The sequence below is a fragment of the Natrinema gari JCM 14663 genome (genome assembly GCF_000337175.1).
GTDB lineage: Archaea > Halobacteriota > Halobacteria > Halobacteriales > Natrialbaceae > Natrinema > Natrinema gari.
Genome location: NZ_AOIJ01000051.1, coordinates 1 through 230,686 on the forward strand (window position 1 = coordinate 1; position 230,686 = coordinate 230,686).

Here is a 230,686-nt window from a genome sequence, read left to right on the forward strand (position 1 = left end):
CCTAGCAGACATCGTTTACAGCTCGGACTACCCGGGTATCTAATCCGGTTCGTGACCCGAGCTTTCGTCCCTCACCGTCGGATCCGTCTTCCTGAGGCGCTTTCGCCACCGGTGGTCCGTCCAGGATTACGGGATTTCACTCCTACCCCGGACGTACCCCTCAGGTCTTCCGGTCCCAAGCCACGCAGTTTCCACCGGACGCCCGCGCGTTAAGCGCGCGGATTTCCCGATAGACTTGCGTGGCCAGCTACGNGGTCTTCCGGTCCCAAGCCACGCAGTTTCCACCGGACGCCCGCGCGTTAAGCGCGCGGATTTCCCGATAGACTTGCGTGGCCAGCTACGGACGCTTTAGGCCCAATAATAGCGGTCATCACTTGTGCTGCCGGTATTACCGCGGCGGCTGGCACCGGTCTTGCCCAGCACTTATTCTACGACCACCTTACGGTCGTGAAAAGCGAGGACTATATGCCCTCGCACTCGGAGTCCCCTTATCGCACTCGCGTGCAGTGTAAAGGTTTCGCGCCTGCTGCGCCCCGTAGGGCCCGGTATCTTGTCTCAGATACCGTCTCCGGGCTCTTGCTCTCACAACCCGTACCGATTATGGGCACGGTGGGCCGTTACCCCCCCGTCTACCTAATCGGCCGCAGCCACATCCTATGGCGCCGTAACGTTTCGCGTTCGTGCCACTCCAGGCGATGAACGCTATTCCGCATTAGCCTCAGTTTCCCGAGGTTAGTCGGATCCATAGGGTAGTTTGGCCACGTGTTACTGAGCTATCTGCTACGAGTCTCAACTCGTGCAACTAGCATGGCTAAATCGGACTCCAATAGCAATGACCTCCGGCAGGATCAACCGGAATGCTATCTGTACTCTCCCGTGATGGGAGAGGGTCTGTTGGCGGTGAATGTTCGTACACACTCACACAATGGTCCACGTTCGATGACACGGATCGTCGACCGATCGAGCGTCACCGAACTACCAAGGCTAACATCAGATTCCATCTGTACGGCGGACCGCAGGGGTGGAATCCTCATCTCGTGCGGATGTATTCGTAGTCCCTCCGGGGTATATAACCCCTTCGGACCGGACCCATCCGAGATGACGGAGCGAGTTGAACGCCCCGCCGATCACGTCGTCTTTCGCGTTCATATCCAACTTNCCCATCCGAGATGACGGAGCGAGTTGAACGCCCCGCCGATCACGTCGTCTTTCGCGTTCATATCCAACTTCCCTCGTACATATAAGGGCGTCGGATCGCGCCGCCGGAAACCGCATCCGGCGAGGGCTTCCGCGTACTCCGAACGACGATCCCCTATCATATAAGGGCGTCGTATCGAAACGCCGCCGGTCGGCGTCAGTCGCGTTGGATCCGAGTGCCTCGAGATGGACGGCAACGGAGTGGTCCGCTGCCGTCTCGAGGGCGGATATGATGCCTACCTCCGTGCCGGGTCACGGCCGGAGGGAACGTGGCGGCGTGCGCCACGTCGTTCGCATTACAATCGAATGCCCGGGACACATATAAAGCCGTCGGACGAGATCGGCATCGGAACCCGATACCATACCACGGTTTTGCCCGAGATCGTCGTGGCAATGACACTAATAAATGCAGCGGCTGCTCGAGCGAGTCGAAGCGCCGTCTCGAGAATGTCACGCGGGCGGAGGTCGGCCGGTCATCCCGCCCTTGTAGGGAGTCGGACCGAATGATACCCGCGTGCTCGCACTCGAGCGTGCACGCGGATGAAGGCTTCGTGTCGCGGGCCAACGGACGGGGGCAACGCATCGATGCCGATAAACCACGTGCGTTGCAAGAGGGAGACGAATGGTCCGGGACCCGTTCGCTTCGGAGTCGACGCCATCCGCAGAGGAGATCTGCTCTGCGCTGGACGATCCCGACTGCCGCGAGATCATCCGCAATCTCGAGGAGCCAATGACCGCGTCGGAGCTATCGAATCGGTGTGAGATTCCGCAGTCGACGCTGTACCGGAAACTCGAAGTGTTGACCGAAGCGACGCTGCTCGAGGAGTCGACCGAGATTCGACAGGACGGCCACCACGCGAGCAAGTACTCGATCGCGTTCGACGAAATCACGCTCGGGTTGGATGAGGAGCGGTCGCTGACGGTCCAGATCGAACGGCCGGCGCGGACGGCGGACGAACGGCTCGCGGAACTGTGGTCGGAGGTGCGAAAGGAAACATGAATCCATTGCCCGCCGGCTCGGCCGAGACGATGTTCGCGCTGGCCGTCGTCAAGACGCTCGTGCTCACGGTTGGGAGCATCATCACCTACTTCGCGTTCAAGGCGTATCGTCGAACTCGACAGCCCGCATTGGGCTATCTCGCTGCAGGGTTCGGTCTCGTCACGCTTGGACTGGTGCTCGCCGGGATGTTGTACGAACTGCTCGATGTCGGGCTCGCGACGGGGATCTTACTCGAGAGCCTACTCGTGTTGGCCGGCTTTCTCGTGATCGCGTACTCGTTGTACGTCCAGTAAGCGTCAATCTCGAGTTCGTCGGATCGCCACCGCTGGCCATGGGACAGTGTGTGACGTGGCTCGGGTCGGATAGGAATCGACACAGCCCGGACGAACGGAAGTACCGAGGGTTCTATTCAGAGATCGGGGCCTGGTCCAGTGCTCGGACTACCGGTTGAGCGTGTGAATCGCGTGGCCGAGCGCGTTTTCGGCGGCTTCCATCACTGCCTCCGAGAGCGTCGGATGCGTATGAACCGTCGAGGCGACGTCTTCGAGGGTCGCGCCGAGTTCGATCGCGAGGCCGAGTTCGGCGATCAGTTCCGAGGCTTCGGGGCCGACGATCGCGGCACCGAGGACGTAGCCGTCCGCGTCGTCGGCGACGATCTTGACGAAGCCGTCGGAGTCGCCGGTGGTCAACGCACGGCCGCTGGCCCGGAGCGGGAACTGACCGGTGACGGTCTCGAAACCGGCGTCCTCGGCCTCGGGTTCGGTCATCCCGACGGTCGCGATTTCGGGGTCGGTGAAGACAGCCGCGGGCATGGCCTGGTGGTCGATTGCTGCGGGTTCGCCGGCAATCACCTCGGCAGCGACCTGCCCCTCCGCACTGCCTTTGTGAGCGAGCATCGGTTCGCCGGCGACATCGCCCACGGCGAAGATATGTTCGATGTTCGTGCGTGCGCGCGAATCGGTTTCGATGAACCCGCGATCGTCGGTCTCGACGCCGGCTTCCGCGAGGTCGAGCGTGTCCGAGACCGGCTGGCGGCCGACGGCGACGAGGACCTTCTCGGTGTCGAGTTCGAGGCGTTCGTCCGCGACGGCTTCGGCGCTTCCACCGTCGGCGGTCACCTCGTCGGCCGGGTCGGCGATGACTCGGATCCCGCCGTCCTCGCGCTTGTCCCAGTCGGATGCGGTGTAGCCGAACTCGAAGTCGATCCCGAGATCGGTCGCCCGTTGTTTGACGGGGCGTTTGAGATCGTCGTCGTACCCCGGCAGGATCGAGTCGAGCATTTCGACAACGGTCACGTCGGTCCCCAGCTTGGCGAAGACGCCGGCGAGTTCCATCCCGATGTAGCCGGCCCCGACGACGACCAGCGAGTCGGGGACGGAATCGAGCGCGAGCGCCTGTTTGGAATCCAAGACCGGTTCGTCGTCGAACTCGAAGTTCGGGATCTGGATGGGCCGCGAACCGGTTGCGACGATCGCGTGTTCGAACTCGAGCGTCTCCGAGCCCTGCCCTTCACCGCTGTGCGAGACGCGGACGGTGTTTTCGTCCGCGAAGTGGGCGGTGCCCTCGAGTAGATTGACCTGATTCGCCTTGCAAAGTTTCTCGACGCCGCTCGTGAGTTGGTCGACGACGCCGTCTTTCCAGTCCATCATCCCGGCGAGATCGATCGCGGGGTCGGCGTGAATCCCCATCTCCTCGGCGGAGGCGGCCTCGTGGGCGATATCCGTCGCAGTAATCAGGGCCTTCGAAGGGATACACCCGTAGTTCAGGCAGGTCCCTCCGTAGGCGTCTTTCTCGACGAGCGTGACGTCCAGATCGAGTTGCCCGGCGCGGATCGCGGCCACGTAGCCAGCGGGTCCGGCACCGATTACCAATACGTCCGTTCCAGTGGTGACATCTCCAACGACCATTGTTCAATTCGGATGGACGTTCCGAAGCATACTGTAGGTGTTCCTTGGCGACGGACCACCGAGCGTCGTTACTCCGATTCGGTTCGATCGACGAGCACTGTATTCTCGCCGAGCGTCGTCTCGCCGAGCGCGAACTCCCGTTCGGTCAATCGGCTGTTGATGCCCAGGAACGTGTCGCCCTCGAGACTCAACTCGTCGTCGATTTCGACGACATCAGCGCCGACGTGGGCCGGTTTCCCGGAGGAGACGATCGACTCGATCGCGGCCAGTTCGTCGTCGGTTTCGAATGGCCCACAGAACACGGCAAACGACTGTGGACCGGACGCGGGAAGCGGATACTGGCGGCGAACCGATTCGCGGTCGATACACGCGAGGTCGTCGTCGTCGATGAAGAACAGGCGGTGGCCCGACGGCGTATCGCCGACGGTGCCGTCGCCGCCGTCGGCCGTCGCCGTCGGTGGTGTGGGCCTGCCCCCGTCGACACCGCTCCCGCCATCGTCGTCGAAGCCGCCATCACCCGGCGAGGATGCCGCTGCGGGAGTCGCCGACGCTGAACCGGTATGGCGGAGATAGAGTTCGAGCATCGACTGGAGGCCCGCTTTCGTGCCGCGTCGTTTGTACAGCGCCGGCGCTCGAGAGAGCAGTTCCCGCCGTGCGTCCTCGGGCCAGTTCTCGTCGGTCTCGACCGCGAGCCACTGCTCGAGCCACGAGAGGGCCTCGCTCGGAACGGCATCGGGGTCGAAGTAGCGGCCGATATCGTCGATTTCCGCCTCGATATCGGCGAAGACGGACTCGAAGACGGAGAGGTACTGTTCTAAGAACGCGGCCGAACGATCGTCTTCCTGATAGAGTTCGGGGAGGTATCGAAGGTACGACTGGCGCGGGCAGAACGCCGTCACGGAGTCGACACGCGGCGATGACTGCGGGCTCCCGTCGAGTTCGAGCGCGACGAACAGGTATCGACCGACGGCGTCCCGCAAGAAGACGTCGTCCGGGTTCAGCGAGTCGACGGTCGTCCAGTGGACATCGGCGTGTGCCGCCAGCGCGTCGATCGCTGCGGTCTGCCACGCGTCTACGTCCGACCGGAACCGGTCCGGCAGCGCCGCTGTGAGCCGGTCGCGGTCGCGACGGGCAAGCTCCCAGACGGAGGTGACGCCCAGCTCACGCAGCGAATCGGCCGCGTCGGCCGATATCGCATCGAGGTCTGCAAAGTCAGCGTCGCTGGGCATCGGGTGGTTCGTCGCGAGATATCGGACTCGGACCTGCGTGCTCGCGGTCAGCTGGGAGAGTTCGAGCGCGAGGCGGTGCCACTCGGTGTCGTCCGCGCCGGAATCGTATCGGTGGAACGCGTCGCCGACGTGGCGGTCCCGCCGCGGATGGCGCGCATGGCGCTGTCGCTCCCGGAGCAACTGGCCGGAGCCGTTCGAACCGGTAACGGCATACAGCTCCCGCCGGTCGTCGGGTGCGGTCGGTCGAGCAGCGAGGGTCCGACAGGACCGGTCGAACCGATGGCGTTCACGGAACGTTCCCGATTCGGGGTCGCGCTCGAACAGGGCTGGCAGTTCGTCCTCGAGTCGGCCGGCGACGAAGAGCGTGTCGTCGACCACCGAGAGCGCGGTCGGGGAGAACTTGGTGCCCGCTGCGACGAACTCGGTATCCGTAATCGGGAACCGGTCGTCGGCGTCGTTGTCCCCGAACGTCCGGACGTTCGGGTCGCCGTCGTTACGGTCGAGTACGTATCCGCGGCCGTCCGCACCGACGGTGAGATCGGTCGGGTCACCGAGCCACCAGTCGATAGTCAACTCGGGAGCCCCATCCCGGCCGACGGTCCGGATACGACCGACACCGTCGAGGAGGTAGAGGCGGCCCCCACCGTGAGCGATTCCGATCGGGTCGGTCGCGTCGGTCTCGATGGTCCCGATCGTGCGCTGGAGTTGCGGCGCGATGACGGTAATGGAGCCGTCGGCTCCGTCCGCGATGAAAGCCCGGTTGTCGTCGACACAGAGTGCACACGGATCGTCGACATCGCCGGCGGAACGGGTCCACAGACGTTGTGTGATGTCTGTCGTCGGATCGTGACGATAGAGCGATCCCGACGTGTGCAGGCTGTACAGATCGCCGTTCGAATCCATCGCTGCGTCGACGACAGCGTCGTCGATCGCCGATCGCTCGATAGAAACCGTCGTCGCCAGGCCGATCCCCTCCTCGCGGACGTCGACGTTTCGCCCGATCCACTCCTGCCAGTCCGTGGTACTCATCGTCGTCGCGTATGAAAAGTCCATGAGTTAGGCACCCCTGTCGGTCGAATCGGTCTGGATCGAGAGATCCGTCGTCACGTCTTTGACGGTGAACAGCGAGGTGTCGTCGATCCGGACGGTCCCGTCGTCGATCGTTGCGCCGCCGTGGGCGACGATCGTGACTTCGCTGACTCGGTCTATCACGTCCAGTTCGGCGATCCGATCGACGAGTTCCGAGCGGTGCAACGCCTCGCCGAACGGCCATCCCGTTCCATCATGCCCCGTAAGGGGATGGATGTACTCCTCGATAGCCGTCCGAACGGCGACATCGTGGCCACCGCCGGCGTATCGAGCTCTGGCCCGACCAGTAACCGAGATATCGAGGCCGACGTACCGTGGCCCCATCACGCGGACCCGATCGCTCAGCAGTTTCCGGTCGCCGATATGCTGCCTGACGGCGCGCAGGAACCCCTCGCTCGGTTCCGGCATCCCCACGTCGGGCGGCGCGAAGGGGACGACGACGACGGTGATCTCGCCGTCCTCGACGAGCACGTTCGTCCGGCCGATCCTGAGCCCGGGCGTGTGCGCGGCGACGTATCGGTAGTCGTCGGCAGTGATCGCCCGGTACGGAATCCGGCGGTCGCGTCGCACCCGGTCGAGCGCGTCGTCGATGGTCTCCCTGGCAGCGCCCCCGGTCGCGGCCGCCATCGGTGTCGCCTCGATATCGCTCCCGTCGATCGGACCCTCGAGCGAGATGTCGGGATCGGCGAGATGCCAGATCGTCTCGGCCGGAACGTTTCCGGCCTCGCCGCCGCCGGCAACATAGTCGGCGACGACGGTGGCATCGGCGGGCGGAACCCGGCCGCGATTGCCATCGCCGAAGGTGACGGTTCCCGCCTCCCGGTCGAGGAGGAAATGTCTAGCGTCGGGCCCGGAGGCATCGAAGTCGGGAACCGCCTGCCACCGTTGCCCGTCGACGAACACCGTCGCGGAGAGCACGGGCGACCGCTCGAAAGCGTACGTCTGGCCGTCGAGCGACGGCGTCTCGTGGGGACGGCCGACCTGTGTCAGCGATTCGTCGCGGACCGACACCCGATGGCTGACCGAGACGACGTTCGGCTCGATAGCGTCGAACTGCGGCGGGATTTCGTGTCCGGCCGTCTCGAGACGACACCGGAGCCACGGTCGGTCCGACGACCGGACGGCAGCCGGCGGATCGGGCGTGTCCGCGCCGCTCGTCACCGCCTCGTCGTCGGGCAGGCCCAGTTCGATCCGGCCGCTCCGATAGAACGCGTTCGTCCCGTCGGCCGCGACCGAAAGCCGGTGCCACGCGTCGTCGTCCCCGCGGCGGTACTCCCAGACGGGTTCGACCGAGGGTTCGAACAACGACTCGAGCGAGCCGTGGGTCGCCGGCTCCGGGAGATTAGCCTCGTGATAGCTGACGGTCAGGGTCAGCGTCCGGGCGTGTGCAAAGGGGTCGCCGTCGAATCCCAGATAGCAGGCGTCTCCCGCGGCCGCGTCGGCACCGAACGCGCGGTAGAACATCCCGTCGGTCCGGTTCGCGTGCGTGTTGTCGGTCCGGCCGCTATCGGTCACCGTCAGCACGCGCTCGAGGGTCGCCGCAGTCAGCGTGACCGCGTGATCGGTCTCGAACCGGTAGCTGGCGTCGGCGTCGTTGGTATCGGTGACCGAGAACTGCGTCCCGGCGGGGAGTCGTCCCCACGCAGCGTCGGTCGGCAGCGACAGTCGCAGACGCGTCGACGCCGGTGTCGGTGGCCGTCGACGCTCGCCCATCAGCGCGAGGTACTTTTCGCGGTGATCGTCGGTGACCCTGTCGAGTTGATAGACGTACGTTTCGGTCAACCAGGCGAGAACCTCGAGGATCGTGATTCCGGGATCGTGCGGATTGGCGTCGGTCCACTCGTCGGCGTAGGCTGGGATGAGGTTCGTGGCCTCCGACAGGATCTCCTCGTAGGTTCTGTCGTCGAGTTCCGGAACGTCAATGCCCACGTCCATCACCCCCAGCCGGTCGCTGGGTACGACGGTCGGATCGGAGTGCGTCGATCACGAGCGACCCGCCTCCATCGTGACTGCCACGTCGTGAGCCCCGCTGCAGACCAGCACGTCCGACGGGAGTGGTGGCCCCGTCTCGCGCTCGGACAGGGAGCGTTGCTCGCCGCCCACCTCGATCGTCGCATCCAGATCGATCACGTCAGCGACGTGGTCCGCACCGTCGACGAGATCAGCCAGCGCGTCGACCGACGGGGCCTCGCCGAAGGCCCACCCGTTGCCCCCGTTGCCGTCGAGGGGATGCAGGAACTCGTCGAGCCGTCGTTCGATCGCCGCCTTCAGCAGCGAGACACTCGTGCTGTCGGCCATGGATACCGAAACCGAGACCGATAGCTCGGCGTAGCTCGGTCCGCGGACGACGATCCGGGACGTTTCGGACTCCACGAGCGAGGCTGGCGCACGGTCGCGGACCGTCTCGCGAACTCGTTGTTTGAGTTCCATCGACGGCACCGGTTTCTCCCGCTGTGCGTGGGGAACGATCAGGAGGGTGACGCTGCCGGCCTCGGCGGCTCCATCCGGATCGCACTTGACTTTCGACAGTTCGCGAAACGCCGCGTTCGCGACACGTTCGTAGTCGGTCGGCGTAACCGCTCGATCTCGGTGTTTGAGTTGGTTCGTGGTTCGTTCGACGAGCGCGTCCCTGGACTCGGCATCGGCCCCACCGTCGGCGGGCTTCGGGTTCGAGACGTCCTCGGCCAGCGAGATCGAACTCTGTAGATCAGTGATCGTATCGGCCGCGACGTTGCCGTCGCGCCCGCCGCCGGTCGTGTACGTGACCGTGATGTTCCCCTGTCCGGCCGGCGGGATCCGGCCCCGGTTGCCGTCGCCGAAGCTGACGGTCCCGTCGATCCTGTCGACGACGTAGTGGCGGTCGTTCGCATCGGACTCCAGGAAGTCCGAGACCTGCTGCCATCGGACCCAATACTCCGTCACGTCGCCGCTGGCGTCGGTGACGCGTCGAACATCCTCGGGCCGCTCCGAGCGGAGGTCGCGTCGTTCGCTAGTCGACACCGTCTCGGACTCGTCAACCCACACGTCGACGTCGATGACCGGCGCGTGGGCACACGAGAACGATTGCTCGTGGGTCCCATCGCTCGAGCCGAGGACTTCGTCCTCAATCGTCCGCGTGTTGTAGGCCCACTGCGTGTTCGGGTGCAGTCCGTCGAGGGTCGGCGGGGCCGTGGTCCGGTCCCGAGGCTGATCGGCCTCGGGGGCCGATCGTGCCGACCCCGAGCCGTCGATCGGTCGTCGGTCGAACTCGTCTTGGGTGACCCGGACGCGGATCCAGTGGCAACGCCGACCGAAGCGGTCGAACGCGGTCGTCTGTTCGGGGAAAGTCAACTCGACGATGCCACGCTCTGTCAACCCGCCGGTCCGGTCCCGGACGGTGAGTTTCGACCACTCGTCGGCGTCGGGATCCACACAGTACTCCCAGCGCATGCCGGGATCGAACGAGCGCGGATAGGTGACGTCCTCGATCGGGACGAAAAACGTAAGCGGACCGTTTCGAAGCGTGTCGTCGAACCCCAGATACAGCGTCTGCGTGTCATCGGGAAGTTCGTCGAACGGCGAGATCGGCGATTCGCTCCCCGCGAGGTCGCCGCTGATGGCGGCGTTGTTGCGCGCTCGAATCGTCTCGAACGGTTGCATCCCGCGGTCGTAGTGGATCGAAATGTCGCCGAAACAGGGCGGATCGGGCGAGTTGACGACCGAGCCCCGGGTGCCGGCGTCGGTGACGCCGAACGACGGTTGTCCGTAGTTTCCACTGACCAGCCGAGCGCGGACCCAGACGTTTTCGTGGCCGGACACCGCCGTCGGTTCGATGTCCTCGGGAACGGTAAAGCGAACATGGCCGGCCCGCCGAAGCGTGTTCGTCTCGTCCTCGAGGACGGTCAGTCGGTTCCACCCGCTGCCGGTCCAGTACTCCCAGGAGAGTTCCGGCGGCCCGCCGAGCACCCCGACCCCCTCGGCCGTCGATGTCCCGTCGGCGTCGGTGTCGATTTCGTCGGGCGTGTCGGCATTGGCCACGGCATCGCGTTCGTCGGCGGCCGGTTCGGCGGGCGAATCGAACCGCACCTCGACGACCCCGCCACGCTTGGTAAAGGCCTCTTCCGAGGCGATATAGAACGTCGCCGGCGGTTGGGGCAGCCGACCGAGCGGCCGAACGTCCCCGTCGTCCGTCGAGAGCGGGACGTCGTTCGAACGCAGCGAGTCGGGCGAGAGTCCGTCCTCGCTCGGATCGCGGCCGACGCTGGCCGAGATCGATTCCAGGTGCAACGAGAACACGTCCGGATCGGGTTCGTCATCATCGATCCGACACCGAAGCCATCGACTTTCGACGCCGTCGACCGCGTGTTCGACCGGCGTTCCGGGAAGCCGAAACCGCAACTCGAGCCGATCGCCGTCGCCGGACCGCGAGGGGGACGACTGGAGCCGTTCCTGGAGCAGATCGAGCCGAATCGCGTCGTCGGCCGCCTCGTCGTCAGTCCACTCCTCGAGTCGGTGCCATCCCTCCGTGCCGTCCTCCTCGCCGTAGTACTCCCAGACGGCGTCGGTCTCGAGGACTGGATTGTCGGTGGCCATCTCGGCGGTGATCGTGATCGGCGAGCCCGGCTCGAGCGTCAGCAGGTCGCTGTGTGCCAGATAGAGCACGTGTTCCTGGATGGTGTCGCCGGTGAACAGCTCGACCGGTTCGTTGGCGGTTCGAACGTCGCCGTGGTCGACGATGCGATCGGCGGCGGGATCGACGGAGAGCACATCCGTCAGCGATGCCCCAGTCGCTTCGAACCCGTCGTCCTGTGGAATTTCGAAGATCTGATCGGGTCCATCGCTCGGTTCCGCGACGGCCTGTGTCCCTCCGGGGATCGCAACGTTGCGATCGATATCGGCCGAGACCGAAAACGTCAGTGGGAGCCGTGCGGCCTGGGGCGGCCGTCTGTCGAACCCGAGCGCATCGAGGAACGCGATTCGGTGTTTCGACGGGACATCGTTCAGCCGCCGGATAACGTCGGCACCGAGCTGGGAGAAGATCCGCAAGAGCACGGTGGCGTTGTCGTCCGTCGACGGGTCCCACGATTCGGTGTACTGATCCGCGAGGGTCCGCAACTCGGCGTACAGTTTCTCCCGGTCCCTGTCGTCGACGACCGGTGGCCGACTCATCCGTCACCCTCCGTGATGTAGAACGGATACACCATATTCGAGAGGCTGTTGGTCGTTCGAACCCGATACTCGATGTCGATGAGGACCTTGTTCGGCGCTTCGGCATCCGTTCGAGCATCGATGTCCTCAATGTCGATCCGCGGCTCCCATTGGACGAGCGCCTCGCGGACGCTGCTCTCGATGAGATTCAGCGTCGCCGGCGTCGCGGCCGAAAACACGTGGTCGTGGATCTCACAGCCGAATTCGGGTCGCATCACTCGCTCACCCTTGGCCGTTCCGAGAATGATCCGGATCGACTCGCGGATGTCGTCCTCGGCCTCGGACGTGCGGACCGAGCCACGGGCATCGGTCTCGACCGGAAACGACCAGCCGGTTCCGAGAAACTCGTCGGACATGAGTCAGCCGATCATGACCGTCGAACACCCGCTCGCGATCGTGTTGGGCGGTCCGCTCTCGATGATCGTATCGCCCATTCTCGCCGCGGGCATCTTGTTGATCAGAACGCTCGTACTCCCTTTGGTTACGGTGCCGCCGACGTGGGGTACGGGTCCGGTCGTGAGCGGACACGTATGGACGTCCGCCAACGCTCGCCACGCGGGCCGCTTCCCGATCAGGACGTTCGGACTGCCGGTCCCGGCCAGCGGCGTCCCGTGTGCCGTCTGATCGCCGACTCTGGCTGCTGGTTGCATTTGACTCTATTTTAATTCAAGGTAATTAGTTTCCCTTTAACTTTTACCATCCCGGTCCCATCGACATTGACCATCGACCCGGAGAGCGCGAGTTTCGCCTTGCTATCGACGTTGACCGGGCCTTTCCCCTTGATCTTGACGCCCTTCTTGCCCGTGATCTCCACGGAGTTCCCATCGAGGGAGATCGTCGATGCTGAGAGTTCGAGGTCCGATTTCGCGTCGATCGCGACCGACCCGCTGTCGGAATCGATCGTAATGCTGTTGTCGTTGGACTCGTCGCTGATCCTGATCGTCTCCGAACTGCCCGAGTCGTCGATCACGATCTCGTTGCCGCCGGTCGTTCGAATCGTAATACTGCCGTCGTCGGCGTCGTCGAACGCGATCACGTGATCGCTCCGGGAGCGGACTTCACGGATATCGTTGTTCCCATCGCCGTTTTTCTGCGGTGGCTTCTGCTTGCCGTTCCACAACGATCCGATCACGAACGGCTTGTGAATGTCACCGTTCTCGAACGCGACCAGTACCTCGTCGTCGATCTCCGGCAGGAAGTAACTCCCGTACTCGTTGCCGGCCATCTCGGTGGCGATCCGCGCCCAGTGACTCTCGTCGTCGGCGTCGCGCCACGGGAACTGGAGTTTGACCCGACCGAGGTCCTTCGGATCCTCGTTGTTCGTCACGATGCCGACGGCGACGCCACGAATACCGCCGTCGTCTGCGCCGCCATCGTCGATGAATCCGGACGGCTTCACGAGGACACCTCCGTTACCTCGAAGGACGTCCGATAGCCGGCGCTTCCCATCCGGTGCGTGGCTTCGGTGACGTAGTAGTCGGCGGAGAATCGGCCACCCAGCTCCTCGAGTCGAATAACGCTGCCGGCCCTGATTTCGGGGGTACCGTCGGCCTCACCGTGACCGGTGATGACGCCGTCGGAGAATCGATTCAACTTCGTTTCGGCGACCCGTTTCGCTTCGTCCCGTGACATTGCTTGTACTCTGAAAACCTCCTTGTAGTTCGCGTTCGTGCTGCCGGCGGTCGCGACGATCTCGGATTTGTTCTGTTCGTCCCAGCTCCGGACCTCGACCGTGTCGATCTGAGACCGCTGTGTGATTTCGGCGTAGAAATCGTGCAGCGCCTCGCCGTACCACAGTTCGGCGACCGGACCGTCGCCGTCGCCTTTCGCGGATCGGGGGCGGAAGCGAACGGTGTCACGCTCGGCGTAGAACTCGAACCCGTAGGTCTCGGCCAACTGCTGGAGGAACCGGTAATCGCTCTGGCCGTCCTGAATCAGCTTTTCGCGTTTGATCGACGCGTCGGAAACGTCGACCGTCGAAAACGGGTACGACGACAGCACGTCCTCGACGGCCGTCCCGACCGTCTCCTCCGCCCAGGAGTCCGAGCGAGTGCCCTGCATGAGTTCCCAGAGCAGGCCGTAGCCCGACACCGTGACCGACGGCCCGCGGTCGGTCGTGAACTCGGCGTTGATCGAGCGGATGGAACCGGTCAACAGCGGCGTCAGCGTCCCGTCACCGCCGTACCCCATCGCTATCTTGACGTCCGTTCCGACCGCGAAATCGTCCCAGGTCAGACCGCTGAACTCCCCGAGTTCCTCGTCGAACGGGAAATTCAGGGTGAACGAAAACCGATCCGCGCCGTCGAGAGTCTGTCTCTTATACACATCTCTGANAGATGTGTATAAGAGACAGACTTTGAACCGCGGCGAATAGCGCGGCTGAATGTTCGTTCCGGTACTCATGACTACAGCGGGGGTAGTTCGAGTTTGTCGCCCGCCTCGATCGCGCGGGGATCCTCGATGTCGTTGTGATCGGCGATCGTCCGCCAGTGCGACGAATCGCCGTACTCCTCGGCGGCGATCAGCCACAGGGTATCACCGTCCGTGACCGTCCAGACTTTCGTCTTGTCCGTCGACTCCGGCGACACCTCGGATTTGTGATAATCGGCCGTCTTGTACTCCATGAACACGACGTTCACTCGAGCGCGGACGGGAACGCCGCTGGGCAGGAACTTCGTGAACTGCTTGTTCGCCCGCTGAACAAGGGCGGTGAAGTCGATTCCGTCGCCCCAGACGAACCGACAGACCGGCGGCGCGTGCAACTCGCCGTCGACCGACAACAGCGTATCGATGTGTTTCGTATATCGCTCGCGGACATCGACCCGCTCCGTGTTGGGAGACCCCTTCGAATCCAGTTCGTCGCTCGTATCGAAAAACAGCTCCATCGACAGCGTCTCCGCGTTCCCGTCGACGAACTGCATGATCGACGCCCCCGAGCCAGTCGCCTTCAGTTCGCCGTAGTTGACGCTCTTCTCGACCGTGTAGGCGTTCGGGTTGAACTTACAGTCGATCGTCTCGCCCTTCTGTTTCCCGTTCAGGATCATGATCTGGGCTTTCTCGAGCTTGCCGCCGCTGCTCATCTACAGCCCCCTCCGTTCGCGCTCGACCCTGATTTTCCGCTCGAGCTTCCGGTAGAGTTCCTGAACGGCGCGATCGACGTCGGCGTCGAACCGCGGGTCCGTCCCGGACGACAGATCGACGCTGTCGAACCGGTTCCGGCTGTGACGGTCCTGATCGGACCGACGACCACGTTGCGGCTCAGACCGCCGCTCCGAGGGGTGCTGGGGCCGGTCGATCGACGACCGATGTCGGTCGTTCAGTCCCGACCCCGTGCTGTCGTTCAGTCCCGTCCCCACGTCGTGACCGACTGTCGACCCGGGCTGGGCCGGTTCCTGGCTGCGTTCGGACCCGAATCCGGAGCGCGTCCGCGCACCGCCAGTCTCCCTTCGATCGGACGATCCGCGTCGCTCACGACCGGAGGCGTGCCCCGGTGTCGCACGACTTGCAGTCGATTCTCGAACCGCGCCGCTTGGTGTCGTCGAGTCGCGCGGCGTTGCGTTCGAACCGTTCGGTCCACCCTGGCCGACGGACGGCGCGTCCGTCGCCGACGACCGTCGATAGGTCAGCGACGGTCGATCTGACGCTGCACTCGTTTGCATCCCGTTCACACCCGTACGTTCCCCTGTTGATTCAATAGTATTAGTTGTTGGTTTATTTTTCGGGGCGTTCGGTATCCGAGACTGCCCCGACGCTGCCGATGTGGCCGCCGCGTCCGTCGTCGGATCCGACACGTCGTCTCGAGTCCGGAGCGAAAGCGACGAGGTAGCGACCGCAGTGCGACTACTGGGTACCCCGTCCGTCACAGAGGCTCCCGTCGACGGCCGTCGACGCATACGGAGACGTGATTCGAACCGTCGGCGCTCGCCCGCGATCCCAGCCGTGGTCGACGGCCGGTCCGACACGGTCGGCGCGAGAGCGTCAGCGTCGCCGTTCCCCGTGGCGGCCGTTCCGACCCGTGCTTGCCTCGAGTCAATAGCCTCGACGCGGGCTGGCCGCGGCGACGCGTCGGCCCGCTCCGCCGTCGATCCCGGACGGATGGCGATCGTCGGTGGTCGCGCCGGACGGGAGTCGGATCGGGAACTGGACTCGTCCGACACGCTCGCAGCGGCGGTGCCGGTGCGACCCGAGCGACGCGTCGTGTGAGACTTGCCCGACGAGCCGGCGGCCGTCGTTCGCAAAACGGAAAGCGGTGTCCGTCGGTCCGACCGAGGTGTCCGAGTAGCCGCTACACCGGTTGCCTCAGCCGTTGCAGTCGCCGTCGACTCGGGCCGCGGGCTCGTGTCGGGCGCAACGGTTCCTCGAGCCGATCGGGGACGCGACCGAGCGGCTGCCGCCGTGGTATCGACGCCCCGGCTCTTCGACGAACGCTGGAGCGTGGTCGAATCGGCTGCCGTCTGCGGATCGATTGGCGTCGATCCGGTGGCCGCTTCGGTACCGCGCCAGTCCCCCGAGTGGGGACGTGAACCGACACCATCGTTTCGTTCGGACGACGATCGGTCGGGAGCAGTTCGCTGAGCGTCGGTAACAGACGAGCGGTGGTGCAGCATCGGTTCCGGCGGCGAGGAGCCGGCCGCACTACCCCGATCGAACCCGGAGACCGCAGCGCGACCGTCTCGAGGCGACTGGGACCGCGACCCGGTCGGCTCGGTCACCGCCGGCGAACGATACTGGAGCGTTGTCGACCGCTTGCCGAACTCCGCGCCGAACTGGGAGTCGGTGTCCGCTGTGAGCGGCTCCGAACGAGTCCGTCGGCGCGGACTCGCGGAGACGCGAGACGGCGAGACGGCGGCGTTCGTCGAACGTGTGTGCGTCGTCCGGGTCGGCGGTTTCCGAACGCGAGCCCCGATATCGGTCGATCCGGCCTCAATATCAGCCGACCCGGCAGCGACACGGGTACGCGTTCCCCGTCCACTCGCCGACCCCACCGACGGCGACGCATCCGCTGGCGCTGCCGAGGCTGCGTCTGCGGCCGGGCCGGCCATCGATCTAGTAGTCGTTTCCCTACCGCGCCAGTCCCGCGAGCGAGGGCGTGAAACGGCTCCATCGTTTCGTTCGGACGGCGATCTGCTGGAAGAGGGTCGCTGAACGTCGGTAACCGACGGGCGGTGTTGCGGGGTCGATACCGGCGACGAACCACTGACCGAACTACCGCGATCGAACCCGGAGACCGCAGCGCGACCGTCTCGAGGCGACTGGGACCGCGACCCGGTCGGATCGGTCACTGCCGGCGATCGATACTGGAGCGTTGTCGACCGCCTGCCGAACTCCGCTCCGAATCGGGAGTCGGTGTCCGCTGTGAGCGGCTCCGAACGAGTCCGTCGGCGATGACCCGAGGTGACCCGAGACGGCGAGATGATGGCGTCCGTCGAACGTGTGTGCGTCGTCCGGGTTGGCAGTTTCTGAACGCGGGCCTCGAGATCGGGCGACCCGGCCACAATATCGGCCGAATGGGAAGCGGCACGGGTGCGCGTTCTCCGTGCACTCGCCGACCCCACCGACGGCGACGCATCCGCTGACGCTACCGAAGCTACGTCTGCGGCCGCATCGACCGTCGACCTGGTGGTCGTTCCGGAGTCGCTGACAGAGGTGTCGCCCGTCGGCCGTTCCCGCTCGCGTCGCGTCCGGGATGAGTCCGGTCTCGAGGGAGCCGGCCGGGCCGTCCGATCGTCCCGTCGGAGCGACGTTCCCCGCTCGGAACGCAGTCGAAGTACCGGCATCCGACTGCTCGAGTCCGGCGAGATCGCGCCTGTTCGATCACGTCGTGTCGTCCCCGAACCGAACCGATGGCTGCTCGAGGCGACCACTTCACCGAGCGCCGTCGGGTCGGGAGACGCGGACGCGGGTTCGATGGCAGCAGCGGACGGCTGATGCGTCCTCGAGATCGAGTGGAGCGGTGTGGACGGACTGCGGCCGTTCGATACCGTCACCGGCGTCACAGTCGTCACCCCGGACGCCGCGCTCGAGCGGGGTCGCTCGAGCGAACGCGTGTCCGTCTTCCCATCGTCAAATCGCGTCCGCGAGACCGTCTCCGTCCCGGACCCGTGGCGCTGAGAGATCGCATCGGGCGAGTCCGCAGCCACGGGCTCGCGCCGCGACGAGTGGACCGGCCCCGCGATCGGGTCCGAACGGGACGCGACTTCGGTTCCCCGTTGCGAACGGTGGGGGTGCTCGCGTCCCATCACTGCCAGCCGCGGTCCTCGCGAGTTCAGGGACGCGGCTCCGCGAGACTCCGCCGGCTCCCGCACCGGTGGCGCGACATCGAGCTCGGTCTCCCCTCGTGTCGGTCTCGTGGCCGTGACGGATCGAAGCGAATCGATACGCGTCGGCGCTCGAATCGGGCCCAGTTCGTCGCGTCGTGATGGGCCGTCCACTGCTGAGTGACCAGCCGGATTGGACGAGCGAGTGTCGGTCCAAGAGGGCACTGCCCCCTCTCGAGCTGACCCGTCGCTGCCGGCGCGGGCGGCAGTCACCGAAGACGGAGCGGGGGTTGTATCCGACGTTCGATCCCACTCCGGCCGGAGCGCGGCGGCGTGGCGGTCGGGCGAAGCCCCGATATCCGATCGACTTCGGGCCCGGCCGACGGCAGTGTGGGTTGCGGCCGAAAACCGCAGGCTCGAGTCCCCTACGTCGGACCGAAGCGACGACGAAGCACGAGCCCGGCGATTGGGTTCCGGTGATCCCATCTCGTCGGGTACGGTCCCCGAGTTGACCGCTACGGTCGAGTGACGATCGACCACGAGTTCCGACCCCTGACGGGCCGACTGCATCGCAGGGGGACGCGACGCCGACCGACGTTCGGTCGCAGAAACCCAACTGGAACCCGTCCGCACATCGTCCCGATCGGCGGTTCGTAGCGACGACGCACTCCGTGAAAGACCAGTGGTTTCCGATCCGAACGACCGGGTATCGGTAGTCGGCCCCCCTGACCTGGGCGTCCGGTCGGCACGACGATCGCCAGCCGGTCGGCCGCTCGCACTCGAGAACGCGCGGACCGGCGAGTTCGTGGCCCTCACGCGTCCGGTCGTCGTAACGCCGGGACTTGGACTGGGACTGGGCCGATAGTCGTCGACCACACGGGTGGGATCCGTACTCAGCGGTGGGGATGGGGTCTCGGAGACGGACGCGGTGTCCGGCTCGAATCGCCGCTGTCGCTCGGGCGACGGCCGACCATCGGCCGTGTGCGCGCCGCGAGCATCGGTTGCCAATTCCAGGGGAGGGTACTGATGCCGTCCTGTTCGGCTCGGAGCCACCATGGTAGGGGTCGCGGTCAACGGGGGGATTCCCCGGGCCACTGTTTCGTGCCCCGTTCGATCGGTCCGAGTCGAGGTGCGTGACTCTCGGGAGACGAACGCGGAACGCGAAGGCTCCACTGCAGCCGTCCCATCGTGAGGCCCGCGCAGGTCTGTCGTCGTCACCCGCGACTGCCGTGGGATCCGATCGGTACCCGACGTAATCACCGTCGGTCGATGGCGACGCGGTCGCCGCGACTGGACCGCGACCGCTCGGCCCGCGTCGGAGCCGGACAGTTGGCGATCCGCGCTGGCACTGACCGTGGTCGGGTCAGCCGTCCCCGGTTCGACCGGCTGTGACCGACTGCGGTGGGAGTCGAACCCGACTACTTCGTCGATCCGCATCTGCGATGGGGCGCGCTTGCGGCCGTCGGCTGAGACCGGCGACGTGGTCGTCTCGTCAGTACGCCTCTCGAGGCGACCGCTCGAGTCCGTTACGGTGGGACCGCGACCTACGCCCGTCCCGGTCGTCGGATCGATCGGACTTCGGGAGCGCGCGGGAGTCGACATCGAGGCCGCTCGGATCGGCGTCCATCCATCGTGTGCGGTACCGACGGCGGACTGACGGCGCGACGGCGTGGTCGAGCGCCCGCGATCGCGGGCGCTCGTCACGGTCTGGGTCTCCCGGTCTCGACGCTCCGTTCGGAGCGACGGCTGTTGTAACGGCTGGCTTGCGCTTTTCGCGGCATCAACGGCCGTCGAAGCCGGGGCCTCGGCCGGAGAGTTCCCTTCGTCGGGACCGTCTCGACCCGACGAGACACGACGGATCGACTGCTCCTCGGCCGTCGGCACTGGACTCGAGTCGGCCGCCGACATCGGGCGGCGATTATCGAGACGCGGATGACGGACTGGGCGTTGTGCAGTATCACGTGAGGGTGACGGCGGAGCCGTCGGAGCTGTCGACGGAACCGCTCGATCGACAAGCGCCGGCGGCAACGCGGACTTGCCGCGGACTGGGTCCTGATATCCAGCCGTTGTCACGTCCGCTGTCGTTTCGGTCGGCCGGCGCGAGACGTGTAGCGATGGCATCTCGCGGTCGAGCGACTCACCGTGACTCGAGGAGCGCCGTCTCGAGATATTCGGATCGAAACCGGTCACCGAGCGGCGACGCTCGGAACTGTCGGAGTCGGACAGAGTCCGCCGAGCGATCGCGTCCGCCCACGTGACACGTGTTGCGAACGTCCGCGGTCGGGTCGGCTGTCGTCGGGCGGTCCGGCCGGTCGATTGCTGTGGCCGGTCGTCATCGATCGGTCCCGATCGATCGGGCAGCGGTCCCGAGTTCGCACTGGTTGAACCCGACGTGTGGACGTTCGAGCGAGCAGCGACCCCCGACTCAACGTCGCCTCGTCGGTGCGGTCGCTTCGACGAGCGGATTCCGTCCCGCCGTTCGGGACCGTCGTGCTCGTGCGATGTCGCTTGGGCACGGTCTGCTGTCCGCGACCCGTGAAGCTGTGATCGCCTGTCGGACCGAAATACACGTTCCGTCGGCGATTGGGTGGCCGAGTCGGATACTGGTCCGACCGCATCGGCGGACTGGGACCCACGGCCCGACCGACCGGACTGCGTGAGATACGTGAACGCATTCTCGTGATGATCCGGCCGGGCGAACGGTGATGGCGAGACGATCGACAGCTCCGGGTCGTCCACCGACTCACCGTCAGGCGGAGCGACGGTGGGCGCGAGAAACGACAACTCGATCGGACTCCGTTTGCGCGCAATCCTGACACCGAACCCACCCACCAGTCGGTCTGGCGTTAGCGTTGCGATGGATGCGACGCTAGAGCGGAGTCGAGCAACCCCCGGCCGGTCGTCCAACTCTCCTGCCGTCGACGTACCCGCGCCCGTCGAGCGACCAGTCACACTGATCTCCCGCAGCGCCGTCTCACACTCGAGGTCGTCAATTGTGTTCATCACGGTTCGTCGAACCACTGCTCGCACTCATCAATAGCCAATTCATTTCCCCCTCCCACCACGATACCGGTGTACACTCTCTTATTGAGATATTATAAGAGGATCACTTAATGGTTTTGACGCCGCGTAAGACAAAATTAGGCCCATCGGACTGGACGGGGTTGTGGCTCCGCGCTCGAGTTATGGATCTGGATCGATTGCCAACTCGGCGTCTGACTGGGGCATCAGGCTGACCCCCGCACCGCCGGTTTATTATGCGATAGAGTCATTTGTCGCCGACTAGGTCTCTTTACTTGCGACCCGGTCGGAACCAAGCCAAGACAACCCTCGTTGCCGGCACCAGTCCGGGATAGATCGACCGCAGGTGGCGCATTCGGGCGTCGGCTACTCGAGCGCCGACGTCCAGTCGATAGCAGCGTCGGGATCATGATAGGGTTGGAGGGAATCGAGTGTCTGATACAGCATCGTGAAGAGGTCCCGTCCGGGACCTTGCACGCGGGCATACGTGGGTGGTCGTTGCCCCGTCTGAACGTAGGCGTCCCGCATCTGACAGCGCAGGTGATGAACGAGGTACGACTGGAACTCCGCGAGCGAGCCCGGATCATGCGGGTGGACTTCGATCCCGACATCGGGCTCGCGGTCGCGTTCGAGGTCACCGTTCTGGCGGTGGGTCTGCTCGCCGATCCGCCACTGCACGAGCACGTCCGAAACGGCGTCGATCCAGGCCTCCGCGAGTTCGCCAGCGGAGCGGTCGACGGGTTCGACGTCGAGCGCCGAGAGCGCTCGGTCGACCTCGCCGCTGGATTCAGCGATGGTCTCAAGGACGATCTCGAGACGGTCCTCGTCGAGATTCTCGAGGCTTTCCTGGAGATCGTCTCGATCGAGACCGAGGTACAACTCCGTCGCGTAGAGATAATAGTTCTCCTCGGAGAGCCCCTCGGGGAGGTCGACTACCGGCTCCTGATCGGTCGACTCGCTTTTGAGTTGCCGGTAGAGATTACCGAAATACCGCTCACAGTGCTCGCTCGAGAGGCTGGCGACGACGAACGCGGCGAGCGTGAGGCGGTCGGGATTCTCGTTCGGCGGAAGCGTCTCGTAGCCCCGCTCACGGTAGACGTAGTACCGAGCGAACTCTCGGGCTTGCATCACCGCTTTGCGCTCGGGGTCAGTTCGATCGTTTGGATGATCTGGATATCTATCTTGATGATGTGAGTAAATGTCCCCCTCTCTCTCCACTTGAATATCGTGTTCGGCATCACGATTGTCTACAACAGTAACTCCAGTTACTAGATCATCTTCTCCGTAGATGGTCGCTTCCATCAACAATCACCTCAGATCACGGGGGTTCATTTGACCAGTCACTCCATCGAGTTTACTGAGCAGTGTCTCGTTACTGGCGAGGTTTTCGGCCAGTGTTTCGTTCTGTGCGGCCTCTTTGGCGAACGCTTCGCTTTTCGCGACGGCACCGGTCATCTGCTCGACGATCTGCTCTGGCACTCCACCTTCGTCACCGAAAACGGTGTTCGCGGCAGTGGTCGTCACCAGCGCCGAGGCTGCAGCGGCACCGCCGGCAATTGCCGGGGCACCGCCAGCGGTTGCGACCGTTGCCGAGGCGGCGATCGCGCCGGCAAGTACACTCCGCAGGCTCCCTTCTTTGAGCCCATCGGCAACCCGCTGCGTGAGTGACTCTTCGTCTATCTCAAGGTCATCGGGGTCGATGCCCAACTCTTCGAAATCAACCTCGTCGTCACCGTACAGTTCCTCACTGACCGACGGCCCATGATTCCAGTCTTTATCCGCCCGCTGGATGTGCGTCTCGGTCCCTTTCCGATTGATCGTCACCGGCCCGTCGGCCAGCGCCTGCTGGGCCGCGTTCTCGGCTTCCCGCTCGAGTTGGGGATCGGATCGATTGCCAACTCCACATCTACTTGCGGCATTATACTGCGTTCCTTATTACAGTTTTACTGCGTAACATGGGCGAGTTCGTGCGTGAGCGCAGCTGATTCGACTGGCAGACAGAGGTAGGAGCGGCTCTTATCCAAGTAGCTGCTGTTCTTCGGGATCGTAATATTTGGGATACATATCCAGAAGTTTGTAGGCGGCTGTCGCTTCAAGTCGGCCATTTCCGAGCACACGGAATTGCTCAGGTGGTTCAATACCCATTCGGACGAAACAATCCCGAATTTGGCATTTGAGATGATGATCAAGGTACTCGCGGAACTCCGCAAGTGGTCCCGGATCGATCGGCGGTAACTCGATTAGCGTGTCAGGGTCACGCTCGAACGGATCAGTGTCCGGTTCGGCAGTATGTTGCTCACCGCCATTGTCGAGATACGACGTATAGAGTGTTGAGACGGCATCAATGTACGTACCGTCAACGAGATCAATCTCTTCCTCATCAACCTCATCGGCGAAGTCTACGGCGAATGACTTCCAGTTAGCGATCGCGCTCGGAGACAGTGTGTCCAGCGCTTGCTCTTTGATTGATATCTCCGACAGTTCCAGGCCGTAGACCGGTGCCATATCCTCGGCCTCGGCGGCGATATCCGTCTCGAGCGGATCGATTCCAAGGTAGACGTTCTGCCGGTAGAGAACGCTGTCGGAGTCGGCTGCCAGCGGCGGGATGGGTATCGGTCGGTCGGCGTCGTAGTCGTAGTAACTCTGCAACTGGCTGTAGAGGTCGCCAAATAGGTCGTCAAACCGGTCGTCGCTGAGGTCCTGAATAGCGAGCCTGACAGCGTTAATCCGCTCGGGATGCTCCGTCGGCGGCACCGTGTCGTATCCTTGCTCCACGTAAACGTAATAGCGGGCGAACTTTCGAGCCTGTTCGTTGTATTCGTTCTCTTCAGGAGTCCGATTTTCCGGTTTGTCAGGATATTGCTCGCATTTATGATATCTGATGTCCCCAGTAAACTCTATTTCGAGTACATGCTCTGCACCATTGTTATCTCGAAGGTTTATCCCAACACGTTCCTCATTTTGACCGGTGATTACTGCGTCCATAAATTACACTTGGCCTCCTTTACCAACACCCTGTGAGGTGCCACCATGTTCAGATCCCTCAAGGAGTTGATCAACTTTGTCTTCGATAAGTTGTTCGAGGAACTCCCTCGCCTGAGTACCTTTCTCGGCGACGAAATCCGTTCCCGTGTCGTAGGCCTTGCCAGTGAGCGTCTTGGTGACATCGCCGGCCACTCCCTTGGCCATCTCCTGTCCGATCGCAGCACCACCGAGAGTACCGAGGCCGGGCGAAATCCCAGTACCAGCAACAGCTCCAATTAGTCCTCCTACCGCACCGACAGCACCTTGTGAGATGGCTTTCCCTACGTTGTTCATCACCGAATCGTCGCCCGTGACCAGTTCTTCGATCGAGGATATCCGATCCTCGAGTCGTTCCACCGTCTGTGCGAGCGCCATCTCGTCATTTCGGGACGCAGCCTGTTCACGGGTGTTCCGAAGTTGTTCAGCGTCAGGCATTCGCTGAATATGTGTCTCGGTCCCTTTCCGGTTGATCGTCACCGGTCCGTCGGCTAGCGCCTGTTGGGCCGCATCCTCGGCTTCCCGCTCGAGGGAGGGATCGGGATCGATTGCCAGCCCACTGTCGTCTTGGGGCATCATGCTGATGTCGGCCCCGGTCTGCTGGCGGACGTGGGCGAGTTCGTGGGCGAGGATGTGCTGCCCCGCCGGCGACTCGGGATCGTACTCGCCGTGATTGAACGCGATGTGGTTCCCGACGGTGAACGCCCGCGCGTTGATTGCCTCGCAGGCGGTCGCTGCGGTCGCGTCGGCGTGAATGCGTACGTCCCCAAACGAATCGCCCATCCGCTCTTCCATCGCCTGTTGGATGCCGTCATCCAGGGGCTGCCCTGTCGACTGTATCACGTCTCGGACCGGGTCTGGAACGCCNTTTGTTGCGGCGTTCGATATCGTCGGGTACAGCCTCGGGACGGGCGGCCTGGCGCTCGCGGAACGCCTCGGCCGCTTTCGGATCTCGCATGGCCTCGACGGTCATCCCCTCCTCGATCCACTCGTGGACGCGGATCGGATTCGACGCCTCGAGTCGTTGTAACTCGAACAGCGTCTCGTCGTTCGGAATCGACATCCCGTACTGCTCTTCCGCCTCCGCGAGTGGCATCCGGTGGGCCCAGCCGCCGGCGTCCGACTCGTGGTCGGGCAACGACCGGACGGTCTCGATTTGCTGAGACTGTCGGTCGTCACCGGTCGTCGTGGCGTCCCTCGCTGATCGAAACCCCATGTAAGACTCTTGGCACGGTATTTCGCCTCTCCGGGTATAAAAGTTGTCTAGAAAGAGTTTTTAAATAAAGGTCGGAATGGGGATACGTTCCGTCAGAACATGGTTGCTGATATATACACTCCGGGGGATGCAAACCAATGAGGTACGCCACGACGCAGGAACACCTCCTCGCCGAACTCGACCGCATCGACGCCATCCTCGAGGCCGCCGAAGACACGGAGAACCCGGTCCTGCGGGACGAATCGCCGACGACGGATGCTGCGACGCTTGCGGCCGAGCCGAGCGGATTGCCGCTGGCGCTTCCCGAACGGGATCGAGAGCGGATCGGTGAGTTGACTGACGAAATCGAGCGCAACTGTGTGGCGACTGGGGACGCGACGTTGCGGTTGCGCGTACTCGCGGATCGCTTCGATCTGTCGCGCCGACACCTCGATGCTCTCTTGCTGGCGCTTGCACCGCGGCTCGATACGTCCTATACCGCACAGTACGAACGACTACAGGAGAATAGGCTCTGCTCGAGGCTGACGGTCGTCCTCCTCGAGCGACTGTTCAGCCGGACGCCCGAGGAACGGCTCGCCGCGGGCGCGCTGGTGGCCAGCGAGTCCCCGCTCCGGCGACACGGCCTGCTCGAGGTCGTCTCGCCTCCCGACGGGGTCGCCACCGAACGCGGCCGGCAGTACGTCGTCGACGACCGCATCGTCGACTACCTCAAGGGCTACGACGGCCTCGATCCCGCACTCGAGACGACGCTCGGTCGACACGCGGCCGGCGACGCAGCGGCGCTGGAAACGCGCGAGATCGATCCCACGCTCGGCGTCGACGACCTCGTGATCGACGACGACCTCACTGCCCGGCTCGCGTCGCTTCCGGTCGACGGGACGGGCCGGCGGTTTTATTTCTCCGGCCCCGACGGAACCGAGAAGCACCGCGCTCTCGAGGCCGTCTGCTCGGCCGAGGAGTACCTGCGGGCCGACCTCGAGGCGGTCCTCGATGCCGGCGCGCTCGATGCGCTCGTCCGCGAGGCGACACTGCTCGGGAAACCGCTGCAGTTGACCGGGGCCGGGGCGGCCACGTTCGACGCCCGCGAGCGTGAGCGGTCGCTCGAGGCCGTGTTGGACCGCTTCGCGGACGTCGAGATCGATCTCTTCGTCACCGGTGTGGCGGCCTGGACGCCCTCGGCGGTCATGGACACGGAAATCGACGCCATCCTCGAGTTCCCCCGGTCGTCGCTGGCGCTCCGCCGACGGTTCTGGACCGCCCACGCCGACGATCTCCCCGAGGACCTCGACCCCGAGGTACTGGCGGGGACGTTCGAACTCACGCACGGCCAGCTCGAAGCGGCGCTGTCGACGGCGCGGTCGCTTGCTGGTGGCGACGAGATCACTGCCGACGATGTCTATGAGGGCTGTCGCGCCCAGTCCGCCGATGGGCTGGACGAACTCGCCCAGCAACTCGAGCCCGACAGCGACTGGGACGACATCCAGTTGCGAGACGACACCATGCGGAAACTCGAGTTGGTGTGTGACCACGTCCGCCATCAGGGCCGGATTTACGGCGACTGGGGCTTCGAGGAGCAGTTCAGTCGCGGCACGGGTGTCGTCGCCCTGTTCAAAGGCGATTCGGGGACGGGGAAGACGATGGCCGCCGAGATCCTGGCCAACGACGTCGGGATGGACCTCTACAAGATCGACCTCTCGAGCGTCGTCTCGAAGTACATCGGCGAGACGGAAGAGAACCTAGAGCGGATCTTCGAGGAAGCCGAACACTCGAACGCGATCCTGCTGTTCGACGAGGCTGACGCCGTCTTCGGGGACCGCTCGCAGGTCTCGAGTGCGACCGACCGCTACGCCAACGTCGAGGTCAACTACCTGCTCCAGCGGGTCGAGGCCTACGATGGCGTGATCCTCATGACTACCAACTACGCCTCGAACATCGACTCGGCGTTTACGCGCCGGATCGACCACACGGTCACCTTCGAAATGCCCCACGAAGCGACCCGCGAACGCATCTGGAAGCACGTCTTCCCCGCGGACGCGCCCACGTGCGACATCGACTACGAGTTCCTCTCGTCGTTCGAGTTCACCGGCGGCCGCATCAAAACAATCGGCCAGACGGCCGCGATCCTCGCGGCCGGCGACGACGACGAAATCGGGATGGCCCACATCGTCCGTGCAGTGCAACTCGAGTACGAGAAGACCGGCCGTCTGCTCCAGCCCCCGCAGTTCGAACCGTACGACGACCACCTCCGCTTGGAGTGATCAACTGATGCTTACAGTATCGCCGACCGATCCGACAGTACCACCCCGTTCGACAGCCAGCGCCGATCCGGCTCGAGCCCGGCCGCCGAATCGAACGCGACGAGTCCGGGCTCCAGTCACGAGGTGGCAATCGTGACCTTCACCGCCGTTGCCGCGGTCAGCGAGACGATATTGGAACTGTTCCAGACACAGATCGAACAGCGCCGAAACGTCTCGTTCTCACGCAGCGATGTCGCCCTGACCTCGCCCGAGACGGTCGACGCCGATTCGGGAGTCCGGCTCGGACTGTTCCTGTATCACGTCACGCGCGACGAAAAAGCCGGGGCCGCCGCGCCCGAGATCGTCCAATCGACGAAACGCGATCCGCCGCTCCCACTCTCGTTACAGTACTTGCTGACCGCCTATCCGATGGACGACGAGGGGGAACAGGCCACGGGAACGCTCGCCCAACAGCGGACGCTCGGGTTGGCCATCCAACTCCTACACGACAACTCGCGACTCGAGCCCGACGCGTGTGCGGCCGGCCTCGACCAGGAACGCCGCCTCTCGATAACGGTCACGTCCGAACCGCTCGACCAACTGACGAACCTCTGGGCCCGATTCGGTGACGCGACCTACCACCCCTCAGTGACGTTCGAGGTCAGTCCGGTACTGGTCCAGTCGACGAACGAGGAGTCGGTTACGCGAATCGACGAACGCGAGACCGATCTTTCCCGACGACCCGACGAGCCCGAGCGGCTGTGATCGCGCTCGGCGAGTGGATGACGCCGTCCCGGGACCGTCGGCTACTCCTGTGGCGTCGGGTCGGCGCTCAACCCGATCGCTGACGGATTGGATGACCGAGTCGGATCGCGGTCCGCCGCGTCGTTGCCGCCCTTGAGAACGAATTGCTTGCCGGTCCGCGTGTAGACGATCGGGTGCTCCCGGCCCTGCTTGAGCGTGTATCCGAGCGGCAGGTCCATCGCCGCCTCGTTGGACTCGAGGAGGAACGCCTCCGGGACCTCGAAGGGACGGCGCTCGCCGGGCTCGAGTGTCATCTCCGAGTCGAACTGATAGAGATCACGTTTCGTATCGCGGATCTTCGCCTGCGCCAGTTCGACGGGAGCGACGCCGTCGTTTTTGATCATCAGTTCGCGGCCGGGGCGTGACTCCGGGCTCGAGACGCCGACGATTCTGAGATCGGTCCGGTCGCTGATTCCGGACTCATAGCGGTTGTAGACGAGGATCGTCGCAACTAGCCACAGGAAGCCGGCCAGCAGAGTCGTCTGGAGATGCGTGAGCGTCCCGTCGAACCAGGGGAGCCACGCGATCAGCGTGCGGATTCCGAGACTGCCGAGGACGGCACCGGCGAAACCGACGATACCGGCCAGCGTCCGCGTCTGGAGGAGTTTGACCTGGGCATAGCCGGCTTTGATGAGCACCGACTGGAACGCGGACGGCGACGCATCGTCCGCGTCGGGTTCGCGGCGCTTGCGGAGCGTCAGCACGGTCGCGACCGGCCACGCGATCAGCGAACCGGCGAGGACGAGCGAGAGCGGAACCGGACCGGCGACGGCGGCGATGCCGAGTCCGACCGCGACCACTGCGCCACAACTCCCGCCAGCGATGGTCGCCTGCGCCCAGATCGAGAGCCGACTCCACTGCTCCGTGATCGCGTCCTCGTAGTTTCGGTACAGTTTGTACCCGGCATAGGCGAGTGCAACGAGGACGAACACCGTCACCAGCAGGAGGACTCGTGACGAGATCACCCAGCCCGTCACGGGAACCGACGACTGGGGAACGTAGTCGACAAGCCCCGTCACGACGGCCACCGCGGTGACGAGCAAGGCGACGATCAGCGCCGCCATCAATGGTCGAATAACCGGTGAGAGTTGTTTTCGAGCCGTCTTCGTGACCTTCGATGCGATGCGTCTCATGTCACCGGGTCACCCGTTTTCGGTCGGGAACGGCCGGCTGTCGGCCGTCCGAGACCGGACTGTACGTTATCCGTTCGGTCGATTTTGTTTCCGTTCTCTGAGCCATATTTATTGTATGATGTTTGTTAGATCCTATTAAAACGTAAGGGTAACCGTGGGAAACGAGAGCCGGGATCCGAGAGCGGCACCCGACCGGTCATCGCTCGACATCGACCGGGCGACGGCCAGTCGATCGCTACGAGCACGTGGGACAGCGGCTTGGCCCGCGTGATCGATCATCGAATGTCAGGTTCGGTCCACGCTTCCTGCCCGCTCGCGATCGCGAGGTTCATTCCGGCATTCCCGACATCTTCGAGAACCGCTCGTATGCCAACTCGATGGATTCGATCGCCATGCCGCGTTCGTTGCTCGCCAGATCCGGACCCGACCATTTCGTCGGATACGCGTTCGCGAACTCCCATCCCCACTGGCTCTGTCCCTGAAACCCGTCTTTCACTTTGACGACGATGTTCTTTCGAGAGATCGTCCCGCTCATGACCGTCTGGATCCAGTCCCAGAAAGCCGTATTCGTCGTCAATCCCCGCTGGAGGACGAGGTTCGCGTGCGCGAACTGGCCGGGTAACTGGTGTACGTGATCGTTGACGCCGCCCTCGCGGTACTGGACGGTTTCTAACTCCATCGTTATCCCAGCGACCTCGGCGAATCCGGCGACTGTTTCGCCGTCTACCTCGACCTCGAAGTTGTACTGTGCGTAGGGATCGTCTTCCGTTGTGTATGATGCCATCGTCTCAATACTGCGGTTATGACGGCATCTGACTCACAGATGCCATGGTTACTCGGAATCCGGTGGGTTTCGGAGTACGATACCGCCGCCGGCATCGTCACGTCCCCGATCGCGACCGCGTCGACGGCCACGGGACCGATCGGATTGCGAGTCGTTCATTCGGTCGTTGATCCCGCTGATCTCCGTACACCAGCGCTGCCGTTCCCAGTGCGGCATGTTCAACACCTCGTCGTGGCTCCACCCGAAATGGTAGGCCACGAACGCGACCTCCTCGTAGAGGCGGTCCGGCTCGTATAGCCGGACTATTCCGCTGGATTTCCCGACTCGGGCTCCTCGCTTTCGGTGGATTCGGTGCTTGCCGTCCGCATGTCAGCGGCCTCGAAGCCGGGCGATTCGGCCGCCCCAACCCCGCCGAGGTCTCCGCCGGTACTGACCGGACCGGCGTCGACCCCGGCGGACTCCATGCCGCCGGCCGCTCGGTCGGTCGTCACGTGAGACCCGTTTTCCGCGTTGATTTCGAACGGCTCACCGCACTCGGGACAGGCCGTCTCGACGGCGTTTATTCCCTGATTGTTGATCCGTTCGTACAACGCCTGCAGGTACTCGAGGTCCGTAACGAACAACTCCTCGATAACGCTTGCATCGATCGTCTCGAGGTCGCCGAGTTCGGTGATGACCCGCGAGAGCAAGACGATGGTCAGATACGAGGAGTTCGATTGGACGCGGGGGTTTTGCAGCGGCTTGATCTCGTCGGCCGCCGTGGCGAGTCGCATTCGCCCCTCCTTGTGGAGTGTCCCCTGGTCGTCGACGTAGCCCTGTGGGAGGGTGAACTCGAACTCGGTCTGGAGCGTCCCACCAGTCATGGTCGATGGCCTCCGCTGTCGCAAGCGACGACGACGCGGTCGGCGAACGGGACGGACTCACCGGTGTGAAGGACGCCCTCGTCGTCGACGCGCCAGTCATCGTCGAACCGATGACGGGGAACGGTGAACGCCTCCGGAGACGAACCCGACAGTCGTGTCATACGTTCTTCCGTTCCATCTCGTCGAAGGTGATGACGTACTCTTCGGTAGCGAGGTTGCCCTGACCGCCACCACCGTGGGAGTTGAGCGTCGGCGGGCGGTACTCCTTGATCCACGCCTTCGTGAACTCGAAGCGAAGCACCGAGTCGCCGACCTCGTTCATGATGATGACGGCGATGTTCTTCCGGCCGCCGTCGTCCATCTTCCCCTGATCGACGGACTTCCGCCAGTTGTAGAGTTCCTTGTTTTTCTCGTTTGCACCCCGAACGAGGATGAGGTCGTCGTACTGGGTATCCCCCCAGAGTTTTCGGTTGTGCGATGGATCGTTCCCTTCGCGGTATTCGACCTGCTCGGTTCGCATCGCTGGCAGTTCGACCTCGACGAATCCGGGAATGCCGACGCCGTCGAGTTCGACCTTGAATTCGGTTTGTCTGAGTGGTCCGTGTGAGTCTGGCATTATCGTAGTGGTTGCGTAAAGATTGGTTGATCGTCAGATGCGATGTCGGGGGCGTTATTCGCCGGTGTCCTGGCTGATTCTGAAGACGACGAACTCGGCCGGTTTGACCGGTGCGACGCCGATTTCGACGATGAGTCGACCGTTGTCGATGTCGTCCTGCGTCATCGTCTCCTCACCGCACTTGACGTAGAACGCCTCGTCGGCGGTGCTCCCCTGGAGACCGCCGTCTCGCCACACCGTCGTCAGGAAGTTCTCAGCGGACTGGCGTACGCGGGCCCACAGGTCCTCGTCGTTCGGTTCGAAAACCGCCCACTGAGTCCCCTCGTCGATCGACTGTTCGATGTAGAGGAACAGTCGTCGCACGTTCACGTACTTCCAGGACGGGTCACTGGAGGTGGTCCGTGCGCCCCACAGCCGGATGCCCCGACCCTGGAAGCTTCGGATACAGTTGACTCCCTTCGGGTTGAGGATGTCCTGCTCACCCTTCGTGATGTTGTGCTGGACGCCAAGAATCCCGCGCACGACTTCGTTCGCCGGTGCCTTGTGAACGCCGTGTTCCGCGTCGCTTCGAGCGAAGATGCCGGTGATATGGCCACCCGGTGGCACGAGTTTCTTCCGGTTGGTGAACGGATCCTTCGTCTCGATCCACGGATAGTAGTAGGCGGCGTACGAGGAGTCGACCGGCGTCTCGATATCCGAAATCGAACCCGCGTTCTGCGGTGCCTGCAGGATCGCGAACCGCTCGCCCATGTTCTCACAGTGGGCGACGAGTGCGTCGGTCAGCCCCTCAATGTCGTTGTGGTCGGGGACACACATCAGGGAGACGCCGTCGAGTTCCCTGAAGGCCGCGAGGCCCGTTCGCATCCCAGGCTTGTTGATTCCCTCGTAATCGCTGAGAGAGACGTCCTCGCTCCGGGGCTTCGACGACAGATCCGAGACGACGTCGACCTCGACTTCCTTCTCGCCGGACTGGACCTTTTCGAGATCCTCCAGAAGGTCTTCTCGAGACTGCGTGGCGTCGATATCGAACGGTTTGGCGATCCCCTGCAGTTCGCTGTACTCCCGGTCTTCGAGCTCTTCCGGAACGTAGGCAGCGGTCTCGGATTCGGCGTCGAGTTGAACCAGGCCGCCGTCGGAGTACTCGTCGGGGACCTCGCGCGACAGCCAGGAGAGACCCTCGGCGGGTCGTCCGGCATCCAGCTGTTCGAGATCCACGAGGACGGACCCCGGAATCTGTTTCTCGTAGAACTGGCTGGATTCGGGATCCGCTGACATGTCCTCGTAGACCTCTTCGATGTCGGGAGCCGGGTCGGGCTGATCGGAAGCCGGCTTACTGACCTCCTCGATATCGCACGACCAGTATCGCAGCGTCAGTTTGAAATACTCGTTCTCCCCCTCCTCGTACAGCGGCCCGTCCTCGACGATCGCGGCGATGGAACACCCCCACGCGCCCGGTCCGGTTGCCTCGACGGAGAGGACATCGGTTCGATCCTCGTCGACGAGGGTCGTCGTCGCGACATCAGTCGGTTCGGCGGCTGTGACGCGACCGACGTAACAGCGGCTCCCGCCGTTTTTGAAGAATCCGTCCACGGCAACGTCCAGATCAGAGGACTGTGGACTCGAGCCGAACGTTCGTTTGAATTCTGAAAAGCTCGTTACGAGCTTCGGTTCGACGGGACCCCGTTCCGTTTCACCGAGGAAGCCGGCAGTGCTAGTGCTGACTCCTTCGACGGATTTGGTTCCGCTGTCGACCTCTTCGACATAGACGCCTGGTGATAGGTATTCTGGCATTTATTTCGCTCCTCCAGTTGCCCGGGTAGCAGTCCTGTATTTACAATCAGATAGTATAAAACTTATCCATCGGCTAACTCCGTGATCAGGGACGGACCAAAATATTATTCGATTCTCTAGATTGGTACTGTCATTTAGAAATCTAAATTGCCGAGTATTAGCCCCTTCATAACGCCGAAATAGTGTAATACCGCATGACGAAAACGGGCTGAATTCGGGCCACAGTTGGCAGCCGGTCACAGCGACATCGACGCTCGCTTGGCACCCGACCTCGCTAAATAGACATAATTAAATGGAATACCGGCGCAATAAACAACACTCACTACGCCATGGCCCAGGATCCGGACCACAGTGACGGGGAGAGGGGCGGTCTATCGCAGTTCCGGAAGAATCGGTTCTTCAGCGGAAAGCTGATGACGCCCCGCGATATGGAAGCGGACCAGGAGTATCACGCCGAGCGACTGCACACGCTCGCCCGGTTCGTGGTCGGCAGCGGGATCGTCCACGGACTCGCGGTCCGGTCGATCAACGAAACCGACGACGGGCTCGAGGTGACGATCGAACCGGGGTTAGCGCTGGACGGACGCGGTCGTCCGATCGTCGTCGAGCAGGTGACGACGAAATCGCTTCCTCGTCCGTCGTCGGAGGAGATTTCGCTCTCGATCCAGTACGACGAGGTCTCGATGGAAACCGTTCCCGTCCCGAACACGGACGATGCCGTCGACGCGGAATCGACATCGAACCGTATCGTCGAAGTCTTCGAGCTCGCATATCAAGAGGCGACCGATGATGGAAGTCGGTTCCGCGACGTCGACGTGCCGTCCGTCGAGACGGATACGGACGCCGAAACAGTACGGGAACAGCTTCTGAAACGCTATCACGACGAGCATCGATCGTCGGTTCCGTCCGACGCGGACACGGCGGTGTTCCTCGGATCCTTCGAACGGACGCCCGACGGCGTCTGGACGGAAGTGGACGATTCGGCCCCGCGGGAGTTCGCCTACGACCACGAGTTGCTCTTCGAGGCGATGATCGATCATATTACGGACACCGAGAATCCACACCGGACGCCGATCGAACGGGAACCACCTGATATCCCGGACGATATCGGGGCGATCAACGATCGGCTCGACGCCCTCGAGACGGAACTGGGCGGGCTCAAGCGGGACCAGACGGCGCTAACCCGGTATATCATGCGCAAGACGCTCAAGGATCGGGCGCGGTTCTTCGACGCGTTGGCCGATCGTATCGAGCAACAGACGAGCGAAGGGGGACGACTCGCCCGCGAGATCGCCGCGATCTCGCGTGCTGACGGCGAGCGTATCTGTGAAAACGAGGAGGCCTACCGGCACCACTTGCAGCAGGTCCTCGAGCATCTCATCGCGCTCGGCGACGATCTCGAGGGTGCGACGACCGAAAGGAGCCTCGAACGGTACCTCGAGTCCGTCTCCGAGTTACAGGCGGCTCTCGAAGCCGACGACTCCGTCCTCGAATTGGCCGAAGCGCAAGACCGGGTGTGTGAGGCCGCGGACTCGCTTGAAGTACTCGTTGAGATCGTCCCGGACGAATAGCGTCGGTCGGCGAGCCTGTCACGGTCCCCACAAGGGGACCGATCGGGCGCATGGTCCTCGCGTTACTCGAGCAGGAGGAGGCTCGGGTTCTCGAGGTATTCCATGACCGTATTCGTGAACTGTGCGCCGACGGCACCGTCGATCAGTCGGTGGTCGAACGACAGCGACAGGGTCATCACCGAACGGGGCTCGATCGATTCGGCCCCGGTCTCGTCGGTGACGACGCGGGGCTTGCGCTTGATCTCGCCGACCGCGAGGATTCCCGCTTCGGGATAGTTGAGGATCGGCGTGGCGTACTCGCCGCCGATCCCGCCGATGTTGGTGATCGTAAACGTCGACCCGCGAAGTTCGTCGGGCCCGATCGTTCGATCACGGGCTTTCTGGACGAGTTCGTTCATTTCCGAGGAGAGTTGGAGTAGCCCCTTCCGGTCCGCGTCGTCGACGACCGGCACCATCAGCCCGACATCGGTCGCGGTCGCGACCCCGATGTTGTAGTAATCGCGGTAGACGATCTCCTCGTTTTCCTCGTCGATGACCGCGTTCATCTCGGGGTGTTCTTTCAGCGCCGCGATGACGGCTTTCATGATGAACGGCATATAGGTCAGCCGGATCCCGCGCTCCTCGGCGCGCGGTTTGAGGTCCGACCGGACCGCGACGAGTTCGGTGACGTCGACCTCGTCGTGGTGAGTGACGTGCGGGGCACTATACTTCGACTCGACCATCGCGTCGGCGATCCGTTTGCGAACGCCCCGGAACGACTCGCGGCGTTCGCGCTCGCCCTCGGCAAAGCCGGCACCTGTCGTTCCGACCGGGTCGCCGGAGGCGACCGCCTCGGCGTCGGCTTCCTGCGCTTGGCGCTGGAGGTCGGCGTACTCCCGGACCGCTTCGGGGGTGACGAACGCCTCGCCATCGCGCTCCTCCGTCGCCGGGACGGCGTCGATGTCGACGCCCTCCTCCGCGGCGATTCGACGGGTCGCGGGTGCGGCGAGGGTCGTGTCGCGGTCCGCCGACTCGATCCCTGCCGGCGCCTCCGATTGCTGGGGACTCGAGGCCCCAGTCGCCCGTTCCGTGGGCGCTTCCGCGGCGGTACCGGCACCTGCACTCGCGTCGCTCGAGTCTGCCCGTCCGGATGCCGCCCCACCGGACGCCGATTCGGGCGTCCCTGACTGGCCCTGCGCCGATTCGTCGGCGGCCTCGCCGCCGGTTGCTGCCTGCACGTCGGCCGCAGTGATCCGTCCGCCGGGGCCGCTCCCCTGGATCGTCGAGAGGTCGATCCCCTGCTCGCGAGCCATGCGGCGAACGCGCGGGGGCGCGAAGACACGATCGTCGGGCGGTGCGACCGACTCGGTGTCGGCCCCAGTCGCGCCGGGGTCGCCGGCGGAGTCGCTCGTCTCCGCTCGGTCCGGTTCGGTGGGCTCTTGGGCTACGTCGCCCTCGCTCGCGGCGTCGCCGCCCGCTTCCGTGGCACTCGAGTCCTCGCCATCGACGTCGAACGAGATGATAACCGTCCCGACCGGGACGATGTCACCCTCCTCGACGTGTAACTCGCGGACGGTGCCGTCGACCGGTGCGGGAACCTCCACGAGCGCCTTGTCAGTCTCGACCTCGGCAACCGGTTTGTCCTCCGTGACCGTGTCGCCTTCCGCGACCAGCCACGAGACCAGTTCGCCCTCCGCAACACCTTCGCCGACATCCGGTAGTTCGAACTCCCTGACCATGTTAGAACTCCACCGCGTCTCGAATTCCGTCTTCGATGCGCGCCGGTTCGGGCAGGTAGTAGTCCTCGAGCGCGTACAGCGGGAACGGCGTATCAAAGCCCGTGATGCGCTCGACCGGCGCTTCCTGATACAGGAGTGCCTCCTCCTGCAGGGTGGCGGCGATTTCCGCCCCCAGTCCGCCTGTCTTCGGGGCCTCGTGGACGACCGCCGCGCGGCCGGTCTTCTCGAAGGACTCGACGATCGTCTCCTCGTCGAGGGGCGAGACCGTTCGGAGGTCGACGACCTCCGCGTCGATCCCCTCGTCGGCGAGGGACTCGGCGGCCTCGAGCGTCGGCCGGGTCATCGCGCCCCAGGTGTAGACCGAGATATCGGTCCCCTCGCGACGGACGGCCGCTTCGCCGATCGGGACCTCGTACGATTCCGCCGGCACCTCTTCGCGGAACGCTCGATAGATGAGTTTCGGCTCGAGGAAGACCACCGGATCCGGACTGCGGATCGCGCTGGTCAACAGCCCCTTCGTGTCGTATGGAGTCGACGGAATGACGACCTTGAGCCCGGGCTGGTGGGCGAACATCGCTTCGCTCGACTCTGAGTGGTGTTCCGGCGCGCGAATTCCGCCGCCGTAGGGGGCACGGATGACCATCGGACACGTGTACTGCCCGCGCGAGCGCGTCCGCAGGCGTGCCGCGTGCGAAACGATCTGATCGAATCCGGGGTAGATGAATCCCAAGAACTGAATCTCGGGAACTGGCCGCATCCCGTAGGCGGCCATCCCGATGGCCGTCCCGATGATTCCCGACTCCGCAAGCGGTGTGTCGACGACCCGGTTATCCCCGAACTCGTCGTGGAGCCCCTCGGTCGCGCGAAAGACGCCGCCGTTCTTGCCGACGTCCTCCCCCATGACGACGACATCGTCGTCACGTTCCATTTCGGTGTGTAATCCGTCCCGTACCGCCTGTACCAGCGTAAGGTTCTCTGATTCTGCTGCCATGATATCACTCCAAGAGCACGTCGTCGCCGTGCTTCTCACGAACCGACTCGAAGTACTCGAGTTGTCGTTGTAGCCGTCGCGGCATCCCCTCGTACACGTGCGCGAAGATCTCCTCGGGGTCGGGTCGTTCGACCGACTCCGCGGCGTCGATGGCGTCGGCGACTGCCTCCTCGATCCGCGATTCGATCGTGTCGACTCGCTCGTCGTCGAGGATGCCGGTCGATCGGAGATACGTCTCGAGGCGCGGGATGGGGTCCTTCTGCTTCCAGCGTTCGACCTCCTCGTCGGTGCGGTAGACCGACGGGTCGTCGGCCGTGGTGTGTGCCCCGAACCGGTACTGGACCGCTTCGATCAGCGTCGGCCGCAGTTCGTCCGCGCCGGGGTTTTTGGCCTTCTCGACGGCTTCCTTGGTGACCTTGTACACAGCGAGCGGATCCATACCGTCGACCTGCACGCCCTCGAAGCCGTAGGCGGTAGCCTTCTGGGCCAGCGTGGCGCTTGCGGTCTGGCGCTCGCGAGGGACCGAAATCGCCCACTGGTTGTTGTTACAGAAGAAGACGTTCGGCGTGTCGAAGACGCCAGCGAAGTTCAGTCCTTCGTGGAAGTCCCCTTCCGAGGTGGCTCCGTCGCCGAAGTAACAGATGAACGCCTTCTCCTCGTCTCGCAGTTTCGAGGCCCAGGCCGCGCCGGTCGCGTGCGGGATCTGGGTTGCGATGGGAACGGCGACCGAGAACATGTTGACGTCCTCGGGGATGTAGTTGCCTTGCTCGTGGCCCATCCAGTAGAGCAGGGTCCGCTCCAAGGACAGTCCCCGGACCAGCCCGACGCCGTGTTCGCGGTAACTGGGGAAGACCCAGTCGTCGTCGGTCAGGGCATGAGCACTGCCGATCTGTGCGCCTTCCTGCCCCGATAGTGGCGGATAGGTCCCCATCCGCCCTTGTCGCTGAAGGCTGACGGCTCGTTCGTCGAAGCGACGGACGAGCCGCATCTGTTCGTACATCTCGACGAGTTGGTCCTCGGAGAGGTCGGGTACCTCGGCGTCCTCTCGGACACGGCCGGCGTCGTCAAGGATCTGTACTCGTTCCTGCGGATCGCGCTGTAACGTACTCACGGGAAGACCCACCTGTACATACTCGGTGTAACTATCGCTCAGGGTAAAGGAGTTTCCCAAATAGTTTACTATCAGTGATATTCTTGCCCTCCGCTCGAAAAATCTCTGTACGACGGCGGTCGAGGACGGACATAGATGAGTTTAGATGTCTATTTATTTGTATTTGTCCAATTCCCCACTCGGCTGTCGGAGGAGACTGGACGAACCCACAGTTCGGTCGCACGCGCGACTCGGCGATCGGCTCAGGACTCGGTCTGTCTGGGCTCCGTTCGGCGCGCGTCGGCTCTCGCCGCTGCGACGCTCTTCCCCTCCCGCAGAACGGCATCGACGAACAGTTCGCCGGCCTTGTACGACGACCGCACCATCGGGCCGCTGGCACAGTACAGGAAGCCCAACTCCTCCTCGGCGACGCGCCGCCACGTCTCGTACTTGTCCGGGTGGTCGTAGCGCCGAACCTTGAGGTGATCCCGCGAGGGGCGCAGATACTGTCCCAGGGTGACGATGTCGACGCCGCGCTCGCGCAGGTCCGCCAAGGTCTGGTAGACCTCGTGGTCGTACTCGCCGTGGCCGAGCATGATCGAGGTCTTGGTGTAAATGTCGCTTTCCCGCTCGACCTGCTCGAGCACCGACAGGGACTGCTCGTAACCCGCCCGCCGGTCTCGGACCGGGAACTGCAGGCGCTCGACGGTCTCGACGTTGTGCGCGATCACGTCGGGTTCGGCGTCGATGATCTTCCGGACGAGTCGTGGTTCGCCCTGAAAGTCCGGAATCAGGACCTCGACGAGGATGCCGGGGTGGCGGGCTTTGATCTCGCGGATCGTCTGGGCGAAGTGGCCCGCGCCCTGCTCCGGGAGGTCGTCGCGGTCGACGCTGGTGAGGACGACGTAGTCGAGGCCGATCTCGGCGACGGCATCGGCGACGTTTTCCGGTTCGTCGGGATCGAGCGCCTCCATACCACCCGTCCGGACATCACAGAAATTGCAGGCTCGAGAGCAGCGGTCTCCCATTAGCATGAAGGTGGCCGTGCCGCCGCGGTCGTCCGAGCCATCGTCGCCGTCGGTCTCCGAACGACCCGACCAGCACTCGCCCAGGTTCGGGCAGTTGGCCTCCTCGCAGACGGTGTGGAGGTCGTGCTCCCGCAGCGTCTCTCGGATGCCGGCGAACTCCTGCCCGGACGGTGGCCGACTTTTCAGCCAGTCGGGCTTGCGCGTGCGGCTCATATCCCGATATCGGTCTGTACGGTGAAAAATCGTTGTGGTCGCGGTGTCACGGTCGTTCGGACGAACGATGTCAACGTCATGTGTCGCTTCGGGGCCAAATTTCGTACTGCTAGTACAGACTCAGTAATGACCCATGACACCCCGCTTCCGAGCGATCGTCGCACAGTAGATGAATAATAGATATCCCAGGACGAAATAGAAAATACCAGTTCCAACGAGTAGTGCGATATTACGAAGAGAGTAATCCCAGAGGGCAACCCCCTCCTGCATCGCCATCTGCAACATAGCCGACCCCTGTGCGAGCGGCAAAAATCGGAGTAGCGAAATACCGGTCACTGGAGCGGCGATAAGTCCCACTAAACCAAACTGCATGAGATTAGATATACTACCGACTTTCTTGTATATAAGCGCCAAACCAGCGATCCCAAACCCGATACCGATAACAGACATAAGAGAAAAAATGATTATCGGAAGGATTGTGAGTAGATCGACTGTCAACCAGATCTGTGTTGTTACCATCATCGATACTAGCATTACCGCACCCCAAAAGAAACTCAACAATACGTTCACGATAATCTTAAGGCACATCACCGAACCAAAACCATATGGTGACAAATAGAGGTGTTCCAGTGTGCCTCGCATCGACTCCGATGTGATTTCTCCCTGAAGACCAGAGTACGCTGATTGGGCCATCGTCCAGAGAAACCAACCAACAATAAGCCCATCGAAGGTCGAGGAAAGTGCGCCGACAGCACCACCGCCAATATTTCGCGCAACTGCTTTTCCTCCAAAGAAAATCACTGCGAAAAACAAGTACATACTTACTATCTGGATGATGAAATTGACGCGATATCTAACAAGGAGGAGAAGTTGTTTCATCACCATCGTTCGAAGAAGAACATGATATCCAGCGGGTTCCGAAGAGTTCTCTTTCGATGGCTCCATCGGTTGGTCCGACGTGTTACTCACTGCTTCCCACCACTATTCCCGGCCCGGCGCGGTTCCGCGGTTCCGGCCGGTTCTCCAGACGTGGATCGGTCTGCATTTTCCGTCGCTTCTAAGAATACGTATTCTAAATCCGAATCGATTGTATCAATAGACGCGATTTGTACGTTCGCTTCACGGATCGTTTCGATAAATCGATAAAAGTTATCACTGGTAACGCTCGCCTCGAACCTCGTCCGTCCCGTTTCAGACGTGAAGTTGTCAGCGCTGTAGGACGATCGAAGACTGTTTCGGAACTGTCGAGATAGCGTTCCAAGTACCGTAACCTTGTACCGCTGAGTATTAAATATACTCAGGAGGTTTTCTACATAATCATCTTTTATGATTCCCCCATCATCCATAATAATAACGCGGTCGCAGATATCTTCGACGACATCCATGTCGTGACTCGAGATCAGGACGGTCGTCTCGTTGTCTTCAGCGAGTCGCCGAAGTTCCGTTCGGAGTTCGAGTGAGCTTTCGACATCGAGTCCAAGCGTTGGTTCGTCCAAAAACAAGAATGCAGCTTCTCGAGCGAGTGCACACGCAAGCGAGACCTTCTGTTTCTGTCCCCTAGATAGCTCCCGAACGACTGTGTCGGCTTTGTCTTCGATGTCGAATGTAGACAACAAGTTCCTGTGGTACTCACGCTGGTTCCGAGGATCATTGCCAGCTAATGCGGAGAAGAAGCTCATATTTTCGAGAACAGTAAGCCGCCAGTATGCATTCCGAGAGCCCTCCAATGTCGCGCCGATTCGTCGATAGGCTCGTTTGGGGTTGGATCGAACGTCGATATCTCCGACTTGGATCGTACCCGAGGATGGAATGATAAGTCCCAGCAAGCATTTGATCGTCGTTGTTTTTCCGGCCCCGTTCGGACCTAATAGCCCTACCACTGTTCCTCGTTCGATCTGAAAGCTGACATCATCGACAGCTTGAATATCACCGTACGATTTCGACAACTGCTCAACAGTAATAGCTGGTCTCTCGGCGCGAAACGATCTCTCGGGGTTTACCGAGTCATCGCTTTCTGTTTCGTTCGATAGCGGATTCGGTTCAGCCATTTCCCTTCATTGCTTTCTAAAATAACGGGGGTACTTAATTCTTGACTGGAGCAATTTTGGAAACTGTTGGTAGAGACATCGTCCACGGATTGTACGTTCTGCGCGCCTAGCCGACTAAAAAGAGTTAGCCGTTCCCATCAACAGAGCTTGTAAATATAATACAGACAAAGATATTATTATATGTGGAATAATACGAAATAGTATTGGTCGCGATGACAGATTACGGCTTACCGGAAAGAGACGAGACGAAAAAAACACCACCGGATAGTGGTGAAGATTCGCCTTCGACTCGACAGTTGTCCGAAAGTGGAGGAAAAAATGTGTGGACACTCGAGACAGTTGATCCCGAGGCGAGTCTCGATGATCTCCGTCCACTTCGAGACGTATTCGGAGATACTCGAATTATTGGTCTCGGGGAAGCGACACACGGAAGTAGAGAGTTCTTTCAGCTGAAACACCGATTGTTACGGTACTTGATTACTGAGCTTGATATTCGCCTGCTCGGACTCGAGGCGCACTTTTCTGCGGTGCTAGACCTAAACGAGTACGTCGTCTACGGGACTGGAAATCCCCGTGAACTAATCAACGATCTCTACTTTTGGACGTGGAACGTGCATTCCGTTCTCGAATTGATCGAGTGGCTACGATCGTTCAATACGGACAGACCAGTGCAGGACCGTGTCCGACTCTACGGTATCGATGCACAGCTCAACCAAGGGACCGTCGATAGACTCGCCGACTACCTCGCAACCGTAGATCCGGAATTCCTTGGGACGGTCCGAGAAGAACTCGAAACCCTCGGAGACGAACGACTTCCCGCGAAGTATGATGAACACTGTGGGAACCGGATCGGTGCAGCAGACGAGGTTTTAGGAGAGATTCGAGACGGATTGCAACGAAACAAAGATGCGTATATTACAGCGTCGTCCCGTCGTTCCTGGGAGCTGGCCTGCCAATACGTCGCCGTCATCGAACATTCTATCGATCAAAAACGGGCGACGTGCAATCCAGAAGAGTCTCGTGATCTATCCAACAGTACCGAGGCCAGTCTCGACGTTCGTGACCGGACGATGGCGGATATCGTCGACTGGATTTTGGAGTTTGAAAGCTCCAACCGAATAGCAATCTGGGGGCACGATGCCCACATCAATCGAGTAGGACAACCCGGCTGTGAAGGTGAAAACTTGCCCGACTCGCTTGGCAGTTATCTCGATGATCGCCACGGAGACGACTACCTTGCGCTCGGGTTTTCGTTTGGACACGGTAGCTTTCGGGCGTTTCGAAAACCGACAACAACAGCCGATCGACGGGGAAGGCCAGAGACGGTGACTCTAGAGGAACCGATACCGGACACGATCGACGCGATGTTCGCTGCTCTCGACCTCTCCTGTGCAATAGTAGACACTGCAGCGATGAGTAACAAAACCGTCGCGGAGTCGTTCGACGAAACACAGAACCACTTCTCTGTCGGGGCAATGTATGATTCGCAGAATCCGGAACGTCACCTCGTCGAGTACGACTACACCGAAGCGTTCGATATCGTCTGCTATCTCGACGAAGTTACGAATACAAGACCGCTCGATCAGTAATTCGCGGCTGACGAACGGTCGCTCAAACGTGTCCAAAGGAGAAGTGGATATCTCATTCTCCACTCCTTTCGAGGACCCAATCTGGCGAGAAAATAGAAGTCGACTGTAAATTAGTATCTGAGTGTATCTATATATGGTTCTTTACCTAATTTATTAATGTCTCTCACCCCCAAATATTTATTAATTTCCAGCAATCATTCTGAAATGCGATGTCGATTGGAATTGACCGCGATGTCGAGAATGGAGCAACGAAAGACAAGCACGACGCCGATTTCGATGGAGAGGGAGCTGAAGAACTAGACACCGCTAGTATGAACACAGGCACGGCCTCGTGTGTCCTCCCCTGCAACACTGCGTCCAAACACCTGCCGTGTAACACGGCGTCGAAACACCTTCCGTGCTGTGACACAACGAGCTGATCGGTGGATCTGCACGCCACGATCACACGGACGGGCTACTTTATTTCAGCCATCGTCAGTGTATGGAGACCGATAGCACACCAAGCCGGATTTGCTAAGTGTTTATTGACCGCAGTCCGCCGGTATCCCGCAACTACACCTAAAGGAAGATGGAATCCGTATTTACACGAGACGAAAAGTACGAACTTGCAGGACAGGCGCGAACAATCCACGAGCGGCTAGAAGGCCCACCGAACGAACGAAAAAAGGAGCCTTCAGTTGACGCCGATGAAATCCTGAACAAATGGCAAGAACTCTACCCCGATGAAGACGCGTTTCGAGCTCGTTTCGAACAAGACGACATCAACGAGGAAAGCGTTCGTGAGCAAGTTACAGCGACTCACTGGCCTGAGAGCGAACCAGTACCCGAATGGATTGACGAAATCGAAAACCTGGTTCGATATGTAGCCGATAGGTCGTCTGAAGAACTGTCTCAGGTACCGGAGAGTACGGCGTTTGCGGACGTGTTCGCAGTGATCGCGGAATATGCCCGTGAACAACTACCGGAAATCGTCCCCGAAAATAGCATCTCTGCGATGACGGATCAACTCATTGCCCGGCTGGGGAACGTCTGTGTCCGTCCGCTCTACGTGGAATTCAAAAGTTTTGTCGAGTATCACGACCCCGATTTGGCAGCAGCAGATCCAGACGAGTTTGAAGACCCACCCACAGAGTACTACGAACGGTTTATCGACAACATATTCGAAAACGGATTGAAGGATCTCTACATAGAGTATCCAGTACTCGGTCGACAAATTGTCGGAATTATTACTAACTGGGTCAGCGCAGTGACAGAGGTCTGCTGTCGAGTCGAAGCCGATCGACCGGCGTTACATAGGGAGTTTGATGCTGGCGGCGAACTTTCCAAGCTAGTTCCGTTATCCGATGATGCACATGCCAGAGGACGTGTTCCGATTCGTGTGATATTCGAATCGTCCGAAGTGATTTATAAACCACGAGATGTCAGCGGTGGGGACGTAGTGTACACGGTACTCGAGCGATTGAGCGATTATCTATCGATTCCCGTATTCAATAAACCAAAATATATTTTACGAAATCAATACGGGTGGATGGAGCCAGTGGAATACGATGATCTACCCGACGAGGAGGCTGCCACTCGCTACTACGAACGGGCTGGTATGCTAATGTGCGTTGCTTATACACTCAATCTCAGTGACTGCCAGTACGAGAACCTCATCACGGCAGGTGATCAGCCCACGATACTCGACGGAGAAACAGTCTTTCATCCACACATCGATCCAAACAGTCGACCGTCTCCCACAGAGATTTCCGCATTCGTCCATCAGTCGGTACTACTCACGCTACTCCCGCCGTGGTCTGTCGGGGAGCCAGACGAGTCAGTCGATGACGGGTTCGCCGGGTCTATCGCCGGATTAGGGAATAGAAGCGAGAAGGTGGAGATCGATTCTAGAACGTACCGAGTCATCGATGGGATAAACACCGACGTGATGTCGGTCGTAGAGGAACGTTCGAAAAGCGATCTCAGTAGAAACACGCCGAGCAGTGGAGGAGACGACCATCCACCTCAGGAACATCTTGGGGCGATCACCCGTGGCTTCTCCGAGACATATGAGGCGATCCAGTCGTTACATCAGGAGGACCGCTTTTTCGGCAACATTCTCTCTGCAGAACTCCTCGATGGGGTCGAAAACCGTCTCGTATACAGAGCCACACGGCGATATGGTACCATACTCGAGGAAACTGCTTCCCGGAAGCCACTTCAGGATGGAGTCTGGTTATCCATAGAGTTCGAGAAGCTCACTGCTCCATTTTTCAACGGGCTGATCGAATCAAACGACTATTGGCCGCTGTATGCGGCAGAACGACGAGCTCTTCGCCGTCGCGACATCCCCCGGTTTGCATCTCGTCCTAAGAAAAAAACGCTCTATCACGATCAGAAGCCACTCGATGTTACAGTCGAAACGTCCGGGTATGAGTGTTGCCAGCAGCGAGTCGACGCAATGTGCTCAGCGGACAGACAGCAACAGATCTGGTTGATACAGTACGCATTCGGCACGAATGCGGTCGGTTCGGATGTATTGTCTCGATCGACCGCTCCCGAAGCGACGAAACCGACAGTAACGGCGGACGGAGAACCAGCCAGTCGTGAATTGGAAGAAAGGGCAGTCAAGTTGTTCGACGAAGTGATCACGTCGTCGATCGAGCCAGGAGAGGATACGAGTTGGATATCGATTGCTCCTACAAAGACGGGTCTAAAGCTCGTCCCGACGGATCCCTCACTCTACCATGGCCGAGGCGGAATTGCACTCACCGCGGCAGCACTGTACAGAGTGACGGGAAAAGACCGCTACAGGCGGGTTACTGCAGATGTGATTGAACCTCTAGTCGAGAGGGTCAACGACGACGAATTTACCGCTGGGCTCGGTGGTATGCTAGGTATCGGATCCGTTGTCTACACGCTCTCCGTTATTGCCGAACTAACGGATGACGAAACGTATCGATCGGCAGCATCGAAAGCGAGTACCGCACTCACTGCGACGCACTTGGAGTACGACGATAGTTTTGACATTATAGAGGGGGCCGCCGGAACCCTCCTCGGATTACTCGCGTATCATGATCGATTTGGAGAGGAACGTGTGCTCGAGCAGGCGATACGGTGTGGAGACCAGTTACTCGAGAGCCGTGTCGACGTGAACGGATACGAGGTGTGGAAAACGGACGGTAAGTCACCGCCGATCACTGGGTTTTCACACGGCATGAGTGGAATTGCGTACGCACTTACTCGACTCGCGTCGAAGACTGGCGACTCCCAGTACACCACCGCCGCTAAGGAAGGGCTCGACTTCGAATCGACACTCTACGATCCAAGCCGAAACAATTGGGCGAAATCACATCACGATCGAAGCTATGATGATAAGTGGTGCCACGGCCGAACAGGGATGGCACTTGCTCGGTTGAAAATTGGAGATATGCGTACTAACAGTGAGTTGCAGTCCGTGGCGAACGAGGCGCTAACAGAAACAGTAGCTGCGGGCCCAGCGATTAATGACAACGTTTGTTGTGGTAATTTCGGCCGTGCTGAGGCATTGCTTGTTGGCTCGCGTTGTGGTACCATCGACCGATCTGCCGCAATCGCGATGGCAAGTTGGGGGCTTGAACATCGCGATCGGAATGGACTTCTTTCATTACCCGGACATTCAAACACATTCAAAAATCCGACGTTCTTCCACGGGCTTTCCGGAGTCGCGTATACGCTACTTCGGCTGAAATACCCCGATTTACTACCGTCCGTACTGCTCCTTGAGTGAAACCGTATCTACACGTTGGGAACGGATAATTCGTTTCGATCAGAGGACCCAATCAATCACGAGACGAACATCGTCGCATCGGTAAATATCAGCAGTCAGACACAGTCAATCACTATCCACCTGAGATCGTCTCTGTGAAGATTAGTACAGGGAGGACATACGAGATCAGTACAGCCGCCAGCCGTGTCGGGATCACAGGTAACCGGTCCGTTCCCCGGTAGCTTTACGGACGGGTACGGAATAGGCGGGCCCGATGGCCTTCGGCTCGACACCCGACTGGTTCCACATCAGCGACGACGAGGATATCGTCTGGGAGAGCCGTCCCCACCCGGTCGCGATGGGGTCGAAGCTGCCGGTCGGGGTCGGGCTCGCGCTCGCCGGCTTCCTCGTCATCGGCTGGAGCGGGGCCGACGGCGTCGGCCTCCTGACGCTCATCGGCGTCCTCGTAACGGGCACTGGCACGGTGCTCGCGTTCGCCCGCTATCTCGTCTGGACGAACACCCGCTACGTCATCACCTCCGCCGAACTCTACAAGAAGCGGGGGATCATCTCGCGGGACGTCACCCAGTTTCGCCTCGAGCGCGTCCAGAACATCAGCCTGTCCCAGTCCGGACTCGGTCGCCTGCTGGGCTACGGCGATCTGACCGTCTACACCGCCGGCTCGGGCGATCCGGAACTGGTCTTCGAACGGGTCCCCCAGCCCGACCGGGCCAGCAGCCGACTCAGCGACCAACTCGAGACCGTCACGACCGACGGATCGGCCGTCTGACGGAGACGAACGGGGCCGTCGACTCGCGCCGCCCGCCGAGCGAGTCCGGAAGGCCACAAGTGGAGGGACCACAAGACCCATTAGACCAACTGACTTCCTGCGGGTACACAATGGCTACGAAACCGACACCGTCCGACGGAGGACCGATCCCGCGTGGCTCGAGCGTTGCGGCGAGTGCGGGGCTCGGTGTCTTTGCCGCCGCAATCGGGTACCTCCTCACATATTTGCTGATCGGTGCCGAAGTTCGCCAGAACCTCGACGGCGAATTCGCCAATTGGAAGGGAGTTGCCTGGTACTTCTACGAAGCCCACATGGTCGATATCGAGGCTACCGGACAGGCCGGTTCGATCGGTGCAACTGGTATCCTCAACCTCATCGCCGAGTCGAACAGCGCAAGCGCCGACGTGTTGTACGTGCTCCCACCGCTAGTGCTGTTCGCAGTCGGTGCGTTTCTGGCCGTACGATGGGAGACTACTGATCTCGGCGATGCCGTCATGGCTGGTGCTCCGGTAACGATCGGGTACGCCGTGGTGCTCGGCCTCGGCGCGGTCGTCGCAGAAGCCAACACCGAAGCGTCCTTTTTTGGAATAGAGACGACCAGATCGATCGGGCCAACGCTCCTGCCCGCGATCGTACTCGGCGGGATCCTCTATCCGCTGGTGTTCGCCACCGTCGGGGCTGCGATCGCCACTGTCATCAACGGACGGTAGCTACTGCGACTCGAAGGAAACGCCTTTGACCCGGCACCCCCCGTTTCCGTGTGATGGAGGTCGCCGAGGTTCTCCCCGAGTTCGCTGACGCGTTTGCCTTCGAGGAGTTCAACCGGATGCAACGCGAGGCACTGCCCGCACTGCTCGAGTCCGAGGAGAACGTGGTCGCGAGCGCGCCCACGGCCTCGGGGAAGACGGCGCTGGCGGAACTGGCGATCTGTAAGGCGCTCGCCGACGGCGGCACGGCGCTGTTTATCGCCCCGATGCGAGCCCTGACCAACGAGAAGGAAGACGACTGGGACCGGTTCGAAGCCCTCGACTACTCGGTCTACGTCGTCACCGGCGAGCGCGATCTCAACCCTCGTCGCGCGCGACGCGCGGACATCCTCGTGATGACCCCCGAGAAACTCGACTCGGCGACCCGCAAACACGATTCGCGACGGTACGACTTCGTCACTGACATCGATGTCTGCGTGATCGACGAAGTCCATCTGCTCGACGCCGACCGACGGGGATCGGTACTCGAGGTAACCATTTCCCGCCTGCGTCGGCTCTGTGAGCCTCGGATCGTCGCGCTCTCGGCGACGATGCCGAACATCGACGACGTGGCGGCGTGGCTCGACGCACCAGAGGAGACGACCTTCGAGTTCGGCGAGGAGTACCGGCCGGTCGAACTCAACGCCGGCGTCAAGACCTACACCCACGGCGACAACTCCTTTGCGGACAAGTACCGTCGCCTCTACCGAGCGCTGGACCTCGCGGAACCACACCTTCGGGAGGACGGCCAGGCGCTGGTCTTCGTCTCCTCGCGGCAGGATACCGTCCAGGCCGCCAAGAAGGCCCGAGACGAGATCGCGGAGCGCGACATCCCGATGGGCGCTCGCGGCGACTACGATTTCCACACCGACTCGACGGACCTCGACGACGCCACGCTCCGCAAGTCGGTGCTCGACGGCGTCGCCTTCCACCACGCGGGACTCTCGAAGAACGACCGCGACCTCGTCGAGGAGTGGTTCAAAGCGGGTCACATCGAACTGCTCTTTTCGACCTCGACGCTCGCCTGGGGCGTCAACCTGCCCGCTCGCTGTGTGGTGATCCGGGATACGAAACACCACGACCCGCTCGAGGGCGAAGTCGATATGAGTCCGCTGGACGTGCTCCAGATGCTCGGCCGCGCCGGCCGCCCGGGGTACGACGACATCGGCTACGGCTGGGTGATCTCGGATTCGGCCGAGGCCGACAAGTACCGACGACTGCTCCGCGACGGCAAGGAGATCGAATCGCGACTCGCGGAGAGTTTGGAGACCCACCTCAACGCCGAAATCGCGATGGGGACGATCACCGATCTCGAGGACGTCATGGACTGGCTCGAGACGACCTTCTACTACGTCCGCGGCCAGTCGAGACCCGACGACTACGACTTTCCGAACCTGCGACAGCGGGTCCGGGACTGTCTCGAGGGGCTGGTCGAACGCGGGTTCGTCGAGACCGGCGCGGAGCTTTCGATCGAGGCCACGCCGCGGGGCGTGTTGACATCGAAGTACTACCTCCGACTCGATACGGCGGCCCGCTTCGCGGCGCTGTGTGACCGTGTCGGCGGCGATGCTGACGAGGGCGACGAGTTGACGACCGGCGACGTTCTCGAGGTGGTCGCGACCGCCGCCGAGTTCGATTCGGTCTCGGCTCGGCAGGACGAACGCGACGCGATCAACGCGGTCCTCGTCGGCGAGAACACCGACGACCTCGAAGCCGGCCAGCGGAAGGTGCTCGCGATCCTCCGCAGTGCGGCGAGCGGAACGACACCGTCGGAACTCCGCAGTGACGCGTGGGTCATCCGCCGCAACGCGACGCGACTGGTCTCGGCGCTCGGAGCCTTCCTCGATCGATTCGTCGGGCCACACGCCGCGAACCTCGCACGCCGGGTCGAGGCCCGCATCGAGAACGGCGTCGCCGAGGACGCGGTCGGCCTGACCGCCATCGACGGCGTCGCGTCGGGTCGCGCGAGCAAACTCGCGACGGAAGGACTGTCGACCCCCGGCGATGTCGTCGACGCAGGCGTCGAGGGACTCGTCGACGCCGGCCTCTCCGACGGCATCGCCGAACGCGTCTACGAGGGAGCTCAGTCGCTGCCCGCGCTCGAGATCGAGTGGGGACAGTTCCCCGACACCGTCGCGACCGGCGAGAACGAGGTCCGCGAGGTGACGGTCCGAAACGTCGGCGAACCCGGCCGCGCCGGAATTCGAGTCACGGTCAACGGCGTCGAGATGACGAGCACGAGCACCTATCTGCGCGACGAGGAGCGCGTCCCGGTCGGCGTCTTCGGTGCCGATGCCGACGAACTCGAGTTTACCGTCAGCGTGGCGTTCCCCGAGGTCCCGCTGGTTCCCCACGCCGAGACGCGAACGGTCGCGGTCGAGTGAGCCGCGAGCAGCCACGACCGCCCACCACGAGGCATCGCAGGACGGCGACGAGACCGCTGTGGCTACTCCGTCAGGGCGAGCGTACGCTCCCGAAGCGCAGCTGGCGAGTCCACGACGTCGGCAGCGGGCGACCGGTCGATATCACCGTGGGCGTCGACCCGATACGCGATCACGACCATCCCCGCTCGAGCGGCCGCCTCGATCCCGTTCTCGGAATCTTCGACGACGACGCAGTCCGCGGCTGGGACACCGATCTCGGCGGCGGCGTACTCGAAGATGTCGGGCGCGGGCTTGCTCGCCGCGTCGATGTCGTCGGCGCTGATCACGTGGTCGAACTCGGTCTCGAGGTCGAATCGCTCCGTGACCATGCCGATCCACTCGTGGGGCGACGAGGAGACGAGCGCGGTCGGGACGCCGCGGTCGTCGAGTTCGGCGAGGAGATCGTGGCAGCCATCGAGTAGGTCGGCGCGCTCGGTGTAGATCTCCGCGGCGGCCTCGGTGAACCGCTGGACGAACGCCTCGCGGGAGATGGCCGCGCCGTACTCGTCGTCGAGGTAGTCGTATATCTCGCGGAAGTGCATCCCGCTCGTTTCGGCGACGGCGACGTCTTCGTCGGGGACGGTGGCCGGGAGAATATCCTCGCGCTGGAACTCGACCCAGTAGTCCTCGCTATCGACCAGCACACCGTCCATATCGAACAGCACAGCAGTCATGTAGCCCGGATTATCGGGTCGGGACGGATAGCTGTTTGGCACGAAGCAGTGAGCCGCGCCGTTACTGCTCAGAGTCAAGGGACCAGCCACGGCTCGAGCGATCGTAGCCGTAGCGAGGTGCCGGTCGAAGGCGACGACGGGCGTGTGATTCGCCAGAGTCCGGGAGACTGTTCCGTGGCAACTGACGAGACATCCGTACTGACGTGCTGAACTCCTCCAGCAAATGCTCGCGGACTGCGTTGTGGGGAAACTGGCTTGCGCCTCGAAATCGGCCAACACTGATTTGCACGGATACAGCAACGGAAACCGTTTCCAGCAGCGACCGGAACGCCAAAACGGTTGGCGGAGAGCACCGAGGGTGATCGAATCGCACTGACGACGGTTGGGTCACTCGGCGGAGCGGCCGCTCAGTCGGGACAATGGTCCCTCCGGGAACAACCGAACGAACACGTCTCGTACCAAGACGAGGGCACCGAGTATCCCGCCGAACAACAGCGCCCATATTGAGGGGGAAACACCGCCCGTTTCCGCCAGATAGTGGACGGACAGGCTTGCAACGGCCCACCACAGAGTGAACACGGCGAGAGGTCCGAGCACGACCGAGGCGAGGAGACGACTCGCTGCCGTGTCACCGGGCTGGGACCGGTCACCGGTACCGAGAACTGTCGAACCCAACCGGACTCCGTGTGCCAACACATCGACCAGAACGGAAAGGGCGAGGAAACCAGGAACGAGTATCGCGAACGGGAGCCAAAACGATCCGAAGGCGGTCTCGAAAAGGATCACGGGCTCTGTAACGACATCGACCGTCGAGAGGACCGCAAGGGCAGCGAGGACGGGTTCGGCTACTCGTCTCCCGACCGCACGATCGAAGTGGACGGAAAGCATTACCTCTGCTACAGTACTGTTGTGAAAGTAATAAATGTACTTCAGACCGGCTTCGACGAGACGCTGAGACACCCTGACGGAGGCCGCTATTGGCTGTATACTGCCGTTGATCCGCAAACGAACGATCCCGTCATAGACGACTGTATTCGACGACGCCGAGTGCTTTGACAGACCGGTACCTGCGGCTACGCTCCGAAACGCGTCTTCCGTGAGAGAACACGCCGAGTCGCGTCGTTTGCAAACCGTTTCAGCCACACGAAACCCGAAACCGGCAACAGTAGCATCGTAGCCTCGAGCCTCGCCGTCCGGTATACTGCCACAAACGAAACCCGACCGCATCGCGTCGGGCGGTCAGCGGACGACCTCGCCGCGACGGTCGTGTTCCATTTCCGTCTCGATCGCCGCGTCGAACTCGCGCTCGAGCAGCCACAGCGCCAGATCGATCCCCGCGGTCACGCCGCCGGCGTCCACCACGCGCGCGGTGAACGGTCGCAGCGGACGCCGCGAGGTCGTCCGTTGCGACGGCGAGGGTCGTCGCGGGCCGCCCCGCCAGCACGTCCGCTTCGGCCAGTATCATCGCGCCGGTACAGACCGACGCGACCGTCGACCCGGCTGCGAATCGCTCGCCGACGGCCTCGGGTACGGTCCTAGCTTCGACGACGGACCGGACTCTACCCTCGGTGGTCCAGCCGCCACCGGGAACGAGCAGGATATCCGGATCCCCGAGCGTCCCGTCGGGCTCGACACGCAAGCCGTGGCTCGCCGCCACGAGATCGGTCTCCGCGAGCGTTACCAGTCGCGGCTCGAGCGACGCGCCGGACCGCGGGTGCGCACGGGCTCGATTCGTCCCCATCGCGTACCGCAGTCCCGACTCACTGGTTGTCGCCGTCGTAATCCCGATCGATCGGCGTCAAACGGGCCACAACCCGTCGAAAACGTGTTTCAAATGGCATCAAACCCTCGAAAACCCGGTTCACGGCGACCCCCCTTCAAGTCGATCGACACACCGAGAACCGGATGCAGTATGAAACGAACGACGCTCATCGCAGTCACCTGCGCAGTACTGATCGCGGCGACTGGATTCGCCGCTGCAGCACCCGGAACCGCACCCGTGTCCGTGGACTCGAGTGCGGACGACGCGGACGATCGGCGGGCGAACGACCACGCAACGGCCGACCACGCGGACGGCAACGCGGAGCACCGTGAGAACGGAGCGGCGGCCGACAGCGGTGCGGATGCCAGCACCGGACAGGGGCCGAGCGGTGACCTCCCCGAGCAGGTGCCTGATCACGTCTCCGCGATCCATGACCGGGTGTCGGCGTTCCTGAGCGGTGGACTCGACGGCTCGCTCGGCGATGCAATCAGCAGCGTGACGCCGGACGACGACGAGACCGCAACCGACGACGCGAACGTCGACGGAGATGAACGGTCCGACGTCGCCGAGCAGCCCGACAGTGAGGGCGAACAGTCCGACGACAACCGACCCGAATCCACCGAGGGCGACGAGTAACCCGCGGGGACCCTATATCCATGCCACCGGTCACACCACCAGCGTCGCTCGGCCTGGCTCGGATGCTGACGGTCGCCGTCAGCCTGCTGGTCGGCGGCGTCGCCCTCCACGCCAGCACGCACGTCTTCGCCGATGCTCGAGGCTACACCCACGCGGTGGTGACCGCGTTGCTCGGCGCGCTGGCCTGGGCCCTCCTCGAGCCGATACCGCTGATCGGCGGCGCGGTGGCGATCGTCACCTGGGTCGCAATCGTCAAGCGACGGTATCGGCTCGGCTGGCTCCGGGCCACCGGCGTCGGCGTCGCTACCTGGGCGGCCGCAGTGGTCGTCCTCGCGGCCCTCGAACTGCTCGGGATCGGCTCGGTCTCGGCGCTCGGCGTGCCGGGTGCCTGAACCGCGTCCCGGCTGTCGTTCTCTTCGACGAACGCAGGCCCACTGACGGGTCACATCCGGTTCCCAGCTGACGCACTGCCGCCACCACATTCGCACCCGCACCCACCCCCACTGGCGTTTCCGAACACCAGTTGCTGTCGGTGGTTCCGATCAGCGCCACGCCGACAGCGAAATCGATCGCGGGTACGGGGCTCGAGCGAGGCCAGTCGTGTCGCGCTCGGATCGGAGATAGCGGATGGCATTGTTATAATTGGCCAGCCGTAGAAGCGGGTGCTATGGTCTCCGTCATCGGATCGTTCGTCGCCTTCCTGGTTGCACTGCTCATCGGCGGACTGGCGATCTTCGCCAGCGCGCGGCTCATCGTCGATGTCGACGACTATTCGCACGCGGTCGTGACGGCGATCCTCGGCGCAGTCGCATGGGCGCTGACCTCGTGGATACCGCTGCTTGGCCCGATACTCGCCCTGATCGCCTGGGTCTGGGTGATCAACTGGCGATATCCCGGCGGCTGGGGGACGGCCGCCGCGATCGGCGTTATCGCCTGGTTCGCCGCCCTCGGCATCCTCTTCGTGCTCAACGTCGTGTTCCGTCTCGGCGTCGGCGCGTTCGGGGTTCCCGGCGCGTAACTGCGTTCGTCGGTGGTGTCGTTGAGGCAGTAGTGGTACGCCCGGACCGACCGCCGGCCCGTGGTGACGGACAGCTGACTGGTTTCGAGAGAGGTCGGTTTCTACATGTCTGTAGCGTGCCATTCGGGCCGCTTTTGGGACTTCCGCATGTTTTAACAGAGGTGGCAAGTACCGACTCGTATGAACGTGCGCGCCGACGTGATGGCCGTGGTCGTCGCGGTCCTGCTCGTCGCAACTGGGCCCGTCGTCGCTGGCACCGGAGCCGCGACCGCCGGGCAGCGCCAGTCGAGTCCGTTCGCACTCCAGCAAGACCGAATCGACGCCGACGAGGTTCGGATGGACGTCGCGCTCCGGCCGAACGGCACCGCCGAGTGGACCCTCGAGTTCTGGGTTCGGCTCGACGACGAGGAGAGCACGACGGCGTTCGACTCCCTGCAGGAAGAGATTCGAAACGATCCCGAAAACCACACGCAGTCGTTCGCCGATCGGATGAACGAGACGGTCGCGACGGCGAGTACTGCGACGAGCCGCGAGATGAACGCCGACGGGTTCGACGTGACGACTGCGCGCCAGTCGCTCGCACGCGAGTACGGCGTCGTCCGGTACACCTTCCGCTGGGACGGGTTCGCGGCCGTCGAGGGCGACGACCTCCGCGCGGGCGACGCGATCGAAGGGCTCTACCTCGACGACGGAACGCGGCTACTACTGACGTGGCCGGACGGCTACGAGCTCGCATCGGTCGCGCCCGAGCCGGACGACGAGCGCGACCGGGCCGTGATCTGGCGCGGCGGCGAGACCGGCTTCGTCTCCGGAGAGCCGCGGGTCGTCGTCACCGACGGGGGAGCCGGCCCGAGCACGGCCGCGATGGCGATCGCTGTCGTCAGTATCGGTGGGCTCGCCCTCGCCGGCGCGTGGTGGTACCGGACCCGCGGGTCGGCGACGGCGGGGACGGCCGGCGGAGACGATGGTCGTGAGTCGACTGCCGATTCCGACCCCGTTCCGACCGGCGGTTCGGGGACCGCACCGACGGTGGCGACGGACGACGAGTCGGGGAGTACAGGCACGACCGACGCGCCCGACACGGACCTGCTCAGCAACGAGGAACAGGTCCTCCGACTCATAGAAGGACGGGGCGGCCGGATGAAACAACAGGCGGTCGTCGAGGAACTCGGCTGGACCGACGCGAAGACCAGCAAGGTCGTCAGCAGCCTCCGGGAGGACGGGCGACTCGAGTCGTTCCGTCTCGGTCGCGAGAACGTCCTGTCGCTTCCCGAGGGCGACGACGAGCATCCGGAAGGGGAACAATGAGAGGAACACGTGACGCAGCATCGACCGCCCGGCGGCTCGGACGCGCCGGCGGAAGTGGAGCCGACCAAATGGGCGAAATCGACCGACGGCAACGGATCGAAAACGGCGTTGAATCGGGGCAACCGTCGATGAACCCAAGTCACCGTCTCGCGTCTCCGTCAGTACGCGACCAGATCACTCACCAATGAATCGAACCACGTCGATCACGCTGGCAGCGATCCTCGTCGTTGCGACGGTTGCAGTCCCCCTCGCCGCGGCGAGCGTCGTCTCGAGCGGCGACGCACAAGCGGCACCCGACGCCGACGCGGACACCGAGTCGATCAAACCGGGCGAACGATTCGCCGCCGCCGTCGGCGTCCAGAACGCCGAACTCGAGGGCGATGTCTCGGAGCGCGCATTCGATGCCAGAATCGCGAACGCCGAGTCGAACCGGACGAAAGCCGCCGTCGTCGCCGCGGGCGTCAACGAGACCGACGCGCGCATGACCGAACTCGAAGACAGGCTCGCGGACCTCAACGAGTCCCGCGACACCGGCGCGATCAGCGAGGGACGCTATCGCGCCGCCGTCGCGACGATCGTCGCCGAGATGCGGAGCCTCGAGCGGCGGGCCGCAACGGCGGAGACCGCCGCAGCCGAATTACCGCCTGAAGCGCTCGCGGCACACGGTATCGACGAGGGGTCGATTCGAACGCTCCGAGAGCGAGCCGGTGACCTCGGCGGACCCGAGACCGCGGCGATCGCTCGCTCGATCGCCGGCGACGATGTCGGCAGCTCGGCCGGAAACGAGCGCGCTCCCGAGGTTCCGAGCGACGCCAGCGAGAATCGATCCGACGACAGTCACGGCAGTGGGCCGGGGAGCGCAAACGGATCGACGTAGCGCGAGCCGTCCGCCGCAAGCCGGACCGAGTCACTCGCTCGGCGACTTCGACAGCGATCCATTCGATCGTGGCCGGTGAGCAGCCCCGCCGAGACGGGTCGGCGGCGGCGGGTTCGCTCCCGTCGCAGTCGAAACACTTGCGAACGCCACGGTGGCCGCTGCAGCAGCGTCGAACGAAGCCTGCCTGCAGCCATCGGTTCGCTCCCGTTTTTTGGGGCCTGCCGACGTAGATCGGCGGGAAATGGTCGACGCGTATGCGATGATCGACGCTGCAACTGGAACGTCCGCGGAGGTGTGCGAAACCCTCCGTGATGCGGAGGGCATCGCCGCGGCGTACGTCATCACGGGCGACTTCGACGTGATGGTCGAATTAACGGGCGACGACCCCCACGATCTCCTCGAGACGGTGACGACCACCATTCGGCCGCTCGAGGGAGTCGGCACGACACGAACGTACGTCTGTGTCGACTAATCGACACGCGCGACCGGATCGGTCGCCGATCACAGTCGTCGCGAGACGGAAACCGACGGTCAAAAACGTGGAGCCGACCATGGAACTGTCGATCCCGTCGAATCCGTCGAAAGACCGCATGCGAGGCGACCGACTCGACAACCGAAACTGCGGCGGGCCCGACTTCGTGGTATTTTGAAACCCACTGAAACAGTCGGCTGTATGGAGGAGCAACGGAAAGTCGCCGACTTCGTCGCCGAATACGATCTCGAGACACCCCCCGAATTCCGCCTCCTCGACCTCGTCTCTGAGGTCGGCGAGCTCGCAAAAGACGCGAACACCACCACCGACTACGGCGAGTCGCCGGCCGATCTCGAGATCGCGGCCGACGAACTCGGCGACGCGCTGTTCGCGCTCCTGGCGCTCGCGGACGCCCTCGAGATCGATGCGAGCGCAGCGCTCGAGGAGGCCATCGAGAAGTACGACCGACGACTGGACGGCAACGAGACTCCTGGTTCCGGCGAGTAGACGGGCATCGAACGGCTCAGCGATGAGGGACCGTTCGCGCCTTTCTCCTCAGGGGCCGATCGTGGATACGGAAATCGAACCCGCTCCGATAAACCACACAGACTGCGCTCGCTGTCAGAGACCGTCCGCACGACCCGACGAGGAGGTATTATATATCGAGCTAGCCGGATCGGGCGCGTTCCGGCCGAAGTCGTGCGACGCCATCGCGATCCCGTCCGCGAGTTTAAATACGAAACCGCGGCCACTCACCCTATGATCGACGATGCGATCCGCGTGCTCGCGGGTGACTGTACCGTCATCGCCGAGGACGCCGACCGGGAGGAGTACCGTGGTCGAGTGACGACGATCGTCAAACCGGACAACACCGTCCTCGTCCACGACATCGACGGCTACCAGCCCGTCGCCTGGCTGACCCGCGCCGACAGCGTCTCGAGCGACCGTCGGGACGGGTTTTCCGTCGTCGCGAAAAAGGGGACCCAGACGCTGCGGATCGCCGCCCACGAACGGGACGGGTTCGCTCACTATCCGGCTTCGGCGGCCGGGACACCCGTCGGGACGTGTCCCGACTGCGGCGCGGCGTTAGTGCGCTCGAGCGGCGTCCACTGCGTCGGCTGTGGCGACCGCTACGGCGTGCCGGCGGACGCGACGGTCCGCGACGAGCACTGCGGTTGTGACTGTGGCCTGCCCAAGATGCGCGTCGAGCGCGGTCTCGCGTTCAACGTCTGCCTCGACCGGGGGTGTGAATCCCTCGACGCGGCGGTCAAGGAAGCGTTCGACCGCGAGTGGGCGTGTCCGAAAGCGGACTGCGACGGCGACCTCCGAATCCTCCGGCGCGGCGGACTCATCGCCGGCTGCGAGCACTACCCCGACTGCGACACCGGTTTCGCCGTCCCCGCCGGCGTCGTCGACGGCGAGTGCGCCTGCGGACTCCCGACCTTCGAGACCGCCAGCGGCATCCGGTGTCTCGATGCAACCTGTGACCGCGCCCTCGAGACTCCGCTCGAGGACGACGCCGCGGCCGATGACTGAACGGCACGACCGAGCGCAGCGGCGGAGGCCACCCGGAGACAGCGCACCGGCATGCCGTGATACGGACGCCGGAGAATCGATCCGCAGCCACTTAGTGTCGGCCGGCCAAACCCCGGCTATGTCACTCGAGGGACGGTTCGACGCGGACGAGGGAGTCGTCCGCGTAGGCGGCGACGCACGCCAGCGATATCACGACTCACGGGGGTATGGCTACCCGCTCGAGGGAAACGAAATCGCCCTCGCACCCGTGGAAGCGGCCCACCTGCTCTACCGGGGGGACCTCGAGGCAGTCGTGAATACTGCGAGCGGCGACCGACTCGGATTCAGGGCGTTCATCGCCCGCGAACCCGGCGACGATTTCGGCGTTCGGTTTCTCGTCTACGCGGACCTGCGATCGCGCGGGTTCTATCTCTCCCCCGCGTCGGAGCCGTGGGTGTCCGATCCGCCCGGCGGCGAAGCCGACTTCGCGGTGTTCCCGCGTGGGAAGGGGCCCGGCGACGGCGAAATCGCCTACGCCTTGCGGATCATCGGCGAGCGAACGGATATTCCCGCCGCCGAGCTCCGAGAAGGCGTGTTGGCCGTCGTCGACGAGGAGAGCGAAATCACCTATTTCGAGGTCGACAGCCGTGACCCGACCGGCACGTCGGACGCCGACACGTCGCTGCCGGAGGGGTGTGCGGCCGACCTGCTCGCCGACCGGGTCGTGGTCTGGGAGCCGCCGCTCGGCCTCTACGAGCGAACGTTCTACGGCCAGCCGCTCGAGGGCCGGGAGTACGACGAGCCGACGCTGCAGTGTTCCCTGCTCGAGGCGGCCTACCTCGCCGAACGGGGTGCGATCGACCTCGAGCCCGGGACAGTCCGCGAGCGCGGCCGCGAGGTCGAGGGTGAGCGCTTCGACCGGCGGCTGCGCGTCTACACGGCGCTGCGGGAGCGTGGCGTCGTCCCCAAGACGGGGTACAAGTTCGGTGCGGACTTCCGGACCTACGCCGACGTCGAATCCGTCGAGAACCTCGGCCACTCCGAGTTGCTCGTTCGCGTCCATCCGGCCGACTACGTCTTCGAGCCGCGGGATCTGGCGCTTGACGTGCGGCTCGCTCACGGCGTCCGGAAAACGATGGTGTTCGCGCTGGTAGCCGACGGAGCCGCGGGGACGGACGGAATCGAGTGGTGGTCGCTCGAGCGGCTGACGCCCTGACTCGGCCGCCGACGACCCGGTTGGAAGCCTCGACTCCACATATCGAGGCCCAACCGAACGACGGTCCGCGCGAGCGGAATCCTGAAACCCCCGACGGACGAGGACCACACCATGCAACTCGAGGTACTCGGCGTCGGCGGCGCGGGCTGTCGGATCGCCGACGCGGTCCGGGCCGCGGAGCCGACCGACCACTCGTTTCTCACCGACGTCTTCGCCTTCGATACCGACGAACGCAGCCTGCACGGGACCGTCATCCCCGAATCGCATCGATCCCGGTACGGTCCCGACGACATCGACGGCGGTCTCGAGGGCGATCTCGAGCGCGGGCGAACCGTCGGCCGGGCGTACGCCGACGAACTCCTCGAGAGCGTGCCCCGTCCCACGGCCGAGCCGGCCGACGCGATTCTCGTCGCGGTCGGCCTCGGCGGGGCGACCGGCGGGGGGACGGTTCCCGCGCTCGTCGCCACGCTCCAACAGCGGACTGAGACACCGGTCTACGTCCTGGCGACGCTGCCGGCCGACCGCGAGTTCGACGCCGCGGCCGGCCGCTCGGGAAGCAGGCCTCGCGGTTCCGCCGACGCGCCGCGACCGAACGCAGCGGCGAACGCCATGGCCACGCTCGAGCGACTCGACGGGGTCGCAAGCGCCATCATCACGTTCGACAACGAGGACTGGCTCCGCCCCGGTGAATCCCTCCGCGACGGGCGCGACCGCTGTAACCGCGAGTTGGCGACGCGCATCGCGGCCGTCTTCGCCGGCGGCGGCGATTCGGAGGGGCCGGTCGCCCAGACCGTCGTCGACGCGAGCGACGTCCGACGGATCGTTGGCGATCAGTCGGCGGTCGTCGCACTCGGCTACGGCGACCAGACGGTCGAGACGAGCGACTCACGGTTTGGTCTCGGACTCCTGTCGACCGAGCCGGACGTCGACACGAGCGAAGCGGTCAGCGCCATCGAAACCGTGGTCAGGAAGGGAATTCGCGGGAAACTCTCACTCAAATGCGACCCCGAAACGGCCGCACGCGGACTGCTGATCGTCGGCGGGCCGCCGGCGTGGCTCAACCGACAGGCGATCGCCGAGGGGCGGCGAACCCTCGAGTCGGCGATCGGCGGTTCGGGCATCCTCGGCGGCGACGCACCCCGTCCCGACGGCGACCGGGTCTTCGCGGCGGTCGTCCTCGCCGGCGTCGAATCGGAGCGGATCGAAGCGTTGCGAGCGGCGGCCGACCGGACCGAGCCGGCCGATTGACGACGGTCCCGGCGTCGGTCGGAGCCGGCCCGTCGAGCGTGTCGCCGTCCTCGCGAGCGAGACGATCGATCGCGACGCCGCCGATCGTCGTCTCGGTGGCCGAATATTTCGGCGCCCCCGAAGCCGAAGGCTTTTGCGCGCTGGCGCGCCAAAACGCACGTAATGACCGGAGACGACCCACGCGAGGAGTCCGCGTCAGGGGAACCGACGACCGGGGAACCGCTGACCGACGGCGGCGCTGCAGGTGCAGACGATGTCGCGCTGGACCCCTGGGGTTCCTCGAGCGTCTCCGACTATCGGAACCTGTTCGAGCAATTCGGCATCGAGGAGTTCGACGAAATTCTCGAAGCGGTCCCGAACCCACACTACCTGATGCGCCGCGGCGTCATCTTCGGCCACCGTGACTACCGGCCGGTGGCGGAGGCCCTGCAGAACGACGAGCCGGCGGCCGTCCTCTCGGGCTTTATGCCCACTGGCGACCCCCATATCGGCCACAAGCTGGTCTTCGACGAGATCATCTGGCATCAACAGCAGGGGGCCGACGCCTACGGCCTGATCGCCGACCTCGAAGCCAACTCCGCCCGAGGAATGAGCTGGGCGGAGATCGACGAGCACGCCCGGGACTACCTGCTCTCCCTGCTCGCGCTCGGTTTCGACCCCGAGGAGGGCGAGCTCTACCGGCAGTCGACCAATCGCGAGCTCCAGGACCTCGCCTTCGAACTCGGTGCCGAGGCCAACTTCTCGGAGTTCCAGGCGATCTACGGCTTCGACGGCGAGACCGACGTCTCGCACATGCAGTCGGTCGTCACCCAGATGGCCGACATCCTCTACCCCCAACTCGAGGAGCCAAAGCCGACGGTGATCCCCGTCGGCCCGGACCAGGACCCGCACGTCCGGCTGGCACGGGATCTGGCCGAGCGGATGCGCTTCTTCAAGGTCAGCGAGGCCTACGCCAGCTTCGAACTCGAGCCCGCCGAGCGCGCGCTGGTCGCCGAGTTCTATCAGGACCTCGATCCCGCCGCGTTCGACGACGACCAACTGCGGTGTGTCCACGTCGCCGAGGCGCTCGAGGAGACGCCACTGTCGGAGATCGACGTCGATGCGGACACGCTGCGTGCGGTGCTGACCAAGCTCGAGGAGGCCGGCATGGAGCCGATCCGGCCGCGAACCCGCTTTTTCGACCGCCGGGCGACCGACGAGGCCTTCGACGCGCTGATCGACGCCATCGAGGGCGAAAAGCGAGTCTACGAGAACCACGTCGACGCCTTCGACCTCGAGCCCGCCGAGGCACAGGAACTCGCCCGCGAGGTCGAGGTCGCGAACGGCGGCTATGGCTTCCAGCCGCCGTCCTCGATCTATCACCGGTTCATGACCGGACTGACCGGCGGCAAGATGTCTTCCTCGATCCCGGCGAGTCACATCTCGCTGCTGGACGACCCCGAGGACGGCTACGACAAGGTGAAAGCGGCCACGACCGGCGGCCGCGAGACCGCCGAGGAACAGCGCGAGAAGGGCGGGAAAGCCGACGAGTGTCCCGTCTACGAGCTCTACGCCTATCTGCTGGCCGGCGACGACGACGAGTTTGCCAAGCGCGTCTACGACGAGTGCGTGGGCGGCGAACGACTCTGTGGCGACTGCAAGGAACAGGCCGCCCAGCTCATGAAGGAGTTCCTCGTGGAACACCAGGAGAAGCGCGAGGAGGTCACGGACCTCCTCGAGGAGGCGGATATCGAACTCGAGTCGCCGCGGCGTCGCTAACGCGGAGCCGCGACGGACTGCCCGGCGACGTCGGGAACCGGAACGAATGGAAGCGATCGGACATGTTGGCGTCTGACAAACATATATACGGACAGTCGTGGAACCGTGAGCCACGATGGCACCGGACCGCCGTGGCGCGCCCGACGACCGGCTGGTCTGTGCGGACATCCTCGGCGCGTTCGGCGTCAGTCAGGGGGACGTTCGACGGAACGCCGCCGGTGATGACGACCTCGAGGCGGCGCTGGCCGACGCGCTCGCGACGGGCGTCGATCGGACGACGGTGCTCCGCCGGACGATCACACGGAGCGACCGCGGCCTCGCGTGTGCGGCCCGGTACTCGCGGGCCGATCTGTACACCGAACTCGCGGCCGTCTTCGACGCGATCGGTTGGTCGCTCGAGCGATCGGCCGCCCGCGACGGACTGACGCTGACTGCGTCGGACCCCCGCGGCCGAGCGCGGACGGCGACGATCACCTACCCGGAGACGCCGCTCGGGAGCGACAACCTCCCGGCCGTCCTCCGGACGATCAACGACGCGATTCTCGCGGGGACCGATGCGCGGTTCGTCCTCCTCTCGTCGGGCGTCGACCGCTGGCGGGCCGCGCTGGTCGAGCGGAGCGAACTCGACGCGCTCCGCGAACGCTACGGCCCGCGAATCGAGGCCGTCGGTCGACCGCTGCTGCCGGCGCACGGACTCGCGGCGTACGTTCCCGCGACCGGCGACGACGCGGCCGCGTCGATCGACACCGACGGCGACGAGCCGTGGCCACCGTGGGCGCTCGAGCGCGGCACGCGTCGCTCGAGCGGATCGACATCGACCGTCGGCTCGCTCATCGACGAAGCCGAGCCGTCCGCTCGCGTGGACGCAAACGCGGACGCGACGGGGACGGACGCAGACCGAGCGAGCGATGCGACGGCCGACGCGGGGGCGATGTCCAGTAGGGCGCGATCGGCCACGGCAGCACCCGCCAGCGAGATCGACGGCTTCGAACTCCGTGGCTCGCCCGCCGTGTCGCGGCGACGCGACGGCGAGACCGACCGGGCGACGGAGCGTGGCGCTGAGACCACGTCCGATCGAGCGGGACCCACGGGGGGCTCGAGTCACGGGGTTCGATCGACGGCCACGGACGAGGATCCGACGGATACGGACGGGTTCGGGACGCTCTCGGGAGCCAGTGACACGGCGCGGGTCAGCAACGAATCGTTCGGCACGGACCTCGCCCCGCAGGGCGACCACGAGCGCTACCGTGCGCTCGGCGCGGCGCTGGACGCGGGCGGGACCGTCTCCGTTCGCGGGCTGCTCGAGGACGACGACTTCCTGCCCGAACTGCCCGCCGCCGAGTCCACGGAGACCCGTATCGAGTTCGCCACGGACTTCGATCCCGCCGCGGTCCCGGAGGCGAAAGCGACTGCGGAGGAGTCGGGGTTCGAGTGGGTCGATGCCGGCTCGCTCGACACGACGCGCGTGTCGAACTCGTAGGGGAAACCGGCCACCGAACGGACCCATGGCTGCCTGCACACTCCCGGTTCGCTCGGTCCGTCACCCGCCCGAGGATACCGGTCGAGACCGCAGTGTTACCGTCCCGCAATACTTTTGCACCCGCCACGATATCGAACGCGTATGGCACCCGAATCCCACATCCGTGCCAGCCTCGAGACCCAGCCACAGCGCCGCCGATCGGGATTCGGCTTCTTCTTCGCCCGGTGACTCGGGCCGGTGGACCCGGGGCCGACCCGATCGGTCGCCCGCGGCGAAACCGCCCGCACAGCGTCGTCGACTCGAGAGTCGGCGTCGAACGGAGTCGGAACCGCTAACTGACCGACCCACGGCAATGCAGGTAAGCGAATGCAACTGCCATCACAACAGGTCGCGGTCCTCGAGGCCGCACGTGCGGACGAGGCAACGTCCGTCGACGCCCTCGCCGCGGCGACCGACCTCCCGCCCGAAACCGTCACTGGGGCGCTCTTCGAACTCGAGACGGAGGGGCTGGTCGCCGTCAGCGAACGCGTCGACGAAACGGTCGCGCTCACCGACGAGGGGCGCGACTACGTCACCGAGGGACTGCCCGAGGTGCGGCTCTACGAGGCCGCGCTCGAGGCCGGTGCCGACGCCGACCCGGTTTCGATGGGGCAGGTCATCGGCGCGTCGGGGCTCGAAGGCGGTGCGGTCGACATCGCGCTCTCGAACTACGCGCGCAAGGGGTACGGCGCGATCGACAGCGGCGAGATCACGGCCGACCCCGACGCGGACCCGGACGCCGACGCGGAGGCGAACGCGCTCGCGGCGCTGGCCGACGCCGACGACGCCCCGGTCGACAGCGTCGACGTCGATTCGGAGACGCTCGAGTCACTCGAGCGGCGCGGCCTGCTCGATCGGCACGAATCGACGGTCCGCGAGGCGACGCTAACCGAGCGTGCCGTCACGGAGTTGATGGCGGGGATCGAGACCGCCGAGACGGTCGGTCAGGTCACGCCGGAACTGCTGACCAGTGGCGAGTGGGAGACCGTCGAGTTCGCCGAGTACAACGTCGAGGCCGACGCCGAGCAGTTCGACGGCGGTAACGTCCACATCCTGCGCCAGACCGCCGAGCGCGTCAAGGACACGCTCGTCGGGATGGGCTTCCAGGAGATGGACGGCCCCCACGTCGACGCGGACTTCTGGATCAACGACTGCCTGTTCATGCCCCAGGACCACCCGGCGCGGACCCACTGGGACCGGTTCGCCCTCGAGAACCCCACGCATATCGACGCCCTCCCCGCGGACCTCGTCGACCGCGTCGAGCGCGCCCACAAGGAAGGCGTCGGCCCGGACGGCGAGGGCTATCACTCGCCGTGGGACGAGGACTTCGCTCGCGCGCTGGCCCTGCGTGGCCACACCACCTCGCTGTCGACCCGCTACCTGTCTGGCGAGGAAGTCGGCGAGCTCGAGCCCCCGCAGCGCTATTTCAGCGTCGAGAAAGTCTACCGCAACGACACGCTCGATCCGACCCACTTGCTCGAGTTCTTCCAGATCGAGGGGTGGGTGATGGCCGAGGACCTCTCGGTGCGCGATCTGATGGGGACCTTCGAGGAGTTTTACTCTCAGTTCGGGATCGAGGACATCCAGTTCAAACCCCACTACAACCCCTATACCGAGCCCAGCTTCGAGTTGTTCGGAACACACCCGACGACGGGCGAACTCGTCGAGATCGGGAACTCGGGGATCTTCCGCGAGGAGATGCTCGAGCCGCTGGGGGTCGACTGTGACGTGATGGCATGGGGCCTGGCTCTCGAGCGATTGCTCATGCTGATGTACGGCTTCGAGGACATCCGGGACATCCACGGAACGCTGTGTGACCTGGAACTGCTGCGCAACACGGAGGTGACCTACTGATGCCCACGGTCGATATCGACCCCGACGAACTGCGGGACCTGACCGGTCACGACGAGAAGAGCGACGACGAGCTACAGGAAGCCCTGTTCGGACTCGGCCTCGAGTTCGAGGGGCGCACCGAGGACGGCGCGTTCGAACTCGAGTTCGCACCGGACCGGCTCGACCGCCTCTCCGTGGAGGGGGTTGCCCGCTCGATGCGCTACCAGTACGGCGACGCGCGGGGCGTTCACGTTCCCTCGCCGAATTCGCCGGAGTGGACCATCGAGGTCGATGACTCGGTCCCCGACGAGCGTCCATACGTCACCGGCGCAGTCGTCCGCAACGTTGATCTGGACGAGGAAGCCCTCGAGTCGCTCATTCAACTCCAGGAGAAACTCCACGCGACGATGGGGCGCAAGCGGGCGAAGGGCGCGATCGGGATTCACGACCTGACGATGCTGAAGGGTCGCGATGCGCGTAGCGCATCGGAAAACGAGAGCGGCGACGAGCCGCGAGGGAGCGCCGCGACGGAAGGTACCCCGACGATCCAGTACGTCGGCGTCGAACCCGACGGGGACCGGTTCGTCCCGCTCGATTCCGATCGGGAGATGACGCCGGCCGACGTGCTCGAGGACCACCAGACGGGTCGGACCTACGCCGACCTGGTCAGCGAGTACGAGCGCTACCCGGCGATCTACGACGATCTCGGGCTGTTCTCGTTCCCGCCCGTTATTAACGGCCGCCGCACCGAGGTGTCGACGGAGTCCCGCGACCTGTTCGTCGAGATGACGGGCACCGATCAGTGGACGATCGACAAGATGCTGACCATCGTCTGCTACGCGCTGTCGGCTCGGGGAGCCACGCTCGAGGAAGTGCGAGTCGAATACCCCGATCACGAGATCGTCCGACCCGACCTCTCGACGAAGACGAAGACGGTCGCCCACGACCGCATCGAGACCATCCTCGGCATCGGGCTCGATCCCGACGACGTGATCGACCTGGCCGAGCGGTCCGGGCTCGAGGCCGAAAAAGAAGAGAGCGAGGACGGCGACCTCGTCTACGAGGTGACGATCCCGCCCTACCGCGTCGACGTACTTCACCCGCTGGACGTCATCGACGACCTCGGGCGGGCCTATGGCTTCAACGACCTCGAACCTCGCTACCCCGACGTGGGGACCGTCGGTGGCCGCCACGAGCGCTCCCGCCTCGAGCGGGCGGTCCGCGAGCAACTCGTCGGACTTGGCTTCGAGGACCTGCTAAACTTCCACATGATCAGCGAAGAAGAGAACTACGACCGACTCGAGGTCTCGCCCGGCGACGATATCTATGGGGCCGGCGAGCCGGCGACGATCAAGGAACCGTACAGCGAGGACTTCACCATGCTGCGGACGTGGGTGATGCCCTCGCTGTTGATGGTTCTCGAGCGGAACACCCACCGATCGTACCCACAAAACCTCGCCGAGATCGGCTTCGCGGCCGCGGTCGACGAGAGCGAACCCACCGGCGTCGCCGAGGGCCGCCGCGTCGGGGCCGTCCTCGCACACCACGAGGCCGGCTACGAAGACGCCAAGGCACGGCTGCAGGCGCTGGCCCGCAACTTCGACGTCGACCTCGAGACGCCGCCGACCGACCACCCGACCTTCATTTCGGGTCGAACCGCGGCGGTCGTCATCGACGGCGATGACGTCGGCGTGATCGGGGAGGTCCACCCGAAGGTGCTCATCGAACACGACCTCGAAGTGCCGGTGTCGGCCTTCGAGTTCGATCTCGAGGCGCTCCGATAGGGCCGCGAGGGGAGCGAACGCGATTCGATCGGGGGTTACCTGATCTCGCCGTAGGTCCGGACGAGGTCGCCATCACGATAGCGCCGCTGCTCGAACCCAAGGGCGTTGCACACGAGCGTATGTCCCATAAACGAGAGGGAGTAGTCCGCCATGCCGAACGGGTGCAGGACCGTCTGCTGTGCGGGCGGTAGAATCGAACCGAGGACGTTGATCTCGGCGTCGCCCGCGGTGAGCGTCCCGACGCTGACGCCATCGTCGGTCGTTCCGGCGGCGCGACCGCCGGCAGCGTCGAACGCATCGCCGTCGACGATCGTCGCCGGCTGGTCGGTGCCGGTGGTGTACCCGAGTTGCGATCCTTTCCACAGTTCCTGTTGTCGCGGGCGGATACCATCGAGCAGCGGATGCTCGAACTCCCTGTCCTCGAGGGTCGCGAACCGGACCGTGACGGTCTCGAGGTTGGCGGGATCGATCGCCGCCGCGTCCCCGACATCGAGCGCACCGAGGAGATGGACACCCGTGTCGGTCAGGACGAGGTCGCCGCCGGCCGCGACGAACGACTCGATCGCCGCGATATACCGCGGGTTATCGAGACCAACGTCATGAGAGACGACCAGTTTGTCGTAATGGCGCTTGCCGGACTTCCCGCGAAGCAATCGACCGTTACAGACATCGCGAACCCGGAACGCGTCCATGTCGCCGTCCTCGAGGTGATCGGAGAGATCGGCGAAGAACTGCATCGGGTTGACCGTGTACTCGCGTTGCTCGTACCCGAGTACGGCTCGCGGATCGGGGTATTCGTCCTCGGTGTCCAGAACGGTCAGCTCCACCTCGATGTCGGCGTCGCTGTCGACTTCGACATCCCACTGGCCGGCCTCGGGTTGATGGCGGAACCAGCCCTCGAAGTCGTGGGGTCGGGGCGTCGGGTCGTCAGGGCCGGCCTTTGCCGCGAGGTCGATTTCGTGAACGGTCGTTCCGTCGGGATCGGTAATACGGATGTGGCCGTCGCTTGCGGCCCCGAGACCGGTAACCCGGACCGACAGCGAGTGCGACGAGCCGGTCGTTTCGGTGCCGACGGTCCCGCCGTCGTCCGGTCCGGATCGGACGACCTCGTTATGGCTGTGCACTTCGGTCGCGCGGCCCTGGCCGGGTTCACGCCCCTTGCCTGGATGTCGATCGGTGTACGGCAGATCGGCGGACGACCGCGTGAGTTCGTCCGTCGTCACGTATGCGGTGTCCTGACCGCCGGTCGCGACGGTGGCATCGGTCTCCGCCGCGGTCATCTCGGCGTACTCGCGCATCGAGATCCGGTAGGCGGTGACCAGATGGCGTTCGATGTAGGGTTTCCACTCGATCCGGGCGTCAGGCGTGTGATTCGCGAAGATGATTTCGGGAACGACCGTAATCGCATCGAGCCCGCCAAACTCCGCCGGTTGGCCGGCCCACCCCAGAAGCGAGCCGGTCACCTGATAGCCGAGGGAATCGTAAACCGTGCCGTAATCGAACAAGCCCGCGGGAGCGTACTCCGAGGCACCGTACTGCTCCTCGCAGGCGCGTTCGATGTCGTCCGCGATCGCCTCGAGGCCGCCCCAGTGGGCCTCCATCCCGTCGCCGATGCGGATGTTGACCTCGTCGAGGTCGTGGGTTCCGTCGTGACCGAGCGGGGCGTTCGTCTCGAGGTTGAACACCATCCGGTCGGCGGCGTACATCCCGTGGTAGTCACAGAGGTACGTCACGTTCTCGTACTCGCGGAGGTGATCGACGATCGCCAGCGAATCCGGGACGACGTCGTAATAGTCGTCGGGTGCGCCGTCGGGTTCGGCGGGCCAGAACGCCGGATCGACCCAGCCCATCGTCGGGTACTGCCGGTTAGTGTCGACATCGGCCGCGTTCCCGCGCCGGAAGTTGAGCCGAGTCTCCCCTCGCGGAATGTCGAACCGGGGCTCGCGCGCCACCCACCCGTCAGGGTTCGTGAATACGAAGACGAACGCGATATCGTCGAGCAGGTCCTCGAAGCCGTCGGCCTCGCCCCGAGCGAGGTCCTCGAGGAGTCGAACACCGGTCTCGACGCCCGCGCGCTCGTCGCCGTGGGTCGAGAGGGAGTAGACCACTGTCTCCTTGTCGGCGAACGACGCCGCGTCCCGGACGTCGTTCGTGACATCGACGACGTAGATATCCTGTGGGTCGGGGTCTGTGCCGGTGTACCGGTTCGGCCAACCCGGCGATTCGTCGAGAGTGTGGACGCGCACGCGGTCGGGACAGACCGCCTCGAGATGGGCGATCCCCCGACCGACCTCGGGGTAGGAGACGAACGATCGGGCCTCCTCGACCGGCGGGAAGACGCCGTCGGCGTACGGGGCCTCGAGTTTCCACCACGGGTTCGCCCCGGGTGAGACGTCCAGTCGCTCGACGCCGTCGAGTTCGAGGACGGCCGTCACCTCGTCGGCGGTGAGATGCGCATGCGCCGCCGGCGTCGGTGACTCTCGAGTGACCGCCTTCGGTGGCCGGGACAGGTCGGGATCGGGGGCTTCCTCGTAGTCGGCCGCAAACGCCTCGAGTGCGGCCCGGTCGGCGAATTCGATGACGGTCGCCGCCTCGTACCCCTCTGGGGTGTGGTTGACGACGAACTCGTACTCGTCGGTCATCGGGTCGCCGCGGACGTCCGCGGTGGCGGAACCGGGAAGTGCGAGCGCGGCACCCGTCGTCGCGGAGAGCGAAAGGAACGTCCGTCGGTCGATGGGGCTGTCGGCGAACGCGTCGTCGGAACCGTGGTCGGCAGCATCGTCGGTCGGTCGGTCAGCGGGGTGTCGTGGGTGTGTCTGGTGAGGGCCGTTTGACATTACCAATCGTGGGGAGATTCCCCGGACACGGACCACAACGATGTGAAATAAATACCATACCGAACGAGAGAATGTCTCTGAGAGACGTAGATTTATGTGCTCGAGGATAAAGTGGACGGGCCATCGGCGGCCGCCGTTCGGAGCCAACGGATCGGGGACGACTGGCCCACAGCCGTCGAAAAAGTCCGTCAGACCCTACCTGACGGTAGCGAGACAGCAAGGGACCGGGCGAGACGAGAGTGCAGACGCCCGGACGGTTAGAACTCGTGTTCGACGTCGTCTTCGTCGGCCTTCTGAATGATTATTTTCCCGTCCCGGACCCGGACGAAGACCTCATCGCCGATATCCATGCCCGCGACCTCGAGTTCGTCCTCGTGGAGGTTGAGGTGGACGTTGTGGTAATTCCCGTCGTCGTCTTTCGCACCGCTTGGACTCAGCTTCTTTTTCCGTACCATCGCGGGATTCTATTCCGAACTTCGCCGTAGGATATACTTAAGTGTTTTCGACGCCCGAACGACTGACCGTGGAACGGACTCGTCGGCGTGCCAATCACGGAACGACAAGCGAGGGACGCGAATAGTGCCGGGAACTCGCGTTGGCGATACACTTAAATATACCGCCGCAGTCGGTCGATTTGCGGGGATATCTTTATCACTGATCGTGTGCTGACTTGACACGGAGGCGAAAATCATGGTACGCGAAGACGGGAAACGAAACTTTGCACTGCGCGAATCGGGCGGTGACGAGTCGAGCGTCTTCTCGGGCAACACGCCTCGACAGGCGGCGCTCAAGGCAGCCCGACGGCTCGAGCCCGGCTCGAGCGAGGAAGAGGCGGACCGGGTCGAACTGAAACTCCGAGAGAAGGGAACCGACAAGGTTCACATCTACGATGGCTGGGCGTGGGAGGAGACAGCCCCCGACGACAAGCCCGACTGGATGCCCGGCGAGATCACGGAGGCGAACGTCTCGAAGAAAGGCATCGAGCACCTCGACGAGTAAGTCGTCAACTCGACAGATTTCTCCGGCACGAGCCCGTCCGCGAGCAGTGCCTTCGCCCGTCTCGACGCACTGTCCGATACCAGCACGTTTGTGCGATGACTAGACGGAATAATACGGGCTGGGTTGGTGGGACAATGCCCAAGGAGGCGGAAAGACGTTAAATCAGATTCATACGACAGTCGGCGGTCGGATCGGGTACGTATATGGATGATCGTCGAAGGAATTCGGTACCTGAGTGTAGTAGACAGAGCCTTTCCGGTGCCATCCGAACATGTGAACCAATGACGCCGAGAATAGAGTGGTATAGACAACTGGACTGTCCCGGTGTCCCCGTGAGTGGGTCTTCGAACCCCACGTCGCCGCTCGAGCGAGCGACGACTGACTCCGCTTGCGCACCGACCGGACGCGCAAGCGAAATTTCGCGGTACCCGACGGTCTTTTGACCCGTTCGTCCCTATCGGCGGGTAATGACTGCAGTTACGCTCGGCCCCGAAGGGACCTACTCGCACAGAGCCGCGAGTGCGATCGCCGACGATGACGAGATCGACTTCCGACAGTCGGTCACGACGATCGTCGACGCCGTCGCAAGCGGGGAGTACGACCGCGGCGTGATTCCGATCGAAAACAGTATCGAGGGCTCCGTGACGGAGAGTTTAGACGCCGTTGCCGACTACGACGTCGCCGTCATCCGCGAAATCGTTACCCCGATCAGACACGCCTTGCTCGCCCAGGGGCCGGCGTTCGATACCATCGCCAGCCACTCCCAGGCCCTTGCCCAGTGTCGGACCTACCTCGAGCGCGAGTATCCCGCCGCCACCCTGGAGGCCGTCGCGAGCACGGCACAGGGCGTCGAGTTCGCCCGCGACGATCCGTCGGTGGCGGGCATCGGCCATCCGGCTAACGCGGGAGACGGGATCGAGGTGTTGGCCGAGGACATTCAGGATCAGGACTCGAACGCGACGCGGTTCTTCGCGCTCGCGCCGGCCGAGCAGCGCTCGAAAGGCGGCGGCAAGACCTCGCTGGTGGTCTATCCGAACGCGAACTACCCCGGTCTGTTGCTCGAGTTGCTCGAACCGTTCGCGGATCGCGACATCAATCTGACCCGGGTCGAGTCGCGGCCGAGCGGCCAACGACTGGGCGACTACGTTTTCCACGTCGACTTCGAAGCCGGGCTCTACGAGTCCCGAACGAGCGACGCGATCGCGGACCTCGAGGCCCTCGCCGAGAACGGCTGGGTCCGGCGGCTGGGATCGTACGATACCGAACACGTCGTCGAGTAAGCGCTTCGGGACGGCCCTCGACGACGGCCTCGGACTGGCGTCGACGGCGCGACAGTCCGGGTGCGAGAATCGAACTACGCGTCTCAGCCTGCACAGGCTGAAGGATGGCCACTACCCCAACCCGGACACGGACACGGCGCACTCGAAGCGACCACGGCCGATGCCTAATGTGCTGGGAGCGTCCTCACGAGCTGTGACTCACGGGGGAATACTTGACGGGGACCGAAACGGGGCTGCGATCGACGGCACGCGATCGGGTGTCGAGACCACAAACGGTTTTGCCGCGTCACCCGGTCCCATGAGTATGCCACTCGCTGCAGGCGACGACGCGCCGACCGTGACCGCACCGAATCAGGACGGCGAGGCGGTCACCCTCGCGTTCGAGGAGCCGACGGTGCTGTACTTCTACCCGAAGGACGATACGCCCGGCTGTACGATCGAAGCGACCCAGTTCCAGCGCGAGCGCGAGACCTATCGGGACGCCGGCGTCGACGTTTACGGCGTCTCGACCGACGACGTGGAGTCCCACCGGTCGTTCTGTGACTCCGAAGGCCTCGAGTTCGACCTGCTCGCGGACCCCGACGCGGCGATCGCCGAGGCCTTCGACGTCGAACTGCGTGACGGCGTGACCGCGCGAACTACGTTTTTGCTGGCGGACGGCAACGTCACGGCCGTGTACGAGGACGTCGACCCGGACGGACACGCTCGCGATGTCCTGCTCGACGCGCTCGAGGACGGACTCGTGACCCTGCCCGAGTAGCCGCTCCTTCTGTCGTTGTCCCGCGGGCAGAATTTATCCCCGTCGGGCTCCTACTGCGACGCATGCGAGACAACCCGTTCGACGAAATCGAGACACTGCTCGACCGCGTCAGTCGCCAGGTCGAAGAGGGAATGGCCGCCGGCGGGCTGCAGGTCCCGGGCACGGTGCCGGTCGACGTCGCCGACACGGACGAAGCGTACGTCGTCACGGCCGACCTGCCCGGCTACGAGACCGACGATATCGAGTTGACGCTCTCGGACGGCACGCTCCGACTCGAGGCCAATCGGCTGGACGACGACATCGCCGCCGAAGGGACGTATCTCCGACGCGAGCGGACCAAAACGTCGGCGAGTCGTCGGATTCGACTGCCGGAGCCGGTCGACGAGGAGGCGGTGGCCGCCGGGTTCGAAAACGGCGTGCTGACGGTGCGGCTGCCCAAAGTCGCGGGCGGCGAGGACTCGAAGCGGATCGATATCGAGTAGCCGTCGCGTCCCGCCCGCTCGAGACCGCGGGCGACGTCCGTGACCGTCGCGAAGCGGCCGGACGGGTCGCCGCTCGAGTGCGGCGTCGGGACGAGGGGCGTGAGCCCGTGCCGATTCGGAACTGCGCCGGAGAGCAGTCGGACGATTATTATATTCGGATGATAACTGTTCGGCCATGGTCAACGTGTTCGCACTCGTCGTCGGCGGGGCCTTTCTCCTGTTCGGGGGCATCGTCCTGTCTCGAGCCGGCGATCTCGACGATCGCGAGGAGACGATCAGCGAACTCGCGTCGGCGGACGACGAGTCGGTCGTGCCGGGCGACGAGGCGACGATCAGCGGGCCGGTTCGCGTCCTCGAGCCGGCGTCGCCGACGCGGACTGGTCCCGATCTGAACGAGAGCGATTCGGCCGCCCTCTGGGCGTGGCGGGTCCGCCAACGGAACGACAACTGGTGGCGGACCGCCGAGTCGGAACTCGCGACCGGCGAGTTCGCCGTCGATCACAGCTGGGATCGCGTCCGCGTGGACACGACGACGCTGGCGACGGACGCGGACGACGATCCCTTCGATTCGCCGAACCTGTTCCTCGGCGATCCCGAGACGGAGACCTATCTCGGCGACCTCGGCCCGGTCAATCGCTTCCTCGAGCGAACCGGGCTGGCGGGCGAAGACGGCGTCGTCAGCGACCTCGAGTTCAACGTGAGCGTCGGCGGAAAGACCACCATGCCCGACAAGTATCAGGCCACCGTCGTCCGCGACGGCGACGAACTGGTCGTTCGGGGCGAACTGACCGAGACGGCCGACGGCTACGTCCTGCGGGGGACCGACGAGACGCCGCTCGCGATCGCGACCGGAAGCCTCGAAGAACAGCGCGAGCAGGTGCGCTCGTCGGTTCGGCTCCGCCGGGTGGCCGGCGGGGTTTGCGTCGGGCTTGGCCTGCTCGTTGCGGTCCTTGCCGTTCTCTGACTCCGCAGCTCGAGCCGAGCGGCGCTAGTACCACGCGCCGCCCGACGAGACGTTGATGTCCTGTCCCGTGACGTGTCGCGACGCGTCGCTCGCGAGGTGGACGGCCAGCTCGGCGACCTCCGCGGGCGGCACCAGGTCGTCGAGCATGAGGCTCTCGAGGACCTCTCCTTCGACCGCCTCGACGGGAACGCCCGCCTCCTCGCCCTGCCGTTCGAAGACACCCCGGATGCGGTCGCCCTCGACCGGGCCGGGACAGATCGCGTTGACGGTCACTCCGTCGTCGCCGAACTCGGCGGCCAGTGCGCGAGTGACGCCGATCAGTCCCATCTTCGAGGCAGCGTAGGGAGTTCGGTTGGCGTACGGCCGCTTGCCGCCGATCGAAGCGATGTTGATGACGCTCCCCTGTGCCGACTCACGGAGATGGGGAGCCGCCGCCCGCGTGACGCGAGCGACGCCGATCACGTTGACATCGAGGGTCTCGAGCCACTCGTCGTCGCTCGTCTCCTCGAGCGGCGCGGTGGGGCCGGCGATCCCGGCGTTGTTCACGAGACAGTCCAGCCCGCCGAACGCGTCGACTGCCGCGTCGACGGCGTCTTCGACCGACTCGGGATCGGTCACGTCCGTCTCGACCGCCAGCGTTCGATCGGGAGCGTCGATCAGTTCCGCGGTCTCGTATATGCCGTCGCTCCGCGCCGCGAGGACGACGGTCGCGCCCTCGTCGGCGAACGCAACGGCGATTTCGCGGCCCAGACCCTGACTCGCTCCCGTGACTAAAACAGTGTCGTCTGCTATCATAACTTATGCTGGATCGGGTCGAAAATAAAACCACCTGCTATCGGACGGAGGTTAGGTGGGACTTTCCAAGGACTCATTGCTTATTTCTTCATACCTTGTCGTGTCAACAGAGCCACCAGAAGCGAACGTAGTCTGTGAAACGATCGAGACCGTTCCTCCTCCATCCAGCTCAGCCGCTAATGTACCGGACTGTTGGTTAGAACCATCCCATTCTTTATCCCACTTGTCAACAATATCATCGATAATCAAAATGACTGTCGTTTTCTTTGGTTTCAAATCTATATTTTCAGGCGCTTCAATATCAATAGTTGTGTATATATTGGCGTGTGAGTTTTTGAGTACGACATCTGGGACGAATATCGTCTGTGAAACGTCGCTTGAGATTCCGTTCCATACTGAACTCGATTTAATGTGGCGGTGAGTCGTCTTGGTTTGCTTGTTTTTTCCAGTCATACTACAACCGCTGAATCCAAGAACGGAACTGCATCCTACCGTGGTCAAAAAGGTACGTCGGTCCATACATTATAGATACTACCAGTGAAATAAACGTCTTTTGACACTATAAGATAGCAGTTTAGAATCCGAACAGCGTCGCTCGTCGCCGTTCAGCGGCGGTCTGAACGGTGAACTGACGCTGGTTCAGTAGAACCGCCGTTGCTGTGCGCTCGAGCGCACGACAGGTGTGTGCGATCGGTGTACAGGTGTGTCAGTGTGACAAGACGGATGGTACTGGAGCCGGCGTGTTCGCATACGGTTCGACTGTTCCCGGCAACTGAGATCAATACCGGGGTGACTTATGTAACTCAGTTTGAAACGTTACAGCGATGCACTTCATCGTCGTCGGGGCAGGGAGTGTCGGAACTCTGCTAGTAGATATTGCATCACGATCTCGAAACGACGTGGTGGTCGTCGAGCACGACGTGACGAGAGCGAACGACATCGCGAACGAGTACGATTGTCTGGTCCTCAACGAGGACGCGACGAGGGAGGAGACGCTCAAAGAGGCGGGTGCCGATCGGGCCGATGCGCTCATCTCGACGCTCGAACTGGACGCAACGAACCTGTTCGTCTGTCTGCTCGCAACCGAACTCGGGATTTCGACCGTCGTATCCGTTCTACACCAACCCGAACACCGGGAACTGTTCCGCAAGATGGGTGTCAACGCGGTCAAAAGCCCCGACCAACTCGCCGCCGAATCGCTCTACCGGACGGCACGACAGCCCGCGATTAGCGACTACATGCCCGTCGAAGCCGATGCGGAAGTCTTCGAGATCGAGGTCTCCGGCGCGGCACCGATCGCCGGAACGACTCTCGAGGAAGCCAGATCGGGCGGCTTGATCCCCGACGACGTGCTCGTCGTCGCCGTCGTCCCCGAGGACGGCAGCGGACCACGGATCGCTCGGCCGACGACCGAAATCGGGGCCGGAGACCGGCTCACCGTCTACTCCGGGCGCGGGACTGATCCGGCGGTGACGGATCTCTTCGGGTTCTTCGACGATTATCGATGAGAACCACAGTGGCACCGATCGGACGCGATCTCGGGTGGATGCTACGGGTTCTCGGGGGGCTGGTCCTGGTGTCGATCCTCGTTCCGCTCGCCTGGGGAGAGTACTACGCGATCCCCGGCCTCGTCGTGTCGGGGGTGATACCGGTAACGATCGGGTGGGTGCTCTCGACAGCGTTCGCCGATGCCGCCCCGCCGGATAAACTCCACGGCATGATGATCGCTGCCATCGGCTGGCTCGCCATCGCGGCGTTCGGCTCGCTGCCCTTTCTTACGACCGCCTGGGTCGTGACGGCCGCGCCGGCCGGGCTCGAGACGCCACCTCCAACGGAGAGCATCGACGCACTCGCGAGTCCGCTGAACGCGCTCTTCGAGAGTATGAGCGGGTTCACCGGGACGGGGTTGACCATGACCACAGACGAGAGTACGCTTCCCCGGACGCTACAATGGTGGCGAAGTATAATCGAATGGGTCGGTGGCGTCGGTGTGATCGTGCTGACGACGGCGATCCTCGCCCGTCCCGGGAGTGGGTCGTTGACAGTGTACGAAAGCGAAGCGCGATCACAGAAGATTCACCCGAGTATCGTCTCGACCGTCCGCACTATCTGGTGGCTCTTCTTGCTTTTCACGTCGATCGCGATCCTGTCGCTCTGGCTGGCCGGGATGCCACCGTGGCACGCGATCAATCACGGCATGACGGGTATTTCGACTGGCGGGTTCTCGATCATCGACGGCTCGATCGGCGCATACGACAGCGTCGTCATCGAAGCCGTCTTGCTCCCGATCATGATCGCCGGCGGCATTGCGTTCCCGATCCACTACCTCGTCCTTCAGGGGGATCTGAGAGGGCTGTATACGGACGCACAAACGCGATGGTTGGCCGCCGTTCTCCTGCTCGGCTCGGCGGCGCTCTGGCTGTCGGTCTCGACGGTGTACGATTCGGTCACGGAAGCGCTCCGATACGGCGTCTTCCAGTTCGTCTCGGCAGTGACTGCGGCGGGCTTCCAGACGGCGACCGACCCGACGCCCCTCTCGCTTGGGGGGTGGCCCACGAGTGCGCTTCTCATGCTGGTCTTCGCGATGGTCGTCGGTGCCGCCGCTGGCTCTACCGCGGGCGGCATCAAACTCATTCGATTGATAATGCTGGTAAAAGGTATCCGATTTCGCGTCTCCTACGTCTTCTATCCCGACAGTACTGTCCATCGGTTTCGGATCGACGACCGCGTCCTCGACGAGAAAGACGGTCCTCGAGAGTTCGGCGAAGCGGCGATCATCGCGCTTCTCTGGTTCGTCTTCCTCGCGGTGAGCGTATTCGTCCTCTTAGCGACGCTCCCGAGTGGAGCCTATTCCCTCGAACAGATCCTCTTCGAAATCGCGAGTGCACAGGGGAACATCGGTCTCTCGACCGGGATTACCGGTCCCCACTCGCTGCCGACGGCTGGCAAGGTTGCGTTCATCCTGAACATGTGGGTCGGACGACTCGAGATCATTCCCATCCTCGTGACGCTTCGCGCGCTGTTTTGGCGGGGTGGCATCTACGAATGAGCCGGCGTCGTTACCGCAGTCGGCTTCTCACGTGGATCGTAAACGCCGGACCGAACGATGTGGTCTTGAACCTCTATCTGGTTCTCGGACCGCTCCTGATCGTGCTCGTCACCGTCGTCGGCAGAACCGCAGCGACGACGGTCATCGTTGCGGGCTACGTCATCGGATTCGTCGGCTACACGATCTACAATGCCCTCACGACGACGGGACAACCAGACTGGATCCGCCATCCATAGCTCGTGTTGGTCGGGGAACGAGCCACGTCGGCAGCGAGTGACTGTCCGTGTGAGAGCGCTCGCGACGAGGGGCCTCGAGCCGACGTGAACCGTCGGGTCACACGGCATTTACGCCCGGAGTATCGCTTTGAGTCGCGCGGTGCCGGTCGCGTCGGACGTGACACCCCGATCCCACAGGACCAATGCAGGCGGCAGGGCGACGATGGAAGCGGCAAACGAGTAGAACACGCTCAACGCGATCAGGAGCCCGAAGTCACCGAGCACGGGCGTGATCGCGAGCATCAGCGCACCAGTTCCGATCGATGTCGTGAGCATACTGCCGGTGAGCGCACCGCCGGTACTCGACAGCGTCGTCGTCAGCGCCGATACCGTCTCCGGTTGGGCAGTATATTCGTCGACGAACCGGTGCATGAAGTGGACCGCGTAATCGACGCCGAGCCCGATCGCGAACGAGAGGAGCAGCCCCGTGACGGCATTGAGGGGCATATCGAGCAGCCGCATCGTGCCGAGAAGACATGACACGGCGATCATGATCGGAAACACGTTGATGAGACCGATCCACGGTTTCCCCTCGAGAACGCCGTACACGATCACGAGAAAGACCGTCGAGAGCACGATGGCGAGCACCATCCCCTGAATCGATGATTCGAACAGACTGTTCGTGATCGCGTTGTAAATGAGGGGCGTGCCCGTCGCCGTTGCAGTGTAGCGGAAGGCATCGGCGTGGTCGGCCCCGTCCGCTGCGATTTCGTCGATCGTGGCGTCCGATTCGATGGTGTACTCGACCTGGGCCGCTCGCCGGTCGGGAGTCAGGTACCGTTCCGCTGATGGCCCTGCCGGTGACGCGAACAACTCGTCGTAGATCCGGTCGAGGTTGCGGTCGGGGATGCCGTTCCCGTCCCGGTCGTTGCGGGCGACGAGCGCAGCGAACTCGGGGTCCGCGTCGGCATGGGACTGAATCACAGTGATGATACTCCGGGATTCCGCCCGTCCGTTCGGCCCGACGGCGAGCGTCTCCGGTGGCTCATCGTCAGGGGCCGCCAGAGCCTCGAGCGCGTGGTCCTCCTCGAACGGCCCCTCGACGTACATCGTCATCGACTGGTCCTGATCGGCCGCGAACCGCCCCTCGAGCAGGTTGAGCGTTTCCGTGGCAGTGTACTCGCCCGGGGCGAACGGTTCCGGGACGTAGTCGACGTACCACGCCTCCTCTTCGGGCGGGAGGAAATCCTCCTCCTCGAACGTGGTTTCGACGCCGGTGCCGTACGCACCCATTCCGGCCCCGAAGAGCAAGAGGAGCACGACCATGACGAGCGGAGCGCGCTTTCCGACGGTCGCGGAGACGGCCAGTAACCGCCCGAGCGAAGATTCCTCGGAGGCGATCGGTGTCGAATTGAACTCCCGGACGTCGTGTCGGTCCCGGAAGCGGTCGGCCTGCAGCTTCATCGCGGGCAAACACCCGCTGAAGATGACGAACGTAAAGATGATCCCGGCGGAGGCTACGAGACCCATCTCCCGCATCGGCTCGAGTTCGGCGAAGAGGTTCGCTCCGAAGCCGAAGACCGCGGTGGCGGTCACGATGAAAAAAGCGGCCGAGAGCTGGCCGGTCGCGGTACGCATCGCGGAGACCGTGTCGTCGCCCTGGAGCTTTTCCTCGCGATAGCGGTTGATAATGTGGATCCCGAAGTCGACGCCGACGGCCAACAACAGGACGGGAACGATGATCATCTCCTGTCCGAACGGGATCCCGACGTAGCCGAGGAACCCGAACGTCCAGATCATCGTCATCAGCAACGCGATCAGGCCGAGTAGCAGATCGAAGGGGTCTCGGTAGGCGACGGCAAGGAAGCCCAAAAGCAGCGCCACGACGACGGGCATGACCATCACGAACGAATCGCTGATGACGTCTTCGAGTTCGGAATCGACGATACCGCTACCGAACGCCCGGATATCAGCCGGTTCGTCGGCCGCCATCGTATCGATCGTCGTCAGGATGCCTTCCATGTCCTCGTCGTCGTCGAACTCGGATGGCATGTCGTGGGAGATCACCGTTATCGACGCCGATGCCGACGCCTGATCGCGGTTGAAATCCTCGGAGACCATCCTTGAAAACGCACGCCTCGAGCCGACCTCTCGGACCGCCCGCCGAATTTCGGCGTCCGTCGCCCGTTCGACGGCCCGGCGCTGTTCGGCCGGCGTGTCCGCACCGGGCTCGAGTGCCTGCGCGACCATCGTCGCGGGGCCGTCCGCGGACTGCATTCTGAGCATCGGCCGATCGTCGATTCGCTCGAGCAGGCGGAGAACGTGGAGGAGTTCCTCGCGCGTGAGGACATCGGTCCCGTCATGGACGAGTCGCGTCGTCTCACCCTCGGCCGTGAACGGTCCTTGAAAGTCCGCTTCGACGGCGTCTTGCGCTTCTTTCACTTCGAGGCCATCGGAATATCGCTCGCGGAGATCAGTCTCCGTTTCGACCAGCGGGATTCCGGCGGCGAAAAACGCAGTCAAGAGCAGGAAAGCGATAACGATTGCACGCGGGCGGGAGACGATGAGGGTGGTCGACTGCGTAATCGCCTCATCGATCCAGTGTCCGACCCTAGTCATGGGGACGAGCTGCTCGTCGATCGATCGACGGCACTGTCACGCTCTCGGGGTCGAGTCTCGAGCGCCGTGCGAGTGGGCGCGGGTCCCGACGCCAGCAAACCGCCACGGCCCGCCACGAACCGGAACCTCGCGCTATCTGCGGACCTTCCTCCGGCGACGGTAACGTGACTACGTCGCGACGGCATCGGCACGATGACGCTACGCGGCGGTTGGACGTCCCGTCACCCCCCGTTCACTCGTCCGTTCAAGCCCGAACGAGCGGCGACTCCAGTGTTGGCGACTGTTCGATCGGCTCGTCATGAGTAAGACATGAAAATATTAGATCAAAATACTTTCGCCAATATCGGACTGAATGGGAATTTGAGAAAGGCTGAAACACGTTCGGACCCGTTTTGACAGACTGGAATGACACTCTTCGCTAGTTGAATGTCATTTTAATACGTCGCTCGAGCGACCGCCACAACGCGCACACGGCGCGGTCGTCACGGTCGAACGGACACCGCTGACAGGGGGGGTCGAGGCACCGACACGAGCGCGGCGACGCGGCGTCGGCGAAGGGCTACCTGCCGCGCTCGAGGGCGAGCGATAGGAGCCACTGCAAGTCGCTGCACGCCTGACCGCATGACGGCGTTGCAGTCAATGTGTCAATCGTTTCAGTGGCTACTATATCGGCCGACCGACGGATGCAGCCGTCTCGAGGCCACCACCGACAGTCCGGGCGAAGCGAGCTAGTGTATGGAAAGGTATAGGGTGGCGTCCCGTTCTAGAGGTATATAAGCAAATGAGCGACGCGGGATACGACCACGCGACGGTCGAACGGCGCTGGCAAGAGGCGTGGGACGACGCGGACGTCTTTCGGACGTCCAACGACATCGAGGACCCGACATACGTCCTCGGAATGTACCCGTATCCGTCCGGGAAGCTCCATATGGGCCACGTCCGTAACTACACGATCACGGACGCGTACGCCCGCTACCGACGGATGCGGGGCGACGATATCCTCCACCCAATGGGGTGGGACGCGTTCGGTCTCCCCGCGGAGAACGCGGCCAAAGAGCGCAACACGAACCCCCGCGACTGGACGCTCGACTGCATCGAGACGATGCGCGACCAGATGACCGCAATGGGCTTTGGCTACGACTGGGACCGAGAGATCACCACCTGTACGCCGGAGTACTACCAGTGGAACCAGTGGCTGTTCTCCCGGTTCCACGAGGAGGGGCTGGTCGAGCGCCGCGACGCCGAAGTCAACTGGTGTCCCCACTGCGAGACCGTCCTCGCCGACGAGCAGGTCGAGGGCGAGGCCGAACTCTGCTGGCGCTGTGATACGCCCGTCGAGCAGCGCGAACTCGAGCAGTGGTTCCTGAAGATCACCGCGTACGCCGACGAGTTGCTCGAGGCGATCGACGACCTGGAAGGGTGGCCCAACTCGGTGCGACAGATGCAGCGCAACTGGATCGGCCGCCAGTACGGGACGGAACTCGAGTTTGATGTCGAGGACTACGGCCCGGTCGAGGCCTTCACGACCCGCGTCGACACGATCCACGGAGCGACCTTCTTCGCGCTCGCGCCGGACCACCCGATCAGCGAGGCGTTGGCCGAGGACGACGACGAGATTCGCCGGTTCATCGATCACGAGGCCGATCCCGACGGCGACGACCCCAACGGCGTCGAGACCGGCCTAACCGCCACGAACCCCGCTACCGGCGAGGAGATCCCGGTCTACGTCGCCGACTTCGTCCTCTCGGACGTTGGGACCGGCGCGCTGATGGCCGTGCCGGCCCACGACGAACGCGACCACGCCTTCGCCGAAAAGATGGGACTCGACATCCGGCCGGTCATCGCCCCCGAACCCGACGGCGATGAAGAACCGACCGCGCCCGACGTGAGCGAGGGGGCCTACACCGAGGACGGCGTCCTGGTCGAGGCCGGCGAGTACAGCGGGCTGGACAGCGAAACCGCCCGCGAACGGCTGACCGAGGACATCGACAGCGCCGAAGAGGCCACCCAGTATCAACTGCGCGACTGGGGAATCTCCCGGCAGCGCTACTGGGGGACGCCGATCCCGGTCGTCCACTGCGACGACTGTGGTCCCGTGATGGTCCCGGACGAGGAGCTGCCGGTCGAACTCCCCGAGTTCATCAACACGACCGGGAACCCGCTGGACGCCGCCGAGGAGTGGCAACGGACCACGTGCCCGGAGTGTGGGGCCGACGCGACCCGCGAGACCGACACGATGGACACCTTCGTCGACTCCTCGTGGTACTTCCTGCGGTACGTCTCGCCGGACCTCGAGGACGCTCCCTTCGACCGTGAGCGGGCTAACGACTGGCTCCCCGTCGACCAGTACGTCGGCGGCATCGAGCACGCCGTGATGCACCTGCTCTATTCTCGGTTCTTCACGAAGGTACTGGCCGACAACGAGGGACTCGAGCACCGCGAGCCGTTCACGAACCTGCTGGCACAGGGGATGGTCCAGTTGGACGGCGAGAAGATGTCCAAATCGAAGGGGAACGTCGTCTCCCCCCAGCGGATCGTCGATGAGTACGGCGCGGACACCGCGCGCCTGTTCATGATGCAGGCCGCCCAGCCCGAACGCGACTTCGACTGGAGCGAAGAAGGCGTCCAGTCGACGTACGCCTTCCTCGAGCGACTGAAGGGGATGGTCGAAAGCTACGTCGACGAGCAACCGGACGGTGACGCGGACGCCGTCGCGAGCTACGTCGACGCGGAGATCGAGGCGACGGTCGCCATCGCGAGCGAGGAGTACGAGGCCCTGACGTTCAACAAGGCGCTCCGTGAAACGCAGGCGCTGGCGCGGACGTTACGGCAATACGCCGAGCACACGGAGCCCCACGCCGAAACCTACGAGCGGGGGCTCTCCGCCGTCGTCCGCCTGCTCTCGCCGGTCGCGCCCCATATCGCAGAGGAGTTGTACGACGCCCTGGGCAACGACGGGTTCGTCGCCGAGGCCGCGTGGCCGACCGCCGAGATCGACCGCGACGGCGTCGCCAAACGCCGCCGACTGGTCGAGAACACCCGCGAAGACATCCGCGACATCGTCGACATCGCCGGGATCGAGGACCCCACCGGAATCGACGTTGTCGTCGCGCCCGAGTGGAAGTACGACGCCCTCGAGATCGCGATCGAGAGCGACGCCGACAACCTGATCGGTGAACTCATGCAGGAAAGTCACATCCGCGACCAGGGCGACGCCGCGGCCGATTACGGGCAGGACCTGCAGGCCGAGCGCGAAGCGCTGTCGATGACGCTCGAGTCGGACGACGAGTACGCGGCCCTCGAGTCCGCGGCGTGGCTGATCGAGCGCGAGTTCGACGCTCCAGTTCGCGTCGTTCGCGCCGCCGAGGCCGACGAGGACGTGCTCGCGAACGCCGAACCCGGCCGACCCGCGATCGAAATCGACGATTGACGGCGCGCCGACCGAACCGCCATCGGAACCGACAGTAAGCGATCCGATTTATACGCCGGCTCGTGGGAGGGTCGTGACAGAACCTGATGGCGTCGAGAACGAACGCACACCGTACGGCTCCTGTTCGATGGCCGGTCATGGATAGGGCGTCGCCGACCACACCACACGTTACTTCCATGACGTGGCGTGACGGGCTGTTCATCCACTGGCCGGTCGACCCCGACGCGCTTCGCCCGCACATCCCCGATCAGTTGACGCTCGAGGCGTGGGACGGCCGCGCCTGGCTGGGCGTACTCCCGTTCGTGCTCACGAACGTGGGGGTTCGCGGGACGCCGTCGATCACGCGGCTGGCCTTCGGCGAACTCAACGTTCGGACCTACGTTCGATATCGGGGCCATCCGGGCCTGTTTTTCTTCAGCATCGACGTCGGAAACGCGTTCGTCGCGGCGACCGTCGGCCGAGCGACGAGATTGCCCGTCTACCGCGCCCGGATGCAGGTCGGGGCCACCCAAGCGAATCACGTGGCGTTCCACAGCGAGCGCCAAGCGGGTGAGACGGCGAACGACGTCCCTGCCCGATTCGACGCGACCTACCACCCGGACGGCGAGGTCGTCACCGCCGACGCCGGCACGCTCGCACACTGGCTTACCGCGCGCCGACGGTTCTACGCCCCGGACGCCGGCACCGTCCTGACCGGCGAAATCGCACACGACCCGTGGCCGCTCCAGCCGGCCACGGCGACGATTCACGAGAACACGATGCTTTCGGCCAACGACCTGCCGACGCCGACCGGCGACCCGCTCGTCCACTACGCGGACGAAGTATCGATGGCCGGCTCGGTTCCACGGCGGCTCGAGCACTGATCGCGCCTCGATGGGAACGCCACGAACAGCCGGTTCGGGGTCATCGATCTGCCGTCGGAACGCCGAGACGGTCCCGTGTCACGGTCGCGCACGATCGGCACAGCGCTGACCTGTGTGGGCGCGTATCGTTAGGTTTGTTAACTACGGTATGAAACAATATTTCCACATAGTTCGATGTCAATGACAGGCACAGGAACGACCGGCAACGACCGGAATTCGTTCGTCTACGTCGTCGCGGCGTTGGCCGCACTCAACGGGCTACTGTTCGGGTTCGACACCGGTGTCATCTCCGGCGCGATGTTGTACATTCGGCACACGTTCGAACTGGCAACCGTCTTCGGCTATTCGATGAACGCCTCGCTGATTGAGGGGATCATCGTCAGCGGGGCGATGATCGGCGCGATCATCGGGGCGGCGCTGGGCGGCCGACTCGCGGATCGACTCGGTCGACGGCGACTCATCCTCGTGGGTGCCGTCGTCTTCTTCGTCGGGTCGTTCATCATGGCGATCGCACCGACCGTCGAGATCCTGATCGTCGGTCGAATCGTCGACGGGATCGGCGTCGGGTTCGCCTCGGTCGTCGGTCCGCTGTACATCTCCGAGATCTCACCGCCGAAGATCCGCGGGTCGTTGGTCTCGCTCAACCAACTGACGATCACCAGCGGTATCCTCATCGCCTACCTCGTGAACTTCGCGTTCGCCGCCGGCGGCGAGTGGCGCTGGATGCTCGGCCTCGGCATGGTCCCCGCCGCAGTCCTCTTCGTCGGCATGCTGTTCATGCCCGAGAGTCCCCGCTGGCTCTACGAACACGGCCGCGAGAGCGATGCTCGCGAGGTCCTCGCCAGTACCCGCGTCGAGACCCAGGTCGAGGACGAACTGCGTGAGATCAAAGAGACGATCCGCACCGAGTCCGGGACGCTCCGCGACCTCCTCGAGCCGTGGGTGCGCCCGATGCTGATCGTCGGCGTCGGCCTGGCGGTATTCCAGCAGGTGACCGGCATCAACACGGTCATGTACTACGCGCCGACGATCCTCGAGTCGACCGGCTTCGCGGATACCGACTCGATCCTCGCGACCGTCGGTATCGGCGTCGTCAACGTCGTCATGACCGTCGTCGCGGTGTTGTTGATCGACCGGACGGGCCGCCGTCCGCTGTTGCTCGTGGGACTGGCCGGGATGAGCGCCATGCTCGCCGTCCTGGGAATCGCGTTCTACCTGCCTGGTCTCTCGGGCGCGATCGGCTGGATCGCGACCGGGAGCCTGATGTTGTACGTCGCGTTCTTCGCGATCGGACTGGGACCGGTCTTCTGGCTGCTGATCTCCGAGATCTACCCGATGGAGATCCGCGGGACGGCAATGGGCGTCGTCACCGTCGTCAACTGGGCCGGCAACCTGCTCGTGTCGTTGACCTTCCTGCGACTGATCGACATCGTCGGGCAGACGGGGACGTTCTGGCTGTACGGCGCACTCTCGGTGCTCGCGTTGCTCTTCTGTTATCGGCTTGTACCCGAGACCAAAGGGCGGTCGCTCGAGGCGATCGAGGGCGACCTCCGCGAGACGGCGTTCGGAGCCGATGCCGGCGAGCGCCCACAGGTCACGGAGACGGACGACTAACGGTCGAGAACGGCGTTCCGATCGAAAAGAACCCTAATCGCGACAACCGGCGAGTCGGCGTCTACTGGTCGGTATCGATCAGTCCGAAGTCGGTGCCGGCACCGTCCTCGCGGGCGGTCTCGTAGACGACCCGCGCGGCCGCGACGTCCTGAATCGCGAGCCCGGTCGAATCGAAGACCGTAACGCCCGTCTCCTCGGTCCGTCCCGCCTTCGAGCCGACGACGACTTCGCCGATTTCGCCGTGGATGTCGTCGTCGGTCAACACGCCCTCGTGGTAGGGGACGTTGATCTCGCCCGAGTGAGTACACTGCTCGTGGTCGTCGATGACGATCCGCGCCGCGTCCAGCAGTTCGTCGTGCAGTTCGTGTTTCCCCTCGGCGTCGGCCCCCATCGCGTTGATGTGTGTGTGCTCGCCGACGTCGGAGGGACCCACGATCGGATCCTCGACCGGCGTCACGGTCGAACACACGTCGCAGTGACCGGCCTCGGAAATCGAGCCGCTGCGGATATCGAAGCGGTCCTCGTAGGTCTCGACGAACCGCTGTACGCGCTCCTCGTCGGGGTCCGAAACGACGACTTCCTCGATCGGTCGAATCTCGCTGATCGCCTCGAGTTGCGTGTACGATTGGACGCCGGCCCCGATGAGTCCGAGACTCGAGGCGTCCTCGACGGCGAGGTAGTCGGTGGCGACGGCGGCCGCCGCGCCGGTTCGTTTCATCGTCAGCGCCGTCCCGTCCATGATCGCAAGCGGGAGCGCGGTCTCGGGGTCGGAGTAGATCATCGTCCCCAGTACCGTCGGGAGGTCGTGCTCCGCGGGGTTGTCCGGATGGACGTTGACCCACTTCAGGCCGGCCGCGTCCCAGTCACCCGTATCGAGGTAGGCGGGCATCGATCGGAAGTCACCGTTGTACTGCGGGAGATCGATGTAGGACTTCGCCGGCATCTGTGTGGTGCCGCGCTCGAACGCACCGAAGGCCTGTTCGATCGCATCGATGACAGCTGACATTCGTGCATACTCGTTTACATCATCGCTATCTAACAGAAGCGTATTCATACTCGCGGATATTGCGGGCTACTACTTAGTTTGTCGTGGTTCAACGGGTGTATGCGGTATGTGAGCAATATGTATACTAACCAACACTAATGGACAGTGGCAATTGGCCCCACGGTCCAGGGCCACGCCGCGTTCGAGCGACCTCCCGCTCGGCTCCCCGTCCGCGGCCCCGCCGAAGACGCTGCCGACGGGTCGTGTCGGAGCGACGGCGTTCGTCATTCGCAGCTATTATTGTGAAAATACATGAACGTTTCGAGACGGCCGGTCACGAGCGATTGCCCATCGGGAGGCCGAGCGCAGCGGCTCGAGGATCAGATTCGGGAGCGCGACGAAACGGCAAGTGAAGCTGGGCCGACTCGAAGCAGCGGAAAGAGCGATCCGGGCTGGAGTCGCTCCCACCGAGTGTTCCCGCGAGCGCCGCCGATCCGACCGGCCTGACGGCCGGCGCGGAGGGACGAACGCGTCCCGGAACGGAGCGTGGTGTCGGACCTTGTTACATCATGCCGCCCATGCCGCCGCCCATACCGCCCATGCCGCCGCCCATGCCACCGGGGCCGCCGGCGGGCATGTCTTCGTCGTCGTCATCGTGGGAGACCGCGAGGTCGCCCGCGGCGATGACGTCGTCGATGCGCAGTAGCATGACAGCCGCCTCGGTGGCGGACTCGATGGCCTGCGTCTTCACGCGCAGCGGCTCGTAGACGCCCTCGGCGTCCATATCGATGGTGTCACCGGTGTAGGCGTCGAGACCGGCGGCGGTGTCGCCGCCGTCGTGGCCACTGCGAAGCTCGACCAGCGAGTCGATGGGATCGAGACCCGCGTTCTCGGCCAGCGTGCGCGGGATGACCTCGAGCGCGTCCGCGAAGGCTTCGACGGCGAGTTGCTCGCGGCCGCCGACGGAGTCGGCGTAGTCGCGCAGCGAGAGCGAGATATCGATCTCGGGTGCGCCGCCGCCGGCGAGCACCTTCCCGTCCTCGACGGTCGTCCGGACGACGCCCAGCGAGTCCTCGACGGCGCGGTCGATCTCGTCGATGACGTGCTCGGTACCGCCGCGGAGGATCAGGGTGACGGCCTTGGCGTCGTCGACGTCCTCGACGAAGATCCGCTGGTCGCCGGCGATCTCCTTCTGTGCAACGCTTCCGGCAGCGCCGAGGTCGTCCTCGGTCAGGTCGTCGACGCTCGAGACCGGCGAGGCACCGGTCGCGCGAGCGAGCTGGGCCTGGTCGCTGGACTTGACGCGACGGACGGCGATGATGCCCTCCTGTGCGAGGTAGTGCTGGGCCATGTCGTCGATGCCGCCGTCGACGAAGACGACGTCAGCACCGGCGTCGGCGACCTGTTCGGCCATCTCGCGCAGCTGTGCTTCCTCCTGTTCGAGGAACTGCTCGAGCTGGTCGGGGTCGGTGACGTTGACCTCGGCGTCGATCTCGGTCTCCTTGATCTCTAAGTCGCCGTTGACGATCGCGATGTCGGCGTCCTCGGCGAAGTACGGCATGTTCTCGGAGACGCGCTCCTTGTCGACGATGACGCCCTCGACGAGTTCGGAGTTCTCGACGGAGCCGCCGACGACCTTCTCGACTTTGATGTTGTCCGTGTCGACGCCGTCGTCGTCGGCGACCGCGCGAACGGCCTCGACGATGAGCCCCGAGAGCAGGTCCTTGGCGTTCTCCGCGCCCTTGCCGGTCATCGCCGTCGCGGCGATCTGCTCGAGGATTTCGGTGTCGTCCTCGTCGACGTCGATGGCGATCTCTTCCAGGGCCGCGGTGGCCTCTTCGGCGGCCTCTCGGTACCCCTGCGCGAGGGTGGTCGCGTGGATGTCCTGGTCCAGCAGGTCCTCGGCCTGGCTGAGGAGTTCCCCGGCGACGACGACGGCGCTCGTGGTGCCGTCACCGACTTCCTCTTCCTGAGTCTCGGCGACTTCGACGATCATGTCGGCCGCGGGGTGGTCGATCTCCATCTCCGAGAGCAGGGTGACACCGTCGTTCGTGACGATGACGTTGCCCGAGGAGTCGACGAGCATCTTGTCCATCCCCTTCGGGCCGAGCGTCGTCCGAACCGACTCGGCGACGGCCTTCCCGGCCTGCACGTTCATTGACTGCGCGTCCTCCCCGGAGGTTCGCTGGCTGTCCTCCGAGAGTACGATAAGGGGCTGGTTGCCCATCTGCTGTTGAGCCATAGTCACTCGAAGGATTGATTGTGATTCTATATAAGCTTTTCCCAATTAATCGGACAGGGTGGCTCGAGGTACTCCCTGTCGTGCGTTTTCGATGCAAGCGCTCTCCGGGTATATATAGTCATACTGCGTGAGAATCGCCGGGTAGATACCGCGTCGCTGGGGATTCGAACGGACGGTTGCTACCGATAGAAAAGCGGTTCGAACGATCGGGTCGGTCGGCGACAGCGGGGTCGACGACGCGGGGCCCTCGTACCGGGAGAACGGTCAGGACTGGCCGCCGGGGAACCGGTGGTACTCCATCCCCTTGTGTTTCATCTCGTTGTGCTTCTCCTCGAGGAAGGAGTAGACCGCGCCGTGGGGCGCGCCGTCTAGGAGCATCTCGGCGGCGGTGCGGACGGCGTCGACCTCCTGTGGTGCGCCGATGATGCCCAGCGTCGAGCCGTAGATGACGACGTCGGCACCGGTTAGCTCTTCCATTAGTTCGCGGGTCCGGCCGCCCTCGCCGATGAGCCGGCCCTTCTTGCGTTTCATGTCGTTTTTGTTGCGCGCGGCGGCGTCGATGTCGACGACATCGAACAACATCATGTCGTCCTCGAGCAGTCGCAGGGCGTCCTCGGGCGCGAAGCCGCGGCCGATCGCGCGAACGATTTCGGGGCCCTTGAGGCCGAGTACGGGATCACCGACCGTTTCGACGGCGACGGAGCCGTTCTCCGAGTCGATGTCGAGTCGTACTTCCGCCGCCGCCTCGATCTCGCGCATCGTCTCGCCTCCTTCACCGATGAGAACGCCGATGCGGTCCTGCGGAATCTTCACGTGCTGCATACGGCCCGGTACTCGCTGGGTGAGGTTAAGCGCTTGGTCCGCGAGACGGATGTGCCGTGGCACCGACGCACGCGTAATCTCGCGCAACTCTCCCAAGATAATCAGTTGCCTCAGCAATGAGGGTCTTGCCGCCCATAAAATGCCGAACCAACCAGTTCTCAAACTGTTCCAGCCAAACCGAAGCAGACATCGTCGAAAATTTGCGTCAAGCATTCGCCGTCGCATGGAACCAGCTTATCTGAACACTACCTCGTGTCCTCGCCTTCAAAGGATTCATTGGACGAAGGTGGACCGTCATAGCGGGTATCGTCTACCATTTTCGCCGTGTCCCAGCCGTCGAAATTATCGGAGATTAGTGAGAATCTGGGTGGGTCTGGGATGTGGCACTAATTCTGACCGCACTCCTTAATAAAGAAGCCTTGAAAAAGTACTGTCAAAACCCCATGATGCTCTGGATGCCACCAGGGCCAGAACGACCCGGGACATTAAGCGAGAGACTTATCGAACAATCTTCCACTCCACACTCACAATTCAGTCCGTCAGCGTGCTGGGAGTAGCTATCAATCTCCAAGTTCATAGTATCATAGGAGGCAGGTACTTTCACCGTGAACCGTGTGTAATATGACAGTGTGTGACGTTGCCTCGGGGTGAGCAAATCGAACACATCTTGATTCGTCCAGGTCTCTTCGAGATCATTTTTAGGAGTCGTCTGCTCGGCTTCATCAACTAGCCAATTCACAATGTCTTTGCTAGCCCGTTTAACCTCCTGCTTCGTAGCGAATTTCTTAATTCCTTGCACAGCCACCTTCTTTGCAACCAGACTCCCGACGCCGCTGCTCGCGAGATAGAGAGCAGCGTCTGCGAGAACCTCGTTCGTGGTGTGTGCTTCGTCTTTGGGAATTGCTGATGCAGACATCTGCTTCTCTTGCGATTCATCCTGAAATATGGACGCACCAGGGTCGGGCGAATTCACCGAAAACCCGGTCTCCTCAACGATATCCGAAGGGTAGGAAACCCAGTGGTCTCCAGTTTCTTGACGTTGGCGGTTTACCCCCGTCCCGAACAGCTCAAAGATCAGGTGGGAGTAGTCAGGACTATCTTGGTAGCTGTCTAGAAAGTTTGCCTGGAGATTGTGGTGATACAGTATATCGTTCGAGTCGATTCCCTTGCCATGGTACACTGACCTCGAGTTATCTTCCCAGCTGTTTCCTGGAGAGCCAGCTGCTGCAACTGGCTCCCCAAGAGTGTGCAATCCAACCGTCGCTGCGCCGATTCCAACGGAAGCCCTTTTCAGGAACGTGCGTCGGCCGTGAGGTGTATTTTTATCCATTATGATGTCGTATACTTTGATCCGCACTAAAACAATAAACATTAACTAATATAAATATTGGGAATCTATGTGAATATAAACAGTTGGAGCAACTCGTCAGCAGTTTTCGAATTAGTGTGACTGAAACAGTTTAGGAACGTAGTATCACTACGTTTTACTTCTTGAAAGACATGTTCGACGCGACCGCTATTTCCGTATTAAGTATACCAGTAATAAATGATGCAGCAGATACAGGCGTCTTTCAGCGGTGTGGCAGCATCAACAAGGGACACGGCGTCGCTGAAATCGTGTTTCTCGCGTAGTTCCGTAAGAAGCCCGTGAGATAAGACACACCCTCTGGTCGGTTTGAGTTTTGATGGATTAATTCGTTGGGGTCAGGGTCGACGGCAGCGTACAGTCAATAGCGTTGATCATTGAGTTGAACTACAGTCTCGTCGTCGGCAATGTGACTCGGACAGTGACCGCTTCCAGGCATAGATCACTCAGAGAATGCCGTCACTCACGCTTCAATACTTATCAGCGCCGCGAGTACCGGGAGAGCCGTGACAACGACGTGCGTGACCGACTCGAGCCACACGGTGTGAGAAACAGCGCTACGCGCACACCGACCGAAACTGCACCGACCCCAACCGGGTGTCGACGATCGCGACCGTGGGGTCGTCGTCGGCCGCCAGCACGTGCGCGCCGAGGTTGAGTATCGTCGTCCGGCCGGTTTCCGATACCTCGCGCTCGTGGTGGTGACCGTAACAGACGAACTCGTAGCCGTCGCCGGCCGCCGTGCCGGAGGCGACGATCGTCCTCGAGGGTGTCGGGCACATCGGCACCCAGTCGGCACCGGAGCGGGTCGCGACCGCGGTGCGGGAGTTCGCCGAGGAAACGACGACACGGCCGATGTAAGCGGCCCGATCATCGAACGCACCGGTAAGAGGCGGTCTCAGTCCCGCGATGGGTCCGGCTTCGGGCTGGTGACGAACGCGAGCAGGTCGTCCGCCGTCACCGCGAGCCCTTGCCGCGAGAAAAAGCCCGCGACGTTTCGGCAGTCCCGCTCCAAGAAGTCGCGGCTGTTGGGGTGGTGGACTGTCACGGCCTGACCGAGATCGATGAAGACGAGTTGCCCCTCGGTCTCGTCGAAGACGACGTTGTACTCGCTCAGGTCGCCGTGGATCAGGCCGGCCGAGTAGAGCCGGCGCATGTACTCACGCATGACCTCGTAGGCGGTTTGCGGGTTCTCGATGTGAACCTCGCCGAGCCGTTTCGCGCGGCCGTCGTCGGTCCCGATGTACTCCATGACCAGCACGTTCCGCTCGGTCGCGATCGGTTCCGGGACCCGCACACCGGCCGCTTTCGCCCGTCGAAGGTTTGCCAGTTCCTTCTTCGTCCACGCGAGAACGACGTCTTTCTTCTTGCCACCTAAGCCCTCGAATCGGGGATCACCCTCGAGATACTCCCGCATCTGATTGAAGTTCGAGGCATTGATCCGGTAAATCTTGACCGCGACCTCGCGGTCGTCGCCCAGCGCATGATAGACGTTGGCTTCCTTGCCCGTCGAGAGCGGGCCGCCGAACGCCTCGACGTAGCCGTCCTGAACGAGTTTGTACAGCGCCGCGAAGGTCGCGTCGTCGAACACCGACTGCTCGACTTTGAACTGGTCGGCGTCCTTGATGCGCTCCTCGAACTGCTCGAACTTCCGGTCGCGCTTCCGTGCGATTCGATCGGCCTCGGTCTCCGAAACATCGATCTCCTCCCACTCGTCGCCCGGGGTGTCGGCTTCCTCGAGGTCGACCAGTCCGAACTCCGTTCCCTGTCCCATCTGTCCGGCTCTACGCGCCGGGTGCGGGTAAATACTGGGGCTTGGTCGGGCGGGCGTGCCGACGGCGATCGGACGGACACGTCCACTCTTTTCTCCCTGCCCGTCGTATACCCGACCGTGAGTTCCACGACCGAGCGGCGACCGACAGTCGAGAGCCACCGATGACGAGCTACGACGTGACACTCGAGTGGACCGACGGCCGGACGCGGACGATCGACGTCGGCGAAAGCCAGACGGTACTCGAAGCGGCCCAGCGACTCGGCGTCCGGTTGCCGTACGACTGCCGAGCCGGGACGTGCATCACCTGCGTGGGCCGACTGCTCGCGCTCGAGGACGGCGACGACGGGACGGACCGGCCGCTCGACGTCGCAGACGCGTTCGGCTATCAGCGACCGCCACAGGCGCTGACCGACGACGAACGGGACGACGGCTACGTCCTGCTGTGTATCGCCTCCCCACGAGCCGACTGCCGCATCGAAGTCGGACCGCGGGTCCGTGCCGAAGTCGGTGACAGCCCCTGGGCATAGGGTCCTCGCAGCCCGTCGGGGCCCGGCTAGACTTATTTCCATGCTCGTGGTGGGGCACCTTATGAGTGATAGTCACGCTCAACGCGGCGCGGAGCCGGAGCACGACCACGAACAGCACCACGAGGGACCCGGCTACGCGACACCACAGGCCGCCATCGAGGAAGGCGAGCGAGAAAAACTGGCCTACGTGATGAGCCTCTACGTCGGCACGGACGTTGACGCGCCGGACTTCGTGGCGGTCGTCGATCTCGATCCGGACTCGGACACTTACTGCGAGATCGTCGATCGGATCGAGATGCCCGAACGCGGCGACGAACTTCACCACTTCGGCTGGAACGCCTGCTCGTCGTCGTGTCACATGGAGGGGCTCAAGCGGCGACACCTGATCGTCCCCGGCCAGCGCTCCTCGCGGATCCACGTGATCGACGCCAAAGACCGGCGGAATCCCGAACTCGAGACAGTGATCGAACCCGAGGAGGTCTTCGAATACGACCTCTCGGCACCGCATACCGTCCACTGTATCCCCGACGGGGAGATCCTGATCAGCATGCTCGGCGACGCCGACGGCGAGCTGCCGGGCGGCTTCCTCGAGTTGAACGAGGATTTCGAGATCGAAGGGCGGTGGGAGCCGCCGGGCGAGATCGAGATGAACTACGACTACTGGTACCAGCCCCGCCAGAACGTGATGGTCTCCAGCGAGTGGGCCGCGCCGAAGACGTACTATCCGGGCTTCGATCTCGACGATGTCGAGGCGGGGAAGTACGGCCAGAAGCTCCACTTCTGGGACTGGGAGGACGGGACCGTCGAGCAGACGATCGACCTCGGCGAGGAGGGACTGATTCCGCTCGAAGTACGCTTTCTCCACACACCCGAATCGACTCACGGGTTCGTCGGGACCGCGCTCTCGTCGAATATGTTTCACTTCTGGTACGACGAGGGCACGAACGATGGGGATGGAGCGTACCGCGCCGAGAAGGTGATCGACTTCGAGAGCCGGGAACACCCGGACTGGGAGATGCCCGTACCGGGCCTGACGACTGATATCCTGATTTCGATGGACGATCGGTACCTGTTCGGCTCGAACTGGCTCCACGGCGAGGTCTGGATGTACGACATCTCGGACCCGTCGAACCCGCGACGCGCCGACTCGCTGTCGGTCGGCGGCACCTTTGGCGACGTACAGGAAGTACAGGGCCGCGAACTGAACGCCGGCCCACAGATGTTACAACTCTCGCTCGATGGCGAGCGCCTCTACTGGACCACGTCGCTGTTCTCGTCGTGGGACGACCAATTCTACCCCAAGGAGAGTGAGCAGGGATCGGTGATGCTGAAAGCCGACGTCGACCCCCGAAACGGACGGCTCGAGCTCGACGAGGACTTCCTCGTCGACTGGGGCGAGTGTCCCGACGGACCCGCTCGCGCCCACGAGATCCGGTGGCCCGACGGCGACTGTACGAGCGACGTCTGGCAGTGAGCGGACACGCGAACGACCGGTCGCCGAGCCACACGGTCACCCTCGAATGGCCCGACGGTCGGACGCGGACGGTCGCGGTTCGCGAGGACGAGACGGTACTGGACGGGGCCGAACGGGCCGACATCGCACTCCCATTCGGCTGTCGGACCGGTGCCTGCGGGACCTGTACGGGACGGCTGCTCGCGGTCGACGGAGTGGAGTCGGAGCCCGATAGCGGCGACGCCGAGGACCCCGACATTGGGGCAACCATCGCCTACACCCGCCCGCCTCGGGCCCTGAAAGATCGGCACCGCGCCGAGGGCTACGTCTTGCTGTGTCTCGCCTCCCCACGAGCCGACTGTCGGATCGCGGTCGGCTCGAGCGTACAGTCGGAATTGGTCGAAAACCCTTGGAAGTGACCCAGGATTTGAAACAATACCAGAACAAGCAGGTTAAATAATAGGTTGAACAGAAAGTTCGAAGGTTCGATCAATGATCAGATGACACTTGAGATATGAGTTCTATACTCTCGACAGTACATGTTATATTTTTCCACTCACTACCCAGTATAATATATTCATTAATATTCAATGGAGTAAAATATGACGAATGGTTCTGTAGACCAAATATATTATTTTAACACAGAAAATATTAATATCATGGCCCCCGTATTACTAATATGATAGGGTCGTTACCGACTCAACGACGAGACACAGAAAACAGACATGAGTAAGGAAGAAGACAACGACACGCAAATCGTGCGGTACACCGAAGAATCGGAATATGACGAATCTTGGCTGGCCGCAGCCGACGCTGATCGGGCGTTTTTGGCTGTCGGAGATAATAATATCGTCGTGTACGACATGCTCACAACCGACCAGTCCCTCACCAAAGAGGGTGTCGAAAAGATCACTGCCGCAGTCGAATCAAGCGACGTACGCATCGTGTCGCTAACGCCGGTCGCAGGACGATTCAAGGTGGATGGTGAGACGGACGCCGAGGCGTTCGTGGACCGAATCGCTAGCGTCGTCCGTGACTCGACCTACTGGAAACCAGGACAGACGTTCGAAGCGGCGGTCGCTGAGTGATGGGACCACCAATGCGATGACCGATACGAACAACCATCATCCGAATACTCAGATGTGCCCAATAACCATTGTCTTCACACCGAGGTAGATGTCGAGGTTACCGACGACGTAGGCGTACACCGGGTACTCGCCAGTAGGGAGGTCGGATGTATCGACGACGAATGAAGCGGTTCGCCTTTCGTTCGGGTCGAGTCGGAGATCGATGGATTTCGGCTCGAACCAATCGGTGCCGCGGATCGCGTCATCATCCGAGTGGAGCCACGGAAAGTATGTCGCCCGTAGTGGCACGTCGTGGGGGTTCTCGAAGGTTACATCAAACTCCACCTCGCCGACCGATGAGTCGAACAACAACTCTCTGTCTACCGTCGGGTACGACGTGTCGGTCTCCTCAAAGCGAGGGATATCGAAGATGTTGAGACACCGGGGACACATCCCTCGATCTCTCGTGACACTTCCCCGAAGATTACGGAACCGTTTCACGAATACCGGCCGACCGCAGTACTCGCACGGTTCCTCGGCCTCAAACACGTCGCTCGGGATGGTTCGATTCGTGTACTCTCCGGACAGGAAGCCTGGACCTCGTTCGGTCAGTTTCTCCCGGATACGTTGTTGGATTCGGTCGATACTGTCGAGTGCAGTCTCAACCCGACGACGAACATCCCGATAGGCGTTCATCCGGGAACGTTGCGCAGTGAGATCGTCGGTGAATCCGGCGATCTGATTTTCGAGATTTTCGAGTTGTCCCTTCGCCTTACGGTCGAGAAATCCGATCTCTCCCAAACCTCTACCGTTCTCCACTGCCTGATAGATAGCTGTGAGGTCGTTGCCGCTATAGGGGACATCGTCGACGACGAACCGCAGGTGGTCTGTTTGAATCGTTCCCCACGAGTACAAAAGAATTCGAACCATCTCGCCTTCTTCGAACGCCGTGAAGAATAGCGGTGCGTCGGCGTGTTCGTCAGTAAGGTTCCGTACGTAGTACTTCCCTTCTTCGGCATCAAATCGGTCTTGGTTGAGCGACACGTCGATGACGTTGCAGTCAATATCCGTTACACTGAGGATGCACCGACCGTCCTCGGTCGTGACCGTCGCCTCGTATTGTTGTTCGACCGGTCTGGCGGTCGTAATCTCCGGACGACCGAACACACAGAATGGATAGGATTTGACGCTTCCTGCATGTGCGTTTCGGTTCAGTACCTCACACCGTTCGGCCGCGGTGTATCCGGCCCGCAGTAGCGCGTAGTGAAGTGCCATCTCCTGATTCTTCCCGTCGTATGGCCGGTAGCCAGCGATCACCGCTCCCGACCCTTGGAGCAGTGACAGGCCGACGTGAACAGGTAGACCTGTTCCCTCCATATTGTTGGCTGGGATCATCGGAGAACAGGAGTTGAGAAAGACGTTGTCGAACGACCACTCATCGGCCATCACCAGCGTTCCGTCGAGCGGGCAGTCCTGTTCACCGTCAGTAACGCAGTGGGGTTGTGGTCCGTCAAACGACTCGATATCCACTGCCGTTGGGAATCCACAAAGGTAGCCGTCGGTAAGAAATGAGTGAATTGTCCGTCCGTTGGTCAGCATCGACAGCGACGAGTACTCCTCAAAACGGTCCTCGAGTCGGTCGGCAGTCGCGTCCTCTCGAACCAAGACCTCGCTGTCATCGTCGTACGTGTGGATCAACTGGTTTTCTATCCGCAAGACAATTCCGTGGTCGCCATCGCCTTCGACCTCATACTCGTACAATTCACGTGCTTCCTCAACGGTTCGCCCGGTGATGATTCCAACATCACCCTCGGTTTCGAGAGTATGTTGCTGAATATCTAGCAATTCTGATTCGTTCAGTTCCGCCACTGGACAAACGAAGAGATTGTCTGTTGTAGCTGACAGTTCATCGAGTGTCTCGACGAGTTTGTCATCACGGTCGTCAGCGATGTCCGCTGCGAGCGAACGGTATTCGGAACGTTCAGTGGAACAAATCACTGCCATAATAAAGCATAATACTATGATTGGTAAAAAGAACGTGGTTAGCATAAGATCTCGAGCCGGCACAAATAACTGCCCTTCAGACTGCAACACCCTCTTCGAGGAGTCGAAAATTCCCTTCCTCGGAGTCAAGTTCGGCCTCAACCCCGTATGGGAGGGTCAACTGCGGATCGGTGTGGCTGACATCGACACCATAGAGGATTGGAAAGTCATATCCTTCGGTGACCAACTGGATTATTTTTCGGAACCGCTTAGACTCCTCGCTGTCGTACTGTTTAAACCGGCCAACGACCAGCCCTTCGATCTGTTCGAACAGTCCCGCGTTCCGTAGGTCGATAAAGTACGACTCTATCTCACGAAGCGACGACTCTTCCATCGTTTCCTCTAACACAAGGATACTCCCGTTGTGGTCCGGCCAGTAGTCTGTCCCGATAACGTGCAATAGGGAGTAAGCGTGGCCGCCCAACAGTCGCCCGCGTGCGCTCCCCTTACGAAGCCACTCATATCCATTATTGTCGTGTAGCTTGCGGCGTCGTTCCAAGTCACGACGCTCGAACCAATCGAGGAACTCGTCGGTCCAGAACTCGGACGGCTCGATCGTACCTGCCAACTGTCCGGAAATCGCGTCGAAGAAATGATCGATTGTGTACTCAAACGGTTTCGGATACTCGCCAAGTTGGGGCATCGCCGTCGGACCGTGGAACGTACAGAGTTCACTCTGGGACAGCAGCGCGTACTCCAATACGGTGAGATCAGAATAGCCGGTCAGTATCGTCGGGTTGGCTGCAATTTCGTCGTAATCAAGATGCGGCAAGAGTGCACTCGTCCGATAGCCCCCAATGGTCGGCACAATCACGTCCACATCTGGGTCACGGAACGCTGCCATCAGATCTTCGGCGCGCCGTTCGGCTCGGCGCTCACCCCAGGATCCTGACTCTCGTGTCGTCTCGTACTCTCGTACCTCGAGCCCGACCCGTTCAAGAAATGCCCGCGCCCGGTCAACCCGATGATTGGCGACAGACGCCAGCGATGAACTCGGCGACACCAGTGCGACCGTACTCCCTAACGTTGCTGGATTTGGCTTTTCCATATGTATACTTTAGTATAATGTTTTAATTGTAAAAAGATATTGGTTAGAAGAAGGGTGCACCATCACTGAACATCCGAGCGGGTCCTAGTCAAGAGGAAAAAGATGCCAGCGACAGCGAACAAGAAGTCGAAGACGAAGAGAATCAAGAGGGCTTCGAGTGGACTGTTGGCGAGTGGGAGATCACTGACGACGTTCCTCCCAAGGATAATGGAACGGGCGACATCGACCCCGTACGTGACGGGGTTAACCAAGGCCACCGGCCGAATCCATTCGGGAAGCGCATTGACCGGGAGAAAACTACTAGAGAGAAACAACAGCGGCAACTGGAGGAGATTGGCGACGAGGGTGGTCGACTCTTGGTCCTCGGTGAGCACCGCCAGTGCGTTCGAGAAGGCTAGATACCAGCCAGAGAACACGACACCGACACCGACGACGCCGAGTATTCCGAGGGTCCCCGTTTTGATCTGTGTGCCGAGCAGGAGACCAATCACAACGACGATCGCTATTTGCACGACGATCCGGGCGAAGTCGGCGATGATCTTCCCAAGTAACATCGCCGACGGCCGCATCGGCGACGCGAGAATCTTCTCGAACATGCCGGTCTCTATGTCGTTGACCAAGCCGACACCCGAAGAGACAGCGGAGGCGAGCGCTACTTGCATGATGATGGCTGGCAAGAGGAACGACTCATAGCTGATGCCAGGGATAGTGTCGTTCACGGCTGTACCGGCCACGTTGCCAAAAACCGTCAGGAACAACACGAGGAATACCAGTGGCTGGATGAGCGACACGGCCAGCACGAATGGATTACGAATGGCCTTCAGTCCCCAGCGTTTCGTGTTGACTACCACGTCTCCGCCGAACGAGTTCCCAGATAGTTCGTCGGTCACGCCAACCCCTCCCCAGTGACAGCGAGGAACACGTCGTCCAATGTTGGTTTACGGATGTCAAATCCCACGACCGAAATACCAGCTTCGTCAAGTGTGACCAGCAGCATCGTCCCGTGTTCCCGAACACTGTTTCCTGTGACGCTGATCCCGTTATCAGTCTCCTCAATTGCGTTACTGTTGAACGGACCGAGATCGCGAGCAATCTCCGCGGCCCGGCGTCTCGCGCTCTGATCTCCGGTGAGTTCCACATCTAGAATCTCATCGCCGCCCCGCCCCTTCAAATCGTTCGGGCTACCCTTGACTATAACAGACCCGTCCTGTACGAGGACCAGTCGGTCACATAGCTTGTCGGCCTCTTCGAGGTATTGGGTCGTCAATACAATCGTCGTTCCTTGGTCATTGATTCGTTGAAAGTAGTCCCACAGTCGGTCACGCCCTTCTGGGTCAAGGCCGGTGGTCGGCTCGTCGAGAAACACCACTGGAGGTTCATGGACCAGCGCCGTTGCTGCGTCAAGACGCTTTTGCATTCCGCCGGACAGTTTATCGGCTGGCTTGTCGGCCACATCTGCGAGGTCAACCAGCGACAACAGAGTCGAAATCCGCCGGCCCCGCTCGTCGCGTGGGACACCGTACGTTTCGCAGGCGAATCGCACGTTTTCCTCGACAGTAAGCTCCGGATCAACGACTGTTTCTTGTGCCATGTAGCCGATCGATTTGCGAACATTACGGCTATCGGTCCGTACGTTAAATCCGTTGACCCGCACCTCGCCGTCACTCGGAGTTAGTAGCGTTGCCAACACTTTGATCGTCGTTGTCTTGCCTGCGCCGTTCGGGCCGAGGTAGCCGAAAAACTCTCCCTTTCTGACAGTCATGTCGATACCGTCGACTGCTGTCGTCCCGTCGGCGTATGTCACACGAAGCCCCCTCACATCGATGGCCGAGTCCGTTGACTCTCCTTCAACCTGTTTTCGACGTTCTATATCACACATCATTAATATAAAATAGATGATGAGGATATTTTATGGCTTGAGGCCGGTATGAGTGCGCGGGAAGTGTGTCACCGATATGATACTCGGCATATTCAGCAGACCCTGTACAAGTCGCTCCCATCCGACGCCGAATCCGGAGGTTCGCTCGTAGTCATCAAACCGCCGTGCACGAATGTACGGCTCATAGTCCTCGCGGGGCAAATTGAAGAGATCTGCCTTCTCCTCTACGTCTTCAAGTTGGGCAACTCGCTCGCCAGTTCCAACTGTCTCTCGGTAGCCCGGCCAGATGAAGTCAGCGTTCTTCGCCACTCGCGGACCGTCGGTATCTTTTTCAGCATGGTAGAACGGTACCTCCAAGAGCGGATACTCTTGGACAGCTACGATTTTCCCATCGAAGAGTTCGGTTAGTCGGACTTCTTCCCAGTCGCTGAAGTGGGCTTCAGTGAACTCCTCGTACTTTTTGTCGCCAGTGTCCTCACGGAGCAGCGACAGCGCCTCGTCGAACGTTACCCGCCGAACAGGATCGTCCCTCAGCTCCTCCAGTTCCACTATCTCGTCGTGACCGAGGAACTGTTTGAGATCTGATCGGCCTTCGTCGAGTAGTCGATCAAGAATCTTCACGAGAAGTTCTTCAACGATTTCCTCGTTGCGCTCCTGTCCGATCTGGCCCTCGTACTCAATGTGGTGGAACTCGGAGAGGTGCGTGTTGTCAGCTTCTTCCTTCCGGAACGAGTTGTAGATCGAGTGGACCTGATCGACTCCTTGCTGGGCGAGCGCGAGTTCGAGATAGACCTGCGAGGACTCCGAGAGGAACGCTGTTTTCTCCATATCGAACCACTCCAGCGTAATTGGGCTGGTTTCTTCCGTGTAGTCGATAGTCTCGGAGCCAAACACTGCGCCTGGGGAAGAGATAAGGCGCGTGGTTAGCGGCAACAGGGTGTACTTTGAGCCAAGTTCATTGAAGTATTCTACCGTCGCTTGGTAGATGTGGTGATTGACATTCGAGAGGTGAGACCAGTGCTCTTGTTCGTGAAGTTGGTACTGCCGGTCGCTGATTCGCTCGAGGAACCGATCATCGCCCTGAATGTCTTCTATCGGATCGAAGATCTTGTTTCCCTTGTAGCTAATCGTTCCGTCTCCACTTGTCGAGTACGCCATGTCTGGAATTTAGCTATTCAATTAATTAAATTTTACTTTGTATACATACATATATAGCCTTCGGATTTACATCCCAATGATAATTCAATAAAACCATTAGTAAATCAGCCACATATATACTTCTGTACACTCAGGGCAATGCGTTCAGCTGTATTGTAGTTTATATGTTTTATATATAGATAGATTTCGAACAATATTTTAACGAGTGATGTGTAATAAGTCGGTATGAGAAGTTATGACCCGGGTGTAATAGAAGAGAAGTGGCGACAGCGGTGGGAGAAAACCGGTCGCTATCAGTCCGACCCCAACGACGAGGGCGAAGGAGTACTAATTACCGTTCCGTACACATATCCGAGCGGCGGGATGCATATAGGGCACGCGAGTACGTACTCAATCCCGGACGGAATCGCTCGGTATCACCGAATGAAGGGGGAGAACGTCCTTTATCCGATGGGTTGGCACGTCACTGGGACGCCGATCGTCGGTGCTGTCAATCGACTAAAAGAGGGCGAAGAAGCCCAAATCTCTACTCTTCGAGATACATACAACGTGCCCGAATCAGACCTCGAATCCCTCGAAACGCCAATGGGATTTGCACAGTACTTCATCGAGAACTATTATAAGACAAATCTTCGGGCCCTCGGAGTGTCTATTGACTGGCGACGCGAGTTCACGACACACGACGAGCGATACCAGCGATTTATCCAGTGGCAGTACCAAACTCTTCAAGATCGAGGATTGTTGGAGCAGGGACTTCATCCAGTCAAGTACTGCACGAGTGAAGATCAGCCGGTGACGACTCACGACATTCTAGAAGGGGAGCATGCGGACTTTCAGGAGTACACCCTCGTCAAGTTCCAAAGCGATGATTCATTGGACGAGGCAGTCGTTCCAACGTCGACGCTCCGTCCCGAGACGGTTCGGGGAGTGACAAACGTGTATGTGAACCCGGATGTGACGTACGTCCATGCAGACGTGGACAGTGAGTCGTGGCTCGTTTCGACGGAGGCGGTCGAGAAGCTTCAGCTGCAGGAACGCGACATCTCAGTCACGAGGGAGATTTCCGGCGAAGAGTTGGTTGGAACTCGCCTTACGAATCCAGTCACCAATGAGTCGATACCAGTGTTTCCGGGCGAGTTCGTCGATCCGAACGGAGGGACTGGCGTGGTAATGTCGGTTCCAGCCCACAGCCCGGACGACTGGCTGGAGCTACAACGTATTCAGTCGGACGAAGAGTACCTGGCCGAGTACGGCCTCGACCCCGAAGTCGTTCAATCCATTGATCCGCAAACGGTCGTCTCGACGGAAGAGTACGGTGAGATTCCAGCGCGCGACGTTGTCGAACGAAACAACATCTCGTCGGTCGACGATGCTAAGTTGAGCGAGGTCACCGAAACACTGTACGAACGTGAATACCATCAGGGTCGTCTTGTAGATAGTTACGACGACAAGTACGCCGGAGAAGTTATCGAAGAGGTTCGTGACCAACTCCGTGCAGAGTACAAAGCCGATGGAATCGCCGATTCGCTATACGACTTCGCCGAAGAGGTGATCTGTCGGTGTGGTGGCAAGGTAGAGGTCGCAAAACAGGATTCGTGGTTTATTCGGTACAACGACGAGACATGGAAGCAGAAGACGCGCCAGGCGGTCGAGCAACTCGAACCGGTACCTGAAAGCACTCGCGAACAGTTCCATCATGCTATCGGTTGGCTCGAAGAGTGGCCCTGCATCCGAAACTTCGGGTTAGGAACGCCACTTCCAGCCGACGAAGACTTCATAATCGAACCGTTGTCAGACTCGACTATCTATCCAGCGTTCTATACAATCGCCCACCGGTTGCAGAATATCCCGCCTGAGGCGCTGGACAAAGAGTTCTTTGACGCGCTGTTCTTCGGGCTGGACGCGGTCGATGATCCCGACGAGCGTGCCTTGGACCTGCGTCAGGAGTGGCAATACTGGTATCCGGTAAACGTGCGATTGTCAGCGAACGATTTAGTCGAGAACCATCTTACGTTTTACCTCTACCATCACGCGGAACTGTTCGACAAGTCGATGTGGCCGGAAGGTATCACCATAATGGGAATGGGCCTGTTGGAAGGTCGTGGGATGAGCTCTTCAAGCGGACACGTCGTCCTGCCGGACAACGCTGTCTCGAAGTATGGCGCGGACGCCGTCCGGCTGTTCCTGTTTAATAGCTCGGAGCCGTGGCAGGATTTTAATTGGAAAGAAGAATCCGTCTCTTCAGCGAGAGATCAGATCGAGAGCTTCTACGAACGAGCGATGGAAGTCATTGAGATGCCGGAGGGCGAGCAGTCGTTAGAGCGTATCGACCGATGGTTACTCTCGAAGCTCCAAGACGCCATCCGGGAGACGACATCAGCGATGGAGAACTACGAGACCCGCTCAGCGAGTCAGACAGCGCTATATCAGATGAACAAACATCTCCGATGGTACCGGCGTCGGACGGACCTCGACCGACCCGGCGCACGCTGGACGCAACGGCAGGTGCTGGAAACGCAACTCCGACTTCTTGCGCCCTTCGTCCCGTTCATCACGAACGAGTTATACGAGCAATTGACTGGCGAACCAGTAGAGGATGCGAGTTGGCCGACAGTGAACGAAAAGTTCGATGATGAGCGTGCCAAACTCCAAGAAGAGTTGATTCGAGACTTGACCGACGACATACGAGACATCGAGAGAGTCACCGACACAGATCCTGACACCATCACATTAGCGCTCGCTGACAAGTGGAAACACGAGGTTTTCGAGACCGTCGTAGCGGCGGACTTCGAGACAAACGCGGCGATGGAAGAGTTGATGACCACTGATGAAACGCGCAAACGTGGTGACGCAGTCAGCGACCTCGTCTCACAGTTCGTTGACCGTTTCCGTGGTCGCGACGAGGCAGAGCTTGCACTGTTGACCGACATAAACGAGAGGGATGTCTACGAATCAGCTGTCGAGTTCCTCGCCAACGAATTTGGCGCGAGTGTCCAAATCGATGGCGGTGATGTTCCTGACGCGGACGCAGAAAAAGCCGATCCGTTCCGGCCTGCCGTCCACATCGAGTAACGGCACTCGCAACACATCGTTCGCGTCAACCAATCCAGCCTCGCACCAAAAAACAGCAGACTTAACGGTCAGTCGTCAGTTGTTGACCGGACTATTGGTGAACAGTTCGGCTTCGTATCCCGGATCCTCGCGATATATCAGCAACGAGTACCGGAGGGGTTGTAGATTCTCACGGAATAAAAGCAAGTATTCTCGGTACGTCTCATTGATTAGTTCGCGGTCGTCCCGATCGAACTCGGAGAGGTCACTCTGTTCGAGGATCTCGTCGGCGTATGCTTCGACTGCCGACTCTGGGGCGAAATCGAATTCGTATTCGGAATCATGATACAACCTGAGGTCGGACCGATCGAAGAATTCCCGCCAGTGGTCGCGAGTTGTTACGTCGATGTGCGTCCCAATGGCATCACGCACGTCGGCCAACAACTCTTCATCTGGCTGTCGGACATAGTACATCGGTAATGCAACGAGGAACCCGCCTGAACGAAGGACGCGTCGGTACTCTTCAAGCGCAGCCTCAGTATCACCAACGTACGACGTGACGTTGCCGACGAATACTACGTCAAACGTTTCGTCATCGTACGGTAGGTTCGTCGCATCTTCCTGTTCAAATGAAATGTTCTCGTCGGCGTTAAGATTCTTGGCTCGGCGTTGGGCTTCCGTGAGGCTCTCCTCGTTGATGTCGATAGCCGTTACCGAACAGCCAATGAGTCGCGATAATTCAATGGCAGTGAAGCCAGTACTCGTTCCCACTTCCAATACCTCGTCGTCGACAGTAAGTAGGGTTCGCTGAGCCGCTTCCGTCACTGACTCGATCCCGCCAGGTGGACGGTTTGTCTCGTTGACGATCCCGATGATATCCATGTAATTTGGCTCCTCTATATCCATATTTGGTAATTGTTGAGAGAATAAATATAATTAACGATTTAGCAACAACAATACAGGATGGCCACTGTCTCAGTACCTCCTCAGCTAGCGTCTGTCTATCGAGCAGCTGATGCGGTCTCTGGTGGTCATAATAATGCACGAACTATTCAATCCATTCGCGTGCGCTGTCAGCAAGCCGATGTACCCTGTTCCAGACTGCACCGTGAGAGCGCTCAACGCCTAATTCAGTAGGATCGTTGTATATTCCGAATAGACAACCAGTCTGGTGGAGGCGAACGGCCTTTGGAACGTTCGCCGTCCGCTCGTTTTCCCAAGGTTCTTCTAAATCTTCGTTGTATCCTCCGTTAAGCAGGTCTAGTGAGCATTAGCCCAACTCAACGGCCTGTTCACTTCTCAAACTGGCTCAACTAGACAGTTCCTAGACTACTAATGTTTCAGGAGAGATATGGGACACGACACGGGCAGCTCAAGGTAACACCGACGCGATTGATGGGATGCCAATAAGGTTAACGGGCGCGAGTAGCCATCTTCAAGCAATGCCAGTCGTCGACGAGAACGAGAAGAACCCGTACCTCCGAGACCCGCCGAGCGACTTCGCGCCTGTCGAAGAACTCTCGGAGACGGCGGCCCGCGAGCAGGTCGACCGACTCCGCGAGGCCGTCCGGGAGCACGATCGACGGTACTACGTCGAAAGCGAGCCGCTCATCGCCGATCGAACGTACGACGCCCTGTTCGGCCGCCTGCGCGAACTCGAGGCGGAATTCGACCTCGATCACCCCGACAGTCCCACTCGAAGCGTCGGCGGCGAGCCGATTGAGGAGTTCGAGACGGTCGAGCATGTCGCGCCGATGCTCTCGATCGAGGGGAGCGGCGACATCGAGGACGTCCGCGAATTCGACGACCGCGTGCACCGAGACGTCGGCGACGTCCGCTACGTCTGTGAGCCCAAATTCGACGGCGTCTCCATGGAGTTCGTCTACGAGGACGGCCGCCTCGAGCGCGCCGTGACCCGCGGCGACGGCCGCGAGGGCGACGACGTGACCGCCAACGCGCGCACGATCGGTTCCGTCCCGCAGCAACTCCACGGCGACTATCCCGACTTCCTCACAGTCCGGGGCGAGGTCTACATGCCCAAGGACGCCTTCCAGGCGTACAACCGCGAACGCATCGAGCGCGGCGAGGATCCCTTCGCCAACCCGCGGAACGCGACCGCCGGCACGATCCGCCAGCTCGACCCCTCGGTCGTCGCCGAGCGCCCGCTCGCGGTCTTCTACTTCGATGTCCTCGAGGCCAGCGACCTCGCGGACAGCCACCGCGCGGCACTCGAGCGGTTCCCTGACTACGGGCTGCGGACCAACGACCGCGTCGAGGTCGTCGCGGACATCGAGGACGCGATCGACTACCGCGACCGGCTGCTCGAGGCCCGGGACGACTTGGACTACGAGATCGACGGCGTCGTGATCAAGGTCGACGACCGCGAGGCCCGCGAGGAGTTGGGGCGAACGGCCCGCCACGACCGCTGGGCGTTCGCCTACAAGTTTCCCGCCCGTGCGGAAGTAACGTCGATCGCCGACGTGGCGGTCCAGGTCGGCCGAACCGGACGGCTGACTCCCGTCGCCCTGCTCGAGCCGGTCGACGTCGGCGGCGTCACCGTCTCGCGGGCAAGCCTCCACAACCCCGAGGAGATTGCCGAGAAAAACGTCAATATCGGCGATACGGTTCGGGTCCAGCGGGCGGGCGATGTGATCCCGTACGTCGAGGAGGTCCTCGAGAAGGGCAGCGAGGGCCACTACGAACTCCCCGACGCGTGTCCCGTCTGTGACAGCCCGGTCGAGCGCGACGGTCCGATGGCGTTCTGTACCGGTGGCCTGGGCTGTGATGCCCAACTTCGCCGATCGATCGAGTACTACGCGAGCGACGACGGCCTCGACCTCGAGGGGCTCGGCGAGAAGAGCGTCCGCCAACTGGTCGACGCCGGCCTGCTCGAGTCGGTCGCGGACCTCTACGCACTCGAGCGCGAGGACCTCACCGAGCTCGAGGGCTGGGGTGAGACCAGCGCCGAGAACCTGTGCGCGGAGATCGAGGCCAGCCGCGAACCGCCGCTGCCGGACTTCCTCTCCGCGCTGGGCATCCCCCTCGTCGGCCCGACGACAGCCCGCGAACTCGCCCGCGAGTTCGGCAGCTTCGAGGCCCTCCGCGAGGCCGCCGAAGCCGAGCCCGAGCGACTCGAGGGCATCGACGACGTGGGCGAAACCGTTGCCGAGACGATCCACGAGTTCTTCCTGAGCGAGGCCAACGCCGCCGTCGTTGACGACGTGCTCGAGCACGTCTCCCCGCAGGCGGTCGCGATCGACGAAGGCGACGAACTCGCCGGCCTGACGTTCGTCTTCACCGGCTCGCTCGAGGACATGACCAGAGGCGAGGCACAGGACCTCGTCGAGACCCACGGCGCGAACGCGACGAGCAGCGTCTCGGGAAACACCGACTACCTCGTCGCCGGCGAGAACCCGGGGGCGACGAAGCAGGACGACGCGCGAGACAACGACGTCCCGATTCTCGACGCCGCCGAGTTCCGACGGCTGCTCGAGGAAAACGGGATCGACAGCGAGTGACCGCCCCGACCGAATCGTCGTCAGCGAGCCGACGACCGCCGAAGCGCGCGGGCTATTCGATTCGGACGAGTCGCCCGTTCCAGCATTCCTGACACGTCGTCTCGTTGGTCCCGTCCGTACACCCGCAGTTCGAGCATCGATAGATCCGCTGTTCCCGTTTGACCCGATACAACCGCCGTAAGTACTTCTTGAGGCGCTTCACGTGGATCAGTAGCATGCCAGCTACGCCCCCGAACAGTCAGTGTCGGAGTATACCGATCCGGCCGCGAGGACTGACGACAACCGCGGCCTCACCCGCGACGGCTGAGAACCACGGCGACAGCGATGCCCGCGGCGACGACCCCGATCACCGTCGGGACGAGCCGTCCGGAGCCCCAGTCCCAGCCGAGGACCTGCGTGCCGACGATGGCGACGAGTGCGACAGCAACGCCGATCCCCGTGACGATCGGGGACGAGTTCCGGCCGAGCGAGAGTGCCATACTGTAACGGAGACCGTCCAACGGCATAAATCCGGGCGTGGAAGCCGGCACGGTGCTCAGGCCGGCACCCGCTCGGCGATCACCGCCAGCGACTCGCGTCCCCTGACTTCCCCCTCGAGTTCGGGAAGCGTCACGACCTCGAGATCCGGAAACGTCGATCGAACCGTTGCGAGCCGAGCCTCGTGGCGCTCCCGACGCGACCGACAGCGCGGACAGCCCTCGTAGGGGTCCTCGAGGACGCGGTTCACGAGCAGCCGTTCGACCGGCACGCCGGCCTCGCGGAGCCGATCGACGAGCCGTTCGGATTCGGAAATCGCCATCGATTCCGGCGTGAGGACCACCCGGAACTCGGTCCGTGCCGGATCGACGAGGAGGTCGCGGGCGCGCTCGAGGCGGGCCTGAAACGCTTCCAGACTCTCATCTTCGTCGTCACTGTTGCCGGTCATCATCGACATCGGCCCCAGGACGGCCGTTCGGGCGGCATTGCCGATCCGCTTTGCCTGCCCGCGAAGCGACCGCGCCGTCTCGAGTGCCAGTCCCAGTACCTCGGGCATGTCGAACAGCCGCAAGGTGTGACCCGTCGGCGCGGTGTCGAAGACGATGGTGTCCCACTTGCCCGCGTCGACGTACTCGACCAGTAAATCGAGCGCCGCGATCTCGTCGCTGCCGGCCGGCGCACCCGTCGCGAAGAGCCGTTTGACCTCCGCATCGGACAGGCTGATCCCGGCGCTCCGGAGGTCGGCGGCCAGCGCCCGCGCCAGTTTCTCGTACCGCTCGCGTTGAGTCTCGGGATCGATCTCGACGGCCCACAGGCCGCCCGCCGGATCCGTATTCGCGGCGGGTGCCGTCGCAGTGTCGCTCCGCTCGAGGCTGACGGGAGCCGCGAGTTCGGTCGGTTCCGAACCGATGTCGGCCTCGAGCGAGTCGGCAAGCGAGTGCGCGGGATCGGTCGAAACGACGAGCGTCTCCCGGCCGGCGGCGGCCAGTTTGAGAGCGGTCGCGGCCGCACAGGTCGTTTTCCCGACGCCGCCCTTGCCGCCGTAGAAGATGCAGTCGGTCACGACCGTGCGTACGACGGCTGCGACCGTAAACGAAGTCCCCTGCGGAAAACGGGTCACCGACGCGTGCCGGGGACGAACTGCGATGGTTCCGCGATCAGATGTCGCCGCGATCGAACAGGTAGAGCGCGACGACAAGCGGGACGACGATCCAGAACAGCAGGATGGCGAGGGAGAACCAGTCCTGCAGATAGAACGGGAGCCCGTTGGGGAAGGCGGCCTCGTTGAACGTCGTCCCGATGTTCTCGCCCGAGAGGCCGCTGAACAGCGTGATGGTGTTCTGATACGCGGTCCCCGGATCGATCATATCGATGAACAGCGCCCAGTCGGGCAACCGAGTCATCTCTCGTTGCTGGCCGGTGAGGGTCGTCGTCATGTAGCTGACACCGTCGATGTACCCTCGCCGCATCAGGAGTCCCAGTGCGGACCGGATCGAATTCCAGACGATGTAGAACAGAACGAAGACCCCGAACATCGCCGCGCCGGCCATCGTCGTCGACCGCGTCACCGACGAGAGCGAGACGGCGATGCTCATGTACGCCAGTCCGTACAGGATCGTCATCGCCAGAAAGGCGACGTACGCGGGGAACGAGAACTCGGTGACGGCGAACGCGACGGCGAGCATCCCGATGACGAAGCCGATGCCGAGCGACAGCGAGAGCACCGCCGTTCGCCCCAGTAGCTTGCCGACGAGGACGTCCTTCCGGGAGTGTGGCAGCGACAGCAAGACCTTGATGCTGCCCGTCTCGCGTTCGCCGGCGATCGACTTCCAGCCGAGCACGAGCGCGATCAGCGGAATGACGAGCTTACACACCTGGCTGATGAGGCTGATAAACCCGAGCGTCGTCAGTTCCTCGGGCTCCGCCCACGCGATAAAGCCGGCCAAGGCGGCCATCAGCGTGAAGAAGAACACGCTCAGCCCCCAGAACAGCCACGACCGGACCGAATCCTGGAAGTCCTTCTTCGCGATCGCGCGGACGCTCTCGAGGGTGAGCGAACTCGATGCCGAGCCGCCCGCGGCCGCCGGTTCGGTGCCGGTCCCGGCCTGGGAGGTCATCGCGCGTGCACCCCCGTGTCAGTCGTGTACGATTGGAAGACATCGTCGAGCGACGCTTCGGTGGTCGAGAAGTCCCGGACCTCGATGCCGCGGTCCTCGAGCGTCGAGAGGACGGCGGTCTTCGAGCCGTCGACCGTGACGACGATCGTCGGCGGCGTCCGGTCCTCGACGGTGGCGTCGCCGACGTCCGGCAGCGATCGGACCGCCTGGAGGGCGTCGTCGTCGATTCGATCGACGGTGACCCGCAGCGTCGTGCCGCCCTCGACGGAGTCGCGCAGGCCCTCGACGGAGTCGACGGCGACCATCTCGCCGTCGCGCAGAATGCCGACGCGGTCACAGACCGCCTCGACCTGCTCCATGATGTGACTCGAGAAGAAGACGGTCGCGCCCCGTTCGTTCTCCTCGCGGACGATTTTCCGCATTTCGCGGGCTCCGTTGGGGTCGAGGCCGGTCGAGGGCTCGTCGAGGATCAGCAGGTCGGGTTCGCCGACCAGCGCCATCGCGAGCATGAGCCGCTGGGCCATCCCCTTCGAGTAGCCGCCGGCCTTCTTGTCGATGGCGTCGACGAGGCCGACGCGCTCGAGCAGCCGTTCGGGCTCGGTATCGGCGTTTTTGGATTGGATGGCGAACTCGAGGTGTTGGCGGGCGGTCAGGCGGTCGTACAGGTCGACGCCTTCGGGGAGAACGCCGGTTCGGTGCCGGATCGCCCGGCTGTGTTGCTGGGCGTCCATTCCGAGGACGCTGACATCGCCGGACGTCGGGCGGGCGAAGTCGAGCACGATGTTGATCGTCGTCGACTTGCCGGCCCCGTTGGGACCGAGGAAGCCGAACACTTCGCCCTCTTCGACCTGGAAGGACAGATCGTCGAGTGCGAGGGTCTGACCGAAGGATTTGGTCAGATTGTCGACTGTGATAGCGGGCATAGCTGTGTGGTCGCAGTGTTGCCCGAAAAGGTTTGTGACATCACCGCTATCGGGGAGATCGACGAAATACGTTCTTTCGGAACCTCTGTCCCGTTATTTCTCCACAGTTCTCGTGGATGAAACCCCTATATCGGATCGTCGGGATCGTACCGCTGTGCGGTCCGGTCGGCTTCCTCGGCGTATCGCTCCCGGGTCTCCGCGTCGGGTACCGGCTCGAGTTCGGCTTCCGGAATGTCGGTCGCCGCGGTCACCGCAGGCCCGGTCCGCAGCGCCGTCGACGACCGCTGGCGCTGCTGGAACCGCGATCCGTCCGGGGTCGCGTAGACGAGTGTCACGAAGTCCCGATCACCCAGTTCCCGTTCGACGAGCCAGCACTGTATCGTCGAGTCGCTCATACCCAGCGGGTTGGCAGTCGAGCATCGAGAATGTACCGAGTCGGTTCCGCACGAAGGCAGAGCTTACGCGGTCGAACGGGCACCGACGTACTTGGCGGTCGGCGTCGGAGGAGTGACGACTACCGATGGCGCGAACCCGACGCGAGCGCGTCGAGCAGTGGCGCGATCACGTCGACGAACTCTGCCACGAGGGGGAGCACGTCGAACACCGGACGGACCTCGCGGACGCCACCGTTGCCGTCACGAACCAACGCGTGCTGGCGTTGACGGCCGACTCGAGCGACAGGGCCTTTCGCCACGTCGATCGGCCGAACGTCGGGACCGTCTCCGTCGAAACCAGCGCGCGGGTGAGCCACCTCTGTGCGGGACTCGCCGCGGCATTCGTCGGGGTCGGCGTCCTCGAGGTGGCGACGAACGGCAGCGGGACGACGCTGGGTCCGGCCGTCGATCTCGATTCGGTTCCGGGGCCGACCGCGCTGACGCGGCTCGCCGAGAGCGCGGTCGCGGCCGTCGAAACGATCCTGGAACTGGTCGAGTGGGGCGTGCTCCTGGTCGGCGTCGCCGCGCTCGCGCTCGCCGTCGGTCTCGTCGGCTCCTATCTGCGCTCGCGGTCACGGCGGCTCGTACTCCGAGTGAGCGGCGGCGATGACCTCGTGTTGCCGGTCGGCGACGCGGAATTGGGCGACGGAGCCATCGCCGACCTCGAGCGGGCGATTCGGCCGGGATCGGGGTCGGAACTCGCGGACGCGGGCCGGCGCGACGGTGATCGAGCGAGCGAGGAGCGGTGCGCCGATCGCGACCGGACGGCCGGTGACGGGATCGAGGCCGATGAGTCAGGCTGAAGCCTCCCGCCTCCGTAGGCCCGCCGATGAACGCCGATGGGGTTCGCGAGCGTGCCGGATCGTTGCCCCGCGAGCCGGGGGTCTACCAGTTCCGCGAGGGAGAGACGACCCTCTACGTCGGAAAGGCGGTCGATCTGCGCGATCGGGTTCGATCCTACGCCGATCCCCGCAGCGCGCGGATTCGCCGGATGGTCGACCGCGCCGACGACGTGGAAATCGCCGTCACGGACACCGAGACCCAGGCCCTGTTGCTCGAGGCGAACCTGATCAAGCGCCACCAGCCCCGCTACAACGTCCGGCTCAAGGACGACAAGTCCTACCCGATGATCCAAGTGACCGCCCACGAGGCCCCGCGGATCGAGATCACCCGCGATCCGGACGGCGAGGTCCAAAGCGCCTCGAACGGGAGTAGCGCGGAACGGAGTTCCGCGGACAGTCGGGCGGTGCAACCGCGTGACGACGGCGAAACCACGACCGGAGCCGCGACCGTATTCGGCCCTTACACTAGCAAGACGCAGGTCGAGACCGTCGTCAAGGCCCTGCGGGAAACGTACGGGATCCGTGGCTGTTCGGACCACAAGTACGCGGGTCGCGAGCGGCCGTGTCTGGACTACGAGATGGGGCTGTGCACCGCGCCTTGCACCCGCGAGATCGACCTCGCAAGGTACGGCGAGGATGTGACCGCGGTCAAACGGTTTCTCGAGGGTGAAACGGGTGTGCTCGCGGACCCGCTGCGCCGGGAGATGGAGGTCGCGGCACAGGAGCGGCACTTCGAGCGCGCGGCGAACCTGCGGGATCGCCTCGAGACCGTCGAGGCCTTCCACGGCGAGGGCGGCGAAGCGGTCCAGTCGGTCGGCGACGAGCAGGGCGTTGACGTCCTCGGCGTCGCGATCGAGGGTGAGGACGCGACCGTCGCTCGGCTACGCGCCGAGGACGGCAAGCTGATCGAGCGGGACCGACACACGCTCGAGGCACCCGGATCCGCCGGGACGGGGGCCAACACGGCTGGTCGGAGGGACGGCGTGCCGGTCGTACTCACCGCCTTCATCGTGCAGTACTACGCCGAGCGCGAACTGCCGGACGCCCTGCTCCTGCCGGAACGCCACGGCGACGAGGAGGTCGCGGCCTGGCTCGCGGCCGAGGGCGTCTCGGTCCGGGTCCCGGGGGCAGGCCGGGAGGCGAAACTCGTCGAACTCGCGCTGAAAAACGCCCGCCGCAACGTCGGTCGGCGCGACGAGTGTGGCATGCTCGCGGACGCCCTCGAGATCGAGTCGGCCGGACGGATCGAGGGGTTCGACGTGAGCCACGCGCAGGGGAAGGCGGCGGTCGGGAGCGACGTCACGTTCGTCGACGGCAGCGCCGAAAAATCCGACTACCGGCGGAAGAAGCTGACCGACCAAAACGACGACTACGACAACATGCGTGCCTTGCTCGAGTGGCGCGCCAGCCGCGCCGTCGAGGGCCGCGACGACCGGCCCGACCCCGATCTGCTCCTGATCGACGGGGGCAAGGGACAGCTCAAGGCCGCCCGCGACGCGCTCAAGACGGTCGGGTGGGACGTGCCGGCCGTCGCGCTGGCGAAAGCCGAGGAGCGCGTGGTCATGCCCGAGCGGTCGTTTTCGTGGCCCAGCGACGCGCCTCACCTCCACCTCCTCCAACGGGTCCGCGACGAGGCCCACCGCTTTGCGGTGCAGTACCACCAGACCGTCCGCGACGAGGTTACGACGGTGCTCGACGACGTCCAGGGGATCGGTCCCAAAACTCGAAAGCGGCTACTCGGCCGCTTCGGCAGCGTCGAAAACGTCCGCGAGGCCAGCGTCGACGACCTTCGGAGCGTCGAGGGGATCGGCGAGAAGACGGCGGAAACGATCAAATCCCGGCTCTAACGGACCGTCGAGGACACAGCCGAGCGACGCGGACGCTCGCACGTGCGGAAGGAGAAGAAGGCATATTGCGTCGTCCCGTCGATGACACTGCTATGCACGAGGACGTGTCTCGCCGACGCTTGCTCGGTGCCGCCGGGGCGGTCACGGTCGCCGGGTGTCTCGACACGAGCGACTCGAGGGGCACCAACGACTCGAAGGGCACGGACGACGGGACGGCCGGTGACGGCGCGGAGACGACTGCGTCGGCTGCAAACGAGTCGGACGACGCTGCCCCGACGGTTCACGCGGACTACGAGACGACCGCGGTCCGGGTCGTGGGGACCGACGGCGACGAACTCGGGAAGGTGACGGCGGCGATCGCCGACACGGATGATCTCCAGTACCTCGGTCTCAGTGATACCGACGAACTGCCGCCCGATCGGGGTATGCTGTTCGTCTACGGATCGGTCGCGGATCGGTCCTTCGTCATGCGGGAGATGGACTTCGGCATCGACATCGTCTACGCCGATGCGGACGGGACGATCACCGGCATCCATCACGCGCCGGCACCCGGCCCGGACGAGAACGGGAACGACCAGCACTACCCCGGACGGGGACAGTACGTGCTTGAGGTTACCTACGAGTGGACGAGCGATCACGGCGTCAGCGAAGGGGATGTCCTCGAATTCGATCTCGAAGAGTGATCGGGCCCGCCGACGGAGCAGCCACACCGACCGTTGCGAACGCAAGGAGAGGGCTATCTCACCGGCCACCCTATGCCACCACATGGCAAACGATGACGAGCTCGACGAACTGCTCGACGAACTCGACAGCCAGGGCGACCTCGAGGCCTCCCAGCAAGTCCTGTCGGTCCGGACGGAGAGCCGTCGGTACGACAAGCCGGTGACGATCGTCGAAGGGTTCGATCTCGGGCCGGACGAGATCAAATCGATCGCGTCCGACCTCAAGCGGTCGATGGGGACCGGTGGGACCGTCGACGAGGATCGGATCGAACTACAGGGCAACCACCGAAACCGGGTTCCCGAACTCCTTCGCGAGCGGGGGTTCGACGTTCGCGAGTGATCGGGTAGTCGACGGTCGCCAGCGAACGCGCCATCCTAACGCGAGGGCGCTCGCTCGAGTCGCGTGCCCGGTCGCTCGAGTCCCGAACGCCGTCCGATTCCACGACCCCGCGTCGGCGAGTTATTTATATCTCACGTTCAATAATGGGGTATGAACGTTCGAGCCGCAACGGCCGAGGACTTCGAGGCGATCACCGCCGTCGCTCGCGCCACCTGGCACGATACTTACGACGAACTCGACGCCGACACGATCGACCGGACCGTGGATACCTGGTACACCGACGACTCGATGCCGCTCGAAGCCGCCTCGACGGTCGTGCTCGTCGCCGAACGAGGGGACGACCTCGTCGGGTTCACCCACGCGGTCGCCCAGGGCAAGACCGCCGACATCCTCCGGATGTACGTCCACCCCGATCACCAGGGTGAGGGGATCGGGAGCGAACTCCACGAGCGACTGATGACGGCCCTCGAGACGACCGACGCCGAGCGGATTCGCGCGTTCGACTTTGCGTTCAACGACACGAGCCGCACCTTCTACGAGGGGCTGGGCTTCGAGCGGACCGACGAAGGCACCGTCGAGATCGACGGCGAGTACTACCCTGAGGCGGTCTACACGCTCGAGATCGACTGACTGGACGGATCGCGCCGCGCGCGAACCGGCTCGAACCGCGCCGTCAGGGGGTCGTCCCGGGCCTGCCGGACGGCACCTAACTGAGACGGTGGAACTACTTTGGTATCCAATGGCATAGCATGCAGTATGGAGATCAGACCGGCCAACCGCGACGACCGCGAACGGATCAGGAGCGTCGCCCGCGAAACGTGGCACGACACCTACGACGAACTCGACAGCGAAACCATCGATCGGACCATCGACGAGTGGTACGGCGACGACGCGCTCGAGACGGCGCTCTCGAAGCCGGGTACCGCCTTCCTCGTCGCCGAGGTTGACGGGGAGGTCGTCGGCTTCACCCATGGCGTCGTCACTGTAGACGAAGGCGACGTCCTCCGCATGTCCGTGCATCCGGCCCACCAGGGCGAGGGGATCGGGACGGCGCTGTACGAACGGCTCCGCGAGGATCTGCGGGACTTCAACATGGAGCGGATCAGAGCGATCGACCTCGCCTCGAACGAGGGAGGGCGGGAGTTCTACGAGGCACACGGGTTCGAGCCGACCGACGAGGACGAAGTCGAGATCGGCGGCGAACAGCGGCGGGAAGTAGTCTACACGCTCGAGTTGTGAACGCATCGAACTGAGCGCGGCCGGCTCGACGCGCACCGTCACCCGGGGTCGGCGAACGGCGTTCGGGTTCGGGGACATCGTTCAGGGGCGGAGAGGGTCGGCGCGCTCGGGCGCGGGTAGCAATCGCCCGGCGGCGACCCCGACCTTGCAAATTCAGTGCACGGACGCAAGTGGGACGCCGATGAGTGTCACCGTAGCACGATGGGGACGAAAACGCCGAGCGAGGCCGACATCTTGCGGCCGATCGGAGCAGTGTCGAAAACGTACGTCGCGATGGTCGGGATCGCGGGGCTGGCGCTCGTCGCTTTCCTGATCGGGTGGGCCTACCAACTCCAGCAGGGGTTGGCCGTCACCGCCCTCGGCGACTGGGGCAGCGGCGGCGGCGTGACCTGGGGGGTGTACATCGGCGCGTTCATCTGGTGGGTCGGCATCGCCCACGGCGGGATTATCCTCTCGGCGGCGGTCAGGCTCCTGGGAATGGACCGGTACATGCCCGTGGCGCGACTCGCGGAGTTGCTGACTATCGGCGGGCTCTCCGCGGCGGGCTTCTATATTATCGTCCACCTCGGCCGGCCGGACCGGATGGTCACGAGCGTCATCGGCCACTATCATATCACGGTTCACAGTTCCCCGCTGGTGTGGGACGTGACCGTCATCACGGCCTACTTCGTGTTGACGGCGACCTATCTGTCGTTGACGCTGCGCTACGACGTCAGCCGACTGCGTAATCAGCTCCCCGACCGTCTCGGACCGCTGTACAGCCTCCTGACGATCGGCTACACCGAGACGGAAGACCGCGTCGTCGAACGGATGGTCTGGTGGCTCGCGCTGGCGATCATTATTATGGCCCCGCTGTTGCTCCACGGCGGGGTTATTCCGTGGCTCTTCTCGGTGATCCCGACGATGCCGACCTGGTTCGGCGGCGTCCAGGGGCCACAGTTCCTCACCATCGCGCTCACCTCGGCCATCAGCGGAGTGATCATCCTCGCCTATTCGTTCCGGGCCGCCTACGACTGGGATCACATCTTCACCGACGACATCTTCCGCGGGTTGCTCCTGTGGCTGGGCTTTTTCTGTCTGCTCTTCCTGTGGCTCCAACTCCAGCAGAACATCACCGGGCTGTTTCAGGCCCCCGTGGACCTGACCCACGCCGCCGTCGCCCGAGCCACCAGCCCGATCTATCTCACCTCGATGTTGCTGGTCTTCCTGACGCTATCGTACATCTTCGCGCAGTCGATCCGGCCGTCCCTGTTCACCAAGAAGCGGGCCGTCGTCTCCGGGTTCGCCGTCCTCACCGCGACGATCATGGAGAAGGTGCTGTTCGTCGTCGAGGGATTCCTTCACCCGACCTTCGACATCTACGCCGCAACGCCCGGCACCTACATCCCGAGTCTGATCGAGATCATGTCGATTATCGGAACCATCGGCATGGTGACGCTCCTCTTCCTCACCGTGTCCAAGATCGTCCCGGTGGTCGAACTCCACGCGATCGAGCACCTGCGCGACGAGCACGAGTAGCGACCGGCCGATTCCGACGCGAGCGGATCACAACCACCGCCCGGTCCGCTCCCTCAAGCACTGCGGTACGGCTGCTCCGATAAGCCACGCCTCGCCGACCGACTTCGTCCTCCTCGTCCGCCTAAAGCGACTGCACAGGCTGGGTTCGCCCGCGACCGTCATCACCAGCAACTATTTACCTCATGCCACTAAACTCATTTTTAGAGATGCCTAAACTTCGGTTCGATCGGACTCGTGCATCGAGTGATGCCCCGTGAACGAACTCCTCGTGGTCCTCCTCGAGTCGTTACGGGATGGCTACGTTCAAGTGAGCGCGTTCGTCGCGGTCACGGTGCTGGCGTTCGGACTCCTCCAGTACTGGACCGACGGCGCAGTGATCGGCGCGATCGAAGGCAACGAGCGGTTACAGGTGCTATTCGGCGCGCTCCTCGGACTGACGCCCGGCTGTGGCGGCGCGATCGTCGTGATGCCGCTGTACATCCGCGGGACGGTCAGCTTCGGGACAGTCGTTGCGACGCTCGGCGCGACTGCGGGCGATTCGGCCTTCGTCATTCTCGCGCTCGCACCCGAAGCCGCGCTGTACGCCTACGCCATCGCGTTCGTCGCCTCGGTCGCGACCGGCTACCTCGTCGACTCCGTCGGGCTCGGCGTCTCCCGCGTCGACGCCGCCGTCGCACAACTCTCGCCCACCGCGACGCCGGACGGCGGCACCGCAGTCGACGGGGGGATCAGGCCGAACCCCGCCCACGACTACGGCGGCCCCGCACCGACCCACGCCCACGAGAGCGGTCCCGATCGCCACTCGCGAGTACTCACCCCGCTCTCCCATTTCGCACACGTCCTGTGGTGGGTCACCGCCGTCTCGGGGCTCGTCCTCGGAACGCTCTACCTGCTCCGTGGCGGTCCCGAGGTCGCGCTGGTCGCCGACTTCGGCTTCGACGGACTGTTCACGATCACCGGCATCGTCGGCGCGGTGCTGTCGCTGTACCTCTACGTCGTCGGCCGCCACTACGTCGGCGAGGGCGAGATCGCCCGGGCTCGAGAGTCCTTCGCGTCGGCCTACGATACGCTCACCCACGCGGCGATGGAGACGAGTTTCGTCACCGTCTGGGTGCTCGCGGCCTTCCTCGTCTACGAGTACTTCGTCCTCCTCAGCGGGGTGAACATCGCAACCCTCGCGTCGACGGCGGGCGTCCTCGCCCCGATCGGCGGCGCGGCGGTGGGGCTGATCCCCGGCTGTGGGCCGCAGATCCTGCTGGCCAGCGTCTACGCCGAAGGTGGGCTGCCGTTCTCCGCCCTGACCGCGAACGCGATCTGCCAGGACGGCGACGCCCTGTTCCCGCTGCTGGCCGTCGACGCCAAGGCCGCTATCGTCGCGACGATCTACAACTTCCTGCCCGCCGTCGTCGTCGGCGTCGCGCTCCACTTCCTGTGGGGATCGGTGTTCGGCATGGCGGAGTTCGGGTTTGGCGTACTGGGATGACCTCAAGATCGGCTCTGGTATCGGTTTGTTGAGTCGACGTTAGGCCGCCACCAACACCTGGTACAGTCCACCCCACGTCATATCTGACCAGCGTCTCTTGGTGCTTTAAAAACACGTACTTCGATTATTCATAGTAGGTTTTCGTATCGATATCGTTTCGATCGGAATATTTCCAAGAGTAGAGTTCAAAGGTGTCTGTCAGTTCGTACGCATCTCTCCCCATTGTGCGCTTCGATTCCGACGCGACAGGTATCGTCATAGAAGATAAACTCCAACACGAATGAATACACGCCAACGACCCGTCTTTTTCGTGGTAGACACACCCATGTTCCGCAGCAGTTCCTCAAGCGACGCGTAGAGCGTAATGAATCCCGCCGGCGTCTGTACAACGAACCACAGACCATCGGGTATCACAATCAGCTTCTACCAGTCGTGTTTGTTTTCTAGTCAAACGACACTGTCTAGTTCTGCACTTCCATGATTGGTGTCTGTCCACTGAGGACCTGGTATGGTCTCTGCCGGAGTAGTATGCATAAATTGTTCAAACGATACACGGATGTTTGAGTGACTGCTATCCATGGCTCATCTATGAACCCGGTTGCGGATAATGTATTTGAGGGGTAAATTATTAATATCTGTACTGTGTATAGATGTAATATGGCACATAGAAAGCCAATTAACAGTAGTCGAAGGAAAGTACTGAAGACGCTAGGTGCTACATCTGTTGTGAGTTCTGGATTCGTGGTTACTGGAGCGGCGTCACGTGGTTCAAAGGTTGTAGGAGTTGCATATAATCCTTATACCCACGAAATTTTGGGTGAGGCATCTGCTCAATTCAACCAGAATTCTGATAAGCTTGTTGGCAATTTGAACATAGATGGTAGGAAATATAGAATCGACCAGAAAAATACACATTCAAATTTTAATTACCCAAATAAAAATCTGAATATTAGGTCCTTTAGAGAGGTGAAAAAACCGATGGGACAAAAGAAGAAAAAAGGAAAATATAATGAAATGGTCAAGGTCATGGTCCCAGACAATGGTAACATCACCGGCTTTGTTCGTTCTCCGGAGTCGCTTGAAAGAACAGGATTTACATTAAGTAATGAAAGAAATGGCAAATATGATAGTCTCCTGAACACGCTCGAAAAAACGGAAAAAGGTGAACAATAATGTCTACTCTAAATGTTGACGGGACTTACGAGGTCATTCCAAGTGCATGCCAATCTAAAGATAGACATGATTTTTCGGAATATATTGAAGACGACTATAAGTATACTACATATATACTAGCGGATACAGATGTTGATTCCTTTGAGGAACCATTAGATCCTTCAATTCCTTCCGGAGATTCGACTACCTGGGCATTTATGTGGCATTATATAGATGAGCCAGAGCGTAAGGGAGAGTACAAAGATTATCCAGATTATGGATGGACTTGGAACAATATGGAAGTGTCGCTAGAATATGGTGACGATAGGTTTGAGACTGATATAGATGTTGAGAATCCATATCCAAGTGGGTCCAGTGAATATGATGAATTTGCACTCTCAGTTGGCGCAGGGTATGGGCCAATATCAGTAGGTGTATCAAAATCGGTTACCCCCGATGGGGTTTCAGTAGACAGTGAGGACTATCAATATACCGAATGGGAAATTCCATTTAATTCATTCCCCACTAGTCAAGAGGACGCTGCAGGAGTTGCATTTGATATAAAAGGTGGAAATAGTTATATAACATCACCACTTACTGCAGAATGGTCCCGGGGGTTTGGAGTTATTGAATATGTCCCTCAGGCAAGAGAACCCTACGACGTTATTTATAGCCGTGAAGAGGGAGATTCAATGGACATAGAAGTTGATATTAAGCCCAGCTGATTAACTGCCATATTACAATTCCCATATGGTGTTTTAAAACATTTTAGTATAAATAGATAGAACAAACATACAATGTTGAGCAGACACAATTTATTAACTGTATTAATATTTTCCACAGGATTGGTTTTAATTCTGAGTACCAGCTATTTTTATCCAGAGGGAGGCGGTGATAGGAAAATGACCTATAATGTTGAAAAAATAGAGAATGAATCAATGGCAGAAGCAGCTCTTATGTTATCAGACCAAACATTAACTTGCCCTGGTGCCAGAGAATGCGTTTTTGAAGAGGAGGTTCACGAAGAGGGTCCGCTAAAATATAATGGACAAATTGATCGGGGTCCCTCTTACCCTGTTGTTCAAATAGAGGGAATAACATACATTCCAAAACATAATATAAGTGGAAACAATACTGAATTCACATTACAGGAGATATCCGCTATTAATGCAATTGAATATGCTGCTATCCCAGTTGAAGACCAATCTTCAGAAGTTCAGAAAGCGGTCAAAACGGGATCAGTAACTGTATATGATAAAGAAGTCCAATCATTTGAACAAGGAGATATTCTGGAGTTTGAAAATGAATATTATTATAAAACAGGAAAGCAGTCTCAACCAACTTCTTGGGTAGCAGGGAGTGGAACCACCATAGTACGGAGTGCTATTTGCATTGCAGGAGGGCTATTAATCTTCCTCGCAGGAAAAAGAGCCTGATTTAGATGATTCTATTCAAACTTTTTAGAGAGGTAATGCAGATTAACTGTAAATTCAGTCGCGCATTGGGGCCCAGCGGAAACCAACCAGAAGCAACGACAGTCGAAAACGCAGACTCGAACCTCAAATCTCGTCGGTCGGCGGCGCGATCCCCTCGTCTCCGCCCTCGAGGTCGAACTCCTCGCGCACCTCCCGAATCCGGTCGCGAATATCGGCCGCCAGTTCGAACTCGAGGTTGTTCGCAGCCTCCTGCATCTGCGCCTCGAGCTCGTCAATGTAGCGGGCGGCATCGTCTTCGTCCTCGAGTTCCCGACCGGAGACCTCGCTGGTGTCGGTCTTCGACCCGGGCAGGTTCGTCTCGCCGATCTCCTTCTCGATCGTCGTGGGCTCGAGGCCGTGGTCCTCGTTGTATTCCTGTTGAATTCGGCGGCGGCGCTGGGTTTCCTCGATGGCGGACGCCATGGCGTTGGAGGGCTCGTCGGCGTAGAGGACGACCTCGCCGTTGACGTTCCGGGCGGCCCGGCCCATCGTTTGGACGAGCGTCGTTTCGCTCCGCAAAAAGCCCTCCTGATCGGCGTCCAGAATCGCGACCAGCGACACCTCGGGGATGTCCAGCCCCTCCCGCAGGAGGTTGATCCCGACGAGTACGTCGATCTCCCCTAAGCGAAGGGAACGGATGATCTCGTGGCGCTCGAGCGTGTCCGTCTCGTCGTGCATGTAGGCCACGTCGACGCCGGCCTCCTCGAGGTACTCGGTGAGGTCCTCGGCCATCCGTTTGGTCAGCGTCGTCACGAGCGTGCGCTCGTCGCGCTCGATCCGCTTGTCGATGCGATCCATGAGGTCGTCGACCTGGCCGGTTGCGTCCGAAACCTCGATCGCCGGATCGACGAGGTGTGTCGGTCGAACGATCTGTTCGACGATCCGCCCGCTCTCCTCGCGCTCGTAGTCGCCCGGCGTGGCGCTGACGTACAGCGTCTGGTCGGTTTTCTCCTCGAACTCCTCGAAGGTCAGCGGCCGGTTGTCGTAGGCGGTCGGCAGGCGGAACCCGTTCTCGACCAGCGAGTCCTTGCGGGACTTGTCGCCGGCGTACTGCCCGCGAACCTGCGGCAGCGTGACGTGGGACTCGTCGACCACTGTCAGGAAGTCGTCGGGGAAGTAGTCCAACAGCGTGTACGGCGCGTCGCCGGAGTCGCGATCCGAGAGGTAGACCGAATAGTTCTCGATCCCCGAACAATAGCCCGTCTCCTGCATCATCTCGAGGTCGAACGTCGTCCGCTCCTCGATGCGCTGGGCGGCGATCATGTCGCCTTGCCGCTCGAAGTAGGAGATACGGGAGTCCAGATCGTCCCGGATCTCGTCCATCGCCTCCTCGAGTGTCGTCTCCGGAATCGAGTAGTGTTCCGCGGGATGGACGAGGACGGCTCGTTGCTCGCCCTGGGTGGTCCCCTCGAGCGGATCGACCTTGACCATGCGATCGATTTCGTCACCCCAGAGTTCGACACGCACCGCATAGCGGCCGTACATCGGGTAGATCTCGATGGTGTCGCCCCGCACCCGAAACGTGCCCTGGGTGAAGTCGACATCGTTGCGCTCGTAGTTCAGGTCGACCAGTTGTGCAAGCAGGTCGTCGCGGCCGATCTCCTCGCCGACCGCGAGTCGCAGGGACATGTCGATGTAGTTGCGCGGATCACCGAGGCCGTAGATCGCGGAGACCGAGGCGACAACGATGACGTCCTCGCGGGTTAGCAGCGACCGCGTGGCGGAGTGGCGGAGGCGGTCGATCTCGTCGTTGATCGAGGCGTCCTTGTCGATGTAGGTGTCGCTCTGCTCGACGTAGGCTTCAGGCTGGTAGTAATCGTAGTAGGAAACGAAGTACTCGACGGCGTTGTCCGGAAACAGGGAGCGGAACTCCTCGTAGAGCTGGGCCGCAAGCGTCTTGTTGTGGGCGATCACCAGCGTCGGCTTCTGGATCTCCTCGACCACCCACGAGACGGTGTTGGTCTTGCCCGACCCGGTCACGCCGAGCAGGGTCTGCTTGTCCATCCCCGACCGAAAGCCGTCGACGAGCTGTTCGATCGCCGCAGGTTGATCCCCCGCGGGCTCGAACGGAGCGTCGACCCGGAACGGGCGATCGACATCAGGACGGTCCGGCTGGAGGGGACCTTGCGCGTCACTCATTATCGGAGTCAGGGGTTCGAGCCACTTTACGCGCTCGCATACGGACCGCGACTGCGAGGCGTCAGCCGGACCGCGACCGTCCGGTCCGACCGACTCCAGTCGAGGCGTCGCTCGAGCGGCAGTGCTTACGTGCTGCTATCGTCGGCCATCGGGCCGTCGACAGCCACTTCCACGGTGAGTTCGCGGTCCGTCACGTCCGTTGGCGGCTCGAGGTAGCCGATCGCGTACCCGGTGTAGGCGGTGCCCCGCTCGAGCGTCACGTCGAACGAAGCCACGGCCTCCATCCCGCCGGCCGGCCTGACCGAGAGGGTGTACTGGCCGGCGGGAACCGGAACGTAGTCGGTCGCGTCGGTGAACGAGACATCCTCGAAGAGCAGGGTATCGTCGGCGTAGACATCGACAGCAGGTGCGTCGGGCGAGGCGTGGACGAGGCGGACGAGGACCGAGCCGGCGTCTACCAACACTGCCGGCTGGAAGGTGTCGGCCTCGAGTTCGCCGATCGCGGCGACGGTGTAGAACGCGGCACCGAACGTCACCTCGCCCTCGAACGCGACCGTCTCCGGGTCGCCGGCGGCCGTAATCGTCACCGTGTACGTTCCCGGCTCGATCTCGAGGTACGGCGAGACGTCGCCGTAGGCGATGTCCGCGAGCACGCGATCGTCGTCGACGTAGACGTCGACGTTCGGTGCGTCCGGCGAGAAGTGCGCGATCCGAACGGCCGCGCCCGGAATCGTGTCGTCGGTCGATTTCTCGTCGGAGGTCGGCCGCTCGTCGTGTTCGTGTTCGCCGGTGGCCAGAACGGGTCCACTCGCTGCAGTCAGTCCACCTGCGATCCCCATCGTCTTCAGAGCAGTTCGTCGTGTTACTGGCATGATGCACCCGAGTCGGGGGACTACGGTCGAAAAAAGCCGAGCGTTCGTCTCACGAGTAGTGCCGACGTTTCCGATCCGTGACGGTCGCGTATGCGCTCCCTGTCGCCGGAAGGATGTGCGTATCGCGACGCGGCAGCGGTTTTCGGGAACCGACAGCGCCAATCGGACCCCTGCCTCCCCGTGGTTGCGGGATCGACCGGACGTGGCCATGGCTCGCCCAACCGTTATGGATCGTGTCGGAGAGGTGGTGTCCATGACGGCACAACTCCAGCAGGCCCGCGACGACCTCGAAGAGGCGGCGAAGTCGACGGACGACGACGATGTCCGCGAGGATATCCGCGAGACGGCCGATGCGTTCGCCGACTACGTGATGGGCGACCCCACGCCCGATCACGCCATCCTCGACGAACGGCTCAATACGCTCCGACAGGCCCGCAAGCGGGCCGACGGCACCACCGAAGACAGGCTCGAGGCAGCGATCGAAACGGTCGAAGACTACCGTGAACAGGTGGATCAAGCCTAAGCTCCCCCCTGTGAACGGATCCCCGATCGATCGGAACGGAAACGGCCGTCACCCGGTGCTGTCGACTACTGACGGGCGACTCACTCGAGCCGCTCCAGCACCGCCTCTTTTTCGTAGGACAACGTGAGCGACCGCGAGCGACCCCGTCCGTCGACGTCCGCGTAGTCGGCGTCGATGAGTCCGAGCTGGTCGAGTTTGTTGACGATTTCGGAGTAGCGGGTGTAGCCCAGCTCGGTCCGGTCGTGGAAGGCGTCGTAGACCTCGCCGGCCTGTTCGCCGTCGTGTTCGGCGATGACCTCGAGCAGCGTCCGCTCGGTGTCGGTGAGCCCGGAAAGGCTCCGCGAGAGGTTGATATACTTGGACTTCTCGTAGGCGTCTTCGACGTCCTGGCGCTCGACGGTGCGGCTGGCCCGCATCTCCGCGTTCAGCCCGGCGCGGCGCAACAGGTCGATTCCGACCCGGAGATCACCGCTCTCGGCGGTGAGTTCGGCGACGTACTCGAGCGTGGGCCGATCGATGACGCCGTCGTTGAAGCCGCGTGTGACGCGCTCGGCGAGGATGTCGACGATTTCGGGCTGGTCGTAGACCGGGAAGTAGACATCCTCCGGGCGGAAGACGCTCTGGACCCGGGAGTCGAGGTCGTCGATCACGTCGAGTGCGGGGTCGGAGGAGACCACGACGACGCCGATCTTCGCGCCGGGGTACTCCTCGTGGGCGCGCAGAAGCGAGTAGAGCGTGTCCGAGGCCTCGTTCTCGTAGAAGAGGTAGTTGATGTCGTCCAAGGCGACGACCAGTACGTTGTCCTCTTCGACGAGTTTCTCGGCGATCTGGCCGAACAGCTTCTTGAACGAGATCCCGGAGGAAGGGGGCTCGTAGTCGAACGTCCCCTCGAACAGCCGGGAGAACACCGAGTAGCGGGTGGCGTTGACCTGACAGTTGACTCGGATCGTCCGAACCTCGCTCGTCTGGGCACCGACCTCGTCGAACAACTTCTGGATCGCCGTCGTCTTCCCGGTTCCGGGCGGACCGCGAACCACGACGTTCAACGGCCGCGACCCCCGCACCGCCGGGCGCAGCGCGTACGTCAGACTCTGGGTCTGGCCCTCGCGGTGCTTGAACGTCTCGGGAACGTAGTCGATTTCGAAGACGTGCTCGTTTCTGAACACGGATTCGTCCCACGACAACATCCCCTCCTCGGGGTCATCTCCCATCACTTTCACCCTGCTTCCGCAGCGTCTTAACCTTTCGGTGAACTCACAACTGCGACGTCCTGTGACGTGTGTTGGGTTTTTACACAGCCACAATACTTACTAATCAGCATATTCATCTCGGTAGCAAATGGCAGTATTGACTCCACCGGATGCGATCCCGGACTTCTTAATCGAGCACTTTGACGATCTCTCTCCGGAAACCCTGCGGGGAACCGCCGACTACGCTCGAGGCGAAGCGTACCTCCCACCCGACGAGATGCCTGATAAGATGAAGGAAGCGTTCGTGCTACAGGACGACGAGACGGTGGCGGCGATCGCGGACTACGCGGACGAGCTCGCCGCGGTCTTGGAAGAACAGAACGGCGACGAGTCGTGGTGACTCCGGCGGGTTCGACAGTGACACGAGTGACGACGGGTCGCGAACGCGGACGAAGCGACGCCGGGCGGACGATATCGGATTAAATAGGTCGAGACGTACGAGCAGCCACGCCGGGTCGACTGTCGCCGAGGAAGACGGAACGTCACACGGTCGTTTCCTGCCGGCTACCCGGCGCGCAGCGTCAGGGCCCTCGGCGACCGCGCCGGCCGATCGAGCGACCGGCCAGTCGCTGGAGCAGGCCCCGAACGCGGTCGACTATCGGCTCGAGAATCGGGTTCGCGGTGACGGCGACGTACGCCGGCAGGGGGTCATATCGCCCGGTTTCGAGGGCGTGTAGCGCCGCCGCCGTCGCCCGATGGTTCCCGTCGGCGACGAACCACGGAGTTGCGCCGCGTCTGGTCCGGACGATCAGCGGGTCGAACCGCGTTCCGGCGGCCAGTTCGTCGCGGTAGGTTCGGATCGCCGCGGCGTCGATCCCCGCCGCTTCGAGCGGCCCGTCCCCCTCGGTGTGGACCCGCTCGGCCACGCCGAAGAGCGTGCCGTCCGTGGAGACGTCCCGCCACAGGAGGTCGTCCGGCCCGTCTACCGGCCGGAGAGCGACGAACCGATCCCGCTCGAGGACGAGTCGGTACCACCGGATCGGTTGCTCGCGCCAGAGGAACGCGGCCGCCCCCGGCTTCGCCGAGAGGAGCGCGTCGAGCAGCGCCGTCGTGCTCGTCGGGACCGTCCCCGAATCGACGGCATCCGCATCGCGTTCGATCTCCCGTGCGAGCCAGTCCTGGAGGACGCGCACCTCGGAGACCCGGACCGGCGGTCGGTGTTCCGGTGGCGGCGACTCCGGGGCGGGACTGTCGCTTGCGGCGTCCGTGTGAGACACGAGTCGTTCCGGACGATCCCTACGACGGTGTACGGCATATAGCTGGGGCCGGGAGCGATCGCGCTCCCGAACGGACACGGCACGGGGACGGGGAGTCGGCTAGCGGAGCGACTGAGCCGAGTTACGCACTGATCGTACACCGGTCGTGCGAGTCGGGATGCAGTGACTGCAGTCAGTACGACAGCGCCCATACATTATACCGATGGACATGGTACGGGGGGGAGTGACCGTGACCGAAACGCAGGTAACGTTGATCCAGATCGACAACTACGGGCCGTGGACGGTGTCGCCATCGCCGAGACGGGAGCCGGACTTGCAGACGCTTCAGTCCCGGCTGTACGCGGACCTCTCACAACTCGTCGCCCATTACGACGGCTACGTGTTTTCCACGCGATTCGATAACATGATCGCCGTCACCAACGGGATCGACCTGGCGGGTCACCGACGCATTCAGACTGCCGTCCGCAACCGCTATCCCGTGACGGTGAGCCTCGGTGTCGCCACGGGGACCTCGCCGCGGGAGGCGGTCGGCGAGGCGACGGCGACGCTTCAGGCGGCCGGGAGTGCCCAGGACAGCGACCGGACCGAAATCCTGCGTGGCGAGCCGCTGTGCGAGGACGGGTCGGTCCAGATTGCCCACTTCGACGTCAACGACGCGACGGGCCGGTACACCGACGAACTCAACGCGTTCGACGTGTTCCGCCACATCGACCGCGGGTATTCGGCGCTGCTCGAGTACATGTACGACGCCCACGACTCGCTGTCGTTTTTCATCGGCGGTGACAACGTCATCTCGGTAACGCCCAGCCTCGACCGGGCGGCGTTCGCCGAGACGATCGATCACGTCGCCGAGACAGCGGGGATCGAACTCAAAGTCGGCGTCGGCCGCGATCTCACCGCCGGCGACGCCGGCATGGCTGCCAAGGAGGCACTCGAGCGCTGTCGGAACCGAGGGACGCGCGTCGAAATCGGCACCGGTGAGAGCGCGGGGAGGGCATAATCCGATGGCGGCCCAGTCGGTGTACTTCACGGGGCCCCGCGAGGTCGACGTTCGGGAGACGGCGGTCCCCGACCCCGGCCCGAACGAACTCGAGGTGACAGCGACGGTATCTGCCATCAGTTCCGGAACGGAGCTGTTACTCTACCGCGGCGAGATGGACCCGGAGATCGCCGCGGACGAGACGCTCGAGGCGCTGTCGGGATCGTTCTCCTACCCGTTTCCGTACGGCTACGCGGTCGTCGGGACGGTGACCGCCGTCGGCGCGGACGTGGACCCAGCGTGGCGCGGCGAGACGGTGCTCGCCTTTCATCCCCACGCCAGCGAGTTCGTCGTCGGGGTCGACGAGGTAAGCATCGTCCCGGCCGACGTGTCGCCCGCGGCGGCGGCGTTTCTCCCGAACGTCGAGACGGCGGTCAACCTGGTTCTCGACGGGGGGCCGCGCATCGGCGAGCGGGCGGTCGTGTTCGGTCAGGGCGTCGTGGGGCTGTTGACGACGGCACTGCTGGCCGAAACGCCGCTCTCGTCGCTCGTGACCGTGGACTGCTACGAGGAGCGACGGCAACTCTCGACGGCGTTCGGGGCGGACCGGAGCCTCGATCCCGACGGACCGGACCCGATCGCGGCGCTCCACGAACGGACGACAGCGCCCGACCGACCGGGGTCGCCGTCCGGGCGATCCGAACGGGAGCAGTCCCCACGTCGGGCGGACCTGACCTACGAACTCTCGGGTAACCCCGCGGCACTCGACGCCGCCGTCGACGCGACCGGGTACGGAGGCCGCGTCGTCGTCGGGTCGTGGTACGGGACCAAGACGGCCGAACTCTCGCTCGACGGGCGGTTCCACCGGAGCCGCATCCGGCTGATCAGCAGCCAGGTCAGTACCATCGCCCCGGAACGGCGCGGACGCTGGACCGTGGCACGCCGGCTGGCGACCGCGTGGCGACGGCTCGAGGGCCTCGAGACCGACCGGCTGGTAACCCACCGCGTCCCGATCGCGGACGCCCCGAAGGCCTACGAACTGCTGGACGAGCGCCCGGACGAGACCGTGCAGGTGTTGTTGACGTACTAATCCCCGCAACCCGTTCGACTGTGCTCCGTCGGACCGCCGAATCGTGCTCGCCTCGTCCCACCCCAGATTTTAGTTGACATACGTGGTCCAACGGTGTATGTATACGGTAACAGTCACCCGCGATTTCGTCGCCCAACACTGGCTCACGGTCCCTGACCCCGGTCCCGAGGGAGCCCTCCACTCCCACCACCTGACGGTGGAAGTCGAGGTCGAGGGCGAACGGCTCGGCGAGTACGGCTACCTCGTCGACATCGACGACCTCAAAGCGGTCGTCGACGCGCTGGTCGACCGCTACCGGGACGCGACACTCAACGACCTCCCGGAGTTCGAGGGACGCAATCCGAGCGTGGAGCACTTCTCGCGGTGCTTCGCCGAGCGAGTCGCCGACGGCATCGAGACCGACCGTCTCGACGCCGTCGCGGTGACGACGTGGGAAGAGGACGCGGCGGCCGCCTCCTACGCTGCGAGCGTCTGATTCGATGCGACTGGGAGTGATCGTCTACGACGGACTCGAGGAAACGTCCGGCGGCTATCGCTACGATCGGCGGCTCGTGGCGGGACTTCGCGACCGGGGCCACGAGGTCACGGTCGTCACGATCCCGAGACGGCGCTACGGGGCGAACCTGATCGATAACGTCTCCAGGGATGTCGCCGCCGAGTTGGCCGCCCTCGAGGTCGACGTACTGTTACAAGACGAGCTCTGCCACCCGTCGCTCATCCGGCACAACCACCGGTACGACGACGCCACGCCGATCGTCTCGGTCGTCCACCACCTCCGATGTCGGGAGCCCCGCACAGCGTGGCGAAACGCGTGCTACAGGGCGATCGAGCGACGCTATCTCGAGACCGTCGACGCGTTCGTATACAACAGCGAGACCACCCGGGAAACAGTCGAGGCGCTCGTCGGACCGACGCGGGGCGTCGTCGCGTACCCCGGCGGAGACCACGTCGAGACGGATCTCACGCGGGCGACCATCCGGACGCGCGCCCACGACTCCGGGCCATTGCGACTCGTCTTCGTGGGGACGCTCGTCGAACGGAAGGGGCTCCACACGCTGCTCCGGGGACTGGCCGCTCGCCCGGCTGACGAGTGGACCCTGACAGTCGTCGGCGACCCGACGGTCGATCCGGCGTACGCCCGGCGCATCGGCCGGCTGATCGATGGGCTTGGCATCGCGGAGTCGGTTACGGTCGCGGGCCGGCAGCCCGACGCGGCGCTGGCGTCGACGCTGCGTGAAAGCCACGTCCTCGCCGTCCCCTCCGGCTACGAGGGGTTCGGCATCGTCTACCTCGAGGGGATGGGGTTCGGGCTGCCGGCGGTCGCGACAGCCGCCGGCGGCGCGAGCGAGGTCGTGACGGACGGGAAGACGGGGAGACTGGTTCCGCCGGGCGAACCGCGGGCCGTGGCAGCGGCGGTCGGGTCGTTCGCGACGGATCGCGAGCGCCTCGCCGAGATGGGAGGTGCCGCCCGGGACGCCTACGACGCACATCCGACCTGGGACGACACCGTCGACCGCGTCGCATCGTTTACGACTCGACTCCGCGACGGCGGGAGGGTATCCCCATGACGTCCGGAGTTACGCCGCCGCGACTCGAGGAGGGTAAAGCGTGACCGAGCCCGACCGCTACTCGTTTCGGCGCTATCTCGATGCCAAGCGAACCGTCGACCGTCGCGCCCGGAATCGGCGTGTCGAGACGGCGTTTCGCCGTTCGCTCGCGGCGGTCGACGAGCCCGTCGAACTCTGCGAGATCGGTGCCGGGACGGGGACGATGATCGAAACGGTCCTCGAGTGGACGCCCGACACCGAAGTTCGATATACGGCCATCGACGCCGACCCGACCCTCGTCGACGCCGCGACGGACCGCATCGCCGACCGCGCGGCGGCTCGGAACCGCGATTCCGATCGCTCGGGCGGGCCAGTACGCATCGACCGCGACGGCGCGGCGTTCGAGGTCGAGTTCCGTGCGGAAGACGCGCTCGCCCACCTCGCGGCTCACGCGGGAACCTACGATGTCGTCGTCGCCCAGGCCTTCCTCGATCTGACGGACGTACGGGCGGCGCTGGAAACGGTCGCTGACGGGCTTTGCCCGGGCGGGGTCGCCTACTTCCCGATCACGTTCGATGGCGTGACATCGCTGTTGCCGCCGGTCGACACCGATCTCGAGGATCGCATCGAACGGCGGTTTCACCGCCGGATGGACACGACCGAGAAGGTCGGTGGCGAGACTGGTGACAGCACCGCCGGCCGCCACCTCCTCACGGCGGTCCCGGCGACCGGCGGCCGGATCGTCGCGGCCGGCGGCTCCGACTGGGTGGTCCGGCCGACCGACGGCGGCTACGAGGGCGACGAGGCGTACTTCCTCCATCACATCGTCGATACCATCGAATCCGCGCTCGTGGCCGACGGGGCACTAGCCGCCGAACGAGTGCGCGCGTGGGCGGCAGCTCGTCACGAACAGGTCGACGCAGGAGCCCTCGTCTACCTCGCCCACCAGCTAGACGTCCTCGCCACGTGGCCGGGAACGGCGTAGTGAGCGATTCGCGCCAGCGGCGGTCCTGGCCCGGTTATACGGCAGTCGACCTCGTAGCTCGAGCTATGCACTGGACCCGGCGACGCGATCTCGAGGGCGGCAAGGAACTGGGCATCTGGCTTCTCGTCGACGACGAGGGCACGGTCGAAGAGGAACTGTACGTCGAGAGCCACGAGTATCGCGGTGGCGGGTTCGACGTCTACACCGCAACTCCGGATGGGGAGTGGACCCACGAAGGCGAGTTCGAGGACGCCAAGGCTGCCTTCGAACGGGCGCTCGACGCGATCGACGAGAGCCCCCATCCGTCAGCGACCCCGTAGTCGGCCGGGGCCGAGACGCGACCGCTATTCGAACTTCTCGAGCAGGGCCCCGTAGAACGCGCTGTCGTGTTCGCCCGCTAATTTCTCGACGATCAACTCCGGCGTCGACCGCGCGAGGTGGTCTTTGACCGGCGAGCGGTTCACCTCGAGTTCCCCATCCACGAGTCCGACGGCTTCGATGCCGTCGACGGTCACGTCGAAGTCGGCCATCTCGCGGATCTCGTCGGCCAGATGCGAGACGAACACCGCCGTCGCCCCGTTCTCGGAGAGCGCTTCGAGGATGCCCGCGATGATCCTCGCCGACGCGCCAGGTTCGGTGATGCTCTCGAGTTCGTCGACCAGGACGAGCGAGCCCTCGCCGCCTTGTGCGAGGTCGGCGAACTCCCGGACGGTCGACTCGAACGCCCCGGCGTCGAGCGTCCCCTGGGTTTTCGCGTGGTAGTGCAGATCGTCGAACCGCCGCAGTCGAACGCGCTCGGCGGGGACGGGCAGCCCCATGTGTGCCAGTATGACCACGCTCGCGACCAGATCCAGCATGGCGGTCTTGCCACCGCTGTTGACCCCCGAGAGCAGAGCGACGCCCGAGACCTCGTAGTCGACGGGATCGATTCGCTCGAGCGGTTCGTCGAGCACGGGCGAGCGACCGCCTTCGATCGCGAAACCGACCCCTTCGGCGCTCTCGGCTCCGATATCGCCCGGTTCGACGACCGTCGGCATCGTACACGCGAAGTCGTCTGCGAAGCGGGCGATCGCGAGTTCGACGTCCAGTTCGAGGGCGTCACGGACGAGCCGACGCGCTCCCTCGCGCCGATCGGCGAGGTCCGCCGCGAGGTCGCGTTTGAGCCTGCCCGCGCGCCGTTCCTTGGTTGCCGTCAACTCCTCGCGCAGTCGGCCGAGCACGTCCTCGTCGCGCTCGACCGGAAACGTCGGCTCGTCGCTGAACGCGCGGCGGGCGATCTCGCTTTCCCCCTGGTCGAGATCGAGCGCGTCGACGAGGTGTTCGCGGGCCGCCGCGACCGCGCGGGCGTACTCGTCGGCGAGTTCGCGGGAGAGCAACGAGTCGACGCCGGCCCCGCGCTCGACCAGCGACAGCAGGTCCGAGCCCTCGATCGTCACGTCCTGTTCGCGGATCGCCTCCCGAAGGTGATCGTTGGCGACGCTCTCAGCCGCACTCGCCGCCGCGTCGAGGTCGTCGATCGCCGTCGTCAGCCGGTCGAGTTCGTCGTCGCCCGCGACCGTCCCGTCCTCCGTCAGCCGCGCGAGACCGTCCTCGAGCGCCGCGAGATCGCAGGGTGCCTCGAGATCGGCGGCCCGGTGGACCGCGATGGCGGCCTGCAGTCGATCGCGGTTGCGCGCGAAGAAAGCAAGCGGCCGCTCGGGGACCACCTCGGCCGGGGTCTCGAGGGCGTCGGGGCGGACCTGTACGTCCCCGTCGATAGTGACGCCGGCGAAGGACTCGTCGAGGGCGATCACCGTCGAGTACCCCCGTGCGAGTTCGGCCAGCCCCTGTGCGTCCTCGACGACCTCGACGGAAAGTTCCGGAATCGCCTCGCGGGCCTCGCTGTAGCGTTCGGCGTCCGCCGTCGCCAGACACCGCTCGCGAACCCGCACGTCGCCCGGCTCCCGAAGCGGTGCCACTCCCTCGAGCGCCGCGAGCACGTCGGGATCGGGCTCGCGCTCGAGGGCCTCGCGGGCGAACGCCTGCACGTCCGCGATGCGTGACCGGCAGGGGCTCGGATAGATCGTCGCGAGTCGCTTGGCGGCGTAGTCGGTGACCGTCCGCGCCTCGAGCAACGAGCGGACCGTCCGGTAGACCTCGCGGGCGCGATCGGTCGCGAGGAAGCCGCCGGGATCGTCGTGCTCGAGTCGGATCGCGCCGCGGGCGATCCGGGCGGCCCGGCCCTCGGAAATCCCCGGCGCGGTCGCGATCGTCGCCACGTCGCCCGTCCGCAGCGCGCGCTCGGGATCGTCGAGTTCGGACAGCGCTCGGGCCGTCTTCTCGCCGACGCCCGGAATCGACTCGAGGTCCATGGTCTCGAGGTGCGTATCAAACCGAAGCGAGAAAAACCTCCCGCCCGGGCGTTTCGTGACCTGCGCGGTAGCTCGGCACATGATGATTGGTGTCGACCGCCACAGCAGTCGGCGCTGTCGGCGCTCGGCGAGCCGATCCGCCCGGAGCGGGTGCGTGTTCGGTGAGCAACACGCGCTGACGGCGTTGTCGCACTTTTATACGCCCCCACGTCGCCCATTCGAGCATGCAACCGAAACGACAGCCCGGTCCGGTCGACGCGACCCGGCGGCATCGAGCGCGACCCGCCCGCGACTCGAGGCGGCTCTCGAAGGAGCGAACGCATGGAGTATGAGCGATCCGACATCGCAATCGACCGCCTCGAACTCTTGCGGACCTACGGCTACGGGCTCTGTATGGGTGCCGCGGACGCCCTCCCGGGCGTTTCGGGCGGGACCGTCGCGCTCCTGCTTGGCTTCTACGGCCGGCTGATCGCCGCGGTCACCGCGCTCACACCCCGCCGAGCGATCGCCGTGCTCCGTGGCTACCGCCGCGAGCGCCGGCCTCAGGCGCGGGAAGCGCTCCTCGAGATGGACCTGCAGTTTCTGGTACCGCTGGGCGTCGGCGTGATCACCTCGGTCGTCCTCATCGCCGAGGTGGTCTCGTCGCTCGCGGAATCGAACCCGATCGCGATGTTCGGCTTCTTCACCGGGCTGATCGCCGCCTCGGCGATCACGCTCGGCCGGAGCCTCGCGTTCGACTCGCCGGCCCGTATCGGTGCCGCAGTCGTGGGGACGACGCTCGCATTGTTGGTCGCTGCCGATGTCGTCCACCTCCCTGGCAGCGGGCCCGTCGTCATCGTCATCGCCGGCGCGATCGCGGTCAGCGCGATGATCCTGCCCGGGGTGTCCGGCTCGCTGCTCTTGATCCTGTTTGGCCAGTACGTCTTCCTCTCGAGCGAGCTGAGCGCGTTCGTCCACGCGATCAGCGATCTGCTCAGTGGCGGCTCGGTCGCGGCCGTGATCGATCCGGGAACGACCGTCGCCCTGTTCGTCGTCGGCGGCGCTGTCGGTCTCGTGACGATCGCCCGCGTCGTCCGCACCGCGCTGGCTCGCAACCGCGGGCTGACCCTCGTCTTTCTGGTGAGTCTCATCGCCGGCTCGGTCCCCGCTCCCCTGCATAACATCGGCGAACTGCACGCCTGGACAACGGAGACGATCGCGCTGACGGCCGCGTGGGGCGCACTCGGCGCGATCGCTCTGTTCGTCCTCGAGTACCTGATCGGCGGGTTCGAACCGGAATAAGCGGTCCCGTTCCGGGCTCGTTAGCGAGTTTCGGAATCAGTCGCCGAACGCGGCCGATTCGACGTGGTCGTTCGCGAGGGCAACCGCCGTGAGGCCGTCCGCGACGACAGCGACAGCGGCTGTCATCTCCCTGGCGATGGCGGAACTATCGTCGAAGCGGACCATCGGGGCGCGTACGGATTCGCCGATCGGTCGGATCGTCGCCGCGAATAGAAACGCGCATCCAAAATAGAACCGCGTTTCGCGCGGCGAACTCACCATTGGTAGAATGTGTGGACTTCCGTCCGATAATATTGCTCGTTGCGATACGAACGTAGCGCTAGAGTCGGTATCAGTGATCGATGGACACCGACGTCCCGCCCGAGTGGACAAGCGAAGTGTGCCGGACGTACACCCCGGCCGACACGGATCGGGAACTGCAGTATCGGACGTATCTCCACGAGTCAGGGGATCTGCGACTGAAGGTCGCGCCCGCCGCGCTCGACGGCGAGGCGCATCCCGGCTACGCGCTGACGGCGACGAGCTATCCGGGACTCGATCTCTCCGAGACGGTCCGAGTGAGAACCGTCCTGCTGTTCGAACGGTGTACCCGGATCGCCGGCGATTTCATGGAACTGTTCTCGGCCAGCTACGACGGCCCCGGCTCGCTCGAGGACGCGCTCGATTACGCCTACGAGCGGACCCGCGAGCACCGGTGACCGACGGCTCGAGCGCGGTCGCAAGTCGCCTGCCGGCGTCCGCGAGACACCGACTCGAAGGCGTCTCACTCGATTTCGAGCGTGTCGCCACCGCCGTCTGTCCCGTCGGTCTCGTCCCACTCGAGTTCGAACTCGACGCTCAACTCGCCCGGACCGTCGGCCGGGCCCTCGCGTTCGACTTTGACCTCGAAGGTGGGCCGGGTGGGCGGCTCGAGCGTCACGGAGTCGGCCCCCGCTGTGAGCGTGATCGACTCGCCGTCCTCTAAGTTGTCCGCGACGCGACGGAGCAACGACGCGATCTCCGCTCGGCTCCGGTCGGTTTCCGATTTGAAGAGTACTTCTTCGGGCATAGGAGACAGTACGATCCGTGAACTGATAAAGACACGCTCGAGCAATCGAGTCGATCGCACCGGGCGCTTCGTCGGCCGACACGCGCTGTTGCACCCAGTCGATGACGGAGGGGGCCTCGCCGACGCCGATGCCGAACGCCTCGACCATCTCGCCGTCCTTGCGGGCGCGCATCCCGTGCGGCCGATATCGGCGGTCATCGCCTGTCCGCAGTCCGCGGCACACCGGAGGAGTGCATCTTGATCGTACCGACGTCATCGGGCAACTCGACGTTCTCGTTGACCCAGCGCAGCATGCGGGCCAGCCGCGCTTTCGTCTCAGTCAATGCGATCGAGCAAAATTCCGTTTCCGTGCAGGCCATCGCGCCGCGCTCGAAGGAGTTCGGTTCGGCGGGGTACGTCTCGAGCAGGGGACCTGCCTCGACGAACTCCGCTGCTTTCCCGTAGAGCGGATCGTCCGAGATGTTGCGCAAAACGGAACCCGACTGGAGCGCGACTACTCCCGCCCGACCCACTTGAGGATCAGCAACGTCCCCTCGAACAACAGGATCATCGTGACGGCGACGAGGATGGGGGCCATCATCGTCGGATCGATCGTGAACATAAACGAGAGGCCGGCGAAGGCCGCCCAGAAGTACAGCCGCTTCTGGGCCAGCCAGCGACGGGTCGTCACGCCCAACATGATCGCCAGCATGATGAACAGCGGAATCTGGAAGACAATGGCGAGAAAGCCGGTCAACGTGATGATCAGATTGAACGTATCACCGAGCGCGTACGCGATCTCCGCGCTCCCCTCTGCGTAGTACGTGAAGTACTCGAAAAGCAGCGGCAACACCAGCACGTACGAGAACACCATCCCGCCCGCCGCCAACACGACGCTCGTGGGCACGGCCGCGAGGTAGTACTTGCGCTCGTTGGGGTACAGTCCCGGCCGCATGAACAGGTAACACTCGTAGACGAACGCCGGCAACGCGACCATGATCCCCAACAGTGAGGAGATCTTGATCCGCGTCAACCACAACTCGAGCGGGTTGTAGAGGTGCGGCGGCGGGGCGTTACCACCCTGTGGAAAGACGTTGAACCAGACGGAGACGATGGCATCGGAGGCCCACAGCAGGCCGATCGCCGTCCCGCCGGCGCCGAACAGGAGGACGACCGCCAGTCGGAGCACCATCTCCTCGATGTGGTCCGCCAGCGGCATCTCCTCGTCGTCCGGCGGCGTCGAGATCCCGCCGATATCGTCGTCGCGATCGGGATAGGTCGGCTCGGGGTTGTGCGGATCGCTGACGACGCCTTCGCCGTCGGTCTCGAGACTGGGGCCGTCCGCGTCGTCGGTCTTGGTCAACCCGTCTCCGGAGTCGGTGGGGTCGGAATCGGAGCCGGACGCGACTGACTGTCGCTCGTCAGGGTTATCACCCGGCTCTCGGGGGCCCTCGACATCGCGGTCGTCCGGTTCGTCCGACATCTACAGGATATTGATAGGCCGCTGGTTATAGGCCTTTTTCTTACGGACCCCCATCGAAAAGCGAGAAGGTCGTTCGAGCGGCCCTCGAACCGGGTACCCACTCGAAAGGTTGATAACTGGATGTCAGTTACCGTGTATCCAATGAGTTCTGCCGTCGACGAGGACACTGCCAAGGCCCTCAACACCGGCCGGGAGACGATCGGTGCACTACTCTCGGGTGCCCAACAGCACCTTCAGAAGGTGTTTATCGTCTTTCTCGTTGGCTTCGTCGGCTCCTTCTACGCGCTGCGCGTGGTCGTCTGGGACTTCCTCAAGGCGACCGCGAAGGCCAAGATGGGCCAGCAGGTCGCCGGCTCGACCGACGTCATCACCCGGACGCCGTTCGAAGTGATCCTGCTCCAGGCGAAGATCGGCATGGTCACAGGCATCATCGTCGCGATCCCGGCCTTACTCTTTTTCTCTCGGAAAGCGCTCCGCCGCCGTGGCTACACCAGCGCCATTCCGATTTCGAAGGGCTACATCGCCGGCTTCATCGCGATGGCACTGTCGTTGTTCATGGCGGGCGTCATCTACGCCTACAATATCTTCTTCCCGTACGCCTTCGGGTTCCTCGCGAAAAACGCCGTCAGCGCCGGCATCAAACCCAGCTACGGTATTACCGAGTTCACCGAGTTCATGGCGCTGCTGACGCTGTCGTTCGGCCTCGCCGCCCAACTGCCGCTGTTGATGGGCGTGTTGTCCTATACCGAGATCGTTCCCTACGAGACCTTCCGCGACAAGTGGCGACACGCCGTCGTCGCAATCGTCATCTTCGGGGCCCTGTTCTCGCCGCCGGACCCGTTCACGCAGGTCATGTGGGCGATGCCGATGGTCGTCCTCTACGTCTTCAGTCTCGGGCTGTCCAAGGTGGTCACCAACGTCCGCCGGCGCGGCGCGGCGAAATACGCCGGTACGGGGACGAGCCACGTTAAACGCCGTCTCCTCCAGTTCGGCGGCGTTCTGGCCGTCGTCGCTCTCGGAACCACCGCCGCGGTCAACCAGGGCGGCTTCGGCTACCTCCGCGAGTCGGTCTACCCCACGTTCCCGTCGTGGCTGCGACCCAGCGGGACGACCGGCCTCGAGACGATGGCGATCGAACACGGCCTCCTCGGGGAAATCGGGGTCGGGCTGGTCGTCGCTGCCGGCGTCGGTTTCGTCGTCCTGCTCGGCTACACGATTCACGTGCTCCAACAGCCCGTCTACCCGCGACAGGACGACATCCGACGAGCGAGCACCCACGAAGATGTCGACTTCGAGACGCTCGCGGTCGAGGACATCGAGGACGTGTCGACGCAGGTCTTCCGGACGATGAGCGAGGACCAGGCCCTCGAGTACTCCCGGCAGGCCATGTACGACGACGATCGAGCGAAAGCCCAGGCGATCCTCGATCGGTTCGATACGGTCGAGGAGATGGACGACGAGTCGGCGGCGGCAGCGGGAGGCGCGGCCGCGACGGGAGCGGCGGGGAGCCAGGAGGACGAGGGTGGCCTCGTCGCGAGCACCGCCGCCGGCATGCTCGATCCGTTCACCGAGGACGAGACGAGCGAAGACGACATCGGGGGCTACGCCTACGACATCGCCTTTATCTTCAACAGCCTCACCTCGAAGGTGTTCCGCATCGTCGGGCTCTTCATGGTCGTCATGGGGGGGACCTTCTTCTGGCTGTACTCGGACGGCCTCGGGAATATCCTCAAACTCTTCCTCGATCGTGTTCCCCGGCACGTGCTCGAAGAGGTCGTCGGGAAAGGCGTCGATCCGAGCACGCTGACCCTCTCCGAACTTATCGAAAAGATGGATATTGTCATCGCCTTGAATCCAGTCGAAGTGCTCATTTTCGAGGCGAAGGTGAGCGCCCTTGCTGGTTTCGTCGCCGCGTTGCCCGTAATCCTGTTTTATGCCTGGGAGCCAGCCAAGGAGCGCGGCCTGGTCTACGGCGACCGTCGCACGTTCATCGTCTGGGGTGGCGGTCTGCTGGCCGGCTTCGCCGTCGGAACCTACCTCGGGTTCTTCTGGGTCGCGCCGTCGATCATCTCGTATCTGGTTTCCGACGCGCTCGCCAACAAGATGGTCGTCTCCTACCGGATCAAGAGCTTCTTCTGGCTCGTGATCTTCACCACCGTTGGCATCGGCTTCCTGTTGAACATCATCGTCACGATGGCCCTGTTCCACGTCGGCGGCATCGTCAGCTACCGCTCGATGCTCGAGCGCTGGCGGCCGGTTGTGGTCGGCATCTTCGTCGTCGCCGCCTTCTTCAGTCCGAAGGGGATCCTCATGATGTTGCTGTTCGCCATCCCGATCTCGTTCACCTACCTGCTCGGGCTCGCCGTCCTCTACGTGCTGACCGCCGGTGGACGGCTGTTCGGCGGCGGTGGCGGATCGGCAGCCGAGGCCGACGCCGACGCCGAAGACGCCGGCGTCGCTGCCACGGAGTAACAGCCCGCACGCCGTCTGTGAAGATCGGCTCGAGGTGCGGCCGATCGGGGCTTTTCGTTCGGTCTTATGGCCCCTGAGATGGAGCGCTCGAGCGACCGCTGGCGCAGTGGCGGGAACGGACGGTGAAGCCGGCTGCCGAATCCGTGTGAGTGACTACTGTTAAGTCGGCGACTTGCGAACGCTCAGCCAGACTGATGCCCAAGATCAGCGTCGAAATCCCACAGGAACTCCTCGACGATCTGGACGATCACGTCGGCGACGACGGCAAGTTCGTCAACCGCAGCGACGCGATTCGATCCTCGATCAGGAAGAATCTGGATATCTTAGACGAGATCGACAAACGACACGACCGCCTCGAGGAGGACGTATAGTAGTTTCAAGCCACATTTGATATTCCCGAACCACAGTAAAATCCTGTCGCCAACCATAGCCATATAAATCAGAACCATTAAAAAATAGAATAGGGAGAAGATATAAATGAATAGCTATAGTATACTTTAACGTAGATGTCGAAAGATAACTTGAAGATCGAGGCTTCAAGGAGAAAAGTTCTTCGAACAATGGGTACAAGCGGTGCAGTAGCAACCGGAATAGCAGTTTCGTCCAATACCGTTTCTGCTCGTTCAGAGTATGAATCAGAGCTTCAAAAACTCGAACAAAAATACGACTCTAAACAGTCGATCCAACGAGCAATAGATGAACATTCACTGGCTACCCTTCAATTACTCTCGAAACACGATATTATTGACAAGCCGTCATCTTCATCGTTACCTCTTGGACAGTCAATCAATATCGCTGATGTAGAATCGGCACAGAACAGAGACGGTTTTGCTGTTACGTCAATCGTTGAAGATGGAGAAGCGACAGGATTCATCGCAATTTCACATACTACTGACGACCGTGACCTCTCGTTATACGTTCAACCCGAACGGGAGGAGTCCTATGCGTATGTAAGAGACGATGAGGGAACGAAATTGTTCCAATCAAAATCGAGAGAGGATGAACCAAGTGAATCATCCGAAGACGGCACTGTAACGACGTTACAAGACTGTTCAGAAGTGTGCTACGAGTCAAGATGTACAAATAGAGATTGCTATGTTATCTGGAATGTAGGTGTCGACTATAAGTGTTGTGTGGATGAAAACGGGAATGAAGAATGTAACAGAACAGGAAGTTCCGGCTGCCAATGTGGAGATCGAAAATGTGAGTAATACTGTTAAAAGTCGCTATCACATATTACAAACCAATTATTTTATTGTCCACATACAGACAGTATTAGAAGTTATGTTTTGTTGAGTCGCTGGGCGAACCCGAAGTTCGGCTTGACGTCTTCGACGCGTACCTCGACCGTGTCCCCTTCGTCGGCTCCGGACACGAACAGCCGGTAGCCGTCGACGGACGCGATGCCGTCGCCCTCGTCTCCGACGCTTTCGATTTCGACCTCGAGTTCGTCGCCCGACCGTACCGGGGCGGTGAGCCGGCCTTTCCCGATGAAGTAGACCTCGGATGACTCGTCGCGGCTGGCCTTCGGCGAGGTCGCGCGGACGTACTGGAACTCCGCTTCGGCGTCGGCCCGGAAGTCGTCGACGTCCGGCCCTTCGAAGACCTTCACGACGAAGTCACCGCCGCTGTCGAGGAGTTCGTCGGCGGTTTCGAACGCCTGCCGAGCGAGGTGGAGCGAGCGGGCCTGATCGAGCGAGTATTCGCCGGACATGTTGGGTGCCATGTCCGAGATGACGGCGTCGACGGAGCCGTCGGCGGCGTCGACGACCCGCTTGCGGGTCTTGTCCTCGGTCATGTCACCGCGGAGTGTCTCGACGTTGTCGTGGTCTTCGAAGTCGTCGATCCGCTGGAAGTCGACGCCGATGACGTTCCCTTCCGGGCCGACTTCCTCGGCGGCCACCTCGAGCCACCCGCCGGGCGCGGCCCCGAGGTCGACGACCGTGTCGCCGCGGTCGATGACGTTCTCGAGTCGGTCGAGTTGTTTGAGCTTGTAGGCCGCTCGGGAGCGGTACCCCTCCTGTTTGGCCTTGTTGTAGTAGTGATCGCGCGTCATGGCTCCCCGCCCGGCGTTCGCGTCGGTTTCGGTCTCCTCGTACTCGAGTTCGCGTCACTCATACACTGAGAAATGCGTCGTGCGGTGAAAGGGCTGACGCAACTCGCGTGCGCGGCCGGAAAGCGAGTTGCGCCGAGGGGTCGGCAGCCCGACCGGGTCTCAGTCGTTGCGCAGAACGAGCCGTCCGAACGCGCGGCTGGGCTCCTCGGGGACGAGCCACGCCGGCACCGCACGCGTGAGAACGACCATCCCAGCCAGTTCGACGAGCGTCTGGGTCACGACGACCGCAGGCACGAGTTCGTAGCCCGCCGGCAACGCGAGCGCGAGGGGTAACACGACGAGCGAGTTCCGCGTCGTCGCCGTAAACACGAGCGCGCGGGCCTCGCCGGTCGCCATTCCCAGACGGTTGGCCACGAACCGGCCGAGCAACGGCATCACGACGAGGAACGCGACGTAAACGGGGACGACCGACGCGATGCGGCCGATCGAATCCTGCACGCGGGGCAGTTGCGACGCGATGACGACCAGCAGCGTCGCCGCCATCATCGGGACGGGCAGCCAGCCCATCGCCGACTGGAAGCGACGTCCCGGTCCGGCGCGGGCCGCCCACACCTCGGTCAGCCACGCCAGCGCCAACGGCAGCCCGATGAGTGTCGCGAAGGCCTCCACGAACGGCCCGGGATCGACGATGTCGGCGATCCGGCGGCCCATGAACAGCCAGAGATACGCCGGTAACAGGAGTAATTGAACGAGCAACAGCGCCGGCGTCGCGGCGGTGATCTGCTCGGCGTCGCCGTCGGCAAGGTCGGTAAACGCGATGACGTAGTCGATACACGGCGTCAGCAACACCATGAACGCGCCCACGAGGAGGACGGGCTCTTGCGGGAGGAGTCGAGTCAGCCCGTAGACGACCGCCGGCACGACGAGGAAGTTCATCCCCAGGGCGGCGGCCATAAACCGGCCGTTCGTGACGGCCCGACGGAACCGGACGAACGGAATCTCGAGGAAGGTCACGTACAAGAGAACCGCCAGTACGGGCGTGATGAGTCGCTCGAAGAACGACGCGGCGGCGGGCCTCCCGAGTCCGATCCCGAGCGCGAGGAGAACGGCGACCGCGTAAACCGCGATCTGGTGTCGCTGGAGCCAACGCGGACCGATCATGTGACGTGGATTCGGTCGTGAGAGTGAAAACGCCGCGGTCTCCGTGCGATGGGGGACCGTCCGATGGGAGCCACTGACCGTCGCTGCACACCTGATCGGACGACAGTCCGACGATCGGTGTGAATCGTTTCAGTGGCTACTATATAGTCTCGCCAACCGTCCAGACGGGCCGCGACTCGAGGCGGCGCGGTCTACCGGTCCGCCGCCGATCACGAGTCGAGGGCGACCACGAGCGAGGCCGCGCGTAAAGGGTGGCTTTTTATGTCGACCGTCCGTACGCCGACCTATATGTTCAAGGCCATCGTGAGCGCCGAAACGCTCACCAGCGCGCTCGATTCGGTGAGCGTGTTGGTCGACGAGTGCAAGATCCACCTCGAGGAAGACGGGCTGGAGATCCGGGCCGTCGATCCGGCGAACGTCGGGATGGTCGACCTCTCGCTCGATGCGGCTGCGTTCGAGTCCTACGAAGCGGACGGCGGGCTGATCGGCGTCGACCTCTCGCGGCTCGAGGATATCGCTGGCATGGCCGATTCCGGCCAGCTCATCCAGCTCGAACTCGACGAGGAGACCCGCAAGCTCCACATCCAGATCGACGGGCTCGAGTACACGCTCGCGCTCATCGATCCCGATTCGATCCGCCAGGAGCCGGACATTCCGGACCTCGATCTACCCGCGGAGGTCGTCCTCGAGGGCAACGATGTCAACCGCTCGGTGACCGCCGCCGACATGGTCTCCGATCACATCGCGCTCGGCGTCGACGAGACCGAGGAGTACTTCTACGTCGACGCGGAGGGCGACACCGACGACGTCCACCTCGAACTCACCCAGGAGGATCTGATCGACCTGCAGGTCGGCCCGGCTCACTCGCTGTTCTCGCTGGACTACCTCAAGGATATGAACAAGGCGATTCCCAAGGACACCGAAGTCACGCTCGACCTCGGAGAGGAGTTCCCCGTCAAGATTTACTTCGGGTTCGGTGAGGGGAAGGGACAGGTCACGTACATGCTCGCACCGCGGATCCAGAGCGACTGACGAACGCGCCACGCGAGCAGTAGCGCCGATTTTCTCGCGAAAGTGTGCCCGTGCCGGACGAAATGCACCAGCGGTATTCTCTACAGTGATTAATATACTCCCAGTGACTACTTTAATTAGTCATATACCTTCCGGATTGCATACTTTTATTGCTTTTAGTAATGTCGATTGCTACTCGCAACAATGATGGACGGTTCCAGCCGACCGACCGTGTTCGTGGTGCTGATGACGCTGTTGCTGGTGACGTCACCAGTCGTCGCGGCAACGGGAAGCCTCACGGATGCGAGTGCCGAGGCGGACGGAGACGCGCTTACGGTTTCGGACGTACAGACACAGTCAGGAGCGGACGTTCGGATTGCATCCGAGCTCGAGCAGTCAGCGGCCGCGGCGGACACTGTCGAGGTGTTCGTCCGCATGGATGCCGCGGTCTCGGAGTTCGCAACCGCAACTGACGCTGCGAGCGCGACCGCGCTCAAGCGGGAAGCAGCCGCGACACAGCGGCCTCTCGAGACGTACGCCGACGGCGTCGATGGCGTCGAACTCGTCACCGAGTTCTGGCTCACGAACGCGGCCCTCGTCGAGATCGACACGACGCGGGTCGATCTCGAGGACCTCGCGCGGGTCGACGGAGTGATCGAACTCCACCCGAACTACGAGGTCGAGGTCGGCGAGCCGAACGTGACCGACGGGTCACCCGCCGACGGCGAGGTCACGTACGGCCTCGAGCAGGTGAACGCGCCCGCGGTGTGGGAGGAGTTCAACGCGACCGGTGAGGGCGTCTCGGTCGCCGTCGTCGACACCGGACTCACGGCGTCCCACGAGCAGTTCGCGGACCGGAAGGACGTCGCGGACAACTGGGCGGAGTTCGACTTCGACGGCAGCGAAATCGAGAGCAAGCCCTACGATCGGAACGGGCACGGTACCCACGTCGCCGGGACGATCCTGGGCGGTGACGCCGACGGCCAGCGGATCGGCGTCGCACCCGACGCGGAGCTGATCCCGATCGGCGTCTTCCCGGGGATGCCCGACCGGGAGTCGACAACGCTTGCAGCTATCGTCGCCGGACTGCAGGAAGCGGTCGAGCAGGACGCCGACGTGGCGAACTTCAGCCTCGGCGGCAGCGGGTTCGCAGGGATCTACGTCGACGCGATCCGAAACGCCCAGAAGGCGGGGACGCTCGTCGTCAGTTCCGCCGGCAACGACGGGCCGGCGTCCGAAGGAACGCCGGCGAACGTCTACGACGCGCTGGCGATCGGTGCGACGGACGCGAACGAGCAGATCGCCGACTTCTCGACCGGTGGGACGGTGACCACCGACGAGGACTGGGGCCCGATCGCGCCGGACGACTGGCCCGAGTCGTACGTGACGCCGGACGTCTCCGCGCCCGGCGTGGACGTCCGGAGTTCCTACACCGGCGGCGACGACGCCTACGCGGAGTTGTCCGGCACCAGTATGGCCGCGCCACACACCAGCGGGGTGGCCGCACTCCTGGCCGCGCAGGGTGCCGACGATCCGGCTGAGATAAAAGCACTTCTCGAGGAGACGGCGACAAAGCCGGCACCCGACAGGATCAGTAAGCAGGTCGCCGCCGACGCGAAGGCGGTGAGCGACGCGCAGTACGAGAGTCTGTACACCGACACCGAACGCGACGTCCGGTACGGGTACGGCATCATCGACGCGTACGCGGCGTCCGCAGCGCTGGCGGACGATAGTCGGATCGAGGGAACCGTTGTCGACGGCGACGGGACCCCGATCACGGATCGCGCGGAGGGCGTGCCCGACGGGAGCGGCCCGTCAGTCACGGTCGACGACGCGGGTCGGACACAGTACGCCGCCGACGGAACCTTCGCGTTCGACGTGACCGAGGGCCGATACAACGTGACCGCTGCCGGTGCGTTCGGCTACGAGAATGCGACGGCCACGATCGATGCGAGCGGGTCGGTCGAACGGGATATCGTCCTCGACGAGCAGTTCGCTCTCGAGGTCGTGCAGGGACAACCCAGCGAACTCGAAGCGGGACGGACGGCCGACGTTGCGGTCGACGTCGCCCACGCGGAGGCGCTCACCGTCGAACTGAGTAACGAATCGACGGTCGACGAAGCGAACGTGACCGTCGATCTCGTCGGCATCGAATCCGACGTGCTGGGCGACACCGTCACGTTCGACGAACCGCTGACCGCGACGCCTGCGACGCTCGAGGTGACCGTCGACGGCGCGGACACCGCGGGCGAAACGGTCGTACTCGAGCACACGTTCGTCGGGAGCGACGGGACGACCGAAACGGTCACGACTGGGCCGACGACCGTCGTCACCGAGGTCACGGAGGCTGACCCCCTCCGAATCGTCGAGACGGACATCGTCGATGAGGCGCTGGCCAGTGAGCAGATCGCACCGGGTGAAGTCGTCGTCAAGAACACGGACGATGACGTCACCCAGAACGGCACCGTGGTCTGGAAGACGCCGATCGGGGACTTCGCGTCCGAGGAGTTCGAACTCGAGCCGGGCGAAACCACGACGTACAATCGCACCCTCTCGTACGGTGATGGCACGCCGACGCCGTGGTCGTACATCGCCGACACCGGCGAGACCGTCGATCACCGGTTCGTGCTCCTCGACGGCACGCTGGCACCGATCCAGAAGGAGGAGTTCACCACCGAAATCGTCGGCGGCGAACTCACGGGGACGGTAACCGACGCGGACACGGGCAGCCCACTGCCCGGCATCGAGGTCACGGCGACGAACGGCGACGGACGAGTCAGTACCGTCACCGATAGCGACGGGGAGTACGCCATCATCGTCGACGCGCCCGGCGAGTGGACGGTCACTGCGAACGCGACCAGCTACGGACCGGCGAGCACGACGGCCCGGTTCAACGAGGATCTCGACCCGGTCGAACGGAACCTCACGGTCGGCAGCGATCCGACGTTCGAACTCTCGATGGAGGGTGGGAAGGTCTACTCCGTCGGGCTGCCGGGCCCGGTGGAAGGTGGCACTGTCGGTGACGTCGTTCCGAACGGGACCCACGCCATGGTCTTGATGTACAACGAAACGACGCAGGGCTGGGAGCAGCCGAGCCGGGACGACGAAGTCGAGCCGCTCGACGCGCTCCTCGTGAGTCCGGTCGAAGACACGACGATAACCGTCGAAATGGCCGGGACGCCCGGTACCGGTGACGGAGTGACCGAACCGCGCGACATCAAGCGGGGCTGGAACTTCGTCGCGCCGCCCGTCTACGACGACCCCGAGGACGCGTTCAGTCACGATTCGGACGCCATCCGGAGCGTGACCCGGGTTCAGCGGGCCCCTGACTCGAAGATGGTTCCCGAGAGCGAGTTCGACGGCATCGAACTCTTCGACGAGACTACGAACGCAGTCAGTCCCTTCACCGGCTACCTCGTGTTCGCGACTGAGGACGGCCAACTCGAGCCAACCGTCGCCGAGGGAACGACGCTCGACGCGGCCTACGAGGACCTCGAGATCGACGCCGAGCGACGAACGGGAACCGTCCAACGGCGCGCCGACGGTGCGCCCGTCGCAGGGGCAACCGTTCATGTGGAGAACACCACCGTCTCGGCGACGACCGGTGCCGACGGGACCTTCACGCTCCCGGCCCTCCCGACCGCTGTCGAACAGGAGGTGACCGTCACGGCCGAGGACTTCGAACCGAAGACCGTTCGGCTGGACGAGACTGACACCATCGAACTCGAGTCGGACGCCTTCTTCGAGATCACGGCTGTCACCGTGAACGAGACGGACCTCGACGTCGGCGACGAGTATACGGTCACGTACGAACTCGAGAACCGGGGCACCGAACGGGCGTCACAGATCGTCGACGTCGAGTTCGGTCCGGGTCTCGAAGACGGGAAGCGAGCACGGCTGACCGACGATATCGTCGCGATCAATAGTACGGTCGTCGAACTCGAAGCCGGCGAGACGACGACGCTCGAGATCACGGCCGAAGTCCTCGAGGAACAGGCTACCGGACCCAGTCGGATCGGCGTCTTCACCGCGGACGACCGCGTGATCCGAACCGTCACGGTCACCGACGAGACTGCCGGTGGGAGCGAGCTCGTGGCACCAGCGAGCGACCGATCCATCTCGCCGACGCCGAGCGCAGCATAGTCCGGTCGCCGCTCGAGTCGCGGCCGACGCGGGGAGGGCCCGCGTTCGAGCGGCGGCCGGATTCGAGGCCGATTCACGGACGCGGACTCGAGTCCGGATGGAACGACGGCGCGGGTCCTTAATAACGTTACATAGAAAGGATCGTGACTACCAGTCGCGCCGTCGTAACCGATCTATGCCCCCGACCGACGATTCGTCGCGACGCGACGCCGATTTCGTCACGACGTTCGATCCTGCGGACGAGCGGCCGAGTAATGCCGTCGTCACCGCGGTCGCTGTGGTTCGCGATGTGCCGCCGATCGAGCTTTCTCCCCTCTACGACGCCGTCGATCCGGACGCGCTCGACGCCATCGTCGAGCACGCCCAGCGAGTCGGCAACGGCGGCACCCACTGGGTGTGGTTCACCTACGAGGGAGTCGATGTCGGCGTCCGGAGCGACGGCGAGATTCGACTCCGAGACGTACCCTGACGGCCGCCCGAGACGACTGCGCCGATCGTTCGAGTCCGCCGCTCAGTCCTGCGCGTCGATAAACGACAGTACCGCCTCGGTGACCTCGGCGGCGTCTTCGATGAAGAACAGGTGTGAGCCGCCCTCGACGAGTTCGAGGCGGCTGTCCGCGATGTTCTCCTCGAGCAGCCGCGCGTTCTCGACGGGGACCACCCGGTCGTTCGTCCCGTGGAGGAGCAGCGTCGGGACGCGAAGCCCGTCGAGACGGTCGCTGATATCGAAGTTCCGAACGGCGGCGGCCTGGGCCTCGCGAGCCGGGTCGTCAGCGTCCTGTTCGAGTCGCCACTCGAGGATTCGATCCATCAGATGGGGGTTCCGGTTCGTGAACCGCTCGGTGAACGCGGGACGCATCCGATGGCGGAACGTCTCCCGCTGGCTGGCTCCGTCGGGCGTGTCGAACATGTGTGCCTGTGTCTCCTCGGGGACCGGCGCGGCATCGGGGCCACCGTGGCTCGTACAGCACAGCGTCAGCGACTTCGCCCGGGAGTACTCGAGCGCGTAACGCTGGGCGATCATCCCGCCCATGCTCGCGCCGACGACGTGGGCATCGTAGATCCCCACGTCGTCGAGGACGGCCTCGAGATCGGCCGCCAGCCCGCCGATCGAGTAGCCGGCCAGTTTGAGCAACACGAGCCCTCGAAGCGTCCCGGGGAGGCGGGCAACGAGCGGCGGGAGGCCGACATCCGAGCGGCCGGTTCCCCGGTTGTCGGGGGCGACCACGTCGTACTCGTCGGCGACGGCCTCGCGCTGCCAGCGCCACATCCACCGTCCGAACCCGAGCCCCTGTACGAAGACGACCGGCGACCGGCCCTCGCCGTCGCTTCGCTCGTACTCGTAATAGATCGACACGCCGTCTCTCGTCGCCTGTGGCATGCCCGACCCGACGTGTCGAACGCCCTTGAAATCGATCCTCCGACGGTCGGCTCGACGCCACTGGCGGGGGACTCCGATTTTCCCACCGCCGTGACGGCCGGCCCCCGACAGTACCGGCGACGGCCGGGACCGGTAGCGAGCCGGCGACCCCGGCGTCATTGATAAAGGGTGATTGGGATAATCAGCGCGTTTATCCCGCCGGAGTAAAATCGTCTTACCGATGCAGCGACTCCACGCCCGGTACCCGTTTCTTGAGGCGGCCCGCGAGTCCGTCGCGACGGAGGCGGTCGATCTTGCAACCGTCGTCGAGCAGGACCGGGCGGTCGTCGATCGCGCGCGCCAACGCGTTATTACCGCGCTCGAGGCGGGGTCGACCGGGGAATCACACCGCGACGCCCGCATCGAGTTGCTCTCCTACCCGGTCGCACGGGTGCTCGTTTCGATGATCGGCGAACGCGTGCTCGTCCGCAAGTACGCCCGCGCCGAGGCCGCGACGGCCTACGAGCGGTTCACCGCCGACATGACCGACACCACCGAACTGAAAAGCGTCGAATCGACGGGGCTCGCGCTCGAGGACCTGCTCGCCGAGTTCGACGTGGGCGAGGCCGTCCGCGAGTCGAGCGGCGACGGCTACCGGATCGACGTCGGCACCTATCTGCCGCTGGCGGCGGACCTGTGGGACGACGAGTGGCGGCTCGTCAACCAGCCGCTGGACGCGGGCGAGGTGCCCGTCGATGAGGACGACCTCCGTACGCTTCTGCGGGAGGCGATCCGGAGCCGCATCGAGGACGGGCTTCCCTTCGACGTCCCCGAGACGATCGCGGCCGGACTCGAGGACGACGCCGCCGAGATCCGCGAGGTGCTCGCCGACCTCGACCTCACCCAGGACATCGACACCGTCGTGCCGGACCTGTTCCCGCCCTGTATGAAGGCACTGCTCGATCAGATCCAGAAGGGCGAACACCTCTCCCATCACTCCCGCTTTGCGATCACTGCCTTCCTGACGAGCATCGGCATGACGACCGACGAGATCGTCGACCTCTACCGAGTCAACTCGTCGTTCGGCGAGGAGATGACTCGCTATCAGACCGACCACATCCGCGGGGACAGTTCGCCGACGGAGTACTCCGCGCCCTCCTGTGCGACCATGCAGTCCTACGGCGACTGCGTCAACAAGGACGACCTCTGTGAACGCATTCCACATCCGATGGCGTACTACGAACAGCGGATCGACGACGCCGACGACGAGGAACTCGAGGACTGGCGGGAAAACGAGACCGACGGCCAGTCCGCAAGCGGGGACTGAGGTCGTTTCGAAGGCGGAGCGTCGATTGGAGGCCGAGCAACGACCGAAAGCGTCGCGACGGGGTCAGGCCGTTCCCTGCGCGTCGCCGTTCTCGTCGTCGTTCGCGTCGAGATCGTCTTCGGGATCGTTCAGCGTGTAGGCCAGTCCGACGCCGACCGCGGTCATCAGGAAGATGAAGCCGACGATCACGCCGACGAGCATCTGCCCACCCGTGGGTGAGAGCGTACTGTTCTCGGCTCCGTAGGCGGACCCGATGGTGAGCATGGCTGCCAGCATCACGGCGACCGCACCGACGGCCACGCCGATTTCGATGACCTGTTCGCGTTCGACCATTGGCTACTCGCTTTCTTCGGCCCGGTGAAAAGCGCTTCGAAGGGGGCCTCGAGCGGCGACCGATCCGGACCGATCGCCGGCATAAACGCCGCCCTTGCGAGCGCAGGCGCGACCGTTAAGATTCCCGAGCCCCTACCTCTATCGAATAGCCAGCCGACTAGCGAGTTCCACCTTCGACGCATCCATGAAAACAACAGCGTCACCGAAAGCACCGCTGCCAGTGCCGTCTCCGGACCACCTCACGGAGCGATCGCGCCGCGCGCGCACCGAGCCGATGTCGGTGCGCCCGCTCGGCGACGGCCTCTACGAAGTCGAGTCCGCGAGCGACCACACCTATCTCGTCGATCTCGAGGCGGGGCGGTGCACCTGTCCGGATCACGTCTTCCGCGGGGTCCGGTGCAAGCACGTGCGCCGGGTCGCGATCGAGATCACGGACGGGCGTACCCCGCCACCGGGGGAGATCGCCGTCGCGTGTCACGACTGCGACGAGACGATGGTCGTCGACGAGGACGCGACCGGGCCGTTTTACTGCGCCGATCACGCGATCGCCCCGGGTGACGGCGTCATCGACCGCGAGACGGGCGACCGCCTCACCGTCGTCGACGTCTCGGACCTCCGGGCCGACGCCGTCGAACTCGAGGCGGCCGGCTGTACCGTCGCCGAGTACGGGACGAACGAAGGCTACGAGCCGGACGTTCCCGTCGTCGGCGCGGTCTACCACCACGCCACCGTCGCCAGCAACGGCGTCGTCCCCGCGTCGCTGAAGGTCTACGTCTTCCCGCGGACGCGGCTGCGACGAGCCACCGACTCGGCGTGAAAGTCGGGCCACGGACCGCTCGCGCTCGCCACGTGGCTCACTCGAGCAGCCCCGCGGCCTCGTCGACGTCCATGACGCCCTGTTCGACCGCGTTCAGGACGCGGACGATCTCCTCGTCCGGGCCGTCGTCGCCGTCGCCGACCGCCTCGAGCGTGACCTTCTCCGATCGGCCGGTAAACTCGGGGAAATCGGTGCCCTTCGCCAGCGCCGTCTCCTTCTTGACGCGGTAGTTGCCGCCGTCGGTGACGTAGAGGTCGCCGGGGTGGAAGAAGTACCAGTCCTCGCGGTCGAAGCGGACCCCGATTCGGGGTTTCGCGCCGAAGTTCCGTGCGAAAAACGTCAGCGCCTCGACCTCCTCGCCGGTGAGATAGATCGGGTCGCCTGAACTCGATTTCGCCTCGATCGCGTAGAAGCGCTCGCCGTCGCCGGCGAGCACGTCGGGGAGTTCGCGGTCGGTCGCGGATCCGCTCGCGGGCGCGCGCATCACCGCGAAGCCGGCCTCGTCGAGTTCGTTGACGAGTTCCCGCTCGCGACGGTCGCCCTTCGCCTGGGACATACCACCCTCTCACTGGCCGGCGATATTAAAGGATCGGACCCGATCCCGGGTGGCGATTACGGGACGGCGGTCGCGACGACCTCGACGAGCAACGACGTGGCGGCCTCCGGGTCCTCGATGTCGTACTGCAGTGCGATGTAGAGCAGCCCGAACTGGAGGGCGTTGAGCGTGGCGTGGGCGGCGATCGGAACGAAGAGGTTGTCCGTTTTGGCGTAGAGGAAGCCGAAGATGAGCGCGCCGCCGAAGACGACGACGATGGGGACCACGGTTGCGAGCCGCGACTCGGACAGCAGGGCGTACGACAGCAGATGGACGAGCGCGAAAATCGCGCTGGCGATGACGATCGCGTTCCTCCGGCTAAAGGCGTCGTAGAGCCGCTTTTGCACGACGTTCCGGAAGAGGAACTCCTCGGCCGGCGCGTTGAAAAAGAAGACGATGCCGATCATGATCAGCACCATCTGCGGGTCGTTATCGATGAGCGACATGACCTGGTTGTCGGCCGACGGCAGGGAAAGCGACTGGACGACGACGTTGACGAGGACGTAGAACGCGATGATACCGACGATACCGCCGACGACGTACAGCCACTCCCGCCTCGTCGGTGCCCGCAGGTCGACGTACGACCAGCCGCGATCGGTCGCGGCGAGATAGAGCCCGCCGGCGAGGGCGAACCCGAGGAAGTTCAGGCTCATATATACCGTTCGGGCGGTGATCGACGCCTCCGCTGGCGACTCGATCAGCAACGGGTCGAGCGCGATGGCCGGAAGCGTAGCCAGGTTCGCGGCGAGAAGGCCGAACGCCGTCAGTCCGACGGCGATGAGTGTCGATCGGAGCGGCCCGTCTTGGCGCTGCCGGTCGGATGTTTCCATGGACGCGGCTACGACCACCGTCCCCTTGGGCGTTCCTCTCTCGGAACCTGGTCGGCCGACGACTCCCGTCCGGACGGGGTCACTCCGCCGCCGCCGGCAGTTCGTCCTCGAACAACCGTGCCAACACCCGCTGCTGACCGATCCGCAAGTGTCGGTTGACCGTCGGTTGCGTCACGCCGAGCATCGCAGCGATCTCCTCGCCGGTGCTCTCTCGAGGCCAGTCGAAGAAGCCGGCGAAGTAGGCCGTCCGCAACACCTCGAGTTGCCGGTCCGTGAGGGCGTCGAACAGGGAGGCCACGAGTTCGCTTCCCGTTCCCGTCGGGCGCTCGACGTGGCTGCGAGCCTGCAGTTCGACGGTCGCGTACTGGTCCCGAAGCGTCTCGACGAACTCGCGAACGTCGGTTCCCGTCGGGACATCGACGGTCACCTCGATGCCGTCGTCGGTCGCGTGCATCGAGCGCGGACTGGCACCGTGACGGACCAGCCGCGAGGCGACGACATCGCCGGTGATCGTCGCCTCGAAGCGACAGTTACCGTCGGCCTCAGCGAGCAGCCGATAGTCAGTGACTGAAACGAGATCGTCGAGAATCGACCGCACGTCGTCGGCCGGAACGCCGCTCGTTTCGAAGAACAACAGCGTCTCGTCGGTCGAGTGTGAGCCGAGCCCCTCGTACTCGACGTGGGTCCCCGTGGTCGTCGCGATGCGAGAGAGCAGATCGTCCGCGCCCCCGATCCGGAGCGTGAGTTCGAGCAGCCGCTCGGCGTGGAGCGCCTCCCGCGTTTTCACCGCCGTAATCGCGTTCGCGATCCCCTCTCCGAGTTCCGTCAGTACCGTCCGCTCGAGGTCCCCGAACGCGTCGGGCTCGGCGGCGTACACCGTGAGAACGCCGTAGGTGTACTCCGCGTAGGACAGCGGGACGCTGATGACCGACTGGAACCCACAATCCAGAGCGTGTCGCCGCCAGCCCTCACCCTGGAGCCCCTCGACGGCGTTCGAGACGAGCGACGTCGTTTCCGTTCGGGCGGTCCGGACGGCGGGCTCCATCGACGCGTCGTACTCGAGGGACACGTCGTCCAAATACGTCTGTCGCTGTCCGGCCCAGGCGCGGGGTTCGAGTCGCGTGCTGCTGGGGTCGAGGGTCCCGATCCACGCGAACGCGATGTTGTCGGCCTCGAGCAGGCGGTCGGGAACGGTTCGCTCGATTTCGGCCCTGCTGTCGGCCCCGATGAGCAACTGATCGATCCGCCTGATGAGTTCCGTGCTCTCGATCTGGCGGTTGAGCCGCCGGTTTCGTTCCTCGAGTTCCGCTTCCCGCTCGCGGAGGCTGGCCTCGCTCTCGAGGCGGTCGAACGCGGCCTCGGTCGTGGCGACGAGCGTCTCGATCAGTCGCCGGGCGTCGGCGTCGATCGGGGTCTCGCCCGACGCGACCGCGAACACGCCGTGATCGCCGATCGGGACGACGGCTCCGCTCTCGACGGTCGAGCCGAAGACTCGTGACTGATCGAACGACATCGGATCGTCGACCACGGTTCCAGTTCCCGTCACGTAGGCGTTCCAAAGGACGGAGTCGCCGTCGCCGACGGCGACCGACGGCGGGCCGTCACAGAGCGTCTCGAACCCGTCCGTGTAGACGACTGGCTCGAGCTGGTTCACGTCGGAATCAAGCCGATAGACGGCCACGCCAGCGGCGTCGAGGATCTCCGCCGCGGTGTCGACGACCAGCTCCGCGATCTCCGCGTCGGTCTCGGTCCCGAGCAGATCGCGGGCGGCGCTGTGGAGCGACTCGAGTGCCAGTTCGCGTTCCTTGTGCGCAGTGATGTCCTGAATCGTCCCGCGGACGCCGACGATGTCGTCGGACTGGCGGCCGCCGCCGGACCGGCGTCCGTCCGTGCGGACGGGTTCGCCGATCGACCGAACCCACCGTTCGTTCCCCTCGACTGTCTGCATGCGGTGTTCGATCTCGTAGCTCTCGCCGTCCTCGAGCGCCGCGTCGACGGTATCGAGGACGGCGGGTCGATCCTCCGGATGCGGGAACGAGGACGCCAGGTCTGAATCGAGTGTCACGTCGGCCGGGAGTTCGTACAGGCGACGCAGCCCATCGGTGAAGGTCACCTCCCGCGAGTCCCCGCTGACATCGAGTTCCCAGCCGCCGATGCCGGCGAGGCGTTCGGCCTGTTTGAGCAGTTCCGTCGTTCGCTCGAGGTCACGTTCGCGCTCCTTGCGCTCGGTGATATCACGGACGACGCCTGCAGTCCCGGCGAACTCGCCGTCGGGCATCGGCAACAGCGCCATGTGGTTTTCGATATCGATCTGTTCGTCATCGGCCGTCTCGAGGACGACCTCGACCGTTCGAGAGGGTTCGTCGAACCGCAGCAGTTCCCGAATCATGTCCCGTGCCCGCTCGATGTCGTCCGATGGAATGATCGCCGCGGCGTGTTCGCCGATCAGGTCCTCGGGGTCGTAGCCGAGTATCGGCTTGGCGGCGTCGTTCAGGAAGGTGAACCGCCCCTCCGCGTCGAGCGTGTACACCAGTTCATCCAGCGCCTGAATGATCGTCTCGAAGCGCTCGAGGTCACGTTCGCGCTCCTTGCGCTCGGTAATGTCACGGACGACGCCTGCAGTCCCGGCGAACTCGCCGTCGGGCATCGGCAACAGCGCCATGTGGTTCTCCGTATCGATCTCGTCGCCGTCGGCGGTCTCGAGTTTCATCTCGAACGTCCGAGCGGGGTCGCCGGCGCGCAGCAACTCACGGATCCGGTCGCGAGCCGTCTCGAGGTCGTCCTCGGCCATCACGGTCGAGACGTGCTCGCCGATCAGGTCCTCAGGATCGTAGCCGGTGATCGACGTGAGAGCGTCGTTCAGGAAGGTAAACCGCCCTTCCGCGTCGAGCGTGTACACCAGTTCGTCCAGCGCCTGAATGATCGTCTCGGACCGCTCGAGTTCGCGTTCACGCTCCTTGCGCTCGGTGATGTCCTGAAACGAGCCCCGGAGCTTGACGATTTCGCCGTCGTCGGACCCCGACCGACAGTCGGCGGGGTGTGGGGTCTCGTCGTCGTCTCGGATGGGTTCACCGATCGTCCGAACCCACCGCTGCTCCCCGTCGTCCGTGACCAGACGGACTTCGAGATCGTACGGCTCGCCGTCCTCGATCGCACGCTCGACCGCCCCCTCGATCAACGGCCGGTCCGCCGGGTGATAGAACTCGAAGGCCCGATCCAGACCGATCTCCGCGTCGGGCGGGAGGCCGTGAATCCGGTTGACCTCGTCGGTCCACCGGGGGTCAGGCGGCTCCTCGGTAACATCGAGTTCCCAGGCCCCGACGTTGGCCAGCCGCTGGGACTGTTCGAGCATGTGCATGGTCCGCTCGAGGCGCGTTTCGCGCTCGCGGAGTCGCCGCTCCGTTGCCTTGCGGTCAGTGATGTCCCGGCCGATTCCGACTTCGACCGCGTTGCCGTCGGGATCCTCGAGCACCGAGGCGACGAACTCGTACGGTATCGATTCGCCGGATTTCGTTTGCAACGCCGCTTCGACGTGTGTATCGCCCGTCTCGAAGGCGTCCTCGATCGAGTCGCGGATCACGGCCCGATTCGCCTCGTCGAAGAAGTCCAGCGCGTGTCTCTCGCTGATCTCGGCGTCCGAGTAGCCCGAAACCTCGACCAGTGTTTCGTTCCAGCGCCGGAAGTTCCCGTCCTCGTCGAGGATGTAGAACACGTCGTCTAACGCGTCGATGATGTCGTTCATGAACGCCTCGTGGCGCTCGAGGCGCTGCTCTTTGGCCGTTCGCTCGCTGATGTCGCGACCGATGCCGGCGATGACTTCGGTGCCGTCCGGATCGGCGAGCGGTGAGGCGACGAACTCGTACGGTATCGATTCGCCGGATTTCGTTCGTAACGCCACCTCGACGCGCGCATCGCCCGTCTCAAGGACGTCCTCGATCGCGGTTGAGACCAGGTCGTGAGCCGCTTCGTCGAAGAAGTCGAGCGCGTGCATCTCGCCGATTTCGGCGTCTGAGTAGCCCGAGACCTCGCCCAGCGCCTCGTTCCAGCGCTGTACCCGGCCGTCCTCGTCGAGCAGGTAGACGACATCGGTGACGGCATCGAGCATATCGTCGGTGAACGCACGGGTCTGCTCGAGGCGGCGGTCGCGGTTGCGGGCCACGGTCGCGAGGTCGTCGACGGCTTCCGAGAGCCGTCCGACCTCGTCGTCCCGGTCGACGGTAAACTCGATCGGCTCATCGCTGGTCGCGTCCTCAGCATCGGTTTCGTCGCCGGCCGACGCGGCTGCATCGCCGTCGAGACGCGAGACGAATCGACGGAGATCGGCGGTCAGTCGTTCGATATCGGTCGATCGATCGGTACCGCTGCGCGCGGCGAGTCCGACGACGACCAGCCCGGGTTCCGGCCCCAATCCCTGTCCGAAGGTCGTGATGTCGGAGACCGCCATTCCGAGACCGACAGCGCCCAGCACGACGACCGCCCCGAGTAGCGGTGCGATCGGCTTCCGTGTGGCACCGTCGAGCGTTCCAGTGTGTACCGCGGCGACGACCATGCCCCTTCTATGGGACGACTGACAATGATACGCGCGGTTGATTCCATCCCGCGATACCCGTCTTTCTAGTACGGTTCATCGCGAGCGGTCGACCGCCGAACCGCGACACCCATCACAACGGTATTTGAGCCGCTCGGCCCGTAAACGACGTGATCTGAGCCGTTCGATCCCCGTGGCTCGTCGCGACACTATACACGTAGTGTCGCGCTCGACGCGAAATAACGTGTATAACGGGCAGGCCGATACCGATGGCTCACGTCCCTTCAATCGAGATGACCGGTACGACACTTGATTACCACAGCGATTCGATCAGCCTGCGCGTCGTCGAGGCGCTCGCGGACACGACCAACACCGATGCACACGAACTCGAGCCGCTGTACAACGTCGTCGACCCCGAGGCGCTCGATCAACTCTTCCGGTCCGGTTCGGCCGCGGATATCAACGTCGAGTTCGAATACTACGGCGTGCTCGTCGAGGTTCGAAGTGACGGGACCGTCACGGTCGATGAGCGGAGCCACGACAGTGGCGGCGACACCGGCCCGTCACGATGACCACTGGGAGCAACGAGCGACGACCGTCCGTCCGCACACGTCGTTACGAGCGGGGACGGGACACCCGATCGGAGACCAATCGGCGGTGTTTTCCATGGTAGCGCCAACAACAGTCCCCACGGAGCCAACCGTTCGAACGCGACCGACGCGGGTGACCGTCCTGGTCGTCGGCGAGGAAACGGTCCAGGACCGCGTCAAGCGTGCGTTCACCGACGAGGGAACCGAAACCACCGTCGAAACAGCCGCCACGCTCGCGGACGCCGTCACGGAACTCGAGACCGACGGCATCGACTTCCTCGTCGTCCCACTGCCACGAACGGCGGCGAGTGCGGACACAGCAGGGGAGGCCGAAACAGCCATCGAAACGCTGGATACCCACCTCGAGACGGTCAGGTCCGCCACGCCGGACCTGCCGATCATGGTTCTCGCAGCCGAACGGACGCCCGCCCTCGCGGAGACGGTCCGGTCATACGACTGGACCGCCGTGATCGAACGGGACGAGACGCGCACGCGACTCGCCGACCGCGTCCACGACCTCCTCGAGCGCCACCGGCTGACGGCTCTCTCGCGGCGGTCGCTGGCGAGCATCGAGTTCGCCGGGGACGCCATCGCCATCGTCGACTCCGGCGAGATCCAGTTCGCGAGCCGCGCCTTCGCGATGCAGTTTGGCTACGAGCACGACGCCATCGCTGGCACGCCCTGGCAGGAGCTGTTCACCGACGACGCCGTCTGCCATCTCGAATCGGCCGCGATTCCGACCGTTACGGAGGGATGGCGGTGGACCGGCAGCTGTACCGGCCGGCGAAAAACAGGACCGACGTTCGCGGCACGGGTTCGCCTCGGCGGACTCGAGGACGGAAGCTTGGTGTTTGTCGTCAAGCCGATCGACGAGTGAGGACCAGCGAACGACAAGTCCCGAAAAGAAGACACCGGCGTGACCGATTTCTACCCCGATAACGGTCCACAATAGCGGAGATTGAAACCCACAACTTTGTGAATAGAGCAGCGGGAAATTACAATTCAGATTACAGTTTATGAATACAACGTTGATCTCGCCGATCGATAGTGCGGCTTTCGCGTTCTATTCCGAGAGGAAATATCGACCTAAATAGTTAGCGCAAAGAAATAAAAAATAGTTACTATTATTAGTGGACGCAATGTCAAACAGCAATCGTCGAACGGTCCTGAAGAACATAGCTGCAGGTGCCACAATGACTACCCTCGCAGCCGGGTCAGTGTCAGCAGGCAAAACAATTACCGCGAACGTCGAAACGGAGGGCAGAAACGAGCAGCCCGACCGCTACGACTCGTTCGATATCGACGTGGTAACGTCGGCCGTTGATCTCCACGATGTGGGAGCGGCCAATACGCACAGCGGCAAAGTCAGACCAAACGAACAGAACAAACACGGCACGTACGACGTCGCAGTCGGAGATCAACTTTCCGTGCAGACGTTCTACAATCCCTCGAAAGAGGACCTTCGGATCGAAATGGGCAATACTGGAACGTTTGTCGACGACGGTGATACTGTCACGTTCACTGTTGAGAGCGGGAGCGGTACCGTGCCCGTAACAGTCGTTGCTCCGTCTACCAACGATCAGGTCGTCAGTTACGACATTGCGGTCGATTCCCCATAAATACGGTTGTTCCGCTGGGAATCGTGTCGACGGGTACGATCCCAACCGTATCTTCTGATTGGTTTTTTTCTGGTTCGATGTTGGCGGGACGTAAACCGTTACTACTCGACCACCCGATTCGGACGGCTAGCTATCGTTTCTACGTCCCGTGATCCCAGGCGCTCATGTACTCGCGTTGGGTTTCGGTCAGCGAATCGAAGTCGACGCCCTCGGCCTCGAGTTTGATCTCGGCGATCTCCTTGTCGAGTTCGTCGGGGACATCGTAGACGCCGGCATCGTACTCGTCGCCGTTCTCGAGCATCTCGCGCACACAGACGGCCTGAATACCGAACGACTGGTCCATGACCTCGACCGGGTGGCCCAGCGAGACGGGCGCGGCGAGGTTGACCAGACGACCCTCGGCGATCACGTTCAGCGTGCGACCGTCGTCCAGTTCGTAGGCCTCGACGCCGTCGCGGGCCTCGTAGCGGTCGACCGCAAGATCGTCTAACGCCTCGAGGTCGATCTCGATGTCGAAGTGGCCGGCGTTGGCCAGCAGGACGCCGTCTCCCATCTTCTCGAAGTGCTCCTCGACGATGACGTCTCGGTTGCCCGTCGTCGTCAGGAAGACGTCGCCGACCGCGGCGGCCTCGGCCATCGGCATGACCTCGTAGCCCTCCATGTGGGCCTCGAGGGCGCGACGGGGCTCGACCTCGGTGACGATGACGTTGGCGTTCTGTCCGGCGGCTTTCTTCGCGACACCTTTGCCACAGTAGCCGTAGCCCGAGACGACGACGTTCTTGCCGGCCCACGAGAGGTTCGTGGTCATGGCGATCGACGCCAGCGAGGACTCGCCGGTGCCGTGGACGTTATCGAACAGCCGCTTCATCGGCGTGTCGTTGACCGCGAAGACGGGGTACTCGAGCGCGCCGTCGTCGTCCATCGCGCGCAGGCGGTGGACGCCCGTAGTGGTCTCCTCCGCGCCGCCGATGATGCCGTCGATCAGTTCGGGGTAGTCCTCGTGGATCGCGGCGACGAGATCCATCCCGTCGTCGACGGTGATCGTCGGCTCGTGGGCGATAACGGCCTCGATCGCAGCGTAGTACTCGTCGTCGTCGACGCCGCGTTTGGCGTAGCTGGTGATGTTCTCGTGGGTGTCGAGCGCCGCCGACACGTCGTCGTGGGTCGAGAGCGGGTTACAGCCGGTGACGGCGACCTCCGCACCGCCCTCCGCGAGCGTCTCGACGAGCATCGCCGTCTTGGCCTCGACGTGCATCGCCATGCCGATCCGCTCGCCCGCGAAGGGCTGATTCGCGACGAACTCCTCGCGAACGCGCTCGAGGATCGGCATGTGTTGGGCGGCCCAGTCCATCTTCCGGCGTCCCTCCTCGCGAGCGGACTCGAGGTCGTCCAGTTGCTCGCTGATCGGTGGATACTCGGTCTCGGTCATGGGTTGACTGAGTGCGAGCGGGGCAAAAACGCTACCGAAGCGCTCGCGTCACGGCGAGAGCGAAACTGGGCAAGAAGCAGAATCGAATCCGCGCCGGTCGCTGGCGCGGGCGTCGGCCGGCTGCCGATCGCCGCGCGCGACCGTGTCCCGACGCCGTCGAAGACCGTGCCTCTGACAACCCGGTGTCGTCGAACGGCGTCTCTCGGACGCGGATCGAATCCGGTCGGACCGGATCAGGTGCGGTCGCCGTTACTTCGGTCCGGCGTGAGACGGCGGACCGCCGCCGCCGTTTCCGTTAGTGTCGTCGCTGTCGTCGGTATCGTCCGCATCGTCGTCGCTGTCGTCGGCATCATCCGCGTCCTCGTCGCTGTCGTCAGCATCGTCCGCGTCCTCATCGCCGGACTGTCCAGCATGCTCGGGCGGACCCCGTTCGTCATCGCTCGACGGGCCGGCGTGTTCGGGCGGTCCTCGTTCGTCATCGTCGTCCTCGGCCTCGTCGTCGCCGTCAGCATCGCTTGGCGGACCGGCATGGGTCGGCGGACCAGCGTGGTCGGGCGCGTTACCCGGGTTGTTCGCAACGACGAAGCTCGCGACGGAGAGACCGGTCGGGCCGTCGGACTCGTTGTCGGCGTTCTCGGCGAACTCCGAAACGAGCGAGCCGAAGTTCGATACCTCGGTCTCGTTGTCCTCAGTCTCGTTGTCCTCAAGGTCGTCTTCGGTCTCGTTGTCCTCAAGGTCGTCTTCGGTCTCGTTGTCCTCAAGGTCGTCTTCGGTCTCGTTGTCCTCAAGATCGTCTTCGGTCTCGTTGTCCTCAAGGTCGTCCTCGGTCTCGTTGTCGTCGAGAGTATCGTCGGTTTCGTTCGCGTCGGCCGTGACGAGAAGGTGCTCGCCATCGCCGTCCATCTCGGGGACGCCATCGCCCGTCTGCGCTGCCGCCGTTCCCAGCGGTGCGATCACGGACAGGGCCATCATGGCGATCAATGCCATCGTGAGTAGTCGGTGGTGCTTCATCCGAGCGGAACATTCCCGGATTCCTGAATAAACCCCCACGGACGTTCTCGTCGTTTCCGCACCGAGATAACGCTTCGAGAATTGTTTTGAGTGTTTATAAACTGCTTTGAGCGTTTATCTCAGCGTCGTTTCGCTCGTCGAATCGGCCGGGTCGACTACGCGTCGGCCCGCTCTGCCACCGCTTCCGCCGCCTCGAGCGCCCGCTCTCGGACCGCCGCCGCCTCGAGCGTCAGGACCTCGCGGTCACGCATGAGCACGCGGCCGTCGCAAACGGTGTGGCGAACGTCGGCCGCCGCGGCCGCATAGGCGAGGTGACTCACGAGGTCGTGTGGCGGCGTCAGGTGGGGTTGCTCGAGGTCGATCACCGCCAGATCGGCCGGCGCACCCTCCTCGAGCCGCCCGGACTCGAAGCCGACGGCATCGGCGCTGCCCCGCGTCATCATCTCGACAACCGCCTCCGCGGGCACTGCGCTGGCGTCGTCGGCGGCGAGTTTGCCCAGCATGGCCGCGTCGCGAGCCTCGTCGAGCATGGAGAGATCGTTGTTCGAGGCCGCGCCGTCGGTGCCGAGTCCGACGGTGACACCCGCCTCGCGCAGCCGCTCGACCGGCGCCATCCCGCTGGCGAGTTTCATGTTCGAGGCGGGACAGTGAATCACGCCGGTGCCGACCTCGGCGAGGAGGTCGATCTCGGTCTCGTCGACGTGCACGCCGTGTGCGACGAAGTCCTCTGGCTCGAGGAGGCCGCGGTCGGCGGCGTACTCGAGCGGCCGGACGCCGTGCTCGTCGACGATCGGCGCGACCTCGTCGGCGGTCTCGTTGGCGTGGTAGTGGATCGGAACGCCCGCCTCCCGCGCTTTGGGAACGAATTCGTCCAGGTACTCGCTGCCGACGGTCGTCAGCGAGTGGGGCATAAACGCCGTCGAGATCCGCCCGTCGGCCGCGCCGTCGTACTCGCGGGCGATCTCGAGACCCGTAGCCGCGTCCTCGCGAGCGGTCTCGCCGTCCTTGCCGATGGTGACGATACCGTGCCCGAGCCGGGCCCGGAGCCCGGCGGTTTCGACCGCGGCGGCGACTTCGGGGACCTGGAAGTACATGTCGGCGAACGCAGTGACGCCCGATCTGATCAGTTCGAGCAGGCCCAGCTCGGCACCGGCGCGGATATCCGCGGCCGTCAGTTCCCCCTCGGCGGGCCAGATGTCCTCACGGAGCCACGTCTCGAGGGGCTTGTCGTCGGCGTACCCGCGCAGGAGCGTCATGGCGACGTGACAGTGGCCATTGACGAACCCCGGTGTGACGAGCGAGTCCGCGGCGTCGAGCGTGTCGTCGGCCTCGCCTGCGAGATCGGGGCCGATCTCGCGGATGTCGCCGCTGTCCTGATCGATCAGTACGTCCGCGGCCGTCACCGTCAGGTCGGGCCGGAGCACCCGCCCGTCGGCGATCGCAAGCGTCGTCATTAGCTCGGAGTTCTCCTCGGGCCGCCTTATACTGTCGATCCGCCGACGGGCGTCCCGAGACGAGTCGCCGGGTTTATGCGTTCTTTCGAAGACGTGTCGATATGGAATCAGGATCGCAGCGTGACGGCACGCGCCCCACCGGCGGCTACCCGCCGGGCGAGGCGCTCGCGGACGCGTGGAACGAGCACCGCCGATACGTCGGGTTCGCCGCCGGCCTGTTCGCAGTCGGGACCGTCGTCGGCGTCCTCCTCATGCTCGCGGGTTACAACCTGCTCGAGATCATTCAGGAACTGGTCGGGGAGCCGTTGTTTCCGGACGTCGACGGCGGCGGGGTCGATCTGGCGCGCTTTTTGCTCGTGAACAACAGCCGCGCGTTCCTGCTATCGATCGTCGGCGCGTTGAGCCTCGGCCTTTTGACGGCCTGGGCGATGCTGTTCAACGGAATCATCATCGGGAACGTCGGTGCGTACGTCACCAGGGACGTCGGTCTCGATTACATCCTCGTGGGATTGCTCCCGCACGGAATCTTCGAGCTTCCGGCGCTGTTTATCGCCGCCGGCATCGGCTTCCGACTCCTCTATCGGATCGGCCAGCGGGTCCGTGGCACCCGGGACGCGATCTTTCCGAAACCCTACCTCTACCGGACGGGACTCCTCGTCCTCGCCGGCTGGCTGCTACTGGTCGTGGCCGCCCTCGTCGAGGCCTTCGTCACGCCCACCCTCCTTGAGACCCTGTTCGCCGAGCGACTCGAGGGGATGGCGGCGACCGTCTGACCGACGCTCCGCCGGCGCGAGCATACCGTTTCGGACGGTTCAGCCGCGGATGAACGATCGTAAACGGACCCAAGCGTCGGGTCCCTTTTTCCTCACGGATGACTGTCGGCGGATATGAACAGACGGGCAGTCCAACTGGTACTCGTGGCGGCCCTCGTCGCCGTCGCCGGCTGTGCCGGTGGGATGGGTGGGGAGCCACAGAACAACCCGACCGACGAGTCGTCCACGATCGACGCCGACGGGAGCACGGGAACGGCCGCGTTCTACGTCAGCGACGAACCGAACGCGATCGACGAGTTCGAACACCTCAACGTAACGATCACGAAGGTCGGCTTCAAGAAGACCGGCGACGGAAGCGACGGCGACTCGAACGGGACTGACGGTGACGCCGGGAACGAGTCGCCGAACGAAACGGCCGACGGGGACGAGACGGACGAGAAGAGCGAAGCGGACGGGAAAACCGATGACGGCGCGGCCGACGAACGCTGGATCGAATACGATGTCGACAACCGGACGGTCGATCTCACGGAACTGCAAGGCGCGAACGCGTCGATGATCGATGAGTTCGAGCTGCCGGCGGGCGACTACGAGACGGTCTTCATCTACGTCAGCGACACCGAGGGCGTCTTGACGGACGGGAGCACGACGCGGGTGAAACTGCCGAGCAACAAACTCCAGTTGCACACGGATTTCACCGTCGGCACCGACGAGCGGGTCGACTTCGTCTACGACATCGCACCCCACAAGGCCGGCAAGAGCGGCAAGTACATCCTCAAACCGGTGCTCAGCGAGAGTGGAACGGGTGACGACGTCGAGATTCGCGACATCGACGCGGACGAGGACGAGCCCCGCGGCAACGGCGGCAACGGCGGCAACGGCGACGACGGTGGAAACGGCGGGGCCGAAACCGGTGCGTCCGACGCGAACGCCGCGGACGACTGATCATCGACGCCTCAAGCGCGCCGTCGTCCCGGGCTCGAGGGTCGCGACGAGTCAGGATCGTTTTCGAACGAAGCGCCGCGCTGACAGCGCTCGAGCGCCGATCAGCGCCGGAGTCGGCCGAGCAGTTCGTAGTCCCGATCCGGCGTGTACCGCCGGAATAGCAGGCTATTCGAGAGGACCGACACCGACGACAGCGCCATCGCACCGGCCGCGAGGACGGGCTGGAGCAGGCCGAGCGAGGCAAGCGGGATCATCGCGGTGTTGTAGCCCAGCGCCCAGACGAGGTTCTGTTTGATCTTCGCCAGCGTAGCCTCCGAAATTCGAATCGCCTTGACCACGTCGAGCGGGTCGTCGCGCATCAGAGTCACGTCCGCGGCTTCGATCGCCACGTCCGTTCCGGAGCCGATGGCGGTGCCGACGTGGGCGACCGCCAGCGCGGGCGCGTCGTTGACCCCGTCACCGACCATCATCGCCTTGCGGCCCGTCGACTGAATGTCCTCGACGGCGTCGGCCTTGTCTTCCGGCAGAACGCCGGCGCGGACGTTGTCGGGGTCGATCCCGACCCGCTCGGCGACGGCCCGGGCCGTCCGCTCGTTGTCGCCGGTGAGCAGCATGACATCGAGGTCGCGCTCGCGCAGGGCCGCGACCGCGTCGGCGGCACTGTCCTTGACGGTGTCGGCGTCCGCGACCACGCCCGCGACCGCGCCGTCGACGGCGACCAGCATCGCCGTCTTGCCCTCGCGCTCGAGCCGTTCCATCTCGTCGGCGGCGGGCTCGGGATCGACGCCCGCGCCCTCGAGCAGCCGTCGGTTGCCGACCAGCACGTCGCGGCCCTCGACGGTCGTCCGGACGCCCTGGCCGGGGACGTTCTCGAAGTCCTCGGGGTCGGCTAGCTCGAGGCCGCGGTCCGCGGCACCGTCGACGATCGCTTGCGCGAGCGGGTGCTCGCTGTTGCGCTCGGCGCTGGCGGCGAGGCGGAGCACTGCGTCCTCGTCGAGGCCGGGACGCGTAGCCAGTGTCCCGCCGTCGGCCGTCGGTTCGCCGCCGTCGGCCGCCACCGCGTCGGTGTCCCGCCCCTCAAGCGCGACCACGTCGGTCAGCGTCATCTCGCCGGTGGTCAGCGTCCCGGTCTTGTCGAAGACGACGGTGTCGACGTCGCGGGCGCGCTCCAAGATGTCACCACCCTTGAACAGGACGCCGTTTTGCGCGCCCAGCGTGGAGCCGACCATCGTCGCCGCGGGGGTCGCCAGCCCGAGCGCGCAGGGACAGGCGATCAGCACCGCGGAGGCGAAGACGACGATCGCGAACTCGAACGTCGAGAGCGCGTCCGGGCCGCCGCCGACCAGGTCCAGCACCGGCACCGCGTCGACGACGCCAGCGAGCGTCGTCGGGAAGAAAAACCAGATCAACCCCCAAAACATCGCGTTGAGGATGACCGCGGGGACGAAGTATGCCGAGATGCGGTCAGCGAGGTTCTGGATCTCCGGCTGGCGCGACTGGGCCTCCTTGACGGTCTGGACGATCCCCTGAAGGGCCGTGTCCGAACCAACCTTGGTCGCCTCGACGACCAGCACGCCGTTCTCGTTGATCGTCGAGCCGATCACCTCGTCGCCCTCGCCCTTTTCGACCGGCACGGACTCGCCGGTTACCATCGACTCGTCGACCGCCGACTGCCCGTCCACGACGACGCCGTCGGTTGGTACCTTCTCGCCGGGCCGGACCTTCATCCGGTCGCCGACCGCGACGTCCTCGAGCGGCACTTCCGCCTCGGTCCCCTCGTCGTCGACCAGCGTTGCCGTCTCGGCCTCCATCTCGAGCAGCTTTCGGAGGGCGTCGCCGGCCTGGCCCTTCGAACGGGCCTCGAGGTAGTTGCCCAGCGTGATGAACACGAGGATCATCGCGGCGGTGTCGAAGTAGAGGTTGCCCGCCAGCAGGTCCAGCAGGACGACGAGGCTGTAGACGTACGCCGTCGAGGAACCGAGCGCGATCAGCACGTCCATGTTGGCGGTCCGGTTGCGTACCAGCGCTGTATAGGAGTTCGCGAGGAACTCCCGACCCAGCAGGACGTAGACCGGCGTCGCGAGCAGGAACTCGACCCAGCCGAACTCCACGCCGAAGACCGCCTCCGGGACGTACGTTCCGCCGAACAGGAACGTATCGGCGAGGAAGAACAGGAACGGGGCCGACAGCACCGCGCCGAGGATCGTCAGCCGGAGCTGTTTGCGTGTCTCCGCCTGTCGGGCCGCGTCGCGCCGCTCCTGGTCGGACTCCGCGCCACCATCGTCACGGACGGGCGTGTAGCCGGCCTCCTCGATCGCCTCGTAGAGCGACTCGAGGGACACGTCGGCCGGGTTGTACGTGACGGTCGCCTCGTCGGTCGCGTAGTTGACCTCCGCGTCGATGACGCCGGGAACGGACTCGAGGGCCGTCTCGTTGGTCTCGGCGCAGTTCGCACAGCTCATGTCCGTGATCCCGATCGACCGACTCGTGCGGTCGGCCTCGTAGCCGGCTTCGTCGATCGTCTCGTAGATCTCGGCCAGCGTGATCGTCTCGGGATCGTACGCGACGGTGCCGTCGTCGGTCGCGAAGTTGGCGTTCGCTTCCGCCACGCCGTCTCGGGACTCCAGGGCATCGGTAATCGTCTGTGAGCAGTTCGCACAGCTCATGCCCCGGATATCCAGATGTGCGGTCTCAGTACTCATTACTAGCTAGTAGGGGGCCCCGTCTTACTCCCTTTACTGGTCGCAATCCAAAGGACGGCGGGTGAGATACTTTCGAGTCGAAAGTCAGACCCCCTCCTCGAGCCGGTCGTATCGCTCCTCGAACCGGCCCTGACAGGACGAACAGCAGAAGTGGTAGACGTCGCCGTCGATCCGGCTCGATTCACCTTCGCTGTCGACGGTGTTCCCACACTCCGCGCAGGTGAGCGCGAACTGCGTCCCCTCGAGCGAGGGCGTCCACTCGGCATCGTCCATCAGCGTCACGTCGTAGGCGATGCCCGCAGCGTCGGGGAGCAGTCCCGCGAGCCACTCGCGGACCTGCTGGACCTGCGCGCGGGCGTAGAACCAGACCCCGCCGTCGGCGGTGACGAACACGTGTTCGACGGCGTCGGCCTCGGCGGCCGCCAGCCGGCAGTCCTCGACCGTCCCTGGGGGTGCCGTGACCTGCACGAACACCGGCACTCCCGCCCGGAGCTGTGACTGATCGACATCGACCGTGAATCGGTTGATGATCCCGGCCTCCTCGAGGCGGTCGACGCGGTCGGAAACCGCGGGCCCGGAGAGGTCGACTTCGTCGGCGATCTCGCTGAACGGCCGCCGGGCGTCGTCGCCCAGCAGCCGCAGGATTTCCATGTCGGTCTCGTCGAGGTCACGCATACCGTTCGTTCGGTCCGACTACCAAAGAGAGTGGCGACGATAGGTTTGGAATTCGAAGTCAGATTCAACCGATCGTTAGCATCGAAAGCAGTAACGCACAAAGAAGGGGCGTCCCTACGTTCTCGTATGAGTCAGACGCTCACCGTCGAAGGAATGTCGTGTGAACACTGCGAACAGACCGTCGAGGACGCGCTCGAGGGAGTCGACGGCGTCGAGTCGGTAGCCGTCGATCGGGAGACCGAACAGGCCACCGTCGAGGGAGATGCGGACCCGCAAGCGCTCGTCAGCGCGGTCGACGAGGCCGGCTACGACGCGTCGGCATAACTCGAGCGCGGGCCGCGGACGGCTGAACTGCGATGACCGCTCGCAACCGCCCGTCGCCCAGTACCGACGCCGGGTCCCGACGGGGAACCCGTTTTTCGGTGACTGACAGCGACATCAGTGATGGTCGTGTGACGACCCGTCATCCGCAACCCGCGGCGGGTGCGCCGCGAAGTCGGCCGGCGAGTCCTCGAACGCCCGCTTGCAGGCGATTGAACAGAAATAGTAGGTTTCGCCGTCGTGTGCGGCGCTCGGAACGTCGTCGTCGGTACGCATCCCACAGACCGGATCGCGGTACTGCCCGGGGGCACCAAGCCCGCGACGGTACACGAACAGGAGGAACCCGGAGAGGGCGAACGCGACGAGGTTGAGAGCGAAGGTGTAGTTCAGTTCGAAGTACCGCTGCTCGGTCGCCGTCTCGCCGCCGGCCAGGTTCGGGACGATGCCGAGCGCGTCGAACAGCAGTTCCATGAGAAAGCCGGTCAACGCCATCGTCACGAAGAAGACGCCGAGGATGTACAGCATGACCGCCCAGCCGTAGTACTTCCGGTAGACGTTCAACACCGGAACCGTAATGAGATCGGCATAGACGAACGCGATGACGCCGGCGAAGCTGATCCCGCCACCCCAGAGGGCGACCGCGAACGGGACGTTGCCCATGCTCCCGACGAAGCTGATGACGGCGATCGCGACGCCCACCACTGCGTTCTCGGCGGTCACGAGTAGGCCGTCACCCTCGAGAAACAGCGCGTTCCAGACCGACTGGGGGACGAACACGATGACAAAGCCCGAGATGAGAAATCCCGCGACGACGTCCGTCCAGATCATCGACCACTCCTTCCGGTACTGGTTTGCGATCCTGTACCAGCCGCCCCACGAGCGGAGGTCGTCGGACCACGCGCCGCTGCTGGCCGTCTGCTGTCGATAGGTTTCCAGACAGCCCTCGGAGCAGAACCGCAGCGTCTCGCCGCCGTCGGTCACGATCATGTGCTCGTCCGACCCCTCCATGCCACAGGTCGGATCCGTCATCCCGCCGCTCTCGCGATCCTCGCGCTCGAGTTCCGCGCGGACCTCGTCGAACAGCGTCTCCGGAAGGGTCAGGTGGACGATGACGGCCATAACCGCAATAAGGACGAGGCCGCCGAGGAGTTCCGCGACGAGGAACTCCCAGCCAAGCAGGAGCAGGATCATCAATCCGAGTTCGACGATGAGGTTCGTCGAAGCGAACATGAACGCGAGGAAATTGACCACATGTGCACCCTTCGCGAACAGTCCCTTCCCGATTGCGACGGCACCGAAGCTACAGCCGCTGCTTGCCGCACCGAACGCCGTCGCCTTCGTCAGACTCGAGAGGTCGCTCTCCCCGAGCACGCGCGCCATTCGCTCCTTCGAGACGTAGACCTGTACGAGGCTGGTGATCGTCAGTCCCATGATGATCGCCCACGCCGCCGTCCAGAGGAACCCGACGCCGATCCGGAGCGACTCGAGTATCCCGTCGATGAGTGTCGCCTCCATACGTCCTCCATCGGACGGATCGGCTATTGCAGTTGCTCTTCGGAAAGTCGTGCTTTGTCCGTACTGAAGAACGGATTCAAAAGTTACTGGGGAAGATAACTTTGACCATCGTGGCCGCTGACACTCACTGCACCCCTGATCGCACGAGATCATGTAGTCAGCGTGTAATCGATTCAGTGGGACGGACGCCGGCCACTGGTCTCTCTCACGGGAGTTCTCGAAGAGGCCGCCGCCCATTGGAACAGTGGTGCAAGCGACCGCGGCATCCCCTCGAGACTGCCATTCTCAGCGTTGGTCGCAAAAACGTGGATTCGATGACCGACACTCGAGCGATATCGGACTGTGGATATCAAACTCGAGCTAGTACGGACATTGGATTCGAAGGGAGAATCGCATTGAGTAGGGAGGCCGTTTCTAGAACTAGAGACGGATCGATCCGTCACTGGTGAACGCACATGGCAACGAACACACGCGATACGCGACTCGTCACGATCGTCCTCGTTACCCTCGGCGCCCTCGTAGTGCTGCCGATGCTCTTCATGGGCGTTGGAATGCTGGGCTTTGGTCCGATGATGGGTCGGATGTGGGGCCACGGAACGTGGGGTAGCGGAACGGGTGCCGGCTGGATGCCCCTCGTCGGCATCCTGATGCAATTCCTGTTCGTCGCCGTCGTCGTCGGTGGCGGATACCTCCTCTATCGTGCGATCACGGGGGCGGCCGACACCGATCGAGCGCTCGAGGAACTTCGCCTCGCGTACGCCCGCGGCGACCTGAGCGACGAGGAGTACGAACAGCGACGCGACGCGCTCGAACGAGACAGGTAAGCGACGACCCCGAAGGACTCGAGCACGCACACAGCAGAACGGGTGTTCCAGAGCCGTCGGTCCCAGGACGCCGGCACGGAACCATGGGACCGAGTTCGTGGCAGGAGCAGTGACGTGACGACGGCGTTCACGACTTTTCCCGCGGACGGAACAGCCGACACGGCGCTGTGCCGCCGCCGAGTATCCGCCGCAGCCGTCCGAGACATCGAATCCGAACGGCGGGGAGCCGAATCCGCTGGATGAAAAGACAGTTGCCCGCCGCCCCCCAAGGGGAGTTACATGCGAATCGCCGTTCCCAACAAGGGCCGCCTGCACGAGCCGACGATCGATCTCCTAGAGCGGGCGGGGCTCCACCTCGAGAACGGGGCGGACCGCAAACTCTACGCCGATACCGTCGATCCGGACGTGACCGTACTGTTCGCTCGCGCGGCCGACATTCCGGAGTACGTCTCCGACGGCGCGGCCGAACTCGGGATCACGGGCTTCGACCAGGTTCGGGAGGCTCGCGTCGACGATGTGTCCGAGCTGCTCGACCTCGAGTTCGGTCGCTGCCGACTCGTGCTGGCAGCCCCGGAAGACGGCGACACCGACGCCGTCGCGGATCTAGCTGGGAAAACCGTCGCCACGGAGTTCCCGAACATCACCGCGGACTTCTTCGCCACCACCGGCGTCGACCCCGACATCGTCGAGGTCTCGGGCGCGACGGAGCTGACGCCCCACGTGGAGATGGCCGACGCGATCGTGGACATCACGAGTACCGGCACGACGCTGAAGATGAACCGACTGGCTGTCATCGACGAGGTCCTCTCGAGTTCCGTCCGACTGTTCGGGCGGGAGGACGTCCTCGACGATCCCAAGGTCGGCGAGGTCAGGACCGCGCTTTCCTCGGTGAAACACGCCGAAGGCAAGCGGTACCTGATGATGAACGTCCCGGAGGACCGCCTCGAGGACGTTCGCGATGTCATTCCGGGACTGGGCGGGCCGACGGTCATGGATATCGCCGACGATGACAACGGTGACGCGACGGTTGCCGTCCACGCAGTCGTCAACGAACGGGACGTCTTCGAAACGATTACCGAGGTCAAAACGGCCGGCGCAAGCGATATCTTAGTGACCGAGATCGAGCGACTCGTCGAGTGAGCGGGTCGGTGACGAGCCGCCGACGGGCGGGAACGACGGCTCCGTCTCGACCGCGTCGGCACTACTCGAGCCGGCTGGCGATCGGCCGGTCGAGCGAGTCGAACTCGAGACAGGATTCGAACGCGGCGCAGTTCGCGGCCGGGGCGACGAGGTTTCGGTCCCGGTCGTACCGGACGATCTCGTGTTTTTCGAGCAGCGGGAGATGGGTTTCACACAGGGACGTGTGAATCCGCTGGCGTAGTTGATGGATCGTCGTCGCGACCGTCGGATCCTGTTCGGCGTCGGCGAGTCGGCCGACCAACGTTCTGACCGCGATCGGGTCGCCGGCGGCGAGCACGCACCGAACGACCTCGCGCCGACGGTCACTATCGAGGACGTGACGGATCGTCTCCCGCGGGAGGGGGCGACGGCTGATCGCGCCGTCGGTACCGGGGTGAAACCGACCCGAGGCCGGCGGCGTTCGATCTGGGTGGATCGTCATGGGCACGTGAGAGTCAGGGACGGAGACCCGGATAAACGCGAACGGTCGTTTCGGCGAATCAGCACCGGTTCAGACGAATCAGGTTCGCTGGGCCGGGATTGAAGGATCGAAAACTCGGTGAAAGCGATCGAAACGCGATCGACGGTCGGCGACTCGAGCTGTAACTCGTGACGGACGCGGATCGACGGACGGGTAAGGAGTTATTACTGCGGGGAGTCGGAACCCCGAGTTCCGACTCCGGGCGAGACGCATCGATCGGCCGACCACCGACGACGCGTCCGGCCACGGACACGGGTCAGTTGGTGGCGTCGGCACCGCTCGAGTCGATCGAACGACCGAAAAGGGTCGGCGTTACTCGAGGAGCCCGAGGTCCTCGAGTCGGGAGACGATCTTGTCGACGGCGTGCTCGGCGTCGACCGGCTTTTTGCCGCCGGTGATGACGAGTTTCCCGGAGCCAAACAGCAGTGCAACGACCTCCGGCTCGTCGAGTCGATAGACGAGGCCGGGGAACTGCTCGGGCTCGTACTCGATGTTCTCGAGACCAAGGCCGATCGCGATCGCGTTCAGGTTGAGGTTCCGGCCGAGGTCGGCCGAGGTGACGATGTTCTGGACGACGATCTCGGGGTCCTCGTTGACCTGAATCTGGAGTTCACGGAGCTTGTCGAAGACGATGCGCAGGCTCTCGTGGACGTCGTCGGTGCTTTTCGCGCCGGTACAGACGATCTTCCCCGACCGGAAGATCAGTGCGGCGGACTTGGGATTCTGGGTACGGTAGACGAGACCGGGGAACTGCTCGGGGTCGTAGTCGGCCCCCTCGAGGTCCATCGCGACGCTCTGGAGGTCGAGTTCCTGTCCGATGCCGGTCGACGCCACCACGTTTTCGATGTTGATGGTGTCCTTCGGATCCGTCATTAGTCGCTTAAAAAGACGTATTTAAGGTTTATAAAGGTTGGTGCCGCCACCTGATATATCCGGTATATACCCTCCGCACCGACGCGGCCGAGATGCCGATTCCGGGCTACTTGCGGTTTCAGGCCGTGGTATTCGATCACAGGACCCGGTTCGTCGAAAGCGGTAGGCTCATGGCCGCGCCGCCGCGACCATCGAGCGTGTATCTGCTCGAGTTGGGCGGCGAGGACGACGCCTTCGCGGCCCGCGAGGCCGAGACCGCCGCGGTCGGCGTCGATCGGATCGCACCCGGCCTGGCCGTCGCCGACACGGTCGTTCCCGAGCGGGTCCGCGGCCTCGCCTACACCCACCGCGCAAGCGAGCTGGTCGGCCGAGGCGAGGCCGACCTCGCGAGCGCCCGTGCGATCCTCGAGGCCGCCGCGATCGACCGCGAGGGATCGGTCGCGGTCCGAGCGACTGACGTCCACGGCTCGACGGGCGTGAGCACCGAACGGGCCGAACGCGAACTGGGCGCGGTGTTGGTCGACCGGGGGTTTTCCGTCGATCTCGAGGACCCCGATCACTGCCTGCGGGTCGTCTTTGCCGAGGGAGCGTTCGCGGGCAGCGGGGATGTCCTCGAGCCGGTCGCCAACGAGACGAGTGCCGGGACCGGCACCGACGGCGACCGGGGCTCGGTCTGTGCGCTGGGCTGGCTCACGGCCGAGAGCGTCCGCGATTTCGGCGACCGGGCACCGACGGACAAACCGTTCTTCCAGCCCGGGAGCATGGATCCCCTGCTCGCGCGCGCCGTGGCGAACATCGCGGGCGCTCGGACGGGGGCGACGATCCTCGATCCGATGTGTGGGACCGGCGGCGGCCTCGTCGAGGCCGGGCTGGTCGGCGCGGACGTGATCGGCACCGACGCGCAGGCGAAGATGGCCCGGGGCGCGCGCGAGAACCTGGCTCACTTCCTCGAGCCCGAGCGCCCGTCCCCGACCGGCGTCGAGCGCGGTGACTGGCACGTCGCCCGCAGCGACGGCACCCGACTCCCGCTCGCCGACGACGCGGTCGATGGCGTCGTCTTCGACGCGCCCTACGGCCGGCAGTCGAAGATCGACACCCACCGACTCGAGGACCTCGTCGCGGGCGCGCTCGCGGAGGCCCACCGAGTCGCGCCGCGGGCCGTCGTGATCGCCGATCGGTCATGGGCCACCGAGGCGCGGGCCGCGGGCTGGGAGCTCGAGTCGGCCTTCGAGCGCCGGGTCCATCGATCGTTGACCCGGTACGTGCTGGTCCTCGAGCGGCAAACGACGTGAGGACAGTACAGTATCGTCTCCGAACCTGCGCCAGAATTCCCACTGCAGCGGGAACGCTACTCTCGTGGCAACGGGGAATCACTACGCCTTCCGCGGTCGGTTCACTTACGATCCGACGCCCGATTATCAAGTCAGGTCGATAGCCGTTCAGTGGTGATTGGTATGGGAGGCGCGTATCGGCCCCCATATCTTATGGTGACCGATTGCGTTTGACGAGATAGGGGTGATAGAATGAGTGGGACAAGCGATACTACCAGCGAGGAGTATGGGACAGCACAACTAAATCATCGCGGCCGGTTGACGATTCCAAAGGAACTCCGTGACGAACTCAATCTCGAGGACGGGACCGAGTTCCGAGTCGTTCGCGACGGCAGCGACATCCGTCTTGTCAGGGAGCTTCCCGATCTCGAGACGCTTACACGGGGAGAAAAGTGGGGTGACGAAGCGTTCCGGGACGCGGGTGACGCGACGTTCGGTGGTCGGTAAGATGGGGCCGAAACGCGTCTTGCCCGACCTCAACGCACTGTCGATTCAGTTAGTGGACGACCATCCCGGCCATCCATACGTCGCTGAGGAACTGGTTCCAGCGCTCACCGGGAGCGATTCACTGATCGTCTTCGGCTATCTTCCGCTCCGGATTCAGTGGGTACTCGAAGATCTCGGCTTCGACACATACGAAGCCCGAAACGCCGTTTCGTCGCTCCTTCAGTACCCGCTCGAGTTCGTCGACGTGGATGACAAGACCGTTCTCGACGCCTACGAAATCAGTGCAGCAAAGAACCACGATGTCTACGACTGCTTTTATGTCGCGCTCGCCCGACAGACCGATGCCGACGTACTGGTGACTACCGATCGCGACTTCGATCGTCTCTGTGACGATGAATCGTTTGAGTACGTTAATCCAGTTCCGGAAGAAATACTCGAGCGCTTTCACACCGTCAACGAATCGTAACGAGAAACGAACGGTCTCCTGAGTGGCATCACGCCTCGATCTCGTGGACGCGATCCCGAAGCCGTTCCCCTTTCTCGGTCTCGACGGAGAGGTCGGGAACGGGGACCGTCTCCCCGTTCTCGTCGATCGCGACGAAGGTAAACGTCGACTCGGTGGTCTTCTCGGTCTCGCCGCTGCGTGGTTCCTCGCGCCACGCACGCAGTGCGACGTGGACGCTCGTCCGGCCTGAATCATAGACGTAGGCCTCGACGAGGGCCGTGTCGCCGATCCGGATCGGCCGCTCGAAGTCGAGTTCGTTCACGCGGGCGGTGACGCAGGTCTCGCCGGCAAAGCGCATCGCCGACATCGCACCCACCTCGTCGAGCCACTTCATGAGGTTGCCGCCGTGGAGCGTGTCGTTGTTGTTCGCGTGGTTCGGCTGGACGCGAAATCGGTTCTCGATCCGTGTCTCGAGAAGCGTCGGCATACTCGCCCTTCGGCTGGCGGACGGATAACGGTCCGTGCCGGCCACGGATTGGCCGGTGAATGCAGCGCCATGGTGACCGGCGGCCCGGAGTGGAGCCAGGATCGGTCTCACGCTCCCGGCGGCGTCAGCCGCTGTCCGGCCGCTCGAGTCGGCGGGCGGTGACGACGGCGCTGACGACGAGGAATCCGGGCCCGATCACCGAATCGGGAGGCGACGAGCCGGTCACGATTGTGACCGCGATCAACGCGCCGAGAGTGCACAGAAGTGCAGCGAAAAGGCCCTTCCAGAGCGCCGACGCGATAGCTGGTCCAACCCCTCGAAGCAAGCACTCAGCACCGATGACGCCGCCGACCAGCGACGCAAGGAGTGTCGAGCGCCCCGTAGGCGACAGACCGACGACAGGCGTAACAACGAGCAGAATCCGAACATGCGGAACGAGAACGGACACGGCCAAGAGACGCGTCGGCAACCCGATCGGGTCCGGGCCGTCGCTCGACTCACCCGATTCTTCGAGTGACGACTGCGAGGACGCCGCTTCCCGCGACTCGAACTCGGCAAGTCGTTCCTCGAGCGAGTCGTCCGTCATCGGTCGGTTCTGAGAGGTATCAGGAGTCTCGACCGAGTTCCGCAAGCAGGTGCGAGACGTGAATCCGATCGCTCGTCCCTTCGTGCATCTCGAAGTCGATATCGGCCGCGAGCCGGTGAATGCGGGCGAGGCGCTCGCCCTGATAGCGTTTGCGGGCGATTCGGAGGATCGCCTCGAGCACCTCGTTGCCGTCCAGTCCGTCGTCGACGAGCAGGTCGTCCAGCGTCGACCGGGCGTCCGTAAACTCGCCGGCTTCGGCGTCGTCGAGCATCGATTCGATCTCGTCGTCGAGGCCGACCTCGCCGAGCGTTTCGTAGGCCGCGCTCATCGTGAGTTCGCCCGCGTCTTCGACGGTCGTCTGGGCCGCCAGGATCGCCTGTCGGAGGTTGCCGTTGGCGTATCCCGCGACGAACTCGAGGCCGTCGTCGTCGTAGTCGACGCCCTCGCGCTCGACAATGCGCTCTAAGACGGTGACGATCTCCTCGCTGGTCGGCGCGGGCAGGGAAACGGGGAAACACCGCGAACGGATCGGCGGGATGAGCTTGGTCGGCTGGCGCGTCGCGACGATGAACTGCGTCGTCCGGTGGTGTTGCTCCATGATCCGGCGCAGGGCCTGCTGGAAGTCTTCGCGGACGTCCTCGGCGTTGTCGAGTAAGATCGTGGTGTAACCGCCCGAGACGGGCGCGTAGCTCGCGGACTCCTTGAGGACGTGGTTGATCATGTCCCGCTTGGACAGCGACGAGCGGCCGACGAGGAAGTGTTCGAACCGGGGATCGTTCTTGATCTCGGTTTTGGTCCGGCTGAAGAAGTCGGCGACGTTGATCTCGACGAAATCGTTGTCGGGATCGTCGTGTGCCTCGCGGGCCAGTGCGCGCGCCGCGGCCGTCTTCCCGCTCCCGGGCGGTCCCTGTAGGAGGAGGTTGATCGGCTCCTCGACGGCTCGCTCCAGATACTCGCGAGCGTCGTCCTGGGGCAACTCGGCCAGCTCCGGGGCGTGGGTCTCGGTCCACAGCGGCGCGTCCATCGCCAGCGAGTACGAACGGGCCGGGTAAGAATCGGTCGGTTACTCGGCGGCCGAATCGGATCCCGAATCGTCGCCACTGGAGTCGTCGTCGCTCGACTCGCGGACGGCGTCCCTGACGGTGACCGTCGTCCGAACCGGTTGGTCGTCGACTTCGATCGGCGACGCCGAATCGACGTCACCCGGATCGCCCGCGTAGAGGGCCGCCGTCAGTTCGTCACTCTCGTTGATCGCGGCGTCTTCCGGGAGGTCGACGGTGACGTTCTCGTGGTCGCCGGGCTCGAGTCGAGCGCTCGTTCCGATCGCCGAGCCGTTCCGTTCGAGGGCGACGAATCCACGCTCGGGAATCGCGGCCTCGACGGTCACGCGCTCCGCGCTCGCGTCGGTCACCGAGACGCTCGGGTCCGTGTGGAACGCGAGTTCGATCCCCGCGACCGCACCGTCGCCGTCGGTGTAGACGCCGATCGTCCGGTTCCCGGGAGGTGCACCGCTCGTCTCCGTCTCGAAGGTCACGCGGCGTGATTCGCCGCCCTCGAGTTCGAGCACCCGTTGTTCGAAGACGGCACCGTCGATGCGGACCGTGACGGATTGTTGGGTCTGGAACGCGGTGGGATTGCGGAGCGTCGCGTTCACCCGGATCGTCTCGTTGGTCGTCGCGGCCGCGGGCGCGTCGATCGATTCGACGACGAACGAGTCGCCGAGCGCGTCCGTCCCGTTCGTCGTCACTGTCGCGGTGTCGCTGACCGGGAACCCGGCCTCGAGATAGGGATGGTCCTCCTCGCCGTCGGTCTCGTAGTAGGCGAACGGGTCGTCGCCGGTGTCCTGATGGACCGTCGCCGTCACCTCCCCGACCAGTTCGTGGGTCGCGTCGTCCTCGCGCTCGATGGTCACGTTCTCGTGGGTGCCGGCCGCGAGGTGGTCGGAGACGGCGAGCGGTCCCTCACCGCCGTCGGTGAGCACGACGTAGCCGCCGTCGGAGAGGGAGACCTCGCGAACCGTGACGGCGGTGCCGTCGCCCTGCTGGTCCGCGAACGTGATCGAGGCGTCGGAGTCCTCTTCGACGCCGAAAATAGCCGGGGCCTGTCCGACAACGATACCGGCGGCGAGCACGATCGCGATCGCGATCAGGATCGCGACGATGCGCTTGAGCGTGCCAAACGTCAGTCTCGAACTCATTGGGGGTGTCGTCGTCGTCCCTTTGGCACTCGACGGACGTAAAACGCGCAGTCCGTTTGCAGGACGGCGAATCGTTCCGAGACGATTTATGGGAATAGTACCCAATTACCATGGATTACGAACCGTGTTCGTCGGAGGGACGAGTGCCACATCGGCTTCGTCCCCCGAGACCGGGTTCCGAGCAGCCGGTCCGCATTCTCCGTGCCGATCGACCGCAGGCCCCTCGAGCGCCCGCGGTGAGCTCCGGCGAGCACCAGCGCGGAGGGGTGCCGCGTGCCGGGCTCGAGGCCCGGCGGTCCCGGACGATCCGAAGCCGGTTTAGTCGCGGCCCGCCGAGGGGCTACCGATGCCACTGCGCGTGACGTTTCTGGGGACGGCCGGGGCGATTCCGACGACCGAGCGGAATCCGAGCAGCGTCTTCGTCGCCCGCGAGGGCGACGGGTTGCTGTTCGACGCCGGCGAGGGGACCCAGCGCCAGATGATGCGGTTCGGGACGGGGTTTGCCGTCTCGCACCTGTTCGTCACGCACCTCCACGGCGACCACGTCCTGGGGATTCCGGGCCTGCTGCAGACGATGGCGTTCAACGACCGCGAGGAGCCGCTGGCGATTCACACGCCCCACGGCACGCGCCGGCAGCTCAAGGGGCTGGTCAACGCCCTCGACAACCGCCCCTCGTTTCCCGTCCGGATCAGCGAGGTCGGCGACGGCGACATCGCCTACCGCGCCGCGGACTACGAAATCCGCGCGTTCGAAACCGACCACGACACCCGCTCGGTCGGCTACGCGCTCGTCGAAGACGAGCGTAAGGGCCGGTTCGATCGCGAGCGCGCCGAAGAACTCGGCGTCCCCGTCGGCCCCAAGTTCTCGAAACTCCACGCGGGCGAATCCGTCGAGCTTGAGGACGGAACCGTCGTCGATCCCGAGCAGGTCGTCGGCGATCCGCGTCCCGGTCGGACGATCGTCTACACCGGCGACACCCGCCCGGCCGAGGCGACGATCGAGGTCGCCGACGAACCAGACCTGCTGATCCACGACGCCACGTTCGCCGACGATCGGGCCGAGCGCGCCGCCGACACCGCCCACTCGACGGCCCGCCAGGCCGCCGAAATCGCGAACCGAGCCGGGGCGGCCCGGCTTGCACTGTTGCACATCTCCTCGCGTTACGCCGGGCGGACGGACGCTCACCTCGAGCAGGCCCGCGAGGTCTTCGCGGGTGATCCCGCGGCGGTGTTCGTCCCCGACGACGGGCACGGGGTCGACATCCGGTATCCCGACGACGGAGAGGACTGAGCGCCGGAAGGTCGCTGCTGCCGAAGCCGCGCTCGAGACCGTATTGAAGCGAGTGCGAACTCGCGTCGGATTTATAGCTCTCTCGTGCCTAGCAGTCGCTGTGAGTACGCGAACGAGTGCGCTCGATGCAGTCGTCTTCGGTGTCGATATCCAGAGCGGTGACGTGCGCGGCGATGCACCGTCGTACGCACTGGCCGTCTACGACGGCGACGACGTCAGTCGGGACGTCGTCTCTCACCGGAAACTCAGACGACTGATCGACGACGAGGAGCCGGCGATCGTCGCAACCGACAACATGTACGAGTTGGCCGCCGACAAGGACCAGCTCATCCACTTCCTGGGCTCGCTGCCTGCCGGGACCCGACTCGTCCAGGTGACGGGTGCCGAACAGCCCGAGCCACTCTCTCGCGTCGCGAACCGCCACAACGTTCCCTACGGCAAGGACCCGATGCAGGAGGCCGAGGCCGCAGCCCGGCTGGCCGCCCACAACGTCGGCCACGAGGTCTCGGCGTTTACCGACACGACCGAAGTCAAGGTCGCACGCGGTCGCTCGACCGGCAGCGGCGGCTGGAGCGAGGACCGCTACACCCGCCGCATCCACGGGTCGGTCAGGAAACGCGCCCGCGAGGTCGAGTCCGACCTCGAGGACGCGAACCTCGAGTACGAACGGGAGGTCCGGGAGGCCTACGGCGGCTTCGCCAACGCCGTCTTTACCGTCGCGGCCCGGCCCGGCGACATCCCCGTTTCGCGCACTCGGTCGGGCGACGTTCGTGTCGAGATCGAGCGCCAGCGCCGCGACGGCATCGAGTTCGAGCCGCTGGTCAAGCGCCGCGATCACGTCATCGTCGGGATCGATCCCGGGACGACGACCGCCGTCGCCATCGTCGGGCTCGAGGGAGAGGTCCTCGATGTCTGGAGTTCGCGAACCAGCGACACCGCCGGGGTGATCGAGTGGATCGTCGAGCGCGGGCGGCCGATCGTCGTCGCGGCGGACGTGACGCCAATGCCCGAAACGGTCGAGAAGTTCCGGCGGAGCTTCGACGCCGCGGGGTGGGCACCCCAGCATGATCTGCCGGTCGACGAGAAACAACACCGTACGCGCGACCATCCCTACGACGACGACCACCAGCGCGATGCGATGGCCGCCGCGCTGTACGCCCTCGACGCCCACGAAGACCAGTTCGAGCGGATCGCCAACAAACTCCCGCCGGGTATCGACCGCGGCGAGGTCACCGCCCGCGTCGTCGCCGGCGAGGAGAGCGTCGAGGCCGTCCTGACGGACCTGAGCGACGACGAGGAATCCGAGGAAGAGTCGACCGAACACGAGCCACGCGAACTCACCGAGGAAGAACGGCGGATCAAGGACTTAGAGCGCCAGGTCGAGCGCCTCCAGTCACACGTCGAGACCCTCGAGGGCCGCATCGAGGACCGCGACGAGCGCATCGACGAACTCGAATCCAAACTCTCCCTCGCTCGGCGCGAGGAACGCACACAGGTGCGCAAAGACCGCGAGGTAAACCGGCTGGAGCGAAAGGCCACCCGTCTGGAACGCGAACGTGACGAGGCCCGGGAGGCAGTCGAGGACCTCGAGCAAAAGGTCGAGCGGATGAAGGCCCTCTGGAAACTCGATCACTCGAACTTCAGCGATGTCTCCGCTGAAAAAGAGGGGCTGGTCCCGGTCAAGGTCGTCGAGAAGTTCACCAAGGGGGCGATCCGCGAGGCCAACGAGCAGTACGGCATCGCGAGCGGCGACGTCGTCTACATCCGGGACGCAAGCGGCGCGGGCCGATCGACGGCCGAATTGCTCGCGGGATTCGATCCCCGCGTCGTGCTCAAGGACGGCGGACTCTCCGAAATCGCCGACGAACTCCTCTTCGAGAACGAGATTCCGGTCGGTCCGGCCGACGACGTCGCCATGCAGGAAGTCGACGAACTCGCCGTCGCTCGCGAGGACGATGTCGAGGCGGCCATTGACGACTGGCACGACCGCGCCGCGGATCGGCGGCGGGATCGCAAGGCCGCGATGGTCGACCAACTCATCAGCGAACACCGGGCGGGCGATAACGAAGTGTAACGCGGGCGCTTACGGTTTGGGACCGGGCTCCAGCGGCGACAGAACGGCGGGCACCTCCTCGAGGTCGATCTCCGCGCTCAGGTCGGCGGTATCGTCGACCGGGCCGTTGACGAACAGCGCGTGGCCGATGAAAGCGATCGAGACGAGTCCGAGGACGACCACCGCAACCGGGAACGGGACGGGCGTCGCGTAGCCGACGACGGCACCGGTCCCGAGACTCGCCGCGATACAGATCAATACGAGGTCGTAGTAGTGGATCGCATATCCCATAGGGATATAACGTGACCGAAGAGCAAAACGCTTGAGGGTCATCACAGAGGGTCTCCCGGCGGAAATCAGAACATTCCGAAATTCTGTAACAGTCCCGAAATCATGGACTTGACCACCAGCCCGAGTCCGGCGAGGACGAGCGCGAGACCGGCAGCGACCAGGAGGTTAGCGTACGCGATGAGGGCGATGCCGGCGAGCAAAAGCACGATGCCGACGAGACCGAGTGCGCCGAGGTTTCGCAACATACGCACGGCTGCAGAGCCAAGAGAGATAAACGGCGTGGTTTCCCCGCTTCCGGGGCGGCGTCAGACGATCGGGGCCGGGACGCTCTCGGACGGACGATAAAGGATTAAACCGTTCGAACGCAAATCCGCGGCCATGAGCGACGACGGAGACGGCGGTCGGAAGAACCTCCGGATGCCCGAGAACGACGAGGTCTTCGCGACCGTCACGGACATGCTCGGGGCGAATCGGGTCAAAGTACGCTGTGCCGACGGGACCGAGCGCACCGCGCGCATTCCCGGCAAGATGCAGAAACGCATCTGGATCCGCGAAGACGACGTCGTGCTCGTCGAACCCTGGGACTGGCAGGACGAGAAAGCGGACATCACCTGGCGCTACGAGAAGAGCGAGGCCGATCAGCTCCGCGAAGAAGGCCACATTCAGTAACCCGAGCGTTTGCTCTGCGGTCCATGACGGCAAACGGCAGCGACGCTATCCTCTGGCGTTCTTCGGCAAAACACCGCTCGAGTAGCGCCCGTGAGCAGGACCTCAGAGATCGGCGACGTCCTCGATGGCGTCGGTTAGCTCCTTAATCGACTCGAGGTCGTGTTCGCCCATGTGGCCGATCCGGAAGGTTTTCTCACCGAGTTGCGAGCCGTAGCCGTTCGAGAAGACGAAGTCGTACTCCTCGGAGACGGCTTCGATCGTCGCGGCGACATCGATGTCCTGTGTGTTCTCGATGCAACTCACGGTCTGGGACTCGTACCCCGCCTCGGGGAACATATCGAAGTGGTCACGCGCCCACTCGCGGGTGTATTCGGCCATCTCGCGGTGGCGCTCGTCGCGGGCGTCGTGGCCCTCCTCGAGCATGTGCTTCATCTGCTTGCGGTAGGCCAGCATGATCGGGATCGCGGGCGTGGAGTGGGTCTGGCCCTTCCGCTCGTAGTAGTCGATCGTCCGCTGGAAGCCGCCGTACCATGAGGCCGAATCTGTCTCGAGTTCGCGCTCGTAGGCGTCGTCGCTGACGACGCAGATCGCCAGCCCCGGCGGCATCGCGAACGCCTTCTGGCTCGAGGCAAAAATGACATCGATGTTATGGTCGTCGATGTCGACGGCGTCCCCGCCCAGCGAGGAGACGGCATCGACGACGAAGTAGGTGTCCGGATACTCGGCGACGACGTCGCCGATCTCCTCGATGGGGTTGCGTACGCCCGTCGAAGATTCGTTCATCACGGTCGCGACGACGTCGTAGTGGGTGTCGCTTTGCTCGAGCGTTTCGCGGATGTCCTCAGGCTTGATCGCCTGCCCCCAGTCGTACTCGAGTCGATCGACGTCCTTGCCCAGTCGCTCGGCCACGTTGGCGTGGCGCTCGCTGAAACTGCCACAGGTCGGGACGAGGATGTTCTCATCGACGAGGTTGAGCGTCGAGGCCTCCCAGAACTCGGTGCCAGAACCCGTCAGGATGACCACCTCGTTGTCGGTGTCGAGGAACTCCTTGGTGTCCTCGACGATGGTCGTATAGAGGTCCGTCATCCGATCCATGCGGTGCCCGAACATCGGTTCGGCCATCGCGTCGATGACGTCCTCGCGTACTTCAGTCGGACCCGGGATATACAGCGTCTTGTCGGGATAGTCGTCCTCGTATTCGCGTTTCTTGGTCACGGATACCACCTGATACGGCTCACTGAGTCGCGAGACGGTATGGTACTTTTGATGCCCACCGCAGCGTGGCTCGAGGCCACCGCCGTCGACGCCGCTATCGCCGCCGAAGCAATCGAACTCCGCTCGAGGGTCGAGACGAATCACTGCTCGCACAGACCGGCTGCAACCGAGCCGCCGCGCAGCGACCGGCGGAACCGAAACGGAGAGAAACCACGAGACCGGCGTTATCGGACTTCGATATCGCACTGATTTGCGACAGCGTGAGGTCGACGCGTCGATAGATCCCGCTGAACAGGACGGCAGTCCTCGGTTCGATTGCATACTCGCGAGCGGTTCGGACACCGGACCCCGCTCAGTCTTCGACGACGCATCAGTATCGAAAAGGCGAGAACCGAAAAACCGCGCCGAATTACTGCAGTTCGATGCTGCCTTTCATCCCGACCTTATAGTGGGGCTGACAGACGTATTCGACCGTATCGCTCGAGGCTTTGAACTCAACGGACAGGCCGGGTTTGCTGTCGTTGGTCTTTTTCGTCGGTCCTGCGACGGACTTCTGGCTGTCGTCGTAGACCGCAAGGTTGTGTGTGCCCCCCGCGTTCTCTACCCACTCGATCGTGTATTTCTCGCCCTCGGCGAGGCTGAGGTCGGGATTCTCCACACCTTCGATCTGGGACGGCGCGACGCCTTCCCAGGACTGAGCCTTCGATTTGAGTTTGATGGTCTTTCCGGACTTGATTTCGTACGGGCCCTCACTGCCACCGTTGCCGTCACCATTACCGTTACCGTTGCCGCCGCTGCTACAACCGGCGACGAGCGCCGTCGATGCTGCCGCACCAGTAAGCTTCAGCGCTGTCCGCCGCGAAACCGGGTTATCTCGTGCCATCACCGGGGGTTGGGCCTGACAACATAAAAATTGATACCTTCTCCCCATACAACGTTATGCGACTACGTAGCACAATGTAGAACTATCGGACAGGATCGAGCGGGTCTGCGATCAGGCGTTTTCGCGATCGCTCGATCGAAACCGGTCGGTGGGCTCGAGCGAGAGCCGCAGGAACACGGGCACGGTGACGACGGCGATCGCGATCTCGAGGCCGCCAACGACGAGGAAGGCGAGATCGTAGCCGTAGCTGCTGGCAACGGTGCCGCCGACGAGGAAGCCGCCGAGGAAGCCGAGGCTGCCGGCCAGGTTGAACCCGGCCATGGCGACGCCGCGCTCGCTCTCGTCGGCGAGGTCGGTGACCAGCGCCATCGTCGCGGGGGCGACGAGCGCCCCGAGGACGCCGACGCCGGCCATCGCGATCGCCGCGGTCGGGACCGACGGCGAAGCCCCGACGAGGAGGATACCGCCGCCGTAACACACCGAGCCGACGACGATCGGCACCGTCCGGCCGATCCGGTCCGAGAGGGCTCCCATCGGATACTGCAGGATGGCAAAGGGTGCGAAAAAGCACGCCAACAGGAGTCCGGTCGTTCCCGCGCCGAGGCCGAACGTCTCCTGAAAGTAGAGGGTGCCCACGAGGGCGAAAAACCCCGCGGTGAGCCGGTCGACAAAGCCGAAGGCGTACGGGATCGACAGCGTCGGCCGGCGGCGGATGCCGTCGACGAGGGCTCGAACGCGTCGGTGCTCGTCGGGAGCGCGATCACCGACGAGCGAGACGAGGCCGCCGACGCAAACCAGCAAACCGGCGGCGACGAGCAACGGCGCGACTGGATCGACCGCCGTGAGCTGGCCGCCGACCGGAGCGCCGAGGGCGGCCCCGAGCCCGATGGCGATCCCCGCCGCACCCATGTTCCGACCGTGACCGCCCTCCAAGTCCATCAGCATGGTCATCGTCAGGGAGAACGCGCCGATGGTCATCGCTCCCTGGACGATTCGCAGGAGGAGTACTCCCTCGAAAGGGATCGAGCCGACGGTTGGGACGGCGGCGAGGGCGGCATACCCGACCGCGCCGGCGATCGAACCGGCGACGATAAACGGCGTACGCCGACCGGTCGCATCACTCATGACGCCCCAGACGCCGACGAACGAGACGTAGGCGGCGAACTCGGCGACCAGAAACCACATGCTCGCGTCCAGCGGGGTCGCCGCGAACGCCGACGCCGTCGCGTCGGCACCCAGCGTCTCGACGAGCGTCGCGACACCCGGATAGAGCAGCACTTGCGAGAACAACACCGCGAAGACCAGGGCGGCGAGCACGATCCGATCGCGGTCACTCGAGTGCACGGCGTGCTCTTCGTGCTCGGGAACTATCAAGTCGTTCGTCTCGGACCGAACCGGTTCGGGCAGTACCATACACGGCGAGACGGGCGGAACCGATACGCGTTCGGTCGTCGTCGCCGTCTCACGTTCGATGACGGCGACCCGTCGGCAACTCCTCGCCACAGGTGTCCGTCCTCGGCAAAACGTTCACTTCCGTCGACGAGGACCCGGGTTCGATCCTGGGTACCGAAACGACGCCCGTTCGGGATGAGGGGCGTGCACGGCTGGTTTCGGCCGGTGCTACGCTCGATGGCTATTGGACGTTCGCTCCCATTCAACACGGCGACGAGTTCGTGAGTTGCGTCGCGGTCTACCCGAAAGTGGGGGTCTCGAGGCCGAGTCCGGGTCCGTTCGGACGAGGCTCGCGGGACTCAAACACGAGGCCGAGACAGGGGGACTGATGAGTCGGGTGAGAGACGGCAGCGACCGAATGCAACCGTCATGCTGGCTGCACGAGCGGGTGGACACGCCACCGGCAGCGAAGACGGCGACTCGAGACTCGAGTAGTTCTCTCGTGCACGCGTGACACGCATAGCCTGCGGTTTTTGCCGTTACTACGACGCATATATGCCCATAGGAGTATGCATACTAAACATGAGTGACGACGTGAGCGACGGGCACGACGCCGACGGCGAGACCGAACCGTCGGCGGCACCGCCGGCGGACGGCAGCGCGGAACGGGGTCGTTCGAGGGACGACGAAGCCGCCGACGGCGAGCGCGGCCTCGGCACGCGGAGCGTCCATGCGGGCCAGTCCCCGGACCCGGAAACCGGTGCGATGGCACCGCCGATCTACCAGACGACCTCCTACGTCTTCGACGACGCCGACACCGCCGCCGCTCGGTACGCCCTCGAAGACGACGGCTACATCTACTCGCGGATGGCCAACCCCACGGTCACCACGCTCGAGGAGCGTCTCGCCGATCTCGAGGGCGGTGCCGGGGCGGTCGCGACGGGCAGCGGTATGGCGGCACTGGACGCCGCGGTATTGCTCCTCGCGGAAGCCGGCGATACCGTCGTCTGTTCGACCGATACCTACGGCGGGACTACGGCCTACTTCTCGAAGACCGCGACCCGACGGGACATCGAGCCGAAATTCGTCCCCACCCTCGAGTACGACGCCTACGAGGCGGCCATCGACGAGGACACCGCCTTCGTCCACGTCGAGACGATCGGCAACCCGTCGCTGGTGACGCCAGACTTCGAACGCCTTGCCGAGATCGCCCACGAGAACGGGGTCCCCCTCGTCGTGGACAACACGTTCGCGACGCCGGCGCTCTGTCGGCCGCTCGAGCACGGAGCCGACATCGTCTGGGAGTCGACGACCAAGTGGCTCCACGGCTCCGGCACGACCGTCGGCGGCGTGCTGGTCGACGGCGGCTCCTTTCCCTGGGGCGACCACGGCTACGACGAGATCGCGGGTCAGAACCACGCCTACCACGACGTCGACTTCTCGCGGGACTTCCCTGACGCTCCCTTCGCCGCCGCGGCCAGGTTCCGCTCGCTGCGCAGTCTGGGCAACCAGCAGTCCCCGTTCGACGCTTGGCAAACGTTACAGGGACTCGAGTCCATGCCGCTTCGCGTCGAGAAACACTGCGAGAACGCGGCCATCGTCGCGGCGTACCTTGACGACCACGAGGACGTCGCCTGGGTCACGTACCCCGGGCTCGAGGACCATCCAACCCACGACAACGCACGGCGGTATCTCGAGGACGACGGCGGCATGGTCGCGTTCGGGCTGGAGGATGGCTTCGAGGCGGGCAAGGCCTTCTGCGAGAACGTCGAGTTGGCCTCGTTCCTCGCGAACATCGGGGATGCCAAGACGCTGGTGATCCATCCCGCCAGTACCACCCACGGCCAGCTTACGCCCGAGGAACGCGCGGAAGCGGGCGTCACGGCCGATCTGATTCGGATGTCCGTCGGGATCGAGGACCCCGAGGACATCCTGGCGGATCTCGAAGGAGCGATCGCGGCGGCGACGCGGGCGGCGGGTGAGACAGCGTGACGACGAAGGAGACGGCCAGCCTCGGGGCGTTCGAGTTCCTCTCGGGGGAATCGATTCCGAACTTCGAGATCGCGTACGAGACCTACGGCGACTTTACCGGCGACAACGCGGTCGTAATCTGTCACGCGCTGACCGGCAGCGCCCACGTCGCTCGCCGGCCCGATTCGGGAGGCGAAACCGCTGGCCAGGCGCGCGCCTGGTGGGGCGATGTCGTCGGTCCCGGGAAAGCGATCGATACGACGGAGTACTACGTCATCTGTGCGAACGTTCCGGGATCGTGTTACGGGACGACCGGCCCGGCGAGCGAGAACCCGGAGACGGGCGAGCCCTACGGGACCGACTATCCGCCGGTCACGGTCGGCGACTGGACCCGCGCCCAGCGGCTGCTGCTGGACGAACTCGGGGTCGGCCGACTCCACGCCGTCGTCGGCGGCAGCGTCGGCGGGATGAACGTCCTCGACTGGTTGCGCCGGTTCCCCGACGATGTCGAACGCGCCGGCGTGGTCGCCAGCGCCGCCCGTCTCGACGCCCAGTGTCTCGCACTCGATACCGTCGCCCGGCGGGCGATCACGGGCGATCCCAACTGGAACGGCGGCCACTACTACGACGGGCCGGGACCAGAGGAGGGGCTGGCTCGAGCGCGCCAGATCGGCCACATCATGTACCTCTCGAAGGCATCGATGGGCCGGAAGTTCGGTCGCCGATCGGCGGGCCGGGAAGCGGTCCGCGAGGAGCCGCCGGACCCCGCCGCGGCCTTCTTCCCGTATCGCGAGGTCGAGTCCTATCTGGACTATCAAGCCGACAAGTTCACCGATCGGTTCGACGCCAACAGCTACCTCTATCTGACCCGCGCGATGGACGACTTCGATCTGGCGGCCGGGTACGAGTCCGACGCCGACGCGCTGGCGGCGTTCGAGGGCGAACTCCTCGTGCTCTCGTTTACCGGTGACTGGCACTTCACCGTCGACCAAGCCGAATCGCTGGCGGGGGCCTGTCGCGAGGCCGCCGTCGACGTCGCACACCACGTGGTCGAATCCGACCACGGCCACGATGCCTTCCTCGTCGAACCGGAAAAAGTCGGCCCACCGCTGTCGAATCTGCTCGAGGAGGGACTCGCCGGGCGCGCGATCACGGATACGGCCCCGGAGTCCGACGAGTCCACCGAGTTCGCGCCTGTGCACACGAGCCTCTTCTCCGAGTGAGATCGTGCCAGCTCGAAACCAAGACGGTGATGGCGAAAGTCGAGTAACGATCGGTTCGCGTCGACGCATGGGAGTCGAGTCGCTCACTAGACCGAACAATCGGTTTCATACCTGGGTCGAGACGAACGCACACGGGCAGTCACGACCGTGGAACGGTAGCATGGCGGGTTCAGCACGGAACCGTGGGCGACGCGGAATCAGTACTGTTGGTCGCGACCCTGCTCGAGCGCAACGTACTGTTCCACGTGAGAGCCGGGCGAGCGCCGATGGGCGAGCCAGTACTGGAGATCGGAGACGAACAGCGCGAGGTTCTCCCGGGCGAACAGGTTCATCGAGACCCCCTGCGGGGACCGGAACAGGGCGATCAGCGACCACATCGAGCCGGCGGCGAACGCGCCGGCCGCCGAGAAGGTCATGCCCAGCGTAAAGAAGGTCAGGCTGTAGACGAACCCGATCCCCATCGAGGGGAGACTCGTGCCGAGGGGGACCCGTGCGTTCGGGTCGCGCAACGTCGGCGCGAGAAAGACGATCGAAAAGCCGCTTCCGAACATGAAGACGAAGTCCTGCCACATCATCAAAAACGCTTACTCGAGTTCGAGTTAAAACTTTCTCGGTCGAGAAATAGGCAATTAGAGCGGATATTCACGAATCGACGAGCGTTCGATCGAGACCCGCGGGCAGCGATGCGAAGCGCCGCTCAGCCGCGACTCGAGCGTCGGGTGCGAGCACATAACAACGGGTTACGATCGACAAGTCGGGAGTAGTCCGGTCGGATTAGTGGTCGGCGAGTACGCCGTCTTCGACGAGCGTCTCGCGGGCCTCGGCCATCGACGTGACGACGACGTCGCAGTGGGGTTCGACCGCCGGCTTGGGTTCGAAGCCGATCGCGAGACCGGCGACCTCGAGCATCGGCAGGTCATTGGCCCCGTCGCCGACCGCGACGGTGTCCGCGAGGTCGACGCCCACATCGTCGGCGAGGTCGGCGAGCGCGTCGTCTTTGGTGCCCTCGATCAGCGGCCCGTCGACCGCACCCGTGAGTTCGCCCGCCCGCATCGGGAGCCGATTCGAGACGATGTGATCGACGGAGACCCCCTCGCGCTCCAAGGCGGCCGCGACGCCGCGTTCGAATCCGCCCGTGAGGATGGCGGTCGTAACGCCCGCGTCGTTCAGTTCCTCGATGAGGTCGGCAGCGCCCGCCCGGAGGACGACCTCGTCGAAGGCAGCGTCGGCCTCGGCCTCGGGGAGCCCCTCGAGCAGGGCCGCGCGCCTGCGGAGGCTCTCGGCGTAGCCGATCTCGTCGTTCATCGCGCGGTCGGTGATGTCGGCCATGTCCTCGGCGACGCTGCGGCGGTCGCCAAGCAGCACGGTCATCTCGGAGTCGGAAAGCGTCCCGTCGAAGTCGAAAGCGACGACTGTCATGGTGGCCCGGTTGTCGGCCCCCGAATAAACCAGTTCAGGTTTCCAGCCGCCACGACACGCTCGTTCCACGTGTCGATCGACCGAAACGTATTATCCCCCCGGCTTCGTTGCCGTACACATGTCGCAGAATCGACGGTTCGAGTACGACAAGGGACCGCGTCTCGAGGACGAAGCGACACCCCCTGAGAGCGACGCTGACGCGGCTGAAGACGAACGACCCGCGCCCGACGCCGGCGACCGGCGCGTCACGGTCGCCCCCTGGACGGCCGGGTCCGTCGCGGGCGTGAGCGCGTTCGCGATCGTGTTCGCCGTGTTCTACCAGTTGAGCACGGCGTACGCCGCAATGGGTTCGTACGGACAGGGCGACTCCGACCCGAGTAACTGGATCATCGCGGGACTCACGACACTGGCAAACCACGGCGTGACGATTCAACAGGGCGGCGAACCGATCGACGGGTTCGGAATGTATCCCGTCGTCCTCGTCTCGCCCGTCTCGGCGCTGCTTCCGGCGGTGGTCCTGCTCGCCGCCGGCTACGTCCTCATCCGGTACGTCGCCCTCGAGACGCGCCGGGAGGGCGGACTCGCGGTCGGTGCGTGCTGCGCGAGTTACGTCGTCTTAGCCAGCGGACTCTCGGTCCTCGCCCGGTGGACGCCCGAGACGGGGACCGAAGGCATGGAGGAGGGCGCGATCACTGTCGCGACGGATCTCTCCCTGATCGTCACCGTCGGCGGAACCGTTCTCACGTTCGCCCTGATCGGTGCCGGAGTCGCCGCTCTTCCGCGGCTGCGACCGGCGGGCGACGAGTAATCGTCCGATCAAGCCGGCTTGGGGCCGCATGCACCACCGTCGACATCCGCGTCGTCGGGCGATACGGGCACCCCTCGATGTCCGGTGTTTATATAATGCGCCCGGCACGTTACCGTCGCGTGGCCAGCGACGACCGAGCGGGCGACGGACCGACCGCGAGCGAGTCCCTCGAGTCCCCGCTCTGTTCGTTCGACGAAAGCGGCTTTTTCCAGCAGTTAGTGGCGAACACGTCCGAGGGGCTGCTGACGGTCGACGAGGAGAGCACGATCGTGTTCGCAAACCCCGCGATCGAGGACATCCTCGGCTACAGTCCCGCGGCACTGATCGGCTCCTCGAAGATGACGGTCATCCCCGAGCGGCTCGAGTCGGCCCACGCTGACGGCCTCGAGACGTACCTCCGGACGGGCGAGCGACAGATCGACTGGGACGGGATCGAACTCCCCGCGGTACACGAGGACGGCCACGAGGTTCCCGTCCTGGTGAGCATTCGGGAACATACACACGAGGGACAGCGCCTGTTTACGGGGCTGTTCCGCGACATTTCCGATCGGAAGGCGCGAGAGCGCCGCTTCGAGGCCGTCTTCGACAACACCTACCAGTTCACCGGGCTTCTCGAGCCCGACGGGACGATCCTCGAAGTAAACGAGACGGCGCTGTCGTTCGGCGACCTCGAACTCGACGACGTCGTCGGTGAACCGGTCTGGGAGACGGCGTGGTTTCAGTTGCGCGACGCCGCACGCGAAACGGCAATCGAAGGAGTCGAGCGCGCCAGACAAGGGGAACTGTTCCGGGACGAACTCCGAGTCCAAGGGGCCGATCGAACCGCGCTTATCGATTTCTCGATCCGCCCGATCACCGACCGGAACGGAGAGATACAGCTGCTCGTTTCCGAAGGGAGGGACGTCACCGCCCTCAAACTGCGTGAACGACACCTTCGGGTCCTCCATCGACTGCTCCGACACAACCTTCGAAACGACCTCAACATCATCAACGGATTCGCCGAAACCCTCCGCTCGGCGGTCGAGAACGACACCCACCGCGAGTACGCGGCCGAAATCGCGGCCACGTCGAGCGCGCTGATCGACACGACCGAAACCGCGAAACAGCTCGCCGATGCCACCCTCGACGAGGAAAGGACCCGGACGGCGATCGATGTCCGAGACATCCTCGAAACGGTCGTCGCGGACCTCCGGACGCAGTATCCCGCGAGTTCGATCACGGTCTCCGAGTCGGTCGATGCCACGATCGCCGCCGATTCCCGCCTGAACACCGTCCTGGAAGAAGTGATCCAGAACGCGATCGTCCACGCCGAGGACTCCGATCCGACGGTGGAGATCAGCGTCAGCAACGTCGACGCCGACACGGTCGGCGTTCGCGTCTTCGATACCGGCCCCGGGATTCCCGCGTCCGATCGGACGGGTATCTTCAACGACGAGCAGATCACACAGGTCAGACACGGCAACGGACTCGGACTCTGGCTCGCCAGCCTGATCGTCGACGACTACGGCGGGGATCTGGACTACGAACCGCGGTCCGACGGCACCGGAAGCTGTGTCACCGTCTGCCTCCCGAGAGCACAGTTCCCGTGAGCCGCCCTGCGAATCGATCGGCCCGGCCGACCTCAGTCGTCGTCCTCGACCGGCGTCTTGACGATCGTCACCGGCCGGCTAGCCAGCCGTGCGACGCGATCGGTGACGCTCCCGAGCAGTTGGCGGTACTCGCCCGACCGTTCCTTCGATCCCATAACGAGCAGATCGACGGCGGCCTCGTCGGCATACGAGAGGATCTGTTCGTGGGGCCGACCGTGTCTGACGACCGTCGTCGGCTCGAGTCCCGCCTCCCGTGCCGCGTCGGCCGCCGACTCGAGGGCCTCCTCGCCGACGTGCTCGAGTGCGGCCTCGAGGCTTTCGAACTCGTGGACGTATTCGTCGCCGCTGTACGTGTTGTAGACGTCGCTGTCGACGACGTACAGCAGGTGGAGCTCCGCATCGGTGTGTTCGGCGAGGGCGATCGCGTGTTCGGTCGCCAGTTCCGTGCCCTCCGCAGCGTCGGTCGGCAGCAAGACCCGATCGTACATACGGGATAGGACACGCGCTCGACAGATAGGTATGCCCCACAATTCCTGCGTCGTGGGAGTTCCGCGTCGGATCGGTCGGCCCACGCCGAACGGCGGAGCGCCGACGACGACCGGGCCGTGGGACCGGCCGCAGTCGCGGAGTGTGAGTGTGACGGACAGCGGTATTTTTTGCCGCCCCCGACCACAACGGAAGGGTTTACGTGCTCCGCACGATTGTCTCGCGCATGAAGGTACTCGTCACGGACCCGATCGCGGACGCGGGTCTGGACGTACTCAGAGAGGCCGGCCACGAAGTCGAAACGGGGTACGAACTCGAAGGCGACGACCTCCTCGAGGCGGTAGCCGACGCGAACGGACTGATCGTTCGCTCCGGAACCGAGGTCACCGCGGCGGTTCTCGAGGCCGCCGAGGACCTCGTGATCGTCGGCCGCGCCGGGATCGGTGTCGATAACATCGATATCGACGCCGCGAAGGACCACGGCGTTATCGTCGCCAACGCGCCCGAAGGGAACGTTCGCGCGGCCGCCGAGCACACCGTCGCGATGACGTTCGCGACCGCCCGCTCGATCCCCCAGGCCCACATCCGCCTGAAAAACGGCGAGTGGGCGAAAAGCGACTACCTCGGGACCGAACTCAACGGCAAGACGCTGGGCGTCGTCGGACTCGGTCGCGTCGGCCAGGAGGTCGCCAAGAAACTCGACTCGCTTGGCATGGACGTCGTCGCCTACGATCCCTATATCAGCGAGGAGCGCGCCGAGCGCATCGGTGCCGAACTCGTCGAGTTCGAGCCGTGTCTCGAGGCCGCCGACTTCGTGACCGTCCACACGCCGCTGACCCCCGAAACGGAGGGGCTGATCGGCGAGGACGAACTCGATCTGCTGGGCGACGGCTACCTGGTCAACTGCGCCCGCGGCGGCGTCGTCGACGAGGACGCCCTCGCCGCCAAGGTCGAGGACGGCACCCTCGCCGGCGCGGCGATCGACGTCTTCGCCGAGGAGCCCCTGGCGGCGGAGTCGCCGCTGCTCGAGCACGACGGGATCATCGTGACGCCCCATCTGGGCGCGTCGACGGAGGCCGCCCAGGAGAACGTCGCCACCTCGACGGCGGCCCAGGTCAACGCCGCACTGGTCGGAGAGCCCGTCGCGAACGCACTGAACGCCCCCTCGATCGACGAGAGCGCGTTCCCCCGCGTCGAGCCCTACATCGACCTCGCGGAGACCGCCGGCAAGGTCGCCGCCCAACTGCTCGAGGGCCGCATCGAAGACATCGAAGTCGTCTACGAAGGCGACATCGCCGACGAAGATGTCGAGTTCGTCACCGCGAGCGCGCTCAAGGGTGTCTTCCAGCCCCTCGAGTGGCAGGTCAACGCGGTCAACGCGCCCCAGATCGCGGAGGATCGGGGTGTCGACGTCACCGAATCCAAGACCCGCCAGGCCGAGGACTTCCAGAGTCTCGTCTCCGTGACCGTCAGCAACGACGACAGCGAGGTTTCGGTCGACGGGACCCTCTTTGCCGGCGACGATCCGCGGATCGTCCGCATCGATGGCTACCGCGTCGACGCCATTCCCCACGGCCGGATGGTCGTTGCGCGCAACACGGACGAACCCGGCGTCATCGGTCTCATCGGCTCCGTGATGGGCGACTATGACGTCAACATCGCCGGCATGTTCAACGCCCGCGAGACCATCGGCGGCGAGGCCCTGACCGTCTACAACGTCGACAGCGAGGTCCCCGACGCGGCCAAGGCGGAACTCGAGGAAGACGACCGGGTCATCGGCGTCAGCGACATCACGCTGAACGGGCAGAGCTGAGGGCCCGCGGACGGAATCGAGTGGGGTAGTTCTCCCTTGACTGCTCGCCTCGACGAGCCGCGACGCGGCGCAACGGCCGGCTTACGCGCCGCGACCGCGGATCCGGCACACGAACCGCAGGGGAGTTCGGACCCCGATCGGTCGGTCAGTCCATCCGAGAGCCGATCGCGGCAAAAGACCTATCGCTCGGACGAACAACGTCTCGAGTATGGACGACGACGTTTCGGTCGATTTCGGCGAGGACGGCCTCGTCCCCGCCGTGGCACAGGACGCCGACACCGGCGAGGTGCTGATGCTCGCGTACGTCTCGCCGGCGGCCTTGGAGCGGACCCGCGAGACGGGGCGGGCCCACTACTACTCGCGGAGTCGGGACGAGTTATGGGAGAAGGGTGGGACGAGCGGCCACGTGCAGACCGTCGCGGAGATCCGGGTCGACTGCGACGCCGACACCCTCCTCTATCTGGTCGACCAGGAAGGTGGCGCGTGTCACACCGGCCACCGCTCGTGTTTTCACCGGACGATCGAGGGCGAGAACGTCGGCGAACAAGTGTTTGACCCCGACGCGGTCTACGAGTGAAATGAGCGACCGCGCCCCTCTTGCCGACGCCGACGCGAGCGCTCCCGACCGGCGTGCCGACGGCGAGCCGACGCCCCTCGAGTCACTCGAAGCCGCCCGGAAGCGATTCGCGACGGCGGACGAACGGATCGAAGACCACGGCGAGGAGACCGTCGAGGCAGTGACCGCGGCCTACCGCAACGCGACGACGCTCCTCGAGGACTACGTCGACCGGGCGACCGGCACCGGCAAGGAGAACTTCCAGGCGTACATCGAACTCGAGGGCAAGTTCGACGGACTCGTCTCCGGCCTCGCCGAGGACCTCCCCGAGTACGAGGTCTTCGAGGACGCCCTCGAGGCGATCGACAAGCGCCGGCTCAGCGAGTCCGACTTCGAGCGCGCCCACGACTGTCTCGAGCCGGCCGCCGAGTACGCCGACCTGGTAGACGAACGCGAGGCCGCCCGCGAGGAGTTAGCGGAGGCCCGAAAAGCGGCCGCCAAACGGCTGCGGGGACTTGACGACGAAATCGACGAGCGCGAACGGCTGCTCGAATTGGCGAACGCGGACCTCGACGCTCCGGTCGAGCGGCTCCGAGACCCGATCGAGACGTACAACGAGGCGATCCGCGAGGCCTTTCAGGAGTATCGGCTCACGGCGAGCGCACGCGAGGTGTTCGCCCTGCTCGAGCGGAGCCGGTGGTATCCGTTCGTGAGTTACGAGCAACCGCCCGCCGATCTGGCGGGATACGTCCACGACGACCCGGCCGGCGAGTATACGATTCCCGAACTGCTCGAGTACGCCGATTACTCCCGGTCGAAACTCTCCCACTACGTCGACAGCGCGGACGAACTCAAGCGGTCGGTTGCGACACAGCAAACGTATCTCGACGGGATCGACGCCGAGCCGCTGACGATCGACTGGCCGCCGGAGCCGGCCGGCGCACTGCGCCGCCGGGCGCGGGAGTATCGCCCGTTCGTCGCCCGGATCGCCGACGAAGACACCGTCGCGGCCCTGCGCGAGGTCCGCCTACTCGCGACCGACCCCGACTACGATCGCCTGCAGACCGCCGCACAGGCGGTTACACAGCTCACGCCCGCCGAACGCGAGCGGCTGCGCGACGGCCGCGTCGCGGACGAACTCGAGGCCCTGCGCACCGAACGGGACCGGCTCGAGGACGCGCTCGAGATCGAGGACCCGATTTAGAGCGGCGATCGCCGCCGGCCGCTGCATGCCGCGGACGGACGCCGGTAGCCCCGCTCTGTAGCTGCTGCCGACCGAAGAACACGGATGAGCAGACACGTTCTCGTCCCGATGGACGACTCCGGGCCGGCGCGGGCTGCTTCGAGTACGCCCTCGAGTGGGTCCCCGCCGATCGAGTGCCCGTCGTCTTCGCGGTTGCCGATCTCGAGACGAACTACGGCAGCGTCGTCGAGGGCAACGAGGGAAAAGCCGGCGTTTCGCGGCTGTTGCTGGGGAGCGTCGTGGAAGCGGTCACGCGGCGCGTGGAGGGTCCGATGACGATCGTGCCGTGAGTGGGCGTAGCGGTCGAACGGATTCAGACGTCGGCCTTCGCAGCGGCCAGCGCATCGTACATGTCGCCGGCGAGTTCCTCGGCGCGGTCACCGTCGCGGGCCTCGGCGTAGATCCGGACGAGCGGTTCGGTTCCGGACGGGCGGGCAAGCACCCACGCGTCGCCGTAATCCAGCCGGTAGCCGTCACGCGTGTTGAGGTCCGCGTCGGCGGCCTGGGCCTGATTGGCCGCCGCATCGAGCATCGCGTCGCGCTCGGCCGTCGACTCGTACTCGACGTTGTGGCGGACGTTGACGTAGCCGCCGTAGGGCGCGACGATCTCGCTGACAGGTCGCTCGGCAACCAACTCGAGGAAGCGCGCGGCCGTGAAGGCACCGTCTCGCGAGAGCCGGTAATCGGGGAAGAAGATCCCGCCGTTGCCCTCGCCCGCGACGGGCACCCGCTCGCCGTTTTCCTCGAGTTCCTCGATCCGGGTGATGATGTTCGTCGAGCCGATCGGGGTCAACTCGAGGTCGGCCCCGACCTCGGTGACGACATCGACGAGTCGCTGGGAGACGTTGACCGCCGAGACGGTGGTGTCGCCGGCCTCGAGTTCGGCGGCTGCGAGCGCGGCGAGCGTGGCATCGCCCTCGACGTACGCGCCGGTCTCGTCGAAGAAGATGGCGCGATCGGCGTCGCCGTCGTGAGCGATGCCGATGTCGGCGTCGGTCGCACGGACGAGGCGGCCGAGATCGGTGAGGTTGTCGGGGACCGGCTCGGGGTCCCGACCCGGGAAGTGGCCGTCGGGCTGGGCGTTGACCGTGACCACTCGACAACCGAGTTTCCGGAAGAACTCGGGGCTGGTCAGCGATCCCGCGCCGTGACCCGGATCGAGCGCGACGGTGAGGTCGGCGTCGGCGATCCGGTCGCGATCGGCGGCCGCAAGCAGGTTGTCGACGTACGCCTGCGTCACGCCGTCGATCTCGCGAACGCGGCCGGTCTCGTCCCAGGGGGCGACGGTGAACGATTCGGCGAGCAGTGTCTCCTCGATGGACTCGAGGTCGGCGATCGAGAGCTCCACGCCATCGGCACCGACGAGTTTGACGCCGTTATACGGCGGCGGGTTGTGCGAGGCCGTGATGACGATTACTGGGACGCCTTCCCGTTCGGCGTAGGCCTGTGCGCCTGGCGTCGGGACGATTCCGAGGCGGTCGACATCGGTACCGGTACTCGCCATCCCGCTCGCGGCCGCGTCGGCCAGCATCCGCCCGGTATGGCGAGTGTCGCGGGCGATGGCCACTCGGTCCCCACCGTGCCCGTCTCCCCAAGTCGTCCCCGCCGCTTTCGCGACGCGCAAGACGAACGCGGGCGTCAACTCCTCGTTGGCGACGCCCCGCGTCCCACTCGATCCGAAGACTTGCATCACGCCCTAGTCCGACCGGACTCCTGAAAGGGATTCCGCAAACCGGCCGACGGTGGCCGTCCGTGACGGAACGTTTTCGGCCCGTCCCCGCCACGGGTTCGTATGGACTCGATCGACGAAAAACGCGTCTACGGCGACCGCGAGGGTGCGATTACGGCCTACGTCACGAGCGGGATCGGCGTCGTCCGCGTCCGCGTCGCCGGCGACACCGTCGGCGAATTCGGACTTTGCGAGCGCTGTCACGCCCGCGACGTTACAGCGACCCGTGACGCCGTCGCCATCGCGACCGACGACGACGTTCGCGTCCACGCGCTCGAGGGCGGGAACGGGACCGACGACGAGACGTTCGTCGAAACGGGATTCGGCCCGGCGGTCGCCGTCGGCTACGACGACCGCGAGCTGATCGCCGCCGATCCGGACGGCCGCGTCGCGCGTCGAGCGGCCGGGACCGACGAGTGGACCACGCTCGAGGACGGGAGCGGTGCCACGGTGCGGGCGATCGACGGCGACCTCGTCGGTACCGATGACGGCGTCTACCGCGTCCACGGGAGCGGGCTCGATCACGCCGGACTGACCGACGTCCGGGACGTCTCGGCTGCCGGCGTGCCGCTGGCCGCCACCGCCGATGGCCTCTACAAACTCGGCAACGGCTGGATGGAACTCCTCGGAGGAGCCTTCGAGACCGTCGCGGCGGACCCGCGCTCGGAACCCGGACGACTCGAGCGCGCACACGCGGTCGCGGACGACACGTGCTATGAGTATCCGATCGACGGCGAGTGGGCACAGAGCGATCGCTCGAGCGACGCCATCGTCGGATTCGGGTACGGTGACACGGTCTACGCCGTCACGGCCGACGGAACGTTTCTCTCGGCGAGCGAGGGAGAATGGCGGACGCGGCTGCTCGGCGTCACCGATATTACAGGGCTCGCCGTCCCGCCGCGAGGGCCGGAGCGCTGAGTCCGTGAACGCGGCCGCTGTCTGACGTATAGTTACCTACGCCGGATCACTCACGGTCGAGACACGAGGGACTACCCACGGCGGCGGCTCCTGGCCGCAACCGGCACCGCCCTTCCCGGCGCGGTCGCCGGCTGTACGGGCAGCGATGGGAACGGGGACGACGGGACGCACACCATCGACGCGACGGTCGACGACGCCACGGGGTGATCGACCCGTCGTGGTGGGGTCACCGGCCGGGCCCGACACGTCTCGAGCCGGTGGGGGTTTAAGCGCTTCTCGTCACAAGGCAAAGCTATGAAGGGCTTTTTCGCGGCGAACCAGCACTCGAAACGGTGAGCAACGGCTCTCGGTCCGCCCGATATCGCGGGCCGATCGAGCGCTGTACCGAGTCTGCCGACCGAATACGGGCCGGTCGAGAACGAAAACTGGTTTAGCCCCCGGGCTGTCCCACCGACTATGATCATCAGCGGATCCGCGTCGCAGTCTCTGGCCGCGGCGCTCGCACGCGACCTCGAGGAACCGCTCGCTGCCGTCGAGTACGACCGCTTTCCCGACGGCGAACTGCTCGCCGCCGTCCCCGGCGTCGCCGAGGCCGAGCCGGAGCGGGCGGTGATCGTCGCCTCGACGGTCTCGAGCGACGCACACCTCGAGGTGCTCCAGTTGCAGGACGCCGTCCGCGAGGCCGGCGTCGAGGAGGTCGTCACCGTCCTGCCTTACATGGGCTACGGCCGGCAGGACGCGGCCTTCGAACCGGGCCATCCCGTCTCCGCGCGGGCAGTCGCGCGTGCGATTTCGACCGGGACGGACCGCGTACTGACCGTCAACCCGCACGAGCGAGCGGTCTGTGACTTCTTCGAGCCGACGGCGACGGCGGTCGACGCGGCCGGGCGACTCGCCGCTCCCCTGCCCGATGACCTCGCGGAGCCGGTTTTCCTGTCGCCCGACGCGGGCGCTATCGAACTCGCCGAAACGGTGCGGGAGACCTACGGGGCGGGCGAGACCGACTACTTCGAGAAGACCCGCCGCTCCGGGACCGAAGTCGACATCTCGCCGAGCGACGTCGAGGTCGCCGGCCGCGACGTCGTCGTCGTTGACGACATCATCGCGACGGGATCGACGATGAGCGAAGCCGTTGCCGTCCTTCAGGAGCGAGACGTCGGCCGGGTCTTCGTCACCTGCGTTCATCCCCTGCTGGCTCGCACCGCCGTCACGAAACTCTCGCGGGCCGGCGTCGAAGCAATCTACGGCACCGATACCATCGAGCGGGGCGTCGACACCGTCTCCGTCGCACCGACGCTCGGGGCACACCTGTAAGTAAACGATTAAGTAGCCCCCAGACGCGCGTCTAGTTGTTAGCGCGTGGCACGAGCGCGGCTCGGCCACACGAACCGTCGCGGAGAACGACCGGAACTCTCAGATGCACGGAATCGTCCACAAGACCCTCAAGGAGTACGTCGTCGAACGGACCGACGACGGCACCTGGGACACGATCGTCGAGCAGTCCGGCTTCGAGCCGAAGCTCTATCTCCCCGTTTCGCACTACGACGACAGGGAAATCGACGCTATCCTCGAGACGCTCTCGACGATGGCGACGCAGGACCGTCGGGCGATCGAGCGCGACTTCGGGACGACACTCGCCCCGAAGCTGCTCTCGACGTTCAGCGCCCACATCAAACGTGACTGGGACCTGCCCGAACTGCTCGCCGGACTCGAGGACGTCTACGACGACATCGAGGCCGCCACGGAGGACACCGCCCTTCCCGAACTCTCCTGTACGTCCGAGGCCGATCACGCGATCGTCAGCTACGATACCCACCGCGACCAGCAGTACTGCGGGCTCGCCCACGGCATTCTCGAGGGCGTCGTCGCCGCGTTCGGCGCGGACGCAGCGGTGACGGAAACGGCCTGCGTCGACGACGGAGCCGACGCGTGTCGGTTCCGCGTCGACCTCGAGTGATTGCGAGGGGCCGTTCGCCGCCACCGTCGGAACGCGATCGGTCGTTCCGGAGTTCTCGAACGCCGGTTCGGGCAGCTTTCACGTCGAACGGAGCGGGACGGGTTCGGCTAGCTGCGCCGACGGCCCGCTCTCGCCCCGACGAACACGAGTGCGATCGCTATCAGCGCCGCCAACACGCCGAAGCCGGGCAGTTTCTCGCTCACTGTCGTCGGAGCGTCGCCGCCGACATCGACCGTTGTCGTTCGATCGCCAACGGCGACCTCGTACTGACCGTCCGCGTCGAACCAGAGGGTGGTGTCGACCGTCGTCGTCTCGCCGGGTCGAAGCGCCACCGGGCGTTCAGCGGCGACGCCGTCGACCGTCCGGAACGCGATGGGAGCCGCGGCTGGCCGATCGCCGGCAGCCGCGACCGTCGCGGTCGCCGTCACCGACTCGCCGGGTTCGATGCTGTCGGGCGCGACCTGCAGCCCCCGCACGGTCACGCTCGAGGGCGACCGGACGACTGCCGTCAGCCGCTCCGAGCCGACGCGGATATCGTATTCGCCTGGCTCGGGCGGCGTCCACGAGAGGGCGTGGGTCGCATCCTCGCCGGGCGCGAGCGTCCCCCGGCGGTGATCGACGACGCGGCCGTCGACCTGTAACGTCGCGTCGTAGGTCCCCTCGCGCTCGCCGACGTTGGCGACCGCGCTCGGAACCGTCACGGGTTCGCCGGCCGGCACCGCGATGAGCGTGCGGTCGTCGCCGTCGGTGCCGCCGGTTGCCGACGCCGACCAGCGCGGCCATTCTCGCTCGGCTACGTCGATCGGCCCGGACCCCAGTCCGTACTCGAAGACCGCAACCGACTGCCCGAAGGCGGCCTCGTGTTCGCTCTGCGTCCACATGTCGGGCGTCTCCGCCGTCCGCGTGTACCGCTCCGCGGCCGCCCGGACCGCCGGTCCGCCTTCGTCCTCGAGCGCGTCCATGAACTCCGCCTCGGTCACGGGGTCCTCCTGGGCGTTCAGCGTCCGGAACACGTCCGCGAGCGTCCGATCACCCTCCGTCGCGAGCCGCAGCCGGCGGTCGAGCTCGCCGTAGACGAGTGCGCCCTTCGCGTAGTGGGTTTCCGGGTGGTCCCACGTCGACCGGTCGGCGAGGACGCCACCGGCGTACGGCTCGCGCTCGCCGCGCTCGAGGAGCGATCGGAAATCGTCGAAGTCAGTCGCGTCGCGCTCGAGGGCGAGCAGACCGGCGTAGTAGTCCGCCTGGCCCTCGGAAACCCACGCCACCGCGGGGTCGACCTCGGTCCCGTCGGCGAAGTCCTGGCGGATGTGGACGTACTCGTGGAGCCAGACCGGGTTCCGCTCGTCGAGCGCGGCGTCGTCGACGACCCACGCGTCCGACTCGCCGTACTGGAGTCCGCGCTTCGAGCCCCAGTCGATCTCGTTCGGCACCGCGACCACGAATACCTCGTCGTGCCGTGCGCCGACGGAGAGACGGTCGCGTGCGTCCGCGAGTGCGGTCAGTACCGCCTCGGGCGACGCTTCGAGCGTCGCGGCGTCGGGGACGGCCAGCCTGATCGTCCCGCCGTCGACGGGTCGCTCGTGGACCGTTACCGGGCCGAAGAAAGCGATATCGCCGCCGGTCGCGCCCGGGCCGTCGACGCGGACCGTCCGCTCGAGTCCGACGGGCGCGGTTCGCCGGTAGGAAAGCGACACGTCCGGAACCGCCACCACGCCCCAGTCGCCGGTATCGACGAACGTGTACCCCTCTCCGGAACCGTCCCCCTCCTGTTGGCTCCCCCGCCGCTCGGTCGGCATCGCGTACCGAATCGTCGCCTCGTCGGCGTCGCCGGTCCACTCGAACGTCCGTTCGTCCGTCCGCTCGACCCCCGCAGTCTCCGCGACGGTCGCGCCCGGCTCGAGTTCGATCTCGAGTCCCGTCACGGCCTCGGGGATGTGAACCGTCGTCTCCACCTCGAAGGTGTCGGGGTCGTCCTGCCGGTGGCGGAGGACGGTCGTCCGGGAGAGGATGTCATCGGAGTCGCTGCTCGCCGTCGACCCGGCACTCGTCCCAACCGAGGCGGGCGACTCGCCGACGGGCCCGATATCGATGCCGGCTGCCGACGGCGAGTCGTCCGCTCGAGACGGCTCCCCGGCACCGACACCGGCCGGCAGACTTCCGACAAGCAAGACGACGACCGCGAGGACGACGACACGGGAGTTCACTACTCGGTTCTGGTGAGTCAGCGATCAAGACGTTTGTGGCAGCGACACTGTCACGTTCGGGTGACTCCCTTCGGGCGGTACTGGTTACACACATATCCAGCTCAAAACCAACCGGCTCACCGCCCACGGGCCACTCCGTTCCCTGCTCAGGGCCGAGGGCCTCGCGTCCGCGTCGCTCTCGCGACGTTCGGCGGCCGCGATACTACCGACTGCGACGGTCGATACACGATCACACAGCCTCGTCGAACGGGTGTGCGGTGACGATCGGTAGCTTCGCTAGTCCGACGCCTCCGCCGCTGCCAACGGTTCGATCGCGATCTCCATCGACACGTCCTCGACGTCCCACTCCTTCCGATGGCCGTCCTCGACGGGCCGACGTTCGTCGGCACGGACCTCCTCGCGGATCACGTCTTCCCGTTCGTCGACGAGGTCGGCGATACGGTCGTCGTCGATCGCGAACTCGAGTGCGATCCGCTCTTCGACGTCGAGTTCGAGGTCCTTGCGCATCTCCTGGACGCGACGGATGACCTCGCGGGCGTAGCCCTCGCTCTCGATGTCGTCGGTCAGCGAGGCGTCGACGTAGGCCACGCCCCGGTCGTCGCCGTCGGTGCTAAACGCGGTGCCGGCGACGCTGTCCGGCGTCTGGGTCACGAAGGAAACCATCTCGTCGGTGATCTCCTCGCCGTCCTCGAGCACGTCCCCGACGGCGTCCTCGATCGCCGCGAGGCGCGGCTCGTCGATCCGGGCCTCGTTTAACGCGTTCATGACCCGACCGGCGCGGTCGCCGAACGCCGGGCCGAGTTCACTCATATCGGCCTCGGCGCTGTACTGGAGTTCGCCCCAGCGCTCCTCGGGCGAAACGAGTTCGACCGCCCGGGCGTTGAGCCGGTCCTCGAGCAGTTCGGTGTGGCGGGAAACGGCGTCGACGACCCGCTGGTCGTCGGCGGCCACGACGACGCGCGGAACGGGCCAGCGAAGCTTGCGGCCGGCCTGCTGACGGGCGTTCGCGCCGGCTTCCTCGATCGCACGCAGGAGAGCCACGTCGGTCTCGAGTTGAGTGTCCTCCCAGTACTCGTCGACGGCGGGCCAGTCCTCCATGTGGACGGTGTCGAACCCGTCGTTGCCGGTAAGCGTGCCGTAGATTTCCTCGCTGATAAAGGGCGCATAGGGCGCGAGCAGGGCAACGCTCTCCCGGAGCACGCGGTAGATCGTCGCGTAGGCGGCCGTCTTCGAGCCGCTGTCTTCTTCGGCCCACATGCGCTCGCGGACCGCCTGCACGTAGAACCGCGAGACGTCTTCGACGATGAACTCGATCAGCGCGTCGATCGCCTTGTCCTGGCGGAACTCCTCGAAGTGCTCGGTCATCTCCGCCTTCGTGGACTGGAGGCGGGCGAGCACCCACTCGTCGATCAGTTCGAGGTCCGAATCGACATCCTCCAGCGCCGTCTCCTGGGGATCGAACTCGTCCAACCGCATGTACGGCAGCGGGAACCGGAAGACGTTCCACAGCGTCCGGAGGTGGTTCTCCATCGTCTGCATCCCGTCCCAGTCGAAGCGCATGTCCTCGCCCTGCGGGTTGTTCGAGAGGAGGAACAGCCGCATCACGTCCCGGCCGTGGCGATCGATCGCCTCGTGGGGGTCGATCAGGATGTCCTTGGACTTGCTCATCGCGCGGCCGTCGGGCATGAGCGCGTGGCCGTGCATCAGGACCTCCTGGTACGGGCTCTCGCCGAGCGCCGCGGTCCCCATCCCCAACTGGGACCAGAACCAGCCCCGCGTCTGGTCGTGGGCCTCGAGAATGAGGTCGGCGGGCCAGAGGTCGTCGAACCGGCTGTCGTCCGCGGGGTAGTCTAACGTCCCCCACGAGGCGACCGAGGAGTCGAGCCAGACGTCGAACACGTCCGGAACGCGCGTGTAGGTGGTCCCGTCTTCGGTGATCGTCAGATCGTCGACCGTGTCCTTGTGGAGGTCGACGGCGTCCGGGTCGATGTCCTGATCGACGCGGTCCGCGAGTTCCTCGCGATCGCTGATGACGATCCGTTCTTCGTCGTCGTCCCGGTCTTCGGGCGTCCAGATCGGGAGCGGAATGCCCCAGTAGCGCTGCCGAGAGACGTTCCAGTCGGGCGCTTCCTCGACGAAGTCACGGAAGCGGTTGTCGCGGGCCCATTCGGGATGCCACTCGCTGTCCTCGATGTTCGCGAGGAGTTCGTCCTTGACGTCGGTGATCGTGATGAACCACTGGTCGGTGACGATCTGGAGGATGCCCGTGTCACAGCGCCAGCAGTGCCCATAGCTGTGCTGGACCGTCCCCGAGGCGAGCAACGCGCCGTTGTCCTCGAGGTCGGCCGTGATCTCCGGATCGGCGTCTTTGACGAACTGGCCCGCGTACTTGCCGGCCGCCTCGGTGTAGACGCCGTCGCCGCCGACCGGACAGAAGATCGGGAACCCGAGTTCGCGGCCGCGTTCGAAGTCCACTTCACCGTGGCCGGGCGCGGAGTGGACGAGCCCGGTACCGTCGCCGTCGGTATCGACGTAGTCGGCCGCGTAGACCTCGAACGCCCCCTCGTCGTCGACGTGGTCGGGCACCTCCTCGGCGAGCGGGTGCTCGTAGGCCCAGCCGAGCAGGTCCGCGCCGGACAGTTCCTCGACGACCTCGTAGTCGTCGTACCGACCCTCCCGCAGGACCGACTCGTGTTTCGCCTCGGCGACGTACAGCAGTTCCTCCTCGCCGTCCTTCTCGGCGCGGACGCCGACGTAGTCGCCGTCCTCATCGACGGCGACGAACGTGTTCGCCGGAATCGTCCACGGGGTCGTCGTCCAGACGACGAGCTGTCCCTCGCGATCCTCGAGATCGAACGTGACGTAGACCGAGGGGTCTTCGACGTCCTCGTACTCGACCTCGTTGTTCGCGATGGCAGTCTCACACCGGGGACACTGCGAGATCGAGCGGTGGCCCTTCTCGACGAGTCCGCGGTCGGCCGCCTTCGAGAACCCCCACCAGGCGGCCTCCATGTACTCGGGTTCGACCGTCCGGTAGGGATCGTCCCAGTCCATCCAGACGCCGAAATCCTGGAAGTCCTCCTGGAGCCCCTCGAGTTGCTCGTCGGCGTAGTCCTTACACTCCTGGATGAAGTTCTCCTCGCCGAACTCCTCGATATCCTGTTTATTCTCGAACCCGAGCCGTTCCTCGACGCGGGTCTCGATCGGGAGCCCGTGCATGTCGTAGCCCGGCCGATCGGTGACGTCGTACCCCTGCATTCGCAAAAAGCGGAGGTAAACGTCCTTCAGCGACTTGTTCCAGGTCGTTCCCATGTGCGCCGAGCCCGACGTGTACGGCGGGCCATCGACGAAGAAGAAGGACTCGCCGTCCGATCGGTGCTCGACCGTCTGCTCGTAGGCATCGACGTCGTCCCAGTACTCGAAGACCCGCTGCTCGAGTTCGTGTGGGTCGTACTGGTCGTCGACCTCGCCGAACCTGCTCATACCACACCTAATCGCCTCCGACAGTAAAGAGGAATCGATATTGCGGGTCACCGCCCGGTCGCCACCGTTCGCTGGCGGCGGCTATCGGAGCCGCTGATAGCCGGGCACACCCGTCACACGACGGCTGTGTGATCAGTGTGTACAGTTCAGTACCAGTCTACGAATTCGAACCCCGAGCCAGTCCCGCGACGCTCAGACGTACTGCGAGAGCACCTTCTGATAGCCCAGTCCGTACGCGCCGGCATAGAGCATGACGCCGCCGAGTGTGGCCAGCCACAGCGCGATCATCGCCTCGCCGGACCCGTAGTGCTGGACGCTCGCCTGTTCGACGAGGACGCCGCCGACCGTCAACACGGCGCCGATAAGGGTGTAGAGGCCCAATTGGAGTGATTCCGCGAGTAGTTCCGGACCGATCGATGTCATTAGCACGCCGTTAGCCGCCCGTCCAAGGTAAACTTGTCCCCTCAAATGTGACGGGACAGCACTGCTCACACAGTCGGAATCGACCGGCCTAAACCGCTGGAGACGTATCCCCGACCGTGCCCGCGTCCGACTCCGATACCGACGCTGACCCCCACTCCGCAGGCACCGCCGACCCCACCTATCCGACCGGTCACAACGTCCTCGAGCCCGGCTGTACCCGTTGTCCGGCCCTCGCCGACTCCCGGGAATGCATTTCGTGGGGGACCGGCGACCGCGACGCCAGCATCGTGGTCGTCGGCGAGGCACCCGGCCGCGGCACCCCTGACGCCGACCGCTGGCGGGGCGGAAACTGGACCGGCAAGGCCTACACCTCGTGCCACTCCGGCCGGCGCATCCGCCGGCTGCTCGCCGACGTGGGCTACGGCGACGACGCCTACTACACGAACGCGGTGAAGTGTTTTCCCGCCGATCCCGAGGAGCCGACAAGCAACCGAGAACCCACCCCCGAGGAACGGGAGAATTGCCGGCCGCACCTGCTGACCGAACTCGAGCAGGTCGAGCCGGCGGTCGTGCTGGCGACCGGCAAACACGCGACGAAAACAGTGCTTTCGGCCGAAGGGCGGGACCTCGAGGGGTTCGTCGACAGCGTCCTCGAACCCGTCCGGTGTGACCGACTCGAGGTGTGGCTCGTCCCGATACTACATCCATCGTACCAGGACGTCTGGATCGGGCGACTGGGGTACGACCGCGAGGAGTACCTCGCGGCGATCGGCGAAACGCTCGACGAATGCTGTAGTCCTTCCAGCGAGGGAGGGGACGCCTATAGTAGCAATTGAAACGAGTGACACACTGATCCCAACGCTGTCGTGCGATCAGGTGTGTACTGACGTTCAGTTGCTACTAGAGACATCTCGAAGCGACCGTGCTGCGATGGACACATCGCGGCCGCCGCCAACTGCACGATCGAAGCCGATCCCCGGTCGAATCGTCGGTAACCTTCATACGGCGAGCCGACTCATACTCGCGTATGAGTACGATCTTCAGCCAGATTGTGGAGGGAGAGATCCCGGCACGAATCGTGTACGAAGACGAGACGACCGTCGCGTTCCTCGACGCCAACCCGCTGGCTCCGGGCCACACGTTGGTTATCCCGAGAGACGAGTATGAGCGACTGAACGACGTTCCGGATGACATCGCCGCGGACCTCTACGACACGGTTCACCGCATGGTCCCCGCCGTCGAGGAGAGCGTCGACGCCGATGCGACGACCGTCGCGTTCAACAACGGCGAAGCGGCGGGCCAGGAGGTCCTCCACGTCCACTGTCACATCGTCCCCCGCTTCGAGGGCGACGGCGGCGGCCCCATTCACGCCATCGCGGGCGATCGGCCCGACCTCGACGACGACGACCTCGACGACATCGCCGCGGACATCGAGTCTCGAGCCTGACCCGGGCGTGGGAGTCGCGCTCGAGCGACCGACACCGACGCATCGCGAAGACGATGCTGTCGGCGACGGCTGCCGTCGGCGGTCCCAGTGCCGTGACGTTTTTGCCGTCCGCGTGTGTGGCTCGGGTATGGCCCTCGCCGGCATCGTCGCCGAGTTGCGTGCCCATCCCGTCGCCGTGGCTCTCGAACTCGGCAGCGTCCTCGTTTGCTGTCTGTTGTTCGCCGGGACGTTCGTCCTCCTTGCGACGGGCGCACCGACCGGCAGGGGCGACCCGTGGCTGGCACTGATCGGCGTCGGCGTCGCCTTCGTGCTCTTCTGGACGGTGCTCGTCCCGCTGTACGAGCGGACACGGACCTAACGAAGGTCTGGATGTCCCGTTCGGAACGTGGGGATCCGTGGACTCTGACAGCAAGTCATTTACTTACGTGACGACTCGTTAGAAACGAATGCCCTCCGGCAAGTCACGACGACGGCTCCTCGCCGGTGCCGGTAGTGTCCTATTCGGCGGCAGTGTCGCAGTCTTCGGCGGTGACACCATCACCGCCAATTTGGAATCCACTGGGTCCACCCAACTCGGCGCTACTGATCTCACCACGGGAACGATGCCAGCGAGTGCAGACACGCTCGCCGTGGCGCAGGTCGACCGAACGGAGCCGCCAGAGGCTGTCCGCGCCGTCGCCGGATTGATCGCCGAAACCTGTCCGTTTGCTTCAGTTCCCGCGCGACTTCGCGGACTGGTATCCACGGATTCGTCTCAGACCGTCGATCCGTCACGCATCGGGAAACTCGCATTCGTCGGTTCGGCCGACGGTCGCGGTGCAGTCGTCGTCTGGGCAGACTGGACGGAAGATCACTTCGCTGATGTCGTTAGCGTGGGTGGTTCCACCGACCGCCGGACTGAAATGCGCTACGGCAGGCCGATGTACATCGCCGGAGACACAGCCGGGAGCGTGCTCGCAGAGACGGCGTTCGTCGTCGGACATCCGTCCATCGTCGTGGACACCATCGGGGTCTGGCACGGCGACGAGGGACCAGTCGGTGAATCGACGCTTTCGACATACTCCCTGACCCGACGGCAGTCTCCGTTTCGGTTCACTCTCGGCGAAGTTCAACCACTGTGTGACTGCAGTACAGACGTTCGGAAGTCACCGGTGTACGATCACGTCACACGTCGGTATGGGTTCATCTCGAACGCAGGAGTGCTCCGTGTGTCAATGGCGCTGGACTCGAAGAACTCGGAAAATACCGCGGCACTTGCGGCCGCTCTCCGTCGGGACCTCGGTCTCACGGAGGGGGTGGCTGCTCGGGTCGAACTTCCGAGCGAGGCCGGTTCCGAACTCTCCGTCCGTGAGGGGATCGACGCCGTGACGGTCCGATTCTCTCCCGCGGACACACCACACCCGAGTACGCTTACCGATCTCTTCGGTGGCCTTTCACAACTCGTTGCAGGGGAGTGACGAAGCCGTGGTGTCCCAACATCTTATCAAGAGTTGTATGCTGGTCTCCATTGACGGACAGTTGTCGTAGATCATTGCTATTGATCAGTGTCTCCGATTCGCCTGAACGACGGCTCGAGTCGTCGTTCTCGTCGCTGTCCGATTATTCTGCGGCGTCGGCAGGTCGAATCCAGATAGCACGGCGCGGTTCTGTCTTTTTCTTCCGGATGCGACCGCTGTCGGCAAGGTCGGTGAGAAATTTGTACGCCGTCCGGCGCGGAATGTCCAGTTTGTCGGCGATTTCTCGACTGGTGTAGGGTTCAAGTGGCTCCATCGTCTCGTAGACATCGTCCGCAGTGACGTCGTGTTCCGCAGTAAATTGTCCTCGAGCGTTCCGTTCCCGGTTCTCGTCCATGGATGGCGTTCGGTATCCCTGATGTTAAAACCTTGCCCAACACGGCACCGGAAACTTTATTACCCACACCTTACAAGGCACGGATACGGAAGACCAGTCCCTCGGGGCGTGACTGTCGAGGAAACGCCCGCGTGCTGATGACACGCGGACTGGGCTTCTGTGGGCAGAAACCCATGTCGATGAAGACAGTCGCCGGACTTCAGGATTCCGGCACGGCCACAGATCGTCTGCCAAACAGGGCGGCTGTAGCGCGTGGGCGTTCGATGACGGTTTCACGCGCGTTGCCTGCTCGAGCCGAGCGGTCGTTTCGGGTGAGCGCGGATGAGCGACGCGGACGTCGATTCCGAGACGGCCGAATCGCTCGCCCGCGCACGGCTCGCCGAGGCGCTCAGACATCCCGGCGAGTCGACGGGAAGCGACATCGCCCGGCTTGCGGAACTCGCCGACGCCATCACGACCGCGCTGGACCGTGGCGAGAGACCCGAGAAACGCACCGTCGAGGAAGCCCGCTTCCGTGCGGACCGGATCGAAACGCGGCTGGACGAGGTGACGGCACTGTTCGGCTGGCACCCGCGGGATGCGGGCGCGAACTGGGGGGTCCCTGCCCGACGACCGACGGGCCGAGATCGAGGCCCGCGACTCGGGTGACGATACCGGGAGAGGAACCGGGAACGGCATCCGCCCGCCCGATCGAGTCGAAAATCGGAGGAAGAGGAGCTAGAGGAGCGTCCCGATGAGGAGATCCCCATAACAGATCGCGATCAGCAGTCCGACGAAGATCGGCACCAGAAACGGCGTCCCGGGCGAGATCCAGACCGTCTCCGCGGTCGCGAGCACCTCGAGCCCGTCGCGGAGCGTCTCGGGCGTCGTCCCGTAGGCCGAGCCGTCGATATCGTCCAAGAACGCCGCGGCACCCCAGGGATCGTCGGACGGCGAGGCCATCTCGGACCCCCGTTCGAGCCCCGCGTCCTCGGCGGTCGACTCGAGCGTGCCGCCGTCCCCGCGAACGGGTCCATCCGCCGTCACCGCGCCGTCGGTCGGCGGGTTCGGCTCGGCCGGCAGCGTCGCCGGATCCCGGTACCGATCGGGTCGCTCGCGAAGCTCAGCCAGCGAGAGCCCCCGCCAGCGGAGGTACATCCGCAGCGCGTCGAGATCGAGCCCGCCCTGAGAGAGCCCCGCAGGCGTCTCGAGCAGGCGGCCGTGGGTCTCCGGCACCCGATCCCACGCGACCGGCCAGCCGACGATCATGACCGGGGCGATCCGTCCCGCGGCGGCGTTGCGGACGGCGAGAACGAGCGGCAACACGACACCGACCAGGACGGCGTTGGTGAGGATGGTAAACGAGAACGCGCCGACGGTCGTGGTCGACTCGAGCGGGAGCGTCCACGAGCCAAGCGTGTATTCGGGAAACGTCGGGAAGAGGACGGCGAGGACGAGCAGGGCCTTCGCGTCGGCCCCGCCGAAGCCGCCGAACCACCAGAACAGGTAGGCGATGGGAACGACCAGGCCGAGACTGATCGCCGTCGGAATCAGGAACGCGTCGGTCCAGGCGGTTCCGCCGGCGGTCCAGGCCAGCCAGCCGTCCCAGAGCAGCAGCGCAGTCCCCAGCAGGGAGAGGGGGATCCAGACGGTGCTCGAGACCCGGCGGGTCTCGATGTCGCGGTAGGCGGTCCAGGCGAAGACGGGGACGGCGACGAGTCGAAGGAGGTCCGGACCCGTCGCGACGGCACCAGCGAGCGTCACGACCGTTCCTCGGAAGCGCGGTCCCCTTACGTTTTCGGCCTTCCGGGCGGACGGTCACGGAACGAAGCAACGACCGGTATCGGCCACGGACCGCCGGTCATGCGCCTGGTCCCCGAAAAGCAGCGGAACAAACGGTATATCCGTCGGTACTGACAAGGGACCGCCCATGAAAGAGGGCGCAGTGTGTTCGACCCTGTACGTCGGCGTGCTGCTTGTGGTTCCGGGCCTGCTGGCCTGGCTGACCGGTCAGGCGTTTATTTTCCCGAGTCTGGACCCCACTGCCTTCCTGTTAGCGACGGTTCGAGACGGGGACGTGACCGCGCCGCGGCGCGTGATCGGCGGTCACGCCATCGGCGTCGTGGCAGGGCTAGTCGCGTATCACGCGATCGCGCCCGAGTTCGGTGTGAGCATGCCCACGGCCGCGCCGATGCTCGCGACCGCACAGCTCCGCGTCGTCGCCAGCGGCGTGGTCGCCGCCGTCCTCACGACGGGCGGGATGCTCGCGACCGAGACGGTCCACCCGCCCGCCTGTGCGACGACGCTGATCGTCTCCCTGGGGCTCCTCCCGTCGCTCGTCGACGGCGCGCTCATCGTGGTCGCCGTCGTCGTCCTCGTCGCCGTGCACGAACTCGTCGTGCACGGGCCGGCGTTCAGCGGCTCCTCTCGGGGGCGTCGCTGAACTCGTCGAAGAGCGCGGCGACGCGGTCCTCGATCCCGTCGCGGATTGCACGGACTGCCTCGAGCTCGCGACCGTCCGGGTCCTCAAGCGCCCAGTCGCGAACGTCGACGGCTGCGTCCACGTCGCCGAGTTCGAGCGTCGAACAGCCCATCGTCGCGACGGTGTCACACGAGCGGAGGGTGTCGGGGGTGATCTCCCGGGGTGTTCGGTCGGTGAGGTCGACGCCGACTTCGTTCATGACGGCGATCACGCCCTCGTGAACGCCGTCGGCGGGACGGGTGCCGCCGGTCAGGATTTCGACGCGGTCCACGAGGCCACGGCGGTCACGTTCGCGTTCGGCGAACGCGGTGGCCATCTGGGAGCGGCCGGCGTTCTGGACGCACACGAAGGCGATACGAATCGGGTCGTCTACAGTGGGTTCTGTTGCCATGATTGTGGGTTGCGTGGGTAGTCGTCGGTCGGTGATTCGGCTGTCGTTGCCTCAAGGCGTTCTCGACAGTCGCCAAGCACCAGCACCGCGGTCAGCCTCGAGAACGCGCCGGTCGCGGACACGTCAGTAACGAAAGTGAAACGCGATCCCGAAATCGGGATCGCCGGCAATAGCGCACGAAGCGCCGGTATCGGTTCCATCCTGTTTTATAACTCTCTTGGACCACCATGTAGTATGGAGATCGAGCCGAAGATTCGATTTGCAATTGAACACATCACCTTCGGATACGGTGTTCACTATCTTCTGCAGGTTCTTCTTCTCCAGTTCGCATCACTATTTCTATCATTCCAGTTCTCTAAGGATCTTGTATTGGAAGTTGAAAAAAAGAGCCTCTTTATGATAGTATACAGTGGTGCCTCAGTCATATTCGTTCTAATACTACTTCTGTTCGTCAAAAGAATGAGCGAGCGGACTCTTTCACCAAAACTCCACAGAAAATCTAATATTTTGGTCTCGGCAGCAGGGTACTTTCTCGCGTCTGGTGTGATAGTTGTTTTCGGATATGTTATTCTGATCCATGCTACCTCCCGTGGAACAGGAATTGGGGCGCTTGATTACGTATTCTCAGTCATGCTTACAGCACTATTTGCAACTCTACTTGCTGTTGGTTATCACGCTCGCGTAGTTGATGACCAACCTGACCGAGATCGTATCATCAATACGATCTCCAAGTGGGAGGAATCTTTCTCTTGGGTCGAATACGAAGAAGGTACGGAAGGCCGGAAGTCGACACGTGAAGAGTTTGGATCTTCATTAGAAGAAATATCTGACCTACTATCCATGGCAAAGACAAAGGACGGACGCGAATTGAAAGATGAATTTGAATCATGGAGGTCGTCTTTTGAACAGCATAGTCAGCTATCCAAAGAAACAATTATCAGGGGACAGCAGAACAAAGGGAATGAACGGTTAGAACAGGAACACAAACAACTAGAGGAAATTCGGGACCAGTTTCAAGTGATAAAAGGGTCATAAGACAGTGCAACCGTATAAGAAATTAGAGGACGTGGTTCCTCACGAGGAGAATATACTGATCCTCACTACTAGTGATACCTGTTTCAATTACGATTTTTCGGATATTGTTGAAGAGATTCGGGAAGGAATCCGCGGAGACAAATTACTTATTGAAGAATATTACCATTCTCTATCAGATTTGTCTAACCGAGACAAGTTGATTCAAAACAGTGTTTGGGTCATCCATTGGAATGAATGCCTAAAGGATGACCAGTACCCCCAGTTAGGATTTTATTTGGAGACACGAAGTTACCCTAATGAAGCAGAAGTTATCATCTGCGTTGACGGTGGTTCTGCCACAGTATCCAAAGTAGAGTCAGAATATCCGCATCTTACTGTTGCATCCAGCAAAGAGCAGTTAGTAGCATACTCACGGGGTCATTTGAATACCGCGAACCCGATAACAAAAGGCGGCCGCAAGAAGATCAAGCGGTGGAATGAAGAGGTTTGTGAAGACTTGGGGGTGATCTGATGCCTAGTGAATGGAAGGTACTGAAACGGGCAGTTGAGTCGCTTGACCTTACTAGTGATGAATTTGAAGATTATGTAATGGTCATCACAGATGTATACGGTGATGCCATTGCTAGCTCCGGCGATTTTGAAGACTTTAGCGAGGAATACTATGATTTCCTCAATAGAAAAGTGTTCCCGCACGAGAGGGTGATTTCAACTCTTAGAGAAGCAGGAGTATCCGAAGAAGACTTGATTGTCTTTCAGGATGGCGAGGTCCCTTGCGATGATCTTGTGAAGACATGGAACAAGATCGAGTTTAATATTGACGAGCTTGTGGACATGGCGATGATGCTCAAATTGGTGAAAGATTATTCCTTTTATTCTGAGAACGATATGATCGAATCTCGATACCGTTTCCAGAAATTGCTGTATTTCATCAATAAATACCTCAAGAAAGAAGAATCCTATACCATCAGTAACTCTGTGGGTGGAGAACTCGGAATGCTGGACAGAACAGGTTATCGTTACCGGTTCACGAGACGAGATTCAGGACCGTATTCCAACGTGGCCTATGAGGATAAGAATCGTCTGTACGCATGGAGTTTGATAGATGAACTAGTCGTTTCGGAGGATGGTACTGGCGAGGTCGCTGAACGAAACCGACGATACGGAATAAAATTAACCCCACGAGGAGAGGCGATGGTAAAACGGGTCTACGACCGGATCGAAGAATCAGATAGTGTCATAATCTACTCATGGAACGACACCCAGAACAAGGTCGTTAGAGAGATCGCAGGGATGTCACATGACGAACTAACTAATATGGTTAAAGGAGATAAAAGCCTACTGCGAGCAGAGAGCGGAGATGAGTTACTGGTTGGTCCAGAGAAAAAGTTCCAAACTAGTGAGATCAATTTCGTGGAAGAACTAACGGAGGAGATCGCTCATGGCTAGTCGCGAAGAAGTGATTAGTAGCGTTGTTTCTGATCTCGAACAGAAAAAAGGCATTGAGCCAGAAGACATTGAAGAAGGCGAAAATATCCTACGAGAGAATTATGATACTCTTGATTTCCCTGTAGGTCGAGTCACTCTACAGCGTATTTGGATAGATAAATTCAGAAATCTAAATGATGAAGATGTCCGATTTGAGAATCAGAATACAGTTCTTTATGGAGAAAATGATAGTGGGAAAACAGCTGTCTTGGAAGCTATTCGGTTTAACTTATTTGGACGGCAAGAGAGGCAGAGAATAACACTCCCCGACCCCATTCAACATGACAAAAACTCACTCACTACTGTCGGAAATTGGACGGTAGACAGTCAACACCATCTTATTCGACGATCTATGGAAAAAGAGGGGTCGGCATATGTTGGTCATCAACGTCCAAAATTAGTTTTCGACCCTAATTCCGAAGATGCCAATCCACATCAAGCCCGAAATACCCAACAGGATATCTCAGAAGCATTTGGTCTCTGGCCGGTTGAATCCCGTGAGTTAGGCCGCTATAATATATTCTCACTATTCTGTTTGATGGCTCCTGACTTTAAGACCTTCCTGAGGTGGCAGGACAAGGACGACTTCCTAGACCTCCTGTTTGGGATGGACATGGCGAGTGCGATCAATCAAAGCAAGACTCTGAGGCAGAATAAGTACGCAATATCTGACGAGGAGAAAACAGCACCAGAAGAGTTGGCAGTTGCAAAAAGCCGCATAGACGAAATTGAAGAGAGACTATCAAAGCTGTATGGATATAAAGAGCGAGTAAACGAGATTATTTCAGCCAAGAAAGACGAGCTGCGTTCAGTCAATGACGTAATTCAGAGGGATGATGAGTATCAGAGACTCAAAGAACTCGAATCAAAGCGGCTTCGGCTGGAACGCCAAGTGAGTAAACTGGAATCTGAAAAACGAGAAACGCGTGGCGATCTCCGGCAAAAACGAGTGCGCATAGAGCGGTTGGAAGAGATGCAGATGGGCGAGGACCTTCATTCCACCGCTCAGGAACTACAGAAGTACATGAATGTACCCGATCGGTGTCCTGTCTGTACCAACGATGTAGATGATACCCAGCGCCGTCGGCTACTGCAAGAGGGTAGCTGCCCCCTTTGTGCAAAACCTGTTCCAACGGAACGAATCGAAATTGGATCGGAAAGAGATGTTGAAGAATCAATTGAGGAACAGGAGAAAATGGCAGAGGAGTTGGTCGAGCTGCGAGACGAAGAGAGGAAATTAGAGGGAGAATTTAAGAGACTGGTTAGGGAACTTCAGGAGAAGGAGTCTGAGCTAGAGCGAGTAGAAAGCCAGATAGAGGACAACAGTGCGGAAAGACTTCTCGAATATCAGGATGAATTAGAGAAGACGGTTTCTGACCTAGAGGGAACGGCCACCGCGATCCAAGTCGAAGTAAACGCTAACAAGAGGGAGTTAGAGAGTTTGGAAGAGGAGATGGATAAACTTCAAGGTGCATATGAATCCCGCAAATTAAAATCTCGAAAGATACAGGCTCTATCGTCTTTTGAGAAGTCTGTGAATTATCATATAGAGCAAGAACGGGCCAGTCTAAAGAATGAACTTGAATCAGAAATGAACACTCTACTAAAGTATTTCAAAGAGGGATCTTTCGCAGATGCGGACGAGGTGACGTTCGATAGCCAAGGCGGGTATAATTTTACTGTTGAGATGGATGTGCAAGATGACATTCCGTCAAGTCGTCATAATCAGAATTCGAACGAAGGCAAAATCCTTGCCCTGCTGTTCCATACTACAGTACTAAAACTGCTTTCAAAGCAGAGCAATACCATCCCAATTCGGATGTTCTTAATTGATTCCCCTTATTCTGATGCACCTGATACTGGAAATGCTCCCGACATCACCCGATTTTTATCAGCACTTCCCGACATCCTTCCTGACTACCAAATCATTCTTACAGTAGCCGACACCTCAATGGTTGAGAGGCAGGACTTTAGCGGCGATTATAAAATACGGAATTTCTCATAACTTGCCTCGGTGTGATTTCGTTCTAAATATGAATCTCGAGTTTGTCAAGCCAATAATCCAGTAACATTGCTCAACCAGTACACTATCCTCCCTTCTACCATTTCGAGTCTTAAACTGGGAGATTCCAAGAACTGCGAGAAGCGAAGCTATCGACGCCCAAAAATATGGAAACCGGGTTTATGAACCGCGTCCCGGCTGTTAACAATTATTAGCTGCTGTGTCTTAGATGACGCGGTTCTGCAGGTAGTCGAGGTGCTTGGCGTTGTAGACGATTTTGACCTCGTCAGTCTCGGCGGACCCGATGCAGGTCAGGCGGACGTTTTTCTCCTCGACCTCTTCGTCGGAGAGGATCTGCTGCATGTCCATGTCGATCTCGCCCTCGAAGACGATCGCGGCGCAGTTCGCACAGGCACCGGCGCGACACGAGAAGGGCCAGTCGTAGCCCTGTGCTTCGGCCGCCTCGAGGATGTATTCGCCCTCGGCGACTTCGAGCGAGCCGTAGTCCTCCTCGTCGAGGCCGGCATCGGCGGCCTGCTCGAAGAGGTCGTCGTCGTCCATGTCCCAGCCCTGATCGTCCAGTACTTCGTAGTTGAGGTATTCTACCGTGGGCATCACTCTGCGATTCGAGTCCCGCACTGGTATAGCTTGCTGTTCAGTCCTAAATTGTCTTTGAGCCAGAATTGACCAATTCGGAGGAAACAATGCCTCGGTTCGTTACAAGAGGAGTGCTCGAGCGGCAGAGGAAGCAGAAATGTCCGAACGTATTCGCAGGACCGGTGCGTTCGTTGCCGGGTCCGAAATTCAGGGGGGACGCCCATTGACATGCCGCCGAGTCGAGGGGATGGTCCGACGGAGCGCGACAGCGGGACGAGGAGAAAGAACACGTCCGCCAACCCGGCCGAGGCGAAGGGGATGCTCCTCAAGGCGATTGCAGAACCGACGGCCCCGTCGGGACGGCATTACAGCAGCGAGGTCACGAGGTCCGGTGACGGTGAACCGAGGGCCGGCATTGGCACCGATGGGCCGGCACTGTTGCCGCATGCGGGGTCGTAGCTCCAACGAAAGCAGACGGCGTCTTGCCGGAACTACCCGGATCGGATACCGGAGACGGCTGTTCCGGTCGAGCACCGCCGTCGGATCAGAACCCGAAAATCGGGATGAACCGGAACGTGAGATAGGCACCGACCGTCGAGATCGCCGGCACGACGTTCTGCATGAGGATCACGCGAGCGGTCGTCGAAGGATCGAACAGGTCCGACGCCTTCGGGATGTCTTCGGGTTCCTCCTCGCCGATCTCGGGCGACTGTTCGCCTTCTTCCTCGGCGGTCAGCGCGCCGACCGAAACGCGAGTCTCCTCGCCGGCCCTGACGCCCGACAGCGTCGTCGTCCGGGTCGCTCGGCCCCAACCGAGACCGATAATACTCATCGTCGCCACTACGACGAAACTCGCGGGAATACCGATGATCGACAGCGAAATCACGATCGCCGATGCGACGACTGCGACGACGATCGCCGCTGTCAGCGGGAGGTTCGTGATGTCGTTGCCGAGCGTGTCGAGCGTTCGGCGAGCGATGGTGAAGCAACCGACCGTGACCGCCGCCGACCCGATGAGGATGAGCGGGACCATGTCGACGTCGCCAGTCCCGTAGATCGGTGCGATGGCGTTCGCGATGTTACTCGTCCCCGAGGAAAACGCCATCAGACACCCGATCCCGACGACGGCGAACGCACCGGAGATTTCCCGCCGCGTCGCGTTCTCCCCGAACCGGAGCCGGGGGACGAAACCAGAGTAATCGATCGTGATCATCTGTCTGCCACCATCGTTCCCCTCGATCGCGATCCAGGCGTTGATCCGCGGGTAGAAGTACCGGCCGACGACTCCCGCCACCCAGAAGCCGATGATCGGCGCGACGATCCACCAGACGACGATCTCACCCATCACCGCCCAGTCGAGTTCGCCGGTCGCGAGTCCGAGCGCGGCGATCGCGCCGACGGCCGTCATCGATGTCGACGCGGGGACGCCGGCGTAGTTCCCGATGAACAGCGCGCCGCCGATGAAGAAGAGCACGGCGACGTTCGACCGCGTGGTGAAAATGCTGGAATCCCGCACGAGCTCTTGGCCGAGCGTATTGACGACCTTCGGGCCGATGGTGATCGCCCCGAGGAAAAAGAAGATCGACATCAAGCCCGCTGCCATCAGTTTCGTGATCACGTTGGCACCGACGGCCGGCCCGAACGCGGGGCCGGTGGTCGAACCGCCGATGTTGAATCCGACGAAGATCGCGACGAGAATCCCTACGATAAGCAGTACTTCTGGCACGGCAGATAACTCGTACGTCCGACCGTAAAAACGCGCCTATTTGCGGTTCCCATCGTTCGACCGGAGACGCGCGGAGCGTCGAGACGCGCGTCGTTCCGGGGCGGATGAAACGGCGGGTCAGCAGCTTACCGGACGACGACGACCGGAACTGGGGACCCCTGAACGACCTTCTCGGCGATGTTGCCGACGAAGACGCGATCCACCACAGACCCACTGTGGGTGCCGATCACGACCGTCTCGTAGTCGTTGGCCCGGTCGATAATCGCACGAGCGGGATTGCCCAGTTCGATCCGGGTCTCGAGTTCCGCGTCGCCGCCGGCGTCCGCGACGATTTCGCGTGCGCGATCGAATATCGGCTCCGCGTGTTCCGCCGCTGCGTCCTCGAGATCGTCGGCGAGCGCGAGCCCCGTCGCGTGTCCCCACATCTGGGACGGCTTGCCGACGACGTGCAAGACCGTTATCTCGGCGTCGGGATAGACCTCAAGGGCGTACTCGAGGGCGCGTTCGCTCATTTTCGAGTCATCTATCGGAACCAAGACGCGTGAGACCATAGGTCACATTCCACGCCGGGAAGAATAAACACGCAGGAACGGCACGGTCCCGGACCGGCGACCGAGCGGGTTCGGGGCACGGTCTGTGGCTCGACGAGCGCGAGACGAGAGTGGGACGAGTGTGCAGTGTCTCGAACTGAGTGGCTGCCTCGAGTCAGAGTCCGAAGATCGGAACGAACCGAAACGTGGCGTACGCACCGACTGTCGCGATGAGCGGGACGATGTTCTGCATGAGGACGACGCGGGCCGTCGTCGCCGGATTGAAGAGGTCGACCGCGCTGGGAATCCGTTCCGGGTCCTCGTCGCCGATCGACGGCAGCTCGTTGCCCTCCTCGTCGGCGGTCAGCGCGTCGACCGAGACCGGGACCGACTCCTCGCCCCGGACGGCGTCGGCCACCGTTATCGGGCGCGTCGCCCGCCCCCAGCCGAGACCGATGATACACATCGTCGCGATGATGACGAAACTCGCGGGAATGCCGATCGCGGAGAGAAAGATGACGAGCGAGGCGCTCACCGTCGCGGTGACGATCGCCGCCGTCAACGGGAGCTCCGTGAGTTCGTTCCCCATCGTCTCGAGGGTGCGCCGCGCGATCGTGACCGTGCCGATCCCGACCGCGGCACAGCCGATGACGATCGCGGGATTCATCTCGAGTTCGCCGCTCCCGACGAGCGGGGCGATCGCATTTGCGATGTTCGAGGTCCCGGAGCTGAACGCCATCAGACAGCCAATGGCGATCACCATTGTCACGCCCCCCAACTCGCGCCAGGTCGTGGTGTCGGTCGGGAACGGAATCGGAACCCGACGGGACCGGTCGATCCGGTAGAGGGGCCCCGCACTGCGCGTCATCGCGAGCCGTCGATTGAGAGACGAGTAGAAGTAGCGGCCGATAATCAGCGAGACCCAGAACCCGATAAACGGAGAGACGATCCACCAGATAGCGATCTCGCCCATGACTGCCACGTTGAGTTCGCCGGCGGCGAGTCCGAGACCCGCAATCGAGCCGACAGCCGTCATCGACGTCGACGCGGGGACGCCGAAGAAGTTGCCGACGAACAACGCAGCACCGATAAAGAAGAGGACGCCGATACTCGCCTCGAGCGTGAAGACGCTGGGATCCCGGACGAGTTCGCGGCCGAGAGTATCGACGACGCGGCGACCGATCGTCCACGCCCCGACGAAGAAAAACACCGTCATCAGCACGCCGGCCGCGGTCTTCGAGATGGCATCGGCACCGACGGCCGGGCCGAACGCCGGGCCGGTCGTCGCACCGCCGACGTTGTATCCCACGAAAACGGCCACGAGAATGCCGACGAGAAGCAACACGGAAACCATACTGAGAGACAGCTATCACGTCGATTCGGATATTCGTTATGCCGTCTCGTACGCTGAGAGGATCGACAGCCGTCGGACGCGAGTCTCGATCGACGAAACGGGAGACGGCGACGAAGGTTATCGAGCGGCGTTGCCGGTCTCGTCCTCTCCGCCCGCCGTTTCGTCGACGACCGTCTCCTCGAGGAGATCCTCGATTTCGTCCTCGCGTGGACGACGTTCGATGCGTTCATCGACGGTTTCGATCCGTTGCTGGACCGTGTCGACTTGCTCGCCGATCGTCTGTTCGACGGCTTCTTCGACCGTCTCTTCCATCTCCCTCGTCATCCATTCCGGATCGAAGCGCGCCATCTTCCAGATCACATGTAATGCGTACGATACGAGGACGCCCAACCCGAGCGCTAACCCGACTCGCGTTCCCTCAACGACGATCAAGGCGACCGAGACGAAAATCAGGCCGCCGTAGGCGAGATCGATGATCGCGTCGAGATGGCGCGGCTTCATCGCTCGATCAGCCCCTGCAGCGCAGTTGCGAGTTGGTTTCGGACTCGATCCATACGGGGTCGCACCACGTGCCGTCATTTCAGGGTACCGTGTGAAGTCACTTTGGGGAATCTGCAG

General features: G+C 63.5%; 202 protein-coding genes, 1 rRNA gene and 6 pseudogenes. 108 read left to right on the forward strand and 101 right to left on the reverse strand.

Features of this window, described 5'->3' with window-relative positions; all coding sequences use genetic code 11:
* Window positions 1-859 (reverse strand): 16S ribosomal RNA (locus C486_RS21920); the annotation flags it as partial.
* A gap of 960 nt (window positions 860-1,819) precedes the next feature.
* Here C486_RS21920 and C486_RS09870 point away from each other — a divergent pair.
* Window positions 1,820-2,197 carry a transcriptional regulator gene (locus tag C486_RS09870; protein WP_008455655.1) on the forward strand — a complete coding sequence of 126 codons (378 nt, stop codon included), beginning with the start codon at window positions 1,820-1,822 and terminating at the stop codon, window positions 2,195-2,197.
* Window positions 2,194-2,490: a DUF7521 family protein gene (locus C486_RS09875; protein WP_008455656.1), complete on the forward strand. Its 297-nt coding sequence runs from the start codon at window positions 2,194-2,196 to the stop codon at window positions 2,488-2,490. The genes C486_RS09870 and C486_RS09875 overlap by 4 nt, the downstream gene beginning before the upstream one ends.
* Window positions 2,491-2,637: 147 nt before the next feature.
* On the opposite strand, the gene lpdA is transcribed toward C486_RS09875, so the two are convergent.
* From lpdA to C486_RS09920, 9 genes are all read right to left on the reverse strand, one after another.
* The gene (gene lpdA / locus C486_RS09880; protein WP_008455658.1) at window positions 2,638-4,104 is read right to left on the reverse strand and encodes a dihydrolipoyl dehydrogenase; all 1,467 of its coding nucleotides are present in this window, start codon (window positions 4,102-4,104) and stop codon (window positions 2,638-2,640) included.
* A gap of 68 nt (window positions 4,105-4,172) precedes the next feature.
* On the reverse strand, window positions 4,173-6,362 hold the full coding sequence (locus tag C486_RS09885; protein WP_241432489.1) for a phage tail protein: 2,190 nt from the start codon (window positions 6,360-6,362) through the stop codon (window positions 4,173-4,175).
* Between the two features lie 27 nt (window positions 6,363-6,389).
* Window positions 6,390-8,357 carry a putative baseplate assembly protein gene (locus C486_RS09890; RefSeq protein ID WP_008455661.1) on the reverse strand — a complete coding sequence of 656 codons (1,968 nt, stop codon included), beginning with the start codon at window positions 8,355-8,357 and terminating at the stop codon, window positions 6,390-6,392.
* Between the two features lie 48 nt (window positions 8,358-8,405).
* Entirely contained in the window at window positions 8,406-11,570 is a 3,165-nt protein-coding gene (locus C486_RS09895; RefSeq protein ID WP_008455664.1) for a putative baseplate assembly protein, read from the reverse strand.
* Complete coding sequence (locus C486_RS09900; protein WP_008455666.1) at window positions 11,567-11,965, reverse strand: GPW/gp25 family protein; 399 nt, start codon at window positions 11,963-11,965, stop codon at window positions 11,567-11,569. Before C486_RS09900 ends, C486_RS09895 begins: the two co-directional genes overlap by 4 nt.
* 3 nt (window positions 11,966-11,968) lie before the next feature.
* A complete protein-coding gene (locus tag C486_RS09905; RefSeq protein WP_008455669.1) occupies window positions 11,969-12,259 on the reverse strand; it encodes a PAAR domain-containing protein in 291 nt (96 codons plus the stop codon).
* 11 nt (window positions 12,260-12,270) lie between these two features.
* Window positions 12,271-13,008, reverse strand: coding sequence for a phage baseplate assembly protein V (locus C486_RS09910; protein ID WP_008455671.1), 738 nt, complete (start codon window positions 13,006-13,008; stop codon window positions 12,271-12,273).
* A complete protein-coding gene (locus C486_RS09915) occupies window positions 13,005-14,012 on the reverse strand; it encodes a phage late control D family protein (RefSeq protein ID WP_049910383.1) in 1,008 nt (335 codons plus the stop codon). The genes C486_RS09910 and C486_RS09915 overlap by 4 nt, the downstream gene beginning before the upstream one ends.
* 2 nt (window positions 14,013-14,014) lie before the next feature.
* A complete protein-coding gene (locus tag C486_RS09920) occupies window positions 14,015-14,689 on the reverse strand; it encodes a CIS tube protein (RefSeq protein WP_008455675.1) in 675 nt (224 codons plus the stop codon).
* Window positions 14,690-17,132: 2,443 nt separating this feature from the next.
* Here C486_RS09920 and C486_RS09945 point away from each other — a divergent pair.
* Both C486_RS09945 and C486_RS21320 read left to right on the forward strand, forming a co-directional pair.
* Entirely contained in the window at window positions 17,133-17,537 is a 405-nt protein-coding gene (locus tag C486_RS09945) for a hypothetical protein (protein WP_008455686.1), read from the forward strand.
* A gap of 27 nt (window positions 17,538-17,564) precedes the next feature.
* Window positions 17,565-17,720: a hypothetical protein gene (locus tag C486_RS21320; protein WP_160164295.1), complete on the forward strand. Its 156-nt coding sequence runs from the start codon at window positions 17,565-17,567 to the stop codon at window positions 17,718-17,720.
* A 3,533-nt stretch (window positions 17,721-21,253) separates the two neighbouring features.
* On the opposite strand, the gene C486_RS09970 is transcribed toward C486_RS21320, so the two are convergent.
* The 4 genes from C486_RS09970 to C486_RS09985 all read right to left on the reverse strand — a co-directional run bounded on the left by C486_RS09970 (window position 21,254) and on the right by C486_RS09985 (window position 24,751).
* On the reverse strand, window positions 21,254-22,015 hold the full coding sequence (locus C486_RS09970; protein WP_008455690.1) for a hypothetical protein: 762 nt from the start codon (window positions 22,013-22,015) through the stop codon (window positions 21,254-21,256).
* A 180-nt stretch (window positions 22,016-22,195) separates the two neighbouring features.
* Entirely contained in the window at window positions 22,196-22,711 is a 516-nt protein-coding gene (locus C486_RS09975) for a hypothetical protein (RefSeq protein ID WP_008455691.1), read from the reverse strand.
* 192 nt (window positions 22,712-22,903) lie between these two features.
* The gene (locus C486_RS09980; protein WP_008455692.1) at window positions 22,904-23,872 is read right to left on the reverse strand and encodes a hypothetical protein; all 969 of its coding nucleotides are present in this window, start codon (window positions 23,870-23,872) and stop codon (window positions 22,904-22,906) included.
* A gap of 3 nt (window positions 23,873-23,875) precedes the next feature.
* Entirely contained in the window at window positions 23,876-24,751 is an 876-nt protein-coding gene (locus C486_RS09985) for an eCIS core domain-containing protein (protein WP_241432490.1), read from the reverse strand.
* 510 nt (window positions 24,752-25,261) lie between these two features.
* Between C486_RS09985 and C486_RS09990 the strand changes: the two genes are divergently transcribed.
* Together C486_RS09990 and C486_RS09995 are read left to right on the forward strand one after the other, a co-directional pair.
* On the forward strand, window positions 25,262-27,382 hold the full coding sequence (locus tag C486_RS09990; RefSeq protein ID WP_008455693.1) for an ATP-binding protein: 2,121 nt from the start codon (window positions 25,262-25,264) through the stop codon (window positions 27,380-27,382).
* Between the two features lie 132 nt (window positions 27,383-27,514).
* Entirely contained in the window at window positions 27,515-28,126 is a 612-nt protein-coding gene (locus C486_RS09995) for a DUF4255 domain-containing protein (RefSeq protein ID WP_014862545.1), read from the forward strand.
* 41 nt (window positions 28,127-28,167) lie between these two features.
* Here the strand turns inward: C486_RS09995 and C486_RS10000 are convergent, their stop codons facing one another.
* The 7 genes from C486_RS10000 to C486_RS10025 all read right to left on the reverse strand — a co-directional run bounded on the left by C486_RS10000 (window position 28,168) and on the right by C486_RS10025 (window position 33,352).
* Window positions 28,168-29,298, reverse strand: a complete 1,131-nt coding sequence (locus C486_RS10000; RefSeq protein WP_241432491.1) for a hypothetical protein — start codon at window positions 29,296-29,298, stop codon at window positions 28,168-28,170.
* A 328-nt stretch (window positions 29,299-29,626) separates the two neighbouring features.
* Complete coding sequence (locus tag C486_RS10005; protein ID WP_008455700.1) at window positions 29,627-30,082, reverse strand: phage tail protein; 456 nt, start codon at window positions 30,080-30,082, stop codon at window positions 29,627-29,629.
* A 48-nt stretch (window positions 30,083-30,130) separates the two neighbouring features.
* Window positions 30,131-30,388 (reverse strand): DUF6760 family protein, encoded by a 258-nt coding sequence (locus C486_RS10010; RefSeq protein ID WP_169316577.1) that lies wholly within the window; start codon window positions 30,386-30,388, stop codon window positions 30,131-30,133.
* Window positions 30,385-30,945, reverse strand: a complete 561-nt coding sequence (locus C486_RS10015; RefSeq protein WP_008455706.1) for a hypothetical protein — start codon at window positions 30,943-30,945, stop codon at window positions 30,385-30,387. Before C486_RS10015 ends, C486_RS10010 begins: the two co-directional genes overlap by 4 nt.
* Window positions 30,942-31,106 carry a hypothetical protein gene (locus tag C486_RS21680; RefSeq protein ID WP_169316576.1) on the reverse strand — a complete coding sequence of 55 codons (165 nt, stop codon included), beginning with the start codon at window positions 31,104-31,106 and terminating at the stop codon, window positions 30,942-30,944. Before C486_RS21680 ends, C486_RS10015 begins: the two co-directional genes overlap by 4 nt.
* Window positions 31,103-31,561, reverse strand: coding sequence for a phage tail protein (locus tag C486_RS10020; RefSeq protein WP_008455707.1), 459 nt, complete (start codon window positions 31,559-31,561; stop codon window positions 31,103-31,105). Before C486_RS10020 ends, C486_RS21680 begins: the two co-directional genes overlap by 4 nt.
* Before the next feature lie 54 nt (window positions 31,562-31,615).
* The gene (locus tag C486_RS10025; RefSeq protein ID WP_008455709.1) at window positions 31,616-33,352 is read right to left on the reverse strand and encodes a phage tail sheath family protein; all 1,737 of its coding nucleotides are present in this window, start codon (window positions 33,350-33,352) and stop codon (window positions 31,616-31,618) included.
* A 329-nt stretch (window positions 33,353-33,681) separates the two neighbouring features.
* Between C486_RS10025 and C486_RS10030 the strand changes: the two genes are divergently transcribed.
* Window positions 33,682-34,923, forward strand: a complete 1,242-nt coding sequence (locus tag C486_RS10030) for a hypothetical protein (protein ID WP_008455711.1) — start codon at window positions 33,682-33,684, stop codon at window positions 34,921-34,923.
* A gap of 62 nt (window positions 34,924-34,985) precedes the next feature.
* Here the strand turns inward: C486_RS10030 and C486_RS10035 are convergent, their stop codons facing one another.
* The 6 genes from C486_RS10035 to C486_RS10060 form a co-directional block, all read right to left on the reverse strand.
* Complete coding sequence (locus C486_RS10035; RefSeq protein WP_008455713.1) at window positions 34,986-36,641, reverse strand: 2-oxo acid dehydrogenase subunit E2; 1,656 nt, start codon at window positions 36,639-36,641, stop codon at window positions 34,986-34,988.
* Window position 36,642: 1 nt separating this feature from the next.
* Window positions 36,643-37,632: an alpha-ketoacid dehydrogenase subunit beta gene (locus tag C486_RS10040; RefSeq protein WP_049910389.1), complete on the reverse strand. Its 990-nt coding sequence runs from the start codon at window positions 37,630-37,632 to the stop codon at window positions 36,643-36,645.
* A gap of 4 nt (window positions 37,633-37,636) precedes the next feature.
* Window positions 37,637-38,743: a pyruvate dehydrogenase (acetyl-transferring) E1 component subunit alpha gene (pdhA, locus tag C486_RS10045; RefSeq protein ID WP_008455716.1), complete on the reverse strand. Its 1,107-nt coding sequence runs from the start codon at window positions 38,741-38,743 to the stop codon at window positions 37,637-37,639.
* A 242-nt stretch (window positions 38,744-38,985) separates the two neighbouring features.
* Entirely contained in the window at window positions 38,986-40,032 is a 1,047-nt protein-coding gene (lipA, locus tag C486_RS10050) for a lipoyl synthase (RefSeq protein WP_228371044.1), read from the reverse strand.
* A gap of 51 nt (window positions 40,033-40,083) precedes the next feature.
* A complete protein-coding gene (locus tag C486_RS10055; protein WP_241432492.1) occupies window positions 40,084-40,842 on the reverse strand; it encodes an ABC transporter permease in 759 nt (252 codons plus the stop codon).
* Window positions 40,843-40,928: 86 nt separating this feature from the next.
* Window positions 40,929-42,011 (reverse strand): ABC transporter ATP-binding protein, encoded by a 1,083-nt coding sequence (locus C486_RS10060; RefSeq protein ID WP_014862555.1) that lies wholly within the window; start codon window positions 42,009-42,011, stop codon window positions 40,929-40,931.
* A 320-nt stretch (window positions 42,012-42,331) separates the two neighbouring features.
* On the opposite strand from C486_RS10060, the gene C486_RS10065 reads away from it, so the two are divergent.
* The 5 genes from C486_RS10065 (at window position 42,332) to C486_RS10085 (ending at window position 51,247) form a co-directional block, all read left to right on the forward strand.
* Window positions 42,332-43,600, forward strand: a complete 1,269-nt coding sequence (locus C486_RS10065) for an erythromycin esterase family protein (RefSeq protein WP_241432493.1) — start codon at window positions 42,332-42,334, stop codon at window positions 43,598-43,600.
* A 568-nt stretch (window positions 43,601-44,168) separates the two neighbouring features.
* On the forward strand, window positions 44,169-47,348 hold the full coding sequence (locus C486_RS10070; RefSeq protein ID WP_049910399.1) for a type 2 lanthipeptide synthetase LanM family protein: 3,180 nt from the start codon (window positions 44,169-44,171) through the stop codon (window positions 47,346-47,348).
* Window positions 47,349-47,601: 253 nt separating this feature from the next.
* Window positions 47,602-48,117: a PH domain-containing protein gene (locus C486_RS10075; RefSeq protein ID WP_008455734.1), complete on the forward strand. Its 516-nt coding sequence runs from the start codon at window positions 47,602-47,604 to the stop codon at window positions 48,115-48,117.
* A gap of 110 nt (window positions 48,118-48,227) precedes the next feature.
* Window positions 48,228-48,827, forward strand: coding sequence for a hypothetical protein (locus C486_RS10080; RefSeq protein WP_008455736.1), 600 nt, complete (start codon window positions 48,228-48,230; stop codon window positions 48,825-48,827).
* Between the two features lie 53 nt (window positions 48,828-48,880).
* Window positions 48,881-51,247 carry a DEAD/DEAH box helicase gene (locus C486_RS10085; RefSeq protein ID WP_008455738.1) on the forward strand — a complete coding sequence of 789 codons (2,367 nt, stop codon included), beginning with the start codon at window positions 48,881-48,883 and terminating at the stop codon, window positions 51,245-51,247.
* A 62-nt stretch (window positions 51,248-51,309) separates the two neighbouring features.
* Here the strand turns inward: C486_RS10085 and C486_RS10090 are convergent, their stop codons facing one another.
* From C486_RS10090 to C486_RS10100, 3 genes and pseudogenes are all read right to left on the reverse strand, one after another.
* On the reverse strand, window positions 51,310-51,960 hold the full coding sequence (locus tag C486_RS10090; RefSeq protein ID WP_008455740.1) for an HAD family hydrolase: 651 nt from the start codon (window positions 51,958-51,960) through the stop codon (window positions 51,310-51,312).
* 387 nt (window positions 51,961-52,347) lie between these two features.
* A complete protein-coding gene (locus C486_RS10095; protein WP_014862561.1) occupies window positions 52,348-52,848 on the reverse strand; it encodes a hypothetical protein in 501 nt (166 codons plus the stop codon).
* A gap of 351 nt (window positions 52,849-53,199) precedes the next feature.
* A pseudogene (locus tag C486_RS10100) lies at window positions 53,200-53,671 on the reverse strand (DJ-1/PfpI family protein); the annotation flags it as partial.
* 201 nt (window positions 53,672-53,872) lie between these two features.
* On the opposite strand from C486_RS10100, the gene C486_RS10105 reads away from it, so the two are divergent.
* The 14 genes from C486_RS10105 (at window position 53,873) to pheT (ending at window position 68,906) form a co-directional block, all read left to right on the forward strand.
* Window positions 53,873-54,358 (forward strand): hypothetical protein, encoded by a 486-nt coding sequence (locus C486_RS10105; RefSeq protein WP_008455747.1) that lies wholly within the window; start codon window positions 53,873-53,875, stop codon window positions 54,356-54,358.
* Between the two features lie 20 nt (window positions 54,359-54,378).
* The gene (locus C486_RS10110; protein ID WP_049910401.1) at window positions 54,379-54,750 is read left to right on the forward strand and encodes a hypothetical protein; all 372 of its coding nucleotides are present in this window, start codon (window positions 54,379-54,381) and stop codon (window positions 54,748-54,750) included.
* Between the two features lie 275 nt (window positions 54,751-55,025).
* Window positions 55,026-55,376 (forward strand): hypothetical protein, encoded by a 351-nt coding sequence (locus C486_RS10115; RefSeq protein ID WP_008455752.1) that lies wholly within the window; start codon window positions 55,026-55,028, stop codon window positions 55,374-55,376.
* 180 nt (window positions 55,377-55,556) lie between these two features.
* Window positions 55,557-56,684 carry a helix-turn-helix transcriptional regulator gene (locus tag C486_RS10120; protein ID WP_008455754.1) on the forward strand — a complete coding sequence of 376 codons (1,128 nt, stop codon included), beginning with the start codon at window positions 55,557-55,559 and terminating at the stop codon, window positions 56,682-56,684.
* Between the two features lie 184 nt (window positions 56,685-56,868).
* On the forward strand, window positions 56,869-57,561 hold the full coding sequence (locus tag C486_RS10125) for a hypothetical protein (RefSeq protein ID WP_008455756.1): 693 nt from the start codon (window positions 56,869-56,871) through the stop codon (window positions 57,559-57,561).
* A 241-nt stretch (window positions 57,562-57,802) separates the two neighbouring features.
* Window positions 57,803-58,033 (forward strand): Lrp/AsnC ligand binding domain-containing protein, encoded by a 231-nt coding sequence (locus C486_RS10130; protein ID WP_008455759.1) that lies wholly within the window; start codon window positions 57,803-57,805, stop codon window positions 58,031-58,033.
* Between the two features lie 201 nt (window positions 58,034-58,234).
* Window positions 58,235-58,540: a MazG-like family protein gene (locus C486_RS10140; protein WP_008455762.1), complete on the forward strand. Its 306-nt coding sequence runs from the start codon at window positions 58,235-58,237 to the stop codon at window positions 58,538-58,540.
* 252 nt (window positions 58,541-58,792) lie between these two features.
* Window positions 58,793-59,569 carry a hypothetical protein gene (locus C486_RS10145; protein WP_008455764.1) on the forward strand — a complete coding sequence of 259 codons (777 nt, stop codon included), beginning with the start codon at window positions 58,793-58,795 and terminating at the stop codon, window positions 59,567-59,569.
* Window positions 59,570-59,687: 118 nt separating this feature from the next.
* The gene (gene endA / locus C486_RS10150) at window positions 59,688-60,764 is read left to right on the forward strand and encodes a tRNA-intron lyase (RefSeq protein WP_008455766.1); all 1,077 of its coding nucleotides are present in this window, start codon (window positions 59,688-59,690) and stop codon (window positions 60,762-60,764) included.
* A 111-nt stretch (window positions 60,765-60,875) separates the two neighbouring features.
* A complete protein-coding gene (locus C486_RS10155) occupies window positions 60,876-62,012 on the forward strand; it encodes a cell division protein FtsZ (RefSeq protein WP_008455768.1) in 1,137 nt (378 codons plus the stop codon).
* A 162-nt stretch (window positions 62,013-62,174) separates the two neighbouring features.
* Window positions 62,175-63,770 carry a tryptophan--tRNA ligase gene (locus C486_RS10160; RefSeq protein ID WP_008455770.1) on the forward strand — a complete coding sequence of 532 codons (1,596 nt, stop codon included), beginning with the start codon at window positions 62,175-62,177 and terminating at the stop codon, window positions 63,768-63,770.
* Between the two features lie 115 nt (window positions 63,771-63,885).
* On the forward strand, window positions 63,886-65,250 hold the full coding sequence (locus C486_RS10165) for a hypothetical protein (protein ID WP_008455773.1): 1,365 nt from the start codon (window positions 63,886-63,888) through the stop codon (window positions 65,248-65,250).
* Window positions 65,251-65,616: 366 nt separating this feature from the next.
* Window positions 65,617-67,143, forward strand: a complete 1,527-nt coding sequence (pheS, locus tag C486_RS10170) for a phenylalanine--tRNA ligase subunit alpha (protein ID WP_008455774.1) — start codon at window positions 65,617-65,619, stop codon at window positions 67,141-67,143.
* Complete coding sequence (pheT, locus tag C486_RS10175; protein WP_008455776.1) at window positions 67,143-68,906, forward strand: phenylalanine--tRNA ligase subunit beta; 1,764 nt, start codon at window positions 67,143-67,145, stop codon at window positions 68,904-68,906. The genes pheS and pheT overlap by 1 nt, the downstream gene beginning before the upstream one ends.
* A gap of 35 nt (window positions 68,907-68,941) precedes the next feature.
* On the opposite strand, the gene C486_RS10180 is transcribed toward pheT, so the two are convergent.
* Together C486_RS10180 and C486_RS10185 are read right to left on the reverse strand one after the other, a co-directional pair.
* Window positions 68,942-71,743, reverse strand: coding sequence for a M14 family zinc carboxypeptidase (locus tag C486_RS10180; protein ID WP_008455778.1), 2,802 nt, complete (start codon window positions 71,741-71,743; stop codon window positions 68,942-68,944).
* Window positions 71,744-72,000: 257 nt separating this feature from the next.
* On the reverse strand, window positions 72,001-72,198 hold the full coding sequence (locus C486_RS10185; RefSeq protein WP_006185211.1) for a hypothetical protein: 198 nt from the start codon (window positions 72,196-72,198) through the stop codon (window positions 72,001-72,003).
* A 235-nt stretch (window positions 72,199-72,433) separates the two neighbouring features.
* Here C486_RS10185 and C486_RS10190 point away from each other — a divergent pair, with 235 nt between their 5' ends.
* The 5 genes from C486_RS10190 (at window position 72,434) to C486_RS10210 (ending at window position 76,228) form a co-directional block, all read left to right on the forward strand.
* Window positions 72,434-72,742 (forward strand): non-histone chromosomal MC1 family protein, encoded by a 309-nt coding sequence (locus tag C486_RS10190; protein ID WP_008455783.1) that lies wholly within the window; start codon window positions 72,434-72,436, stop codon window positions 72,740-72,742.
* A 467-nt stretch (window positions 72,743-73,209) separates the two neighbouring features.
* The gene (gene pheA, locus C486_RS10195) at window positions 73,210-74,022 is read left to right on the forward strand and encodes a prephenate dehydratase (protein WP_008455785.1); all 813 of its coding nucleotides are present in this window, start codon (window positions 73,210-73,212) and stop codon (window positions 74,020-74,022) included.
* A 304-nt stretch (window positions 74,023-74,326) separates the two neighbouring features.
* Window positions 74,327-74,782 carry a peroxiredoxin gene (locus C486_RS10200; RefSeq protein ID WP_049910446.1) on the forward strand — a complete coding sequence of 152 codons (456 nt, stop codon included), beginning with the start codon at window positions 74,327-74,329 and terminating at the stop codon, window positions 74,780-74,782.
* A gap of 62 nt (window positions 74,783-74,844) precedes the next feature.
* A complete protein-coding gene (locus C486_RS10205) occupies window positions 74,845-75,264 on the forward strand; it encodes an Hsp20/alpha crystallin family protein (protein ID WP_008455790.1) in 420 nt (139 codons plus the stop codon).
* A 175-nt stretch (window positions 75,265-75,439) separates the two neighbouring features.
* Window positions 75,440-76,228 carry a hypothetical protein gene (locus C486_RS10210; protein ID WP_008455792.1) on the forward strand — a complete coding sequence of 263 codons (789 nt, stop codon included), beginning with the start codon at window positions 75,440-75,442 and terminating at the stop codon, window positions 76,226-76,228.
* Window positions 76,229-76,252: 24 nt separating this feature from the next.
* Here C486_RS10210 and C486_RS10215 read toward each other — a convergent pair whose 3' ends face one another.
* A complete protein-coding gene (locus C486_RS10215) occupies window positions 76,253-77,023 on the reverse strand; it encodes an SDR family NAD(P)-dependent oxidoreductase (RefSeq protein ID WP_008455793.1) in 771 nt (256 codons plus the stop codon).
* A 51-nt stretch (window positions 77,024-77,074) separates the two neighbouring features.
* Complete coding sequence (locus C486_RS20965; RefSeq protein WP_152419152.1) at window positions 77,075-77,542, reverse strand: hypothetical protein; 468 nt, start codon at window positions 77,540-77,542, stop codon at window positions 77,075-77,077.
* Window positions 77,543-77,847: 305 nt separating this feature from the next.
* Here C486_RS20965 and C486_RS10220 point away from each other — a divergent pair, with 305 nt between their 5' ends.
* From C486_RS10220 to C486_RS10230, 3 genes are read left to right on the forward strand one after another with little or no spacing between them, the layout of a single operon-like run.
* A complete protein-coding gene (locus tag C486_RS10220; RefSeq protein WP_083866019.1) occupies window positions 77,848-78,531 on the forward strand; it encodes a potassium channel family protein in 684 nt (227 codons plus the stop codon).
* The gene (locus C486_RS10225) at window positions 78,528-80,072 is read left to right on the forward strand and encodes a TrkH family potassium uptake protein (RefSeq protein ID WP_049888022.1); all 1,545 of its coding nucleotides are present in this window, start codon (window positions 78,528-78,530) and stop codon (window positions 80,070-80,072) included. Before C486_RS10220 ends, C486_RS10225 begins: the two co-directional genes overlap by 4 nt.
* On the forward strand, window positions 80,069-80,308 hold the full coding sequence (locus C486_RS10230) for a hypothetical protein (protein WP_049888023.1): 240 nt from the start codon (window positions 80,069-80,071) through the stop codon (window positions 80,306-80,308). The genes C486_RS10225 and C486_RS10230 overlap by 4 nt, the downstream gene beginning before the upstream one ends.
* A 108-nt stretch (window positions 80,309-80,416) precedes the next feature.
* Here the strand turns inward: C486_RS10230 and C486_RS10235 are convergent, their stop codons facing one another.
* Window positions 80,417-82,906 (reverse strand): efflux RND transporter permease subunit, encoded by a 2,490-nt coding sequence (locus C486_RS10235; protein WP_008455801.1) that lies wholly within the window; start codon window positions 82,904-82,906, stop codon window positions 80,417-80,419.
* Between the two features lie 781 nt (window positions 82,907-83,687).
* On the opposite strand from C486_RS10235, the gene leuS (C486_RS10240) reads away from it, so the two are divergent.
* The 3 genes from leuS (C486_RS10240) to C486_RS10250 all read left to right on the forward strand — a co-directional run bounded on the left by leuS (C486_RS10240) (window position 83,688) and on the right by C486_RS10250 (window position 88,813).
* Window positions 83,688-86,336: a leucine--tRNA ligase gene (leuS, locus tag C486_RS10240; RefSeq protein WP_008455805.1), complete on the forward strand. Its 2,649-nt coding sequence runs from the start codon at window positions 83,688-83,690 to the stop codon at window positions 86,334-86,336.
* Window positions 86,337-86,473: 137 nt separating this feature from the next.
* A complete protein-coding gene (locus C486_RS10245) occupies window positions 86,474-87,199 on the forward strand; it encodes a YqjF family protein (RefSeq protein ID WP_152419153.1) in 726 nt (241 codons plus the stop codon).
* Between the two features lie 174 nt (window positions 87,200-87,373).
* Entirely contained in the window at window positions 87,374-88,813 is a 1,440-nt protein-coding gene (locus C486_RS10250) for a sugar porter family MFS transporter (RefSeq protein WP_049910406.1), read from the forward strand.
* Window positions 88,814-88,874: 61 nt separating this feature from the next.
* Here the strand turns inward: C486_RS10250 and C486_RS10255 are convergent, their stop codons facing one another.
* The 3 genes from C486_RS10255 to C486_RS10265 form a co-directional block, all read right to left on the reverse strand.
* Window positions 88,875-89,867 carry an alanine dehydrogenase gene (locus C486_RS10255; RefSeq protein ID WP_008455810.1) on the reverse strand — a complete coding sequence of 331 codons (993 nt, stop codon included), beginning with the start codon at window positions 89,865-89,867 and terminating at the stop codon, window positions 88,875-88,877.
* Between the two features lie 493 nt (window positions 89,868-90,360).
* Entirely contained in the window at window positions 90,361-92,025 is a 1,665-nt protein-coding gene (thsA, locus tag C486_RS10260) for a thermosome subunit alpha (RefSeq protein ID WP_008455812.1), read from the reverse strand.
* 279 nt (window positions 92,026-92,304) lie between these two features.
* Window positions 92,305-92,862, reverse strand: coding sequence for a KH domain-containing protein (locus tag C486_RS10265; RefSeq protein ID WP_007109841.1), 558 nt, complete (start codon window positions 92,860-92,862; stop codon window positions 92,305-92,307).
* Between the two features lie 119 nt (window positions 92,863-92,981).
* Between C486_RS10265 and C486_RS22310 the strand changes: the two are divergent.
* Window positions 92,982-93,104, forward strand: a pseudogene (locus C486_RS22310) (IS6 family transposase); the annotation flags it as partial.
* A gap of 191 nt (window positions 93,105-93,295) precedes the next feature.
* On the opposite strand, the gene C486_RS10270 reads toward C486_RS22310, so the two are convergent.
* The 3 genes and pseudogenes from C486_RS10270 to rio1 form a co-directional block, all read right to left on the reverse strand.
* Window positions 93,296-94,234, reverse strand: coding sequence for a twin-arginine translocation signal domain-containing protein (locus C486_RS10270; protein ID WP_152419154.1), 939 nt, complete (start codon window positions 94,232-94,234; stop codon window positions 93,296-93,298).
* A gap of 551 nt (window positions 94,235-94,785) precedes the next feature.
* Window positions 94,786-94,968 (reverse strand): annotated as a pseudogene (locus C486_RS20975) (metallophosphoesterase family protein); the annotation flags it as partial.
* Window positions 94,969-95,126: 158 nt separating this feature from the next.
* A complete protein-coding gene (gene rio1, locus C486_RS10280) occupies window positions 95,127-96,002 on the reverse strand; it encodes a serine/threonine-protein kinase Rio1 (RefSeq protein WP_008455822.1) in 876 nt (291 codons plus the stop codon).
* Between the two features lie 161 nt (window positions 96,003-96,163).
* Here rio1 and C486_RS10285 point away from each other — a divergent pair, with 161 nt between their 5' ends.
* The 4 genes from C486_RS10285 to C486_RS10300 all read left to right on the forward strand — a co-directional run bounded on the left by C486_RS10285 (window position 96,164) and on the right by C486_RS10300 (window position 99,070).
* Entirely contained in the window at window positions 96,164-96,529 is a 366-nt protein-coding gene (locus C486_RS10285; protein WP_008455824.1) for a 2Fe-2S iron-sulfur cluster-binding protein, read from the forward strand.
* Window positions 96,530-96,590: 61 nt separating this feature from the next.
* Window positions 96,591-98,003, forward strand: a complete 1,413-nt coding sequence (locus C486_RS10290) for a selenium-binding protein SBP56-related protein (protein ID WP_008455826.1) — start codon at window positions 96,591-96,593, stop codon at window positions 98,001-98,003.
* The gene (locus tag C486_RS10295; protein WP_008455827.1) at window positions 98,000-98,401 is read left to right on the forward strand and encodes a 2Fe-2S iron-sulfur cluster-binding protein; all 402 of its coding nucleotides are present in this window, start codon (window positions 98,000-98,002) and stop codon (window positions 98,399-98,401) included. Before C486_RS10290 ends, C486_RS10295 begins: the two co-directional genes overlap by 4 nt.
* A 306-nt stretch (window positions 98,402-98,707) precedes the next feature.
* Entirely contained in the window at window positions 98,708-99,070 is a 363-nt protein-coding gene (locus C486_RS10300) for a hypothetical protein (protein WP_008455829.1), read from the forward strand.
* A gap of 48 nt (window positions 99,071-99,118) precedes the next feature.
* Here C486_RS10300 and C486_RS10305 read toward each other — a convergent pair whose 3' ends face one another.
* The 5 genes from C486_RS10305 to C486_RS10325 all read right to left on the reverse strand — a co-directional run bounded on the left by C486_RS10305 (window position 99,119) and on the right by C486_RS10325 (window position 105,177).
* Window positions 99,119-101,098: a hypothetical protein gene (locus C486_RS10305; protein WP_049910408.1), complete on the reverse strand. Its 1,980-nt coding sequence runs from the start codon at window positions 101,096-101,098 to the stop codon at window positions 99,119-99,121.
* Window positions 101,099-101,129: 31 nt separating this feature from the next.
* Entirely contained in the window at window positions 101,130-102,140 is a 1,011-nt protein-coding gene (locus C486_RS10310) for a S66 family peptidase (protein ID WP_014863044.1), read from the reverse strand.
* A gap of 62 nt (window positions 102,141-102,202) precedes the next feature.
* The gene (locus C486_RS10315) at window positions 102,203-103,030 is read right to left on the reverse strand and encodes an ABC transporter permease (protein ID WP_008455836.1); all 828 of its coding nucleotides are present in this window, start codon (window positions 103,028-103,030) and stop codon (window positions 102,203-102,205) included.
* A complete protein-coding gene (locus C486_RS10320) occupies window positions 103,027-104,022 on the reverse strand; it encodes an ABC transporter ATP-binding protein (protein WP_049910411.1) in 996 nt (331 codons plus the stop codon). Before C486_RS10320 ends, C486_RS10315 begins: the two co-directional genes overlap by 4 nt.
* Before the next feature lie 27 nt (window positions 104,023-104,049).
* A complete protein-coding gene (locus C486_RS10325) occupies window positions 104,050-105,177 on the reverse strand; it encodes an amino acid--tRNA ligase-related protein (protein WP_008455839.1) in 1,128 nt (375 codons plus the stop codon).
* Between the two features lie 225 nt (window positions 105,178-105,402).
* Between C486_RS10325 and leuS (C486_RS10330) the strand changes: the two genes are divergently transcribed.
* A complete protein-coding gene (gene leuS, locus C486_RS10330; RefSeq protein ID WP_008455841.1) occupies window positions 105,403-108,249 on the forward strand; it encodes a leucine--tRNA ligase in 2,847 nt (948 codons plus the stop codon).
* Between the two features lie 75 nt (window positions 108,250-108,324).
* On the opposite strand, the gene C486_RS10335 is transcribed toward leuS (C486_RS10330), so the two are convergent.
* The 3 genes and pseudogenes from C486_RS10335 to C486_RS22315 all read right to left on the reverse strand — a co-directional run.
* The gene (locus tag C486_RS10335) at window positions 108,325-109,134 is read right to left on the reverse strand and encodes a class I SAM-dependent methyltransferase (RefSeq protein WP_049910413.1); all 810 of its coding nucleotides are present in this window, start codon (window positions 109,132-109,134) and stop codon (window positions 108,325-108,327) included.
* Between the two features lie 70 nt (window positions 109,135-109,204).
* Window positions 109,205-109,300, reverse strand: a pseudogene (locus C486_RS22820) (IS6 family transposase); the annotation flags it as partial.
* Window positions 109,298-109,486: pseudogene (locus tag C486_RS22315) on the reverse strand (IS6 family transposase); the annotation flags it as partial. The pseudogenes C486_RS22315 and C486_RS22820, both read right to left, overlap by 3 nt.
* 184 nt (window positions 109,487-109,670) lie before the next feature.
* On the opposite strand from C486_RS22315, the gene ligA reads away from it, so the two are divergent.
* A complete protein-coding gene (gene ligA / locus C486_RS10340; RefSeq protein WP_008455849.1) occupies window positions 109,671-111,746 on the forward strand; it encodes an NAD-dependent DNA ligase LigA in 2,076 nt (691 codons plus the stop codon).
* Between the two features lie 290 nt (window positions 111,747-112,036).
* On the opposite strand, the gene C486_RS10345 is transcribed toward ligA, so the two are convergent.
* The 5 genes from C486_RS10345 to C486_RS10365 all read right to left on the reverse strand — a co-directional run bounded on the left by C486_RS10345 (window position 112,037) and on the right by C486_RS10365 (window position 115,658).
* Window positions 112,037-112,225, reverse strand: a complete 189-nt coding sequence (locus C486_RS10345; RefSeq protein WP_008455852.1) for a hypothetical protein — start codon at window positions 112,223-112,225, stop codon at window positions 112,037-112,039.
* Between the two features lie 56 nt (window positions 112,226-112,281).
* Window positions 112,282-113,286: an ArsA family ATPase gene (locus C486_RS10350; RefSeq protein ID WP_049910449.1), complete on the reverse strand. Its 1,005-nt coding sequence runs from the start codon at window positions 113,284-113,286 to the stop codon at window positions 112,282-112,284.
* A 94-nt stretch (window positions 113,287-113,380) separates the two neighbouring features.
* Window positions 113,381-114,340, reverse strand: coding sequence for an ABC transporter permease (locus C486_RS10355; protein WP_008455856.1), 960 nt, complete (start codon window positions 114,338-114,340; stop codon window positions 113,381-113,383).
* On the reverse strand, window positions 114,337-115,263 hold the full coding sequence (locus C486_RS10360; protein WP_008455858.1) for an ABC transporter ATP-binding protein: 927 nt from the start codon (window positions 115,261-115,263) through the stop codon (window positions 114,337-114,339). The genes C486_RS10355 and C486_RS10360 overlap by 4 nt, the downstream gene beginning before the upstream one ends.
* Before the next feature lie 125 nt (window positions 115,264-115,388).
* Window positions 115,389-115,658, reverse strand: a complete 270-nt coding sequence (locus C486_RS10365; protein WP_008455863.1) for a hypothetical protein — start codon at window positions 115,656-115,658, stop codon at window positions 115,389-115,391.
* Between the two features lie 125 nt (window positions 115,659-115,783).
* Here C486_RS10365 and C486_RS10370 point away from each other — a divergent pair, with 125 nt between their 5' ends.
* The 11 genes from C486_RS10370 to C486_RS20995 all read left to right on the forward strand — a co-directional run bounded on the left by C486_RS10370 (window position 115,784) and on the right by C486_RS20995 (window position 126,276).
* On the forward strand, window positions 115,784-116,500 hold the full coding sequence (locus tag C486_RS10370; protein ID WP_008455865.1) for a hypothetical protein: 717 nt from the start codon (window positions 115,784-115,786) through the stop codon (window positions 116,498-116,500).
* Between the two features lie 26 nt (window positions 116,501-116,526).
* Window positions 116,527-118,386, forward strand: a complete 1,860-nt coding sequence (locus C486_RS10375) for an excinuclease ABC subunit C (RefSeq protein ID WP_008455867.1) — start codon at window positions 116,527-116,529, stop codon at window positions 118,384-118,386.
* A gap of 92 nt (window positions 118,387-118,478) precedes the next feature.
* On the forward strand, window positions 118,479-119,069 hold the full coding sequence (locus tag C486_RS10380; RefSeq protein WP_008455868.1) for a DUF192 domain-containing protein: 591 nt from the start codon (window positions 118,479-118,481) through the stop codon (window positions 119,067-119,069).
* 82 nt (window positions 119,070-119,151) lie between these two features.
* A complete protein-coding gene (locus C486_RS10385; protein WP_008455870.1) occupies window positions 119,152-119,448 on the forward strand; it encodes a translation initiation factor in 297 nt (98 codons plus the stop codon).
* Between the two features lie 150 nt (window positions 119,449-119,598).
* Complete coding sequence (locus C486_RS10390; RefSeq protein ID WP_008455872.1) at window positions 119,599-120,078, forward strand: GNAT family N-acetyltransferase; 480 nt, start codon at window positions 119,599-119,601, stop codon at window positions 120,076-120,078.
* A gap of 126 nt (window positions 120,079-120,204) precedes the next feature.
* Window positions 120,205-120,687 (forward strand): GNAT family N-acetyltransferase, encoded by a 483-nt coding sequence (locus tag C486_RS10395; RefSeq protein ID WP_008455874.1) that lies wholly within the window; start codon window positions 120,205-120,207, stop codon window positions 120,685-120,687.
* Between the two features lie 201 nt (window positions 120,688-120,888).
* Entirely contained in the window at window positions 120,889-122,205 is a 1,317-nt protein-coding gene (gene nrfD, locus C486_RS10400; RefSeq protein WP_008455876.1) for an NrfD/PsrC family molybdoenzyme membrane anchor subunit, read from the forward strand.
* Window positions 122,206-122,458: 253 nt separating this feature from the next.
* A complete protein-coding gene (locus C486_RS10405; protein WP_008455877.1) occupies window positions 122,459-123,688 on the forward strand; it encodes a putative manganese transporter in 1,230 nt (409 codons plus the stop codon).
* 657 nt (window positions 123,689-124,345) lie between these two features.
* Window positions 124,346-124,861: a hypothetical protein gene (locus tag C486_RS20985; RefSeq protein ID WP_152419155.1), complete on the forward strand. Its 516-nt coding sequence runs from the start codon at window positions 124,346-124,348 to the stop codon at window positions 124,859-124,861.
* A complete protein-coding gene (locus C486_RS20990; RefSeq protein ID WP_152419156.1) occupies window positions 124,861-125,565 on the forward strand; it encodes a hypothetical protein in 705 nt (234 codons plus the stop codon). Before C486_RS20985 ends, C486_RS20990 begins: the two co-directional genes overlap by 1 nt.
* A 72-nt stretch (window positions 125,566-125,637) precedes the next feature.
* Window positions 125,638-126,276, forward strand: coding sequence for a hypothetical protein (locus C486_RS20995; RefSeq protein ID WP_152419157.1), 639 nt, complete (start codon window positions 125,638-125,640; stop codon window positions 126,274-126,276).
* A gap of 123 nt (window positions 126,277-126,399) precedes the next feature.
* Here C486_RS20995 and uvrB read toward each other — a convergent pair whose 3' ends face one another.
* Complete coding sequence (gene uvrB, locus C486_RS10410) at window positions 126,400-128,454, reverse strand: excinuclease ABC subunit UvrB (protein WP_008455879.1); 2,055 nt, start codon at window positions 128,452-128,454, stop codon at window positions 126,400-126,402.
* A 125-nt stretch (window positions 128,455-128,579) separates the two neighbouring features.
* Window positions 128,580-129,293 carry a DUF4397 domain-containing protein gene (locus tag C486_RS10415; RefSeq protein WP_008455881.1) on the reverse strand — a complete coding sequence of 238 codons (714 nt, stop codon included), beginning with the start codon at window positions 129,291-129,293 and terminating at the stop codon, window positions 128,580-128,582.
* Between the two features lie 286 nt (window positions 129,294-129,579).
* Between C486_RS10415 and C486_RS10420 the strand changes: the two genes are divergently transcribed.
* Window positions 129,580-129,849, forward strand: coding sequence for a DUF7553 family protein (locus C486_RS10420; RefSeq protein WP_049910450.1), 270 nt, complete (start codon window positions 129,580-129,582; stop codon window positions 129,847-129,849).
* An 80-nt stretch (window positions 129,850-129,929) separates the two neighbouring features.
* Here C486_RS10420 and C486_RS10425 read toward each other — a convergent pair whose 3' ends face one another.
* Window positions 129,930-131,060: an ORC1-type DNA replication protein gene (locus C486_RS10425; protein ID WP_008455885.1), complete on the reverse strand. Its 1,131-nt coding sequence runs from the start codon at window positions 131,058-131,060 to the stop codon at window positions 129,930-129,932.
* Between the two features lie 127 nt (window positions 131,061-131,187).
* Here C486_RS10425 and C486_RS10430 point away from each other — a divergent pair, with 127 nt between their 5' ends.
* A complete protein-coding gene (locus tag C486_RS10430; RefSeq protein WP_008455887.1) occupies window positions 131,188-131,439 on the forward strand; it encodes a hypothetical protein in 252 nt (83 codons plus the stop codon).
* Between the two features lie 181 nt (window positions 131,440-131,620).
* Here C486_RS10430 and C486_RS10435 read toward each other — a convergent pair whose 3' ends face one another.
* Window positions 131,621-132,316: a hypothetical protein gene (locus C486_RS10435; RefSeq protein WP_008455889.1), complete on the reverse strand. Its 696-nt coding sequence runs from the start codon at window positions 132,314-132,316 to the stop codon at window positions 131,621-131,623.
* 229 nt (window positions 132,317-132,545) lie between these two features.
* Between C486_RS10435 and C486_RS10440 the strand changes: the two genes are divergently transcribed.
* From C486_RS10440 to C486_RS10465, 6 genes are all read left to right on the forward strand, one after another.
* Window positions 132,546-133,316: a GTP cyclohydrolase IIa gene (locus C486_RS10440; RefSeq protein WP_049888479.1), complete on the forward strand. Its 771-nt coding sequence runs from the start codon at window positions 132,546-132,548 to the stop codon at window positions 133,314-133,316.
* 4 nt (window positions 133,317-133,320) lie between these two features.
* Window positions 133,321-134,385: a zinc-dependent alcohol dehydrogenase gene (locus C486_RS10445; RefSeq protein ID WP_049910414.1), complete on the forward strand. Its 1,065-nt coding sequence runs from the start codon at window positions 133,321-133,323 to the stop codon at window positions 134,383-134,385.
* A gap of 97 nt (window positions 134,386-134,482) precedes the next feature.
* Window positions 134,483-134,860, forward strand: coding sequence for a 6-pyruvoyl trahydropterin synthase family protein (locus tag C486_RS10450; protein WP_008455893.1), 378 nt, complete (start codon window positions 134,483-134,485; stop codon window positions 134,858-134,860).
* Window positions 134,861-134,876: 16 nt separating this feature from the next.
* Window positions 134,877-135,953 (forward strand): glycosyltransferase family 4 protein, encoded by a 1,077-nt coding sequence (locus C486_RS10455; protein WP_008455895.1) that lies wholly within the window; start codon window positions 134,877-134,879, stop codon window positions 135,951-135,953.
* A 40-nt stretch (window positions 135,954-135,993) separates the two neighbouring features.
* The gene (locus C486_RS10460; protein ID WP_008455896.1) at window positions 135,994-136,917 is read left to right on the forward strand and encodes a class I SAM-dependent methyltransferase; all 924 of its coding nucleotides are present in this window, start codon (window positions 135,994-135,996) and stop codon (window positions 136,915-136,917) included.
* Window positions 136,918-136,982: 65 nt separating this feature from the next.
* Entirely contained in the window at window positions 136,983-137,237 is a 255-nt protein-coding gene (locus C486_RS10465) for a hypothetical protein (protein ID WP_008455897.1), read from the forward strand.
* Between the two features lie 24 nt (window positions 137,238-137,261).
* Here C486_RS10465 and C486_RS10470 read toward each other — a convergent pair whose 3' ends face one another.
* A complete protein-coding gene (locus C486_RS10470) occupies window positions 137,262-139,268 on the reverse strand; it encodes a MutS-related protein (protein WP_008455898.1) in 2,007 nt (668 codons plus the stop codon).
* 321 nt (window positions 139,269-139,589) lie between these two features.
* Between C486_RS10470 and C486_RS10475 the strand changes: the two genes are divergently transcribed.
* Window positions 139,590-140,549 carry a DUF368 domain-containing protein gene (locus C486_RS10475; protein WP_008455899.1) on the forward strand — a complete coding sequence of 320 codons (960 nt, stop codon included), beginning with the start codon at window positions 139,590-139,592 and terminating at the stop codon, window positions 140,547-140,549.
* Between the two features lie 341 nt (window positions 140,550-140,890).
* The gene (locus tag C486_RS10485; protein WP_008455901.1) at window positions 140,891-141,247 is read left to right on the forward strand and encodes a hypothetical protein; all 357 of its coding nucleotides are present in this window, start codon (window positions 140,891-140,893) and stop codon (window positions 141,245-141,247) included.
* Window positions 141,248-141,312: 65 nt separating this feature from the next.
* Here the strand turns inward: C486_RS10485 and C486_RS10490 are convergent, their stop codons facing one another.
* From C486_RS10490 to tatC, 3 genes and pseudogenes are all read right to left on the reverse strand, one after another.
* Entirely contained in the window at window positions 141,313-141,597 is a 285-nt protein-coding gene (locus C486_RS10490; protein ID WP_008455902.1) for an amphi-Trp domain-containing protein, read from the reverse strand.
* A 34-nt stretch (window positions 141,598-141,631) separates the two neighbouring features.
* A pseudogene (locus tag C486_RS20205) lies at window positions 141,632-142,013 on the reverse strand (ferredoxin--nitrite reductase); the annotation flags it as partial.
* A 77-nt stretch (window positions 142,014-142,090) separates the two neighbouring features.
* A complete protein-coding gene (gene tatC / locus C486_RS10500) occupies window positions 142,091-143,059 on the reverse strand; it encodes a twin-arginine translocase subunit TatC (protein WP_008455904.1) in 969 nt (322 codons plus the stop codon).
* A gap of 141 nt (window positions 143,060-143,200) precedes the next feature.
* Here tatC and C486_RS10505 point away from each other — a divergent pair, with 141 nt between their 5' ends.
* From C486_RS10505 to C486_RS21000, 3 genes are all read left to right on the forward strand, one after another.
* Entirely contained in the window at window positions 143,201-145,531 is a 2,331-nt protein-coding gene (locus C486_RS10505) for a twin-arginine translocase subunit TatC (protein WP_008455905.1), read from the forward strand.
* A gap of 194 nt (window positions 145,532-145,725) precedes the next feature.
* Window positions 145,726-145,902: a hypothetical protein gene (locus tag C486_RS10510; protein WP_008455907.1), complete on the forward strand. Its 177-nt coding sequence runs from the start codon at window positions 145,726-145,728 to the stop codon at window positions 145,900-145,902.
* 135 nt (window positions 145,903-146,037) lie between these two features.
* Window positions 146,038-146,742, forward strand: coding sequence for a hypothetical protein (locus C486_RS21000; protein ID WP_152419158.1), 705 nt, complete (start codon window positions 146,038-146,040; stop codon window positions 146,740-146,742).
* A 71-nt stretch (window positions 146,743-146,813) separates the two neighbouring features.
* Here the strand turns inward: C486_RS21000 and C486_RS10515 are convergent, their stop codons facing one another.
* Both C486_RS10515 and C486_RS10520 read right to left on the reverse strand, forming a co-directional pair.
* The gene (locus tag C486_RS10515) at window positions 146,814-147,587 is read right to left on the reverse strand and encodes a 23S rRNA (uridine(2552)-2'-O)-methyltransferase (protein ID WP_008455908.1); all 774 of its coding nucleotides are present in this window, start codon (window positions 147,585-147,587) and stop codon (window positions 146,814-146,816) included.
* A 159-nt stretch (window positions 147,588-147,746) separates the two neighbouring features.
* Complete coding sequence (locus C486_RS10520; RefSeq protein WP_008455909.1) at window positions 147,747-148,748, reverse strand: arsenic resistance protein; 1,002 nt, start codon at window positions 148,746-148,748, stop codon at window positions 147,747-147,749.
* A gap of 288 nt (window positions 148,749-149,036) precedes the next feature.
* Between C486_RS10520 and C486_RS10525 the strand changes: the two genes are divergently transcribed.
* The 3 genes from C486_RS10525 to C486_RS10535 all read left to right on the forward strand — a co-directional run bounded on the left by C486_RS10525 (window position 149,037) and on the right by C486_RS10535 (window position 154,371).
* Window positions 149,037-149,780 (forward strand): DNA polymerase sliding clamp, encoded by a 744-nt coding sequence (locus C486_RS10525; protein WP_008455910.1) that lies wholly within the window; start codon window positions 149,037-149,039, stop codon window positions 149,778-149,780.
* A gap of 183 nt (window positions 149,781-149,963) precedes the next feature.
* Window positions 149,964-153,902, forward strand: coding sequence for a S8 family serine peptidase (locus C486_RS10530; RefSeq protein WP_241432494.1), 3,939 nt, complete (start codon window positions 149,964-149,966; stop codon window positions 153,900-153,902).
* A gap of 175 nt (window positions 153,903-154,077) precedes the next feature.
* Window positions 154,078-154,371 (forward strand): HalOD1 output domain-containing protein, encoded by a 294-nt coding sequence (locus C486_RS10535; protein WP_008455912.1) that lies wholly within the window; start codon window positions 154,078-154,080, stop codon window positions 154,369-154,371.
* A 42-nt stretch (window positions 154,372-154,413) separates the two neighbouring features.
* Here the strand turns inward: C486_RS10535 and C486_RS10540 are convergent, their stop codons facing one another.
* Window positions 154,414-155,283: an alpha/beta fold hydrolase gene (locus tag C486_RS10540; protein ID WP_008455913.1), complete on the reverse strand. Its 870-nt coding sequence runs from the start codon at window positions 155,281-155,283 to the stop codon at window positions 154,414-154,416.
* 220 nt (window positions 155,284-155,503) lie between these two features.
* Here C486_RS10540 and priL point away from each other — a divergent pair, with 220 nt between their 5' ends.
* Complete coding sequence (gene priL, locus C486_RS10545) at window positions 155,504-156,589, forward strand: DNA primase regulatory subunit PriL (protein WP_008455914.1); 1,086 nt, start codon at window positions 155,504-155,506, stop codon at window positions 156,587-156,589.
* A 63-nt stretch (window positions 156,590-156,652) separates the two neighbouring features.
* Here the strand turns inward: priL and C486_RS10550 are convergent, their stop codons facing one another.
* Complete coding sequence (locus C486_RS10550) at window positions 156,653-156,922, reverse strand: DUF7472 family protein (protein WP_008455915.1); 270 nt, start codon at window positions 156,920-156,922, stop codon at window positions 156,653-156,655.
* A gap of 184 nt (window positions 156,923-157,106) precedes the next feature.
* On the opposite strand from C486_RS10550, the gene C486_RS10555 reads away from it, so the two are divergent.
* On the forward strand, window positions 157,107-157,739 hold the full coding sequence (locus C486_RS10555) for an SWIM zinc finger family protein (RefSeq protein WP_049910419.1): 633 nt from the start codon (window positions 157,107-157,109) through the stop codon (window positions 157,737-157,739).
* A 37-nt stretch (window positions 157,740-157,776) separates the two neighbouring features.
* Here the strand turns inward: C486_RS10555 and hjc are convergent, their stop codons facing one another.
* The 3 genes from hjc to C486_RS10570 form a co-directional block, all read right to left on the reverse strand.
* Window positions 157,777-158,295 carry a Holliday junction resolvase Hjc gene (hjc, locus tag C486_RS10560; RefSeq protein ID WP_008455917.1) on the reverse strand — a complete coding sequence of 173 codons (519 nt, stop codon included), beginning with the start codon at window positions 158,293-158,295 and terminating at the stop codon, window positions 157,777-157,779.
* Between the two features lie 56 nt (window positions 158,296-158,351).
* Complete coding sequence (locus tag C486_RS10565; protein ID WP_008455918.1) at window positions 158,352-159,164, reverse strand: CPBP family intramembrane glutamic endopeptidase; 813 nt, start codon at window positions 159,162-159,164, stop codon at window positions 158,352-158,354.
* A gap of 79 nt (window positions 159,165-159,243) precedes the next feature.
* Window positions 159,244-163,713 (reverse strand): PAS domain S-box protein, encoded by a 4,470-nt coding sequence (locus C486_RS10570; RefSeq protein WP_008455919.1) that lies wholly within the window; start codon window positions 163,711-163,713, stop codon window positions 159,244-159,246.
* A 272-nt stretch (window positions 163,714-163,985) separates the two neighbouring features.
* On the opposite strand from C486_RS10570, the gene C486_RS10575 reads away from it, so the two are divergent.
* The 3 genes from C486_RS10575 to C486_RS10585 all read left to right on the forward strand — a co-directional run bounded on the left by C486_RS10575 (window position 163,986) and on the right by C486_RS10585 (window position 165,901).
* Window positions 163,986-164,264, forward strand: a complete 279-nt coding sequence (locus tag C486_RS10575; protein ID WP_049888478.1) for a HalOD1 output domain-containing protein — start codon at window positions 163,986-163,988, stop codon at window positions 164,262-164,264.
* 94 nt (window positions 164,265-164,358) lie between these two features.
* A complete protein-coding gene (locus tag C486_RS10580; RefSeq protein ID WP_049910452.1) occupies window positions 164,359-165,159 on the forward strand; it encodes a PAS domain-containing protein in 801 nt (266 codons plus the stop codon).
* 262 nt (window positions 165,160-165,421) lie between these two features.
* Window positions 165,422-165,901, forward strand: a complete 480-nt coding sequence (locus tag C486_RS10585; protein WP_083866021.1) for a hypothetical protein — start codon at window positions 165,422-165,424, stop codon at window positions 165,899-165,901.
* Between the two features lie 139 nt (window positions 165,902-166,040).
* On the opposite strand, the gene C486_RS10590 is transcribed toward C486_RS10585, so the two are convergent.
* The 3 genes from C486_RS10590 to C486_RS10600 all read right to left on the reverse strand — a co-directional run bounded on the left by C486_RS10590 (window position 166,041) and on the right by C486_RS10600 (window position 169,795).
* Window positions 166,041-167,330, reverse strand: a complete 1,290-nt coding sequence (locus C486_RS10590) for an adenosylhomocysteinase (protein WP_008455927.1) — start codon at window positions 167,328-167,330, stop codon at window positions 166,041-166,043.
* A 249-nt stretch (window positions 167,331-167,579) separates the two neighbouring features.
* A complete protein-coding gene (locus tag C486_RS10595) occupies window positions 167,580-168,341 on the reverse strand; it encodes a hypothetical protein (RefSeq protein ID WP_083866022.1) in 762 nt (253 codons plus the stop codon).
* Window positions 168,342-168,496: 155 nt separating this feature from the next.
* Window positions 168,497-169,795, reverse strand: a complete 1,299-nt coding sequence (locus C486_RS10600; protein WP_008455931.1) for an amidohydrolase — start codon at window positions 169,793-169,795, stop codon at window positions 168,497-168,499.
* 101 nt (window positions 169,796-169,896) lie between these two features.
* Here C486_RS10600 and C486_RS10605 point away from each other — a divergent pair, with 101 nt between their 5' ends.
* Both C486_RS10605 and C486_RS10610 read left to right on the forward strand, forming a co-directional pair.
* On the forward strand, window positions 169,897-170,568 hold the full coding sequence (locus C486_RS10605; protein ID WP_008455933.1) for a stage II sporulation protein M: 672 nt from the start codon (window positions 169,897-169,899) through the stop codon (window positions 170,566-170,568).
* A 114-nt stretch (window positions 170,569-170,682) separates the two neighbouring features.
* Window positions 170,683-171,510, forward strand: coding sequence for a DUF4382 domain-containing protein (locus C486_RS10610; RefSeq protein ID WP_008455934.1), 828 nt, complete (start codon window positions 170,683-170,685; stop codon window positions 171,508-171,510).
* Window positions 171,511-171,611: 101 nt separating this feature from the next.
* On the opposite strand, the gene C486_RS10615 is transcribed toward C486_RS10610, so the two are convergent.
* Window positions 171,612-174,212, reverse strand: coding sequence for a heavy metal translocating P-type ATPase (locus tag C486_RS10615; RefSeq protein WP_008455936.1), 2,601 nt, complete (start codon window positions 174,210-174,212; stop codon window positions 171,612-171,614).
* 84 nt (window positions 174,213-174,296) lie between these two features.
* On the reverse strand, window positions 174,297-174,887 hold the full coding sequence (locus C486_RS10620) for an AsnC family transcriptional regulator (RefSeq protein ID WP_008455938.1): 591 nt from the start codon (window positions 174,885-174,887) through the stop codon (window positions 174,297-174,299).
* A 126-nt stretch (window positions 174,888-175,013) separates the two neighbouring features.
* Between C486_RS10620 and C486_RS10625 the strand changes: the two genes are divergently transcribed.
* Window positions 175,014-175,211: a CopZ family metallochaperone gene (locus C486_RS10625; RefSeq protein ID WP_008455940.1), complete on the forward strand. Its 198-nt coding sequence runs from the start codon at window positions 175,014-175,016 to the stop codon at window positions 175,209-175,211.
* 114 nt (window positions 175,212-175,325) lie between these two features.
* Here the strand turns inward: C486_RS10625 and C486_RS10630 are convergent, their stop codons facing one another.
* A complete protein-coding gene (locus C486_RS10630) occupies window positions 175,326-176,723 on the reverse strand; it encodes a permease (protein ID WP_008455942.1) in 1,398 nt (465 codons plus the stop codon).
* Between the two features lie 455 nt (window positions 176,724-177,178).
* Between C486_RS10630 and C486_RS10635 the strand changes: the two genes are divergently transcribed.
* Window positions 177,179-177,547 carry an SHOCT domain-containing protein gene (locus C486_RS10635; protein ID WP_008455944.1) on the forward strand — a complete coding sequence of 123 codons (369 nt, stop codon included), beginning with the start codon at window positions 177,179-177,181 and terminating at the stop codon, window positions 177,545-177,547.
* 279 nt (window positions 177,548-177,826) lie between these two features.
* Entirely contained in the window at window positions 177,827-178,687 is an 861-nt protein-coding gene (gene hisG, locus C486_RS10640; RefSeq protein ID WP_008455945.1) for an ATP phosphoribosyltransferase, read from the forward strand.
* Between the two features lie 61 nt (window positions 178,688-178,748).
* Here hisG and C486_RS10645 read toward each other — a convergent pair whose 3' ends face one another.
* Complete coding sequence (locus tag C486_RS10645; RefSeq protein WP_008455948.1) at window positions 178,749-179,168, reverse strand: DUF7344 domain-containing protein; 420 nt, start codon at window positions 179,166-179,168, stop codon at window positions 178,749-178,751.
* Between the two features lie 351 nt (window positions 179,169-179,519).
* Entirely contained in the window at window positions 179,520-180,080 is a 561-nt protein-coding gene (locus C486_RS10650) for a TATA-box-binding protein (protein ID WP_007109921.1), read from the reverse strand.
* A 170-nt stretch (window positions 180,081-180,250) separates the two neighbouring features.
* Here C486_RS10650 and C486_RS10655 point away from each other — a divergent pair, with 170 nt between their 5' ends.
* From C486_RS10655 to C486_RS10665, 3 genes are all read left to right on the forward strand, one after another.
* Window positions 180,251-181,372, forward strand: a complete 1,122-nt coding sequence (locus tag C486_RS10655) for a THUMP domain-containing protein (protein ID WP_008455951.1) — start codon at window positions 180,251-180,253, stop codon at window positions 181,370-181,372.
* A gap of 231 nt (window positions 181,373-181,603) precedes the next feature.
* Window positions 181,604-181,858, forward strand: coding sequence for an AbrB/MazE/SpoVT family DNA-binding domain-containing protein (locus C486_RS10660; RefSeq protein WP_008455953.1), 255 nt, complete (start codon window positions 181,604-181,606; stop codon window positions 181,856-181,858).
* A 1-nt stretch (window position 181,859) separates the two neighbouring features.
* Entirely contained in the window at window positions 181,860-182,324 is a 465-nt protein-coding gene (locus C486_RS10665) for a type II toxin-antitoxin system VapC family toxin (RefSeq protein ID WP_008455955.1), read from the forward strand.
* A gap of 28 nt (window positions 182,325-182,352) precedes the next feature.
* Here C486_RS10665 and C486_RS10670 read toward each other — a convergent pair whose 3' ends face one another.
* From C486_RS10670 to C486_RS10685, 4 genes are all read right to left on the reverse strand, one after another.
* Window positions 182,353-182,790: an acyl-CoA thioesterase gene (locus tag C486_RS10670; protein ID WP_008455957.1), complete on the reverse strand. Its 438-nt coding sequence runs from the start codon at window positions 182,788-182,790 to the stop codon at window positions 182,353-182,355.
* 124 nt (window positions 182,791-182,914) lie between these two features.
* Entirely contained in the window at window positions 182,915-183,376 is a 462-nt protein-coding gene (locus C486_RS10675) for a hypothetical protein (protein ID WP_008455959.1), read from the reverse strand.
* A 19-nt stretch (window positions 183,377-183,395) separates the two neighbouring features.
* The gene (locus C486_RS10680) at window positions 183,396-184,400 is read right to left on the reverse strand and encodes an AAA family ATPase (RefSeq protein WP_008455962.1); all 1,005 of its coding nucleotides are present in this window, start codon (window positions 184,398-184,400) and stop codon (window positions 183,396-183,398) included.
* A gap of 39 nt (window positions 184,401-184,439) precedes the next feature.
* A complete protein-coding gene (locus C486_RS10685; protein WP_008455963.1) occupies window positions 184,440-185,573 on the reverse strand; it encodes a DUF7282 domain-containing protein in 1,134 nt (377 codons plus the stop codon).
* A 346-nt stretch (window positions 185,574-185,919) separates the two neighbouring features.
* Here C486_RS10685 and rnz point away from each other — a divergent pair, with 346 nt between their 5' ends.
* Window positions 185,920-186,864: a ribonuclease Z gene (gene rnz / locus C486_RS10690; protein ID WP_008455965.1), complete on the forward strand. Its 945-nt coding sequence runs from the start codon at window positions 185,920-185,922 to the stop codon at window positions 186,862-186,864.
* 100 nt (window positions 186,865-186,964) lie between these two features.
* Window positions 186,965-188,938, forward strand: coding sequence for a DUF460 domain-containing protein (locus C486_RS10695; RefSeq protein ID WP_008455966.1), 1,974 nt, complete (start codon window positions 186,965-186,967; stop codon window positions 188,936-188,938).
* 9 nt (window positions 188,939-188,947) lie between these two features.
* On the opposite strand, the gene C486_RS10700 is transcribed toward C486_RS10695, so the two are convergent.
* Entirely contained in the window at window positions 188,948-189,208 is a 261-nt protein-coding gene (locus tag C486_RS10700) for a hypothetical protein (protein WP_008455968.1), read from the reverse strand.
* Window positions 189,209-189,273: 65 nt separating this feature from the next.
* On the reverse strand, window positions 189,274-189,453 hold the full coding sequence (locus tag C486_RS10705; protein WP_007109932.1) for a DUF7470 family protein: 180 nt from the start codon (window positions 189,451-189,453) through the stop codon (window positions 189,274-189,276).
* A gap of 133 nt (window positions 189,454-189,586) precedes the next feature.
* On the opposite strand from C486_RS10705, the gene eif1A reads away from it, so the two are divergent.
* Window positions 189,587-189,877 (forward strand): translation initiation factor eIF-1A, encoded by a 291-nt coding sequence (gene eif1A, locus C486_RS10710; protein WP_008455973.1) that lies wholly within the window; start codon window positions 189,587-189,589, stop codon window positions 189,875-189,877.
* 102 nt (window positions 189,878-189,979) lie between these two features.
* Here the strand turns inward: eif1A and C486_RS10715 are convergent, their stop codons facing one another.
* The 3 genes from C486_RS10715 to C486_RS10725 form a co-directional block, all read right to left on the reverse strand.
* Window positions 189,980-191,092, reverse strand: coding sequence for a pyridoxal-phosphate-dependent aminotransferase family protein (locus C486_RS10715; protein WP_008455975.1), 1,113 nt, complete (start codon window positions 191,090-191,092; stop codon window positions 189,980-189,982).
* A 409-nt stretch (window positions 191,093-191,501) separates the two neighbouring features.
* Window positions 191,502-191,975: a plastocyanin/azurin family copper-binding protein gene (locus C486_RS10720; RefSeq protein ID WP_008455977.1), complete on the reverse strand. Its 474-nt coding sequence runs from the start codon at window positions 191,973-191,975 to the stop codon at window positions 191,502-191,504.
* A 111-nt stretch (window positions 191,976-192,086) separates the two neighbouring features.
* The gene (locus C486_RS10725) at window positions 192,087-193,319 is read right to left on the reverse strand and encodes an MFS transporter (RefSeq protein WP_014862970.1); all 1,233 of its coding nucleotides are present in this window, start codon (window positions 193,317-193,319) and stop codon (window positions 192,087-192,089) included.
* 630 nt (window positions 193,320-193,949) lie between these two features.
* Here C486_RS10725 and C486_RS10735 point away from each other — a divergent pair.
* Together C486_RS10735 and metX are read left to right on the forward strand one after the other, a co-directional pair.
* The gene (locus tag C486_RS10735) at window positions 193,950-195,359 is read left to right on the forward strand and encodes an O-acetylhomoserine aminocarboxypropyltransferase/cysteine synthase family protein (protein ID WP_008455980.1); all 1,410 of its coding nucleotides are present in this window, start codon (window positions 193,950-193,952) and stop codon (window positions 195,357-195,359) included.
* Window positions 195,356-196,561 (forward strand): homoserine O-acetyltransferase MetX, encoded by a 1,206-nt coding sequence (gene metX, locus C486_RS10740; protein ID WP_008455982.1) that lies wholly within the window; start codon window positions 195,356-195,358, stop codon window positions 196,559-196,561. Before C486_RS10735 ends, metX begins: the two co-directional genes overlap by 4 nt.
* A 197-nt stretch (window positions 196,562-196,758) precedes the next feature.
* On the opposite strand, the gene C486_RS10745 is transcribed toward metX, so the two are convergent.
* Together C486_RS10745 and serB are read right to left on the reverse strand one after the other, a co-directional pair.
* On the reverse strand, window positions 196,759-197,136 hold the full coding sequence (locus C486_RS10745) for a hypothetical protein (protein WP_014862965.1): 378 nt from the start codon (window positions 197,134-197,136) through the stop codon (window positions 196,759-196,761).
* Window positions 197,137-197,335: 199 nt separating this feature from the next.
* Window positions 197,336-197,980, reverse strand: a complete 645-nt coding sequence (serB, locus tag C486_RS10750) for a phosphoserine phosphatase SerB (RefSeq protein ID WP_008455985.1) — start codon at window positions 197,978-197,980, stop codon at window positions 197,336-197,338.
* Between the two features lie 118 nt (window positions 197,981-198,098).
* On the opposite strand from serB, the gene C486_RS10755 reads away from it, so the two are divergent.
* Together C486_RS10755 and C486_RS10760 are read left to right on the forward strand one after the other, a co-directional pair.
* The gene (locus C486_RS10755; protein WP_008455987.1) at window positions 198,099-198,788 is read left to right on the forward strand and encodes a hypothetical protein; all 690 of its coding nucleotides are present in this window, start codon (window positions 198,099-198,101) and stop codon (window positions 198,786-198,788) included.
* Between the two features lie 119 nt (window positions 198,789-198,907).
* Window positions 198,908-200,377 (forward strand): sensor histidine kinase, encoded by a 1,470-nt coding sequence (locus C486_RS10760; RefSeq protein ID WP_152419159.1) that lies wholly within the window; start codon window positions 198,908-198,910, stop codon window positions 200,375-200,377.
* Window positions 200,378-200,409: 32 nt separating this feature from the next.
* On the opposite strand, the gene C486_RS10765 is transcribed toward C486_RS10760, so the two are convergent.
* Entirely contained in the window at window positions 200,410-200,865 is a 456-nt protein-coding gene (locus tag C486_RS10765; protein WP_008455990.1) for a universal stress protein, read from the reverse strand.
* A 224-nt stretch (window positions 200,866-201,089) separates the two neighbouring features.
* Here C486_RS10765 and serA point away from each other — a divergent pair, with 224 nt between their 5' ends.
* The 4 genes from serA to C486_RS22320 all read left to right on the forward strand — a co-directional run bounded on the left by serA (window position 201,090) and on the right by C486_RS22320 (window position 204,765).
* On the forward strand, window positions 201,090-202,676 hold the full coding sequence (gene serA / locus C486_RS10770) for a phosphoglycerate dehydrogenase (protein ID WP_008455992.1): 1,587 nt from the start codon (window positions 201,090-201,092) through the stop codon (window positions 202,674-202,676).
* Window positions 202,677-202,884: 208 nt separating this feature from the next.
* A complete protein-coding gene (gene hisI / locus C486_RS10775; protein ID WP_008455996.1) occupies window positions 202,885-203,253 on the forward strand; it encodes a phosphoribosyl-AMP cyclohydrolase in 369 nt (122 codons plus the stop codon).
* A gap of 1 nt (window position 203,254) precedes the next feature.
* Window positions 203,255-204,436, forward strand: a complete 1,182-nt coding sequence (locus C486_RS10780) for a DUF7118 family protein (RefSeq protein ID WP_008455998.1) — start codon at window positions 203,255-203,257, stop codon at window positions 204,434-204,436.
* Window positions 204,437-204,609: 173 nt separating this feature from the next.
* A complete protein-coding gene (locus tag C486_RS22320; protein WP_008455999.1) occupies window positions 204,610-204,765 on the forward strand; it encodes a universal stress protein in 156 nt (51 codons plus the stop codon).
* A 23-nt stretch (window positions 204,766-204,788) separates the two neighbouring features.
* Here the strand turns inward: C486_RS22320 and glmM are convergent, their stop codons facing one another.
* Complete coding sequence (gene glmM, locus C486_RS10785) at window positions 204,789-206,165, reverse strand: phosphoglucosamine mutase (protein WP_008456001.1); 1,377 nt, start codon at window positions 206,163-206,165, stop codon at window positions 204,789-204,791.
* A 102-nt stretch (window positions 206,166-206,267) separates the two neighbouring features.
* Between glmM and C486_RS10790 the strand changes: the two genes are divergently transcribed.
* The 3 genes from C486_RS10790 to C486_RS10800 all read left to right on the forward strand — a co-directional run bounded on the left by C486_RS10790 (window position 206,268) and on the right by C486_RS10800 (window position 209,079).
* Complete coding sequence (locus C486_RS10790; RefSeq protein WP_008456003.1) at window positions 206,268-207,122, forward strand: HVO_0234 family beta-propeller protein; 855 nt, start codon at window positions 206,268-206,270, stop codon at window positions 207,120-207,122.
* A gap of 456 nt (window positions 207,123-207,578) precedes the next feature.
* Window positions 207,579-208,436, forward strand: coding sequence for a ribose-phosphate diphosphokinase (gene prs / locus C486_RS10795; protein WP_008456005.1), 858 nt, complete (start codon window positions 207,579-207,581; stop codon window positions 208,434-208,436).
* A 103-nt stretch (window positions 208,437-208,539) separates the two neighbouring features.
* The gene (locus C486_RS10800; RefSeq protein WP_008456006.1) at window positions 208,540-209,079 is read left to right on the forward strand and encodes a heme NO-binding domain-containing protein; all 540 of its coding nucleotides are present in this window, start codon (window positions 208,540-208,542) and stop codon (window positions 209,077-209,079) included.
* Window positions 209,080-209,186: 107 nt separating this feature from the next.
* Here C486_RS10800 and C486_RS10805 read toward each other — a convergent pair whose 3' ends face one another.
* From C486_RS10805 to C486_RS10815, 3 genes are all read right to left on the reverse strand, one after another.
* Window positions 209,187-211,283 carry a hypothetical protein gene (locus C486_RS10805; RefSeq protein ID WP_008456008.1) on the reverse strand — a complete coding sequence of 699 codons (2,097 nt, stop codon included), beginning with the start codon at window positions 211,281-211,283 and terminating at the stop codon, window positions 209,187-209,189.
* 276 nt (window positions 211,284-211,559) lie between these two features.
* On the reverse strand, window positions 211,560-214,766 hold the full coding sequence (ileS, locus tag C486_RS10810; RefSeq protein ID WP_008456011.1) for an isoleucine--tRNA ligase: 3,207 nt from the start codon (window positions 214,764-214,766) through the stop codon (window positions 211,560-211,562).
* Between the two features lie 192 nt (window positions 214,767-214,958).
* Complete coding sequence (locus tag C486_RS10815; protein WP_008456013.1) at window positions 214,959-215,189, reverse strand: hypothetical protein; 231 nt, start codon at window positions 215,187-215,189, stop codon at window positions 214,959-214,961.
* A gap of 116 nt (window positions 215,190-215,305) precedes the next feature.
* Between C486_RS10815 and C486_RS10820 the strand changes: the two genes are divergently transcribed.
* From C486_RS10820 to C486_RS10835, 4 genes are all read left to right on the forward strand, one after another.
* Window positions 215,306-216,025 (forward strand): uracil-DNA glycosylase, encoded by a 720-nt coding sequence (locus C486_RS10820; protein ID WP_008456015.1) that lies wholly within the window; start codon window positions 215,306-215,308, stop codon window positions 216,023-216,025.
* A gap of 191 nt (window positions 216,026-216,216) precedes the next feature.
* The gene (locus tag C486_RS10825) at window positions 216,217-216,636 is read left to right on the forward strand and encodes an HIT family protein (protein WP_008456016.1); all 420 of its coding nucleotides are present in this window, start codon (window positions 216,217-216,219) and stop codon (window positions 216,634-216,636) included.
* Window positions 216,637-216,763: 127 nt separating this feature from the next.
* Window positions 216,764-216,994, forward strand: a complete 231-nt coding sequence (locus C486_RS10830; protein ID WP_049910433.1) for a hypothetical protein — start codon at window positions 216,764-216,766, stop codon at window positions 216,992-216,994.
* 88 nt (window positions 216,995-217,082) lie between these two features.
* Window positions 217,083-218,093 (forward strand): hypothetical protein, encoded by a 1,011-nt coding sequence (locus C486_RS10835; protein WP_008456021.1) that lies wholly within the window; start codon window positions 217,083-217,085, stop codon window positions 218,091-218,093.
* A 142-nt stretch (window positions 218,094-218,235) separates the two neighbouring features.
* On the opposite strand, the gene C486_RS10840 is transcribed toward C486_RS10835, so the two are convergent.
* The gene (locus C486_RS10840) at window positions 218,236-218,487 is read right to left on the reverse strand and encodes a helix-turn-helix domain-containing protein (RefSeq protein WP_008456023.1); all 252 of its coding nucleotides are present in this window, start codon (window positions 218,485-218,487) and stop codon (window positions 218,236-218,238) included.
* Between the two features lie 321 nt (window positions 218,488-218,808).
* Between C486_RS10840 and C486_RS10845 the strand changes: the two genes are divergently transcribed.
* The gene (locus tag C486_RS10845) at window positions 218,809-219,135 is read left to right on the forward strand and encodes a hypothetical protein (protein WP_008456024.1); all 327 of its coding nucleotides are present in this window, start codon (window positions 218,809-218,811) and stop codon (window positions 219,133-219,135) included.
* Window positions 219,136-219,204: 69 nt separating this feature from the next.
* On the opposite strand, the gene C486_RS10850 is transcribed toward C486_RS10845, so the two are convergent.
* A complete protein-coding gene (locus C486_RS10850; RefSeq protein WP_008456025.1) occupies window positions 219,205-220,230 on the reverse strand; it encodes an A24 family peptidase in 1,026 nt (341 codons plus the stop codon).
* A 166-nt stretch (window positions 220,231-220,396) separates the two neighbouring features.
* On the opposite strand from C486_RS10850, the gene C486_RS10855 reads away from it, so the two are divergent.
* Window positions 220,397-220,909 (forward strand): HPP family protein, encoded by a 513-nt coding sequence (locus C486_RS10855; protein WP_008456026.1) that lies wholly within the window; start codon window positions 220,397-220,399, stop codon window positions 220,907-220,909.
* On the opposite strand, the gene C486_RS10860 is transcribed toward C486_RS10855, so the two are convergent.
* Window positions 220,881-221,339: an arsenate-mycothiol transferase ArsC gene (locus tag C486_RS10860; RefSeq protein WP_008456027.1), complete on the reverse strand. Its 459-nt coding sequence runs from the start codon at window positions 221,337-221,339 to the stop codon at window positions 220,881-220,883. The genes C486_RS10855 and C486_RS10860 overlap by 29 nt on opposite strands.
* A gap of 234 nt (window positions 221,340-221,573) precedes the next feature.
* Here C486_RS10860 and C486_RS21005 point away from each other — a divergent pair, with 234 nt between their 5' ends.
* From C486_RS21005 to C486_RS10870, 4 genes are read left to right on the forward strand one after another with little or no spacing between them, the layout of a single operon-like run.
* On the forward strand, window positions 221,574-222,374 hold the full coding sequence (locus tag C486_RS21005; protein WP_152419160.1) for a hypothetical protein: 801 nt from the start codon (window positions 221,574-221,576) through the stop codon (window positions 222,372-222,374).
* Between the two features lie 4 nt (window positions 222,375-222,378).
* Window positions 222,379-222,885 carry a hypothetical protein gene (locus tag C486_RS21010; RefSeq protein ID WP_152419161.1) on the forward strand — a complete coding sequence of 169 codons (507 nt, stop codon included), beginning with the start codon at window positions 222,379-222,381 and terminating at the stop codon, window positions 222,883-222,885.
* A complete protein-coding gene (locus C486_RS10865) occupies window positions 222,885-223,820 on the forward strand; it encodes a hypothetical protein (protein ID WP_152419162.1) in 936 nt (311 codons plus the stop codon). Before C486_RS21010 ends, C486_RS10865 begins: the two co-directional genes overlap by 1 nt.
* Entirely contained in the window at window positions 223,813-225,864 is a 2,052-nt protein-coding gene (locus C486_RS10870; protein ID WP_083866023.1) for an AAA family ATPase, read from the forward strand. Before C486_RS10865 ends, C486_RS10870 begins: the two co-directional genes overlap by 8 nt.
* Before the next feature lie 222 nt (window positions 225,865-226,086).
* On the opposite strand, the gene fer is transcribed toward C486_RS10870, so the two are convergent.
* From fer to C486_RS10895, 5 genes are all read right to left on the reverse strand, one after another.
* On the reverse strand, window positions 226,087-226,476 hold the full coding sequence (fer, locus tag C486_RS10875) for a ferredoxin Fer (RefSeq protein ID WP_008456030.1): 390 nt from the start codon (window positions 226,474-226,476) through the stop codon (window positions 226,087-226,089).
* Between the two features lie 526 nt (window positions 226,477-227,002).
* Window positions 227,003-228,184 carry an inorganic phosphate transporter gene (locus C486_RS10880; RefSeq protein WP_008456032.1) on the reverse strand — a complete coding sequence of 394 codons (1,182 nt, stop codon included), beginning with the start codon at window positions 228,182-228,184 and terminating at the stop codon, window positions 227,003-227,005.
* A 125-nt stretch (window positions 228,185-228,309) separates the two neighbouring features.
* A complete protein-coding gene (locus C486_RS10885) occupies window positions 228,310-228,735 on the reverse strand; it encodes a universal stress protein (protein WP_008456037.1) in 426 nt (141 codons plus the stop codon).
* Between the two features lie 154 nt (window positions 228,736-228,889).
* Entirely contained in the window at window positions 228,890-230,068 is a 1,179-nt protein-coding gene (locus tag C486_RS10890; RefSeq protein ID WP_008456038.1) for an inorganic phosphate transporter, read from the reverse strand.
* Between the two features lie 117 nt (window positions 230,069-230,185).
* The gene (locus C486_RS10895; protein ID WP_008456040.1) at window positions 230,186-230,569 is read right to left on the reverse strand and encodes a hypothetical protein; all 384 of its coding nucleotides are present in this window, start codon (window positions 230,567-230,569) and stop codon (window positions 230,186-230,188) included.
* Window positions 230,570-230,686 lie beyond the last annotated feature (117 nt).

Excerpts from the sequence above, each read along its gene's own strand:
- C486_RS09870 (WP_008455655.1), top strand. The coding sequence starts at position 1,820 with ATGGTCCGGGACCCGTTCGCTTCGGAGTCGACGCCATCCGCAGAGGAG.
- C486_RS09875 (WP_008455656.1), top strand. The coding sequence starts at position 2,194 with ATGAATCCATTGCCCGCCGGCTCGGCCGAGACGATGTTCGCGCTGGCC.
- lpdA (WP_008455658.1), bottom strand. The coding sequence starts at position 4,104 with ATGGTCGTTGGAGATGTCACCACTGGAACGGACGTATTGGTAATCGGT.
- C486_RS09885 (WP_241432489.1), bottom strand. The coding sequence starts at position 6,362 with ATGAGTACCACGGACTGGCAGGAGTGGATCGGGCGAAACGTCGACGTC.
- C486_RS09890 (WP_008455661.1), bottom strand. The coding sequence starts at position 8,357 with ATGGACGTGGGCATTGACGTTCCGGAACTCGACGACAGAACCTACGAG.
- C486_RS09895 (WP_008455664.1), bottom strand. The coding sequence starts at position 11,570 with ATGAGTCGGCCACCGGTCGTCGACGACAGGGACCGGGAGAAACTGTAC.
- C486_RS09900 (WP_008455666.1), bottom strand. The coding sequence starts at position 11,965 with ATGTCCGACGAGTTTCTCGGAACCGGCTGGTCGTTTCCGGTCGAGACC.
- C486_RS09905 (WP_008455669.1), bottom strand. The coding sequence starts at position 12,259 with ATGCAACCAGCAGCCAGAGTCGGCGATCAGACGGCACACGGGACGCCG.
- C486_RS09920 (WP_008455675.1), bottom strand. The coding sequence starts at position 14,689 with ATGAGCAGCGGCGGCAAGCTCGAGAAAGCCCAGATCATGATCCTGAAC.
- C486_RS09970 (WP_008455690.1), bottom strand. The coding sequence starts at position 22,015 with ATGCAAGCCCGAGAGTTCGCTCGGTACTACGTCTACCGTGAGCGGGGC.
- C486_RS09980 (WP_008455692.1), bottom strand. The coding sequence starts at position 23,872 with ATGGACGCAGTAATCACCGGTCAAAATGAGGAACGTGTTGGGATAAAC.
- C486_RS09990 (WP_008455693.1), top strand. The coding sequence starts at position 25,262 with ATGAGGTACGCCACGACGCAGGAACACCTCCTCGCCGAACTCGACCGC.
- C486_RS10000 (WP_241432491.1), bottom strand. The coding sequence starts at position 29,298 with ATGAGACGCATCGCATCGAAGGTCACGAAGACGGCTCGAAAACAACTC.
- C486_RS10005 (WP_008455700.1), bottom strand. The coding sequence starts at position 30,082 with ATGGCATCATACACAACGGAAGACGATCCCTACGCACAGTACAACTTC.
- C486_RS10015 (WP_008455706.1), bottom strand. The coding sequence starts at position 30,945 with ATGACTGGTGGGACGCTCCAGACCGAGTTCGAGTTCACCCTCCCACAG.
- C486_RS21680 (WP_169316576.1), bottom strand. The coding sequence starts at position 31,106 with ATGACACGACTGTCGGGTTCGTCTCCGGAGGCGTTCACCGTTCCCCGT.
- C486_RS10020 (WP_008455707.1), bottom strand. The coding sequence starts at position 31,561 with ATGCCAGACTCACACGGACCACTCAGACAAACCGAATTCAAGGTCGAA.
- C486_RS10025 (WP_008455709.1), bottom strand. The coding sequence starts at position 33,352 with ATGCCAGAATACCTATCACCAGGCGTCTATGTCGAAGAGGTCGACAGC.
- C486_RS10030 (WP_008455711.1), top strand. The coding sequence starts at position 33,682 with ATGGCCCAGGATCCGGACCACAGTGACGGGGAGAGGGGCGGTCTATCG.
- C486_RS10035 (WP_008455713.1), bottom strand. The coding sequence starts at position 36,641 with ATGGTCAGGGAGTTCGAACTACCGGATGTCGGCGAAGGTGTTGCGGAG.
- C486_RS10040 (WP_049910389.1), bottom strand. The coding sequence starts at position 37,632 with ATGGCAGCAGAATCAGAGAACCTTACGCTGGTACAGGCGGTACGGGAC.
- C486_RS10055 (WP_241432492.1), bottom strand. The coding sequence starts at position 40,842 with ATGAAACAACTTCTCCTCCTTGTTAGATATCGCGTCAATTTCATCATC.
- C486_RS10060 (WP_014862555.1), bottom strand. The coding sequence starts at position 42,011 with ATGGCTGAACCGAATCCGCTATCGAACGAAACAGAAAGCGATGACTCG.
- C486_RS10070 (WP_049910399.1), top strand. The coding sequence starts at position 44,169 with ATGGAATCCGTATTTACACGAGACGAAAAGTACGAACTTGCAGGACAG.
- C486_RS10075 (WP_008455734.1), top strand. The coding sequence starts at position 47,602 with ATGGCCTTCGGCTCGACACCCGACTGGTTCCACATCAGCGACGACGAG.
- C486_RS10080 (WP_008455736.1), top strand. The coding sequence starts at position 48,228 with ATGGCTACGAAACCGACACCGTCCGACGGAGGACCGATCCCGCGTGGC.
- C486_RS10085 (WP_008455738.1), top strand. The coding sequence starts at position 48,881 with ATGGAGGTCGCCGAGGTTCTCCCCGAGTTCGCTGACGCGTTTGCCTTC.
- C486_RS10090 (WP_008455740.1), bottom strand. The coding sequence starts at position 51,960 with ATGACTGCTGTGCTGTTCGATATGGACGGTGTGCTGGTCGATAGCGAG.
- C486_RS10095 (WP_014862561.1), bottom strand. The coding sequence starts at position 52,848 with ATGCTTTCCGTCCACTTCGATCGTGCGGTCGGGAGACGAGTAGCCGAA.
- C486_RS10105 (WP_008455747.1), top strand. The coding sequence starts at position 53,873 with ATGAAACGAACGACGCTCATCGCAGTCACCTGCGCAGTACTGATCGCG.
- C486_RS10110 (WP_049910401.1), top strand. The coding sequence starts at position 54,379 with ATGCCACCGGTCACACCACCAGCGTCGCTCGGCCTGGCTCGGATGCTG.
- C486_RS10115 (WP_008455752.1), top strand. The coding sequence starts at position 55,026 with ATGGTCTCCGTCATCGGATCGTTCGTCGCCTTCCTGGTTGCACTGCTC.
- C486_RS10120 (WP_008455754.1), top strand. The coding sequence starts at position 55,557 with ATGAACGTGCGCGCCGACGTGATGGCCGTGGTCGTCGCGGTCCTGCTC.
- C486_RS10125 (WP_008455756.1), top strand. The coding sequence starts at position 56,869 with ATGAATCGAACCACGTCGATCACGCTGGCAGCGATCCTCGTCGTTGCG.
- C486_RS10130 (WP_008455759.1), top strand. The coding sequence starts at position 57,803 with ATGGTCGACGCGTATGCGATGATCGACGCTGCAACTGGAACGTCCGCG.
- C486_RS10140 (WP_008455762.1), top strand. The coding sequence starts at position 58,235 with ATGGAGGAGCAACGGAAAGTCGCCGACTTCGTCGCCGAATACGATCTC.
- C486_RS10145 (WP_008455764.1), top strand. The coding sequence starts at position 58,793 with ATGATCGACGATGCGATCCGCGTGCTCGCGGGTGACTGTACCGTCATC.
- endA (WP_008455766.1), top strand. The coding sequence starts at position 59,688 with ATGTCACTCGAGGGACGGTTCGACGCGGACGAGGGAGTCGTCCGCGTA.
- C486_RS10155 (WP_008455768.1), top strand. The coding sequence starts at position 60,876 with ATGCAACTCGAGGTACTCGGCGTCGGCGGCGCGGGCTGTCGGATCGCC.
- C486_RS10160 (WP_008455770.1), top strand. The coding sequence starts at position 62,175 with ATGACCGGAGACGACCCACGCGAGGAGTCCGCGTCAGGGGAACCGACG.
- C486_RS10165 (WP_008455773.1), top strand. The coding sequence starts at position 63,886 with ATGGCACCGGACCGCCGTGGCGCGCCCGACGACCGGCTGGTCTGTGCG.
- pheS (WP_008455774.1), top strand. The coding sequence starts at position 65,617 with ATGCAACTGCCATCACAACAGGTCGCGGTCCTCGAGGCCGCACGTGCG.
- pheT (WP_008455776.1), top strand. The coding sequence starts at position 67,143 with ATGCCCACGGTCGATATCGACCCCGACGAACTGCGGGACCTGACCGGT.
- C486_RS10180 (WP_008455778.1), bottom strand. The coding sequence starts at position 71,743 with ATGTCAAACGGCCCTCACCAGACACACCCACGACACCCCGCTGACCGA.
- C486_RS10185 (WP_006185211.1), bottom strand. The coding sequence starts at position 72,198 with ATGGTACGGAAAAAGAAGCTGAGTCCAAGCGGTGCGAAAGACGACGAC.
- C486_RS10190 (WP_008455783.1), top strand. The coding sequence starts at position 72,434 with ATGGTACGCGAAGACGGGAAACGAAACTTTGCACTGCGCGAATCGGGC.
- pheA (WP_008455785.1), top strand. The coding sequence starts at position 73,210 with ATGACTGCAGTTACGCTCGGCCCCGAAGGGACCTACTCGCACAGAGCC.
- C486_RS10200 (WP_049910446.1), top strand. The coding sequence starts at position 74,327 with ATGCCACTCGCTGCAGGCGACGACGCGCCGACCGTGACCGCACCGAAT.
- C486_RS10205 (WP_008455790.1), top strand. The coding sequence starts at position 74,845 with ATGCGAGACAACCCGTTCGACGAAATCGAGACACTGCTCGACCGCGTC.
- C486_RS10210 (WP_008455792.1), top strand. The coding sequence starts at position 75,440 with ATGGTCAACGTGTTCGCACTCGTCGTCGGCGGGGCCTTTCTCCTGTTC.
- C486_RS10215 (WP_008455793.1), bottom strand. The coding sequence starts at position 77,023 with ATGATAGCAGACGACACTGTTTTAGTCACGGGAGCGAGTCAGGGTCTG.
- C486_RS20965 (WP_152419152.1), bottom strand. The coding sequence starts at position 77,542 with ATGGACCGACGTACCTTTTTGACCACGGTAGGATGCAGTTCCGTTCTT.
- C486_RS10220 (WP_083866019.1), top strand. The coding sequence starts at position 77,848 with ATGCACTTCATCGTCGTCGGGGCAGGGAGTGTCGGAACTCTGCTAGTA.
- C486_RS10225 (WP_049888022.1), top strand. The coding sequence starts at position 78,528 with ATGAGAACCACAGTGGCACCGATCGGACGCGATCTCGGGTGGATGCTA.
- C486_RS10230 (WP_049888023.1), top strand. The coding sequence starts at position 80,069 with ATGAGCCGGCGTCGTTACCGCAGTCGGCTTCTCACGTGGATCGTAAAC.
- C486_RS10235 (WP_008455801.1), bottom strand. The coding sequence starts at position 82,906 with ATGACTAGGGTCGGACACTGGATCGATGAGGCGATTACGCAGTCGACC.
- leuS (WP_008455805.1), top strand. The coding sequence starts at position 83,688 with ATGAGCGACGCGGGATACGACCACGCGACGGTCGAACGGCGCTGGCAA.
- C486_RS10245 (WP_152419153.1), top strand. The coding sequence starts at position 86,474 with ATGGATAGGGCGTCGCCGACCACACCACACGTTACTTCCATGACGTGG.
- C486_RS10250 (WP_049910406.1), top strand. The coding sequence starts at position 87,374 with ATGTCAATGACAGGCACAGGAACGACCGGCAACGACCGGAATTCGTTC.
- C486_RS10255 (WP_008455810.1), bottom strand. The coding sequence starts at position 89,867 with ATGAATACGCTTCTGTTAGATAGCGATGATGTAAACGAGTATGCACGA.
- thsA (WP_008455812.1), bottom strand. The coding sequence starts at position 92,025 with ATGGGCAACCAGCCCCTTATCGTACTCTCGGAGGACAGCCAGCGAACC.
- C486_RS10265 (WP_007109841.1), bottom strand. The coding sequence starts at position 92,862 with ATGCAGCACGTGAAGATTCCGCAGGACCGCATCGGCGTTCTCATCGGT.
- C486_RS10270 (WP_152419154.1), bottom strand. The coding sequence starts at position 94,234 with ATGTTTATTGTTTTAGTGCGGATCAAAGTATACGACATCATAATGGAT.
- rio1 (WP_008455822.1), bottom strand. The coding sequence starts at position 96,002 with ATGGGACAGGGAACGGAGTTCGGACTGGTCGACCTCGAGGAAGCCGAC.
- C486_RS10285 (WP_008455824.1), top strand. The coding sequence starts at position 96,164 with ATGACGAGCTACGACGTGACACTCGAGTGGACCGACGGCCGGACGCGG.
- C486_RS10290 (WP_008455826.1), top strand. The coding sequence starts at position 96,591 with ATGAGTGATAGTCACGCTCAACGCGGCGCGGAGCCGGAGCACGACCAC.
- C486_RS10300 (WP_008455829.1), top strand. The coding sequence starts at position 98,708 with ATGAGTAAGGAAGAAGACAACGACACGCAAATCGTGCGGTACACCGAA.
- C486_RS10305 (WP_049910408.1), bottom strand. The coding sequence starts at position 101,098 with ATGCTAACCACGTTCTTTTTACCAATCATAGTATTATGCTTTATTATG.
- C486_RS10310 (WP_014863044.1), bottom strand. The coding sequence starts at position 102,140 with ATGGAAAAGCCAAATCCAGCAACGTTAGGGAGTACGGTCGCACTGGTG.
- C486_RS10320 (WP_049910411.1), bottom strand. The coding sequence starts at position 104,022 with ATGATGTGTGATATAGAACGTCGAAAACAGGTTGAAGGAGAGTCAACG.
- C486_RS10325 (WP_008455839.1), bottom strand. The coding sequence starts at position 105,177 with ATGGCGTACTCGACAAGTGGAGACGGAACGATTAGCTACAAGGGAAAC.
- leuS (WP_008455841.1), top strand. The coding sequence starts at position 105,403 with ATGAGAAGTTATGACCCGGGTGTAATAGAAGAGAAGTGGCGACAGCGG.
- C486_RS10335 (WP_049910413.1), bottom strand. The coding sequence starts at position 109,134 with ATGGATATAGAGGAGCCAAATTACATGGATATCATCGGGATCGTCAAC.
- ligA (WP_008455849.1), top strand. The coding sequence starts at position 109,671 with ATGCCAGTCGTCGACGAGAACGAGAAGAACCCGTACCTCCGAGACCCG.
- C486_RS10345 (WP_008455852.1), bottom strand. The coding sequence starts at position 112,225 with ATGGCACTCTCGCTCGGCCGGAACTCGTCCCCGATCGTCACGGGGATC.
- C486_RS10355 (WP_008455856.1), bottom strand. The coding sequence starts at position 114,340 with ATGACCTCCCAGGCCGGGACCGGCACCGAACCGGCGGCCGCGGGCGGC.
- C486_RS10360 (WP_008455858.1), bottom strand. The coding sequence starts at position 115,263 with ATGCCCGCTATCACAGTCGACAATCTGACCAAATCCTTCGGTCAGACC.
- C486_RS10365 (WP_008455863.1), bottom strand. The coding sequence starts at position 115,658 with ATGAGCGACTCGACGATACAGTGCTGGCTCGTCGAACGGGAACTGGGT.
- C486_RS10370 (WP_008455865.1), top strand. The coding sequence starts at position 115,784 with ATGGCGCGAACCCGACGCGAGCGCGTCGAGCAGTGGCGCGATCACGTC.
- C486_RS10375 (WP_008455867.1), top strand. The coding sequence starts at position 116,527 with ATGAACGCCGATGGGGTTCGCGAGCGTGCCGGATCGTTGCCCCGCGAG.
- C486_RS10380 (WP_008455868.1), top strand. The coding sequence starts at position 118,479 with ATGCACGAGGACGTGTCTCGCCGACGCTTGCTCGGTGCCGCCGGGGCG.
- C486_RS10385 (WP_008455870.1), top strand. The coding sequence starts at position 119,152 with ATGGCAAACGATGACGAGCTCGACGAACTGCTCGACGAACTCGACAGC.
- C486_RS10390 (WP_008455872.1), top strand. The coding sequence starts at position 119,599 with ATGAACGTTCGAGCCGCAACGGCCGAGGACTTCGAGGCGATCACCGCC.
- C486_RS10395 (WP_008455874.1), top strand. The coding sequence starts at position 120,205 with ATGGAGATCAGACCGGCCAACCGCGACGACCGCGAACGGATCAGGAGC.
- nrfD (WP_008455876.1), top strand. The coding sequence starts at position 120,889 with ATGGGGACGAAAACGCCGAGCGAGGCCGACATCTTGCGGCCGATCGGA.
- C486_RS20985 (WP_152419155.1), top strand. The coding sequence starts at position 124,346 with ATGGCACATAGAAAGCCAATTAACAGTAGTCGAAGGAAAGTACTGAAG.
- C486_RS20990 (WP_152419156.1), top strand. The coding sequence starts at position 124,861 with ATGTCTACTCTAAATGTTGACGGGACTTACGAGGTCATTCCAAGTGCA.
- C486_RS20995 (WP_152419157.1), top strand. The coding sequence starts at position 125,638 with ATGTTGAGCAGACACAATTTATTAACTGTATTAATATTTTCCACAGGA.
- uvrB (WP_008455879.1), bottom strand. The coding sequence starts at position 128,454 with ATGAGTGACGCGCAAGGTCCCCTCCAGCCGGACCGTCCTGATGTCGAT.
- C486_RS10415 (WP_008455881.1), bottom strand. The coding sequence starts at position 129,293 with ATGGGGATCGCAGGTGGACTGACTGCAGCGAGTGGACCCGTTCTGGCC.
- C486_RS10420 (WP_049910450.1), top strand. The coding sequence starts at position 129,580 with ATGACGGCACAACTCCAGCAGGCCCGCGACGACCTCGAAGAGGCGGCG.
- C486_RS10425 (WP_008455885.1), bottom strand. The coding sequence starts at position 131,060 with ATGGGAGATGACCCCGAGGAGGGGATGTTGTCGTGGGACGAATCCGTG.
- C486_RS10430 (WP_008455887.1), top strand. The coding sequence starts at position 131,188 with ATGGCAGTATTGACTCCACCGGATGCGATCCCGGACTTCTTAATCGAG.
- C486_RS10445 (WP_049910414.1), top strand. The coding sequence starts at position 133,321 with ATGGCGGCCCAGTCGGTGTACTTCACGGGGCCCCGCGAGGTCGACGTT.
- C486_RS10450 (WP_008455893.1), top strand. The coding sequence starts at position 134,483 with ATGTATACGGTAACAGTCACCCGCGATTTCGTCGCCCAACACTGGCTC.
- C486_RS10465 (WP_008455897.1), top strand. The coding sequence starts at position 136,983 with ATGCACTGGACCCGGCGACGCGATCTCGAGGGCGGCAAGGAACTGGGC.
- C486_RS10470 (WP_008455898.1), bottom strand. The coding sequence starts at position 139,268 with ATGGACCTCGAGTCGATTCCGGGCGTCGGCGAGAAGACGGCCCGAGCG.
- C486_RS10475 (WP_008455899.1), top strand. The coding sequence starts at position 139,590 with ATGGAGTATGAGCGATCCGACATCGCAATCGACCGCCTCGAACTCTTG.
- C486_RS10485 (WP_008455901.1), top strand. The coding sequence starts at position 140,891 with ATGGACACCGACGTCCCGCCCGAGTGGACAAGCGAAGTGTGCCGGACG.
- C486_RS10490 (WP_008455902.1), bottom strand. The coding sequence starts at position 141,597 with ATGCCCGAAGAAGTACTCTTCAAATCGGAAACCGACCGGAGCCGAGCG.
- tatC (WP_008455904.1), bottom strand. The coding sequence starts at position 143,059 with ATGTCGGACGAACCGGACGACCGCGATGTCGAGGGCCCCCGAGAGCCG.
- C486_RS10505 (WP_008455905.1), top strand. The coding sequence starts at position 143,201 with ATGAGTTCTGCCGTCGACGAGGACACTGCCAAGGCCCTCAACACCGGC.
- C486_RS10510 (WP_008455907.1), top strand. The coding sequence starts at position 145,726 with ATGCCCAAGATCAGCGTCGAAATCCCACAGGAACTCCTCGACGATCTG.
- C486_RS21000 (WP_152419158.1), top strand. The coding sequence starts at position 146,038 with ATGTCGAAAGATAACTTGAAGATCGAGGCTTCAAGGAGAAAAGTTCTT.
- C486_RS10515 (WP_008455908.1), bottom strand. The coding sequence starts at position 147,587 with ATGACGCGCGATCACTACTACAACAAGGCCAAACAGGAGGGGTACCGC.
- C486_RS10520 (WP_008455909.1), bottom strand. The coding sequence starts at position 148,748 with ATGATCGGTCCGCGTTGGCTCCAGCGACACCAGATCGCGGTTTACGCG.
- C486_RS10525 (WP_008455910.1), top strand. The coding sequence starts at position 149,037 with ATGTTCAAGGCCATCGTGAGCGCCGAAACGCTCACCAGCGCGCTCGAT.
- C486_RS10530 (WP_241432494.1), top strand. The coding sequence starts at position 149,964 with ATGATGGACGGTTCCAGCCGACCGACCGTGTTCGTGGTGCTGATGACG.
- C486_RS10535 (WP_008455912.1), top strand. The coding sequence starts at position 154,078 with ATGCCCCCGACCGACGATTCGTCGCGACGCGACGCCGATTTCGTCACG.
- C486_RS10540 (WP_008455913.1), bottom strand. The coding sequence starts at position 155,283 with ATGCCACAGGCGACGAGAGACGGCGTGTCGATCTATTACGAGTACGAG.
- priL (WP_008455914.1), top strand. The coding sequence starts at position 155,504 with ATGCAGCGACTCCACGCCCGGTACCCGTTTCTTGAGGCGGCCCGCGAG.
- C486_RS10550 (WP_008455915.1), bottom strand. The coding sequence starts at position 156,922 with ATGGTCGAACGCGAACAGGTCATCGAAATCGGCGTGGCCGTCGGTGCG.
- C486_RS10555 (WP_049910419.1), top strand. The coding sequence starts at position 157,107 with ATGAAAACAACAGCGTCACCGAAAGCACCGCTGCCAGTGCCGTCTCCG.
- hjc (WP_008455917.1), bottom strand. The coding sequence starts at position 158,295 with ATGTCCCAGGCGAAGGGCGACCGTCGCGAGCGGGAACTCGTCAACGAA.
- C486_RS10565 (WP_008455918.1), bottom strand. The coding sequence starts at position 159,164 with ATGGAAACATCCGACCGGCAGCGCCAAGACGGGCCGCTCCGATCGACA.
- C486_RS10570 (WP_008455919.1), bottom strand. The coding sequence starts at position 163,713 with ATGGTCGTCGCCGCGGTACACACTGGAACGCTCGACGGTGCCACACGG.
- C486_RS10575 (WP_049888478.1), top strand. The coding sequence starts at position 163,986 with ATGACCGGTACGACACTTGATTACCACAGCGATTCGATCAGCCTGCGC.
- C486_RS10580 (WP_049910452.1), top strand. The coding sequence starts at position 164,359 with ATGGTAGCGCCAACAACAGTCCCCACGGAGCCAACCGTTCGAACGCGA.
- C486_RS10585 (WP_083866021.1), top strand. The coding sequence starts at position 165,422 with ATGTCAAACAGCAATCGTCGAACGGTCCTGAAGAACATAGCTGCAGGT.
- C486_RS10590 (WP_008455927.1), bottom strand. The coding sequence starts at position 167,330 with ATGACCGAGACCGAGTATCCACCGATCAGCGAGCAACTGGACGACCTC.
- C486_RS10595 (WP_083866022.1), bottom strand. The coding sequence starts at position 168,341 with ATGAAGCACCACCGACTACTCACGATGGCATTGATCGCCATGATGGCC.
- C486_RS10600 (WP_008455931.1), bottom strand. The coding sequence starts at position 169,795 with ATGACGACGCTTGCGATCGCCGACGGGCGGGTGCTCCGGCCCGACCTG.
- C486_RS10605 (WP_008455933.1), top strand. The coding sequence starts at position 169,897 with ATGGAATCAGGATCGCAGCGTGACGGCACGCGCCCCACCGGCGGCTAC.
- C486_RS10610 (WP_008455934.1), top strand. The coding sequence starts at position 170,683 with ATGAACAGACGGGCAGTCCAACTGGTACTCGTGGCGGCCCTCGTCGCC.
- C486_RS10615 (WP_008455936.1), bottom strand. The coding sequence starts at position 174,212 with ATGAGTACTGAGACCGCACATCTGGATATCCGGGGCATGAGCTGTGCG.
- C486_RS10620 (WP_008455938.1), bottom strand. The coding sequence starts at position 174,887 with ATGCGTGACCTCGACGAGACCGACATGGAAATCCTGCGGCTGCTGGGC.
- C486_RS10625 (WP_008455940.1), top strand. The coding sequence starts at position 175,014 with ATGAGTCAGACGCTCACCGTCGAAGGAATGTCGTGTGAACACTGCGAA.
- C486_RS10630 (WP_008455942.1), bottom strand. The coding sequence starts at position 176,723 with ATGGAGGCGACACTCATCGACGGGATACTCGAGTCGCTCCGGATCGGC.
- C486_RS10635 (WP_008455944.1), top strand. The coding sequence starts at position 177,179 with ATGGCAACGAACACACGCGATACGCGACTCGTCACGATCGTCCTCGTT.
- hisG (WP_008455945.1), top strand. The coding sequence starts at position 177,827 with ATGCGAATCGCCGTTCCCAACAAGGGCCGCCTGCACGAGCCGACGATC.
- C486_RS10645 (WP_008455948.1), bottom strand. The coding sequence starts at position 179,168 with ATGACGATCCACCCAGATCGAACGCCGCCGGCCTCGGGTCGGTTTCAC.
- C486_RS10650 (WP_007109921.1), bottom strand. The coding sequence starts at position 180,080 with ATGACGGATCCGAAGGACACCATCAACATCGAAAACGTGGTGGCGTCG.
- C486_RS10655 (WP_008455951.1), top strand. The coding sequence starts at position 180,251 with ATGGCCGCGCCGCCGCGACCATCGAGCGTGTATCTGCTCGAGTTGGGC.
- C486_RS10660 (WP_008455953.1), top strand. The coding sequence starts at position 181,604 with ATGAGTGGGACAAGCGATACTACCAGCGAGGAGTATGGGACAGCACAA.
- C486_RS10665 (WP_008455955.1), top strand. The coding sequence starts at position 181,860 with ATGGGGCCGAAACGCGTCTTGCCCGACCTCAACGCACTGTCGATTCAG.
- C486_RS10670 (WP_008455957.1), bottom strand. The coding sequence starts at position 182,790 with ATGCCGACGCTTCTCGAGACACGGATCGAGAACCGATTTCGCGTCCAG.
- C486_RS10675 (WP_008455959.1), bottom strand. The coding sequence starts at position 183,376 with ATGACGGACGACTCGCTCGAGGAACGACTTGCCGAGTTCGAGTCGCGG.
- C486_RS10680 (WP_008455962.1), bottom strand. The coding sequence starts at position 184,400 with ATGGACGCGCCGCTGTGGACCGAGACCCACGCCCCGGAGCTGGCCGAG.
- C486_RS10685 (WP_008455963.1), bottom strand. The coding sequence starts at position 185,573 with ATGAGTTCGAGACTGACGTTTGGCACGCTCAAGCGCATCGTCGCGATC.
- rnz (WP_008455965.1), top strand. The coding sequence starts at position 185,920 with ATGCCACTGCGCGTGACGTTTCTGGGGACGGCCGGGGCGATTCCGACG.
- C486_RS10700 (WP_008455968.1), bottom strand. The coding sequence starts at position 189,208 with ATGGGATATGCGATCCACTACTACGACCTCGTATTGATCTGTATCGCG.
- C486_RS10705 (WP_007109932.1), bottom strand. The coding sequence starts at position 189,453 with ATGTTGCGAAACCTCGGCGCACTCGGTCTCGTCGGCATCGTGCTTTTG.
- eif1A (WP_008455973.1), top strand. The coding sequence starts at position 189,587 with ATGAGCGACGACGGAGACGGCGGTCGGAAGAACCTCCGGATGCCCGAG.
- C486_RS10720 (WP_008455977.1), bottom strand. The coding sequence starts at position 191,975 with ATGGCACGAGATAACCCGGTTTCGCGGCGGACAGCGCTGAAGCTTACT.
- C486_RS10735 (WP_008455980.1), top strand. The coding sequence starts at position 193,950 with ATGAGTGACGACGTGAGCGACGGGCACGACGCCGACGGCGAGACCGAA.
- C486_RS10745 (WP_014862965.1), bottom strand. The coding sequence starts at position 197,136 with ATGATGTGGCAGGACTTCGTCTTCATGTTCGGAAGCGGCTTTTCGATC.
- serB (WP_008455985.1), bottom strand. The coding sequence starts at position 197,980 with ATGACAGTCGTCGCTTTCGACTTCGACGGGACGCTTTCCGACTCCGAG.
- C486_RS10755 (WP_008455987.1), top strand. The coding sequence starts at position 198,099 with ATGTCGCAGAATCGACGGTTCGAGTACGACAAGGGACCGCGTCTCGAG.
- C486_RS10765 (WP_008455990.1), bottom strand. The coding sequence starts at position 200,865 with ATGTACGATCGGGTCTTGCTGCCGACCGACGCTGCGGAGGGCACGGAA.
- serA (WP_008455992.1), top strand. The coding sequence starts at position 201,090 with ATGAAGGTACTCGTCACGGACCCGATCGCGGACGCGGGTCTGGACGTA.
- hisI (WP_008455996.1), top strand. The coding sequence starts at position 202,885 with ATGGACGACGACGTTTCGGTCGATTTCGGCGAGGACGGCCTCGTCCCC.
- C486_RS10780 (WP_008455998.1), top strand. The coding sequence starts at position 203,255 with ATGAGCGACCGCGCCCCTCTTGCCGACGCCGACGCGAGCGCTCCCGAC.
- glmM (WP_008456001.1), bottom strand. The coding sequence starts at position 206,165 with ATGCAAGTCTTCGGATCGAGTGGGACGCGGGGCGTCGCCAACGAGGAG.
- C486_RS10790 (WP_008456003.1), top strand. The coding sequence starts at position 206,268 with ATGGACTCGATCGACGAAAAACGCGTCTACGGCGACCGCGAGGGTGCG.
- prs (WP_008456005.1), top strand. The coding sequence starts at position 207,579 with ATGATCATCAGCGGATCCGCGTCGCAGTCTCTGGCCGCGGCGCTCGCA.
- C486_RS10800 (WP_008456006.1), top strand. The coding sequence starts at position 208,540 with ATGCACGGAATCGTCCACAAGACCCTCAAGGAGTACGTCGTCGAACGG.
- ileS (WP_008456011.1), bottom strand. The coding sequence starts at position 214,766 with ATGAGCAGGTTCGGCGAGGTCGACGACCAGTACGACCCACACGAACTC.
- C486_RS10815 (WP_008456013.1), bottom strand. The coding sequence starts at position 215,189 with ATGACATCGATCGGTCCGGAACTACTCGCGGAATCACTCCAATTGGGC.
- C486_RS10825 (WP_008456016.1), top strand. The coding sequence starts at position 216,217 with ATGAGTACGATCTTCAGCCAGATTGTGGAGGGAGAGATCCCGGCACGA.
- C486_RS10830 (WP_049910433.1), top strand. The coding sequence starts at position 216,764 with ATGGCCCTCGCCGGCATCGTCGCCGAGTTGCGTGCCCATCCCGTCGCC.
- C486_RS10835 (WP_008456021.1), top strand. The coding sequence starts at position 217,083 with ATGCCCTCCGGCAAGTCACGACGACGGCTCCTCGCCGGTGCCGGTAGT.
- C486_RS10840 (WP_008456023.1), bottom strand. The coding sequence starts at position 218,487 with ATGGACGAGAACCGGGAACGGAACGCTCGAGGACAATTTACTGCGGAA.
- C486_RS10845 (WP_008456024.1), top strand. The coding sequence starts at position 218,809 with ATGAGCGACGCGGACGTCGATTCCGAGACGGCCGAATCGCTCGCCCGC.
- C486_RS10855 (WP_008456026.1), top strand. The coding sequence starts at position 220,397 with ATGAAAGAGGGCGCAGTGTGTTCGACCCTGTACGTCGGCGTGCTGCTT.
- C486_RS10860 (WP_008456027.1), bottom strand. The coding sequence starts at position 221,339 with ATGGCAACAGAACCCACTGTAGACGACCCGATTCGTATCGCCTTCGTG.
- C486_RS21005 (WP_152419160.1), top strand. The coding sequence starts at position 221,574 with ATGGAGATCGAGCCGAAGATTCGATTTGCAATTGAACACATCACCTTC.
- C486_RS10865 (WP_152419162.1), top strand. The coding sequence starts at position 222,885 with ATGCCTAGTGAATGGAAGGTACTGAAACGGGCAGTTGAGTCGCTTGAC.
- C486_RS10870 (WP_083866023.1), top strand. The coding sequence starts at position 223,813 with ATGGCTAGTCGCGAAGAAGTGATTAGTAGCGTTGTTTCTGATCTCGAA.
- fer (WP_008456030.1), bottom strand. The coding sequence starts at position 226,476 with ATGCCCACGGTAGAATACCTCAACTACGAAGTACTGGACGATCAGGGC.
- C486_RS10885 (WP_008456037.1), bottom strand. The coding sequence starts at position 228,735 with ATGGTCTCACGCGTCTTGGTTCCGATAGATGACTCGAAAATGAGCGAA.
- C486_RS10890 (WP_008456038.1), bottom strand. The coding sequence starts at position 230,068 with ATGGTTTCCGTGTTGCTTCTCGTCGGCATTCTCGTGGCCGTTTTCGTG.
- C486_RS10895 (WP_008456040.1), bottom strand. The coding sequence starts at position 230,569 with ATGAAGCCGCGCCATCTCGACGCGATCATCGATCTCGCCTACGGCGGC.